This is a genomic window from Bradyrhizobium sp. Leo78, assembly GCF_059512425.1.
In genome coordinates, this window is the sequence record NZ_JCAMOT010000008.1 from 1 (window position 1) to 223,987 (window position 223,987).

The following is a 223,987-nucleotide window of genomic DNA, read 5'->3' on the forward strand; positions in this document are numbered from 1 at the left end:
TCCGAGATCGGCATGAAGATCACGCCGGCCTTCTTCAATTCCTTCTGGAAGGTGGTCGCAACCGACACCGAATCGAACACGGCGTCGACAGCGATCTTCCGCTGCTCCGACGGCTCTCCGCCCGGAGGCGGCTCGACGCCCTCGAGGATCGCGACCTCCCTTAAGGGAATGCCGAGCTTCTCGTAGGTCTTGAGAATCTCCGGATCGATCTCGTCGATCGACGATAGCGTCTTCTTCGGCTTCGGCGCCGCGTAATAGTAGAGGTCCTGGTAATCGATCTTGGGATAGTTGACGCGCGCCCAGGTCGGCTCGGTCATGGTCAGCCAGCGGCGGTACGCCTCCAGGCGCCATTCCAGCATCCAGGCCGGCTCGTTCTTTTTCTCTGAGATGAAGCGGACGATATCTTCCGAGAGCCCCTTGGGGGCCTTTTCGGATTCGATAAGCGTCTCGAACCCATATCGATACTGATCGACGTCGATCCGTCGGACACGGTCGACCGTCTCCTGTACAGCAGGCATTCAATCCTCCGCTCGCGGTTTCAAGGACCGCGGTGGATCAGTTCTAAAAAGTGGTACGGTTGCTTAGTGGACGAAAAACCCGCTTAGAACCGTTCAAGCTGTGTTTCGTCCCACTCTAAGTAAGGTATCGGCGAGCTTTAGCCAAGCCTTTACGGCCAAATCTATGTCTGTGGTGGATGTAGACCAGCCAAGACTAAGCCGCACTGCTCCCTGGGCGAGGTCCGGCCGGAACCCCATCGCGCCCAGCACATGTGACGGCTGGACCTTTCCCGAGGAACAGGCGGAACCCGAAGATACCGCGATTCCAGCTAGGTCGAAGCCGATCACGGCGGTTTCCGCCTTCAAACCTGGGACCGTGAATAGCGTGGTATTGGGCAGCCTCGGCACGCCGTCCGAGAATACAATAATACCACTTACTTCTCTCAGGCCAGCCTCAAGTCGGTCCCTCAGGGCCCGCAGCCGGACTGCGTCGGTCTCGAGGCTCGCCATCGCGGCCTTGGCAGCCGCGCCAAAGGCCGAGATGCCGGCGACGTTCTCCGTACCGGCGCGGCGCCCGAGTTCCTGGCCGCCACCGCGCAACAGGGGTTCGAGCCTCTCCACTCCCTCCGCCAGGACCACGGCCCCGACGCCCTTGGGGCCGCCGACCTTGTGCGCGGACAGCGTCACCAGATCCGCCTGCAATGATTCGAGAGCGAAGGGAATTTTCCCGAAGGCCTGGATCGCATCGACGTGGAGCAGTCCGCCGGCCGCATGAACGATCTCGGCCGCCTTCTCGACCGGCTGCAGCGCGCCGGTCTCGTTGTTGGCCAGCATCACCGACACCAATGCGGGCGGGCCATCGGCCAGCTTGCTACGGAGGTTATCGAGGTCCAGCACGCCTGACGATGTCACGGCCACGGTATCGATCGCTTCAGCCGCAAAGCGCCCGCCTGATAGCACCGAGGCATGCTCGATCGCAGACACCAGGAGCCGCTGGACGGGAGCACTACCGCTCCGTCGCACGCCAGGCGTCAATGCCAGCACGTTCGCTTCCGTGCCGCCTGAGGCAAACACCACGTCCTGCGCCTTAGCGCCCACCGCCGCGGCGATCGCGCTCCTGGCGTCCTCGACCAGCCGACGTGCCTGCCGCCCCTCGGCATGCACCGAGGACGGATTGCCGCACAGCTCCCATGCCGCCGCCATCGCCGCCTTCGCCTCGGGGCGAAGCGGCGTGGTCGCATTCCAGTCGAGATAGACGCGATTCGTCATGGAGTATTATAATACCTCAGAACTTCTTACGGGCCTTGCCTGCAATCTTCGCTCGAATCCCTAGGCCAGTTGGTGATTGCCGCGCCGCCCGCAATCACCGGCTAACGCATTGAACACGCTTGGCGTTGTTCAAGATGCTTGCTTTTTGCCCCTCGCCTCATGCTAGAACGCGGGCCTCAAAAACCAACCGAGGCGTCGTTCGTTCGCGGGAAGCCGCCTGACGGCGCCGTTCACGGTAAATCCAGCCACTTTATCTGCCGGGGGCCGATGAAGTCAGCACAACTCGGTTGATTGCCCAGCGCCAACCAAGGGTCAAGCGTAGGATCACTCAAGGGATCACTGATGCCTGAAGTTATTTTCAACGGCCCGGCGGGCCGTCTCGAAGGCCGCTACCATCCGGCCAAGCAGAAGAACGCGCCGATCGCCATGATCCTGCATCCGCACCCGCAGTTTCACGGCACGATGAATCACCAGATCGTCTACCAGTGCTACTATGCCTTTGCGCATCGCGGCTTCTCGGTGCTGCGCTTCAACTTCCGCGGGGTCGGCCGCAGCCAGGGCTCGTTCGACCACGGCACCGGCGAATTGTCGGATGCGGCTTCCGCGCTCGACTGGGCGCAGAGCATCAATCCCGAGGCACGTGCCTGCTGGGTCGCGGGCTTTTCGTTCGGCGCCTGGATCGGCATGCAGCTCCTGATGCGCCGGCCCGAGGTCGAGGGATTCATCTCGATCGCGCCGCCGGCCAATCTCTATGACTTCTCGTTCCTGGCGCCCTGCCCGTCCTCCGGGCTGATCGTGCATGGCGACAAGGACGCCGTGGTGCCGCCCAAGGACGTCAACACGCTGGTCGAGAAATTGAAGACACAGAAGGGCATCGTGATCGATCAGCAGATCATCCCCGGCGCCAACCATTTCTTCGACGGCAAGCTCGAGCCGTTGATGGAAACGGTGACCGGCTATCTCGACATGCGCCTCGCCAACGTGCGCTAAGGCAGTGCGGCTCGTAGGATGGGTAGAGCGAAGCGAAACCCATCACTCGGGCCGCGTGTCGTGAAGGCGATGGGTTTTGCTTTGCTCTACCCATCCTGCGGCGCTGCGGCGCGTTACGCCGCAAGCTTCAACACATGCGCGTCATGCTGCTTGAGGAAGGCGCGCAGCAATTGCGGATAGTCGGCGCCGACCGCGGCCTTCACGCTCGGACGCTTCGCCAGCTCCGCGCGCCACTTCCGCACCTTCGGCATGTCGTTGAACACCGCAAGGTCGATGAATTCGTCGAACACATCGAAATAGCGGAAGATCGGCGCGAAGACCGCATCCACCAGGCTGAATTTCTCGCCCGCAAAGTACGGACCCGCGCCGAGTGCCGCCTCGACGCGGGCGAATTTGGCAGTGACCGCCTCCCGCTTGGCCTCGAAGGTCGCGGCATCCTTGGCAATCTCGAGGCCCCAGAGATCGCTTAAGGTGGCAGAGCCGAATTCCATCCAGGCGCGATGTTCGGCGCGCGCCAGCGGGTCCAGCGGATGCAGCTTGGCGCCGGCTTGCGTCTCCTCGATTCGCAGATCACGTTGCTCTCGAACAGCGCCACCTCGCCCTTGTCGGTCGCAACCGTCAGCACCGGCACCTTGCCGAGCGGCGATATCTTCAGGAACCAGTCCGGCTTGTTGGCGAGATCGATATCGATCCGTTCGAAGGCGACGCCCTTCTCGTTAAGCGCGATCACCGCGCGCTGCACATAGGGACAGAGCTTGTGGCTGATCAGTTTCAACGCGGCCATGGCGAACTCCTCGCTGGTTTCAAGCACTCGCATGCACCTAAATGCATTTGCATGAAACAGTCAAGAAAGGATGCAATTGCATCTAACGGCCTAAGGTCGCACGATGATGCCCCCGGTCATAGGAATAGGCACGCCGGTCGTGGCGGGATAGCTGAGCGGCAGGCCCTTCATCCCGCGCACGGCAAGGAAGCCGAAGGCCTGCGCCTCGATCGCGTCCGGCGACCAGCCGAGCGCATCGGCTGCTTCGACGGTCGCGGGCGCAACCCGCTCGCGCAGCATCCGCAGCATGGTCAGATTGCGCGCGCCGCCGCCGGCAACGATCCAGCTCTTCGGCACCTTCGGCAATAGCGGCAGCACGCGGGCGATCGTGGCCGCAGTGAAGGCGGTCAGCGTCGCCGCGCCATCGGCGGGCGTGACGTCCCCGAGCTTCAATGCGGCGAAATCATTACGGTCCAGCGATTTCGGCGGCGGCAGCGCGAAAAAGGGCAATTCCAGCGCGCGCGCAATCCAGGCCTCATCGGCCCTGCCCTGCGCGGCAAACCGGCCGTCGCAATCGAACGGCTGGCTCATGACGCGGAACATGTAGTCGTCGAGCAGCGCGTTGCCGGGACCGGTGTCGCAGGCGATCAGCGTGTCAGTGCCGTCGATATAGGTGATGTTGGAGACCCCGCCGACATTGACCACCACGGTCGGCCCCTCGCGCTGCACGGATTGCACCAGTGCCCGGTGATAGACCGGCACGAGGGGCGCGCCCTGCCCGCCGGCCTCGACATCGGCGGCGCGAAAATCATGCATCACGGGAATGTGGACCATTTTCGCCAGCGCCGCGGCATCGCCGATCTGCACCGTCAATCGGCGCTCCGGCCGGTGCAGCACGGTCTGACCGTGGAAACCGACAATGTCGATATCTTCCGGCGTGATGCGATTCTGTGCGGTGAAGGCGGCAACCGCCTCGGCATGCGCCAGCGTCACGGCACGTTCGGCGTCGGCCAGGATCCCGGGCCGGGCGTCACGGTGCGATAGATGGACGGCCTCGGTAAGTGCTTGGCGCAGCAGGCTGCGCTCGGCATTGGTGTAGGACCGGTAGCCGGACGGCCCGAACGACTTGACCTGCTTTCCGTCGGTTTCGATCAGTGCGACGTCAACCCCGTCGAGCGAGGTCCCGCTCATCAGACCGAGTGCGGTCAACATCATGCCTGCAGCCTTCGACGCCTCTTGTCCTGCCCTGACGCCCGGCTTGTATCAAACAAGCACATCTTATAATGCCACAGCGCCCCCTGCGGCGGCAGTCCGTTCGGTCGGGGTTCCCCAACTGGATGCAAATACCGTAAAACAAGCATGATCAGAGTCGCCGACAAATGACTACATTTAAATCGGATTTTATGAATGAGCTGCAGTGGCGCGGCTTCATTCATCAGGTGTCGGACGCGGCGGGCATCGACGCGCTCGCCGCCAAGGGAGACGTCGTGGCCTATGTCGGCTACGACTGCACGGCCCCATCCCTGCATATCGGCCATTTGTTGTCGGCCATGATGCTGCACTGGCTGCAGGAAACCAAAGGCGGCAAACCGATCACGTTGATGGGCGGCGGCACCACGCGCGTCGGCGACCCCTCGGGCAAGGACGAAACGCGTCAAATTCTCTCCATCGAGCAAATCGACGCCAACAAGGAATCCATCAAGCACGTCTTCAAACGCTTCCTGACGTTCGGAGACGGCAAGACCGATGCCGTGATGGCCGACAATGCGGAGTGGCTGACCAAGCTCAATTACATCGAAATGCTGCGGGATATCGGTCGGCACTTTTCCGTGAACCGCATGCTTTCCATGGACTCGGTCAAGCTCCGTCTCGATCGGGACCAGGAAATGAGCTTCATCGAATTCAACTACATGATCCTGCAGTCCTACGACTTCGTGGAACTGGCACGTCGCTACGGTTGCAATCTACAGATGGGCGGCTCCGATCAATGGGGAAACATCGTCACCGGTGTCGACCTTGGCCGCCGCATGGGCACTCATCAGCTCTACGCATTGACGACACCGCTGTTGACCACGGCTTCCGGCGCCAAGATGGGCAAGACCGCCGCCGGCGCGGTCTGGCTGAACGCCGACCAGTTCAGCCCCTACGATTACTGGCAGTACTGGCGCAACACGGAAGACGCCGACGTCGGACGCTTCCTGAAACTCTTCACGACGCTTTCAATGAGTGAGATCGGGAAACTGGAGGCACTGCAAGGCTCCGAGATCAACGAAGCCAAGAAGGTGCTGGCGACGGAAGCGACCGCCCTGCTCCATGGCCCCGATGCCGCAAACGAGGCGGCTGAAACCGCGCGACGCACCTTCGAGGAAGGTGCACTGGCGGAGACGCTACCCACGATCGAAATTCCGCGCGGCGAGCTGGATGCCGGCATCGGCGTGCTGGCCGCCTATGTGAAGGCCGGCCTTGTCGCCTCCAACGGCGAGGCGCGGCGCCAGATCAAGGGCGGCGGATTACGCGTCAACGACGTCGCCGTCACCGACGAAAAGATGCTGCTGACGCCGTCGGATCTCACCGCGGAAGGCGTGATCAAGCTGTCGCTCGGCAAGAAGCGGCACGTCCTGTTGAAGGCTGCATAGGCGCATTCGCTTTTTGCGACTTGTGGGGAGCTGCGGAAACGCGCTCCCTCTTCGCATGGACAAGAATACGCCCGGGGAGGAAGTTGCAGCGAAGCCGCCGACGCGCGTCGCGCTCAATGTGCTCGCGCTGTGCTTTGTGCTCGCGCTGATCGGCCGCGGCCTCGGCGAAAGCTTCACTGTCTTCTTGAAACCAATCTCTGAAAGCTTCGGCTGGGACCGCGCACAGACCGTTTCGGTCTATTCGCTGACCTGGCTTGCCGGCGGCCTGACCGCGCCACTGATCGGGCGCCTGTTCGACCATTCGGGGCCGCGAGCCGTCTATGCGCTGGGACTGCTGCTGCTCGGCGGCTCATTCCTGGTCGCGGCGCATGCGCAATATCTCTGGCAGTTGCAGTTCAGCATCGGCCTTTGCGTCGGAATCGGTATCGCCTTCATCGGCAATGTGCCGAACTCGATCCTGCTCGGCCGGTGGTTCGGACCTCGCCTGCCGACCGCGATGGCGGTGGTCTATTCCGCGGCCGGCGCCGGCGTGCTTGTGCTGCTTCCGGCCTCGCAGCTTTTGATCGATGGCGTCGGCTGGCGCGGCGCCTACCAGATCTTCGGCATCACGGCGCTGTGCCTGCTGGTGCCGCTATTGCTGTTGCCGTGGCGGCGGTTCTCGCGCGGCTCGCCGCATGTGGTGAAGAAGGCCGATCCTGACGTCGTCGACCAAGGCTGGACGCTGCTCGGCGCAATGCGTCATCACGCCTTCTGGGCGCTGTTTGCGACCTTCTTCTTCACCGCGATCGGCATGTATGCGATCTCGGCGCAAATCGTTGCCTATCTGATCGACGCGGGCTTTCCACCGCTGCAGGCCGCGACCGCCTGGGGGTTCAGCGGCGTCGTGCTGCTGTTCGGCATGCTCGGCGTGTCCGAACTCGACAGCATCATCGGCCGCCGACCGTCGGTCCTGCTCAGCTATGGAATCTCGATCGTCGGCATCATCCTGCTCTGGCTGCTGCAGTGGTATCCGAACGTCTGGCTGCTCACCGGCTTCGTCGTCACCTTCGGCAGCATGATCGGCTCGCGCGGCCCGCTGATCACGGCCACCGCGATGAAGATTTTCCGCGGCAAGCGGGTCGGCACCATCTATGGCACCATCTCGATCGGCAGCGGGCTCGGCTCCGCGTTCGGGTCCTGGGCCGGCGGCCTGATTCACGACTTCGCCCACAGCTACAACCCGGTGATCGCATTCGCTCTGGTCAGCGTGATCCTCGGAATGATCCCATTCCTGGTCGTGCCGGCGCTGCGCCGCTGATCGAGCGCGTCCCAGAGGTATCCCCTTGATGGCGCCGTATTCACTATTGGTAAGCCAGTTCCTGTTATGCCTCGGGACACGATTTTCCGCAGAGGCCGCAATGAACATTCTCAGCCGACTGACGATCCGCACCAAACTCGCCAGCATCGTGGCTCTCGCGGCACTGACCGTGTTCGCGATCGTCGCGGGATCGGCCTGGCTCAGCCGAAGCCGCATGCTGGACGATCGCGTCGCACAGATGCGGACGGCGGTCGACCTGCTTTACGGCGTGGCGCAGTCGCTGCAGGACGACGTCGCCGCAGGGAAGATGACGGTCGCCGAGGCCAAGGTGCAGTTTCGCCAGCGCGGCCGGAAAATGACCTTCAACAACGGCCAAGGCTATTCCGTCACTTACAATGCCGACACTTCGATCTTATTGAACGCCGCCAATCCCCAGCTCGAAGGCAAAATCACCGGTGCAATCGATTCCAATGGCGTCCTGATTGCCGACGCCATTATAGGCGCCGCCCGGCAGAAACTGGAAGGCGGGACCACATCCTATCTTTATCCACGCCCCGGCGGGACCGTGCCGTTGCGGAAAATGATCTTTGCTCGCGGCTTCGAGCCGTGGAACATCGTCATGAGCTACGGGCTCTATGTCGATGATATCGACGCCGACGTGAATGCGCTGCTGCTGGAGCTCGGCGCGGTCGGCGGCGGCCTGATGCTGCTGATGGGGCTGTTGTCATGGCTGATTGCCCGCGACGTGGTCGGAGCGCTCGATCGCCAGAAGAACCGGATGCAGCGCATTGCCGAAGGCTCGCTCGACGAAGCGGTCGAGGAGACCGGCCGCGGCGACGAGATCGGGCGCATGGCGGAAACGCTCGAGGTGCTGCGGCAGACCGCGATCACCGCACGGGCGCTGGAAGCGGAACAGGATGCAACCAAGGAGCGGAGCGAGAAGGAAAAGCGCGACGCCTTGATCGCCCTCGCCGATCGCTTCGATGCATCGGTTGGCCAGCTCGTCGGACTGATGGCGTCGGGATCCAGCGAATTGGAGGCCACCGCAAAGTCGATGTCCGCAACCGCCGAGGGCACCAATCACCGGGCCTCGGTGGTCGGCTCGGCGGCAACGGAGGCAAGCTCCCGGGTGCAGACCGTGGCCTCGGCGGCCGAGGAATTGTCCTCCTCGATCTCCGAGATCAGCCGCCAGGTCGCCCAGTCGGCCAATGTCACCGGCCGCGCCGTCGCAAGCGCGCGCCGCACCGATACCATCGTGCGGGCGCTCGCCGATGGCGCCCAGCAGATCGAGCATGTCGCCGAGTTGATCTCCAGCATTGCCGAACAGACCAACCTGCTGGCGCTCAACGCCACCATCGAAGCCGCGCGCGCCGGTGAAGCCGGCCGCGGCTTTGCCGTGGTCGCCTCCGAGGTCAAGAGCCTCGCAAGCCAGACCGCGGAAGCCACCAAGGAGATCGGCACGCGCATCGCGCAGATCCAGGGCGCGACCAAGGAAGCCGTCGAGGCGATCGACGGCATCACCGCCACGATCGAGGAAGTCAGCACCATCGCCACCTCGATCGGCTCCGCGATCGAGCAACAGGGCGCGGCAACCGCCGAAATCGCGCGCAGCGTGTCGCAGACGGCGGAAGCGACCCAGGAGGTCACGACCAATATCGGCGGCGTGAGCGCTGCCGCCAACGAGACCGGCAACGCCGCGGGCCTCGTTCTGACCGCAGCCAGCAACCTGTCCAAGCAGGCCGAACAGCTCTCCGGCGAAGTCTCGACCTTCCTCGCCGGCGTTCGCGCCGCGTGAGCCACTCTCGTTGCGAGGAGATAGAGCGAAGTCCAGACATCTAGAAGGATGTGACTTCGCCTACTCGCTCGACAAGATGCGCACGCGAAGGCGACGGGTCAAATCGATCGGCGAAATATTGCGTTTCGTGGGACACCAGCCCTTCGCGGAATTCCATGATGCTCACCGTGTAGGACGGTGTGCCGTCATAGGTAAGTACGAATTCTGCGATCCAGAGATCGCCGCTGCCGACAATTCGACGGACCGTAAAACGCTTCTTGTTTGGCTGAAGGAATCGGCTCTCTTGAATGTTGTGCCGTCCGCGGATCCGCTCGCCAGATTGCGGATAATCAAGCACAGCGTCCTCGTGATAGATTTCATGCTCGACCTGGAAATCGCTCGCGTCTGAAGCATCCCAATGGCGCTCCAGCGCCACTCGCATGGTTCGATCATCCATCTCGATCTCCCACCTGCGCAAAGCACGTCTAATTGCTCCAGTGCAACTGGCCTAAACCTAATTCCACAATACGCTAAATTAGCGGTGCGTGCGATCAGACAGGTGAAAGCTCGAGCACGGTTTGGCTCAGGGCCCAACGCGGATGTCAGCGCCCCCGCAAGACTTGGTCTCATTTCTCCAGATAGCGACGTCACTCAGCCTTTGACTGGCTTCCTGCGCAGCACAGAGATTGGAACATGTTGCGTGGTGCTGATCACGATCTGGGGTTCACCATCGCATGCGTGGCTTCTCAGCGTCTCCAATACCAGAAAGAACTTCGGCAAGCATAGCGTAAACCTCGCTGACCTTTGTGACGATGCGTCGGTTCCATCGGGAGGACCGGACTGGATTTCGAGCCGAAAAAACCAGCTTGATCTGGCTCACCCAAACGGATGAGCTCCCCGGGGGAGATTGATGTCGTTCTCCTTTTGGATCGCGCCGCGATGTGTTATCGAATCGTCATCCAACCGTCACACAATCGTACATGTCAGAAACTGATACGCCAGAGCCCGCCCGGGAAAGTGCACGCGCCGCCCACGGGCTTGATGGCACCATTGCCACACAGGACAACAAAAGGCCGAACGACTCTGTTGCCGGCCGGCAACATGGCGTCGCGGAGCTTCGTTCGCAGGAACCGCCGAACGATCCACTTCATCAGGCGCAATATCAGAGGAATGACGCAACGTCAGAAATCCCTGCGCAAAACGGTGCTACGCTTGGCGGCAGCGAGATCGAGCTCAAGCTTCTGGTTGATGCTGATCGCATGGCGGATTTCAACGCCGCTCCGATCATCGCGACGAACGCGCGCAACAAGGGCACACGAAAACACCTCAAGTCCGTCTATTACGATACGCCCGAGCAGACGCTGAGACGAAATGGATTAAGCCTGCGGGTTCGTCAGAACGGCGCACGGTTCGTGCAGACCGTGAAAGCCGAACTCGGAGACGATCCGCTCCGGCGCGGCGAGTGGGAGGCAAATATCCCTTCCATTGCTCCCGATGTCGAACTGGCGATCCCCTTCATCCCACCCAAACTTCGCTCGGACCTTAGACGTCATCAGCTCGAGGCAATCTTCACCGCGGATATCCACCGGCACACGCGCATCGTTGAGCTGCCATCCGGAACGATCGAGGTCGCTTTCGACCAGGGAGTGCTGAAGTCGGGCGATCAATCGATGCCTGTGAGCGAAATCGAATTGGAGCTCAAGGCTGGAAGCGCCAGCGCGATTTACGACCTCGCACTTCGGCTCGCGGACCATGGGTCCGTGCGACCGTCAATCCGCAGCAAGTCGGCGCGCGGCTTTGAGCTCGCGGCCAACGCGTCCCCCGCCCTGCGGAAGCCACGAAAGCTTCGCCTCGATCCGTCAATATCGCTCGATGAGGCCTTCGCAAAGATACTGCGCTCCTGCCTCCACCATCTTCTTGGGTCTGTCGCGGCCGCCGAGGACGGTCGCGATCCTGAGGGAGTCCATCAGCTTCGCGTGTCGCTGCGCCGCCTGCGCGCGGCTCTGGACTTGATGCGATCCGTTGGGCCGTTGGGCAACCTCGACTCGTTCCGGTCGGAAGCAAGGTGGCTGGCACGAAACCTTTCCCGTGCACGCGATTGGGATATGTTTCAACGGGGCACGCTGCCGACCATCGCGCAGGCCTGTCCCTCGGTCGCGGGCTTTGATGCCCTGGAACAGCTCGCAGAGAAACGCCGATCTGCCGCCTACCAGAAGGTACGTCTCGCGCTGGCCGACCGCCGCTGCTCAAGTTTCCTGATCGGCCTCGGCGGCTGGATTGAGGCCAGGGGGTGGCGCAGCGACGTCTCACCCGAAGACCTTGGACGACTGGTCGAGCCCGCCATCAACTTTGCCGGACGCATCCTGTCGGAGCAGCATGCGAAAGTGCTCAAGCGCGGCCGCCGCTTCAAATCGCTTCCGGCGGAAAAACTGCACCGGTTGAGGCTCGCTGCGAAGCGACTGCGCTACGTCGCCGACTTCCTGTTACCGCTGTATGGAGAGCGAAAGTCCGTCAGGCGATTCTCTCGCGGGCTGGCCGACCTGCAGGAGGAACTTGGTTCCTTTAACGACATGGCGATCACAGACGGTCTTTTCGCTGAGCTCGGTGACGAGTTCTCCCAAAGCGGCACCGCTGCAGCCGCCATAACCGGCTGGCAGGCACACGCATCGATCGGCGTTGAGGCGCGCCTGCGAAACGCGTGGCAGGATTTCAGGAAAACAAAGGCACCGTGGTTGAGGGCAGCAGAGGCGTGATTGCTTCTCACCTCCGCCCGGGCGTTTAGGCCGCGTCCGTTTCCGGTTGCCGTGGCCTATCTCGTCATCCAGGCTCGCTCACCTTCTCGAAACCGGCCGAACGGCCACCGGATGCTCCCGTGTCAGCTCCACCTCTTGCTTCTCGTGGCGGATCACGAGGCGTTCACCTTCACGCAACGCGTACTCCACCGTCTCCAGGCCAATTTCGACCTCCAGCAACTGGTCACGGTAGGTTATGGGGAATCGAAGGATTGCGTTTTCCTCGGGCGCACGGCGTGGCCAGAACGATAACGTTCCATCATCGTCCCGCATCCCGCCAAAACCGTAGGTGAGCATCATCCACGTGCCGCCCATAGAGGCGATATGGCAACCATCCTTCACGTTGCCTCCCACATCGGCCAGGTCCATCAGCAGGGCCGCCATGCCGTACCGGATTGCTTTGTCCATGTCGCCGACTTGGGCGGCAATGATTGCCTCGACGCAGGAGGACAGTGACGAGTCGCCTGTCGTCAATGGATCGTAGAAATCGAAGTTGCGCTTCTTGACTTCTGACGAGAAGGCGTCGCCCAACAGGAACATCGCCAACACCACATCTGCCTGCTTGATCACCTGCTTTCGGTAGATGTTCAGCGGGTGATAAAACAGCAGCAGCGGATAGTGCTCGCGCGGTGTGTTGCGGAAATCCCACGGCTCCCTGTCGAGAAAGTTGTCATCCTGAAGAATAACCTTCAGCGTTTCGTCCGACGGCACATACATGTTCTCCGCCGCTCGCATCCATGCGCTCACCTCGGAGAGATCGAGCGCGGTTTTTCGCGCAAGCTCGTCGTATGCGTCTGGTTCTGCTGCACGTAGAACTTCGACAACCTCGGCGGCGTAACGAAGGTTTTCGCGAGCCATCAAGTTCGTATAGGCGTTGTTGTTTACGACCGCGTTGTATTCATCAGGCCCAGTGACACCGTTGATGCAAAACTGTCCTCCCTTTGCGTCCGAATAGAAGCCAAGGTCCAGCCACAGTCGGGCTGTTTCAACGAGCATTTCGGCTCCATACTTTCGCAGGAACGCGTCGTCACCCGTCGCCTGCACGTACTTGCGCAATGCGTACATAATGTCGGCGTTGATGTGGTATTGCGCGGTGCCCGCGGCGTAGTATGCGGATGCTTCCTCTCCGCTGATCGTGCGCCAGGGGTACATCGCCCCTCGATGGCCCAATTCTCTCGCGCGTGCCCGCGCCTGAGGGAGCATTTTGTAACGAAACGCCAGAAGGTTCCTTGCGATCCGCGGGGACGTATAGATCAGAAACGGCAACACGTAGATTTCCGCATCCCAGAAGTAGTGTCCTTCATAAGCCTGTCCGGTAAGTCCTTTCGCCGGCACGCCCGCTCCCTCCGCGCGAGCGGAGGCTTGCAGAATATGAAATAGATTGAAGCGGATCGCTTGCTGGATCTCTACGGTGCTGCGCTTTGCTCGGTGTTCACTGATGTCCTTGATATGAACATCGCTTCGGCGCCAAAAATCGTCCATGTACTGCCCTTGAGAGGCCAGCAGCGGCTGGAATCCCTGGGTCACGACCCGATCCAATGTCCATTCAGCGCGGCCGCAGAGCTCTTCGGCGGATGCCGTCTGGGAGGTGTGATAGACCATGTACTTGGTGAGCTGGATCGGACAGCCGGGCTTGGCATCAACCGTGTAAGCAACCTGGCCGAACTCAGGGGTGCAGGCGGCCTTATGCGAGTGCGAGCAGCAACTCTCCATCGTGTGGTCCGTCGCACATGCCAACATACAGCGGCTCTTTTCCGTCGCATGGCACAACACGATGCGCTGATCTTTGGAGTAGTTGGTTTGTGGATGAAGTACTCGCCCGGAAAACGCTCTTGCCAGGCGCGGATCATCGCGATTGCCGCCGTCGCTTGGTTTATTGGTAGCCATCTCCGAGGAAATTACGACAAATGCCTGAGCATCGACGAGTGTCACACGATACGAGATAGCGACCACATGCCTGTTCGCGAAGGAGACCAGACGCCGGGACGTGATCGACACCTGCTTGCCGGAGGGTGTCTCCCAGAGCACGGTCCGATCGAGTGTGCCGGCCTTCATGTTGAGACGCCGATCGTAAGCCAGGAGCTGTGCATTGGGTAACCAGAACGGTTCGTCGTCCACGAAGAGCTTGATGATCTTGCTGTCCGTCACGTTGCAGATCGTCTGGCCAGTTTTGGCGAAGCCAAAAGCGTCTTCTCCGTAGACGATAGGCCAGGTTTCATAAAACCCGTTGATGAATGTGCCGTTCTCGACGTTCGGGCCGCCTTCCTCCGGGCCGCCGCGCAGGCCAACATATCCATTGCCGAGAGCCAGCATCGTTTCGAGCTGGGCCAGAAAATCCGGTCGAAAGGACCTTTCGATAACGTTCCACTCATCGGCCGGATAATCGCGCGATGGGGGCCGGAGCCGTTCATGGTGTAGCATCGGGCTGTTTCTCCCAAGGCAGCATTTGGCATTGATCAATCGGTTAGTTCGGCCAAGTCGCCGACTACCAGATGAGCACCATGATGCTTCAGCTCATCCGCATTTCCCTTGCGAGCGACACCGATCACCAGCCCAAAGTTTCCATTGGATCCGGCTTGGACTCCCGAAATGGCATCCTCGATCACGATCGTCCGTATCGGTTCAACGCCGAGGAGCCTTGCCGCGAGCAGGAATGTGTCCGGAGCCGGCTTTCCGGAGAGACGTTGCTCCAGGATCACGTTGCCGTCGACCCGCACCTCGAAGAACTCGTCCAGCCCAGCCGCCCTCAGGACAGACACGCAGTTTTGACTCGAGGTGACTACAGCAATCTTGAAGCCATTGCGGCGGAGCTGATGGATGAATTGCAGACTTCCGGCGTAAGGCTCTACGCCAACCTCCACGATCGCGCGGTCCACCAGGTCGTCCTTGCGGTTTCCGAGCCCGTACACTGTCTCGACTTGTGCAGGGTCCCCTGGGTCTCCCTCGGGAAGTTCGATGCCGCGCGATCTCAGGAAATCACGCACGCCATCGTAACGGGGTTTGCCATCCACGTGCAGCCGGTAGTCGGCGTCGATGTCGAACGGACGAAATGCTGTCCCCGTCTGCCTCGCACGCTCCAGCAGATACTCATCGAACATCTGCTTCCAACAGGTCGCGTGGAGATTGGCCGTATCCGTCAATACACCATCGAGGTCAAAAAGGACGGCGTCGTACTGGTCGCGGTTGATGCGTTTGCTCTCGGGTTGCGGCATGGATCACCCTCCTCTTGACCCAAGGACCTACCCGCCGGAACCGCCCGGCGGGTCTTGTGAGACGACATCGCGAACACCTTCACGTTCGTCTCCCGCCGACCGGGTTAGACGTTATCCGCCTCTGTGGAACGAACCGCGGTGGACGCTGCCTCGTTCCCCCATCTCCAGCCCGTGATCTCGGGCATATCGTCCCCATACCGGGCGATGTATGCCTTGTGATCGATGAGCTTGTCGCGAATCGCCTGCTTGGCATAAGCCGCCCGCGATCCGAGCTTTGGCACACGGTCAATGACGTCAGCCACGAGGTGGAAGCGATCGAGATCGTTGAGCACGCACATGTCGAACGGAGTCGTGGTGGTACCCTCCTCCCTGTAGCCGCGCACATGGAGATTGTCATGGCCGGTGCGCCGGTAGGTCAATCGGTGAATCAGCCAGGGATAACCATGGAAGGCAAAGATGATCGGCTTGTCCGTGGTGAACAACGCATCGAAATCCTGATCCGAGAGACCGTGCGGGTGTTCGCTCGGTGGCTGCAGTTTCATCAGATTGACAATGTTGATGACGCGCACCTTGAGATCGGGCGCATGCCGTCTAAGCAGGTCGACGGCGGCAAGCGTCTCCAGAGTCGGCACGTCACCACAACAAGCCATCACGACATCGGGCTCGCCACCCTTGTCGTTGCTGGCCCACTGCCAGATGCCTAATCCAGCTTCGCAGTGCTTGACCGCCTCGTTCATTGTCAGCCACTGAGGAGCAGGCTGCTTGCCCGCGACGACGACGTTGACGTAGTTCCGGCTGCGCAGGCAATGGTCAGTGACAGAGAGCAGACAATTCGCGTCGGGTGGCAGATACACCCGGATGACTTCAGCTTTCTTGTTCACGACATGATCGATGAACCCGGGGTCTTGATGGCTGAAACCGTTGTGGTCCTGGCGCCAGACATGGCTGGACAAAAGATAGTTCAGGGAACCGATAGGGCGTCGCCAGGGGATGTGGCTGCAGACCTTCAACCACTTGGCGTGCTGGTTGAACATGGAATCGATGATGTGGATGAACGCCTCATAGCACGAGAAGAAGCCGTGCCGACCGGTCAGCAGATAGCCCTCGAGCCACCCCTGACACTGGTGCTCGCTGAGCATTTCCATTACACGCCCATCCGGCGCCAGATGGTCGTCCCACGGATAGGTTTCCGCGACCCAGGCACGGTTGGTGACCTCCAGCACGTCTTGCCATCGGTTTGAGTTGTTCTCATCCGGACTGAAAAGCCGGAAATTCCGATGCTCCATATTGAGCTTCATCACGTCGCGCAGAAACCGCCCCATGATCCGCGTGGACTCTGCGATAGCGGCGCCGGGCTCGCGCACCTCGACTGCATATTCGCGGAAATCCGGCAGTCGCAGTTCACGCAGAAGTAATCCGCCATTGGTGTGCGGATTGGCGCTCATGCGACGCGTTCCTCGAGGAGCAAGGTCAGCCAACTCGGGGCGAAGCCGCCCGCCGTCGTCGAAAAGCTCCGCGGGTCGGTAGCTCTTCATCCACTCTTCAAGCAGGCGGACATGGGCGTTGTTCTCGTGCATCGCGCCCATCGGCACTTGATGGGAGCGCCAGTAGCCCTCGGTCCGCTTGCCATCGATTTCCTTCGGACAAGTCCAGCCCTTGGGGGTGCGCAGCACGATCATCGGCCAGCGTGGCCGCTCCCTAAAGCCGCTGCGTCGCGCATCCGCCTTTATCCGCTGAATTTCGTCGGTGATCTTGTCGAGCGTGGAGGCCATCAGTTCGTGCATTTTTTCCGGCTCATCCCCCTCGACAAAATAGGGCGTGTAGCCGTAGCCGCGAAACAACTGATCCAGCTCTTCATGGCTGATGCGGGCGAGAATGCAGGGATTGGCAATCTTGTAACCGTTCAAATGGAGGATCGGCAAAACCACGCCGTCGGTCGCCGGATTCAAGAACTTGTTGGAATGCCAGCTCGTTGCCAGCGGTCCCGTCTCCGCTTCGCCGTCGCCGACAACGCAGGCAACAATCAGATCTGGATTGTCGAAGGCAGCCCCATAGGCATGCGACAGCGCGTACCCGAGCTCGCCGCCTTCGTGAATTGAACCCGGGGTCTCCGGCGCCACATGACTAGGAATACCGCCGGGGAACGAGAACTGGGTGAACAGCCGCTTCATGCCCTGCTCGTCGGGCGAGATGTTCGGGTAGACCTCGCTGTAGGTTCCCTCGAGATAGGCATGCGCGACCAGACTGGGGCCGCCGTGCCCGGGGCCCGTGATGTAGATCATGTCGAGGTCGTGTTTCTTGATGATACGATTCAAGTGAACGTAGATGAAGTTCAAACCGGGTGAGGTCCCCCAGTGACCGAGAAGCCGCGGCTTGATGTGTTCCTTCGTGAGCGGCTGCTTAAGCAGCGGGTTGTCGTAGAGATAGATCTGACCGACCGAAAGATAGTTGGACGCTCGCCAATACGCATCCATCATTGCCCGCTCTTTATCAGACAACGTGTTTGCCATCGTTTCCTCCTGACTCCGTCTTATCGAGTGAGCCGATTATCAATCGGCGCGGCAGTCTCGGTGCTGTAGCGCAGCATTGTCGCCCGGCGTTCGCCGCCGCGCTCAAATCCGCAGGGGCGATAGAGAGCCTTCTCGCTGGAAACTAGGTTCTCGTCCCGCCAAGGCGCAGGTCCGGCGCCGGATCCTGAGGGGCTGCCCAAGAGAGAGAGAACCGCCGCGGCATGGCCTTCATTGATCCAGATCAACGCATGTCCGCTCAGAGACATCTGGTCGATGCAGGCATATCCGCCGCACGCCCCGGTTGGGCGTGTGGATTCCGGACATTCTGGCTTAAGCGACGAAACGCGCGGCTTGAGCTTGGCGGGCCAGGAACGGGAGGCCGCAAGCCGCTCAGTTGTTCGGCGGGAATTCTATCTGGTTGTTCTGCTTGCCGGTATTGAATTCCATGATCTTCCGCGTCACGCCGGGAAAGATCGCCGAGATGGGATTGACCCGCAACACCGGTTGCGCCGGTGTGCCCACGACCTCGTAGGTCACGCCTATCAAGCCCTCATTGCTCCCGCCGCCGAGGACCAGGCCGATCACCGGCAACTGGCCGAACATGTTGTTCAGCCCGTACATCGGCACGAAGGTGCCGCTCATACGCACCTGGTTGGCGTTGTTGTCGATGCTGCCTTCGATGGTCGCGCCGATCGCCGGCCCCTTCACGACGCCATCGCGGATCGTGAGCAGTCCGCTCTGCCGCGTGAACTCGGCGCGCAAGGCGCTGAACGCGACACCGCTCGTCGTGCCGGGCGCACCGCCGGCTGCAATCCGGTCGAGCTCGGGTTGACCTTTGACGGAGAAGTCACGGATGTTGATCAGTCCTTCCTTGGGGCTCGGCTCCGCCGCCGGCGGCTCCATCGCGAGCGTGAGCTGGCCACCCACGATCTTCGAATAGAAATCGGTGAAGCGGAAGAATGCGCCGGCGTCATTGGTCTGCAGGTAGACCACCTCGCGCCCCTGCTGGCGGCCGCGCAGATCGGCGGTCACGGGCGTATCGCGCCCGATCTTGCCTGTCAGCGCAAAACTCTTGAAGGCGCCGTTGCGCTTGGACACCTTCGCATCGACGCTGCGCAACGCTTCGCCATTGAAGCCGGCAACCGCGCCGAGCTTGAGGTCGATGTCGTAATCGATATTCTTGGTCTTGTTCTTCGGGTCATCGCGGCCCGAAATCGCCGTGCGCAGGAAGCCGCGGCCATCGAACACGTCGCCGCGCATGGAGACCTTCAAGACGCCGTCGGGCCCGCGGTCGGCGCGCAGCGTGGTCTTGTCACCTTCCGAGGGCGAATAGGTCGGGAAGTTGACGTTCATGAGATCGCCGTTCTGGTCGACCTCCACCGATCCCTTGATCGACGCGCCCGCGCCATCGACGACGATGTCCTCAAAGCGCGTCGATTGCGGCTTCTGCACCACGTTGAAGGTGACCTTGCCCGACTTGCCGGGACTCTTCACCCAACCCGGTAGGATGTTGTCGAGCCGGAGCTGGGTCAGATCCGCCTCGACGCCGAGCTTGGTGTCGTGATCGCTGCTGCTCGCAATTTTGCCCACGACCTTCACCGGGATTGCGCCGCTCACCGCGGATCCGAGGTCGAGCCCGAGTCGCGCGCGGCCGGCATCGTCAAGCGTTGACTGCAGCTTGATATCGGCATCGCCCTCGCTCGGCTTGCGGTAATCCAGCGAAGCCGGCTGGCCGTTGATCTTGACGTCGCCCTTGACCTGATAGCCCGCATTGTTGGCAACGACCTTCAGCGCGTTGGCCTCGAGCTTCTGGTTCATCACCAGCCTGTCGATCGCGACGCTGCCGAGATCGGCGGTGACGGCGTAAGTGGTGTCCTCCTTGGTCAGCACGCCCTTGACCGGCAGGCCGAGATTGATCGTGGCCGAGACCGTTCCCTTGCTCGCATTGGGATCGACAAATGTCGTCCCCGAGACATCGCTGAGGCGATCGGAGGCGAGGATTTCAGCGCAAGCCGGCACTGAACAATCGACGCGGAACCGGATCTTCGCCGGCGAGGGTTTCGGTACCATGTCCGGGACTTCGAAAGAGAAGTCGGACAGCGTGATCTTGCGCCCACCCGGCGTGTCGACGATGCCCTGGGCGATATTGACGGTGGCGGTGCGGCCCGTCACCCGCGCCCGCAAATCCGCGTCATGAACCACGGGCATCTCGTCCACCGGACGCACCGCTACACCGCTCGCGACGATGTTGACGGCAAGCCCGTCATCCGGGATCGGAGGCCCCTTGCGCGACAGGTTGCGCACCGGCGAGTTGACGCCGATCTCGATGCGCTGGAGCGTGCCGCGCTCGATCCGCTCGATCACCCATTCGCGCAGTTCCGGCACGACTAGCGCGGGCCAGACTCGCTTCAGCGCGGAGGCCGACATCGGCGTGCCCGCAAAACCGAGCTGCAGCCGCGGTTCGCCGGAATAGTCGATGCTGCCGGTGCCGGCGATGCCGATCTCGCCATTGCTGATATCGGCCTGCGTCAGCAGCACACGCTTCTTGTCGGTGTCGAAACGGAAGCCAACGGCGATGCGGTTGAAGATCAGCGGCGGCTCGTTGTCGATGCCCGCGAGCAGGATGGTGCCGCCGCTCAGGCCGAGCTGCCAGTCGTTGATGTCGTCATTCGGCGGCTCGAGATGAGCGAGCAGCGTGACGCGGTTGGCGCCGGAGACGATCTTGAACGGCGCCAGCAGCACGCGGCGTCCAGCGTCCCATTCGACATTCACTTCGGCCGAATCGATCGCCATCGGATAGTCCGGTGTATCGGTGTCGATCAGGTTGCCGGGGCCGGCGGTGATCTTGCCGCGGAAATAGGTCGGCAGGCCGTCGCGCCCGAGTTCACCCTTTAGGTCGCCGGACAGCGGCAGCTCGGCATCGTAGGTGAGATCCTTCACCCTGAGCGCCAGCAGGATATTGGCGGACGGCAGCTTGTCGGCGCGCAGGTCGACCGCCCGCACGCCATCCCTCAGCGGTCCGACCGCTACGCGCAGCGACCATGGACGGGCGCCCTCTTCGCCGACGCTCAGCGCCACGCCGCCGCCGCTCGGCCGCCGCAGGCTCAGGCTGATATTTTCGAAGGTCCATTTGCCGCCGCGCTGCTGATCGTCGACGACAAGGTTGCCGTTCTTCAGGCCGATCTCGTTGAGGTTCTGACCGTCGAGACCGGTCAGGCTGAGGCTGTCGAGCCAGTCGAGGCCGGCGAGCAAACCGCTCTGCGCGCTCTCAGACGGCGCCGGGACGCTGACGGACGGCGATGAAGGTGGCGATAACGGCGGCGGTGGGGGCACCGGACGCGGGAATGTCGGAGGCAGGCCCGCCTCATGCTTGGAAGCGACACCGGTCGCGAGCGGCTTGGCGGTATCGCCGGCGGAAACGGTCACATAGCCGTCCGGCGTGATCCGGATCGCGAGTTCGGCATCAACGAGGTTGAGGCTTTCAGCGCGGAGCTGGCCCATCAGCAGCGCGGTGCCGGACAATTTGACCTCGGCTTTCGGCGCGCTCGCGACGATCGCATGGTCGCGGTCGCGTACGATGATGTCGCGGATGCGCACCGCGATTCGAATTGGACCGGCGCGCTCGATCTGGGTGCCGCCGACCTCAACCGTGTTGCCGTGGCCGATATTGTCCTCGATCGCAGTCGCGAGCCACGGTGTCGCCATATCGAGATTGATCGGCCCTGCCCCCAGCCGCCACCACAGCGCGCCGAAGCAGCTCATGAAAATCGCCGCCAGCACGCCCAGCACCAGGGCGATGCGCTTGACCCAGCGCCCGCCGTGAGTCGATCGCCGCCTGGGGCCGAAGAAGTCACCGATCCGGTGCAGGCCGGAATCTGAGCGCGACAACAGCCGCCGCGCGCGATGGCCGGCAGCCTCGTCATGCTCCTCCCAGCCGACATCGTCGCCCCAGCCGCGATACTGGGCGTCGGCACGCGGATTCGGGCTGTGACCTTGGAGCGATCCTTGGGAGCTCGATCCTTGGGACGACGTATTCTTTGCCATTGCCTCTCGGTGCAGGCGCTGAGGTTGATCGCCGCCCAAGGCACGCCCATCGATCTGTATCGAGCGCTCCTGTGCCCGCATCGCTGCCAATCCTCGCTTAATACTGTTAGTCGCCCTCAGCCCCAAGTGAACATTTGAGCGAACATTCAAAGCAGGTTAGGCGAGCGGACGGATGACGCATCGAAATCCTTGTGACCATACTTCCGCGCCATCACACTTGCCCAGCAGTCGGCAGAAATCCGATCGCCGCCGACAAGCGCCGCACTGATACAATGGTTGAGCTCCGGAAAGCGACGAAAGGAAGGCGTATGTCCAAGAAAACGCGCAAGAAATCCTCCAAGACCACAGCCAAATCGTCTCCGGCCAAATCGTCTCGGGCCACGGCAGTCCGCAGTAAGGCCGTCGCATCGGTCAAGCCGCCCGCGGCAAAGGCCCGCAAGGCGGTCGCAAAGAAATCGAGCAAAGCGGCCAAAGCCGCATCCACCAAACCGTCCCACAAGGCTGCATCGAAATCGTTAAAATCCGCTGCGTCGGCTGCGACCAAATCGACCACTCTGCTTGAGGGTGCCAAGGCGCCCGACTTCCGCCTGCCCCGCGACGGAGGAAGTGAGGTCTCACTCACCGACTTCGCCGGCAAGAAGCTGGTGCTGTTCTTCTACCCGCGCGCGGATACGCCCGGCTGCACCAAGGAGGCGATCGATTTCACCCGGCTGAAGGATGCGTTTGCCGAGAGCGGCACCGAGATCCTCGGCGTCTCCGGGGACACCGTGAAGGCGCAGGAATCGTTCAGGAACAAGCATCAGCTCGCCATTCCCCTGGGCTCGGATGAGCAGCACGAGATGCTGGAGGCGTATGGGGCCTGGGGCGAGAAATCCATGTATGGCAGGACCTTCCTTGGGATTCTTCGCACCACGGTTCTGCTCGGCGCCGACGGCCGGATCGCCAGGATCTGGCGCAATGTGCGGGTCGACGGCCATGCCGACGAGGTCCTGGCCGCCGCGAGGTCGGTCTGATCCAACAGGCTGCGTTTCCAGAAAATTAACCATGACCGGCTCAAATCGCTCCCGAACTGAGGCCGTACGGAACTTGATCCGACCGGCGCGGGAGTGCCGATGTCCTATCGTTCCGGTCACCATTTCGACCATCACCAGCAGCACCATCATCCACGAGAGCACGGGCGGACCTCCCCTCGCCGCCCTGCGCCCCATGCCGCAACGTCAGCAGCCGCGCAGCCCGCGAACGACTACACCCTCGTCCATGCCGGCAAGCAGGTCCGCATTGGCCCGGTCCTGTTCTGGGCTGCGGTCGGCTCGGTGGTCCTGCTCGGCATATGGTCGGCCGCAACCGCGACCTATTTTGCGTTTCGCGACGACGTCCTGACCCGGCTGCTCGCCCGCCAGGCCGAGATGCAATTTTCCTATGAGGACCGGATCGCGGAATTGCGCGCCAAGGTCGACCGCACCACCAGCCGGCAGCTCCTGGACCAGGAGCAGTTTGATCAGAAGCTCGAGCAGATCATGCGCCGGCAGACGGCACTCGAAGCCCGCGCCACCGCGCTGGGCTCGATGCCGGATGTCGCAACAACCGGCTCGATCCGGCCGCCTGCGCGCAATGCCGCGCCGGAATCGACGGCGACGCCAAAGCCCTCGCCGATCAGCGACACCGTGATCTTCGTGGCGCCACCGGATCGTGAGGCGCGGTTGGAATCCCGCGCCCCGATCAAAACGGCGCCGCCGGTAAACCAGTTCGCCAAGCTCCAGGGTTTTGACAATGTCCTGGTCCGCCTCCAGACCTCGCTCGACCAGGTCGAGCGACGCCAGATGGCAGCGCTAAGCTCGGCCGAGGAGACGATGGAATCGCGCGTGCGCCGGATGCGCGGCGTGATCACCGACCTCGGTCTCAACATGTCACAACTCGAAGCCGCCACCCCGCGCTCGGCGATCGGCGGTCCCTTCGTGCCCGTCAAGCTCCCTGCCGACGCCGGTCCGTTCGAGCGACAACTCAACCGCATCAACATCACCCGCGCGCAGATGCAGCGCTTGAACGCCACGCTGACGCTGGTGCCCTACCGCAAGCCCGTGATCGGTGAAGTCGAGTTCACCTCGGGCTTCGGCGTCCGCACCGATCCATTCCTCGGCCGTCCGGCGATGCATACCGGCCTCGATTTCCGCGCCGCGATGGGCGATCCCGTCCGCGCCACCGCCAATGGCAAGGTGGTGTCATCGGGCTGGGCCGGTGGTTACGGCCGCATGGTCGAGGTCGATCACGGCAACGGCCTTTCCACCCGCTACGGCCACCTGTCCGAGATCAACGTCAAGGTCGGCGAAACCGTCAAGATCGGCCAGGTGATCGGCGCCGTTGGCTCGACCGGCCGTTCGACCGGCCCGCATCTCCACTACGAGACACGCATCGACGGCGACGCAGTCGACCCGCAAAAATTCCTGCGCGCCGGCGTGCGCCTGAGTGCGGGCTAGGCAGCCGCTCGCTCCGACCCGCTCGCTCCGACCCGCTCGCCATTGCGAAAGCGGCAGAACGGGAAATCTAATCTCTGGCGATACTCCATCGTCATGCCCGGGCTGGCGGGGACTCCAGCGGCGGCATCTCGGTTCAAGCCACCTCAACGAAACAGCATTGTTGTGCGCTGGCAAGTGTGATTGATGCATCGGCAATCGCACTGACAGAGGCGCTGGACTTGGAACCGAACACGCGAATTGGTCCGCGACATCGCAGGCTCGCCGCCGCAGGCTTTCGCGCCGCGCGGTGGCTGGCGGCGAAGACGATGGGAGCGGCTGGCTTCCATCAGCTCGGCTCCAACTTTGCGAACGCGCGGATCACAGCCCTGCGCGACAAGCTCGCACGCGGTGAGACCGTTTATCTTGCGGGCTTAGGTGCTCCCGGCACGCACAATTCAGGCATCGCACTCGTCGAAGTGACGCAGCGGGACGGTCCGCGCCTGATCGTCAACAACGAAGAAGAACGGTTTTCCGGCAACAAGCACACTACGGAGTATCCGCAAGAATCGATCGACGCGGTTGTCGCGACGTTACGCAGCACGGGTCACGACGTCGGCGCAATCGACGCCTGGCTCACGAGCTGGGACTATCCGACGCTCGCCGGCACGCTGGCGCGTTCGGTGCTGGAAGAATTGCCGCAAAGCCTGAAACTGCTCCGCACCACGCAGGCCGCCGGTTTCGACAGCCGCCGCCTCGAGCAGATGACGCGGACGCCGAAGATCCTCGCGCGCCAGCTCAAGCTTGCCGAGCGCGTGCCTTTGATCTGCCTGCCACACCATGACAACCATGCCTGGTTCTCCTTTGCAGCTTCTCCCTTCAGGGACGACAGCGAGTCAGTCGCCATCGCCGTACTCGACGGCACCGGCGATCTGGGTTCGGTCTCGCTTTATGTCGTCGAGAAAGGCGCGATGCGCCGGCTCTACTGCAACGAGAGCATGTTCGATTCACTCGGCGCGTTCTACAGCGTGATCTCCTCGACCCAGGGCGGCTGGACCTGGCTGTCCAGCGAGGGGCGCTACATGGGCGCAGCCGCCTGGGGCGACATGAGCCGATCGGGCAATCCCTATTATCGGCGACTCCGCAAGGTGCTGCATCTCGGCGCCGACGGCGAAGTCTGGCTCAATCGCGCGATGGCGAACTGGTACTGCGACCCGTTCGATAATCCCTACAAGGCCACGTTGACCGAGATTCTTGGCGAACCGCTCAAGCCGGATCAACTCTGGAATCCCGACGCGATGCTGCGCGTCGAGGATATCAAGCACCGTCCCGACACGCAGGATCGCCTCGACAAGGCCGCCGCGACGCAGCTCGTGTTCGAGGACGCAATGATCCATGTCGTGGATCACTTGTTGCGGGTGACCGGTGCCCGTCGGCTGGTGCTGACCGGCGGCGTCGCGCTCAACGCCGTCGGCAACATGCGGCTGATCGAGCATTTCGATGAGAGCTGGTTTGCCAATGCGCAGGGCCGGCGCGCGCAATTGCACCTGTGGGTGCCGCCGGTGCCCGGCGATCCCGGCGTCACCATCGGCGCCGCCTGGCTGTTCGCCCATCTCGCCGGTGCTCCGCGCGGCGCGCCGATGACGCATGCGTTCTACTGCGGCACACCGCCAGCTTCTGACGAGATCATCGCGGCGCTGAAGGCGGACGACATCGCCTCAGAGCGGATCGGCGACATTTCGACTCCCGAGGGACGCGACGCCGTCGCCGACCTGATGGCATCAATGGTGGCGCAGAACGGCGTCATCGCGATCTATCAGGGCGCGGCCGAGACCGGGCCACGCGCGCTCGGCCATCGTTCGATCCTCGCCAATCCCTGCGATCCCGCCACGCGCGAACGCCTGAACGAACGCGTCAAATATCGCGAGGCGATCCGACCCTTGGCGCCGATGGCGACGCTGGAGGCGGCGCAGTACTATTTCGAACTGCTGCCCGGCGCTTCCGACGACGGCTACAACGCCTATAACTATATGGTGCTGACCGCCCGCTCGAAGCCGCACGCGCGCGACAAGATCCCGGCAGTCATCCACGCCGACGGCACCGGCCGCATCCAGATCGTGCGCGAGCAGGACGATCCCCTCACCTACGCCTATCTCAAGGCGCTCGGCCGCCGCATCGGTGTCGAGCTGTCGGTCAACACGTCGTTCAATGTCGCAGGCCCGATCGCGCAGACGCCAAGCCAGGCCATCGAGACGCTGCGGCGCTCCAAGGGGCTCGACGCCGTGATCATGGTCGCAGGCGACGGGACCGTGTACGCCGTGTGGCACGGCGGCGAGCGCGACGGCGGCCGGTTCACACGATGGTTCTCGGAATGGAAGAGCGCGCAGCCGGTTGCCTGACCAAGCCGCGCGCTCCTTTAATCGACGTCCTCGATCGCGCCAGCGGTCGTGCCGAATGCCTTTTGCGCCAACGTAGCCGCCATGAACTCATCGAGGTCGCCGTCGAGCACGCCTGCGGTATCTGAGGTCTGCACGCCTGTGCGCAGGTCCTTCACCATCTGGTAGGGCTGCAGCACATAGGAGCGGATCTGGTGGCCCCAGCCGATATCGGTCTTGGCGGCCTGATCCGCGGCCGCCTGCTCCTCGCGTTTCTTCAATTCGATCTCGTAGAGTCGGGCGCGCAGCATGTCCCACGCTTGCGCGCGGTTCTTGTGCTGGGAGCGGCCGGCCTGGCAGACCACGGCGATCCCGGTCGGGATATGGGTCAGACGCACCGCGGATTCGGTCTTGTTGACGTGCTGGCCGCCGGCGCCGCCGGAGCGCATGGTGTCGGTGCGCACATCCGACTCCTTGATGTCGATCTTGATGCTGTCGTCGACAACCGGAAAGATCGTCACGCTCGAGAACGAGGTATGCCGGCGCGCGTTGGAATCGAATGGCGAGATTCGGACCAGCCGGTGCACGCCGGCCTCCGTCTTCAGCCAGCCATACGCGTTATGGCCGCTGATCTGGATGGTGGCGGACTTGATGCCCGCTTCTTCGCCCTGGGATTCCTCAAGATACTCGACCTTGAAGCCATGGTTCTCCGCCCAGCGCGTGTACATCCGCAGCAGCATCTGCGCCCAGTCCTGGCTCTCGGTGCCGCCGGCGCCGGCATGGACTTCGAGATAGGAGTCGAACTTGTCGGCCTCGCCTGACAGCAGCGCCTCCAGCTCGCGCCGGGCGACTTCCTTCTTGAGGTCCTTGAGCGCCTTCTCGGCTTCCGCGACGACGCCCTCATCGTTCTCGGCCTCGCCGAGCTCGATCATGCCGACATTGTCCTCGAGCTCACGCTCGACCTTGCTGATGCCGGACAGCGCATCCTCCAGCGAGGTGCGCTCCTGCATCAGCTTCTGGGCTTTCTGGGGATCGTTCCAGAGATCGGGATCTTCGGCGAGCTTGTTCAGCTCGGCCAGCCGTGCCGTCGATTTCTCGACGTCAAAGATGCCTCCTCAGCAGCCCGACTGACTGCTTGATCTCTTCAACTAGGCGTTCGACTTCCGCGCGCATGGTCTTTCTGGTCTGAATTATGAATGTCTTGTGAGGGATGTAGCGGCCGAAGCGCGGAAGCGCAATCGGCCGCGGGCCTGTTTCCCGATGATTTGGATCCTCAAGGCGCTAATACAATCCGCCAGGACGCATGATCGCGCCCGCGTCGGGCGCAACGGCCGGCGGCAGCCGGCCCTCGGCATCGGCCACACCGATGGCGGAGTAGCTATCCGGCGGCGCCGTGCCCGGCTTGAAGGCTTCCAGGATGGTGCGTCCGCCCTCGCCCGGGCCAGCGCGCATGCCGCTCTTGGAATCGACGCGCACGAGCTTGATGCCGGCCGGGATCTTGAACGGCGTCGCCGGCTTCTCCGCCAGCGCTAGCTTCAGGAAATCGCGTGCGACCGGCGCGGCCAACGCGCCACCGGTGGCTTTACGACCGAGATTGCGCGGCTTGTCGTAGCCCAGATAGACGCCAACCACGAGATCCGGCGAGAAGCCGATGAACCAGACGTCCTTCTCGTCGTTGGTGGTGCCGGTCTTGCCGGCGATCGGCTTGCCGACCTCCTTCACCGCAGTGGCGGTTCCGTACTGGACCACGCCTTCCATCATCGAGGTGATCTGATAGGCCGTCATCGGATCGAGCACCTGCTCGCGGCGATCCACGAGCTGCGGTTCGGGCTGGTTCTTCCAGCCTCCAGGTACGTCACAGCCGCGGCATTCGCGCTGGTCGTGCCGGTAGATAGTGTGCCCGTAACGGTCCTGGATGCGATCGATCAGCGTCGGCTTTACGCGGCGGCCGCCATTGGCGAACATCGAATAGGCGGTGACCATCCGCATCACCGTGGTCTCGCCAGCGCCGAGCGCGTAGGAGAGATAGTTCGGCAATTCGTCATAGACACCGAAACGCTTGGCGTATTCGCCGATCAGAGGCATGCCGATGTCCTGCGCCAGCCGCACCGTGACGGTGTTCAGCGAGCGCGCCAGCGCATTGCGCAGCGTGGTCGGACCGTAATACTTGCCGGTCGAATAGTTCTCCGGACGCCAGACGCCGGCGCCCTGCCCCTGGTCGATTTCGATCGGCGCATCGACCACCACTGTGGACGGCGTGTAGCCATTATCCAGCGCCGTCGAATACACGATCGGCTTGAACGACGATCCCGGCTGCCGATAGGCCTGGGTGGCGCGGTTGAACTGGCTCTGGTCGAACGAGAAGCCGCCGACCATGGCCAGCACGCGGCCGGTCCATGGATCCATTGCGACCATGGCACCGGAGATTTCCGGCAATTGCCGCAGCCGGTACTGGCCTTCGATCGCCGTGCCCTCCTTGGTCACCAGGGGATCGGCATAGATGACGTCACCGGGCGCGAGCACCTGCGACACCGCCGTTGGCGACCGCCCGCGCGCCGCGCCGGACGTGGGCCTTGCCCAACGCACGCCATCGAGCGTGATAAGGCCGGTCTGCCGCTGCTTGCTGACGGCGCCGCCGAGTTCGCGGCCGGGCTGGAATCCGATGCGCGCCGACTGGTCACTGGTTTCGAGCACGACCGCCATTCGCCATGGCGAGATGTCCGAGAGCGATTTGACGTCGGCGAGTTTCACGCCCCAGTCGCCGGAAACATCGAGCTTGGTGATCGGGCCCCTCCAGCCCTGCCCTTCGTCGTAGTTGACGAGGCCGGCGGCCATGGTCTTGCGCGCCATCACCTGGATCTTCGGATCGAGCGTGGTGCGCACCGACAAGCCGCCCTCGTAAAGCTTCTTCTCGCCGTAGCGCTCGAAGATGTCGCGGCGGACTTCCTCGGCAAAATATTCGCCAGCGAAGGTATGTGAGCCGTTGCTGCGGTTGGTGACGACCAGTTGCTCCTTGCGCGCCTTGTCGGCGTCGGCTTGCTTGATCCAGCCATTTTCGAGCAGGCGGTCGATCACGTAGTTGCGGCGCTCGATCGCGCGGTCGCGGTTGCGCACCGGATGCAGCGCCGCCGGCGCCTTCGGCAGCGAGGCGAGATAGGCGGCTTCGGCGACGGTCAGTTCATTCACCGACTTGTCGAAATAAACCAGCGAAGCGGCGGCAATGCCATAGGCACCAAGGCCGAGATAGATTTCGTTCAGGTAGAGCTCGAGGATACGATCCTTGGAGTAAGCGCGCTCGATGCGCATCGCGAGCAGCGCTTCCTTGATCTTGCGCGCGAACGAGACCTCGTTGGTGAGCAGGAAGTTCTTGGCAACCTGCTGGGTGATCGTCGACGCACCCTGCGGCCGGCGGCCCGAGCCATAGTTCTGCGCGTACAGAATCGCCGCGCGCGCCATGCCGGAGAAGTCGATGCCGCCGTGCTCGTAGAAATTCTTGTCTTCGGCCGCGAGGAACGCGTTGATGACCAGCTTCGGCACCGCCTGGATCGGCAGATAGAGCCGCCGCTCCTTCGAATATTCGCCGAGCAGCGAGCCGTCGGACGCATGCACGCGAGTCATCACCGGCGGCTCATAGTCCTGAAGCTGCGAATAGTCCGGCAGGTCCTTGGAGAAATGCCAGATCGCGCCCGCGACGCCGGCCACGCCAACCAGGAACACGACGGTCCCCGCGGCGAACAAGAAACCCATGAACCGCACGAGCAAGCGCATTATCGAAGTTCCGTTCCAACCCTATTGCGCCGGACCAGCCGGCGACACTTCCTCGTTGCGAATGCTCCCGGCCCTAACAGCCTGCCGGTGCTTGAGGCGAACAATACAGCGCTCCGCGGACAAAATCGGCCGATTCCACGAGGCCCCCGACAACGTCCTATACCGTTGCCGCTGTGGCCAAACTAGGGCCTCCCGGTTCCGAGCGGCGCCTTTTCTAGTCCAGGCACTGTCACTTGTCCGGCGTGGCCGTCGCGAGTCGCTTGGCAAAAAAGGCGTCAATGGCCTGCAGCATCGATCCCACCGCCTTGTTGCGCCAGTTCTCCGATACCAGGTGTTCGAGGTCGCCCTTGTTGGAGACATAGCCGAGTTCGACCAGGACCGAGGGCACGTCGGGCGCCTTCAGGACCCGAAAGCCCGCCGATTTCAGCGGGTGCTTGTGCATCCGCGCGGTCGTCTTCATCTCGGACACCAACAGCCGTGCAAAACGGTTGGAGAATGTCTTGGTCTCGCGGCGGGCGAGATCAATCAGGATATCGGCGACCTCGGTCGGCTCATCGGACAGGTTCACGCCGGCGATGGCGTCCGCCTTGTTCTCGGCTTCCGCCAGCCGCTCCGCTTCGGCGTCCGAGGCCTTGTCCGACAGCGTATAGATGGTCGCGCCCTGTGCGTCGCCTTCCCGGCGCGGCAGCGCATCCGCATGGATCGAGACGAACAGCGCCGCCGACTGGCTGCGGGCGATTTTGACCCGGTCGTTCAGCGGGATGAACGTGTCATCGGTGCGGGTCATGACGACCCGGTATTTGCCCGACTTCTCGATCCGGTCGCGCAATGCGAGCCCGAAGCCGAGCACGAGGGTCTTTTCCAACTCGCCGTTCGACTGGGTGCCGTTGTCGATGCCGCCATGGCCGGGATCGATCACGATCAGGGGCCGCGAATCCGCCGGCTCGCCTGGCTTTGCATTGGGCGTTCCCTCGGCCGGCATCGCCGCCTTGGCTTCCGCAATGGTCGGCTTCAGCTCCGGCCGGTCGTCCGGCGCAAGCTGCTGGGTGAACGCGTTGCGGTCAACCTGCTCCAGTTCCAGAACCAGGCGCGGCGGCTGGCCGTTGGCCGCGTCCAGCACGTAGGAATTGGCGATCTTCGCTGGCCCCATGAGGTCGAAGACGATTCGCGACCCGCCCGGCATCACCAGCCCGTAGCGGAATGCCTTCACCAGCCCGCGCCCGGAATTTCCGGTTCCGGCGGGGAGCTGAAACGTCACCTGGGGAATATCCACGACCACCCGGTAGGGATCGGCGAGTGTGAAGGCGCGGAACTGAATCTTCTTGTCGAGGTCGACAATGAACCGGGTCTGCTTGGCGTCTCCGGCAAGCCGGGCTTCAGAAACGACAGGAAAATCGCTGCCGGCAGAGGGACTTGGCGGCGTTGCTTCAGCTGCTCTGGAAACAGTAATCGGGCCGCACGCCAACGCTGCGGCGCAAAATAGCCCGCACCCCAGCAAAACCCATCGATTTGCGCGGTCCGCCACGATTCGGCGCCCTCCGAGCCGTCGTCATACCGCATTAGACCCACAGGGTTAACGAGACCCTAATACCGCACGGGCGAAATGGTTCGACTGTTGCCTCGCCGCGACGCTCCCTTGCGTGCAGCGACCAATCCACGTATGTACGGAGTGCTGACGGCTAATACTCCCAGTTGTGTCGCGTTCAGCCTCCCGGTGCAGCGGTGGAACCTTCGAGCCTGAAGGCGCCAGCGTTTTTCCCGGTCCCTCCCCAGCCAGCGCTGCGCGCGGCTGACATGGAGTGGCGGTTTGAGCCCGAGCGGCGTCCAGCCCCAGACACATTCTGTGTGGCATGGGGCGAGACACGGCAGAACTGATTATTCGGCCCCAGAGCATGATCCGGAAAACTGGACACCAGTTTTCCGAAAGGTTCATGGTCAAAGAAGGGGCCCAATATGCGATTGGCCGGCGAGCGCTTTGGCGCCGCGCCGGGCCTTCAGCGAAAGATGCGGCGGTATTGTTTGCCGCCAGAATATGTTCAGACGGGCCAACCGCTTGATGCGCCAGACTGTGTTGCCGACCAACACCCCCGAGACGATCGCGACCACGCGAGGCGAAAGCTCCGCACGTCGGTTTGTTCCGGTCGGGCCGGGCTTCGCACGGCGCTCCGATTTGCGTTTTGGCCTTCCCCTCACCCCCGAATCAGGTGGACCGTCGCGTCACCGGGCGGCGCAATCTGCGCGCGCCATGCTACGCGCCCGCCGCCTTCAAGAGCTCCAGAATGCCCAACAAGATGTTGATCGATGCCACCCACCCGGAAGAGACCCGGGTCGTCGTGGTCCGCGGCAATCGCGTCGAAGAATTTGATTTCGAGACTGCCCAACGCAAGCAACTGCGCGGCAATATTTACCTCGCCAAGGTGACGCGCGTAGAGCCGTCGCTGCAGGCGGCGTTCATCGAGTATGGCGGCAACCGCCATGGCTTCCTTGCCTTCAGCGAAATCCATCCAGACTATTACCAGATCCCGGTCGCCGACCGTCAGGCGCTGATCGAGGCCGAAGAACGCGCCCATCGCGAGGCCGAGGAGGAGAGCGAAAGCCGGCCTCACCGCCGCCGCTCCCGGCACCGCAATGCCCGCCGCCGCGGTCATGGCGAGCGCGTTCAGAGCGAGGTCGTCGAGGGTGCCGAGCCGCTCGATCCGCAGGCCGATGAGGATCACGCGCTTCATGCGGAAGCCGAGCAGCACGAGCTCGGCGCCGATGCGCATGAGCACCATGAGCACGAAGCACACGAGCATGCTGACGAGCACGAGCACGACCGTCATGACGAGCACGATCATGATGGGCACGAGCACGGCGAACACGAACATGCCCGTGACGACCGTCATGCTCATGACGACCATGATCATGCGCCTGCTCTGAGCGAAACCGCTGCAGCGGAAGTGCAAGCTGACCCGGTTGTCGCCGCGGTCGAGGCATCGGCCGCCGCTGCCGCTCCGGATGTCGGGGCCGAGATCGAGGTTAACCACGAGCCCGAGCGCGCCCGTGAGGAGCAGGTCGAGGAAAACGCCGCCCACGCCGAGGATGCGCAACCGACCGCGGAGCCCGGCGCGGAGCATCCAGCGTCCGATGAGCATGCCCCCGCGGAACTCGTCGCGGAGGCTGCGCCGCATGACGAGCATGGCGCCGAGCCGCTCGGCGACGAAGCGCATGAGGATGAGGACGACGAGGAAGGCGAAGACGGCGAAGAAGAAGAAGAGGAAGTCGTCGAATCCGTTGGCGGCGACGACGTGCTCGAGGAGGTGCCGGAGCGCCCCTTCCGCCCGCGACGCCAGTACAAGATCCAGGAAGTCATCAAGCGCCGGCAGGTGATGCTGGTGCAGGTCGTCAAGGAAGAACGCGGCAACAAGGGCGCGGCGCTAACGACGTATCTTTCGCTCGCCGGCCGTTATGCGGTGCTGATGCCTAACACCGCGCGCGGCGGAGGCATCAGCCGCAAGATCACCTCGGCCCAGGATCGCTCGCGGCTCAAGGAAGTGGTGCAGGATCTCGACGTGCCCGAGGGTATGGGCATCATCCTGCGCACGGCCGGGGCCTCGCGTTCGAAGCAGGAGATCAAGCGCGACTTCGAATATCTGATCCGCATGTGGGAAACCGTGCGTGACCTGACGCTGAAATCGCAGGCCCCAACCCTCGTCTACGAGGAAGGCTCGCTGATCAAGCGCTCGCTGCGCGACCTCTACAACAAGGAGATCGACGAGATCATGGTGGCGGGCGAAGCCGGCTACCGCGAAGCGCGCGATTTCATGAAGATGCTGATGCCGGAGAATGTCCGCGCGGTGAAGCAGTACCGCGACGGCCAGCCTCTGTTCTCTCGGATGGGCGTCGAAAGCCAGCTCGACGCGATGTTCTCCCCGACTGTGCAGCTACGCTCTGGCGGCTACATTGTCATCAACCAGACCGAGGCGCTGGTCTCGATCGACGTCAACTCCGGCCGCGCCACGCGCGAGCATCACATCGAGGACACCGCGCTCAAGACCAATCTCGAGGCGGCGGAGGAAGTCGCGCGACAGCTCCGCCTGCGCGACCTCGCGGGCCTGATCGTCATCGACTTCATCGACATGGACGAGAAGCGCAACAACCGCGCGGTCGAGCGCAAGCTCTCCGATTGCTTGCGGCAGGACCGCGCACGCATCCAGGTCGGGCGCATCTCGCATTTCGGCCTGCTCGAGATGTCGCGCCAGCGCATCCGCGCCAGCGTGCTCGAGAGCTCGACCGAGCCCTGCCCGCATTGCGGCGGCTCCGGGCATGTCCGCTCGGTCTCGTCGGTGGCGCTGCAGCTCCTGCGCGGCATCGAGGAAATCCTGATGAAGGGCGCGACTCACAATCTCGTGGTGCGCACCCGCACGGACGTCGCGCTCTACGTCCTCAACCACAAGCGCGGCCATCTGCGCGATCTCGAAACCGCCTTCAAGGTCCAGATCTCGGTGGCGGCGGATGCGACCGTGAGCGGCCAGCAGTCCTACATCATCGACCGCGGCGAGCAGGTGCACACGCTGGAAGCCGCCAAGGCGCTGCTCGCGGCGCAGGCCGCGTCCGCGCCGCCTCAGCTCGAAGAGGCCTATGACGACGAGGAACCGTTCGACATCGAGGCGGAGATCGAGACCGAGGAAACGGAAGGCCTGAGCGACGAAACGAGCGCCGGCGAAGAGGCCGACGGTCCGCGCCGAAGGCGGCGCCGGCGGCGTCGCGGCCGCGGTGGCGGCGGCGAAGTCCGCGAGGGCGGTGTGCCGCGCGAGGATGGCGAGGCGTTGCCGCTTGCGCCCGAGACCGACGACGGCATTGCCGCCGAGGAAGTCGAGACCGACGAGGACGAGAGCGAAGAACAGTCGGCTCGTGGTGAAGGCCAGAACGGCGAACGCCGTCCGCGCCGGCGTGGACGGCGCGGCGGACGCCGCCGCCGTGGCGGCCATGGTGCGGATGAGGGTCTTGCCGCCTCGATTGCCGACGAGCTCGGCCCGCGCGCGGAGCCGGAAGCCGCGGACGCCGTCGCCGATTTCGACGGCGGCTCGCCCGAGCCTGCACAGACATTGGTTCAGCCCGAACCGGTCGCCGAGCCCGAGTTCGAGCTCGAGCCGGCCAAGAGCCCGCCCCCTCAGCCGGAGCCGGTGAGCGTCGCCGCGCCCGAGGCCGAGGAGCCTGCGCAGGAGAATGATCGCGCGATGCGTCGCCGCTCGACCGTGCGCGAGAAAGTGAGCTTCGCCTCGCAGCCCGAGCCCGTGCCCGTCGTGGTGCAAAGCGAATCCGAGCCGATTCCGCCGGCAGAGCCCGCTGCCGCGCCGGTCGCCGAACCCGCGCCTGCGGCCATCGCGGAACCTGCGCCTGCAGCGGCGACCGAGGCTCCGGCGCCCCGCAAGGCCGGCTGGTGGTCGCGCCGCTTTGGTGGCGGGGGCTAGGGCGTTTTCGAGCGAAGCGTGCCCTCGGACTTGATCCGAGGGTGGACACCGGTTCGCAATCAAGTTTACGTAGATTGCGTAGACTTATCTGCGCAGAAAACGCGTCAAAATTAGAATCTAGAGTTCGGTTCTGATTCCATCAGAACCGAAAAATGCTCTAGCGAACGCCAGCAACGATCAAGCGCGCTCCCGCATCGGCGAGGCGCTTGCACTGCTCGTCAGATGCGCCGAGATCAGTCACCAGCGTCCAGCGCGGCGGCAGCGGCGCCCAGGCCATTTGTTCGGCGCGGCCGAGCTTGCTGGCGTCGGCGAGAACGATGACTTCTTTCGACTGCTGCATCATCAGCGACTTCAGTGCCACCTGCTCGAGATCCGCTTCGCACAGGCCACGGCCATCCACCACGCCGTCGGCGCTCATGACGGCGCGGTCCGCGGTCATGCGGCGCAGCGCCTCGTTGGCGAGCGGGCCCATGGTGCTCATGCTGGTGGCGCGCAGCGCGCCGCCCAGCACCACAAGCTCTATGGTCGGAGCCTTGGCGAGGAAGGGCAGCAGCGCGAGATTGTTGGTGATGATGCGCAGCCGCCGCTGCTGCAGCAATCGGCCGAAGGCTGCGACCGTCGAGCCGGCATCGAGAATCAGCGTGTCGCCGTCCTCAATCAGATCGATCGCTGCGCGCGCGATCGCCTGCTTCTGTTTGCCCTGAACCGCAAGGCGCTGCTCGAGCGTCGTCTCGTTGGCGTGGGCGGTGAGAATGGCGCCGCCATAGGTGCGGCGCACGGCATTGTTCTTGGAGAGATGCTGCAGGTCGCGCCGCACGGTGGAGGCGGAGACGTCGAAGCGCCGCGCGAGATCGTCGACATCGATCTCTCCCGCGTTCAGTGCCTCCAACAGACGAGCGTGACGCTCCTTGCTGCGCATCGACATCGAACCTCAGCCCACAGATTCATTGCCGTCAGCCGACCTCGACCGTATCGGCTCCGCGGCACGGCCGATGGATACCACGATGCATCGGCCGCGCAATACAAGCGCTTAACCCACATCGAGCTCCTCATCCTGAGGAGCCCGCGTACCGGGCGTCTCGAACGATAAGGCCCAGCCCCTCAAGCCGCCTTCTTCGGCGCGAGATCGACCGCCTGCCGCAGCGCCTCGATCAGGCTCCGCTCGTCGGCGATGCCCTTGCCCGCGATGTCGAAGGCGGTCCCGTGATCGACCGAGGTGCGGATCACCGGCAGGCCAACAGTGATGTTCACACCGGCTTCCAGCCCCAGCACCTTGATGGGTCCATGGCCCTGATCGTGATACATCGCGACCACCATGTCGTAGTCGCCGCGGCCGGCCAGGAAGAACAGCGTGTCGGCAGGCAGGGGGCCGCGCACGTCCCAGCCCTTGCGCTGACAGGCTTCCACGGCCGGCGTGATCTTGGCGGCTTCCTCGCCGCGACCGAACAACCCGTTCTCGCCGGCGTGCGGATTGATGGCGCAGACGCCGATCTTCGGATTGGCGATGCCGGCGCGCACCAGCACGTCATGTCCGCGTGCGATGACACGCTCGACGAGGCCGGGCTCGATCTTCTCGATCGCATCGAGCAGGCCGATATGCGTGGTCACGTGAATGACGCGGAGTTTCGGCGACACCAGCATCATCGACACTTCCGGCGTGCCGGTCAGATGCGCCAGGAGCTCGGTATGGCCGGGATATTTGTGGCCGGCAGCATGCAGCGCTTCCTTGGAGAGCGGCGCGGTGCAGATGCCCTGAGCGAGCTCTGCCTGCACCACCTGCACGGCTTTCTCGATATAGCGATAAGCCGCCTCACCTGCCGTCGCCGAAACCTTGCCGAACGGCAGATCGTCCGGCACCAGCTTCAGGTCAACGCACTGCACCGCCTTCGATGCAAAATTCGCTTCCTTCGCGTCGCTCAGCGCATCGACCTCGAGCGAGAGGCCGACGATCTGAGCGGCCTTGCGCAGACGGTGGGCGTCGCCGATCACCAGCGCATTGCAGATCGCCTGCACCTCCGGCTGCGCCAGCGCCTTCATGATCACCTCGGGCCCGATACCGGCCGGATCTCCCATGGTGATCGCAATGGTCGGACTGGTCATATGAAACTTCCTCTCGTTCGGACGGCGCGAAGGCGCTCGCTGATGCGGATGAGGCTGTGCTCGTCACCGAACGCGCCCGCTTTGGTGGCGATCGGAACGGATAATCGGCCAAGAGTGAGGCCGAGCGACACGCCGGGCTCGATTTCGTCGGCAAGACGGATGCCGTTGACGCCGAAGCGCGACAGCAGCGCCGCGGCGGTTTCACCGCCGGTCGCAGCAAAGGCGCCGATCGCGGGTGCGACGGCCTCCAGAGCGTCGGCAAGACCCTTGGCGAGCTGTGGGCCGAGCGACATGTCGGGATGATCATCCATGATGATCTCAACCAGTGCATCGCCGCCGCAGGCAAGTCGTTTCATCACGTCCGCGGCGAGCGCCGCCCGGCCGGCACCATCGTTGAGCAGCGTCTCCGGCGCGACCGGGAAATGCGCCACGGTGCCGGTCGCCTCCAGCTCGCGCGCGGCAGTGCGAGACGCGCCGGCGAGCGAGCCCACCACGATCAGGGTGCCGGATGCGCTCGTCGGAATGCGCAGCGGCTCGACGGCATGGCTGACTTCGAGGCCGGCCAGCGCGTGCGCAAGGCCGGCGCTGCCGATGAAGAAGGTTGCGGGCGATGCATGCAGGCTCGCCTCCGCGATCAAATGCAGATCGTGTTCGGTCTCGGCGTCGCAGGCCGCAACCACATCGCCCTCCCCGGCCAGCCTCGCGAATGTGGCTTTGAGATCGCCACCGCGCACGGCAGCGAGCTTGACCTTCTCACCGCGAATGCCCGCGGTCGCGAGAACGTCGACAAGATCGGCATTCGAATAGGTGTGGTCGCGCCGCCAGACCTCGGCCTCCTCGAGGGCGCGGCCTTTGACCAGGATGCGCCCGTCGATTGTGGTGCGGCCGGTGGCCGGAAAGGCCGGCGCGAACACGCCGAAGGCCGGACCCGGCCGTGACTTGAGATGCGCAAGCGCGGCGGCAGTCTCCGCTGCAGGTTGCCCCCGCAGCGTCGAGTCGATCTTCTTGAAGAGAATACGTCCGGGTTGGCAGAGGCGCGTCAGCACATCGGCATGGCGGACTGCAGCGGCCGCGGCCGAAAGGCCTCTACTCGCTGCATCGTAGGCCAGGACGGGCAGCCGGTAACCCGACGCGTCGGTCACCTCACCCCACGTCACCGCAGCCGCACGCCCCCTTCTGCCGAAGGCGATCGCACAATCCGCGGCACCGGTGAGATCGTCAGCGACGATCAGCCAGCTCTGGCTTGGGGCATTTTCTTGACGCGAACCGGTATCCACTTCGCTCGAAAACGCTTTAGGAGCCATCTTCAGTGACCTGCCTCAGTGACAGCCGAGCGCACCGTGGGGGTCATGTTGCCGGCAGAAGCCTGGTCCTTTTCTGCAGGCTCCTCGACGTCGCGACCAACAACGCGGGCCGTCCAGGCGGTAACGATCGGCACGAGGATTGCGGTAACCACGACGCATGCCGCGACGAGAATGGTCGCAGGCCGCGCCGCGTCTGCATAGGCCGGATTAGCCGCGGCGACAATCGCCGGGACTGCCGCCGCATTACCGGCCGTCGAGGCCGCCGCAACACCCGCGACACCATTCCCGCCAGTGATGCGATCGGCCAAGAACAGCGGGATGCCGGTCAGAACCACCACGCCCACTCCCATGCCGAGGCCGAGTAGACCGGCGTGCCAGACCTTCGACAGATCGAGGCCGGCGCCGAGCGCGAAGGCGAAGAACGGGATCATCACAGGCACCGCGCGGCTCAGGAAGTCGCGCATCTCGCGATCGAGATTGCCGATGATCATGCCCACCATCAGAGGCAAGATAGCGCCCACGAGGGTCTGCCATGGAAATGCCGAGAGGCCGGCGACGCCCAAGGTGATCATGGTGAGGAAAGGACCGCTCTCCAGCGACATGATGGTATAGGCGCCGACGTCACGCGGACGTCCATATTGGCCCATCAACGCCATATAGAGGCCGCCATTGGTGTCGTTCATGGCGGCGACGATCGCGAGAGTCGACACACCCGCGAACATGCCAGCAGCGACCGGCGCTTCTCCCAAAATGCGGCCGAAGATCAGACCGAGGACAACGGCAACGCCAACCTTCACGATCAGCAGGGTGCCGCCCTTCTTCACAATGTAGGGGGTCGCGCGGAAGTCGATGCTCGCGCCCATGCAAACGTAAAACACGGCGAGAATCGTCAGTGCGCCAGAGAACAGCGCGCCGGTGAAGGAGCCGAAGAACTTCGGAGTATCGGGAAAGAAGGTCGCAATAAGCGCTCCAACCAGCAGCGGGACCACCATCATCCCGCCAGGCACCTTTTCGATCGCCCGCTTAATTGGAACCTGCATTTCTGTTTTCTCCCGCGCAAAGCGCTCATCCGATCATTTTGCGCATTTCCGCCAGAGAAACGAGCAAACGGCCGCCGTATATGCTCACATCACGCGACATTCAAGGCTTATTGCGCATTTCGCGCAAAACGGGCTGTTATGATCTTGGACGGAGTATCGGCGGGCCTGATCTTCGGGCGCGCCATCTACCGCCAGTCCTAGCTAGCGTCCTTCAGAACGATTTGCTCCATGCGGAACGGGGCGCACCATGGGAAATGGTGCGCCCCGTTATCGTTGCGTTTGCCGCGCCGAAAAGCTCGCTGGCAGGTCAGCCCGTGGTGATCGCCGTCTCGACGTCGGACGGATCGATCTGCTTGTTCAGGTTGGCGTGCAGCTTCTTGTGGTCGAGCTCGCCCTCCCACCATGAGACGAACACCGCGGCGATGCCGTTGCCGGTGATGTTGGTCAGTGCGCGCACCTCGCTCATGAACTTGTCGATCGAGAACACGATGGCCATGCCCGGCACCAGCGCCGGATTGACCACGCTCAGCGTCGCCGCGAGCGTGATGAAACCCGCCCCGGTGACGCCGCTCGCCCCCTTCGAGGTCAGCATCGCGACGACCAGGATGGTCAGTTGCTGGCCGAAGGAGAGATCGACGCCAAGTGCCTGCGCGATGAACAGCGTCGCCAGCGTCATGTAGATGTTGGTGCCGTCGAGATTGAAGGAGTAGCCGGTCGGCACCACCAGCCCGACCACCGGCTTGGAGCAGCCGAGCCGCTCCAGCTTTTCCATCAATTGCGGCAGCGCGCTCTCGGACGAGCTGGTGCCAAGCACGATCAACAGCTCATCCTTGATGTAGGCGATGAACTTGAAGATGCTGAAGCCCATCACCCGCGCGATCAGGCCGAGCACCAGCACCACGAACAGCGCGGCGGTGCCGTAGAACAGCGCGATCAGGCCGATCAGATTGCCGAGCGCCGCGGGACCGAACTTGCCGATGGTGAAGGCCATCGCGCCGAACGCGCCGACGGGCGCCGCTTTCATGACGATGCTGATCACGCCAAACACCGCATGTGCGCTATCGTCGATGATATCGCGCAGCCGCTCGCCGCGTTTGCCCATCGCCATCAGCGCGAAGCCGAAGAGGATCGCAAACAGCAGCACCTGCAGGATGTCGCCGCGCGCGAACGCGCCGAACACGCTGTCGGGAATGATGTTGAGGACAAAATCGACCGACTTCTGAGCGTGCGCTTGATCCGCGTACTTGGTGGCGCTCGCGACGTCCGCCGCCCCGGGTTTTGCTGCGAGCCCATGGCCGATCTGGAACAGGTTGCCCATGATCAGGCCGAGGATCAGCGCAAAGGTGGAGACGATCTCGAAATAGAGCAGCGCCTTGATGCCGACGCGCCCGACCTTGCTGGCGTCCTGGATATGGGAGATGCCCGAGACCACTGTGCAGAAGATGATCGGAGCGATCACCATCTTGATCAGCTTGATGAAGCCGTCGCCGAGCGCCTTGATCCACTCATTGGTCGCGAGCGCCGGCCACAACCAGCCGACCACGACGCCGAGCACGATCGCGATCAGCACCTGGACATAGAGGATTCGGTACCACGGTTTTGATGTGCTGGCCTCGGCAGGCTCGCTCGTCGCAATCGTTGCCATGAGTCTCACTCCTACTCGAAGATGCGCAAGGTCGATCGGCCGAGCGATGCGGCGATGACCATCTCGGAAAATCAGATTGGCAGCCGCCTCGCCCGAGGCTCGCTTACAGGCGGCGATCGGCGAGCCGCCGTGCGGCCGGCAGCAGCGCGGCCCCGAGCGCGGTCTTGACGAGCGTGCCCGCGATGAACGGCACGATCCCGACCAGCCATGCCTTCTCGGCCCCCAGGCCGACACCGAAGGCGAGCCAGCTAAAACCGGCCGCGAGGATGATGATGTGGCCGAGCGCCATCGCTGCAAACAGCCGGACGACGCTTCGGTCAAAGCCGCGCTCGGCGAGCCAGCCGGTGACGAACGCCGCCACCACGAAGCCGAACAGATAGCCGGCCGTCGGCCCCATCAGCGGTGCGAGGCCGCCGACCGGTCCGGCAAACACCGGAAAGCCGATCGCGCCTTCCGCCAGATAGGCGATCACCGTCGCAGTTCCGAGCCGTGAGCCGTAGGCAGCGCCGATCATCAGCACCACCAGCGTCTGCAGCGTCATCGGCACATAGGGCAGCGGCAGATTGACCTTGGCCGACAGCGTCAGCAGCGCCGTGCCGAGGAATACCAGGACGATCCCGCGCAACAGTCCGGAGAAATCACCCGACCGGTTCGGCCACAGCACCGAAGCAAGAGGAAAATGCCTGGCGGCGGCGGAAACAGATACCGATCTGACGGACAAGGCCAACTCCGGGGTGTGACAAACTGGCGCGCTATTTAAGCCAACCAGCGATCCGCGCAACCGCTTCCTGCATCTCCTCTGCGGACCGCGCATAGGAAAAACGGATGAAGGCGCGGCCATGGATCGGGTCGAAATCGACACCCGGCGTCGCCGCGACATGGGCCTTTTCCAACATCTGGCGGGCGAATTCGAAGCTGTCGGACGTAAAGTCCGACACATCGGCATAAAGGTAGAATGCGCCATCCGCGGGCAGGAACTTGGTCAGCCCCGCTTTCGGCAGCCCCTCGATCAGAATACGCCGGTTCTCCTGATAGCCGCGCTTGATCGCTTCCATCTCCTCGCGGCCCTCGAAGGCGGCTTCGGCTGCAATCTGCGACAGCGTCGGCACCGAAATCGAGAGGTTCTGCTGCAGCCGCTCGATCGGGCGCACCAGCGGCTCGGGCACGACCATCCAGCCGACCCGCCAACCGGTCATGCAGAAATATTTCGAGAACGAGTTGATCACGAGGGCGTGTGGGGACAATTCGGCTGCAGTCACCGCGGGAAAGGCGTAGTCGAGCCCGTGATAGATCTCGTCCGAGATAAAGCGGATGCCGGCGCTCTCGGCCGCCGCCATCAGGCTTGCAAGAGCCTCGCGCGACATCATCGTGCCGGTCGGATTGGCGGGGCTGCCCACCAGAACGCCTTTGAGCGGCGCCTTGCGATGCGCGTCGAGCAGGGCCTCGCCGGTCAGCGCATGCCGCGTTTCGTTCGTCGTCTCGATCAGCACCGGCTCGCAGCCGAGCGCGGTCAGGATATGCCGGTACGGCGGATAGCCGGGCACGGTCACCGCAACGCGATCGCCCGGCTCGAACATTGCGAGAAACGCCAGGATGAAGCCGCCCGACGAGCCCGTCGTGATTACGATGCGCTCGGCATCGACCTCGCATCCATACGTCTCGCGATAATGCCGCGCGATGCGCGCGCGCAGCGAGGGAATACCGAGCGCGGAGGTGTAGTCGATGCGTCCATCGTGGAGCGCCGCGTGAGCGGCCGCGATCGCCGCTTTCGGTGCCGGCGCCGCCGGTTGGCCGACCTCCATGTGGATCACATGCCCGCCGGCCGCCTCGATTCGCGCCGCCGCCGCCATCACGTCCATCACCATGAAGGGCGGAACCTCGCTCCTTCCCGAAGCGGTCAAAAGGTGATTCACGCGGTCTCTAAATGTCGCTTCGGGCATGGATATCTGCTATTTGGGCCGGCGTCGCCGGTTTCGGGTTCCGTAACGACCGGTTGCGCCCCAGACTGGCCGCATTCGGCGGTTTGTTAGGGCATATATTGTCCGTGGCCCGCCGCCAATCGCTAAGACCGCTCCATGCTGCTCCGTTTCGCGCTTCGCAAGAAGACCCTGAAATTGACCGCACTCGCCACCGCGATCGCGCTGGCGGTCGCGCCCACGATGGCGCTGGCGCAGGAGAACAAGGGCCCGCCGATCCTTCGCGACACCGAGTCCGAGCAGTTGCTGCGCGACTATACGAGGCCGATCCTGCGCGCTGCGGGACTGGAGAAGCAGAACATCCAGATGGTCATCATCAACGATGGCACATTCAACGCTTTCGTTGCCGACGGCCGGCGCATCTTCGTCAACTACGGCGCGCTCATGCAGTCGGAGACGCCGAACCAGATCATCGGCGTGCTCGCGCACGAGACAGGACATCTTGCCGGCGGCCATCTCGCAAAGCTCCGCGAGCAACTGGCGCAGGCGCAGACCCAGATGATCATCGCCATGCTGCTCGGCGCCGGCGCGATGGTCGCAGGCGCACGCGGTGGCAGCAGCAACGGCCTCGCCAATGCCGGTGCCGCGGCGGTCGCGGCGCCGCAGGAAGTGATCCGCCGAACGCTACTCTCCTATCAGCGCCAGCAGGAAGAGAACGCCGACCGCGCCGGCGTGAAATTCCTGAACGCGACTGGCCAGTCCGCCAAGGGCATGTACGAAACGTTCAAGCGCTTCACCGACGAAAGCCTGTTCGCAGCTCGCGGCGCCGATCCGTATCTGATGTCGCATCCAATGCCCGCTGATCGCGTGGCGGCGCTGGCGGAGATCGCGCGCTCCAGCCCCTATTGGGACAAGAAGGACGATCCCGCGCTGCAAATGCGCCACGACATGGTGCGCGCCAAGATCTCCGCTTTCATGGAGCGGCAGGACACCGTCTATCGCCGCTATCCTTCGTCCAACAACGGCCTGCCCGCCCGCTATGCGCGGGCGATCTCGACCTATCTGCATGGCGATCTCCGCAGTGCGCTGGCCCAAATCGACGGCCTGATTCAGGCGCAGCCCAACAACGCCTATTTCTACGAATTGCGCGGCCAGGCGCTGCTCGAGGGCGGCAGGCCGGCGGAGGCGATCGCGCCATTGCGAAGGGCGGTGCAGCTCTCGGGCAACGCGCCCCTGATCGAGATGCTGCTGGGCCAGGCGCTGGTCGCGACCAGCAACAACGCCTACACCGATGAAGCCATCAACATCCTGCGCGCCGCGGTGGCGCGCGAGAGCGAGGCGCCGATCGGCTATACCCAGCTTGCCATGGCCTATGGCCGCAAGGGCGATTATGCGCAAGCGGACCTCGCTTCCGCCCAGGCCGCCTATCTGCGCGGCGACAGCAAGACCGCGCGCGAGCTGGCCTCGCGTGCCAAGACGCGCTTTGCCATCGGAACCCCCGGCTGGGTCAAGGCTGACGATATTGTGAGCGCCAAGCCGCTGCCGGGTCAGAAAAACAACTAGCCATCAACGTAAATCGTCTACAACGATTGCCAACCGGCACTAAACCCAAGCCGTACAAGGATTTGCCCATGCGCCCGCTCCGTTTTCTCGCTCCCGCCCTGCTCGCCGCAGCGCTCGCTGGCGCCCCGCTGCCCGCATCCGCGCAGGGCTTCTCCGATACGCAACGCAGCGACATCGAGAGCATCGTGCGCAACTACCTGATCACGCATCCCGAGGTGCTCGAGGAGGCGATGACCGAGCTGACCAAGCGCCAGGCCGCGGCCGAGGCCGAGAAGCATCAGGCGAGCATCGCGAAGAATGCGGATGTGATCTTCAACTCGCCGCGCGGCGTGACGCTCGGCAACAAGGACGGCGACGTCACCTTCGTGGAATTCTTCGACTACAACTGCGGCTACTGCAAACGCGCGATGGTCGACATGATCGACCTCATGAAGGCCGATCCCAAGCTGAAAGTCGTGCTGAAGGAATTTCCGGTGCTGAGCCAGGGCTCGGTGGAAGCGGCGCAAGTCGCCGTCGCCGTGCGCATGCAGGATCCGACGGGCAAGAAATATCTCGACTTCCACCAGAAGCTGCTCGGCGGCCGTGGCGCCGCCGACAAGGCACGCGCGATGGCGGTCGCCAAGGAAGTCGGCCTCGACATGGCCAGGCTCGAGAAGGACATGGCGGGCCCGGAAGCGAAAGCGACCATCGAGGAGAACTTCAAGCTCGCGGAAGCCATGGGCATGAACGGCACGCCAAGCTACGTCATCGGCAAGCAGGTCGTGATCGGCGCAGTCGGGCTGGAGAACCTGAAAGAAAAGATCGGCATCGCCCGTTGCGGCAAGGCGACGTGCTGACATCACTGCGAGACAATCTCGGATGCGCAAAGGCCGGCTTCGTAGCCGGCCTTTTTGTTTGAGCGTTTCTGCACGCTTCCGTTCATCGCGCATTCACAAAACAAACCGCGTGGAACCGCTCTCAGTTCGGAACGCCGCTCTCCTCCTTTCGTTGTTGGCGTGGGCAATGCAGGACTTCTTGAGGAGGAATCGAAATGACGAACCGCTTGTTGATTTCAGTCGCGACTGCGGCCTTGATCGCCGGAACCGGCTTTGCGAACGCGCAGGGCACCGGCACGAGCCGCGAGTCGCCGTCGTCCGGTGGCGGCGCGACGACGCAGCACAGCGCGCCATCCAGTGGCGGCGCGTCTTCAGGCACGATGAACCGTGAACACGGCGGCACCACAGGCATGAGTGGCGCCGAGCAGTCCGGCAAGAGCTCGGGCTCTTCCGGCATGAAGTCGGAGTCCGATAGAAGTGGCGCGGCCGACAGGAACGCCCAGGACACCAACGCCCCGGGTCAGAAGTCGAAGAGCATGAGCTCGGAGAACGAGAGGACCAAGGGCGAGAAGGACATGAAGGCTGAAGGGCGCGAAGGCCGTGATCGTGACCGCATGAATGCCGAGACTCGCGACAAGAGCGGCGGCACCGCCGCCGAAAGCCGCGACAAGAGCGGCACCATGGAAAAGCAGAAGGGCGCGACCGACACCAGCCGCTCGCAGACCACGACCGGCAACGCCGGGACCTCGGCAACAGCCGCCCCGCCGGCCGAGAAGCGGACCCAGATCGTCTCCGCGATCAAGTCGGAGCGGGTTGAAGAGGTCAAGAACGTGAACTTCAACGTTGCGGTCGGCACCACCGTGCCAACGAGCGTGCGCTTCCATCCGCTTCCATCCCGGATCGTCGAAATCTATCCGGAATGGCGCGGCTATGATTTCATCCTCGTCAACGGCCGCTACGTGATCGTCCAACCCGAGACGCACCAGATCGTCTACATCATTGAGGGCTAACGGCAGCCCTCACGCGAGGGCGGGTCCAACCCGCCCTCGTTTTTATCCCCTTCGCCGTACGCAGGTCACCGCCGAACGGCGGGCGCACCCATGTCGCTTTTCCACAAAAGTTGGAGGCAACCTGACGGTCCGAATGAGCCGTTTGAACCGGTTTGCGACAAACCTAAAGCTTTCCCTCTGGTCCGTTGTTACCTATAAACCCGCGACTTGGAGCGAGATCCGGAACCCGTTTCCGAAACGATCCTGCCCAGAACGATTTAGCGCTGCTTCTTGGAACTCCGGATGGCCCAGGCCCCTGCCGCAACGATCTATGTGCTCAACGGCCCGAACCTCAATCTGCTCGGGACCCGTGAACCCGAGACCTATGGCCATGCCACGCTCGCCGACGTCGAGAAGCTCTGCAGGGATACCGCGGCCCAGTTTGGCCTGACCGCGGACTGCCGGCAGTCCAATCGCGAGGGCGAGTTGGTTGACTTCATCCATGAGGCGCGGGCCAAGCAGGCGGTCGGCATCATCATCAATGCGGGGGCCTATTCCCATACCTCGATCGCGCTGCATGACGCGCTGGTCGGGGTAAAAATTCCGACCGTCGAAGTGCATATCAGCAACATTTATACCCGCGAGAGCTTCCGGCATCATTCCTTCACTGCTAAAGCCGCCTTTGCGTCGCTTTGCGGCTTCGGTATCGATGGCTATCGCCTCGCGATATCAGGCCTCGCCGCCAGGATCGGCGCCAAGGCGACAGCCTGACGCATTCCCCGTCATCAGACAGAGAGTTTCGGACCAAGATCATGGCGCGCCAGCCAGACGACAAATCCGCCGCAAAGCCCGGCAAAGACAACGACAAGGATGACGCCGCGCTCATCCGCGAACTCGCGCTCCTGCTCGACGAGACCCACTTGACCGAGATCGAGATCGAGCGTGCGGGCGTCCGCCTGCGTGTCGCGCGCAATTTCAGCATTGCCGCGGCCGTGCCGGCGGCCGTCGCGCCGGCCCTGTCGGTGGCTGCACCCGTGGCTGCCGCTGCCGCGACCGACCTCGCCAAACATCCGGGCGTAGTGCCCTCGCCCATGGTCGGCACCGCCTATTGGGCGCCGGAGCCGGGCGCAAAGCCCTTCATCGAGGTCGGCAGCAAGGTATCAGCCGGACAGACGCTGCTGATCATCGAAGCGATGAAGACGATGAACCAGATTCCGTCCCCACGCGCGGGCACCGTGACGCAGATCCTCGTCGAGGACGGCCAGCCCGTCGAATTCGGCGAGCCGCTGGTAATTATCGAATAGCGAATGGCGCGTAGCGGATAGCGAATGGTGAAGAGACAACTCCACTCGCTAGTCGCCATTCGCCGCCCGCGAGCTGGAAGCACATGTTCGACAAGATCCTCATAGCCAACCGCGGTGAAATCGCGCTTCGCGTGCTGCGCGCCTGCAAGGAGCTCGGCATTTCGACGGTGGCCGTGCATTCGACCGCTGACGCGGATGCCATGCATGTGCGGCTTGCGGACGAGAGCGTCTGCATCGGGCCGCCGCCATCGAAGGACTCCTATCTCAACATTCCCGCCCTGCTCGCGGCCTGCGAGATCACGGGCGCCGAGGCGGTGCACCCCGGCTACGGCTTTCTCTCCGAAAACGCCCGCTTCGCCGAGATCCTGGCCGAGCACAATCTGCATTTCATCGGTCCGAAGGCCGAGCACATCCGCCTGATGGGCGACAAGATCGAGGCCAAGAAGACCGCCAAGCGACTGGGCATTCCCGTCGTTCCCGGCTCCGACGGCGCCGTAAGCTCTGATGACGATGCAATGGCGATCGCCAGGTCGATCGGCTTCCCGGTGCTGGTGAAGGCCGCCGCCGGCGGCGGCGGGCGCGGCATGAAAGTCGCGCACGGCGAAGCCGATCTGGCGCTGGCGCTCTCCACCGCCGCAACCGAAGCGAAATCCGCCTTCGGCGACGCGTCGGTGTATCTGGAGAAATACCTGCAGAAGCCGCGCCACATCGAGATCCAGGTGCTCGGCGACGGCCGCGGTGGCGCCATTCATCTCGGCGAGCGCGACTGCTCGCTGCAGCGGCGCCACCAGAAGGTCTGGGAAGAAGGTCCCTCGCCGGTCCTCTCGGCCGCCCAGCGCGCAAAGATCGGCGAAACCTGCGCGAAGGCGATGCGGGATCTAAAATATCTCGGCGCTGGCACGATCGAATTCCTCTACGAGGACGGCGAGTTCTATTTCATCGAGATGAACACCCGCATCCAGGTCGAGCATCCCGTCACCGAGAGCATCACCGATATCGACCTCGTGCTTGAGCAGATCCGGATTGCCGCCGGCGGCGACCTGCCCGCGAAGCAGGACGAGGTCGCGATCATCGGCCACGCCATCGAATGCCGAATCAATGCGGAGAACCCGCAGACCTTCCGCCCTTCGCCTGGACGCATCTCGCAGTACCACCCGCCCGGCGGCCTGGGCGTCCGGATCGATTCCGCCGTGTACCAGGGCTATGTCATCCCGCCCTATTACGACTCGCTGGTCGGCAAGCTGATTGTGCACGGCAAGACCCGTGGCGAATGCCTGATGCGGCTGCGCCGGGCGCTGGACGAGATGGTCGTCGACGGAATCGAGACCACGCTGCCGCTGTTCCGCGCGCTGGTGCGCGAGCCCTCCATCATCGATGGCGACTATCACATCCACTGGCTGGAGCAGTATCTCGCCGGGCAGCCGACCATCGGCTGACGGCCCAAATCAGACGACGCAAGTCAGACGGCCCAAGTCAGACATCCTAAGCCAGTTCCATTTCGCATGGAACAAAGCACGGAACCGTGCGTTTGCAGCGACCGGGATTTCCCATCCCCGAGGACCGCTTGCATTCCACTGGATCCATGACACGAGGCACCCGTGACGTCTGACGCCAAGCGCCGGCGCGCATTGGGGCAGATCCTGCTGCTCGCGGCGGGGCTCCTGGTGCTGGTCGCGATCAGCGCCGGGTCGGTCCTGCTGGTGAACAAGGCGCGCCAGGATAGCGCCTGGGTGGTCCACACCGTCGAGGTGGAAAACCAGATCAATGCCGTACTGCTCGAGCTCCGCCGTGCCGAAAGCGCGGCCCGCGCCTATCTCTTGACCCGCTGGCCGGAATTCCTGACCGACCATGAGCAGGCGGTGGCCAACGTCGTCCCCTATGCGGATAAGCTGGCGCAGCTCACGGTCGACAATCCGCTTCAGGTCGAGAACGTGAAGAAGATGCGCGCGGCAATCGACATCCGGCTCGATCAGTTCAGGCGCGAAATGGATTTCATCAAGCGGGACGAAGCCGCTAGCGCCGCGGCGCTGGTCCGCGAGGCGGCCGCCGGCAACACCAATGCCATCATCCGCGACGTGACGGACAAGATGCACGCCGAGGAAGAGCGGCTGTTCGATTTGCGGACGGCCAATGCCGACCGCTCGCAGATACTGGCGTCCTCCGTCACCATCGCCGGATCGTGCATCGTGATTGCGCTTGGCGCGATCGCGGCGTTCCAGGTGCGCCGCTCCACGCGCGTCCGCGACGAGGCCGAGACCAAGCTCCGGGACCTCAACGTCACCCTGGAGACCAGCGTGCAGGAGCGCACCGCCGATCTGCGCGAGGCCAATGACGAGATCCAGCGCTTTGCCTATATCGTCAGCCACGACCTGCGCTCGCCGCTCGTCAACATCATGGGCTTTACCGGCGAGCTCGAGGAGCTGCGCGGCGACATCTTCAAGCGGATCGCCGCCCTGAGCCACAGCGCCTCGGAAGCTGCCGCATTGCCGCAGAACGCCACCGACAGCGCCGAGCCTGTGCTCGAGAGCGCCGACAAGCAGCTCTCCGACGATTTTTCCGAGGCGCTCGGCTTCATCAAATCCTCGATCGCCAAGATGGATCGCCTGATCACCGCGATCCTCAATCTCACCCGCGAAGGTCGGCGCGAGTTCAGTCCCGACCGGATCAACACTCGCGAGCTGATCGAGGGCGTCGCCGCCACCGTCGCGCATCAGGCGGCCGAGGCGAATGCGCAAATCCGCATCGAGCCATTGCCTGATATCACCAGCGACCGTCTTGCGCTGGAGCAGATCTTCTCCAATCTCATTGACAATGCGCTCAAATATCTGAGGGACGGTGTTCCCGGCGACATCGCGATCCGCGGACGCACCAAGCTTGGCTTTGCGATCTTCGAAATCAGCGATAATGGCCGCGGTATCGATCCCAAGGATCACCAGCGCATTTTCGAGCTGTTCCGCCGGGCCGGAACCCAGGACAAGCCCGGCCAGGGCATCGGGCTCGCGCATGTGCGGGCGCTGGTGCGGCGTCTTGGGGGAACCATGTCGGTCGCCTCGGAACTTCACAAGGGCAGCACATTCACGATAACACTTCCAGTCAACTGGGCCGCCAAGCGGAAGGCAGATGTATGAGCAATCCAGTCACCATCATCATGATCGAAGACGATGAAGGCCACGCGCGGCTGATTGAGCGGAATATTCGCCGATCCGGTGTCAACAATGCGATCTTGCCGTTCACGAACGGTACAGATGCGGTTCGCTATCTCTTCGGCCCGGATGGAAGCGGCAGCGACCAAAATGGCCAAGCACTGCTCATCCTGCTTGATCTCAACCTACCCGACATGACCGGCATCGATATCCTGAAACGGGTCAAGGAGAACAAGCACCTGAAGTCGACCCCGGTGGTGGTGCTGACCACCACGGACGATTCGCAGGAGATCAAGCGATGCTACGAGTACGGCTGCAACGTCTACATCACGAAGCCGGTGAACTACGAGAGCTTCGCCAACGCGATCCGCCAGCTCGGACTGTTCTTCTCGGTCATTCAGGTTCCGCCCGCAGCAGCATGAGCACCACGAGCCCTACCCTGCTCTACATCGACGACGACGAGGCGCTGGCGCGGCTTGTCGACCGCGGCCTGACGCGGCTCGGGCTGAAGGTGGTGCACGCGGCAAGCGGCCAGCAGGGGCTGGATCGCATCGCACAAGGCGGCATCGACGTGGTCGCGCTCGACCAGTACATGCCGGGTCTCGACGGGCTCGAGACGCTCGAGCAGATCCTGAAAATTCCCGACGCGCCACCGGTCGTGTTCGTCACGGCCTCACAGGATTCCGCGATCGCCGTCACCGCGCTGAAGGCCGGCGCGGCGGACTATCTTGTCAAGGACATCCATGGCGAATTCATTCCGCTGCTCCAGGTCGCCGTCAACGGCGCGCTACGTCAGGCGGAATTGCAGCGGGCGCGCGACGAGGCGGAAGCCGAGATCCACGCCTCGCGCGACCGCTTCGCTGCGCTCGCCGCCGAGCGCGAGGTCTTGCTCCGTGAGGTCAATCACCGCGTCGGCAACTCGCTGCAGATCATCGCCTCGCTCCTGCACCTGCAGGCGAGTTCGGCGACACAGGACGACGTCAAGGCGGCGCTCACCAACGCGATGGGCCGCGTCGCTGCCGTCGCCCAGGTCCACCGTCGGCTCTACACCTCGCACGACCTGAAGAGCGTGCTGCTGAACCAATATCTGGAATCCCTGCTCGAAGATCTCCGCCGCTCGGCTGAAGGCAACCGGATGTCGCGGCTGACCTTGAAGGCCGAACCGATCGAGATCGATCCGGATCGCGCGGTCGCGATCGGCATCATCGTCAACGAGCTGGTGATGAATGCGGTGAAGTACGCCTATCCCGACGGCGCCGGCCCGATCCATGTGGAGCTCAAGGCCGAGGGCGATGATCTGCTGCTGGCGATTTCCGACGACGGCGTTGGCCTCAACGTCAAGGCCGACCCGCGCTCCACGGGCCTGGGCCAGCGCATCGTCAGCGCCATGGCCTCCAAGCTCGAGGCCAGCGTCGAGCGCGACCCCAACCATAGCGGCACGCGCATCCTGGTACGCTTTCCGCGTGCCAGCGGCGCAACGGCGAAATCCGCCAGCGCCGCCGCGAGCTAGCTCGGCCCCTATCGCGCCGCCCTCGCTCGCCTGCTATTCTCCAACCATGACATCGCGCGACTCCGCCGCATCCGAGATCACACCCGACGTGCTGCTGCGCGCCTATGCCTGCGGCATCTTTCCGATGGCCGAGAGCGCCGACGATCCCACGCTGTTCTGGGTCGAACCGGAAATGCGCGGCGTGATCCCGCTCGACGGTTTTCGCATCACCTCGCGGCTGGCGCGCACGGTGCGTTCCGATGCGTTCACCGTGACGGTCAACAGCGCGTTCAAGGCCGTTATCGCCGGCTGCGCCGCTCCGGCGGAAGGACGCGAGGACACCTGGATCAACAACCGCATCCGCGAGCTCTATGTCGGGCTGCATCGGCTCGGCCACTGCCACAGCGTCGAGGCCTGGCAGGACGGCGAACTGGTCGGCGGCCTCTACGGCGTCAGCCTGGGGCGCGCCTTCTTCGGCGAGAGCATGTTCCATACGGCGCGCGACGCCTCGAAGGTCGCCCTGGTCCATCTGGTGGCGCGGCTGATTGCCGGCGGCTTTCAGCTGCTCGACACGCAATATGTCACTGAGCACCTGCGCAGCTTCGGTGCGCTCGAAATCCCGCGCCGCCGCTATCGCGCGCTGCTCGACCAGGCGATCTCGGGTGCGCCCGCTGATTTCCTGAAGTTGCCGACCGATCAGCCAGTCAAGGGCGGTGATGCGCTCGCGATCATCGCAGCGCGCACATGAACCCTCGTAGCCCGGAGCGCAACGCAACTCGGGACATCTCTCAAATGGCGCGAACCCGGGATTGCGCTTCGCTCCATCCGGGCTAAGCCATCTCCACTCAGTTCCCGAATATGCTGAAGAGCCCGCCGGGCCGCTGCTGCGGTGGAGGGGGCGGCGGTTGGGGCTGCGCCGGCGGCTGCTGGTATTGCGGCTGCTGCTGCGGCGGCGGACGCGGGGTCGCCTGCTTTTGCGCGGGCGGCCGCTTCTGCGCCGCCGGCGGTGGGGCCGGCTGTTTCGGCAGATCGGGCGCCGCGTTGACGATGGTCTGCTCCGGCCCTTTGCAGTCGGTCAGCCAGATATCATAGATCGGATGCTCGACACCGTGCAGGCCCGGACTTGCAGCGAACATCCAGCCCGAAAAAATCCGCTTCACTTCGCCCTGCAGCGTGATCTCGTCGACCTCGACAAAGGCATCGGTGTTGGCGGCTTCCGTCGAGGGCCGCGTGTAGCAGGCGTCCGTCTTCACACGCAGCGCACCGAACTGCACGGTCTCGCCGATATCCTCCTCGAAATTGATGATGCGCCCGGTGATCTTGTCGAGCCCGGAGAAGGTCGCCTTCTTGTTCGCGATCTTGGTCGACGGCGGCTCGCTCACCACCTCGTCGCCGGGCTGCAGCGTTGCCGGCGTCTGCGGCACGCTCTTGGGCTGACGCTGTCCCGGCGGCAGTCCCGGCAACGGATTGGCACCGGGCGGCGCATTGGCGACATTAGGAGGCGCCCCGGGCGATGGCGGCTGCACGGCGACCGCGGGCGGCGCATTCGGAGGAGGCCCCTGGGTGCCCGGCGGCGGCGCCAGAGGCTGCGACTGGAAGCTGCCCGGTGGCGGCACCCCCTGCCCCGGCGGCGGCCGGTTCGGTGTCGGCAACAATCGGCCGCGCGGCAATTCCGGCACTTCCTCTTCATCGTCGGGAGCCGCCTGCTGGCCGCCACGCGGAATCGCGCCCGGCGGGCGCGGGGCGGGATCGGAGAAAATAGTACCGATCTGCGCGCGCGCGGGGGGCGCAAGCGGGAGGGTTGAGGCGGCGATCAGGGCCGCAAAGCCAGTCAGGGCGACGGTTCGGAGCATCTCGCGCGGCTTCAAGGAACGAATCGGGCTTTGAACATACTAATCAATTATTGGCTACATGCCGCTCGCAGGTTCACCGGTTAACACGCCGAATACGGCGGGGAAAGGGCGGGCCTCCGCCACTGGTCAGGCTCCCTGCCCCATGAGATAGTTCCGGCACTCGCCGAGGTCTGCGGACGCCACGCGGAAAACAGCAAAAAATCCGGAAAACCGGACCGGATGATCCAGAGGAAGCCCGTTCAATATGCCTATCGTTCTCGATCCCGATGCCGCCGCCGTCTTCAAGGCCTTTCAGGAGGCTGGCCGCCCCGCTTACGAAACGCTGACCGCCCCGGAAGCGCGTGCGTATTATTCGCAGGCGCGCTTTGTCAGCAATCCTGAGCCGCCGGAGCTGGCACAGGTCGAACCGCTGTCGATCCCCGCGCCCCACGGCACGATCCCGGCGCGGGTCTACAGGCCCAAGAAGCTGCGCCAGAAGGACGGCCTGTCACCGGCGCTGGTGTTCTTCCACGGCGGTGGCTGGGTGATCGGCGATCTCGACACCCATGATGTGGTCTGCCGGACGCTTGCCGATGAAAGCGAGCTGATCGCGATCTCCGTCGACTACCGTCTCGCGCCAGAGCACAAATTCCCTGCGGCCGTCGACGATGCCATCGCGGCGACGAAATGGGTGGCGGCAAACGCGAAGCAGCTCGGCATCGATGCCGCGCGCCTTTGCGTCGGCGGTGACAGCGCCGGCGGCAATCTCGCCGCGGTCGTGGCGATCGCTGCGCGCGACGGCAATGGTCCTGCCATCGCGGGACAAGCGCTGATCTATCCGGCGGTCGATTTCGCGATGACGCATCCCTCGCACGGCGAGCCGGAGACCAGCGTCCTGCTCACGCACTCGGTCATCCGCTGGTTTCGCGATCACTATCTCAGCAGCGCCGCGGACGCGCATGATTGGCGCGCGTCGCCGGCGCGTGCGACGACCCTGATCGGCCTGCCGCCGGCCTATGTGCTGACCGCCGGCGCGGATCCGTTGCGCGATGAAGGCGACGAATATGCCGAACGCCTGAAGGCAGCCGGCGTGCCCGTGACCTACAAGCACGTTCCCGGCCAGTTCCATGGATTCTTCACCATGGGCAAATTGCTCAACCAGGCCAATGTCGCGGCGACCGATATCGGCGCGTGGCTGAAACGACTGAACGCGTAACCGGGCGGGCGACGGTCAAGGCAACTAAGTTCACGCAGAGAAACTGGTCGATGATCATTCTACTTTAATGTTCACCATCAGTCGCAAGCCAACACCTTTGATGACCCGGAACGGCAACTCAATATCCTCGGCCTTGAGCTTGGCGCGGAGCCGAGTGAGGGCGGCGTCCAGGGCACGGCTCTCGGGGTCTGGCTCTACATCTCCAAAGAGTCCGGCGATTTCTTCGCGCGATACCGTGATATTCGGGCGGGTTGCCAAGTAGTCAAGCAGCACCAGCTCTCGGCCGGACAGCCTGACAAATCGTCCCGCTGGATCATGAAGCGTCTGGCGGGCTCGATCGAGACGCAACGTGCTGCTGGAATTCCCAACGGCACGATTGACCTGCTGCCTGCCGCGTCGTGCGAGATTCTCGATGGCCAGCGCCAATTCCTCGCTATCGACGGGCTTGGTGAAGTAGAGATGCGCGCCATCGCCGTATCCGCGCAAGCGATCCTCTCGGTCCTTGCGCGCGGTCAGCATAATGATGCCCATGTCCTCGCGCGCCGAAAGTTCGGCCGCGAGATCAAATCCACTTGTGTCCGGCAAGTTGACGTCAAGCACGGCGACGTCAAAGCGGGCCTGACGTAACGCTCTGTAAAATTCGATGCCGGACGCCGCCTCGGTCACCCGCATACCGCGAAGCCGCAGATAATCCGCGATACTCTGGCGAAAATCGCTGTGGTCTTCCACAAGCAGGATGCTGATGTTCTGCGAGACGATCGGCCCCTCTGATTCCCGTATGAATGAATTCTCAGTCATCATAAAGAATTACCAGGAGTGGTGAAGAAGATTCTACGATGTTTGCAGCAGTGCTCTTGCGATTTGTCCCAGCCAAAACAATAGCAATTTTAACGGATGCTGCACGAGAGCGGTGGATGGCTCACGTTCGGCGCGGCACGCGCTATTACCTCTCGCTGTCATTGCTGACGTTTTGCATTCTCTCCGTCAACGCGGAAGCTGCCTCCCACCTTCCATCTATCCGAGGGAACGTGGCCGTGCTCACTGATCCTTCATCGACTCTCACGCTGCAGGACGTCCTGACGCCGGCCCGCCAAACGGAGTTTCGGTCCGCTCCTGGCCAGAACATCAACTTTGGCTACATCACTCATGCCGTATGGCTCCGACTGACCCTACCCGCCCCGGCCAATGCCGAAGGCCTTCTATCCCTCACACCGAACTTTGTTGACACGATCGACATCTATGTCGCCAAGCCAGGTGATGGATCCTCCAAGGAGGACTTTACCCTCCATCAGGCGGGAGACCATCGGCCGCTCCCGCACGATAGCTTTTCCGGGCTGGACAATGCGGTACGTCTCGAGTTTGCCGCGGGCGAAAAGACTGTTGTCTATATCCGCCTGCTGAATCTCAATTCGTTCACCCAGATGAATCTGAGACTCGAAACGGTCCAGGGCCATACGCGGTCGGCCGCCGTCATCGGCGGCATCTATGGCGTCTGGTTCGGGGGCATGAGCGTGTTGTTCGTCATTCACCTCGTCTTCTTTTGCTTCGACCGCAAAAGGCAGTATCTGCTCGTGGCCCTCAGCACACTTGGTGTGATGTTGGTCTACGCGGGCAATCTCGGGCTTAGTCATGTGTTATTGTTCCGTGGCACCGGGTGGGCCAACGATCTCTTTCTGGGCTTCAACGCCTGGATGGGGTTGGCATTTAGCGTTCTCGCCTGTTCGAGCCTGCTTGATCTGCGAAAAAAATCGACCTGGCTTCACGGGCTTTACCTCGCTTTCGCCGCCACAGGGATAGTGGGCACGGGCTTCGCGCTCTCGGGAGGTAACGTCGTCTTCGGTCCTATCGGCTCGTCGGTGAGTATGCTGGCCGCAATCATCAACTTGCTCTTGGGCTTGCGGTACTTGAACGAAGACGGAGCGGTCAGTCGACTTCGAGCTGCCGCATTCGCGGCCGTCGCCATAGGCGTTCTCATCTCACTTGGGGACCGATTGGGCTTCGACCTGTTGCCGGAATGGAGTTATCACGCCTACGGCGTTTCGGGTCTGATCATGACGATTCTGCTCACCGGCTCGCTGGCGGCGTGGCTTCGAAAGGCCGAAGTCCTCTCACTTGCGCAGGCGACCGAGAGGCGCGTCGCGGAGGAAGCCCTGCAAGCTGAAATGCAATCGCAATTGCGGCAGGTCCGCTTTCTGGAAGTCGTATCACACCAATATCGCGCGTCGCTCGCGGCGATCCGCTCCAGCATCGACAGCATCGGCCTTTCACTGGCAAAGAGTGATCAGGCGAACCATGACCGCATCACGCGCATACGACGTTCCGTAGCGCAACTGGTGGAAGTTCTTGAGACCAATCTCGCGCGCAGCCGCTTGCAGGGGCCCGCCTTTCGAGCTCGCCTCGCGCCGGCAACTGCCGGGTCCATTGTCGTCGCTGCACATCAACGCAGCCGCGATCTGCTGACAGGTCCCGAGATCAACCTTCATATTGCGCCCGATGCCGCCGATATCAAACTCGCTGCCGATGCGGATATGCTCGAACTCGCGATCCTCAACGTGTTGGAGAATGCCGTCAAATATGCCGCCCTGAAGGGTGCCTCCCCGATCGCGTTATCGCTCGACAAGACAGCGGACGGCATCGCGATAACCGTAACCGATCATGGTATTGGTATTCCGGAGCGTGATCTCCCTCATGTGTTCGAGAATTCCGTGCGCGGCTCGAATGCGAAAGGGGCTGATGGTTCAGGGCTTGGCCTCTTCCTGGTTGCCAAGATTGCGACTGCGCATGGCGGTTCGACCACGGTGCAAAGTAGAGAAGGCGAAGGCACTACGATACGAATCAATTTGCCCGCTCGGGAGGCCTGAGCAAGATTCACGCATCTCAAACCCGATGCCACCTGACCATTGCGTTGGTCTGAATCTACGCCATCGCGAGTGTTGTGAATTCGCTACGGTTTTCGTTGCGTTCCGTTTCGTTGCGTTATGAACGTTACGATTGGTTTCTAAGGTTTTCCTGGGGCTTCCGCTATTTTCCCCCATGCGGCTCGGGCTTGCGCGTTGCGCACGAGAGCCAGCTCAGGCGTGGGACTTGGGGGCAATGAGTGGGCGCGAAGTATCCGGCAAAATTGCGCGACGATCGCGCGTTGCGGGCAAGGCCTGCTGGGGTTGGCGCGCTCGCATTATTTGTCGCGCTCATTGTTACGGTTTTCGCCATGTGCGGGCAGGCTCATGCACTGTCGGCGGGATGTAGCGCTGTTGCAGGTGGTGCGCTGAGCGGAAGCAGTCAGAGCATGACATACGGCCCAGCTACGTTCGAAGCGGGAGAAACGATATCGTTTGTCAACAACTCAACTCTCTACACCAACACAATTCTAGCGAACCTCACGACGGGCAATTCAATAAATACGCCATCGACTACGGGAAGTTTGGCTATCAACTCCTCAGGGAGTCAGAAATTCAATTTGTACACGGGCGTCAGTGTGGGGCCCGCTATAATTGACGTTCGTGCCACGTGCAGCGGACCGGCTTCGGCCCTGCTCACCCTCTCTCCTGCTGCCGGCAGGTTAACCGCAGGAACTGTGGGAGACGCTTACAGTCTAACCCTGAGTGCCTCGGGTGGTACCGGCTCGTACACGTTCGCGGTCACCTCGGGATCTCTCCCGGATGGCTTGACGCTCAACGCAGCTTCCGGCGCCATCACCGGGACGCTGACACGGGCAATAGCCGGCATCGAGCCTTTTACGGTAACCGTTACCGACAGCGCTGCTAGTACTGCATCTGCGACCTATCAAATCCTGGTCGGCGCCGATACCACGCTGCCGCCTGCGACCGTCGGCGTAGCCTACGATCCTGTCCGTGTGGTTGCCGAAACCACTCCGACCTCGGGGCGCATCCCTCCGGGGATGACGCTAACGCAAGTGACGGGGGTGAGGGTCGTTCTGGGCGGTACTCCGCAACACGCCGGGACCTACGTTTTCACCTTCTCGAACGGGGCTCGCTACACGATCGTTGTGAACCCACCTGCTATTCTGACGCTCTCTCCTGCCGCGGGAGCGCTGACAGGCGGCACGACCGGCATCGCCTATAGCCAGACGGTAACAGCCTCGGGCGGGACCGCCCCCTATACCTATGCGGTCACGTCCGGCTCGTTACCGAGCGGTTTGCTGCTCGATCCGTCTACCGGAAAGATCAGCGGTACTCCGACGACCCCGAGCAACTCTGGCTTCACCATCACCGCGACCGACGCCAATAGAGCTACCGGCTCGGCGGCCTACACGCTGACGATCTCTGCTCCCGGCGCCCTTTCGCTCTCGCCTGTGGCAGGCGCACTGGGCGGCGGTACGATTGGCGTTGCCTACAACCAGACCGTCACCGCATCCGGCGGAACAGCGCCCTATGGCTACGCCGTCACGTCCGGTTCGCTTCCGGGCGGCCTGTCGCTCGATCCGTCCACCGGAAAGATCAGCGGTACTCCGACGGCGGCAAGCAATTCCAGCTTCACCGTTACAGCTACGGATGCCAACAGGACTACGGGGTCGGCAGGTTACACGATCGCGATTTCCGCCTCCGCTGCGTCGTTCACTTTTACGCCTCCGGCCGGCAGCCTGCCGGAAGCCATGGCGGGCGAGGCCTACAGGCAGCCACTATCCGCCAAAGGTGGCACCGCGCCACTCATCTACAGCATCGCTTCAGGCGCTCTGCCAAAAGGTATGGTCCTGAACATCTCGACCGGTGAGCTTACCGGGCCGCTTGACCCCGCTGCCGCGCCGGGCAACTACACATTCACACTCCAAGTCCAGGATAGCCATGGTGCGATCGGCACGGCCGCATACAGCCTGAAGGTCAATGCACAGAAAGTCAGCGTCACCGATCAAATGATTGATGTGCCGGCCGGTTCGACGCCCGGGGACGTCAATCTGAACCGCGGCGCAACGGGAGGGCCGTTTACGTCAGCGGATATCGTTTCCGTTGAGCCCGCCAATGCGGGAAGCGCCAAGATTACCCGCGGTCAACTGGCGCAGGCAGGCCCTGCGACACCGACAGGCTGGTACCTCCAGTTCAAACCCGATCCTGCCTATTCCGGCCAGGTGCGCGTGGGATTTCGTCTGACGAGTGTGCTCGGCGTCTCCAATACAGGAACAGTCACCTACAAGCTGAATCACGATGCGCAGAAGGTGGCCCGCGATATTGATGCTCTGGTCCACGGCTTCGTACAGACCCGCCAGAACATGATCTCTTCCACGATCAGCGTTCCGGGCTTGATGGAGCGCCGGCAGATGGGACGAGACAAGGATCCCGTCACGGCACGCGCGCTGCCGTCAGAAAGTGGATTGACGCTCAACTTCGCCACCAGCCTCGCGCAGATGCAAGGTGCTCGCGACACCAAGCCTGGCGCTTCCGCGGCAGCATCCTTGCCTTTCAATCTCTGGATCAATGGCGCGATGCTGGCCCACAACCGCACTGAAAATGACGGCAAGTGGGGCAGTTTCGCCATGGTCAATCTTGGAGCGGATTACCTGTTGACGGAACAAGCTCTTGTTGGATTTTCGTTCCACTTTGACCGGATGACCGATCCCAGCAAGGAAGATACCAAACTCACCGGCAATGGCTGGCTTGCAGGCCCGTACGCTTCGTTCGAACTCGGCAAGGGCGTGTTCTGGGACACGAGCCTGCGTTATGGCGGCTCCGCAAACAATATCGACACGCGATTCTGGGACGGGACATTCGACACGAAGCGATGGATGGTTGATTCCTCAATCAAGGGGCAATGGAATCTCGACAAGGTGACCGTGCTGACACCGAGATTGCGAGCCGTCTACTTCTCGGAAAGAGTCGAAGACTATGTGGTGGGCAACAGCGCAAGGGATCAAATTGCGATCAGTGGCTTTGACGCGCGCCAACTCCGCGTCAGTGCCGGCGCAGAAATCGCGCGATCCTATTTGCTCGGCAACGGTTCGATCCTTACGCCGAAGGTTGGAGGGACGGGTGGCTATTCCGGCCTCGATGGTTCTGGCGTGTTCGGCACTTTCACCGCAGGTGTTTCCCTGAAGACTCAAGACCAATGGACGCTCGACGCGGGACTTCTCTACAATGTCGAAGGGCGAGGTCAGTCATCCGTCGGCGGGAAGCTGGGGCTTGGGGCGAAGTTCTGATCGTGCTGCCGGATCACGCGGCCCGGTATCCACTTCGCTCGAAAGCGCTCTAACCTGCCCTCGCCGCCCGACGCAGCGATTGCGGCGGCTGGCCGAAGGCGCGGATGAAGGCGCGGCGCATCCGCTCGGGATCGCGAAAGCCGGTCGCCTCCGCGACGCGCTCGATGGCTTCCCCCGAGGACTGCACGCGCTGCCGCGCCACCTCGATGCGCAAACGTTCCACCGCTTTCGATGGCGTCGTGCCGGTCTCCGCGACGAAGGCGCGGGTGAAGTGGCGCGAGCTCATGCCGGCTTTCTCCGCCATGTCCTCGACCGTCAGCGGCGCATCGAGATGCTCGCGCGCCCAGGCGAGCAGCGGGCCGAAGCGGCCGTTTGCAGCCTTCAACTCCAATAGCGAGGAGAATTGCGACTGGCCGCCGCTGCGGCGGTGATAGAGCACGAGGTGCCGTGCGGTCTTTTGCGCGATCTCCTCGCCATAGTCCTCCGTGATCATCGCCAGCGCCAGGTCGATCCCGGCGCTGATCCCGGCCGAGGTCCAGATGTTGTCGTCGCGGGTGAAGATGCGATCCGGCTCGAGCTTCACTTTCGGATACGCGGAAACGAAATGCTTGGTCCGCTGCCAATGCGTGGTGGCGCGGCGGCCGTCGAGCAGGCCGGCTTCGGCGAGGATATAGGCGCCCGAGCAGACGCTCGCGATGCGCACCCCGCGCTTGGCCAGCATGCGCACGAATGCCAGCGTCTTCGCGCACCTCGCCGCCATACGTACGCCCTCGCCGCCCGCAACGATCAGGGTCGAGATCGCCGCTGACGGTCGCAGCCCTCGCGCGAACATCTCGGCGCCCGAGGACGAACGCACCGGCCCCGGCGTCACCGCGATCACCTTCAGCGCGGGCGGATTGTCGGCAGAGCGCGCGGCGATCTCGAAGACCGAGATCGGGCCGGCGGCATCCAGCAATTGAAATTCCGGGAAGATGAGGACGCCGATCATCTGATCTTCTCCTGTCGGTCTCCAAGAACTCTTCAAGACGCCGATTGTCCGGAAATAAGGGAATTATGCCATTTTGGACATGAAGCCGCCATGCCATTCTGTCGCGGTCAACGGATATTGAGGTGTTCCCATGTCCAGCCCGCTACAGATCGGACTTCTGATTTAGGTGCTTTCCCGGAAGTTCACGGATAGTCATTTTCTATCCTAACTTCAACAGCTTAGCCTCGATACCTGCCTCTCTCAGCAACGTAAAAATCACGGCCTGTCCCGGAGTTCTGCGCCCGAATTGGGGCCGGGGCGATCCGACAGAAACCATGCTGAGAGAGCACTACTATGCCGAAAATTACTAAGTCCGTTGTCGACAACGCAGCGGTTCCCGAGAAGGGCGATACGTGGATTTGGGACACTGAGCTGGTCGGCTTCGGCCTGCGCATCCAGTCCAGCGGCCGCAAGACCTACGTGGTCCGATATCGGACCAAGGACTCCAACCGGACGCAGCGCAAGGTGACCGTCTGTCGAGCCGGCGACGCGACGCCGGACAAAGCGCGCGGATTGGCGCGAGACATCTTCCTGTCGGTTGCCGCAGGCCAGGACCCCGCCAAGGAACGCAAGAAGGCCGAGGACAGCGGCCCGACCATCGAGGCCCTGTTCAAGGCACGCGTCGCCCACATGCGGGCACTCGGCCTCACCTACTCCGATGATGTGGAGCGCGTACTGCTGCGGGCAAAAAACAACGCCGCCGACTCCATCGGCCGGAAGCGGGCTCCGAACGACGTGACGCCGGATGACATCGTGAAGTTCGTATCGACCTTCTACAAGGCCGGCCATCGCGGCGCTGCCGACAGGGCTCGCAGTTACCTTGTGACGACCTTTGCCTGGGCGATCAAGTCGGCCAACGACTACACCGTCAATGAGCGGCAGGATTGGGGGTTGACGAGCAACCCGGCTGCTCATGTCGCGAAGGATCACGGCGCGACGGGCGTGCGCGACCGCAACCTGGACGCCAACGAGGTCCGGATCGTGTGGGACGCGTGCCAAGCTGGAGAGCTCCCCGACATTGCCTCGGGGTGCTTCATCTCGATGATTGGGCACGGGCAGCGCGTCCAAGAGACGCTGCGCATGGAAGGGCGCGAGCTCGACCTCGACGATGCTCTTTGGGTGATGCCGAAGCACAAGACCAAGGGCCGCAGACGCGAGCACAGGGTCCCCCTTTCACGGCATGCCATCCCGCTCCTTCGCCGCCTGAAAGAGAAGTACGGCGATGGGCCGCTGTTTCCTCGGACCTCCGACGCAAATGGCGCGAATCGGGTCGCACATCACCTAGCTGACTGGCTGCGCGCCGATGGCAAAGATATGGAGCCGTTTCAGGCCCGCGACCTGCGCCGCACCTGGAAATCGCGCACGCACGACGCCGGCATCGACCGCTTCACGCGAGACCTGATCCAGCAGCACGCAAAGAGCGACGCCGGAACGAAAAACTACGACCGCGCCGACTATCTGCCGCAGATGCGCGAGGCGATGCGGAAGTGGGATGCGTGGCTCGACTACGTGCTGGCCGGAAAGCCGGCGCCCAGCCTCACCCCGCCGCCGGCGCAGGAGGCGCCCACTCTGAAACTGGTGGCGTGAACACGCAAGGCGCTCGGGAAACCCCGGGCGCCTTTTTCGCAGGTCGTAACTCTACAATTTCATCAGAGGCCACTGGCCTATTTTTCATGAGGTTTCAAAATGTCCGTTGAAGATCGCGCCCAGGATCTGGAGCTCCAGGATTGGCAGCGCAACAACCGCCCGCGCGCCGAGCGCCGCACATTTAGCCCTGGCGAGGAAGGCTACGGCCCGGCCCAATGCGTCGAGTGCGGCGACGACATGCCACCCGAGCGCCGCGCCAGGGGCTCGCACGTCTGCACCGCGTGCAAGACCCTGCAGGAGCGCCAGCAAAAGCAAAGGGCCGCATAAGCGGCCCCTGCCCTACGCCAAGCCCGCCTCGAGCGGGCTATTTCTTTGGCTGTCGCGCCAGCTCGTAGTCGATCAGCTTGTTGAGCTGCGCGCGGCACTCGGCGTATTGCGCCGCGTTCACTGTGTGGGTTTGGAGGATGAGGGGGCTGTCAACTGGGGCCCGAGCAAGATCGGATCCGCCGGGCGGACGAGCAAATTGGCCGGCGGTGCCGGGCAGATCAGGCCGGAGGGCACGGTCGTACATGCCGACAAAGCCCCAGGTATAAACAGCAGGAGGAATAGCTTTCGCAGGTTCACCGGGTTTCTCCACATAGACGGTCGTCACCTTGGGCACCTCTTTGATGACCTCGACGGTGACGGTTTTGATGTTGCGCTTCTCTTCCTCGAGATCGGAGGCCAGCTTATCGCCGCGCTCGCGCTGCTCATTGATCTGCTGCTGCATCGCGCGCTCGGCCTTGAGCTGATTGGCGGCCTCGCGGTCGCCGCGCATCGACCAACCCTGGTAGAACGCGCCGCCGGTCAGCGCGGCGACCAGCAGGACGCCGGCCAGGATCAGCCACGGCAGAAACGGACGCGCGACCGCCTTCGCGGCGGCGCCGGCAGCATCGGTTACGACAGTCATCGGTTCACCTCATGGCGGTCGACCTTCTGTGCGATCTGAGCTTTCAACTCGTCGACCTTCTCGAACAACCGGTTGAAACTGTCGCGCTGCTCGGTGCGAAATTCCCGGAACTCGTCCTTGAGCACGTAATCCTGGAAGCGCTCGACGAGCCGTGCGTTGTTCGCCTGCAAATCCTTGATGTCGTCGCGCTGGCCTTTGATGACCATGCCACCAAAGAAAGTCGCCAAGCCCAACACGACCTGGAGGAAAGTTTGAACGTCGAGGCTCACGGGCGCTCCTGGAAGTATGGCTCGTACTTGGGCCGGCGAACGTGGATGACGTTCTTGACGTACTCGCGGTTGATCTGAAATGCGCTGGCGCCGTAGCCCTGCCATTTGGTCCTGGACTTGAGGCTTGTGCGCTCCACGTGGCCGAACCACCGATTGCGGTCGCAGCCGGCGGTGTTCTTGCAAAGCAAGCGGTCTTGCATGACGCCGGACTCGCCGCCGTTGTAGCCGGACAGCGTGAACGCCAGCCGGTCATTGCTCGTCGCAGCGTCTTTCACGCGGCCGTAAATGCCTTTGTCCATCTCGACCATTGCGGTGAGTTGGTACTTGGCGTCGTAGCGGTTTTCCCAGGTCCAGCCGCGCAGGCTGGTGTACTGCTGGTGCAGCTCCTGGAATTTGTTGAAGCGGACCGAGCCGTCGGCGCGGTACGCGATGGTGACCTGCCCAAGCCCAAACCCGTACTCGCGACTCGTCTTCAGCTCGGCGCGCGGGTTCCAGCATTTCGAGTGCTTGAGGGAGATACAGGATTCCTGCTCCACCTGCGCCGCCAGGAAAGACGGCATCGGCGCCGCCGGCCAGATGCGCTCCTGCACGGCTCGCAGCTCCGGCAGCAGCTTCACCGCATTCGGCGGCACCGCCTGCGCATACGCCGGCGCGCCGGCGCACGAGGCGATCAAGGAGACCGCGAAGAACAACAGATGCCGGAGCGTGCGCATTACGATTTAGCCCACAGCACCAGCGCCAGCATGACGATGCCGACGAAGAATACGATGGACGCAATGACGGTCGCGGCGGCCCTGCTCCACCTGCCCGATCAGATCGTCGATCTTGATCTGGTGGAACGTCACGCGGCTGACGACGATGGCAATGCCGGAGAGCACCAGCGCGTAGGAGGTCCACTCCAGCAGCGTGCGAACCATCGCGAGATCAGTGAGAGAGAGGACCAAGACGGCCGGCAGGATTAGAACCCAGGCCGATGCGTCAATGAACGCGGCGAGACGTTTCAACATGATGCGCTCCAAAAAAAACTGCGGGTGTTGACTTCACCCGCAGTCTATCGTCACGACATCCATCACCGATCCGGCTATGTCTTGATGATGTAGTTCAAAACCATCGTTGGCTGCACAATCGGATGCGCAGTGCCGGAGCCGTTATTCTGCGTCGAAATGCCGGTGCCGGCGCCCGCGATGCTGATGCCAGTGCCCGCAGCATAGATCCCGATGCCGGTGCCGGCCGCGCCGGTCGAATTCCCCTGAACGCTGCCGGCAATCCCGGTGCCGCCGGCCGATGCTTCCCAGCCAGCGCGATAAGGCTGCGAGTAGCTGTGGGCGTGTCCAGGGTCGTAGACGCTATGGGCGTGCGTTGGGTCGTTCACCCCGTGACCGTGCCCCGGATCATTGACGCCGTGATTGTGAGTGGGCATCTGCGCGACGGTCAGCGCGTGGTTTTGACCGCCACCGACGGCTCCAATCGCGGCACCGTTCACGCCGCCACCTGCGGTCGTCAGTCGCGACGCAGCCGTGCCGCCCATGTTGTCGACGCCGGCAACCACGCGCCCGCGCAGGTCCGGCACGTTGAAGGTGTTGGTGCCATCGCCGGCGCCATACGTCGTGCCGATTACGTCAAAAAGCGCCGCGTAGTCCGTCCGGCTCACGGCTTGCCCTGCACACATCAGAAAACCGCGCGGCGCGGACGCGCCACCGAACGGAAAAATAACGCCGTGCATTCCATCAAGAAGATCATGCAGAGCTGCCAATCATCGTCCCAGCCTTTTCGCTTACAGGAAGTCGGGAGCTTCCGGCATCGCGACTGCCGGAAAGCCCTGTTGTTCGGGGAGATCGCGCAGCGCTTGGCAGTGCGCGAGCATCACCATTCAATAATTACTGCACCGTGCGCGCCTGGAGCTGCAGCGCTGCCCACTCGGCCACCGCCGCCCATTCCTGGCGAAGTCGGACGACTGCTATCGGAAACTCCGAAGGGAGACGCAAACCCGCCTCCCGCGCCGCCCAAGAAGTTAGTGCCGGCGGCGTTGCCGATACTTACGGAGCCGTAGCCGCCAGTCCATCCAAAGCCGCTTGTTCCGGTCGCCGTTCCACCCGGGGAAGCGTTGGAATCCCGGGTTCCGCCAGAGCCGCCCTGTGCAGAGCAGAACGCGCCAAACGAAGAGGCCGTACCCGCACCGCCGTTAGTTCCCGTAACAGTCGCGCCCGTGCCGCCGGTGCCAACAGTGACCGGCACGGTTGCAACACCGGACACATCAAAAATACCCTCCCAATAGCCGCCTTGACCACCGCCAGACGGACCAGGGGCCACAGTGTCCGACGCACCTCCGCCGCCAGCGCCGTACACCCGAACTTTGACCTTCGTCACGCCAGCGGGCTTCGTCCAAGTGAACGATCCAGGAGTGCCGTACACTTGCATTCCGGTCGTGGCCTTGAGCGCGTCTTGCAGCTTCTTCGGCGTAATCGCACGCTGATCGTCGATCATCGCCTGGGCTTCGGCAGTCGTCGCCAGTTCGATCAGACCAGCAGTGGTTTCCGACGTGCTCGAGGGTCCGACCAGCGGACCTGCCATTACATCGCCGGACTTCTTTACCGCATCGGCGACCTCGAACGTCGAGAAGGCATAGACAGTGAACTTGTCACCGGCCGTTGTCGCCGAGACGGTGATAGTGGCTCCGTCCGTCGCCGTGAAATCCGCCGGTTGCAGCAGGGCGCCGTTTTTCTCGACAACGACGTTCCCGACGGTGTAGCCCCCCACAATGGTAAGGACGGTCGTGCCTGCAGCCGGAGCGAAGCTGTGAGTAGTGAAAGACTTCGCCGCGCTCGAGCTGGCGAAGGCCACGTTCACGCCGTCGCAGTAGACGACGACAGCCAAGGCAGAAGGCAGCGTAACGCCGGTGCCAGCGGCCGTCTTGGCTGTGATGTTGAACCCGCCCGTCGACTGGTTGTCGATGACCCACTGCCCGGACTGAGACGGCAGGATCAAGTTGATATTCGCCGTCAGCACGCCGGTGAGTCGCAGGATCGCGCAGCCGTGCTGCACCTGTGTCAGCGTGACGTTCGAGCTGCCAGCGACATTGATGGTAGCCATCCCGTCGGTAGCGTTCATGACGAATCCGGTGCTCGCGAGCTTCTGCGAACTATCGCCACTCTGTGCCGTCGGCGCCGTCGGCGAGCCGGTCAGAGCCGTATCATTGAAATCCGTAGTCGACAGTTGCACGTCGCCGCCGGTACACCAGACATCGGCGTTCTTTCCTTGGGCAACGACAACACCAGTGCTGGCGGCAGTTTTGATCGTGAGCGAAAATGCCCCGCTCGTCCGGTTGACAATGATCCACCGCTTTGGCGTTGGAGGAACGATGACAGCGATATTACCCGTCAGCACGCCGGTAAAAACCAGAATACCAGCCCCCGCCTCAATCGCGGTCAGCGTAACATTCAAGTTCCCTGCCACATCCTTGTAGAGAACGGAGTTAACCGTTCCCTGAACGAATGCCGTCGTTGCGACCTTGGTGCTGTTGTCGCCGAGCGGAGGCGTCGGCGCCGTCGGCGTGCCGGTGAATGTGGGCGAATTCTTGGGCGCCGCCCAATCCATCTTGAAAACGCCAGACTCGAGGTCGTCGACGTGCTTCTTCAGCCAAGCCGTCCGGTTGGCAAGGTTCAGCAGCGGCGCGTTCGAGACCGCGCCGACGCCGCCGTCCACCGGATCAGTTACCTCGAGCTGATAGACGCCTACGTCGTACTGAATAATTTCTGGTTGGTTAGCCACAGGCGCCTCAGAAGTTGATGGTCCAGGTGCCAGCAAACGTCAGGTCCGATTCCTTGTTCAGCGGGGCCGTGCGCACCTTGCGCGCGTAGAGCATGCTGCCGGCCGTCAGCAGGCCGAACTCGGAAATCGCCATGCCATTCGCCTCGGACGTGCCGAGCGAGAAGCCGAAACGGGCTTGGTTCGTAGCGGGGTAGGAAACGGTATCGACCGGCTTCACGAAGGCGCCAGTAAGCGAGGTATTGCCACCGGCCGGCGGCGTGGGATTCGTGCCGAAACCGATCTGCGTCACCGACCGGTTCGTCACGTCGCCGCCCAGCAGGCGCGCGTGGATCAGCTTCGAGTTGTCGACGATGAGGTTCGCTTCCTCGAAAACCTCGATCAGCTCACCACGGCGGTAGACGTTCAGTACGAACAGCCCGCTCGGCGCCTGGGAAAAGTCGTGTAGGGAATGGCTCACGCGCAGACCTCCAGTAGATGTGGAGGATTATCGCGTCACGACCTGGGCGGGGCTTTCCTCTTGCGGTTGTGATTACGCCAGCGGCAGCGTCGCGCTTCGCACCACCCCATCACTGCCCTTTACCTTCACTTGCAGCGTGGTGTTGTTCGTCAGCGCAAAACTAAGCTCGCCATTGGTGACCGGCGTGTCGGCTGCTCCGGGATACAGAGACAGTTTCTTGATATGCCCCTCGGTCCACTGAAACGACGCAGTGCCAAGCCCTGCGGTGTTGTTGGTGGCCGGCCTGAATACCGTAGGGTTCATCACATACCTGTCCACGGCATTCGCGCGGAACGTGAACGCATCCAGCGTGCCAGAGTAGGAAATCCAATTTTGCAACTTCCCGGCAACCGGGAAGCGGACAAATCCAGTATTGGCCAATCCGGTGTTTGGCAGGTCGCGCAGCCAAGAAACCCGGTTTGTCGTCTGCCCGCTTTGATCGTCAATCAGGTCAATGATGTTGGTTGAGTTGGTGGCGCCGCTGATGGTTTCGACCAGCAAGTCCGTATTTTGCACGCCAGCGGTCAACGTCGCCAGCTTGGCGCCGTAACCCTTCACGTACTTGACCTTGATCATGCAGGCGCTGGAGCCGACACGAATTGCAGTGCGCCCGGCCTGCACGTTGTAGATCGTCATCGACGCATTCAGGCCCACATTGAATGCGGCAATATTGAGCGCGTATCCAGTTTGGCCGACGGGCTCTGGGCTGTCCGCCATGTCCGTGATGATATCGATGGTGCAGTCGGTGGTCTTCCCGGCGATTGCACCATCCATGCAGCCCTTCGTTATTGTTCCAAGCGCATGGCAGTTGATCGGACCACTTCCGGCCACATCACCGTCGCCACCAAAGCCGACGCCTGCCACGCAACCTTCCGCCGTGCCGCCGAGGATGTAACCGTTTCGGCAATTGTTCTTGCCTTGCAGACCAATGCCCGGCGTCATCGACATATCCAGGTCCTTGGCGTGGCAATTGATGATGCCCCAGGTGTCGATGCCTTCAATCAGGAAGCCGTTTCTACCAGTGCCGCGTCCGTCGCCCGTGCACTCGATGAAATAGCTTTCAGAGCCCAAACCGGGCGCGGTCACGAACATCAGACCGGCGGACATGCTGTAATCCGCTATATCCAGCCGATATGCGGTGAACTTGCGAGGGTTGCTGATGCTTACGCCGTGTGACGAAAACCCGGTAACGCTCTGTCCGCAATCGATCTGAAAATGGGAAATGTCGCCGTCATGCGGAGCAACAAGCCCGATTGCCGTCGTGTTTGATGACGCGCGCAGCGCAAGCACGCTGCCATTGCCAGCGCCGCGAACAGTGAACCCCTTGGGCGGATTGAACAGCGATACCTGTTTGTTCGTGACAAACACACCGGGGTTAATTTCCCCGTGTCCGCCGTTGTCACCAAGATACTTGAAAAACGACTGCCAGGCGGCCCAGTCGATGGAATCGGTGGTATCCGTGACGTGCGGGTAATCTACTTGCACGGCAGCAAGATTGGCGTAACGCCCCTGCGCTATCCATTCGCCAACCGTGTGCAGCGCGCCGTCACCGATTGCGCCGAAGTCGCGCACGCTAACGGTTTCCGCGTTCTTCTCGGCCTGGGTGCGGCCGACGGCGCCCAGCGCGGCCAGCAGATGCCCGATTCCAGACGCACCCTTGAGCGGATCGGTGTGGTCAGCCAAATCGTCCTGGCTCTGCTTGAGAAGCTTCGTGCGCGCAGCAAGCGCTTTCGGCTGCTCATTCAGCGCCCCGCCGACACCGCCAAGAAGCACCGCCTCAACCGTCATCTGAGGCACATCGGCCCACGCGGCGGCTGGGTCGAGGTTCCCGTCGAAATCTGCCATGTCTATTCCTAATTACTGGAGGCCATCCGCGACCTCGGTCCCATCCGCAACCACACTTCCGTCAGCGCGCAACAGCACGTCGAACGGGATGTCTCCGGGCGTGCCTACGTTCTCCGCTGTGACGCGGTTGCCCATGTAGGTGATTTTGCTGTCACGATAGCGGATGCCGTTATAGCGATAGTTGTACTGAACCATGAGGCCGACGCCATCGAGCGCCCCGGCGAACGTGTCGACCAGTTCGCCGAACGAGGAGGTGACGACGAACGCCGAATCGTCCGGCGAAGCCAGCGTATCCTCGAGTGCGGCCGCCGCCGACCAGGGGATCGCGCCGGCGTCGTTCGGCGGCGTGAACGTGTCCTGCATGTCTGAGCCGCGCAGCAGCAGCGAGCGCAGGTGTGTCCCCGCATCGCGCAGCCGACCGATCAAGTCGCGGACGATCTGCGCGAACTGCGCGATGTCGTTACCGCTCTCGAAATCATAACCGTACTCGACATCGAACAGGCCGTATTCCGGCTTCCTGGTCGCGTTGTAGAAGTAGACGCTGTTGCGGGTGATGACGCCGTTGTACAGCGGGAATACGTCGCCATAGACCGTTACGTCGGTGACCTTAGCGTCCTGGCCCGTGAAAACCTTGATCGCCGCTTCCATCGCCACATTGTTGCCGCGCGGGCGCAGCACCTCGGCGATGATGCGCGGACCGAAGCTGGCGTCGTTCTCGCCCTGAATTCGCGGCACGGCGTAGTAGCTGCCGATCTCGTCCAGCCACTCGTTCTGCGCCGTCTTGGTGCTCATCTGCTTGAGCATTTCGCGGATCTGCACCTCGGCCTGCTGGAGCTCGACCGCCTGGGCCTCCATGTAGGACCAAAGCACGCTCGTGTAGCCGTAGAGGTGATCGCCGTTCGAGCTTGCGATGTCGTTAGAGCCGTCCATCAGGACACGCGCGGACAGCAACGACAGCTCGGAATAGTCGCCATAGGACAGCGAGTAGCCCGGCTGCGCCGCGAGGTGATTATAGAGCTCGCCCAGCGTGAACTGCGTCAGGTCCACCGTCAGGCCCTGCCCCGGCCCGCCGGTCACGGCCGTGGTCAGCACCGCATCAGAGATGCGCCACGTCATCCCTCCGGCATACTGCAGGCGCAGCGCAAGGAACTTGCCCGGATCCTTGTCAAAGACCCGGTGCAGGAGCGAGAGCAGTTTCTGAGTGAGCCGCATGGTCAGGTGATCGTAATGGCGCCCGGCATGAGCTTGGTTTTCTTGTCGACCGTCGTGTCCGCTGTCGGCACGCTCGGCACGAAGTTGTAGACCCCTTCGAGGTCCATGATGATCGCGATGATCTCGGACAGCACCGCCGTCGCACCGATCTCGAGGTCCTGGATATAGGCGTAGACCGCTTCGTTCGCCTGCGTCACCAGGGTCGGCTTGTCATACCCTGGGAGCGTGGTCAGCACGCCAGCCACGGCCACATCCTGTTCGACCGCAGCGAACACGTCGACCTTGACGCCGGCGGCCTTCCAGCCCGGCACGGCCTTGCCGGTCGAGTCGTAGTAGCCGTAGATCACCTCGCGCGCGCGGTTGACCAGGACGCTCGAGGTGCTGCCTACGCCGTTGTGGATGTAGCACTCGACCAGCGAGATCGGCATGCTGGAGTCGATGTCTTTCCAGGGCTCAACGATGGATGCTGACACCACGCGCTCGGTAACGTTGCCCGAGGCATCGGTCAGCGACGTGGTTTTCAGGCCATAATCCAGGGCCGCCACCGTGCCTCGGTTCAGCGACTGGACGAAGGCCCGGAATCGGATTTTGCGGTCGTCCTCGGTCTCGGCGTCCGTCCCGTTCGACCAGGGCGACAGGTTCGTCGCGCTGACAAACCCGGCAGGCGCCGGCGACAGCGTAAATAGCGTCCCGGCAGACACATTGCCGGCGGCGCCGGCCGTCGTCGCCGTCACCAGCACGTCGGCAAAGGTGTTGCCCGCCAGGATCGTCACATCCTGGTTGACCGTGTAGTCGATGTCGCCGTTCTCATAGCTGACGGTCGAACCGGCCGAGATCAAGATGTCCGAAGCGTTCGATGCAATCGTGACCCGCACCATCCCCGTAGCGGGGAGCGCCGGCAGCGCGTCGAAGTCGAACGAGAAATAGGTCGCGGCCGGAATCGCCTCTTTCAGCCCGTTCCACATCTGCTGATAGAGCTCGTCGATTTCCGACGCCGGCGCCTCGACAATGGTCCGCACGATACTGCCGACGTTGAAGTCGGTGACCTTCTTCTGCGTCGACTTCATCCAGTTGATCATCGACGCGACAATCGAGACGAAATCCTTGGTCTGAAATGCCATATTGCTTCCTTACGGGTTCCCCTCGACCTGCACGGACTGCCCCGACACCGGCTCAACCTCCACGCTGACTCGCACCGCGTCCCCGACGACCTCGGCCGTCGCGCTCGTTACGCCGCGAACGCGCGGGTCCGCCTGCACGGCAGATCGCGTGTACTGCGCAGCGAGCAGCGAAGCGGTGGGCCCGTTGATGGCGCCGAGTAGGCGGCGCACTCGGTTGCCATAGGTCATGTGGTGGATCAGCTCGCCCTGCTCGGTATCCACGCGGTGACGGATCGCCTGTTTGAAATTGTCCCGCCCGGCCGCTACCAGGAAGTCACCACCATCGAAGGCCAAGGCACCATCCTCGAGCAGGATGTCGCGCTGGAAAACCTCGTTGGGGTCGGTCGTCGTAGTGACGACTGGCGTCGGCGCCGGGATCAGCAGCAGCTCCCCGGTGAGCAAGACGCCGGGCTTTACCTGCGTCGGGTCATCGGTGATGTATGGCGGGACGAGGTTGTTGAACGAGATCAGCTCGTGCCAGCGCCCAGCATCGCCGAGCGTGCGCGCGGCAATCGCCTTGAGCGAGTCACCGCGCCGAGTTTCCTCGAACCGGTAGCCGTAGAGCGGGCGGGAAAACGGCGTCGTCATGCTGCCACCGCCATGCCGTTGGCTACGTTCGTCACCGCGCTACGCAGCGCCAGCGGAGACATTGGCGCCAGCACCGGATCGTTCGCCGCCAGGATCCGGAGACTCGACTGCGCGCTTTCGGTCAGCGTCACCGGCAGCGGCGCACGAGTCGGCACCACCGAGTAGAACGGATTCTGGCCGGACAGGACGCTGATGGGACGGCCACCGCTCGTCGACGAGCAGTTGGACGCGCCGAACAACGGCGAGTAGTCCTCGTAGTAGATCTGCTGGCGCAGCGCGTTACGCAGCACGCAGAAGACGTTGGTGTACGCGCCGGCGACCTGCATCAGGCGCGACTTGACCTGATTCGGGATGTTCGCGATGGCAGCGGCTGACCGAAAAATGTTGATCCCGGCCTGCGCTGTCATCTGCGCCACGCTGATCAGCGAACCCGCTATTCCGTCGACGGCCGCCACCGCGCCGCGCACGGCGCCGTAGAGCCGCGCCGTCTGCTGCATGAAGGTGCGGACGGGCGCGACGATGGTTCGGTCGACCCACTGGTGAACGTTGTTGATGGCCCCGGTGATCTCGTTGATGGAGGCGATCAGACTGTCGAGCCCGGTCGCCTCGAGCACGTCGGCGTTGAGCAGCCCGCCCAGGCCACCGAACAAGCCGCCGCCGTCGACATCCTCGCCCAGTACCGTCATGTTGATCCGGTACTGGTACAGCAGCGGCCGCGACCGGGAGCGCTGCAGCGTGAACGACATCGGCGCCACCACGACGCTGAAATCGTCAAGGGCATCGGCGAACACCAGCTTGACGAGATCCGGATCGATGCCCATCTGCACGGCCGCCGCGCGCCGCTCATGCCACTGCAGGTAAACCTGATCGTAGAGCTGCTGGAAGCGCTCGCCGCCGTCACCGCTGGCGAACGTCGGGCGCCAGCCGGTATGGCCGCTGATCTGAATCGTGGGCACGCCGGGCCCGAAGTTGTCGGCCCAGGCGCCGCCAAGCGTCTGCTGGACGTTGAGGCGCGAGGGGTCGTTGCGTGTCAAATCCTCCGGCCGAATGACCAGATCCACGCTGGCAGGCGGGCCGCCCGTCGCTTGATCGTCCAGGACGAAGCTGATCGGGCGGACCTCTGCCTTCTGGCTCGAAGGAGGGCTCGTGAACATGGGCCCATTGTCGTGTCACGACAACAGGCCCACGACCGCCTAGCTCGGCGGCCCGGACGTGCCGCCGCCGGGCTGAACGTCGGTATGCGTGTGGTCGCTGCCGATACTCTTGCCGTTGTGCGTCAGGGTATCGCCGGTGATGTTGAAGTTGCCGTTGATCGACGACGTTCCGCCGGAGCCGCCGCCCTGCACCGTGAGGCCGCCCTGCACGGTCAGATTCCCGGTGCAGGTCGTTTCAGGCGTATCCAGCGTGACGGACGGCGCCGTGACGGTCGCGGCGCCGCCAGCGGTCACGTCGGCCGTTCCGGTCACATTGACCGTGGCTTTGCCCTGTAGCGTGACCGCGAGGTCGCCGCTGGGGTTGATGTCCAACGAGGCCATCTCGGCGCCGGCGTTCGCAACCGTCACATGAAAGTGGACGGCCTTGTCGGTGTTCTTGGTGATCTTCCAGTTGCCGTCGGCGTCCTTGCCCGTCAGATCCTCGTGCGCTGGCGACGTGGCGATGCGCAGATAGGTGCCGCTCGGGTGATAGAGCTCGGTGTTCCCTTCGGCGTCCGTCGTCGAATACACGTCCGAAGCATGCCGCGAGATGCGCCGATTGAGCTCCGCGAACAGCATCTGGCACACCTGCGGGTAACGGAAACCGATGACGACCGGGAACTGCGCGAAGAATGCAACGCCCGCCAGGACATCGCGGTCGCGTGATTTCGTCAGGCTCCAGTCGCCTCCGCCGGATGGCTGCGCCATGTCATTGACGCCAGAATCCGAGCTCGCGAACGGCGTCAGCACCTGTACGCCGGCAAGGCGCGAGCCATCGTCGGTCATGACCAAATCGACCGAATAATCCTCGGGATGGATGGCCTCGACGCGGCCCCAGCGCAAACTAGCCATTAAGCGTCCCCAGCATTTCGGCGAGGTACGGGCTGTCGGAGCCAGAGCCGCGCTTAGCGCGCTCGACGAAGCCCATGCCGCGCTCGACGGCCAGCGTCGAGAAGAACCCGTTGAACGGGATGTAGTCGTGGTCGACCTGCACCACGTAGTAGAGCGCGGTGAAGGCGCCGCGCTTGAGCCTTACGTAGCAGCCGGCCTTGATCGCCTCGTTGCCGCGCACGCGCATGGTCCCGCGCTCGAGCACCACGTTGTCCTTGTTCTGCTCGACCATGATGCGGCGGCGCTCGGCGACCCAGTTCGCCATACCGCTGTCGCGCTTCTGGCTATCGGCCGCCTTCTGGCCGCTGTTGAACGTCGTCACATCGTCGCCGCCCATCTCGGTCTGCCCGTACATGACGCGCGTGCCGTACAGGGCAGTCTTGGAGTTGGGATAGTCCTCGAGCAGCACCGTCTTGCGGTCCGCCCCTTGGATCGCGAACAGCTTCATGGTGATGTCGCCCACCATCTCGAAGCGCGGCGCGCGCACCCAGTAGAAGTTCGCCACGTTGGCGTCGGACCGCGAGACGGACATGCTCAGCACGTCAACATCCAGCAGGTCGACTATCGTCGGCTCCGGCGCGTCGTCTTGGATCGGCTTGCCGTTGATATCCTGCGCCGGGTTGGGCCGATAGACGCAGTACACCCCGTCCTCGCGGTCCTCCAGGTAGAGCTCGTTCCAGATACCCACGTCAGTGTACGTGCGGATCAGGTCATAGATCGTGCCCTCCTGGTTCTGCGGGCCCGTGATGCTGGTTGTGCCATGCTTGACGGAAATATCGGTCCGGATCGCCGTCGGATTCGGCGAGTGCTCCGGCATCAGCTTCTTGAGGTACGGGTTGACCACCTTCTCGATCATCTGCGTGACGAACTCGCCCGCCTTCATCGTGGTCTGGAAACCGACGCCGAAGCGCTCGAACAGTTTGAAGTTGGACAGGATGTCCTGGCCGATCACGTAGCCGGGCAGGTACAGGATCTGGAGCATCTGCCAGAGCTTGCCGTAGTCCTGGCCGTTGATGACGACGGAGCGTTGCGGCCGGCCCTCGGCGCCCATCGTTTCATTCCGGGTGACCTCCGACACGAAGCCGCGCATCACAATCGGCGGCCGCGTCGGGTCATTGGCCGCGCCGGCAATCACGTTGCCAATCAGGTCGGGCGGTGCATGGCGCATGCGGATCTCGATGAAATCCATCGGTTCGATCACGCCGTACAGCGTCTCGAATGCGTCGAGTGTCTTGTAGGGCTTGTCGGCCACAGTGAGCGAAAACCCGCCGGCGGCGTCGCGCACCGACTTAGACGTGCGCAGGCCGCTGGTTTCGCTCAGGAATGGCGTCAGGTCTATCTTCTGATCGATCCCCGAGAACCGCGCTGACACAGGCGTGTCCTCGTCGAGCGTCGTGCGCTTGATCGTCTTGTAGAGCGTGACCCGGATGTCGGGCTGGTAGACTTTGACGTTTGGCATTTACTTTGCGCCGAACGCGGCCGGCGCACCGACCTGCTTGTTGATCTGCACCGGCGCGGCCGCCGGCGTGCCGTCAGGCTTGTTTAGGGTGAAGGTGCCTTCGACTGCGATGCGTTGCGTTTGATCACCGGACGCCGGCGGCTTGGTGCCCTCCGGCAATGCGGTGCTGTACATGCCGCGTTTCGACATGATGCTAGGCGCGTAGGCCCGCGTCTCGTCGTTGCCCCACTTGCCCATGTCCCAGCCGCCATTGTACGCGCTCAGCGCGTCCTCGACGTTACCGAACCGGCCCAAGTTCTCGCGCATGAGCTCGCGCTGGATCAGCACGGCGTCACGAGGATCATCCGGGTTCAGCTTGCGGCCAAATCGCTTCTCAAGGGATTTCAGCGTCTCCGGCATGACCTGGGCGAGACCCATCGCCCCAGCCTTACTGCGCGCGGTCGGATTCCAACCGCTTTCCTGGTCGATCTGCGCGGCGGACGTGCCAGACGGCAGGCCGAGCATCTTGTCAGTCTTAGCGAGCTCGGCCATGAGCCAGGAGTCGCCCTTGAGGTTTGCAGTCGACCCCGGGCCGCCCTTGATGTCGTCCGGCGTGACGCCGGCTGGAATGGACACCGTAGGCGTTGTCCCTGCCGTACTGCCCGAGAAGGCTTTGCTCGTAAGGTCGCGCACGTCTCGCTTGAGGCGCGCATCCTCATCGTCGAGGGCCTTCGAGCGCTCTACAGCCAGGTCTCGCACCTTCTGCTCGGCCGCGACCCGCTCATCCATCAGCTTCTTGAGTTCAGCGCGTGCCGCCTCTTGCTGCTCCGGATTCATGCTGCTGCCGTTTTGCCGGAACGCTTCCCACGCCGCTTGATGGCGCGCGGTCGCGTCTTGCACGCCTTGCGCGGCCGCACTGATCCGGTCGTCATACTGGACGCCAAGGGCTCCCTTGCGCTCGCGCGACTCCGCCTCGAGCATCGCTTTCTGGATGCCCACGGGCCCGACCTTTCCCTTATCGCCGGCGAGATAAAGGATGCCGGCACGCATGTCGGTGAACAGCGGTACCAGCTTGCCGGCCAGCTCCTGCTGCAGGTTGAGCATGCCCACCGTCGCGCGGCGAGTTTCGCTGCCGTCGGTTTTCTCCTGCTCGCGTGAGGCCGTGAGCTGGGTCAGCACGTCACGCAAGTCGTCATCGTTGCTGCTCGCCAGGGCGATGCGCAGTCGCTTCTGCTCCTCGGCGTTCAACGCGTCCGCGCCGGTTCGGCCCTGCAGGCTTTGAGCCTGGGCCTCGAGCACATCGCGGCCCCCGCTATTGATGCGCCCCAGGGCCTCGATGCCAGTCGCCGACAGCTTGCTCATGTCGAAGCCGCCGCGCTGCAAGCGCTCGGCAATGCCGCCGAGGTTGTCGGGCGTCTGGAGCGCCAGCGCCATCGCTTGCGACGTGTTGATGCCGAAGAAATTCGACATCGCGCTAGACATCAGCTCCGGCCGGCCAGCGTAGACCTTATGGAACTGCTGCATGAGCATTTGCAGGTTCGTCGCCGACGAGCCTGCGGCCGAACCAGCGCCCGCCATGCCAAAGCGCTCGGCGAAGCGCGCGTACAGCGAACCAGAGCCGAACGTGGCGGCGCCGGTCCCGAATGCACCCTGCTCCTGCAGGATCTGCGTCTGGATCGGGTCCAGGCCCAGCCGGCGGCCAAGCGCCGAATACATGAAGTTCTGGCCGGCCTCGCCGGCGCCGCCGCCGCCCGCGATAGCCGAGTTGACGCGGGACAACAGGTTAGCCGAGCCGGCCACATCCAGGCCCGGCGTGCGCGATCCGACCAGCCCGGACAGCATGCCGGCATAGCCGCCGACGTTACCAGTGACCAGCCCCAGGCGGGTTTGCTGCGCCGTGTAGGACGCAATGGCCTGCAGCATCTCGTCGGCTTTGGAGAACGCGCCGGACTTGCCGATACTCTCGCCGATCAGCAGCGCCAGCCGACGGCTTTCATGTTCGTTGCCGGTGACCTGGAATTGGCGCATCTGCGCGAAGAAGGAATTGCCCGCGCCAGGGTCCAGGCCGAACGAGCGTCCAAAGCCGCCGCCGATCCGAACCTCGTCGGCCAGCGTCTTGTACTGGCCCGGCGCCATGCCGGAAATCTTCGCGAACTCGGTGCCGAGCTTCTGCCCTTCCTCGAACGTCACGTCGATAGACTTCGACGCGGCGCGCAGCGTGTCGCGCAAGACGTGGAAGCCGACGTTTACATCGCCCAGCGTCCGCTTGAGAGTGTCGTACTGGATGAATTCGCGCTGGGCATCGTTGACCTTGCCCATGACCGCGCCGATGGCCTTGCCGACACCAAGCGCCACGATTCCACCGAGCAGCCCGGCGAGACCGGCCATTGCTCCGCCGGACATCCCAGCGGACAGCGCGTTATCGGCGACGCCGCCGACGGGCCCTGCGGACCGCAAGCCGGACGAGACGATGCGTCGGCCAGCCGCGCCCCATCCGCCACCGCCGCCAGGGGCCGGTGGGCGCGGCGCCCCACCGCCGCCGCCGGGCACAGGTGACGGGACCGGGGCTGGCGTCGGCAAGCTGCTAAACCCACCCCCGATGCCAGACGACACGTATTGGAATGCTCGCTGCATGCGGCGCGAGCGCTCGGCCGGATTGTCGTACATCCTGGCCCAATCGATGTCGAAGAAACCGGCGCCGCTCTGCCCGGTCGCCTTGAGGCGCTGGTTGAAGCCGCCAGATATCTTTTTCAGACTCTCGAACTGCGCCTGGAGCTGGCGCATGTTATCGAGCGTCGCCTTGTCGATAGGCTGATACTTGAGCCGGTTCGCCTGCGCGATGGCCGTGCCCATCTTGTTCACCTGCTGGGTGAACTTCTGGACTGCCTGCTCCAGGTCGGCAGGATCGAACTGCGCCTCGACTGGGATTTTGATGCCGCTCATGCCTGTCCGCTTCTCTTGTCGTCGATCACTGGTTCAAAATCGTCCGGCAGTTGGCCTCGCGCCGCTTCCTCCGCCCACTGCTTCTCGATTGCTTCTTGGTCGAAATCATCGTCAACGACCTCCTCGGTCGGCGGGTTTTCGACGTATCGATGAGCCCAGTAATCCGTTTCGATTTCCTCGAGCGTCGCATCGAGAAATCGCGGGTCAGTCGGCGGCAGGCTGTACCGGCGGCGAAACGCGAACTCTACGGTCTGCGCCCACTCGCGCCCGTTATTCCTTGCTCGCTTGCTCCTTTCCGCTTCGAAAGGAGGACTCCTTTTGGCGGAATGCAGCATGGACCTTGAGCAGCTTGGCGTAAGTGTTGTCGTCGAGCGGATCCATCGCATCGATGTCCCAGTCTTCCGGCGCCTCGACTGTCATGACCCTGAGCGTGGAGATCCAGCCGGCAACCAGATCCAGCGAGGGAGATGGAGTTGCTACGCCTTCCGTCAGCCGCGAATACTCGGACCCGATGCGCATCTCGTCGCGCATGGTGCGGCGGGCGAACCGAAAGGTGCCAATGTCGTCGACAGAGACGGTGAAGTCGGAAGCGTGGGGCTGGCGTGCCATTGTAGAATCTCCTTTGTGATGCCCCATTCTCCCGTCACGACGAAAAAAAGGCCGCACGAGGCGGCCTTTTTGGAGCGGGTGACGATCAGGCAGCGATGCCGGTCACGTCCAGCGCGTTGAACATGCCAGACTGCACCACGATGGCATGCTTGCTGATCTGGATGTTGCCCGAGGCATACGAGCAGCCGATGTACTTGCGCAGCAGCGTGCCATCGTCTTTCGAGTAAGCCTCGAAATCGAACACCAGACCTTGCAGCACGGCGTCGCCGTTCTCCATGGCGATGCCGGCCTGGAGCATGGCGCCACGGTTCAGCATCATGGCGCTGACGTTCAGCGAGTGGCGCGCCATCGTGGGCACGTATTCGACGACGTGGATGTCGCCAATGCCCGACGCCGGCTCCGGCGAGTAGTCGTCGTTCATGTCGACAGACTGGATCAGACCAATCTGCTTGCCGTCGAATACAACGACAATCCGGTTGCCGCTGCGGGTTTGCAGGTTTTGCTTCATTTCTTTTCAGCCTCCGTTACGCGGCCGTCGCGGTCCCGCTGTACGGGACAGCGTAGATCGTGATGGGGATGTAGTTGATCGGCAGCACCGGCGAGCACTGGAATTCGACGCGCATCACGTCGCCCTCGAGCTGGGCCTTGATGTTCTTGTAGGCCGGGTTCGCATCGTCGCCGACGATCACGCCAGGGCCTTGCGGCTCAGCGCGCGCCAGCTCGCGCAGCGCCGATTCGGCGATGCTCACGGCGCGGCTCAGACTGATCGGCGAAGCCTTCTCGCCGCGCAGGATGTCGAGCGCGTCGCGCACGTTGCGCGCCACGAAATCCACCGCCACGCCCACCGAGACCTCGACGCGGTTGTAGTTGTCGTTCTGCAGCCACGTCGTGATCGACTTGACAACCTTGTAACCGTTCGGGGTGTTCTCGACGCACAGCACGCCGCCCTCGATCAGCACGTCGGTGTCGGTCGGGTTGCGCAGATCGCGCTCCAGGCCGCGCACCTTGATCGTCTTGTTGGTCAGCGGCGTGCCCGGGTTGACGCCCGAGAACGCGCCGGCCACCAGGGCGGCGGCGATGTACGGCGGGAACAGCACCAGCTTGCCGGCCGAGTTGTAGTCGTAGAAGCCCAGGTGGATGAGCGACGTGCGGTCGCTGTTCAGCGCCTTCGCGGCGGCCAGCGCAGCCTCGTCGGTCGACCCGCTCGCCATTCCGACGATGCCGCGACGCTCCATACGCGCCACGTTCGACATGAACGAGCAGTGCGTGTCGTTCATAGCGTGGATCGACGGGTCCGAGCTCACCGGCACGACCCACTGAGCATCGACCGTCTGCAACGTGGCATAGGCGTCGCTCCATTGCGAGTTGGTGACGATGCCGTCGGAACCGCCCGTCATGTAAGTGAACGGGATGTTCGCGGGCACCGTGCCGGCGTTGGCGGTGCGCGTCGCGGTCACGAAACCCTCGCTCGTGCCGTTCAGCCAGTCCACGACGGCCTGCAGGTGTGCCGTCGCCACGTAGGCGGCCGTCTTCACGTCCTGCGCCGTCACCGTGTCCAGGCCGTTCAGCGCCGGCTTCTGGCCGTTGCCGTCCTCGACCGAGGCGGTAAAACCCGTGACCGAGTTGATGCGGTCCACGACCTGCTCGACCGATGGGAACGAATTCAGATCGATGGTCGCGACGTTCGTGCCGGACGGCGCCTGCAGCGTGATCTGCGAGTTGGTCACGTCCATCACGGCAGTCGCGGCGGCGCCGGTGTACTGCACGCGGAAGGCGCTGCGTGCGATGTTGTCCGCCGTGTAGTAGGCGTTGCCGAACTGCGTGGTGACCTTCTTGCCAACCGTCGAGCCAGACTCGATCTTGACCTTGATCTGGTTGGTGTACAGGCCGTAGTCGGTCGATTTCAGGTTGATGACCGGGTTGTTGCTGGCGTCCAGCAGGCTCAGGCCCGACTGCACCGCCGGGTTGACGCGCACGGCGATGACGGTCGACGGACCGTTGGTCTGCGCGCTCGGATCGAACGCGCGCTTGACCGCTTCCAGCAGCTCGCCGTCGCGCAGGGTAGCGATAGCCTGCTGCGGACTGCCGAAGCGCAGCGCCTTGTTGGGCTCACCGCCGCTCGAGCGGCCGATCAGCACCAGGACATTGCCGACGGACAGGTTCTGGTTCGCCATCGCGGTATCGTCCACCACCGACATGGTGGCGGGCGAGATCCACAGGCGACCGTTGAAGAAAACTCCCATGATCGCTTACCTCAGACCGGTTTGTTGACGAAAGCCTCAAACCGAGCCTGATAATTCGACTCGGCGTCTTTGAAGCGCACTGCTTGCTTTTCGACGAACTCGAACGCGCCGATCAGCTCCACGCGCTTGTCCCGCAGGGACAGACGTTTGCAGAACTCATCGAGCGTCAGCGGTTCGACGGCGGGATTGGCGGCTTGGGCGCCTTCGGGTTTGTCGGCTTTTGCCATTTTGTCCTCTCAGGGAGTGTGAACTTCGAGTTGAACATCGGTGATCGGGTCGACCTGACTGCGCACGATCACGGGCGCGAAGCAGTTGAACGTCCCGGCCGCCTGGAACAGCGGCGCCGGAAATTCTCCGCTCACCGCATCCACGTCTTGCTGCGCGATTTCGACCTTCACGAATCCGTTGGCGTCGAACACCGGCAAGTTGGCGACGATGATCCGGCGCAATGCCTTGCGCAGCGCGATCCGCTCGTCCGGATTCAGGCTCCAGGCAATGAACGCGACCTGCACGCTCGCAAGCCAGCCCTCGTGCTCGTTCCAATCCTCGTCGTCGAAGATGTCGGGTTCGATCAGCTCGCCGACGCCGCGCTCTGCCGGCGTCTCGGACAGCAGATGAACTGAAACGACGGGAAATCGCGTCTGCTCATAAATCGGCGTCGCGACCATCACCTTGATTGCGCCGTCGGTTGCCCGCAGCGCTCCGCGCTTCACCTCCGCCTGCAGGCCGAGCGAAATGCGGTCCCGCAGGACTTCCAACACGTCGGTGCTGCAATCCTGGTAGGTCGCGTTCGGCGTGCCGGTCGCGGTCGCGCTGGATGCCCAGGATACGCCATCCCAGTAGTAGGCCCGGTAGTAGTACAGCGTGCCGTTCTGTAGGAGCTGGCTATCCAAGGCCGAGCGCCCGTCGCCCTCATAAACGAGCAACGCGTTCGGATCGTCGTGGTCGGTGAACGTGTCGGCCACCTTGCGCAAGATGCGCCAATGGCGCGCGCTGGCCGGCGGCTCCAGGAAAACCCGGAGCGCATTGCCAACAGCGAGAGGCACAATCATTGCGATCATGCCGAAATGATGATGTCACGACCGTCGCGGCGGTCGGGCGTGACAATAGAATTCTGGCATGGCCGAATACCGCATCTCCATCGACCTCGCCGGCATCACCGCCGCCGCACGCTCCGCCGTCAACGAGCAGGTGTTTCCCCTGCTCAATCAGGCGGTACGCGCCGTCGCACAGCAGACGCAGATCAACTGGATGGAGGCCGTACAGCGGGCGCGGCTATGGAGCGGCGAAAAGCAGCCTTACATCGAATCGATCACGATGCAGATGACGGGCCCGTTCTCGGCCGTCGTCTCGAGCGACTATAAATATGCCGAGGAGATCGAGACCGGCCGGCCGCCGCGCGACCTTAAGCAGATGCTCAACACGAGCACGAAGGTACGCCGCACGAAGGACGGTCGCCGCTTCCTGGTAATCCCCTTCCGCCACAACACGCCGGGCAACGACGCGCATGCGCCGTCCATGCCCCAGCACGTCTACGACCTCGCATCTCAGCTCGCGCCAAGTAAGGTCGTCGGCCAGGGCCAGCGCCCCGCCGGCGAGGTCACATCGGCGCATCCGCGCTGGGGCATGCGCCCGCTCAAGAAGCAGACGCCGTTCCTGTCGAACCCGGCGACAAAATCGACCTACATGGTGTCGCAGTTGCAGTATCAGTGGGGCGGCAAGCTCGGTGCCGGCTCGATGGGGCCGAACCCGAAGGGCAAGGTGGATCGCTACGCCAATATGTACCGCTTCGACACGACCACGCCCGGCGGCCAGCGGCACAGCACGTACATGACATTCCGGATCATGATGGAAGGCCAGACCGGCTGGATCGTGCCAGCCAAGCCCGGCCTCTACTTGGCGAAGAAGGTCACCGATGAGATGCAGCCGCTTGCCGAACGCGCCTTCGGCGAGGCCATGAAGCGCACGCTCGGCTAGGCCGGCATATCCCGGCCGAACAGGTCGAAGCTCCGCATAACCAGGCGCTTTGGCAGGCGCGCGCCCTGGTGCTCGTTGCGGTCGCTCGGGTACGGGCCCCAGCAGAAATACTCGGTGAACCGCGTGCCCGTGATGCTGTAGGTCATGCCTAGCGGCGGCTCGCCGGCGGCCCAGGTCAGCGTGCCGCCGGCGCCGACCTTGGGGATACCGCCCTCGACGATGGCGCCGGCCTGATCGAGCCAGAACACCCGCGCGATCTTGTCGACGTGGACGTGCAGGCGCTCGCCCTCGTCGCCGTGGACCAGCGGCAGCGAGAAGTAGTCCGTGCTGTTGAGCATCACCGCGCGGTCGAACTGGCCCATCTCGTACATGGGCGAATTCTCCGGGATCGACACGACCATATCGCCGTCCTGCCACAGGCCAAACTGCGCCCATTGAAGCTGGACCTTCTGGCTGGCGACACCAGCCACCGCCGGCTTCGCAGTGACCCACAGCCAGCTCTTGCCGCCACACTGCGGGCAACCGACATCGGCCGCGCCCGAGTGCGGGTTGACGCATGGGCACCGGTACGCTTTGCGCCAGAGGAATTTCTGGCCCATGTGGTTGAGGTGCGCGTTGAACGCTGCCGGGTTGAGACGCATCATTTTAGGAGGCCCCCATCACCATAGAGCGAATACCGTGGATCGCCGTCATCAGGCCGCCGTTGCCGCCCTTCGGCCCGTTGAGGATGGTGTCGACCATCTCGTGATACTTCGCGAGGTCGACGCTCATGGACTGCGACAGGCCGTCGGCGCTGATCGAGCCGGATTGCGCCGGGAAGCCGTCCTCGATGGCCTTGAGCACGGCCATCTTCTTGATGGCGTCGATCAGGTCCGGGAAGTCACGCGCGGCGTTCTCCAGGCCGGCCACGTAGGTGATCTTCACCATCATCGGCACGATGCTGTAGCCAGTCAGCGCACGCATGACGAACGAGCCGGCAGTGCTGAACAGCGCCGGCGTTGACGGCACGAACTGCACCTGACCGTACTTCTTGTACTCGCGGATCCACTCGACCGGCATGTCGAAAAACGTGTCGCCCATCGTCGGGAAATCGAACTTGACGCTCTCGACGCTGATGAGCGGCTTGTTGTTCAGCTTGAGCATGCCCCACTGGTCGGGGAAAAACATATCCTGCTTGTAGTCGTAGCCCGGATCCTCAGCCCACGGCATGCTGCCGAGCGTCGCGAGCTCGTCGGCCGTCGGCGTGCCAGGGAAGAACTTGGTCGGAACGAGCGGCACGCGCAGGTCATGCGCGATCTGCGCCTCGGCCGCCACGATCTTGCTCCAGATGTAGTCGTCCGACACCGGCGCGCCGCCAGCGAACCCCTGCGCGGCCTGCATCAGCCGGTCGGCGCGGATCTCCTCGACGATGAAATCCTTGGTGAACAGAAATGATTTTGTCGGCGCCGTGGCCGACTCCACCGTCACCTTGAAACGCTTGACACCGAACCCGCTCGAGCTCGTCAGCACCAGCATGACATCGCCGAGCGCCAGGGCGCCGGTCTCGGTGTCGGTGAATGCGACGGCCACGACGCCAGAAGGCCAGTCCGCGCCGGCATCGGTCGCCGTGCAAGGCTTGGGCACCGACAGCTCCTGCGTGCCGTCGACCGTGAACAGTTGCGCCGAAACCGTGCTCGCCTCGTCGATGGCGACGGGCGCGCCGTCGATCAGCACCGTCACCGCAAGTCGGGCCTGCTGGCCCTTGAAGATGGTCGTCATAGGATCCGCCTACGAAACGGGCCGCACAAAGGCGGCCCTTGAAAGTCGCCTCGAGTGGCGGGCGTTACGGCGTGGGAGTTTCCAACGCCTCGACGCGGGCTTCCAGATCGGCAACCTTGCCGACCAGCTCGAGGATGAATTTGCCGACTTCTTCCTTCTGCGTGCCCAGGTTCAAGTTGTCCAAGAGCTTCGCGATGCGCTCGGTGCGGTCCATGTTGCCTCCGGTTAGGCTTTGGTTTCGGATTCACCGTCGGCGCCGGTTTTCTCGGCATCGTCGGCGGGCTTCTTGGCAGCTTCGTCAGCGGCCTTTTGGGCGGCGGCTGCTTCTTCCGCCTTCTTCGCTTCGGCCTTCTCGATCTCGGCCTTCAGGCGGTCGTGCTTCCAGGTGCCTTTGACATCGACGCCCAGCTCAGCGGCGCGCTTGCGCAGTTCCTCGAGCTCGGCAGCAGCTTCGCCGGTCGGAGCTTTCGGCTCCTGCTTCTTCACGACGCCATCCGGCTCATAGCCGCGAATGGCGAGAAAGACTTCGGCCTGTTCATCCGAGATGTCCTCGGAAATCATACCGCGCTCGTGCGCCTCGAATTTGACGCCGTTGATCAGCTCGGATGCGTTGGGCAACGTGCAGATGACTTTCGACACTTCGTTCTCCTTGAGGGGGACTCGCCGGGCCCACGATGGGGCCCGGCTTGGCGGTCGATCACTCTCCCGCCTGGGTCACCGAACGATTACTCGTCGGTGTGCGGGCGCCACTTCGCGTTGCTGGGCAGGATGTTCTTGATGTAGCCGTGGTGCTTCGGCTTGGTCACGCGCAGGTAACCGAACAAGAACTGGAACCAGGAGATGACCGGCACGCCACCCACGCCGAACGGCAGCGGGATCTTGGTCATCGGCTGGAACTGGCGCCAGCCGATGGCGTCGGCGGACGGGCCCAGGTTCAGCAGCGGCACGCACACGGTGCCCGGGATGTCGCGGTTCACGTCCACGAAGGTCGTGGTAGCGCCGGCCTTCTTCACGATCTTCACCAGACGGAAGTCGTCGGTGTTGTTCGTGCCGTTCTGGCGGCTGCGGTAGTCCGACGACGAGGAGAGTGCTTTTTGCAGCACCACCTCATTCTGCTGATCGGTCGCCTCATTGCTGGCTTCGATGTACACGAACCGGCGCCCACCATCGACGATGGGGGTCGCCTTGAGCATCGAACCAATGCTCAGGTATTCGGGAACGGAGGCCAGCAGGTCAGGTTGATCCATGACGCAATTGTGCTGTCACGACTTTTTCGACCAGCTCACGCGCATAAAAAAAGGCGCCCGAAGGCGCCAAAGGGGATCCCAAGGTAGGGGATGATTATGCGCGGCCCAGCGCTGCGTGCGCCTGCGCGATGACTTGGTTCAGGCGGCCGCGTTCGTCGACCAGATCGGTGTAGCGCTGCTTCGCGGCATCGTCGCCGGTCAGCGCCGCGACGCGCGCGTCCGAAATCTGTTGTTCGATTCCGGACAGGCGCTCCTCGGCGATGGAGAGGATGCGCCGCTCCATGTCCTCGGTCTGCTTCGCCATCGCGCCGAGCTCACCGAGCTGGCGCCGCGTGTTTTCGACATGGGCCTGCATCAGCGCGTCTCCGCCAAACACTGCGCGCGCAGATCCGCGCGCTGGATGGAATAGCACATGCCCGGCTCTTTGCGCGCCTTGGCGATGCAGAAGGAACGGGCGTCCATGTTGGCGATGCTGTAGCAGGCGCTGGCATCGGCGGCGCGCGCCGGCGCGACGATGTACAGCATCGCGAGCACGGCCAGGAGTATGCGTTTGGTTTTCATGTCTCGAATATAATCAAAGCAGAGATGGTTGTGAATCCCTGTCGGCCTGACGTTGTTTCAAATAGTAAGCCACACCGGACTCGTCGAGCCCTTCCAGCGGCGTCGTCATCAGCTCGCGCAGCCCGTACTTCTTGCGCAGGCGGTCGCGCGCGCGGTGGACTTCCGGGTGATCCGGCACGCCGTCGATCAGCTCCACGTCGTTCTTCTGGCCGGTACGGAAGATGCGCCCGTTGCGCTGCGCGTGCGTCATGGCCGTTTGCGGAGTGTCGTACTGATACAACCACTGGCCGCGCTGGATATTCATGCCGGTGGCGCCGGCGTCGGACGCAACTAGGATGTCGGCCTGGGCCTCGCCCTGCTCCGGGTTGAACATCTGCCGCTTGCGGTCCTTTTCTTTGGCACTGTCGGCGCCGGTGATGGTGACGACGCGGTGCCCTTCACGCTCCAGGCGCTCGGTCAGCATCTTCACCGCATCGAGCGAGTGCGCGAACACCACGCCGGGCTTGCCCTTGCGCTCAGCCGCCACGCGCGAGAGCTGGTCGACGTTCGGGTTGTCCGGATGCGTGTTGATCACGCGCTGCACGGCCGACGGTTTCAGGATGCCCAGGTTCTGCTGCAGATCGCGCGCGACGGCCTCGTGCTGATCCTCCGGCACGCCCTCGAACGACGACGGGGAGATCGCGCGCATGGCGGTCACGTCCACCTTGCCCTGCATGCGCGCCAGCCGCGCCGTGCTGAAATGCTGGTCCAGCTCGCCCAGCGCCAGCTTCTGCCCTTCGGACAGGCCGACGCGCATTTCCTGGCGGTCGGCCGCCACGTCCGGGTCGATCTTCGACGGGTAGATGTAGCGCGCCATCTCCCGGCGCAGCGCGTCCTTGGACGCCAGCGTGTCGGCGCCGTAGCGGCGCATGAACGCCGCGCGGTCGTTGTAGCGGGCCGGGTCCATCTTGCGCATCAGGTCGTAGACCTCGGACGCGTCGTTTTTCACCGGGTCGCCGGACGCCATCAGGTAGTACGGCGTGTGGTGCGACAGCGCGTCGACCACGTTAGCGAGCCGCGAGTTTTCCTTGCCGGCGCGGTTCAGCGTGTACTGGCTTTCGTCGACCGTGAGGTAATCGAAGTTGATGCCCTCCTTGTCCAGGACGCCGCGCATCCAGTCCTTGCGCTCGTCGTCGGTCATCGCGTTCAGCCGGTCGGACATCTCCGACTCGCTGACGCCAGCGTGCTTAGCGCCCAGGTGCAGCATGTCGTCCCGGAACGACTGGTGCGTCATCACGGCGAAATGCGTGTCCGGGTTCTTGTACGCGGCGATGCGCTCCTCGCGGCCGGCGCCCGGCTGGATGTGCCAGTTGAATTTGCCGGGCTCGAGGTAGCGCAGCGCCTCGCCGGAGAACTGGCCCTGAACGATGGACGGCACCAGGAATAGGCCGCGCTTCACCTTGCCCTGCCCGTGCAAGTGCGTGAACGAGGCGAGCTGAAGCAGCGACTTGCCGGAGCCGGTGCCGAAGGCCGCCACCACGCGCTTGTTGGCGTCAACCATCTTGACGAGCCGCTGGCGCGCCGCGTTCTTGCCGCCGCTCATGGTCGGATTCCACAGGCGCAGCGGCTGGCCCGGCCGGAAATTCTTGCCGACGACGCCCATCATGCCGGCGATCTGCCGCTCGGCCTCATGGCCCAGGGTGTGCCGCTCGTCGCCGCCGAGCTGGATTTCCTTCGGCGCCTCGTCCGCGCCGCCGCCGAACATATCGTCCTGCGCCGAGAAAAAGCCCATCTGCGCCTGCTCGAACGCCTCCTGCCGGTCACGCGCGGCGTCCAGCTTCTCGGCGACGCTGCCGCTGGCGTAGCGGCCGCCGGCGCGCTCGCGCAGACTGTCGACCAAGGCGCGCTCGCGCTTCACGCGCTCCTCGCGCGCGGCCGGGTCGGTCGCGTCGAGATGGTTCAGGTTGTTGCGGATGACGGCCTTGCCCAGCTTGATCGGCGCACTGGGGTTCAGGCGGTTGTGCGCTTCCGCGAACGACTTCGCGACATTCGAGCGGATCAGATCCTGCACAGCCTCGTAGGCTTTCTCGTTGCCGCGCATCGTGTCGACGTACTTGCCCCACGTCAGGGACGCGGCGCCGACCTTGGCAGCGAGCTCGTCGCGCTGCTGGCGCCACTCGGACCAATCCGGGTTGGTCACCGTGTCGCCGAACATATCCTGCGTCTCTTTCTCCGGCTCGGCGCCCTGGATTCGTTCCAGGTCCGCGCGCAGGCCGGCGGCCTCCGGGCTTTCCTTCGCCACGTTGCGGTAGAAGAACTCGCGCAGCGCGCGCTGGTCCTGCGGCGTCAGCTCGCCGAGCTGCTTGTAGGCGGCCGTCCCCTCCGGCGTGTCCGACAATGCGCGGTGCAGCGCGTCGACCGCTTTCTGGTCGACCGTGAATTTCTGGCGGTTCAGCGTCGAGCGCTGGCCGCCGTAGCGCTGCTCGACGAACTGGTCGGCATACTGGTCGAACCGCTCCGCCAGAGCCTCGGCACGCTGCATCTTGCCGTCTTCGCCCTTGAGCGGCGCCACCGCGTCGAGCGCGGCGCGGTATTCGTCTGACCGGTCGCGGCCGGCCTTGACGAAGAAATCCGCCGACTGGATGTCGGCCACGATGTCGCCCGGCGCATCGCCGTCGGCCGTGCGGCCGCCGATGTAATCGCGCAGCGACTGCTCGAGGTCCGCGCCGGCCTGGAACGGCTCAGCGAGGCGCGGCGCGACGCCGGGCTTCACGTCCATAACCAGGTCTGGCCGGTTGGACACGCCCAGCGGCAACCAGCCATCCTCGTCGTGCTCGCCCTGGATGATGGCGAGGTTGCGCCGCACCTGCTCGAGGTCGGCGCGCTGGATCGGCTTCGCCAGCCGGTCAAGGCCGGCGCCGTTCACGGTCAGGAACGTGTCGCCGGCCACGTTGTCGATGGTGTAGTCGCCGCGCTGCAGGCCGATGGCGCGCACCTGCCGGATGGCATCCTCGATGCCCAGCTTGCCGAGGGAAACCTGGAACTGATCTTTCTTGCCTTGCTTGAGCGCCACGACCAGGGCCGCGTTCGCCTCCATCTCGCCCAGCGCCTGACCCAGCGCCTTCTGCGCCCCGGTCACGGCCTCGCGCCGGCGCGCGTTCAGCTCCTGCGCAGCTTGGAGATCGGCGCCGGTCGCCGCCTCGCCGAGCTCAATTTCCTTGGCCGCGTCCATCAGGTCGCGCGCGGTGCCCAGGGCCTCCTCGCTCGCCTGCATATAGTGGTGCAGGTGAAAATCCTGCATGCCGTCGGCGATCTGCTCTACCTGATCCGGCAGGTCGGTATGGATCCGGCGCGCCAGAACCTGCGCGGCGCCGGCCACGCCCAGCACGTCGACGACGCTGCGGTCAACCAGGGCGTCGCCGCCGACGGCCAGCGCCAGCGAGTTGACGCTGTTGTAGGCGCCGATACCGATATGCTTGCCCAGGGTCTCCTCGGGGTTGGGCCCGGCCAGCTTCTCGAACTCGGACAGGAACGCGCGCGTCTGCAGCGTGCGCAGATCGTTGTTCAAGTCCTCGGCGATCTTGGCGTCGGTGTCCGGGTCGGCGCTGTATTCGAGCACGTAGGCTTTCGGCTCGGCGGCCGCGCGGTCGATCTCCGCACTCGCCTCGCGCGCCTTCTTCTGGATGGCGCGCAGCTTTTTCTGCGCGCGCAGCAGCTCGACCGCCTGCTTGGCATCGGCCAGCGTCGCATTGGCGTCCGGCGCGGCCGGCTCTCGGATGTTCTTGAGCTCGTCGCGGAGAAGGCGCGCGGTCTCGCCGCGCTGCACGGCCGCGCGCCGCTGCGCGTCCGTCATCTGCGACTGCTTGGCGGCGCGCGCCTTGTCCGCCTCCGCCTTGAGCTCGGTATCGGTCAGACCGGCGTCCTCGGCCCGGGCCTTGTAGTCGGTCGAGAAGCCCAGGCCGCCGGGGTTGTCCTTGATCGGGTCGAGATCCTGGACCGACAGCACCTCCGAATCCTTCGCGTCGAGCGGCACTTCGCCAATGCCGGCCTCCATGCGCGCAGCAGAATCGGTGACGATCGTAGCGGCCGACCGATTCATTCGTGGCGTTCAGGCGGCCCAGCGCGTCCTTGCCGTCGTCGGCGCCGTGGCGCGCGCCCGATACCGAGATGGCAGTCGCGAGATCCTTGTGGCCGGAGCCGGCCGCGATGTCGCGCAGCACGCCGTGAACGGTTTGGTCCTCGCCGGAGTAGCCGCCACGGTAGTGGGCGTAGCGATCATGCTTCGGGTACCTTCCGTTGATTGCTCATTTTGGATTGTCTTGCGCCCTATGTGCGCCCGAAAGATTGCCGGTTGCCCGGAGACCCGCGTATTTCCTAGCTCTGCGGGGTTCACACAACAGATTGCGAGTCAGTTTCTGATTCAGATAACCGCTTTTGATACTTGCTCGGCCACGATCTCGGACGGCCACTCCGGCGACTTGTCCTCGTTGACCGTGCAGCGCACGCCGGCATCAATGCCCGTGCGCAGCTTGAGACCGCAGGTGCAGATCACGCGGCTATCGTTGCCCTCGCGCTCGGCGCCGCAATTGCTGCATCGGAAAATCTTGCGCCGGTCGAACGTCTCGCGCATCAGCACGCGGCCGAAGCACGCGCGGCAAACGTGCGGCGTTAAGCGCCACTGGAAATCATCTTGATCGGATTTGCTCATCACCAAAGCCTCAACTGGGAAGGCGCGCCCCGGATCTCGCCACGGAAGGCGAAGCGCGTGCGCCGGTCGTTGTCGCGCAGCGCCGCGACTATCAGCTCGTCGGTCGCGGCCGACAGCTCCATCCGGAGTATCTTGGGCTGGTCGCCCTCCAGGTAGTAGACGCGGCGCTTGGACAGCGGCCGCAGCTTCACAGGCTTTGCGCCCTTCGCGTTCTTGCCGATGACGATCTCGCGCTCGCGGTTGTAGCAGCTTACGCAAATATGAGCACGGATCAGCCGCACGGCCATGCGATGGCAGCGCCCGCATATCGTCGTGCCCTTGAGCGGCGACATGGACGCGGCGGTCTCGCCCGCATGCACGGCGCCGAGCGGGCACACACGGCACTTGAATTGCTGCTCGCTGCCTTCGTGGTTGGCCTTGCGCCACATGCCCGCGCACGCTTCGGTGCTGAGCGTTGCGCGAAGGCGGTCGCAAGCGAAGTAGACCTTGCCCGGCACGTCGTCGCGTTTGAAGTAATCGACCATCCCGGCCCCTTGATCAAAGCATGACCAATTTTATCACGAGGGTCGTCGCAAATTTCAAACAGCGCAGCAGGAATAGCGCAGAAACAACACGCGGTGCCGTGAGTGCGCACGCTTGCGCGTGAAGCGCAGTGAATGCTCGGGCAGGCTCAGATTTGTGTGGATACCGCTATAGCCGTCTGGATACCGCGCGGTATCGGTTTTGGTATCCAACTTTTCTCTTTCAAATCATGGCCCTAGAAGAAGAAGATACCAAGATACCAAGAAATAATAATAGAGAGATCATGTGAGGGGTTTTTGTGTCCTCATGTGTCCCTCACCCGATGGGTGTGTGTCTCTATGGGGTTGTTTTTCCGGACGGTATCTTGGTTGTCTCGGTATCTTTCCTTTCAAATCATCAACTTAACCGATACCGCGCCGATACCGCGAAATACCGGACGGTGCAGGTAACCGCGCTACCCGCTCAATATTGATGACGCGCGCTATCGCGCAACAAATCCGATTAACACAATCAATTGGTCTTATGGTTCGCGCGCGCGCATCATTGAGCTGTGGCCGATGACCGGCCGGTAACTGGGAGACGTGATGAGCCAATCGAACATTCAACTGCGCGGCCACTGCCAATGCTGCTGCCGCATCCAGGCCGTGACCGGCGGCCGCGTCGCGAAGCACGGCTACGAGGTGAAGGATCGCGGCCAGGGTGGCTGGTTCAGCGGCGTTTGCAGCGGCCACCAGTTCGCCCCGGTCGAGGAGGAGCGCCGCGTGTTGGATAGCGTGGTCGCCTCGATCCGCCGTGAGGTCGCCGACATGCGCGCGCTGGCCGACCAGTACGAAGCCGGCGCCGCTCATCCCGAAACATGCAGGACCAGCCGGTACGACCACGAGAAGCGCGAATACGTGCGCGTGCCCTGGGTCGATGCCGAGGAATGGCAGCGCCGCGACGAGATCAATAGCCGGGTTCATACCCTGCGCCAGCGCGCCAACGCAGGCGACAGCCAAGCCAACACGATGACGCAGATCGCCGACGCCTACCACGGCAAGCCGCTGATCGAGGTCGCCAAGGATGCCGGGCCCGCGCCGATCCACGTCGGAGACAAGCGCGTGACCGAGCGCTTCGGCACCGTCGAGGCCAACGAAGTTTGGCGCGGTCAGGTCCACTACAAGGATCCGAAGGGCTTCAATCGGAAGATGAGCACCCGCGCGTGGCGCCTGTTGCCGGCCGCCGCCTGATCCAGCCGCCCCGGCAACCCGGGGCGATTGAGCGCGGCTATCGCCACGATTGAAAAATTCAATCGCCGGTGTTGCGCGCTGACAACCCGCAAAGGTTCGTTCGCGCGCATCATAGAACCGTGCTGATTGATACCGGAGACCGAGATGAAGATCGTAAGCGAAGTGATCCAGCCCGACGCCAGCGCCTGGAGCGCGCTGGTCGAGGTGCGCGGCGTGCTGTTCCGCGCTTCCTACGTCGCCAACCGGCTGAGCTGCGGTCTCGCTCCCTACAAGCACGCGCCGCGCCGCCCGCGCTGGTATCTCGAATCGGTGCAGCGCTGGGCCGAGAAGCAAGTCGCCGCGCTGCCGGCCGAATGGATGCAGATGCACCGCGAGCTGTACCCCGCCTGATCAACCACCCGGGCCCTGCGGGGCCCATAGGAGAAAGGACATGAACCAACGCCAACGCCAGACCATCGAGCAAGTCGCCGCCCGCCTGAAGAAGCCCGCGCTCGGCTCCTCTGTGCGCGGAATCGGCCCGGGTAGCAGCGAGATCAACAAGGCGATCGATCTGCTGGAGAGCAAGGGCTTCGAGGTCACCAGCCGCCTTTACCTCAACACCTGGGTTATCCCGCCGCTGGAGCTCATGCTGTCCGATTCCGCGCAGGACCAGAAACTCGCTTTGAGCCTGTCGCGCTAACACCACCCGCCCACCGCGCGCGGGCCCACCAGGAACCATCGTGAGCCAACCCCGACACCCTGCGATGCCCGGCATCGCGGTAGCGCTGAATGCCGCGATCATAGCCGCCGAGAAAGTGCAATGGATCGCGTGCGGTTGCGAGCCCGGAATTTCCAGAAAGTCCGCCCGCGCCGCCCAGCGCGACGCCCGCGCGAAGAAAGCCGCGCTGCTGGACCTGATCCACGCCGCGCTCAACAACCCCAACCAGGAACCATCGTGAAAGAACCCAAACTCGTCACCCGCGAGGGCCTGCAGTTCAAAGTCATGAGCTCGCGCGAGCGCTGCGTCGAGCTCGGCGGCCGCCATTTCTTCTGCATCGGCCGCGACGCCGACGGCTGGACGCTGTTCGAGCACGACCGGGACATCACGGTCCACGGCCTCGCGCACAACATCGGCCGCAAGTTCGAGCGCCTGCTGGATACCAAGGCGCTGGTCGCCGAGATCCGCCGGCTGGTCGAGACGGGCGACCGCCTGCCGACCGACACGCGGCCGCCGTGGGAGATCGACGCCGCGCGCCACGACGCGAACCAAGCCGCCCTCGCCGAGCAGCGTAGCGCCGCCGGCAAGGCCCAGACCACGCGCCAGCCGTGCGGCGCCCCCCTGTAATCCGACCTGGAGCCATCATGAAAATCGAGGAAAAGTTCAACAAGCGCGCCGCCACGCCGGTGAAGGTGCAGCCGCCGACCATCCACTGCGGCCCGCACCACTCGTCCGAAGGCTTAAAGCTGAGGTTCGACCGCCTGCCGAGCGATCCCGACCGGAGCGCCATCGCCATGCACATGACGCCCCGCGAGGCCATCATGCTGGCCCAACAACTGATCGAGGCAGCGCGATATGCCATCGATAGAGATCCCACCATGTACAACGGGCGCGCATCATGAACGCCCACCAACGCCGCAAGGCCCGCCGCCAGGACGCGCGGGACTATCCCGGCCTGCGCCCGTACCAGATCGCCTCCATAAAGAACATGCGTCGACGCATCGCTCGTTCGCCACTGCTGCAATTTCAGCAGATCGGCCGCGCGCTGCGCCCCGCGCCCACCGGCCCGACCATCCACCAACTCGTGATAGACGGCCATCTTCCCAGCACCACCAACCAAGGAAAGGTATGAAACCCACTGCACACACCTGCACCAATGAACACGACGCCGGATACGCGGACTTCATCGCCCGCATCCAGGCCCGTTTCCTCGCCAACGTCGCCAACGGCGGCGCGCTCTACACGACCGGCGGCAGCTCCGCGCTGTTCGAGGTTTTCCTGAATTCGTTCCCCGAGGCCGACCGGCAGTATCACAACTGCCACGCCTGCCGCCGCTTCATCAACACGTTCGGCGGCCTCGTGACCATCGACGAGAAAGGCATCGCGGCGCCCGCACTGTGGTCCGTCGACGATGCGCCCGCCAAGTACCGGCCGGCGATCAAGAACATGATCGCCAGCATCAACGAGGCCGGCGTCGACGGCGTGTTCTATTCGTCCGAAGCGACCTGGGGCCAGCCTGTCGCTGGCGGATGGCAGCACTTCGCCGTGACGCCGCCGGCCGCCATCGTCCACAAGAGCCGGATCCAGACCCCGTATCAGAAGATGGCTGAGAAGCGCGAAGAACGCCGCATGCTGATCAACGCGCTGCAGGACTTCGACGCGCATACCGTCTCGCAGGCCGTCACGCTGCTCAAAACGGATTCGCTGTACCGGTCTGAAAAGGTGCTTGGCGTCGCCGAGTGGCTGGCCGCGCTGCAATCGTCGCTCGAGGACAAGCGCGGCGCGAACCGGCGCCACAACCTGATCTGGCGCGCCGCCGCGACTGCGCCTGCGGGCTTCTGCCATGTGCGCAGCTCCATGATCGGCACGCTGCTCGAGGATATCGCCGGCGGCCTGTCGCTGGATGCTGTCGCGCGCCGATTCGCTGACAAAATGCACCCGCTGCAATACCAGCGCCCCCAGGCCGCGCCCGCCGCCGGCAACATCGCCCAGGCCGAAAAGCTGGTCGAGCAACTGGGCATTGCCCGCTCACTGCCGCGCCGCTTCGCACGCCTCGACGAGGTGCAGGCCCTGTGGACGCCGGCCGCGAAGGAGGATGACCCGGCGCCCGCTGGCGTGTTCGGCCACCTGAAACCGAAAGACGCCCGCCCGGCACCGGCCAACCTCGTCGGCAAGGTCACGATGACCTGGGATAAGTTCGCCCGCACCGTCCTGCCCACGGCCGAGGCCATCGAGTATGTCGTGCCCGCCGGCCGCGCCAGCTTTTGCGCGCTGGTGACTGCCGTCAACGTCGACGCGCCCCCGATCTTGCAGTGGGACCGCGAGGAGGCACGCAACCCGGTCTCCTGGTACTTGTACACTGGTGGCTCGACGCCGGCACACTGGGGCTTGACCGCCGGCACGCGTCATCCGGTGTCCGCCATCACGCTGAAACCCAGCATGTGGAATGGAGGTTTCGAGCACCAGGGCGCGGGTGTGATCTTCCTGCTCGAGGGCGCCAAGGACTCGCACAGCGCGGTGTCCGGTTGCTTGTTCCCCGAGATCCTGCGCTCTGAGCTGCATTCGGTCCGGGCCACCATCGAAGCCTACTCGCAGCGCGCCCGCATGGAAGGCGCCGAGGAGGCATCGGCGGCCGGCATCATGCTCTCCGCCGGCCAGCCGTGGGACGCGGTATTCACGGTTCACGCGGGCGGCACGACCGTGGACTACCACATCGACCGTTGGGATTGATGCAGGCGTGCGGCTGATAGCGCGCAACTATCGGCCGCACATGCAACATCGCAACAATCAATTGGAGCTATCGTTCGCGCAAGCGCACCATATCACTGTGATGATTATTTTTGATGAGGTGCAGTGATGAGCGCGATCCAGTTTGAAATGGCGATGCAGGTGGCCGAGGCGATTGCCCAGGGCCGCGCGGCATCGTGGATCATGTTCTCGGATGGTCGGCGGTCGGCGCGCTGGGAGCGCGAGCTGCTGGCCTGCGCCTGATCTGACAATCCTGCCCCAGTTCACGGGGCATCAACGCAACGCGCTACGGCGCAAAAGGAAAGGAATTGGGAACTGACATTCACGGCGTTTTCCAGCGCCACGACGGCGCCGCTTGGGTAGACATCCCCAGCAAGTACGAAGAAAGCCGCCACTACCAGCTTTTCGCGGTGCTGGCCGGCGTGCGCAACGGGCGCGGCTTTGCCGGAATCATCACGGGCGAGCCTGTAACGCCCATCTCTGAGCCGCGCGGCCTGCCGGACGATTTCGTGCTGGTGGATGGTGACGATGGTGACGTGCACCCCGTCGCAAGCCTGGAGTTCTTCCCGGAGTGGCGACGCAAGTACCACGAGCCCAACGATGCCTTGGAAGTGTGGATGGGCGACCACAGCCATAGCTGGCTGACCGCCGACGAAATGCTGGCATGGTTCGAGATGGCGCCGGTCGTCGTTAAGACCGGCATCATCGGCCGCAAACAGTACGACGCCTGGGACAAGCAATCGACGCCGGACTCGTACTTCGGCGGCATCTCCGGCCATGATGTTGTGGTGATCGAGGAGCCGGAAGTCGGACGCACCGAGCAGCCGTGGACGCACGTGCGCGTCACCTGGGAATCGGGCCTGAAAGAGGAGCTGAAATACTTCTTCGATGAAGTCCGCCGGCTGCACGAAGAACACGGCCAAGTCCGCTACGTGTTCGGCTTCGATAGCTGATAGCCCCGGTCCATGCCCTGTACGCAGGGCATGAGCAGCGGCTTTCGCTGGTTTGATCAATCATGCCTCACGGGGCGCAAAGGAAAGGAATGGGAACTCGACACCTCACGCTGGTCGCGCTGGACGGGAAATACAAGGTCGCTCAATACGGCCAGTGGGACGGCTACCCGTCCGGTCAGGGCGTCACCGCATTGACGTTCTGCCGCGACATGGACCGCGCGGCCTTCACGGAAAAAGTGCGCGCGGCACAGTTTCTCACTGACAAGGATGTCGAGGAGCTGAACGCTCGCATCGAAGCCGAGCACATCCAGGACTGGTCGAAGCAATGGCCGTGGCTGAGCCGTGACGCCGGCGCCGACATCCTCAAGATGGTGATGGACCACGAGCCCGGCATCAAGCTCAAGGACAGCACCGCCTTTGCCGCTGACAGCCTGTTTTGCGAATGGGCCTACGTCATCGACCTGGATGCCGGCACGCTGGAGGTGTTCAAGGGCTTCAACCAGACGCCGCTGACCGAGGGCGAACGCTTCTTCGGCGTCACGGCCAGCGAGCCGGTCGGCCAGGGCTACGAGCCGGTCAAGCACCTGCACACCTTCAAGCTGGATGCGCTCCCCAGCGAAGAAGAATTCTTGTCGATCCTCGAGCCCGACGACGACGAGGAAGATGAGGCCGACGAGGACTGACAGCTCCGGCTCTGGCCGCGTGACAGGCGGCCACGGCAGGCACTGTCGCCTGACTTCACAAGGAAGAAACTATGTTCGGTCGTTCCAGTCTCCTCGCTGCCGCCTTGATGGCAGGTCTGTCCAGCGGCGCCGCAGTCGCTGCCCCCGTATTCCGCACGCCGCGCAACCGCCGGCCCGAGCTGGCGACCGGCCCGAGCTCCATGCTCTACGGCTCCGGCGCGAACAAGCGCAGCGACCGCACGACCGCGCAGGTCAAGCGCGCGTCGCTCAAGGCCCGCAACCGCGCGCGCAACAAGGCCGCGCATCGCGGGTAACCAGGTCTCGCAGCACCGCCGCCGGTCGGATACCGGCGCCTATCAAGGAAAGGATATGAAACGTCTGATCGTGATCGCAGCCGCCGCGCTGGCGCTGGCCGGATGCAGCGACGAATACAGAGCGCAGGTAAATCAGCCGACTGCACAAATGAAGGTCGACGGGAACGAGCAAGACCGGTTCAGGGTCGAGCGTGTCGGCAAGTTCTATGACCAGTTGGCCTACAACGACAAGCGCGGCATCTACATCATCCGCGACCGCCAGACGGGCAAGGAATATTTCGGCGTGAGCGGGATCGGCATCACCGAGCTCGGCTCGCACAACTGCGGCAAGGCTTGCACCACGCGCGACGAGCGCTAACCCTCACGCGCGCGAGCGCACAAAGGAAAGGAATGAAGATCGAGAAAGTGACGGCCGGGAGTGTGATCGCCTGGACCGGTGAAACTCACCACATCAAGACCCCGGCTGGGTGCGTGATCGGCGGCAGGGCCGCGCTGGAATGGCTCGCTGGCTACAGCCGTCCGGCGAAGCGTGCCGAGCCCATCCCCTTCGACCTGGAAGCCGCGAAGGCTGGCGCGCCGCTGGTGACGCGGTGCGGGCGTAAGGTGCGATTCCTAGCGCATGTGCCGGAAGCCGAAGAACAGGCGCGCGTTGTTGTCATGATCGAAGGCCAATCCGTTCCAAGCTGCATGTATGAAAACGGTTCGGCGGCCTATCGCGGCGCTGGTGGCGTAATGCCTGACCGCTTCCCTTATGACCTGTTCATGGCCCCGAAGCCGAAGCGCTACGCCAACCTGTACGATTGCGGCAACAGTATCTGGGTCAGCTACGCCAGCGAGCAGGCCGCGCACGAAGCCGCCAATAGCCGCCCGGCAGGCGTCAAGGTCGTCGCCCTCGCCGTTCCCATCGACGACTACGCTTACACCGACCCCCTCTTCTAAGCTCAGGCCCGCGCCGGCGGGCCGCGCATGCGCCGCCAGCGCCAAGGAACCATCATGATCAACCGCAAAACCCACCAGCAGACCACGGCGCAGCGCCAGCGCGCGCAGCGTGGCGCCTGGGCGATTGACGCCGCGCGGGTCCAGCCCGTGCCGCGTTCCCTACACATCCGCAAAGCCGTCACCAAGGAGCTGCGCCGCATGGCCGGCCATGCCCTCGTCACCGAGCGCACCGACATGCTCGAGGTGCACGTGCCGATCCTGTCGGTCGACGCCGTGCGCGAACTGCTCGAGGACGAGGTGCCGCCGATCATCGATGTCTCGGTCTCGAGCATGTCGTTGTGGGAGCACGTTCAGATCCTGTTCGGCTGGATGAGCGGCATCCACTGGTCCTACGACCTGGAGAGCTGATCATGCCGCGCCGCGCCGGCAGTGTGCCGATTTTCGCCGTGGGCAACGCCGGCACGAAGCAGGCCGCCCAGCGCGCGGACGGGAAATGGTTCTACCGCGTGCGCAAGACCTACACGCGAAAGTTCATTCCGGGCGTGCTGGTCAGCCGCCAGTGGGGCCGCTGGTTGGAATGCGACGGCCGGCCCGATGGCGCGTGGTACGACCCGCGCCTGGGCGGCGCGCGCCTGCCTGATAGCGCTCCGCTATCGAGCAGCGCAGCAACATGAGCACAATCAATTAGATCCAATCGTTCGCCAAGGCGCACAATAAAGACGTACCGAATTTGATTAGGAGATCGCCATGAAAAGCAATGCCAGCCTCAACGACATGAAGGACATCCAGTGCGACGAGCCGATGACGCCCATCGAGTGGGCATGCCTGACGCTCTGCATCATGATCCTCGTTGGCGGCTTCGGCTGGCTCGCCTATTTGAAGTGGTTTGCGTAGCACCGCCGCCGCGCCGGCCGCGCGGCACCACCGAGCGCTACGGCGCGCAGGAGAAAGGACGTGAAAAAACTGATACTGACCGCCATCGCCGCGCTGGTGTTCGCCGGCGCCGCCCATGCCGCCCCCGCGCGCCCGGGATCCACGCCGCCCGTCTGCAAAACCATCGGCGAGCTGGCGGAGGCCATCGCCGAAGACCGCGACGCGGGCGAAGCGCAGACTGACATGATCCGCGACGCTCTTGACGCGCCGGTGTCCCTCGATTGGCAGCGCATCTCGATTAGCATGATCGAGGCCATCTACAACGATGCCGCTTTCGCGCGCCAGCCGCCCGAGAAGATCGGCGGGGCCTTCCTGCTGGCCTGCCTCCGGAAGCTCGGCCCGCAGCGCCCGCTTTAACCCGCCGCCCGGACGGTTGCCGGGCCAACGACAAGCGCCGGCCAACGGCGCGCCCAAGGAACCTATGAAACCGACCACCCGGGGCTACGCCGCCATCGGCCTCTACAGCCCGAAAAATTCGCTCAACGCCGGGTCCGCGCTGCGCGCCGCCGGCTGCTACGGCGCGGCGATGCTCGCCATGCAGGGCCCGCGTTTCCGCAAGGCGCCGACCGACACCCAGGATGCGTGGCGCCACATTCCGATGATCGAGACCAACGACCTGCTGTCCGTCATTCCCTACGGCTGCGTGCCCGTGGCAATCGAGCTCGTCAAGAATGCGCGGCCGCTGACGAGCTACACGCATCCGGAGCGCGCGTTCTACCTGTTCGGGCCCGAGGACGGCTCGCTGCCGGCCGCCATCGTCGCGAAGTGCCGCGACGTTGTGTACGTGCCGACGAACTACTGCATGAACCTCGCCGCCACGGTCAACGTCGTGCTGTACGACCGAATGGCGAAGGAATCGGCGCGCGCCGCGAGGCCGCTGCCATGAGCGCCGGCCGCCTGTCCCCAGCCATGCGCTCGATGCTCGAGGAAGCGGCCGCCGGCCGTGGCCTGTATCACCGCATCAACGGCATGAGCGCCAGCGGCGGCGCCGCGCTGACTCGGGTCGCCCTGGTCAAGCGCGGCTACATCGACTGGCGCACCGACCAGATCACCGACGCCGGCCGCGCCGCGCTGGCCCCCAACCAAGGAAAGGAATGACGCGCATATACATCGCCGGCCCTATGACCGGAATCCAAGACCTTAATTTTCCGGCCTTCCACGCCGAGGCGGCGCGCCTGCGCGCTGACGGGCACGACGTGGTGAACCCGGCCGAGATCAACTCCGACCCGACCAAAGGCTGGGCCGCGTGCATGCGCGACGACATCGCCGAGCTGGTGACGTGCGAGGCCATCGCGCTTCTGCCCGGCTGGGAGAAGTCGCGCGGCGCCACCCTGGAGCATCACATCGCAACGCAGCTTGGCATGCACGTCATCGTGCTCGACCCCGCTACCAACCAAGGAAAGGAATGAACGACTTCAACATCTTCCGCACGCTGCTCGAGCAGATGGACCCTGCCGAGATGGCGCAGCACTCGACGATCAATCACCACGTCGACGGCATGAACTACCTGTGTCTGCACCGCTCGCCGCGCCTGACCGCGAAAATCTACCTGCTCGAGCGGCCGGCCAACCCGAACAGCGGCTACCTCGTCCACCCGCACTCGCACCGCTACCCGTTCTCGAGCGTCGTGCTGGCCGGCGAGCTGCGCCACATCCGTTTCCTGGAGACGGCCGGCACCGAGTGGACCCGCTACACCTACCGCGCCGAGAGCCGCAGGCGCCTCTATGACCGCACCTGCGACCTGACGAGGAAAGTCGAAATCCACAATCGTGGCTCCTCCTACTTCGTCCACCCCTACGAGATCCACACGCTGCAGGTGAACGCGGAGCGCCAGGAACCCCTCATGATCGGCCTGCTGCAGTTCGCCGACACGCAGCCCACGTCCGAGCTCTACCTTCCGGCCGGCGCCACCGAGGTTGCCTATCCCGAGTCGAGACAGCCCACTGCCACCGAGGCGTTCGCGCTGCGCAACCGTTGCCTGGAGCTGATGTAATGACCATGACCAAGGGGCGCATCGACCGCGCCGGAACGATCCATTTCCATGACGCCGCGCTTGCCGTGTGGGAGGAAGGCTTGAACCCCACCATGACCTGGGATCAGCGCACGGCCTGGGAGCGCCAGTTCAAGCGCGACGTGTTCGCGTGCATCGTGCAGACGCTGCACCGCCTGGGATGGACCACCCAAGTCGGCACCCACATTTTCACCACCAACGACGCGCGCTACTGCACCAAGGGCGATCTGCAAGCCGATCTGAAAATCTCTGGCCGGCACATCGAACTCGACTTCTTCCAGAACGTGAACGCACCGGAACGGCCTGACCACGGCGGCCGCTACCAGTACGACCAGGAAAAGCACATGCCGTACCTGCTGCGCATCGAGATGGAGCGCACGCGCCGCCGGATCCGCGATTACCTGCTGAACGTGTTCACCGGCTACCAATTCGTGCCGCCGGATGCTGATCGACGCTCCGACGCCACGGCGATGGAAGTCATCGAGGAGAAGTACCGAAAAAACACGCACTTCGGTCCCGAGCACATCAGCGAATACCACCGCCGCGCGGCGGATGGCGGCCGGATCGAGCACGGCGCGCGCGTCTGGTTCACCGACTACAAGGGCCGCATCCTGTCCGGAACCGCCTATACCAATGGCGGCATGTGGTTTGTCGTCACCGGGACGCATGGCCTCAACAACAAGAGCCAAAGCGAAATCTTCACACGCCGGCCCGAGAACCTGCGCATCAAGCGCAACGCGCGCGAGCGCCGCAAGCGCCTGGAGCGCGAGCTGTCGAAGGCCACCGAGGCGATGAATTTCGAGCGCGCGGCCGTGCTGCGCGACATCCTGTTCCCGGGCAATCCCGAGCTGTTCGTGGTCTGGCACAAGGAGCACAAGGCGTATCACTGCGCCGGCTTCTGCGGCTACACCGCCGACAAGATCAAGGCCGGCCGGTTCACCGCCGCCGAGGTGCGCAACTGGCGCCACGAGCCCAACGAGATCATCGCCCTGGCCGGCGAGAAGGCGGCCTCATGACCTTCGGCGCCATCCCTCCCAAGCAGCTCACTGTCCGCGAGGCGGCCGCCGCCCACGGCGTGACGCCGCGCCGGATCCAGGCGCTGGCCGAGGCCGACCGGATCCCGGGCGCCGAGAAGAAGGGCCCGATCTGGCTTGTGCCGACGGGCTTTTCTGTCCTGCCGGCGCCGAAGCGCAAGCGCGCGATGACGAAAATCAAGGTGGGAAGCGACCTGTAGGCGGGGTCGTGACCTGAAAATTCAAGCTGGTCAACCAACCGCTCAAGCCTATGACTGCGAAAGTTACCCAGGATGAATTCCTGAAGGCGGCGCAGAAGCACAAATACAACGCCTACCAAATGTCAAAGGCCCTGGGCCTGGACCACTCCAACGTCTCGAAGCGGCTCAATCGGCTGATCAGCTCCGGCGTGATCGACCCGGCCGCCGTGGAGAAATCCAAGGCGGCGACTGGCCGCAAAGTCCCGCTGTCCGAGGACGAGCGAAAATTCCACGAGGACTGGGGCCCGCAGGAGTGTATCAACGAGCTCCTGCGCGTCGTCCAGATCGACCCGGACAAGGTTGTCACCCGCAACTACTTCCGCGTTCACTCGGACATCTCCGAGGCCACGTGGAACCGGCACTTTGGCACGTTCGAGGAATTCAAGCGTCAGGCCGGCGTCAAGCTTTCCCGCCATGCGCACCGCCTCGAGCGCGACATCGCCAAGCACGCCAGCAAGGACGTGCAGCGGGCCATGAACGAGCAGAAAGCCGGATGGGAAGGCAAGTACCTGCGCCCGTCCGGCAAGCGCTTTCAAACCGTCCTGGTCGCGTCCGACATCCACGACATCGAGTGCGATCCCTTCTGGCGCATCTGCTTTATCGACACCGCGAAGCGCGTGCAGCCCGAGAAGATTGTCATCAACGGCGATGCCCTGGACCTGCCCGAGTTCGGCAAATACGGCGTCGACCCGCGCGAGTGGAATGTCGTCGGCCGGATCCGCTGGCTGCACCAGTTCCTGGAGGAATTGCGCAAGGCGTGCCCGGACGCCGAGATCATCTACATCGAAGGAAACCACGAGTACAGGCTGATGCGCCACCTAGGCGAGGCCACGCCGGCGCTCAAGGTCGTGCTGTCCGACCTGCACGGCTTCACCGTGCCGAAGCTGCTGGGCCTGGATGCCTACGAGGTGAACTACATCGCCCGCATGGACCTCGCCGCCTTCACCGAGCGCGACGTGAAGGACGAGCTCAAGAAGAACTACCATGTGATGTACGACTGCCTACTGGCGCACCACTTCCCCGAAGGGCGCCAGATGGGTTACCCGGGCTTCAACGGCCATCACCACAAGCATATTGTGTGGCCGTTCTATTCGCCGACGTTCGGCTCGACCGAATGGCACCAGCTCGGTTGCGGCCACGCGCGCGCGGCCAGCTACTGCGCCGGCGAGAAATGGGCGCTGGGCTTCATGCTGGCGCACGTCGACACGCACCAGAAGCATGTGCAGTTCGAGTATGTCGAGATCCGCGACTTCGCGATGATCGGCGGTAAGTTCTACAAGCGCGCGGCCTAATCGAGCGCGCCGGCCGCGCGCGCACACATCTTCACCTGCAGCAGGATCCCGAGGCGCTTGAACAGCGTCTCGTCTTCATAGAACAGGCCCTTCGACGCGAGATAGCCCAGGCATAGATCGGGCGTGGGCAAGCCGCCCCAGGTCGCGTCCGCGAAGCGGTAGACCTTCGCGCATTCCTGCACCCAGCGCCCCGTCCCCTCGAAATCTGCGCGCACCTCGTTGCGCAGCAGCGCCTGCTCGCGGCCGACGATGCCGGCGCGCTCGCAGTAGTAGGTGAAGTCCGCCTTGAAGCCGGCCGGGACTTGAATAGGCGCGGCCATCAGAACGGCTCCGTTTCGAGATCGTCAAGCGTCGTCGGGCGCGCCGGCGGCGTCGTGGGCAGGTCGTGCAGGATCGGATCGAGCGGCACGCGGATGCACTTGGACTGCACGCCGTTGAACTTGAGCGGCTTGTTGATGTTGCGGTCGGCTCCGGGCACGCGCAGCAGCATGCCGCGCAGGTCAGCCTCGTAGGGCGTGCCCGTCACCAGCCGGCGCAGTTCGTTCGATGTGTTTGACAGCACCAGGAAGCCGTCTTTCACGCGCATGCCGTGGCGCTGGAGGAACGCATCGGCCTTTGTGCTGCCGATCTCCAGGCCGGGCACCGAAACGTTGCTGGCCTCGCACACGAGCTCGTAGACCGTGATGTCGATGCCGTTGATCCTGATCTTGCCCTCCATCAGCGCGGACAGCGCGCGGGCGCTTTCATCCTCGTCGGCGCCTTCCAGGTGCTCGGACCAGTCGTACTCTTTGATCAGTGCCTCGGCCTGGGCCGGCGTCGCCACATCGTTCGAGATCAGCGACCACGCGCCGGCCAACAGCGTGCCGTATTGGTCGCCGTCGCGCTGGCTACCAAACACGCGCGCGCCCACCTCGGTAAACACGTCGATGTTCTTGAGCGTGGTCGGCAGCAGGTCGATGGTCCGGCGCAGCAGGCGCCGCGCTACCGTTGCGTCGCGGACGACCAGGGCGTGAATGGCTTCTTTGAGCGATTGCCATTCGTTCGGGTCGTTCTTGCCGTCTCGGCCGGAGCGCAGCGTCAGCACGGACAGGCGGTCGATGTCGGCCTTGTTCTTGAGCGCGACCTGGATCGACGCGAGACAGAACATGCTGCGGATATGGAACGTCATGCCAGAGCCGTCGGCAGTGCCTTTCAGCGTCTCGGCGTCGGATTCGGTCGATGCCTGCCGGATCAGCGCCAGGATCGACTGGACGCGCTTCGCATCGCTTTCTTCGGTCGACTCGGACTCATCCATCAGCACCGGCAGCGCGTCGGCCTTGAGCCGCTGGCGGATGCCGGCCTCGGAGCTCGAGCCCTGCGCGAACACGTCGGTCCCGCGCAAGAGGTCGTGCGCCATCTTGGCGATGGTCGACTTTCCGGATCCGGCGCCCCCTGTAATCCAGAGGTGCGGTCGCCAAGGCAGCGCGCCGCAGATCGGTGCCAGGGCCACCCAGCCGACAAAGAGCAGTGCAGAGCCGGGCTTAGACCAGCGGAAGCGTTTGACCACTTCCATGAGCTGCTTGCCCTCTTCCTGCGTGAATTGCTTCTCGTGAGGAGCCGGCAGAGACTGGGCGAGCTCATAGACGAATTCGGACTCCAGGCGCGTGATATCCACGCGCTGGCCGTCGACGCTAAGGTAGCCGCCGTGGTGATAGACCGCCCTGCCCTCGTCGCTCCAGGCGCCACGCCCGCGCACGCGGCTGATGTCGTAGATGCCGCGTTTGCGCGCCGTGCGCACGATGAAGTTGGCGGCCATCTTGCGGTCGATGCCGCCCGCCTTCTCGCTGCCCGGGAAGTTCGCCTCCCACCAGTTAAGCGGCGCCATCTCAATCAGGCCGATGTCCGAGAAGTCGCCCTTGGTGCGCACCATGATCTGGCGCGACTCGTGGCAGAAGATGAAATACTGGTCGCGGTCATAGCCCAGGATGGCGAAATAGCCGTTGTTCTCCGGACGGTCGTCGTCACCTTCGTCATCGGTGTCGTCGGGCGGCTCATCGCCGTCGGCGGCCGGCGCTCCTTCGTCAGCCGCGCCTTCCCACGGCGGCGTGTCGTCAGCGGGGCCAGGATCCGGCGCCGGCGGCGGGTTCAGCACGGCGTCGATCACGCCGCAGATGGACTCGATGCCCTCGAGCTGCTGCAGGTCGTTGAAGTCGGTCGGACCGTGCGCGCGGCCGCCGCGCTCGTTCGTGGCGCCGAGCGCCGCGTCGAACGGCGGGAACGCGACCAGGGCGCCGACCTCCTTCTCGCACTCGCGCGCGCGCGTCAGGCCGGGGTTCACGATGGGCTTGAGCGTCCACTGGTCGTTGTCGGCCGCGATGATGATGATGGCGTCCGGGAACCGCGCTCGCCAGACCTTCGCCACCGGCAGCAGGTTGGGCGCGTCGAACGCGATGATGACCGCGTGCCCGGTTGCCTCGTGAATGCTGGCGCCCGTGGCGTAGCCTTCGCAGATGATGATGACGATCTTGCCATCGTGCTCGAGCGGCCGGCCAATGGTCCAGAAGTGCCCCTCTTTGTCGCCGTCCGTCAGATACCACTTGTCCGACGCGCCCTCGCGCTTCTGCGGCATGATCGCCTGCAGGCTGTGAATGCGCTTCCCCAGGTCGCGCATCGGGACCAGCAGGGCCTGATTGGTGACCGTGCGGACTTCGCCCGTGTCCTGGTCGATGACCTCCCAGCGGCCAACGCGCAGCCCGTGCGCACGCACGCCCTTGCGCTCGAGGTAGGGATGCTCATCAGCGTCGACCGCCTCGGACCACAAGCGATTGGCGCGTTCGGCGGCAGCGGCGCTGGCCGCCGCGTCCTCGGCCGCGCGCTGGGACTCGATGCGCTCCATGCGCTCGCGATAGGCGCGCTTCTCGGCGGCCGTCAGCGGCGCGCGCTTGATGTCAGCCTTCCAGGTGAATTTCTGATCGTGGCCGTAGCGGCGATTGCAGCCGAACATGCCGGCGGGCTGGTCGTCCGCATGCAGCACGTACCAGACGGTCTTTTCTTTGTCGCCGTCAGCCTTGATCCGGTGGAGCTTGCCGTCGGCCTTTACGTCAGCAGCCGATACGTGAATGTCGTATTCACGCATGGCCCTGCAAAACTGATCGATGATGTCGGATTCATGCAACATACATGCTCCGACTGAGATCCCTGCTCATACTTCCCCTGCTCGAAGTCTGCTGATGAGAAAAAGATGGTGCGGGAACGCGTCAGCAGGAACGCTTCGGGAGCTACCCTATCCCGCACCGAAAACTCAAAATGCCACGGCGGCAAAAATGCTTGCGGCTGTATCGCGTGAAAAACGATGAAGCCGTGGGCCGTCTGGTGATTCTACGGGCTTTTCAGCGCAGCGAGATTGGATTCAACTGATGCCGCGCTCCCTGCAATAGTCAGTGACTATCGACTGAGCGGCGGCCGGCGTGTTCGCCACGCCAGCGATGCCGCCCGCCTTGCGCACGAAGTCGATGAAGTCACCTTGATCTTCCGATGTGCGTCCGCCCTTCGTCCGCTTCGTCTCGATGGCGGTGAAGACAGCAACAGGCTTGCCGACCATCTCCGGCGTGACGATGATGCTCGTCATCCCGCACAGATCCGATGCGCCGACCACCGGCTTGCCCGTAACCAGGCCGAAGCCCAGGGTGATCGGGCGAGCTGCCGCCAGCGTCACGGAGCCGTCCTTGTTGCGCACTGGCTTGCCGGCACCGACCCAGGCCGTGCCCGTGTTGACGCGGAAAAGCGTGACGCGCACTGCCGTCTTGAAGATCGACGACAGTGCGGACAGTGCCGCCCACACCAGACGCTGTACGCCGCCCTCAAGCATGACCGTTCGACGCCGCAATGAGCCGCGCGTCATCCTCGCGCGCCGCGTGCTCGGCCAGCCCGGCGGCCTGGATGTCGGTTATGGTCCAGTGCTTCGGATCGTGGTCCTTGAACAGCTCTTTCAGGTAAGCGATGTGCTCCTCGACATCGAGCAACGCGTCCAGGTCCACGGGCGGCGGCCGGTCATCGGTCAGCTTGCCGCACAGCTCCGCGTCGAGCAGGATACCCGCGCAGGCGATGACGCTCGCCAGATGCTTCACGCGGGTTTTCTTGTCGCGGTCCTCACCGTTCCACCAACGCATCAGGTGTCGGCGCAGCGCGGCCCGGTAGATCGACGCGCGCACGCCAGCGACACGCCAGTTGAACCGGCCGTATTTCAGAGCCCCCTCGAGATAGGCGAGCGCGACTTCGGCCTCGATGGTGTCCGGGACCAGCTCGAGCGGCAGCTTGCCGCTGCCGATGGCGTCTTTGGGATTGGTAGGCTTGTCCATAAATTGGGGTCAGAAGGGAATATCGTCGTCCATATCCGCCTGATTACCGGCGGGCCGTTGCTGCTGGGGGCGCTGTTGCGGCGCCGGCCGTTGCTGCTGCGCCGGGCGCCCGCCACCATTATTGCCTTCACGACCCTCGCCGCCGCCGTCGCGGTTGCCGAGCATCTGCATGCTGTCGATGACGATCTCGGTGCTGTAGCGGTCGGCGCCCGTGTCCTTGTCCTGCCACTTGCGAGTTTTCAGGCGCCCCTCGATGTAGATCGAGCTGCCCTTTTTCAGATACTCGCCGATGACTTCGGCCGTGCGGTTGTAGGCCACGCAGCGATGCCATTCGGTCTCCTCACGCTTTTCGCCGCTGGCCTTGTCCTTCCACTTCGAGGTCGTCGCGACCGAAATGTTGCAGATGGCGGCGCCCTCGGGGCTGTAGCGCACCTCGGGGTCGCGCCCCAGGTTGCCCATGATGATGACCTTGTTGACGGATGCCATAGTAAAACCCTCAGATAAGCGCGGCTTGCTGGCCGCTGGTGTTGGAGCCGGTCAGGCCCTGCCCGGTCGCGTAGGCGGACCGGTGTTCGTCAAACCGCTGGCGCAGCTCTTTGAGCGCCTTCGGCTTCTGTTGCTTGATGCCCATCATCGGCACGCCCAGGATCTCGAGCGCGGTCTGCCCGGTCTCGGCGCGCCACGCCTGAAGATCGGAGATCAGCGCGTTCATGAGCCCTTCCTTTTCGGCCCGCGCGCGCAGCAGGTTGTCGGCGCGCCCCTCTGAGAAGCCGAGCGCCATCAGCTCCTCTTTCGTCTTGGCCTTGCCCTGCTTGATCCTGGCGTCGCGAGTGATCTGCGCCTGCATCTCCGGCGTGATCTGCTGCAGCTCGCCCTCCACCTGCTCCAGGTTGCGGCCGCCGCTGGCCGGATAGACATGGCCGCAGGCCGGGCACGACGGCGCCGGCGGATGCACGATGTAGCACTTCGGGCACTGCTTGAGCTCGATGGTCTCCTCGTCGACATCCTTCTTGCTGCGCTTCTTCTTCTGGCGGCCGTCAAGCGTCCACGCGCGCTCCTGGTCCGGGAGACCGTGCTTGACCTTGAACACGCCGTCGACCATGACGCCGACGTTGCCGACGTGATCCAGCAGCCAGCACCCGCGCTTTGCGTCCGAAGGGCGCATGATGCGGCCGACCTGCTGCAGGAACAGCGCTTCCGATGCCGTGGGCCGGAGCATGATGCAGCATTCCAGGTCCGGCAGGTCGTAGCCTTCGCTCACGAGGTCGACCGTGCAGGCGCCGTGGATCTCGCCGCGCCGCAGCCGCCTGTTGACGGCCGTGCGCTCGGCGTCCGACATCTCCGGCTCGCCTACCAGCAGCTCAAACTTGTAGCCGGCTGCGTTGAATTCGTCGCGGACGTGCTTCGCGTGCTCGATGCTCGAGCAGAACACGATGGTTTTCGCGCCCGGGCAAATCTTGGTGTAGTGCTCGACGGCCGAGCCGGTGATGCGCGGCTTGTCCACGCGTTCGGCGAGCGCGGCGCGGCTGTAGTCGCCGTCCTTGTCCTTCTTAAGCCCGGACAGGTCCGGCATATCCAGGCTGGTGTAGACAATGGGGTTGACCAGCTTGCCCCAGGCGATCAGCTCGGGCACGAGCGGGCCCAGCACCATCGACTTGAACACGCCGCCGGCGTGCTCGCCCAGGCCCTTGCCGTCGGTGCGCACCGGCGTCGCGGTGACGCCGAGCATGAGGGGCCGGCCCAGTTGCTCCCAGGCTCGTCCCCACTTATTGCCGGCGACGACGTGGTGCGCCTCGTCGAAGATCGCGATGTCGAACTGGTACGGATTCGGCGGCGCAGGCTTGCCCGCCTTTTCAGCGGCCGCGCGCTGCTGCTCCCACTTCTTGAGGCGGATCAGCAGCGTGTCGACACTGGCGACCTGGATCCGCGCATGCCGGTTCGGCGTGAAGTGCGGGCTGATCATCCCGTGCTCGATACCGAGCTCGCGCAGCGAGGCAGATGCCTGCAGCAGCAGCTCCTTGCGATGCACGATGATGACGATGCGGCGGCCCTTCTCGGCGCCGCTGGCTGCGATGAAGCTGAACGTATAGGTCTTGCCGCCGCCGGTCGGCAGCACGAACAGCACCGGGGCGTTCTTCTCCCGGAACTGCTGGCGAATCTCTTGGACCGCCCTCTCCTGGTAATCCCGAAGCTTGATGGCAGGCATGAATGATCTCAGGCGCGGCGGTTGCGAAAAGTCCGCGCCCAGCTAGGAAGGTCTGAGGGTTAGGCTGTCTCGCCAGGGATGCCGGTTTCTTTCTCGCGGATTTTCTGCGCGACCACCTCTTGCATGCGCGTAACGAGTTCGACGGTTTTCGGCAGGTGCTTCTTCCAGCGATCCGGCGTCGCGCGCGAGATGCCAGTCTCCCTGCAGATTTGCGTGAAGTTCAGGCCGGCCGCTTTCGCGTCAGCCTCCAGCTTGTCCATCGCGTCGTAGAACTGCTGCTTGAAATCCTTCGATCCCATTACGATCCCTTAGTCGGTAAGTTTGCGGATTGTACTGGAATTGAATCATCACGACTCAAAAGTGAGTGGTGAATGCGCGTGAAGCTCAGAGACGAGTGACGTATTCGCGCGACAAACGAGGGCGCGTTAGTTGTCGGCGATTCAAATTTGATCGACACTACGCACTCACGAACATTTTTGATTAGGAGAGCATATGGAACTGGTCGTCGATCACCCGACCGGCCTGCTCGACTTGACCAACGCGCAGTATCACGATGGCCCGGGCATCTCGAAAAGCATGCTCGACGCCGTGGCGGTCAGCGAGCTCAACTATTGGGACAAGTACGTCAATCCGGAGCGCGAGCCGGAAGATCGGAAGCACTGCTTCATCGTCGGTGACGGCACGCACAAGCTCGTGCTCGAGCCGGGCACGTTCGAGCAAACCTACGCCGTCGGCTTCGACAAGACGGCGCATCCTGGCGCGCTCGACACGGCAGTAGACCTCAAGAAGGCGCTCAGCGACCTCGGCGAGATGGTCAGCGGCGCGAAGCCCGAGCTCATCGAGCGGCTGCTCGCTGCTGATCCGAAGGCCCGCATCATGGCGGTGCTGGAGGCCGAGCATAACCGGCGCATCGCCGGCAAGACGCCCATCCCCGCGAAAGACTACAAGGACATGCTGAGCATGCTCCGCGCCGTGCAGTGCGATCCCGTGGCGGGCCCGCTGCTAAAGGGCGCCAGGGTCGAGCAGTCGTTTTTCGTCTACGAGGACGTGGAGGTTGTCGACCCGGACACCGGCGAGGTGATCATCGTCCAGGTGCTCAAGAAGTGCCGCACCGACGCGATCACTGCCAACGGCATGCTCGTTGCCGATCTGAAAACGACCGACGACGTGAGCGAGGAAGGTTTCGGCGCAACCATCGCGCGGCGCCGCTATCACGTTCAGGCGGCGTGGTATCTCGACATCCTGCGCAAGCTGTACGGCACCAAGGCGCCGCAATACTTCGCCTTAGTCGCCGCGCAGAAAACCCGCCCCTACGACGTAGCGGTCCACTACCTGACCGATGATGAGATCGAGGCCGGCCGGCGTCTCTATCAGCAGGATCTCGCGCGCCTCATCCTGGCGCAGCAGCGCAACTACTGGCCCGGCGTCGCGCGCGGCAAACCCATCAAAGCGTGTCTCCCGTCCTGGGAGAGGCGCAAATTCCCCGACCTTTACCCCCTCACCTACTGACCATCATGTACGCTACCAATCTCACCAGCGGCGGCCCGGTCCGCTACACCGTCGAGCACCGCGACGGCTGCATTCTCATCTTCGGTTCGGTGCCCATGACGGCGCTCCAACCGCTCGCCGGTCTCGCGCCGAAACAGGCCGTCATGGATCCCGACGTAGCGCGCATGGCTGGCGCCAACTTAGCGCTCGGCCTGCGCAAAGACCTCGATACGCTGCGCGCGGCGCTGGCGGGCGCAGCCGAGGCCCGCGAGGCACATAACCCCGCCAACAAGAACCTATCGACCGCCGCCGTCAAATGGCTGGCGTCCGGCGAGCGCGGCATCAGCAGCGAAACCCTGTTTCAATTCACAACAGGTGTCGTCGCGTTGGGCAACAGCGCGCCGTGCCACCCGAGGGATCCGGCCGATTTCCGCCGCTGCTTGTTGCTGCTCGACCAATGCCCGGAGCTGCGCGCCGAACTCGACCGCATGCGCGTGGTGTCGCCGACCTGGAACGCGCTGGTCGAGCGCTGGGCCGAGCTCGAGGCGCTGCTGACCGAAGAAATCGGCGACTGGCGTAACCCGCCGAAGCGCGCGAGCGCCCCCAAAACTTGGGAGCTCATGCAGTCCATCATCAACTCGACCGAAGCCTGACCAGACATCATGCAAATCTCCAAAATCAAGATCAGCAACATCCTCGGCGTGGCCGAGCTGGAATTCTCGCCGAAAGGCTTCACCGAAATCAGCGGCCCGAACGGCACCGGCAAGACTTCGATCCTCGAGGCCGTCAAGTCCGTCCTCGAAACCGGCCATGACGCGACCCTGCTGCGCAAAGGTGCCGAGCGCGGCGAAACCGTTCTCGTGCTCGACGACGGTACCGAGCTCAGCAAGACGGTCACGCCCACCGGCAGCACATCGGCGGTGCGCCGCGACAGCAAGAAGGTGCCGCGCCCAGCCGAGGTGATCAAGCAGCTCACCGACATGATCAGCGTCAACCCGATCGACTTCCTGACCGCGCCGAAGAAAGACCGCGTGCGCGTGCTGCTCGAGGCCATGCCGCTGGAGGCCGACACCGCGAAGCTGGCCGAGATCGCCGGCGTCGAGGTGACGGCCGCGCCCGGCACGCACGCGCTGCAGGTGATCCAGCAGGTTCATACCCAAGTCTACGACGCGCGCACGGGCACCAACCGCGCGGTCAAGGAAAAGAAGGCGACCATCACCCAGCTCGAACAGGCCGTGCCGCCCGTACCAGAGGGCGCCGAAGGCGACGAGCCCGAGCTGGAGGCGGCGCTGCAGGAGATCGACGCTACCCGCGACGCGGAGCTGACGCGCATCTCGACCAAGCTCGACGGCATCCGCAACGACACGCGCACCGCAATCGACACGATCCGCACCGAGCTCCAGGCAGCGATGGACAAGCTCAAGGCCGAGGCCCAGGAGAAGGTCGACGCGCTGAACGCCGAGCTCGCCAAGCGTGAGACCCAGGCGGCCGCCGCGCGCGAGCGCAAGGTCAGCGAATTCGCGGCGCAGCGCGAACCCATCGCGGGCCAGCTCCAGGCCCTGCGCGTGAACCGCGAGCTGCACGCGCGCCGCGCGCAAACGCTCGAAACCATCGGCGTGATGGAAACCGAGCTATCCGAGCTCGAGGAAGAAGCCGCGCGCCAGACTGCCGCCCTCGCCGGCATCGAGCAATACAAGTCGAATCTGCTCAACAGCCTACCGATCACGGGCCTCGAGGTGCGCGACGGCGAAATCTACCGCGACGACGTTCCGTTCGACCGGCTCAACACTGCGCAGCAGGTCGACGTGGCGGTCGAGATCGCAAAGCTGCGCTCCGGCGACCTCGGCATCATCTGCGTCGACCGCATCGAGTGCCTGGACACTGCATCGCTCGAGGCTTTCCGCGAGCGCGCACTGGAAAGTGGGCTGCAGTTGTTCGTGACGCGAGTATCGGACGACGAGTTTTCTATCAGCACCGACGACTGAATAGCATCAATCAATCATCGGCGCTGAGCGCATCAGTAAAATCAATCACCCTTTTCAGGAGAACAAGGTGAAACCCTTCTTTCAAGTGAAATTCCAGGACGGCAGCGTGTTCGAGGTGCCGACGATCATCGTCGCGCAGGACCGCGCCACCTACTACCACGAGCGCGACAAGGACGAATTCCCGACGCTCGACGACGCTCTCAAGGACACGACCGAGATGTTCGCGGCCGACACCTATGAGATCGAGGACTGGGCCAAGAACAACATGAACTGGAGCGAGCTGGAGCCGCACGCTCGCCTTGTCGGCTACGAGCCGGACGAACGAGACTGGATGAACTGCGAGCTGTCGTTCCACGATGCGCGCGTCGATATCGCGCCGTTCAAAGAAGGCGAATCCCTCCTGGGCACGCCGCTCGAGCTCGCCATGACCCGCGTGTTCGCGCAGCGTCACCTGTGCAGCGTGACGGCCTTCAACGGTCCGGACGGCAATCCCGTCGCCGCGATGGCCTTCATCCAGGGCACGCCTGACGTGATGCAATACTTTCTTGGCGGTCTCACCGCCTTGAACGGCAAGCTGTTCGAGAAACCGGACGAGGATCAGCCCGCCGGCGACAGCAGCGAAGAAACCAGCACCCAACCGGAGTAAAAATGAGCAACGAAATGATCCCGCACCAGGGCGGAGCCCTGACGGCTGACAATCCCGTCAGTCGCACCCTTGCCGCCGGCAACGCGCACGGCATGAACGCTGGCACCGTCGCCATCGAGTCCGAGCGCGCGATTGCCGAGGCCCAGGGCAAGATGACCCTGGCTAAGCGCTTCCCGCGCAGCATGACGGCCGCGACCACTGAATTCATGGACGCCTGCAAGAGTCCGGAATTCGCCGCCACCGCGTTCTACAGCGTGCCCAATCGTGGCAGCGGACCCAGCATCCGCTTCGCCGAGGAAGCCGCGCGCTGCTACGGCAACTTCATCTACGGGCATCGTGAGCTGGGGCGCACCCCGCCGGGCCCGGGCCCGAAAGACTATGGCTCGAGCGAGATCGAGGTCTACGCGTGGGACATGGAGCGGAACAACTACTCGACGCGCCAGATCACCGTGTTGCATGTGCGCGACAAGCAGGGCGGCGCCACGAAGCTCGTCGATCAGGCCGACATCGACAACCGCATCGCCAACGTCGCATCCAAGCAGATGCGCGGACGCATCTTGGCGCTGATGCCCAAGGGAATGATTGCCGCAGGCATCGAGGAGTGCAAACGCACGCTGGCCGGCGACAACGAAAAGCCGCTGAGTGATCGCCTGATCAAGATGGCAGCGGCGTTCAGCCGTTTCGGCGTGACCGACGCGCACCTGACCGCATACCTCGGCCACCAGGTTGACAGCACCACGCTCGACGAGCTCGGCGACCTGATGGGCGTCTACAACGCCATCCGCGATGGCGCCAAGGCGAGCGAGTATTTCCAGCTCGGTTCCAACGAGGAACAAGGCGACAAGCAACAGGCGCCGGCGGCCGCCGCGATCTCGCAGCAGGTCGAGCAGTCGAAAGCGCAGGAACAGAAGCCTGCCGCGCAGCCGACACGCTCTCGCCGCAGTGCGCCCCAGGAAAGCAAGACGGCTGAATCGGATAGCAAGACGGCGAAAGAGCCGGCGGCCGAATCCGGTCAAAAACAAGGCGACCCGCAGCCCGCCGAGCAGCAGACCCAAGAGCAGCCCGCACAACAGCAGCAGGACAAACCCGCCGTCAAGACGGGCGGCAGCAATGCCGCGCCCGATGACGACGACCCGTTTTAACTCGTGACCGCCAGCATCACGGCGGAGAAAGGCACGGTATGTCGTGTCGAAGAAGTATTTCACGCCGAATGAAGTGTCCGAACGGTTTGAAGGCAGAATCTCCGTTCGGACACTCGCCAACTGGCGATACCTCGGCACAGGTCCGAAGTTCAGCCGCCTCGGCGGGCGCATTCTCTACCCCGTAGAGGCCCTGGACGAGTGGGAGCGGAAGCGGACAGTCGAAAGCACCAGCGAGTACGGGAAGTGAGCAGCGGCGGGGCCTCAAAACCCCGCCGCTTCGATTCCAGGAGAAATTGTGAAAGAGATCCCTTTGCTTTTCAGCGCGCCGATGGTGCGCGCCACCCTCGACGGCAGCAAGGACGTGACACGGCGCCTCGCCATGATGCGCGTCTGCGCCGGCCGCAAGATATTGGTTCCGTGGACCGAAGACCTCGAATGGGCGGAGAGCGTCGCGGACAACCCCTACGGCGGGCCCGGCGACCTGATGTGGGGCCGCGAAGCGTGGCGCGTCGGCAAGCCGCACGACGGCACGCGACCGGTTGACATCCTGCCCCCGCTGCTGGAGCGCGGCAAAGGCGTGACCGTGCTGTACGAGGCCGGCGGCTGGCGCAGCGTCGGCCCGGCCCAGCGTGAGGAGCCGGACTATTCGGACGACATGCCCATGCCGGACTGGGCTGGCAAGCTCCGCCCGTCAATCCACATGCCGCGCGCGTTCGCCCGCATCGTGCGCCCGATCATCAGCGTGCGCCTGGAGCACCTGCACGCCGTCACGCCGGCCGAAGCACGCCGCGAAGGCGTGACGACGCCGCTGCGCAGCGAGCAGGCTTTCGTCGACGCGTTCCGCACGCTTTGGGACGGACTGAACGCCGCGCGCGGCGCCGGCTGGAAAACGAACCCGCTGGTTTGGCGCATCGAGTTCGAGCGCGCCGCCGAGATGAAGGCCGCAGCATGAGGACGGCCGACATCAAAACTGCCCTGCGCGCCCGCTTCTGCGCGCCGGAATGGGCGATCATGTTCGAGGTGGGCGACGGCACGGGCATGAACCAGCGCCGCTGGGCCGACGCCGTGGCGATGAACCTATGGCCGTCGCGCGGGCTCGAGATCCACGGTTTCGAGGTGAAGGCCAGCCGCAGCGACTGGCTGCGCGAGCTCAAGAACCCGGCCAAGGCTGAATCGATCCAGCGCTACTGCGACCGCTGGTGGATCGTGGCGCCGCCCGGCGTGGTGAAAGATGGCGAGCTCCCGCCGACCTGGGGCCTGTACGAGGCCAAGGATGGGAAGCTCAAGCAGATTGTCGCGGCGCCGGCGCTCAGCCCGCAGCCGGTGGACCGGAGTTTCGTTGCCGCGATGCTTCGCCGGGCAAGCAGCGCCGACGAGGCTGAGGTGCGCGCCACCGTCGCCGCCCAGGTCGAGGCCGCGCGCGCCGACGACAAGAAGTGGATTGAGCGGGAAATCGAAAGTCGGACGCGGCGCCATGCCGATCTGGCGAAGGCCGTCCAGGAGATCGAGAGCATCAGCGGCGTGAAGATCAGCGCCTGGGGCGGCAGCAAAGAAATCGGCCGCGCCGTGAAACTGGTGCTCGATTCCGGCGCGCTGCAGACCTACGGCGGCATCCACGGCATGCGCAACCAGATCGCGGCCACGCTCCAGGACTTCGACAAGGCCCTGGCCGGCTTCGGGGCGCCGCCGGCCGAGGATGCGGCATGACGGTCTACGTCGACGACATGCGCGCCCGGTACGGCCGCTACGTGATGTGTCACATGCTGGCCGACACTGATGCGGAACTGCACGCGATGGCGGCCCGCATCGGCGTCGCGCGGCGCTGGTGGCAGGCGCCGCCGCGCCACGACAGCCACTACGACATCGCGCTCAGCAAGCGCGCGCTGGCCGTGGCCGCCGGCGCCGTCGAGATCACCTGGAGGCAGGCCGGCTGCATGAACATGCGCCGACGCGTGACAGGCAGTCTCGGCAGGCCGGCCGACGCCGAACAGTGGGCGCGCGAGTATAGGGACGCGCGCCGGGCCAGCATCGGCGCGTGACACCGATCAATCGTGACAATCAATCAAGTGCGGAGCCAACCGCACGCAAAGGAAAGGTATGGGATGGTCAGCGCAGCAGGACCACGCACTGAAAGCGGTATCTCGCTGGAGGGATGACCCGCACGGCGATCAGGTGTTCCGCCTGTTCGGTTACGCCGGCACCGGCAAGACGACAATCGCCAAGGAAATCGCCAGCGCCGTGCGCGGCGAAGTCCTGTTCGGCGCCTTCACCGGCAAGGCCAGCCTCGTGCTGCGCAAGAAGGGCTGCGTCGGCGCCGGCACGATCCACAGCTTGATCTACAAACCGGTCCAGGACGAAGAAACCGGCATCGTGACGTTCGTGCTCAACGATGACTCCGCCGTGGCCGGCGCATCCCTGGTGATCATCGACGAGGTTTCTATGGTCGGCGAGGATCTGGCGCGCGACCTGTTGCACTTCGGAACGCGCATCCTGGTGCTCGGAGATCCGGCGCAGTTGCCGCCCGTGCGCGGCGAAGGGTACTTCATCAACGCCCAGCCTGACGCGATGCTGACCGAGGTCCACCGGCAGGCGGCCGAGTCGCCCATCATCCGCATGAGCATGGACGTGCGCGAGGGCCGTGGGCTGGCGCTCGGAACCTACGGCGATTGCCGGGTGATCGCCCGCCGTGGCGCCGACCGCGACGAGCTGCGCGCGACGGTAGCGGCGGCCGATCAAGTCCTCTGCGGCATGAACAAGACGCGGCAAGCGTACAACGCCAGGATTCGGGCGATACGCGGCATGGCCGGCGAGATCGCGCCGTGGGGCCCGGCAGTCGGGGACCGCCTTGTGTGCCTCAAGAACGACCGCACCAAGGGCCTGCTCAATGGCGGCCTATGGGATGTCACCAAGGTCGGTTGGAAGCACCACCGCACGCATGGCAAGTTCAAGCTGGAGGTCGCCTCCGTTGACGAGCCCAGCGCCGCGCATGTCGAGGTGACGGTTCCCGGCGAATTCTTCCTGGGCATCGAGAAGGACATGGACTGGCGCGAGTTGCGGGAGGCCGACCACTTTACCTACGGCGGATGCCTGACCGTGCATAAAAGCCAGGGCTCGCAATGGGACGACGTGCTGCTGTTCGACGAGAGTTTCGTGTTCCGCCAGGACGCCGACAAGCACCTCTACACCGGCATCACCCGCGCGGCAGAGAGCATCACGGTCGTGGTGTGAGTGATCCCGCATGATGGCGCGGGATGCCACTGTTGTTTTCGTGCATGTGCCCGACCTGCGCCCTAACCTCTTTTTTGAGACATATGGTACGCTCCTTGACGAGCCAGTCGAAAATGTGAAAAGACCTATTCTGTCGCTGATTTCTGCGTTGCTGGCGATGCGGCGAGGCTAAGATGACGCATCAGATCGGACTTCTGGTGTTTCCGAAGGTGACGCAGCTCGACCTCACCGGTCCGCTGCAGGTGTTCTCCTCCGTGCCCGGGGCCAAGGTGCATCTGGTGTGGAAACGGATCGAGCCGGTGCCGAGCGACACGGCGCTGGCGCTGATGCCGACGGCTAGCTTTGCTGACTGCCCGCAACTCGACGTGATCTGCGTCCCCGGCGGCATGGGAGCCGACGACATGGTCAATGACGAGGAGATGCTCGCCTTCCTGCGCAAGCAGGCGGAGGGCGCGAGGTACATCACCTCGGTCTGCACCGGATCGCTCGTGCTCGGCGCTGCCGGCCTGCTCAAAGGTTATCGCGCCGCGACGCACTGGTCGGCGATCGATTTCCTCGCCGCGTTCGGCGCGATCCCGGCGCGGATGCGGGTCTGCATCGACCGCAACCGCATCACCGGGGGCGGCGTCACCGCCGGCATCGATTTCGCGCTGACGCTGGTGTCGGAGCTCGTCGACCGCAGGACGGCGGAAGCGATCCAGCTTCGGCTCGAATACAATCCGAAGCCGCCGTTCAACGCCGGCTCGCCGGACACCGCGCCGGCCGAAATCCTTGCCTTCATGAAAGAGAAGATGGCATCGTCACAGGCGCGCCGCGGCGAGATGATCGCCCGCGCCGCGGCACGGCTCGCATAAATTTCAACGCAAAGAAAAAGGCCGCCAGGTTTCCCGGGCGGCCTTTCCTGTCTTGCGGTGGCCTCACATTAACGGGCGATTTCAGGACGTCTGCACCGGGGGCCTATGTCCCGGCCCGCATCCCACTCGGAGGCCGCTGCTCATCGGGGCAGTCGCGATTCTGGAGCCCGATCCGACGCGATGGTCATCCATCTCCGTAAGATGCCCCTATTGAGCTCCGGTCCCGCGTGACGTGCAAGGAGGTCGTGTTGCTCGTCCCCGCTGTTACCGCTGTTCACAGGCACGCGTGCGCTGCACGCGCAATTGCGCGCTCGCACAACGTACGAATGAGGTTGATCAGCCTGCGGGCGTCCAGGGCTGGTAGTCGCCGGTCGCCTTCGGGCGACGGCCGCTCGCCAGCGTCGAGCCGGACGGACGGTACGCCGCCGGCGTGCCCGTCATGTTCGGCACATGCGGCTTTTCCCATTCCCGCGGCGTGTATTTCTCTTCGGTCGGTGGCAGGTCGACCACGTGATGCAGCCAGCCGTGCCATGACGGCGGCACGCGCGAAGCTTCGGCGTAGCCGTTATAGATCACCCAGCGGCGCTCGAAATGCAGCACCGGATCGATCTTGCCGCCACGGGTGCGATAGTAGCGATTGCCCTGCTCGTCCGTACCGACGAGTTCGCCGAACCGCCAGGTCCAGAGCTGCGTGCCAAAGGTCTGGCCGTTCCACCACGTGAAGAATTTGAGCAGGAATTGTTTCATGAAGCGCCGGCCGGTTCGGGATCGTTGGGCTGTGATGCCACCGGCGGATCGAATTGTCCAGATTGCCGCACGTGTTGTGCCCCGGAGCGGAACATCACAGCGCAGTGTTGGCGGCCAATTGTCGCGGAATTCGGTCTAACCCGTTCATTCGCCATACAGTTCTTATCTGACAGGCTGAGACCCCGCGCAATGAAGTGGCGCGAGGCTCGGGAACGCCGGCCCCCGGAAAGGGTTGGGCCATGTCCCGCAGATGGAGTCCCAATGATGATCAATCTCAAGATTTTAGGCACCGCCGCGGCGCTCGCGCTGGTGCTGCCGCTCGTGGTGCCGAGCGAAGGCTTTGCGCAGGGTACCAAGTTCTCGGCCGGGCGGGTCGGCGGCGGCGGAGCGGCTATTGGAGGCGGTGGAGGTGGATTCCGCGGCGGCGGCTTTGCCGGTGGAGGCGGCGGCTTCCGGGGCGGCGCCTTTGCCGGCGGCGGTGGCGGTGGCTTCCGCGGCGGCAGCTTTGCCGGCGGCGGAGCCGGCCTTGGCACCAAGTTCGCGGGCGCTCCCGCCTTCCGCGGCGGCGCGGTTGCTAATCCTCGCTGGAGTGGTGGCCGGCCCGGGTGGAGCGGTGCGTATCGGCCCGGCTGGCGCGGCGGCTATGGTCACCGCGGCTACGGAGTCTGGCCTGGTATTGCTGCAGGTGCCGTGATCGGCGGCGCCCTCGCGTCGAGCGCCTATTACGACGACTATTATGGCGGCTATGGATACGCACCGAGCTACTACGACGACGGCTATTACGATGACAGCGCTGCGGTCGCGGTCGCGCCTGGCGGCGGTGACGTCGCTTACTGCCAGCAGCGCTACAAGTCCTATGACCCGGCGTCGGGAACCTATCTCGGTTATGATGGTCAGCGTCATCCCTGCCCCTGACCGGCTGATTCCTTTCGCGTGAAAAAGGGCGGCGAAAGCCGCCCTTTTTGTTGAGAAGATAAATTCGGCTGTAAGCGAATCTCATATGCACGGCATCTTGCAGACGTGCTATCGCGCGCCCGCCTTAATCAAACAGTCGGCCGTGCGGGTCGGCATATGCAGATATCATCGCAACAAGAGGATCCATCGTGCCGCGCGTTCTCGTGGTCGATGATGACCCCATGGTGTGCGCCGCCATCGAGGTCTGTCTGAAGCGCAAGGGGTTTGACGTCACCGTCGCCGATGGCGGCGAAGCCGGGATGGTCGCGCTCGAGGATCGAAGCTTCGACGTGATGCTGATCGATGTCTTCATGCCGCATATGAGCGGCTTCGAATCGATCCGGATCTTTCACGAGCGCGCGCCCGAGATCCCGATCATCGCGATGTCCGGCTACGCCTTCGCCAACGCCGAGCGTGCGCCGGATTTCCTGCGCATGACCCTGGAGCTCGGCGCCGTGCGCTGCCTGCGCAAGCCTTTCACGCCGGAGGCGCTGATCACCACCGTCAACGAATGCCTCGGTCAATCAGCGGCATCGACGCGCGCTTTGAAGTAACGACACAAGGGGTCGATCAGCTACGATCGCGTGGCCAGCACGACGGCGGCGAGCGTGAAGATGAGCGCTGCGACCTGCGTAGGCCCGAGCGGCTCGCCCAGCGCGATGGCGGACGCCACCACGCCGATCACGGGCACCGCCATGGTGCCGATCGCCGCGATCGAGGCCGGCAACCGCCTGAGCGCGGCGAACCAGCTCACATAGGCGATGCAGAACTGGATCAGGATCGAATAGACGAGCAGCCACCAGCCGAGCGTCGTCACGCGATCGAAATGCGAGGTCTCGACGAGAAGACCGGCCACGGCCACCGGCAGGCAGCCGAGCCCGATCTGCCAGGCCGCCGCCGGGATCGGTGTCATCTTCAACGGCAGCTTTTTCGCGAGCACCGTGCCGAGCGCAAAGCCGAAGGCGCCGGTGATCGCCATGATGATCCCCGGCAGCTTTTCGCGGCTCGCGGCAATTCCGTTGCCGCCCATGATGGCGGCGAGCCCGGCGAACGCCATCACCAGCGCGATCGTGCGCAGCAGCGTCGGCCGTTCGCCGAGCACCGGCCAGGCCAATAGCGAGGCCCAGACCGGCATGGTGTAGGCGATCAGCGCGGCTTCGCTGGCCGGCAACCAAAGCAGCGCCAGCCCCATCAGCACCATCCAGCCGGTGACGTTCAGTAGCGACGCCAGCATCAAGCGCAGCCACATCTCGCGCCCGACCGACAGGCTCTGCCCGCGAACGACCGCGAGCAGAGCCAGCAGCACAGCCCCAATCACACCGGTCGAGCCGCGCAGCGTCAGCGGCGGCAGCTCGCTTAGCAGGTACTTCGTCACCGGCCAGTTGAAGCCCCAGCCCACCGACGTGACGGCGAGGAACAGGAAGCCAGCAGGCGCTAGTCGGCCGCGCGCGCTCGGTTTTGATTCTGTCATGAAGCCCGGCAGGGAATGGAATCGGCGGCGACCATGCCTTCGATTTGGGCGGCCGACCACGCGCCCGCCAGCATACCTGTCCGTAACTTCCCCGTAAGCTCACGTGAGTCTTCGGAATTCAATCCGTCAGACGCCAAAAATACCTGCCCTGTGAAAAGCGGGCGAAGCCGTTGTTCCACAGCCGACATGAGATTTTTTTCTCTTGGGAATCCCTGAGGACTCACTGATACTTGGCCGGGTCACAGGCGCGGCACGGCCCCTGTTATCCTCCCTTTTCCACCATATTTAGTATTTGATTCAGGAACTCGTACTAATCCTTGACGGGCGTCACGGACTTGGCCTAGCTTTCATTTTGTTCGGCGCGAGTGTGTTTCGGGTCCCCGCCGGTCGCTCCCAAAAGGGTCCAGAACGACCACTCCGTCAGTCGAACAGGCTGCGGGTGAAGGGCTTTGCTGCCCGCGATTTCGGAAGTTCCTCCCGGAATTTCCCGGGCATTTTGGGACGCCAATAACGGGTCGGAAAAGGCCCATTGGTGACCTGTCGCGTTACGAGTTTTGAGGCGTTGAACGCATGACCCGAACGGTCCGCCTGGGCCGGTCAGGGATGTGCCGTCGCCGGATCGGTGCCAGCCGATACCGGCGATCGAGAGAAACAGGCCGGTCCACCGGCTGAGCTTGCGGGGCTCTGGCCCCCCACCCTTTGGACGGAAGGATGGGACCAGGGGCTCGCTCTAGGAATAACATTTCCGGATCACCCCTGCGGCAATGGGGGCCGGGCAGAAGACGGGGCACGACGCATGCATATCGAACGGCGCAACACCACTGCGGGACAATCTCCTTACGCCGGGATCAATTTCAGGCTGACCACGTCTGAGATCCGCAATCCCGATGGCTCCATCGTGTTCCGTGCGGAAAATGTCGAGGTGCCCGAGTTCTGGTCGCAGGTCGCCTCCGACGTGCTCGCCCAGAAATATTTTCGTAAAGCCGGCGTCGCTGCGCGCCTGAAGAAGGTCGAGGAGGAGACTGTTCCCTCCTGGCTGTGGCGCTCGGTGCCCGACACCGAGGCGCTGGCGCTGTTGCCTGACAGCGAGCGCTATGTCGGCGAGACCTCGGCCAAGCAGGTGTTCGATCGCCTCGCCGGCTGCTGGACCTATTGGGGCTGGAAAGGCGGCTACTTCTCCTCGGATGAAGACGCGCAGGCCTTCTTCGACGAGATCCGCTACCAGCTCGCCAAGCAGATGGTGGCGCCGAACTCGCCGCAATGGTTCAACACCGGCCTGCACTGGGCCTATGGCATCGATGGCCCCGGCCAGGGCCACTATTACGTCGACTACAAGACCGGCAAGCTGACCAAGTCCAAATCGGCTTACGAGCATCCGCAGCCCCACGCCTGCTTCATCCAGGGCATCGAGGACGATCTCGTCAACGACGGCGGCATCATGGACCTCTGGGTGCGCGAGGCGCGCCTGTTCAAATACGGCTCCGGTACCGGCTCGAACTTCTCGCGCCTGCGCGGCGAAGGCGAGAAGCTGTCCGGCGGCGGCCGCTCGTCGGGTCTGATGAGCTTCCTCAAGATCGGCGACCGCGCCGCCGGCGCGATCAAGTCCGGCGGCACCACGCGCCGCGCGGCCAAGATGGTCGTGGTCGACATCGATCACCCCGATATCGAGACCTATATCGACTGGAAGGTGAAGGAGGAGCAGAAGGTCGCCGCCCTCGTCACAGGCTCCAAGATCAACCAGAAGCACCTGAAGGCGGTGCTGAAGGCCTGCGTCAACTGCGAAGGTTCGGGCGACGACTGCTTCGATCCCGAGAAGAACCCTGCCCTGCGCCGCGAGATCAAGCTCGCGCGCCGCGCGATGGTGCCCGACAACTACATCAAGCGGGTGATCCAGTTCGCCAAGCAAGGCTACAAGGACATCCAGTTCGACGTTTACGACACCGACTGGGATTCGGAGGCCTATCTCACCGTCTCCGGCCAGAACTCCAACAACTCGGTCTCGCTGAAGGATGACTTCCTGCGCGCGGTCGAGACCGACGGCGACTGGAACCTGATCGCCCGCACCAACAGGAAGGTGACGAAGACGCTGAAGGCGCGCGATCTCTGGGAGAAGATCGGCTACGCCGCCTGGGCCTCGGCCGATCCGGGCCTGCACTTCAACACCACGATGAACGACTGGCACACCTGCAAGGCGTCCGGCGACATCCGTGCGTCCAATCCGTGCTCGGAATACATGTTCCTGGACGATACCGCCTGTAACCTCGCGTCCGCGAACCTCCTCACCTTCTACAGCACCACCACCAAGCGCTTCGACATCGAGTCGTACGAGCATCTGTGCCGGCTCTGGACCATCGTGCTCGAGATTTCGGTCTTGATGGCGCAATTCCCCTCGAAGGCGATCGCGGAGCTCTCCTACGAATTCCGCACGCTCGGCCTCGGCTTCGCCAATATCGGCGGCCTCCTGATGACCATGGGCCTGCCCTATGACAGCAAGGAAGGCCGTGCGCTCTGCGGCGCACTGACCGCCGTGATGACCGGCATCGCCTACAAGACCTCGGCCGAGATCGCGGCCGAGCTCGGCACCTTCCCCGGCTACAAGAAGAACGCGGCCCATATGCTGCGGGTGATCCGCAACCACCGCCGCGCCGCGCATGGCAACGCGGCCGGCTATGAGGCGCTCGCGGTCAACCCGGTGCCGCTCGACCACGCCTCCTGCCCGCAAGCCGACATCGTCACGCATGCGACCAGGGCCTGGGACGATGCGCTCGCACTCGGCGAACAGCATGGCTATCGCAACGCCCAGACCACCGTGGTGGCGCCGACCGGCACCATCGGCCTGGTGATGGATTGCGACACCACCGGCATCGAGCCCGACTTCGCGCTGGTGAAGTTCAAGAAGCTCGCCGGCGGCGGCTACTTCAAGATCATCAACCAGGCGGTGCCGGAAGCCTTGCGCGCGCTCGGCTATCGTGAGAGCGAGATCGCGGAGATCGAGGCTTATGCCGTCGGCCATGGCTCGCTTTCCAACGCGCCGGGCATCAACGCCTCTACACTGAAGGCAAAGGGCTTCACCGACGAAGCCATTGCCAAGGTCGAGAAGGCGCTGCCGACCGCCTTCGACATCAAGTTCGCCTTCAACAAGTGGACCTTCGGCGAGGACTTCATCCGCGACACGCTCGGCATCGGCGCGGAAGCGATCGCCGCCCCCGGCTTCGACCTGCTCTCGGCGGTCGGCTTCTCCAAGCGCGAGATCGAGGCGGCGAACGTGCACATCTGCGGTGCGATGACGGTGGAAGGCGCCCCGCATCTGAAGGCCGAGCACTATCCGGTGTTCGACTGCGCCAATCCCTGCGGCAAGATCGGCAAGCGCTATCTCTCGGTCGAGAGCCACATCCGCATGATGGCGGCGGCCCAGCCGTTCATCTCGGGCGCGATCTCCAAGACCATCAACATGCCAAACGACGCCACGGTCGAGGACTGCAAGTCCGCCTACCTGCTCTCCTGGAAACTGGCGCTGAAGGCCAACGCGCTCTACCGCGACGGCTCGAAGCTGTCGCAGCCGCTCAACTCGCAGCTCATCTCGGATGATGAGGACGAGGACGATGCGGTGGAGGCGCTCTACGAGAAGCCGATGGCCGCGCGCGCCGCGCAGGTCTCCGAGAAGATCGTCGAGAAGCTGGTCGAGCGCATCGTCGTGATGCGCGAGCGCGAGAAGATGCCCGACCGCCGCAAGGGCTACACCCAGAAGGCGGTGGTCGGCGGCCACAAGGTCTACTTGCGCACCGGCGAATATGATGACGGCCGGCTCGGCGAGATCTTCATCGACATGCACAAGGAAGGCGCCGCGCTCCGCTCCTTCATCAACAACTTCGCGATCGCGGTTTCGCTCGGCCTGCAATACGGCGTGCCGCTCGATGAATATGTCGACGCCTTCACCTTCACCCGCTTCGAGCCCGCGGGCCCGGTGCAGGGCAACGACTCCATCAAGTACGCGACCTCGATCCTCGACTATGTCTTCCGCGAGCTCGCGGTGAGCTATCTCGCTCGCTTCGACCTCGCCCATGTCGACCCCAACGAGACCGGCTTCGACGCGCTCGGCAAGGGCGTCGAGGAAGGCAAGGAGCCTGAGGGACCGCAGCACCAGGCGACGAAATACCTGTCACGCGGCCTCACCCGCTCGCGCACCGACAACCTCGTCGTCATGCGCGGCGGCTCGACCGCGGTCAGCCAGAACGCGGACAACGCCCCGACCGGCGGCTCCCGCGTCACCGCCCTGTCCTCGCAAGGCGCCTCCCGCGTCTCCGACACCATCGAAGGCGCAGTCGCCCTGAAGCAGGAGACCGAGCACGACCTCTCGCCTGCGGAGAAGGTGGGGCACTGGAGCAAAGCCGGCACCGCCGCTGCCGTCGCTCCGACGAAAGCCGAACGTCGCGCAGAGGCGAAGGCCAAAGGCTACGAAGGCGAGATGTGCTCGGAGTGCGGCAACTTCACGCTGGTGCGGAATGGCACCTGCATGAAGTGCGATACGTGCGGCAGCACGACGGGGTGTTCGTGAGCTAAGCGACGACAGCCGAAGGGCAGATTAGCGTCACTTAATCCGCCATTCGCTTGCGAGAAGTGGGCGGGTTAGCCTTCGCTAATCCGCCCTATGCGCTAATCCTTTCCCATGCATCGCTGCGATCTCTACGGAAAAACATATGGGGGATTCGTGGCCGAGCCGCTGAATATCCGCAAAATCATTCAGGAGCTGTCGGCGGGACGCATGCGCGTCCCGAACTTCCAGCGCGGCTTTGTCTGGGACCCGGAACGCGTCGCCTACCTGATGGATAGCATCTACAAGAGCTATCCGTTCGGCTCGATTTTGCTTTGGCGCACGAAGCAGGAGTTGACGCACGAGCGCGACCTTGGCCCGTTCCACCTGCCCCAGAATGACCCCGAGTATCCGACAGACTACATTCTTGACGGCCAGCAGCGCATCACGTCCATTTTTGGTGTTTTCCAGACGGAAATCACGCTGGAACACAAACCGCTCTGGGCGAAAATCTACTACGATATGAAGGCCAGCGAGAACGCGCAGGAGTCGTCTTTCACCGCCCTGGAAGACGAAGAGGTCATCAAGGGCCAACACTTTCCCATCGGGTGCCTGTTCGACCCAGTTCTCTATCGCAAGGAAACCACCGACTACGACGACGCAACGATTGCGCGCCTCGACAAGATCCAAGCTCGCTTCAAGGAAGCCCTCATCCCGGTTCAGACCATCACAACCGAGGACAAGACAGCCGTCGCCATCGTGTTTGAACGCGTCAACCAAAGGGGCGTTGAACTTGATACCGTCCAGCTCCTGAGCGCCTGGACGTGGAGCGGTGACTTCGACCTCAACCAGCGCTTCGAAGAGCTGGCAGCCGATCTCACGCCGTTTGGGTTCAAGGACGTAGGCAGCGACAAGAACCTTCTGCTGAGATGCTGCAGTGCGGTCATGCTGCGCGATCCGTCGCCGGACTCACTGATTTCTCTCAATGGCACCAAAGTCCGTGAGACTTTCGACCATGTCGTCACCGGCATCAAGGGTGCCATCGACTTCCTTCGCAAGAACCTGCACGTCGAGGGCCTCGATAACCTTCCCTATAACAATCTCCTTGTTCCGCTCACCGTGTTCTTTGCTGGCGAGCCAGACAAACAAAAGAGAGTCACGAACAACCAGCGCAAGGAGATTCTCCGCTGGTTCTGGCATACCTGCATCCACAGGAAGTATAACAGCCAGCCCATCAAGAGCCTGCGTGAGGATGTTATCGAGTTCGCTAAGCTCGCTGACGGATCGATCACGAAGCTCACTCATCCGGAAATTGGACTCAGCAACATATTCTTCCTCAACAACACCTTCCGATTGAACTCCGTTATCTCCCGTACTTTCATCCTGCTTTTGGCACAGAAGGGACCGCGGTCATTTCTGAGCGGAAACAAGATCGACCTCCGCAAGGCGCTGAAGGAGTACAACCGCAACGAATTTCACCACATCCACCCCCGGAGCTTCTTGAAGAGCGCCAACAATTCGGAGATCGACGACTCCTGCTTGGCGAACATGTGCTTCCTCTCACGGACGGACAACAACAACATCTCCGGCAACGCGCCCAGCGACTACCGTAAGAGGATGGGCGACGACATCGAGGACATCGAAGAGGCAAACTTCCTCCCACCCTCGACATGGGAGGATAACTTCGAGAAATTCGTCGAAGATCGCTCGGTTCTTCTGACCACCCACGCCGCACAACTGCTCAATGGTGGAACAGCGCCAAAGAAGAAGAAAGGCGCGTAAGCATCCACCCCCTCGGTCGAAAAAGCGCGCGACAAGATCGCGGAGTTTCGAATCCACTCTTCGAGGTCACGGTCTGAATGGATACGTAAAGGTCCAGCTAGTTTCCTCGCCAGAGCAAAAGAGCCGGGAGACAGCCATCCAGTTGACCGCCGCGCTCTTTCGTCCGAATCTGCAACTCTGATGGTTGCCTTCGACGACCAATTTCGCCGGAAGTTGCGCGAACTCCTGATCTGGCGGCGCGACGTGCGGCGATTCCGAACCGATCCGCTGCCTGACGGCGCCCTGGAGCGGCTCATCGACATCGCCTGCCTGTCCCCATCGGTTGGCCTGAGCCAGCCGTGGCGGTTCGTCATCGTGGAAGACCCGGCGCGGCGCAGCGCCGTGATCGACGACTTCAGGGCCTGCAATGCCGATGCGCTGGCATCCTATTCGGGCGATCGCGCGGCGCGATATGCCGCACTGAAGCTGTCAGGTCTTAAGGAGGCGCCAGGTCACCTCGCTGTCTTCGCGGACAAGGCCAGCGATATCGGCCGCGGCCTCGGACGCGCAACCATGCCGGAAACGATCGAATATTCGGTCGTCGCTGCCATCTGCTCGATGTGGCTCGCCACGCGGGCCGAAGGCATCGGGCTTGGATGGGTGTCGATCCTGAACCCTGTGCGGATCAATGAAATCCTGGACGTACCAAGCTCGCAGAAGCTCGTCGCCTATCCCTGCGTGGGCTATCCCCAGATGGAGCTTGACCATCCCGAGCTTGAACAAATGGGTTGGGAATATCGACACTCCTCGGATGAGTTCACCGACACAACGATAACTCGTCAGGACCCAAGCATGGTTCGCCACGATGGCAAGCTATTGGCGCTCTGCCGAGGTCGAAAAAAGTTCTCTATTTTGGCTGAGCCGCGGCGCTCAATTTGCGTTAAGATAAGACGCAAACCGTACGTCGTAAGTAAAGTCGGACGGAGGCGGCGATGGCGTGTCAGGATCCGGTACGACGCTCGCTGCTGCTGACGGCTCTGGCCGCCGGGGCATATCTGGCTGCGAAGCCAGCCGTGGCGGAGGAGGATCAGCCGGGCAGTGATGAGCGACCGCAAAAGGGCGATTTTCTTGTTCATTCCGAAGGGGAACATGCTGGCGAAATCATCAAACCGGGTGATCTCGAGCTTGGCGGGCCACCCGTGCACGCTTGGCCGAAGGACCCGAAGTCCTCGGTGATCCGCAAGGGGTCGCGGCTCAATGAGATCGTCCTCCTAAGACTTGATCCGGGCGAACTCGACGATGAGTCCCGATCGCGATCGGCCAACGGCATCGTCGCTTATTCGCTGATTTGCACTCACGCGGGATGCCCTGTCTCCGAGTGGGTCAAGGCATCGGAAGGCGACAAAAACGTCCTAAAGTGTCCCTGTCACAACTCCGAATTCGATCCCCGACAAAGTGCGGAAGTCGTATTCGGACCGGCACCTCGCCATCTGGCCGCACTTCCACTCGCGATCGCCGATGGCTCGCTCACGGTGGCCGCAGGATTCGTCGGAAAGCTGGGCGGCCAGCCCGGAGGGTGAGAGTCGCACTATGGACGCGATGTTGACCTGGCAGTCGGCCGGCTTAGTGCCACTCTTTGACTTGACCGCTGCTGTCGACGACGCGCGACACGTCCCTGCCGTCCTTCATCGCCTTGACCGAAATCCCTTCAGCGGTGGACTTGATGTCGCGGATTTGGGTGCAGCGTTCCGATTGAGCTTGGCCAAGAGTTCCTGCCGGGTCAGAGCGCCCCGCATTTTCAATACTTCTATCTGGCGTGGACGCTTTCGAAGAACCGGAGTGGAACACCAAACGTTAGTCCGGCACGAACTTCGTTGACCGGATGGTGATTGGTCACCGCGTAGCGATAGGCGATGTCGAAAGAGAGCTTGTCGCTCACCTGCCAGATCAAGCCTACGAGTCCGGAAAAGGTTTCCTCCTGGCCGAACTCCTTCTCGTAGAAAAATTCCGAGACCGGCCGCACCGTCCATTTCGACGGCCCCTCGATGATACTGCCGAGGAAGACATCGGCATGATGGTCCCGCGTCAGCAGCGTTTCCGCGTTGAGGTGGATCGTTCCCCAGTCCCAGCGCTGCGAGACGATGGTTGCCCAGCTTGCGCCAACGCCGCTGCCCCCCGTGCTGTCCGGCAGCAGCACTCCGAATTCGGTCGCGATGCTCGGTCCGCTCTTGTCCTGCAGGCTGCCCGGGACCACGACATGCTTGAGGAACGCACCTGCTGCGATCAGGTTTGTCGGCCCAGACGGCGAAAGCGGCGTCTCGCCCTGTCCCTCGAACACCGCCTCCCATCCTTCGCTCAAGCCGAAATTCAGGACCGTCCATGGCGCGACCAGTGTCGGGGTAGCCCCGTCGCGGCGAACGCCGGCCGGCTGCAGTTCGACTTCGAGTTCTCCAGGGGCTGCCACAGCGGCGTCGGTGCCGTCGAACGGCCGGTAGGCGAAGGCGATCTCCGGCCACGCGACACTCAGGATCAGCAACGATACGATAGATCGAACCAGCGAGGCACGTGGAAGCATGGCTGCACCTCCATCGGCTTGGCTCAGAGTGTCGGGCGATAAACCCAGATCGCAGCGCTGTTACCGTCCCTTGCAGGTACCGCAAGCAGGAGGCGATCGAGTTCAGGCACAAACAGCGATGTGCGGGCGCCGGGCGCGGTGGCGACGCGAGCGATTGAGCGGTAGGACGTACCGTCCGCCGCGAGCACATCCAGATATCCCTGGCCGCAGCTGGCGTAGATAAGATCACGCTTCTCCTCGACGAATAAGTCGTCAATGTCGCCGCAGGTAGGGATGATCGCTTTCAGTTGCCCATCGCTCTCGGCGAACACGCCAATGGCGGCCGGGCGTCGAAATGCGACCAGAACCTGCTGGCGACCGTAGTCGATCGCCATCGCGAAGTTGGCGCTGCGGCCTGATGTCGGCCAGGAGGCCAGCAGCTTTCCAGATGCGCGGTCGATGACGTCGATCTCGCCCTTGTTTGGAACATTGACGAAGATCCGGTCCGAATTCCGGTCGAGTTGGAAGCTTTCGGGGTGCGCGCCCAGACTTGCGCTTGCTACCTTGTCGTGGGTTGTGGCATCGAGCGCGATCACGGCCCCATCACCATAGCCGATGAAGATGCGTCCCGCCCTTGAATCGACACGGACGTTGTCGGCATCGTCACCGAGTTCAATGCGTCCGGTCGGCGAAAGATCGGCTCCTTTGAAAAGCTTGACCGACCCATCGCCTCCGTTTGCTACGTAGACAGTGTCAGTTGCCGGATCGTAGCCAACGCCCTGCGGCTCCTTGAGGTCACGGACGATGCGATCCAGACGTTGGCCTTCCAGATCAACGACTGCGAGACTATTGCTGGCGAGCGCAGCGACGAACAGGCGGTGCCTGGAAAGATCGACCGCCATGTGATCGATCCGGCCGTGAATGCCAGCGAGCGGGATTTTTATGTCAAGGCGCAGCGGTGGTGCACCTGCAGCCAAGGCAGCGGTTTCTCCGGCGAGCAAAACAGCTGCCGTCATAGCCTGCAGGAGCGCAAATCCGCGAATGATGATCATCGGCCTCCCCTCCCTTCCAGGAGCGCCTCGCACGATTTCCGTCGTTTGATGATCACCCATACTGGTTGCAGCCACGGATATCGCAGTTGCCGCAAGGAGCACGGGATTGCTGATTTTCCAGCGGAACAGAATCGCGAGCGAGACGAGCGCGATCGCAATCGTGAGCCAATCTCCGATGGCGCGGTCGGAATGCCGGCCGCCAAAGATGAGGTCAGGTCGAAAAGTTGATGGGACGGAAGCGGGATAACGGCAGACATGATGCGCCCCTAAGGAAACTGGACGCGATTCTTCAGCATGTCGCCTCGTGGGGAGATCGCTTCCCCAAGAAGCTCAGCTTCGACCCGCCGGCTGGTTCTGTCAACGGGAAACGGAGCTTGCGAGTTGGACGGATATCTCGATCCACTCTGAGATCGCCCGGTCATTCGCGCCTCCTAGAGCCGGACGCAGTAGTGAGCCAGCAGCGAGATGTCGCCCCTACTAGTCCCGCTGTCCGACTGAGGCTCGGTCCCACGGAACCCCTCTGCGGCGGAGGCGTTTGAAGCAACGGGCGGGCGGAAGCCGTGTCACGACCTCATCGTCGCTTCGGCAGGACAGGAGAGCGCGATGAAACAGATGCCCATCCTTGCGGTCACCCTGTGGTTTGGCGTGGCTGCCACCGCTCACGCGCAGGTGAGTTCGTCGGTAGGCACGCAGCCGAACCCTCAGGTCAGTGCGCAAACCGGCGCGCAGGTCAACTCCCCGACCAACGCGGTAAGCACGGTGACCGGCGCGATCGTGCCATCCGGCCAGGGAGCGACCGGGGCAACGGGAGGAAGCTTCAATACCATTGCGCCTGTGGCAGTGCCCTGTGCGGCCAGCGTATCGCTGAGCGCCAATCTGACGGCGTTCGGCTGTGCATCCGATCCGCTCGGCGCCCCAACCTACCAAGTTCCGGCGGAGGCAGGGGCTGCCGCGGTGACAACGGGAGCAGTGGGCAGCATCGGCCCCAAGGCGCAAACCGTCACGCCCAACACCACGTCAGGCGCGGGTGGGGCTGTCGGCGGTGTTGCCTCATCGAGCGTGCGTTGCCTGGGCGCGATACCGTCGATGGCCGGCAATGCCGGCGCAGGCGATCTCTTCGGCGGCATCGGCGGATGTTAGGCGCGCGGGGCGGATTAGCGCCAGCCATAATCCGCCGCTCACCCTCGGCGCTGCCCTGCGCGCTCTACCGCTGCCGTTGCGCCAGATAGAATCCGGACAGCACCAGGACCAGCCCGGTCGCCTGCAGCGCGGTCGGAGGTTCGCCGAGCAGGAGCCAGCCGACGAGCAGGGTCAGTGCAGGCACCATCGCCGGGAAGACGGCGGCGCGGGCGACGCCGAGAAGCTGGACCGAGAATGCGAACAGATACAGCGCCGCGGGGCCGGCCAGGATCCCCTGCCCCAGGGCCTGCAGCGCGTTTTCGCCGAGGCCCAGCGCCGCCACGCGGCCGAGCCCGCCGGATGCCGCATAGACCGGCAGCAGCAACAGCGACAGCACGCTGATGACAGTGGCCGCGGAGAAGGCGGAGACGCGCCAATGGCGCAGCAGCGCGCCGAAGACCGCGAACATCGATCCGGTCAGGACGAAGATCAGATCGCCCAGCACGCCTTCGGGCCCGATATGGCCGATCGATTCAGCCCCGATCACGGCCAGGCCGCCGACGATGACGACTGCCCCGAACACCCGCGAAAACGAAACCCGCTCCTTCAGCAAAGCGGCGGCAAGAAACAGGCCGCCGAGCGTCGCGCAGGAAGGCTGGATGAGGCTGCCATGCCCCAACGGCACGAACAGGAAACCGGTATAGCTGATGATCGACATCACGGGTCCGCCGAGCACCATCAGCACCAGTCCGCGGCCCCAACCGATACCGCAGAGATTGCCTATCCCGGCGCGAAGCACGATCGGCAGGAACGCGATGCCCGACCACACGTAGCGATGCATCAGGAGGTCCGCGGGCGTGAATCCGACTTTCAGCCCGTGCCGTGTCGAGACAAAGCCGAGCGCCCAGCACAACGCCGCGCCAAGGCCGCAGGCGACCCCGAGCAGGGCCGGTTTCGCATCCGATTTCTGGGGTGGAGCATCGGCGCCGATGGTCGGCTTGGTCATCGCCGACGCTTACGGCAGCCGCCACGGTGGATCAACCCACGGCCATGCAAGGCTGACGGGCGCATGGGCCGATTGCCCCTCCACCACCGTCATTGCGAGGAGCGCAGCGACGAAGCAATCCATGCCTCCGCTTGCCGCGCTATGGATTGCTTCGCTCCGCTCGCAATGACGATGTGGAGGCAATGGGTGCGACATAACAACCCGACGGGCAAATCAGCGAAAGTCTGTCCAGCCCGTCAGGCGAAAATAAACCGCTTAACCCGTTGGGCAAATCAGAACTATAACTCCGCGCGTCTCACCCGATGAGAGGGGCGTTGCGCAACGTCACGAACGCGCGGTGAGATGCGGTGGACGCGACGGCTCGCGAAAGACGAGCGCGGTTGTTCGCGGACGGCGAAGTCGTGTGGTCCCGGCGCCCCGACGCTGGCGCTAAGTCCTTAAGGGATGGAAACATCCCTAAGGGCGACGGTGGCAAGAAAGCCCGGTCACCGAGGAGAGCACGAAGCAAGCCGTAAAACCACTGCGCAGGGAAAGCCGGAGTTGCTTCGGTTGACCTGTGGTCCTACCCCCGTGCTTTTTGTTGCACGGGACCCGCGGGTGCAACCGGCACCCGGCTTTCCCTGCGCCCTCTACATCGAAAGAGGGTCAACGAAAACGCGGACCTCGGGCACATCGTGCCGCGGGAACGCGGACTCGCATCGCATCCGCTGTTTGACAATCGAATCGAAACACGTAGCCCCCGCGCACTGCGGCTCGGTCACAGGGAACCCCTCCGCGTTGGAGGCGTTTGAAGCAACGGGCGGGCGGACGCCGTGTCACAACCTCATCGTGCTTCGGCAATACAGGAGAGCGCGATGAAACGAATGCTCATCCTTGCGGTCACCCTGTGGCTTAGTGTGTCTGCCACCGCTCACGCGCAGGTGAGTACATCGGTAGGCACGCAGCCGAACCCCCAGGTCAGCGCTCAAACCGGCGCGCAGGTCAACTCCCCGACCAACGCAGTGAGCACGGTGACCGGCGCGATCGCGCCATCCGGCCGGGGAGTAACCGGGGCAACGGGAGGAAGCTTCAGCACCATTGCGCCCGTGGCGGTGCCCTGTGCGGCCGGCGTATCGCTGAGCGCCGATCTGACGGCGTTCGGCTGCGCATCCGATCCGCTCGGCGCCCCAACCTACCAAGTTCCGGCGGAGGCAGGAGCCACCGCGGTGACAACGGCACCAGTGGGCAGCATTGCCCCCAACACGCAAAGCGGCACGCCCAACGCCACGTCGGGCGCGGGTGGCGCTGTCGGTGGTGTTGCCTCATCGAGCGTGCGTTGCCCGGGCGCGATACCGTCAATGGCCGGCAATGCCAGCGCAGGCGATCTCTTCGGCGGCATCGGTGGATGCTAGGCGCGTGCTCATAAACCAGTTCGTGGGGCAGATCAGCGCCAGCGTAATCCGCCGCTCACTCTCGCCGCTGACGGCCGCAAAGGCAACTTGCGTCATCCCGGTCCTGAACCACTGCAAGTGAATCGGGTGCAGTCCTGGTAAACACCTCGACACTCGAACGATGGTAGCTGTTTCAGATGACGGCAGTCGCGATATCGCGCACGACAGGTATTCACGCATTGCTGCCTAGCGGTCCGAGCGGCTGCCAATGTGTCGGTGGCGAGATCGGAATCGCGCGCATTGAGTCTTCCAATGCTCAAGGACAGAGGCACTGCCACGAGCGCGCAGATGACGGCAAACGACTGCTTGGTGCATTTCATGTCTCAGCCCCGTTCAGGTCTGGCTCGGTCGTTGCGCGGCCGGTCCGCTTGCCGGACGCGATGCAGATGAAGCGGCCGTCAACGTCGGACGGCCTGACCTCGTCCGACAAGCCGTTCGCGCTGAGCCCGCCGCGCGGGCCTTCCTTATGTCACCACGATCTCAGTGCGGCGGCGGCCAGCGGCCTGGCTGCGTGTAGAAAAACGCGAAGCGCGGGTTGATCCCGCAATAGGAGAACGTGCCGGATGCGCTCGCTTGGCATTGTTCGTAGGTCCAGAACTGGCAAAGGCCCGGAAGGCCCCAGTCCTTTCCCTGCAGGCAGTAAGGGTAGTCCTGCGCGCTAGCTGGCGGGATTGCTCCCACTGCTACCGGAACGGCGACGGACAGGGCGAATATGAGACGTCGCATGCGATACCTCCTGAGGTTGGTGCCTGGTTCGACGCAGGAAGTCGTTCTTGCAATGTTGCCGAAAAGCGGCGCGATCGATTTCGAACTCATCGGGCACAGGCCCGAAGGTGCGCACCAGGGAAGGAAAGCAGTTGCGATCCGTCCGAGAAACAGGGCGCCCGGCCAGCATGGCCCCGGCGGAGCGGCGCGCTATGCAGATTCGGAATCTGCGGAGCTCAATTGTCGGCTTGCGACGCCGTCAGATCGAAGGGCGGATTAGCCGACGGCGTAATCTGCCGGGCCCGGCCGAGGTCGCCTTAAATTCTCCCTCACGCCGGCCTTATCTTGATCCAAACGGCGACGGCAACTATCCTCCCGATGATCTCGGACTGCCGCACTCATTCCGTTGATGCAAGACTGAATGGAGAGCGCATCGGTGGCTGATACGGACAACCCGAAGCCGGACGAACCGCAGGGCACGCCGCGCGCCGATGGCGAACTGGCGCGGGCCTATGAACGGATCAAAAGTGCCGGCGAAGACCTTACGCGGCTGGACAGATTGGTCTCCGGATTGGAGCGCGGCGACGGCCCAAAGGTCCGGCAGGAAGATGCCGGCGCCGCGCCACCCGACGCTACCACCGTGAACGAGACTCCAACACCAGAGAACCAGGCTCGCGACCCAGGCCCGAGACGGGGTCGGCCCCTGCTGCGTGCCGTCGGCGGCCTTCTGTTGGCGCTGGGCATCGCGGGTGCTGCGCTGGCTTCGCGATACGGCAATGAGACCAAGGCGATCATGGCGCGATGGACCCCGCAAGCCTCGATGGCGTCCCCGGAGGCGTCCGAGCCTCGCGGTCCGACCAGATCGCTGACCGTCCAGGTGGCAGAAGCAGGCGAACAACCCTCCCCGCCGTCTTCGAGCCCCAAGGAAGCGCCGGCGCCTTCGAACCCCAAGGAAACGAAAGACGCTCCGCCAGCCGGCTCCGCCAAGTCCGCCGACTCGACATCCATAGATGTCGCGCAATCGCTCAAGACCATCGCGCAGGGCCTTGTAAGCATCAACGACAAGCTGGAGCAACTGAAGACCAGTCACGAGCAAACGCTTCGCGAGCACGCCGAGTCCATTCAACAGCTCAAGGCGGCTCAGGAGCAGAATGCGAAAGACAGTGCGCGCATCGCCGAGCAGCTACAGGCGCTGCAAGCGCAGCTTGCCGCTTCGTCCGCGAAACCCTCCGCGCCGACCGTGAAGAAAGAGAACAATTTGGCTGCGCGCCCGCACGTGCCCGCCGCAATCGAACCTCGGCGGCCCAGACGGCCGCCAGGGCCTTGGAGGCCGCCGCCGTATACGGTCGACCCCTGGGACGATCCATATTGGTGAGGTGTGCGCCCCTCGACGGACAAATCAGTTCCACGTCGCTCGCGCTGAAGCGGTTTTCCGACGCTGCGAACTACATCTTGCTCGCGGCTCCGATTAACAGTGCCTTCATCGCTTTGCCCGTCAGCGCCATTGGAATTGCATCCCTTGATGCCGCGCGCTCCAGCGCAAACCCATGCGATAGCGCGAGCAGAGTTATGGCGAGATCGGCGGGCGCCAGGCTCCCCTTGTTGCCGAATTTCGCGAAGGTCTGCTCAATCAGACCGGATAGCGTTTGACGGTATTCAGCATAGGTCTGGACAAAGGCGTCGTCGGTCTTGTTCGCGCGCGATACCCGCAACTGGAACTCGGCCATCAGCAGGCACCAATCGGGATGGTCGCCGAGCTCGATGTATCGTGCGGCCGCTTTTTCGACGAGCTGCTCGAAGCTGTCACTCGTCGTCAGTGCCGCTTCAAAATCGCGCAGATCCCGCTCTAGATGCCGCTTGAGCAGCGCGAGAAAGATCTCGTCCTTGTCGGCGAAATTCGAATAGAACGCGCCGCGCGAGAATCCGGCAGTTTCGGCGATCTCATCCACCGATGCGCCTTCGAAGCCCAGCCTGGCGAAGCAGGCCGAGGCCGAGCGCATCAGCAACTCGCGCGTCCGTGTCTGGCTCTCCTCGCGATTCAATCGCTTCACTTTTCGCATTGGTCCTCCTGTCGCGAGCCGAATCCTGACGCTTGACAGCCTAACATCTTTGCATTCAGATACATCTATGTATTTGGATGGCGATTTGTATGAAATGCTGGGAAGTTCGGTCGTTCGACATCGAAGGATTGGCGCTCGGGGAGCGGCCTGACCCGATCGCGGGCGAAGGCGAGGTGCTCGTGGAAATCGATGCCGTCTCGCTGAATTATCGTGACCTCGCGATCGCGCGCGGCGTTTACGCGCCCTCGCAGCCACTCCCGATGATCCCGGCCTCCGATGCCGTCGGCCGCATCGTCGCCGTCGGCCCCGGTGTCGAGCGACGGCAGGTCGGCGAGCGGGTGATCGGCTGCTACATGCAGAGCTGGGACCGGGGACCGAGCGAGCCTTCCGACCGCACCCGGACGCTGGGCTCGCCACTGGACGGCGTGCTCTGCGAGCGGCGCGTCTTTCCGGCCGATTTCGTGGTACGCGCCCCCGACCGATTGACTGATGTCGAATGCGCGACGCTTCCTATCGCAGCACTCACCGCCTGGTGCGCCCTCTTCGATCTTGCCGGCGCGAAGCCCGGCGAAACGGTGGTCGTGCAGGGCTCGGGCGGGGTGTCGACCTTTGCCGCTCAATTCGCGCTTGCCGCAGGTTTGCGCGTGGTGGCGGTGTCGCGCTCCGCAGCCAAGGCCGCTGCAATCCGTAATCTCGGTGTCGAGAGCGTGATCCTTGCTTCGGATACACCGGAATGGGGCAAGGAAGTCGTCCGCGCGACGCACAAACGGGGCGCGAACGTGATCGTGGATGTGGGCGGCGACTCCACGTTCGCCCAGTCGGTGGCTGCAAGCGGGCAGAACGGTCGGATCATTGCCGTGGGCTTTCTCGGTGGCCTGTCGACCAAGGTCGAGCTTGGTCAGGTAATTTCGAAAAACCTCACGATCCGCGGCATCACCGTCGGATCGCGCGCCAGCTTCGAGGCGATGCTGTCCTTCATCGAAACGGCCGCGTTCAAGCCGGTGATCGACAGCCTTTATCCATTTGAGGCAGTGCCGGAAGCCTATCGCCGACTCGCCAGCGCCGACCAGCACGGCAAGATCTGTATCGACGTCAGGAGCGTGCAATGACAGGGCTTACCGAGTGGTGGGATAGCGGCTCGACGATCGAGGTTGGTGGCCACGCCATCTTCACGCGCGTGGAAGGGAGCGGGCCAACCGTCGTCTTCTCCACGGCTTTCCGACCTCCTCGCACGATTGGGCTGGCGTCATCATCCGCCTTCGCGACCATTACCGTTGCGTGACGTTCGACTATTTGGGCTACGGTGCCTCCGAAAAGCCGACCGATGCCGATTATTCGGCGCTGATCCAAACCGACCGCGTGCTCGCGATCCTTGCTGCTCTCGGCGTTACCGAGGCCGATGTCGTCGCGCACGATCTGGGCGGCATCCTGCTTCAGGACATGCTGCACCGCCAGCTCGCGGGCCGATTGGAACTCGGTCTGAGGCGGGCGATCTTCATGAACTCCTCGGTCTACGCGGAGCTTTACCGGCCGAGCCCTACGCAACTCGCCCTCGCCGACCCGGTCCAGGGGCCGATCATCGCCCGATCGCTCTCGCGCGCAACCCTCGACGCAGCGATGGCGACACTGTTCCCGTCTCGCCGGCTCGCGGCCTCAGAGCTCGATGACATGTGGGACGCCATTCGGCGCGCAGATGGACAACTGCTCTGGCCGCGGCACCTGGTCTACATGGCCGAGCGGTCCAGGCTTTCCCCGCAGTGGGAAGCCGCACTGTCGCAGACCGGCGTCAAGCTTGGCTTCGTCTATGGCGCTGCCGATCCAATTTCCGGCAGCGCTATTCTCGAACGCGCAAGCGCGAAGCTACCGCATGCCCGTGTGACCGCGCTTGCCGGTCTCGGCCATTATCCGCAACTCGAGCGGCCGGATGAAGTGGCCGACGCGCTCACCAATCTCCTTGGTTGATCTCATGAATGTTGCGGAAGCTATCGAGCGGCGCATTTCGGTTCGATCGTTCAAATCCGATCCCGTGACCAAGCAGCAGGTCCTGCGCCTGCTCGATAAAGCCAGGCGCGCGCCATCGGGCGGCAATCTCCAGCCATGGCGCGTCTATGCGCTTCAGGGCGCCCCGCTTGACGAACTCAAGGCCCGCGCAACTGCCAATCCGCTTGGAGAGCCTCCGGAATACCAAGTCTATCCGAATTCGCTGTGGGACCCGTACCGGCGCCGACGCTGGGAATGTGGAGAGGATCTCTACACCACGATCGGCATTCCCCGGGGAGATCGTGCCGGCCGACTGCAGCAATTGGCGAAGAACGGACAACTATTCGGCGCGCCGGTCGGCCTGTTCTTCTGCCTCGACCGCAGGCTCGGCCCTCCGCAATGGGCCGATCTCGGCATGTTCATCCAGACGGTGATGCTGCTCGCCGTCGAGGATGGACTGTCGACCTGCGCGCAGGAATACTGGTCGCGCTATCCCCGGACGCTGGCAGACCTGCTTGGACTGCCAGCCGAGGAAATGGTGTTTTGCGGGATGGGCCTGGGATACGCGGACGAAAATCCCATCAACACGCTCAGGACCAGGCGAGATCCGGTCTCCGATTGGGTTGCGTTCCGCGGCTTCGACTGACATCGCCATGTCAGCATTGGCCGCGATACGCTGCCCGGACGTCGGCAGGTTACGCGGAGCCTGTCATCGGGCCGCGCGAAGCGCAGCCCCGATGGTTCACCCGCCCGACGCGCGTCACTTTGATCGTGTCATGCCGCTTTGGCGGTCTTTTCCGGCGGCGAGGTTTCCATCGCGCGCATGTAGAGATCGAGCAGGCTCTCGCGCTCGTCGCGCTCGTCCTTGTCCTCTTTCCGCAGCTTGATGATCTCCTTGAGGATCTTCACGTCGAAGCCTTCGCCCTTGGCTTCCGAGAAGACTTCCTTCTTCTGCTCGTTCAACTCCTGCAATTCGGTGTCCAGATTCTCGATCCGCTCGACGAAGGAACGAATACGCCCGCCGGGAATGGTGATGTCAGACATGGTGCCTCTTTGCTGAATGAGGTCGTGAAAATGCGCGGAAAGAAATGACCAAATTCTTAACCCGCCGTCCTGCCTCACCGCCGTCCACAAGCGGCGGCCATCAAGAAAAAAGGCCCGCGAGGTCGCGGGCCTTTTGGCATTTCGTGCGGCTTTGGATGCGGCGCTCAGTGGGCCGAGAGACCGGAGGTTTGGGTCGGGCTTTGTGTCGCCGACGCCGCCTTGAGTTTCGGTCGCTGTGTCAGCACGCTGAGCTGGTGCGGAGAAGCCGCTGTGGTGGCGACCGGCGACTGCTCCCGGACATTGGCCGCTCCCAGCAGCCCGACCTGCACCTGCGAGATCGGCAGGCCGTTGAGTTCATAGGTCGGCAACTCCGCAGCGAAGCTGGCAGCGCCACCCGCCATTGAGATCGCGACGAGGGCCGCAAGAGTTAGGGAAGTCTTCTTCACTGCAATTCTCCTGAGTGGATTCGCTGCCCAGCATATAGGTCCCTTGTTGCACTGCGGCATTCGCTATTGTTGCATTGCAACAATGCAGGGAATGCGCACCTCCCGATGCGATAGTGAGCGGGATCAATGCGCAACAGTCATCGTCGCGTCATGGAGCGATTCGTTTCGCCATCTGCGCGCGTCGTAGATTCGAACTGCAGAAGCGAGCAGCAAGACAGAACGATTTTCCGTTCGCAAAACGCGGTCACGCGAACGCCGTGGCTCGTCGCGAGAAGAACGACTCCGTTCACATTTTTCTGAGCTCATGCAGCGGTTTAGCGAACCGATCACATCGGCTTGATTCGAATCCTCTGCATTCCCCGTAACTTCCCGATGGGGGATCACCCGGATTCTCAGCCGTCATCCCTGCTGCTATCGATAAGCCGTGAGGTCGCTTGCCGCAGGAGGCGGAACATGACTGAACTATATTTCCACTGCTCCGACGCTGAGCACGTCATCATCGACGAATGCGGCCACGCCATGGACCTGGCCGAGGCACGCGAGCACGCGGAAGGCCTGGTCCGCGCCCTCATCATGACGCCAAGCGAGGAAGATTGGCGGAGCTGGGTCCTGCACGTCACCGATGAGCTCGGCGACGAGGTCCTCGCCGTGCCGTTCGCATCAGTGCTTGGCAAGTCGCATTGAGGGCGGAGCCGGTGCCGCCCGCACAGCCGTCATGGACACCGCTGCGCCGAGCGCTGAAGGCGATCATCGCCGGCTGCTGCAAGCTGATCGGAGCCGTCTGCGATCCCTACCGGCCCGAGCTTCACTACATGCGGGGGCCCGGCCCAAAGTGGCGCGCGAAGCAGCAGACCCCGTAGGGAGCCCCTCACCGCGCCATCGGCCGATTCTGATCGTACAGCACGCGGACGCGGATGGTGCCGTCGACAGCCCGTAAGTCCGCCAGCAATCCCTCGCCCTCTCCGCCGACGACGTCGGTCTCGAGCACGACATAGCCGACTTCCGGATCGGTCTGCAGATATTGCGCGAGGATGTTGATGCCGTGACGGGAGACGGCGTCGTTCACCTGCCGCAGCACGCCGGGGACGTTCCGGTGCACGTGGATGAAGCGGGTGCCAGTTGGGCGGGCCGGCAGTTGCACCTGCGGGAAGTTGACCGCGCCGAGCGTTGAGCCGACATCGGAATAGTCGATGAGCTTGCGCGCGACCTCGCCGCCGATGCGATCCTGGGCTTCCTCGGTGGAGCCGCCGACATGCGGGGTCAGGATCACGTTGGAAAGGCCCTGCAGCGGCGAGACGAAGCGGTCCGCATTCGAGGCCGGCTCCACCGGGAAGACGTCGACGGCCGCGCCGGCGAGCCAGCCCTCGCCGAGCACCCGGGCCAGGGCATCAAGGTCAACGACGGTGCCGCGCGAGTTGTTGATGAGGTAGGCGCCCTGCCTCATCTGCCGCAATTCACGCTCGCCGATCATGTTGGCGGTGGCCGGCGTCTCCGGCACGTGCAGGGAGACCACGTCGCTCGCGGCGAGCAGCTCATCCAGCGTCTCGACCGGCTCGGTGTTGCCGTGGCGGAGCTTGTCAGTCTGGTCGAAGAAGATCACGCGCATGCCCATGGCTTCCGCCAGATTCGACAATTGCGAGCCGATATTGCCGTAGCCGACGATGCCGAGCGTCTTGCCGCGCACCTCGCGGCTGCCCTCCGCGGACTTGTCCCAGCCGCCGGCATGCGCCGCGACCGAGCGCGGGAACACCTTTCGAAGCAGCATCACCACCTCGGCAATGGTGAGTTCCGCGACGCTGCGCGTGTTGGAATAAGGCGCGTTGAACACTGGGATGCCAAGCCGCCGCGCCGCGTCGAGATCGACCTGGTTGGTGCCGACGGAAAAACAGCCGACCGCAATCAGCCGATCGGCCGCCTCGATCACGTCGGCGGTGAGCTGGGTCCTGGAACGAATGCCCAGCATATGCACACCCGACAGCGCCTGCTTGAGCTCCTTGGCGCCGAGCGCCTTCGGCAGACGCTCAACCTCGGTGTAACCATTGGCGTCGAACAGGCGAACGGCAGAATCGTTCACGCCTTCCAGCAGCAGGACGCGGATCTTTTGCTTGGGCAGAGACAGGGGCATCGGTCGTCCGTTCGTGGTCTGCCCGGGCCGATCGTCGGAATTTGGTCTGGCCCGGAGGAGCGGACGGATATCCGCCCTTGCCGCCCGAGGCAACCGCTATCCGCGATTGGCGCTGCACGCCCGCCACCAACTCCGCCGACCCTCACCCGCCCAGCACATTCCCCCATCCGTCGAACACGAACTCCCGCCACGCAACCGCCCCGTCGGCGCGCGCGTTGCTGGTGCGGCGGAAGTCGTCGGCTTCGTCGCCGATCCAGGTAACAATCTCGTCCGTGGCGCGGTCGTGCAGGATCGCGGGTTCGGACGGGTCAAAGTTCATCATGGGATGCAGAGTTTGCTGAGCTGTCATGCTTGCACAACGCGCTGGAGACCACGAAAGTTGCGCTCGATCGATCACATGCGTTCGAATTACATCGGTAACGTCATCGACCAGGCTCCGAGCCTTGCAGTCATCCCAATGCCTCAATCAGCTCCAAATCCTGTTCGTCGCGCGTCAAACTTATGCTGAGCTATCGCAGTGTCCTTGCAATTCGAACTTGATCGGCAGCAAAGCAGCTCGATCGGCGCCAATGCCGTCGGCGCGGCGGCGTTGCGATGGACGATGACCGCCCTTGTGGCTGCCGTCTGGATCAGCGCGGCCATCTTCGGCCTCTATATCGTTGCGATCTATCTTGGCGCGCTGGTGGATGGAAATCTTGATCAGTGGAACCGGGATCTGCCGCGCCTTCACGATCCGCATTCGCTGCTGGCAACAATGGGTATCGGGCTGCATTTTGCGGCCGGCACGGTGCTGCTGCTGCTCGGGCCGTTGCAACTGATCAGCGCCGTGCGGGCAAGAGCACCGGCGTTTCACCGGTGGGTCGGCCGGCTCTATGCATTGTCAGCACTCATGGCCGGCTTGGGCGGGCTCGCTTTTATCGCCGTGCAGGGCACCATCGGCGGGACACCGATGAATATCGGTTTCAGCCTCTATGGCGCGCTCACGGCCATCGCCGCCGTCACAACGTTCTGGCATGCGCGAGGCAAACGCTTCGAGCAGCATCGCGCCTGGGCGATCCGGCTGTTTGCACTGGTGATCGGATCCTGGCTCTACCGGATGGACTACGGATTCTGGGCATTGCTCGGCCACAACATGGGCCACACGCCGACTTTCGATGGGGGCTTTGACGTCGTGATGGCTTTCTTTTTCTACATTCCCAATCTGATTGTTGCCGAGGCGTTCATTCGCGCGCGCGAGCTGCGCTCTGCTGCTCACGTCAAAATCGGAGCGGCGATTTGCATGGGCATCGCCGCAGCGTTCATCGCAGTAAGCACGTACTACTTCACGGCCTTGCACTGGGGACCGAGGATTGTGCAAAGGCTTCTCTGATCCTGTGATGGAGCACGGCGGCCGCTCATCGCCAGAAGAAGCAGGATTGCTGTCTTACTTCGTAGCTCGGCTCCTTCGCCGCCAGTGCAGAGAAAAGACCGGCGGGCGTTACGCCGCCGGCCTTCTCTTGTAGCTGCCGGCTCCCGGATCCGGTTCCGCCACAAATTCCCTTGCCTTTAAGGGGACGCCGATAAGTTTAATAAAGTCCTAACAAGGCAAAAGTGGCCTGGATCACAGTTTGCGGCCAGCGGGCCACCGGAAAACTACGGAACATTTCATCGCGGGACGAGCCGTGTGATGCATTCGGGCATCGCTGCACACCGTTCTCGCGCGACGCTTAACCATTGTGCGTTGGTCGTATTAGGGAACCAACGACTCAGTGCTACCATGCAGTGCATACCGAAACAGGAGTGGTTCGGATGCCTTGCTACAGCTTCGATCTCATCGTTGGGGAAGAGTTCAGGAATCAGGGCTCGATCATTCTCGAGGACCTGCACGTCGCCTCCGACAGAGCCGACCAGCTCGCCAACGAGCTCTCACAGGTCAAGCCCGAGTTGAAAGCGAAAGGCTGCGCGGTTCGCGTCACCGACGCCGACAATATCGAACTGTACCGCACACCACTCGATCCCGTTCCGGCGTGGCGCTCCGCAGGGCGGATTTGAGCAACGGCGCGCTTCAAACGGTTTGAAGGCGGACGGCGCGCGAACGCAATCCGCCTTCGACTGAAGAAGCCGGCGGCTTACCCATGCTCGCCGACCTCGTCACTACGTCAGTGCCTGACGTGATGCCGCGCGGACGCGCGCGCATGACGCGCCGGAGGCGCAGCCGACAGATCGACGCGGCCGAAGGACGCCAGCGCATTCTGCGGGTAGGAATGGGAGCCGACGCCGAGGCTCTGATAGAACGCCGCCGCGCCAGGCTCCTGGACCGCCTGCTGCGCGACCACCGGACTCGCGACCATTGCTGCTACCAATGCAACCGCGCTGAAAAGCTTGAACCTAGTCATTGCCTATTCCCCTTTCGACTTGACCAAACAAATCATGTTTGAACTCTCGCCAACGTTTCGAAGTCATCGTGGCGTTCGCGGCTCCAGATGGCGATCAGACGTTCACGTTCAATAGAATGATGCTCATCATCCAAAAAACATCATCGTGATCGGCCACGGCGGACGTGTGCGTAAAAGGGGCCGGGGCATCCCTGCTTGATGCGTCTTAGGAAGAAGCTTCGCCGTGGCGGTAAACCGACGATACGGACGCTCTCAATCGAGCGCCGAAATGAAATGATCTTCCCGGGCACCAACCGCTGATGCAGCCGCGCAATCAGCGCATCGCCGTCCGGCGCCCCGCGATCGGTCGTTCACGTTTTGCTGAATTGATGAAGCAGAACTGGTAGGGCGAATTGGCGTCAGCATAATCCGCCACTCACAGCCAGCCGATCGACGGATTACGCTGACGCTTATCGCCCCACGCAATCCGAAAAATCACGCCGCTAACAATTGATCGAACTCCGCCGGAGCGTACAACTTCCCCTCTTTGTCCGTGATCACGACCTGCCAGCCGGCGCTGGCGAAGACGCGTGCCTTGGCAACGATGATCAATGAGCTCTGGCGTTCGACCTTGACTTTCTCGTTGTCGCGTTCTGCGATCATTTTGTAGGACAATTTCTTTTCCCATGTTTGTGCTTGCCCGGTTTTCGCCACTAGCCAACAGGTTTTGGCCGCAATTCGCCGGGAACGTGACGATTTGATGGAACGGCGCCCACGCCGTTCTGCCGTTGCGACGGGCGCATAGCGGAAGCCGCAACAAAAAAGCGGCCCGTGGGCCGCTCTCCTGTCGCTACTGCGTTCCTCAATAAGGATCGTAGTAATAGGCGTAGGAATCATACGGCTCGAACGGCGCAGCGGCGATCGCGGCTGCGGTACCGATCGCGCCACCGACGACGCCGGCAGCGACCGCGCCTGGACCCGGCCCGTAATAGGGTCGGTGATAGACGGGTCCGTATCCGTAGTAGACCGGTCGATAATAATAGCCCATGCGGGGATAACGGCCGGTGTTATAGGGCGTACCCACGCCATAGCTACCGGTCATGTAGCGCGAATTCGGATAGTTGAACCCGATCGAACCGGGTTCCTGCGTGACTCCCTGCGCCATCAACGGGGTGGCGAACGTCGTCGCCAACACCGCGGCGGCACTCAACAATGCGAGCTTCTTCATCGGTCCTCCTCCAATGGTGCCCCTTCGGAGGCCCAACTGTGGAACACGGGCGCCGTTCCGACCTTTCAGTCAACGCGCCGTGAAGTTCCGCGGCGCTATGGATGGGTGCAACCGGCACCCGGCTTTCCCTGCGCCCTCTGCGTTTCGAGGAGGGTGAAACGAACGCAAAGGTCGGGCAATTCGCGCCGTGAGAACGCGAACGCGTCATGCCCCGCGAAGGCGGGGCATCCAGTATCCGGCGGCCTTTCGGCTCAAACTCAACCGCCTCTGGAATACTGGATCGTCCTCCGGAGCCTGTCATCGGGCGGCCATTCGGCCGACCCGGTGGCGGACGATGACAGCGGAAAGCTGCTTGAAATTTGAATCGGAAGGATCCTCTCGTCGTGCCGGGCTTGCGCGCCGCGGCGAAGCCCCTTTGGCGTAGCCGGGACCCTGTTGCGGGCTGCCGAAGCGCGCCGAAGAAAAACCCCGCCTCCACGAATGGAAGGCGGGGTTGAAGTTCATTGGGTAAGAATCCGCACGCAATGGATAAGTTCAAGGCGCGGGACGTAGCGTTTCGAATCTTATCGCGCCGATGGGCGTCGGCAACCTGATTAAAGCGCCGCATGCGAGGGAAATTTTCCCGACGACGACAGAGAAAATTCCCGAACGCGTCAAGGCAAGAGTCTAGCGCGTGATGACTTTTCTTCGAATCGTCATCCCGCTCTCGCTCTTTGTTTGAGCATGATCTTTTTCGGAAAACCGGTACCCACCTTTCCGGATCATGCTCTAGTGGACCACATCAAGCTTGACGTTGGTGACGCCCTTGCCGACCATTCCGAGTTCTTGCGCGGCGGAATAGGAGACGTCGACGACTCGTCCCCGCACATAAGGTCCGCGGTCGTTGACCCGCACCGTCACCGAACGGCCGCTCTTCACGTCGGTGACGCGAAGCTTGGTGCCGAACGGCAAGGTCGGATGGGCTGCGGTCAATTCGTTCTTGTCGAACTTCTCTCCGCTCGCGGTCTGCGAGTCCTCACTGTAGAAGCTCGCGACACCCTGGGATGCGACCTTGACATCGCCACCCTTGCGCGACGCCAGCCGCGTGTGCTTGCGCATTGCCGCTACCCGCTTCTTCATCGCGACCGCCGCCGTGCGGGTGTACACGTATGATGCCTGCCTGCTCGCGCCGATCTCCGATCGTTGGCTGACGACGGTTGACTGCGCGCAGGCCGCCAATGAAGCGGCCCCGACGACCACCGCAATGAGCCGCGTGGCCCTCCACATAGAACCGGATGAGACCAAGTGCGCATCAACCTGCGCGCGCGCCCTGATGTCGACGTACGAATTTGCGGCAGCGTCGAAGCACATGTTGCATCCCCAACTCGCGCCCCTAGCCCAAGCCGAAATCCAACATGGTTAAGGGCGGCCTCCAATCGGGCGTAACCGGGGCAGGAAGCGTCAGGGCGCGCTTGTCGCTGCGCAATTCCTTCGATGTGTGGTGATTGCGCCACAGCCGGCGCTGTCATTCTGGCGGCCCCACACCTCTGTCATTCTGGGATGCGTGCGCGAGCACGCAGGCCCGGAATCCATCGGGCCGCAGACGTGGGGTGAAATGGATTCCGGGTTCGACGCTAACGCGTCGCCCCGGAATGACGAGTGGAGAGTTGGATTAGATCAAATCAGCCGCGGCGCGCGCTGAACGGCCCAACCGACGCCGTGCCGGCGGCAGGCGGCAGCACGACGACTGTGGCGCCCTGCTTCACCCGGCCAAACAGATCGATCACGTCGGAATTGGCCATGCGGATGCAGCCGGAGGAGATCGCCTGCCCGATGTATTCCGGCTGATTGGTGCCGTGGATGCGGTACAGCGTGTCCTTGTTGCCCTGGTAGAGATAGAGCGCACGCGCACCGAGCGGATTGGCCGGTCCACCGGCGACTCGCGACGGATAAGGTCCGAGCCGCTCCTGGATGTCTTTGGTCGGAACCCAGTCGGGCCACTCGGCCATGCGGCCAACGGTGGCGACCCCGGAGAACGCCATCGCCTCCTCGCCGACCGCCACACCGTAGCGGATCGCCTTGCCACCTGGCAGCACGTAATAGAGATAGCGCGCGTCGGTATCGACCAGGATCGAGCCCGGCTGTTCCTTGCGCGAATAGTCGACGATGTGGCGCTGGAACTGCTCCGGGATAGCCGCCTGCGCGTAAGGCGGATGGGCCAACAATTGCCGATCGCGCGGCGTCATGCTTGCATCTGTGGATGGCGACAGCGTCGTCTGCATGCAGCCGGCGAGCCCCACTGCCCCCGTCAGCAAAACTGCGAGCCCCAATCTCGACACCGCACGTCTCCCCTGCGTTAACCTATTACCCAGTTGCTGCCAGAATAATGCTGAAATCATGGCAACAGCCATTGGAACACGTCTGTTTGATTGAACCAGCATGTTCTGCCTTGCCTCGGTTGCACGGCGCGAGCGTCGACGCTAGCCTCCTCAAAAAACAGGAGGTTCCCAAGGATGCGCTCTCGTTTATTGATCGCGGGACTGTTGCTTGCTGCTCAGCCCGCGCAGGCCGATCCGCGCTCGGCCTATGTCACGCTGGTGCTGCAGGCGTTTGCCGCCAAGGTCGAGTGTCCCAACACCGACCTCGTCTATCAGGACCTGGTGCAGAAGGCCCAGGAGATGCACCTGCCCGATGGCACCACGGAGAAAGTGCGCAAGGCGATCGCGTTCATGCACACCGGGGGCAAGATGGGCGAGCGGCAGGACGACGAGCTCATGGCCGAAGTCGCGGTCGCCACGCAGGCGACTGATCTCGACCAGCGGCGGCTGGGCATGACGACATGGTGCGAAACGCAGAAGACTCACCTTGCCGGCTTCATCCGTCCGAAGAACTAGCTGCCTGCGTGCCCATTGCGCGGCTGATTCCCGAGTTCCGGGGAAAACAGTCGCCGTGGGCGGCCCCAGACTCTCCCTCCTCTCGCCTTGCTTTGGTCACACCTGGCTGGAGTCGTGGGGCTGGGCAGAGGATGGTTGACGTAGTGTTAATCCGCCGGCCGCTTCCAGAGCGGGTGGCATTGGACTGAAGATGGAGCGCCAATGCTTTCCACGCTGAACACTAATCCTGCTAAAGAATCCGATCCGCACGATGTTTTCGTGATCGACCCCGAAGTCGTTCTCGCCGCGCGCGGAGATCGTGTACCGCCAACGCCGCCTGCCGAAGTGAACCAGACGCCGGCACCGCAGAGCTACGTGACAACCGGCGCCTCGGCGCCATCGCTCGATACTGCCTTTCGCGTGACGGCCAGCGATCACATCCAGCTCCCGAGCGAGCCTTCGCCGTTCGCCAAATGGGCCAAGCGCGCCGCGATGGCCTTCCTGTTCGCTCTGCTCAGCGCTTTCGCGGCGGCAGCCTGGAAGCATCATGGCGACACTGCCAAGCAGATGATTGCGGACTGGATACCGCAGGTCTCGTTGCTGTCATCGTTGTCCTCGTCACCGTCGGGTAACGCGACGGCGCCCGCCGAGCAACCGGCCCCGCCCGCCGATCAGGCCGCGACAGAGCAATCAGCCTCACCCGCCGTTCAAACCGCCTCGACCGATCAGGCGGTCGCTCAACCGGACACCCCTGCTCAGGCACAGCCAGCGCAAGCCGCCGCGCCGACCACAGCCGCCGCCCTCTCTGCTGATTCCTCACAGTTGCTGCAGTCGATGGCGCACGATCTCGCGACGATGGGCCAACAGATCGAGCAACTCAAAGCCAGCATCGCGCAGCTCAAGGCTGGCCAGGATCAGATCGCCCGCGACATCGCCAGGAATTCTGAGGCCAGGGTGTCGGCACAAGCCGTGCAGCCGCGTGCCGCGCCGCCGCCGCGGCCGGTCGCAGCGCCCGTGCGCAGGCCGAAGCCGCCGACATATCCGCCCGCGCAAACCGCCGCTGCAGCTCCGCCCCTGCCGCCACCATCAGCGCCGGCGCCGTTGCAAACGGTGCCCGAGCCGCCGGCGCAGGATGGCGGACCGGTGGTGCGGCCGCCGATGCCGGTGCGATAGCTCTCGTCAGCTAGTGCGATAGCTCATCAGCTCTGGTGGGGGCCGCGCATGATCTTCATGGCGGCTTCGATGTGGCGCCATTCACGGGCCTCGTCGGCCTCGCCCTGGCTCTCGCAGGCTTGCGCCTTCTGCGCCGCCCGGGCGATCGCCTCAAACCCGTGCTGCTCCAACATCTGCCGCGCGATCACGTGAATCTGCGTCTCTGGCATCATGTCGCTCTCCCGATGTTGCCTGCGCCGGTCGTCACACTGTCCTGGTTGGCCGCAGTTGGTTCTAAACCGGCGAACGACAACGACGTTCCCCGGACCTGGGCTCATCGGTCATTTTCCGATTGTTAAGCAAAGTCCGGCGCATGGGGCCGCTTGGCAAAAATTTTCCACAATTGCTTCTAGAAAAGTCTGCATCGAAAAGGAGAACCTCCGATGCGGATCGCAGCAGTGATGTTCGCAGGTTCGGTGGCCGCGCTCGCGCATTTTGCGACGCCGGTCCTCGCGAAGAATTCGGAAACCCAGCCGGACGCCCAGAAGGCCGACGAGAATCGGGCTACATCGCCCTGCCGCGCCTATCAAAAGGCAGCCGACGGTTCATGGCAGGAGATGCCCTGCCAGGAGATGGGCGCGCCTGCCGAGACCAAGCGCAAATCGGCCACCGGAAATTCGGATCAGCGAACGCGCTAGTTAAGGGCCCTCGCCTCAACTCAGTAAGGCGGCTTCTTGCGCGCCCGCTGCTCCTTGGCGGCTTCGACCCACCACATGAGATCATCGGCAAAGCGCGGAAAGGCCCGCTCCAGCGCCTTGCCGCCCTCGCCGATCGGCTTTCCATCCGCCGACAGCGTCTGCCCGATCGGTCCGACGCCGATCGTGCTTGAAATCACCACCATGCCCATCTCGGAGAGCGTGCCATGCCAGGCGGTCGCGGCACGCGCGCCGGAGAGACGTCCGGCGGAATAGCTTGCGATCGCGGCAGGCCGCCAGAACCACTCCTCCAGGAAATGATCGGTGAGGTTCTTCAGCCCCGGCTGGATGCCCCAATTGTATTCGCCGGTGATGAACACGAAGCCGTCGGCCTCGCGGATTTGGCCCGCAAGCTTCTCCAGCGCAGCGGGCGCCGTGCCCTTCGGATACTCCTTGTACATGCGGTCGAGCATGGGCAATCCGACCCCCTTCGCGTCGATGAATTCGACGTCCTCGCCGCGGGCGCGCAGGCCCTCGACCACGAAGCTTGCAAGCCGAATGCCCATGCGGTCGGAGCGATAGGAGCCGTAGAAGACGAGGATACGATGGGCCATGCCGGTCACTCCGATCGGAAAGCGTAAACGCGGATTTAATCCGCGCTGGTTACCATGGAGCTGAACGCTCCTCTATCGTCCAAAATGGCACCAGTCACATGAAAATCGGAACCCTCTTGACCACCGCCATCGTCTCGCTCTCCGCCGTGGGCGGTGGACTGGCCCTCTACGTCGCGGTTTCGAAATACCAGACCATGGAGAACGTGTCGGCAGCGCAGGAGCGGCTCGCAATCGTTCGCGCGATCAGTGACATCCCGCGCTATCTCAATTCGGAGCGTGGCTTTGCCACCAACATCCTGTTTGGGCCACCGGTGATCGATCCGAAGCAGCGGGCCGATCTGAACGAGAAGGTGCGCACGGCGACCGATCGCGCCCGCGACAAGATGATGGCGCTGCGTAAAGCGCTGCCCGGTTCGCTCGAGGACGGCGGAGCGATCGGCGCCGGCATCGATGGGGTGAACGCAAAATTCAACGCGTTGCGCGAGGCGATGGACAAGGCGATCGACGGCCCGGCAGAAGCGCGCAAGGACGCCGCCAAGAAAATCGTCGCCGACAATGCAGTGCTCAACAATGCCGCAGCCTCCCTGCTCGACGGCCAGGTGCGCAAGTTGGCCCTGATCGACGGCGACGCCTATCGGCAGTCGGTCTACGCGAATATCGCCTGGTCGCTGCGCGACGTCGGCGGCTTCAATGCAAGCCAGCACAAGAACCTTGTCGGCGCCAGGCGCGCGGCGACCGAGACCGAGAAGGTCGATCTCGCTCGCGCCCAGGGGCGCGCGGACCAGGTGCTGATGTCACTGCAGGAACTGCGTGGCAATCCCAACCTGCCCGCCAACGTCGCAGTCGCACTCGACCGCATGAACGAGGCCTATGTCGAGCGGTTCGGCAAGGAGCTCAAGCTCGTGAAGGAAGGTGCGGCCAGCGGCAAGTACGAGCACGATGTCGATGCCTTCTACGTGGAATCGCAGCACGGGCTCAATTCGATCATCGGGGTGCGCGACGCCTTCTACGACAATGCCGAGCAGGTGCTCTCTTCCGCCTACTCCTCTGCGCGTGTCAGCTTCCTGGTCGCGCTCGCCGGCCTGATCACCGTGGTCGCGGCGAGCATTGCGCTGGTCATGATGGTGCGACGCCGGATCTGCAGGCCAATCGTGCAATTGACCGCCAGGATGTCGCGGCTTGCTGCGGGCGACGTTGCGGACGAGATCGCGGGCGCCGAGCGCAGCGATGAGATCGGCGCAATGGCGCAGGCCGTACGCGTCTTCAAGGACAACATGATCAAGGCCGATCGCCTCGCGGCCGAGAAGGAAGCCGAGAACCAGGTCAAGATGCGCCGCGCGCAAGTGCTCGACAACCTGACACACACGTTCGAGGCGAAGGTCAGCGAGCTCGTCGGCGGGCTCTCGGCCGCCTCTGCCACTATGGAGGAGACCGCACAGTCGATGTCCTCCACGGCGTCCGCCACCAACCGGCAGGCCGCTGTCGTAGCGACGGCCTCCGACCAAACCTCGACCAATGTGCAGACGGTTGCCAGCGCGACCGAAGAGCTGACGTCCTCGATCTCGGAAATCGGGCGCCAGGTCACGCAGTCGACCGAGATCGCGGCACGCGCCGTGGAGAACGCCCGCCGCACCGGCGACACCGCCCGCTCGCTTGCCGAGGGCGCGCAGAAGATCGGCGATGTCGTCACGCTGATCCAGAACATCGCGGCGCAGACCAACCTGCTGGCCCTGAACGCGACGATCGAGGCCGCGCGCGCCGGGGATGCCGGACGCGGCTTTGCCGTGGTCGCCTCGGAGGTGAAGTCGCTGGCCGGCCAGACTGCGAAGGCGACCACCGAAATTTCCGAGCAGATCGCCACCATTCAAGCCGCAAGCGATGAGACGGTGAAAGCGATCCAGAACGTCGTCGACGTCATCACCGAGATCGACCAGATCGGCACCGCGATCGCCGCCGCGATCGAGGAACAAGGCTCGGCCACCAAGGAGATCTCGCGCAGCGTGCAGGAAGCGGCGCGTGGCACGCAGGACGTCAATTCGAACATTTCCGGTGTCCAGCGCGCCGCCGACGACACCGGAGCCGCCGCCAGCCAGGTCCTTGGCGCCGCCGAACAGCTTTCCGCGCAGTCTCGCGACCTCGCCGGCCAGGTCAACCGCTTCCTCGCGGAAGTCCGGGCGGCGTAGTCGCGCGTATGGCTTGTCGATTTGGCGGAGGAATCCGTGCGCTATCAACTTGATTGGCGCAAGATTCCGATATCCAATCCGCTCGGCTATTTTGGCAAATCAAATAGGGAGAGAAGCCCATGCTCAAACGGATATTGTTGGTAGCGGTCGTCACCACCTTTGCGGTCGGCTCGGCATTCGCGCAGGAGTCCTGCGAGACCAAGGCCGTCGGCAAGGACGGCAAACCGCTGTCGGGCGCGGCAAAGACCTCGTTCATGAAGAAATGCACCACCGAGTCCTGCGAGGCCAAAGCGGTCGGGTCCGATGGCAAGAAGCTCGCCGGCGCCGCCAAGACCAGCTTCATGAAGAAGTGCCAGAGCGGCGCATAACCGCGCAGTCTAGATTCTTGTTTTGACGCGTTTTCTTCACGCGAACCGGTGTCCACTTCGCTCGAAAACGCTCTAGCTATTCAGGATCGCCGTGACCTCGAAAGGGTCTCCGATGGCGATTCGCCGAAATGCGCCCGATATATCCTGGAGAAGTCGCTGAGGTGCCAAAAGCCACAGGCGAGTGCACAGGCCTTGACGCTATGGGTGCCGGCCAAGAGGTTTTGGCGAACGAGCCACAGCCGTCGCAGGCGGAGATATCGGTGCAGGCTCATCCCCCGATAGCGCTGCACCGCATCGTGCATGGTACGCACTGACACGCCGATCTCCCTGGCAAGATCGCTGCTGTAGATCGGCTGCGCGAGCTCGCTGGACAGGACCGCCTGCACATCCTTGAAAACCTTGAACTGCCGCGCAGCGTTCGCCCGCGCCGTCCACTTTGCCGGCACGACCTCCGCGAACGCATGATCGATCGCGGCCATCAGGGATTCGCGGATCGCGACCGCTACTCCGGGAACCTCAGGCGCCTCGGCCAAATGCGGCGCGATCGCCAGGATCTCCCGCACCAGCTGGCGCAGCCGCCGTTTCGCCGTCTCGCTGGTTTCATAGAGATTGAAGCTCAGTCCGGTCTTCGGCCACCCGCGATCCTCGACCTTGGGCTTGAAAACGATCGAGGCATACTGCCGGGGGGTTCTCTCAAGTGCGCTATAGGCGGCCCCGCCGCTGCCAATCACCAGCAACGACCGATCGTGCTCGATACCATTGAAGCGAATGGCGGTGCCCTCATCCATCGGGAACCCGACGGCGGTCGTGTTCGGCGCCAACTGCACGTCGATGACCCGCGGAAACGCCTTCGTGTAGTTCAGGTCGCAACCCGGCAAGTTCAGGATGGTTTGCTCGGCCGAAATATCCCGGGCGAGCGGAATGCACTCCACCTGCACGTTTCGAATAAAGCTCCGAAACGTGTCGATATCATCGAACCGAAATATCTTCGGCACCAGCGTTGGCGCCGGTGAATGATCGTTCATTTAAAATAGTTCTTGTAAGAGCAACACCAGTCGAGGGCACGGCAATCATGCCGCGCTGCAAAAAAGCGGCGATCTTCGCTCGACGACTCGTCTCGTACTCTTCTCCAATCTCCACCCAGTTGGAGCGCAGTGACTGCGAAAGACAACGTGGCAAAATACCATTGCCGAATTTCGATACTGTTTTCTGGTAGAATCTTAAAGGGGGCACAACCCTAAAAGACCAATTTACAGTGGTAATTAACAATCTAGGCGCGAAATCGGCTGAGGAACAGCGACGTCCTGCAGCGGATTATTGGTGCCGCCATGACTGCCATTGCCTCGACTGAGCTTATTGCAGAACTAGAAGATGTTGTCAGAGCCGGTTCGCCCGAACGCCGCATCCGGATATTGCGGCAGGTGGCGAGCCTGTTCCTCGCGGACGCCGACCGGCTCAGCGAGCACCAGATCGAAATATTCGACGACGTCCTGGTCCGTCTGATCGGGGCGGTCGAAGCACGCACGCTGACCAAACTCAGCGCCCCCCTTGCCGATTTGAGGTCGGCCCCGAGGGAGGCGGTGCGCCGCCTCGCACAGCACGAGGACGCGGCCGTCGCCGTCCCGATCCTTCGCAAGTGCGAATGCCTGTCTGAGGACGACCTCATCGAGGTCATCAGGACCCGCGGCGAAAAGCACCTCGGCGCCATCGCCGGACGCAGCGCGGTGAGCCGCAGGCTCACGGATGCCCTGCTGATGCGCGGCGATGCCGCCATCTGCGGCATCCTCGCAAGGAATCCCGGTGCGCAGTTCTCTGTTGTGGGCTTTGCGACCCTGGTCGATATGGCCCTGCGCGACGATGATATCGCCGACGCGCTGGTGCAGCGGCCGGATCTGCCGCGCGATGTGCTTTGCGAGTTGGTGGCGAAGTGCAGCCCCTCCGCGCAGGCCCGCCTGCTCAAGACCGCGCCGCCCGAGCGACATGTCGCGATCAGAACGCTGATCGAAGAGACCACCGCGCGCGGGCGCGCCCGCAAGCCTGTTGCCGTGGACTATTCCGAGGCAAAGGCGACGGTGCTCGCGCTCAACAATGCCGGCCAGTTGAACGATTCCATCGTCAACCGTTTTGCGATCCGGCGCGACCACCCCAGTGTCATCGCCGCGCTGTCGCTGCTGGCAACCGTTCCGATCGAAACCATCGAGCCGCTGCTGGAGACGGAGGATTGCTACGGCCTGGTCCTCGCCTGCCGGGCGTCGCGGCTCGATTGGCAGACCGCGGTCGCCATCATCAGGAGCCGCAAGGGCGTCAAGCCGGTTTCGCCGCAACAACTCGAACAGGCCAGGGAGGCCTTTGACACGCTTTCGCTTTCCACCGCGCAGCGCGCCATCCGCTTCGGATCCGTAAGCGACATCGGCGCCAGGCCCTTGTCTGCCGATACAGCTTCAGTTGGGGGAGTGCATTGATGGCTTATGGAAACCGAAAAGCCGAGCGCGTTCATTTCGAGCACCGCTATCCGGTCAACCTGATGGGCGTTGACGGCACCTGGCAACGAAGCTGCGTTCTTCTCGACGTGTCGCAGACCGGCGCCAAGCTCGAGGTCGACGGCCCGCTCGACGTGCTGCGGGCGCAGGAATTCTTCCTGATCCTGTCATCGAGAGGACTTGCGTTCCGGCGCTGCGAACTGATCCGGGTCGACGGGATGCAGATCGGTGTGAAGTTTGTCGCCGAACGAAAGAAGAAAGGGCGCGCCATCATTCCAAAGTGAGCATGCCCGCCGCACAATTTTCCCAGGGAGGAACGACCGATGGCCGTCCACAAGATCGCAGCCTTCTCCGTCACCACGAATTGCGCGGAGCCGCTGCGCGGAATCGTCGAGATCGACATGGCCGGAAAGACGCTGCGATTCGAACTCAACGAGGATGTCGCGCACAGTCTCTGCAGCGACCTCGATCATTTTCTCACCCAGGCCGAGCAGCGCGCCTTCGACAACATCTGAAGCAATGCCGGCAATACCATCTCGATGTCTGTTTACGTTGTAGCCGATACGCAGGCCGGGCTTTCGTCCTTGTGCGCCATGCTGGAGCCGAAGCATCCCGTTACAGGGGATCTGCTTGGAGCCGCCAGCATTCGCGGCAATGACATCGCGGCCGTTGTCGTCAACGCCGACCTGCGTGTCGTCGACAACATCACGGCGCTCAAAGCCCTGTCAGGCACGTTCTCGCGAATCCCAAAGCGCATCTTCGTCGTCAACGAGAGGACCCGGCTGGCGGTGGTCCAGGCCTACGCGCTCGGCGCGACGCATGCGTTGCTCAGTCCGGTCAAGCCGGCCCAGTTGCTGGCAAAGCTCGCGCCGGGCGAGACCACATCGATCGTTCCGAGCGAACCCGCCTCGAGCGCGCGGGAGGCTGCATCGGTCGGCGCGGCCAGCTTCGCCTCGATGTTCTCGGCGGTCACCTGCGGCTGGGCGGTCAATGTCGCGGAGGCCAAGGACGCCGGCAACGTGATCGCAGAGACGATCGCCGAGCGTGGGCTGTCCGACTGGCTCGCGACAGTTCGCCGTCACCATGAGGGCACCTACCAGCACTGCTTATTGGTCACCGGCATCGCCGTCGATTTCGGCCTCAGCCTTGGCATGGCGAAGGCCGATATCGAGCGTCTTTATGCGGCGGCAATGTTTCACGACCTCGGCAAGGCAAGGATTCCGCTCGCCGTCCTGGACAAGCCCGGCAAGCTCGATGCCGAGGAACGTACGCTGATCGAAACCCATCCTGCCGCGGGCCATGCCGTGCTGAAGGGAACGCCCGGCATCTCGGCCGAAATCCTCGATGCCGTACGGCACCATCACGAGTTTCTTGATGGCAGCGGCTATCCGGACGGGCTTTGCGCCGAGAGCATCTCCGACATCGTGCGTATCCTGACCATCTCCGACATCTTCTCCGCATTGATCGAACAGCGGACCTACAAAAAGGCGATGCCGCGGGCGGCGGCATACGAAGTCCTGCAGGGCATGAAGGGCAAGCTCGAGCGGCCGCTGGTCGAGGCATTCAGGGACGTCGCCCTGAACCGTTGACCCGCCCTGCTTGCTCACCGAGGGCCGAAAGCTAGCTCCGCAGCCCCGGCGCTTCCTGGCCGGTGCGAGCGACGTACTCTGTGTAGCCGCCGCCAAATTGGTGGATACCGTCCGGCGTCAACTCCAGAACGCGGTTGGAGAGCGCGGCGAGAAAATGCCGGTCGTGCGAGACGAACAGCATCGTGCCTTCAAACTCCGCCAGCGCGTTGATCAGCATCTCCTTGGTCGCGAGATCGAGATGGTTGGTCGGCTCGTCCAGCACCAGGAAGTTCGGGGGATCGTAGAGCATCTTCGCCATCACCAGCCGCGCCTTCTCGCCGCCCGACAGCACCCGGCACCTCTTCTCGACATCGTCGCCGGAAAATCCGAAGCAGCCGGCAAGCGCGCGGAGCGAGCCCTGTCCTGCCTGCGGGAACGCGTCTTCGAGTGATTGAAACACCGTGCGTTCGCCGTCGAGCAGATCCATCGCGTGCTGCGCGAAATAACCCATCTTGACGCTGCCGCCGAGCACGACCGTGCCGTTGTCCGGCTCGGTCGAGCCGGCCACCAGTTTCAACAACGTCGACTTCCCGGCGCCGTTGACTCCCATCACGCACCAGCGCTCGCGCCGGCGGATCATGAAGTCCAGTCCTTCATAGATTCGCTTGCTGCCGTAGCCCTTGTCGACGTTCTTCAGCGCGACCACGTCTTCGCCGGAGCGCGGCGCCGGCAGGAATTCGAACGCCACGGTCTGGCGGCGTCTCGGAGGCTCGACCCGCTCGATCTTGTCGAGCTTCTTGACGCGGCTTTGCACCTGGGCCGCATGGGAAGCGCGCGCCTTGAAGCGCTCGATGAACTTGATCTCCTTCGCCAGCATCGCCTGCTGACGCTCGAACTGAGCCTGCTGCTGCTTGTCGGCCATCGCGCGCTGCTGCTCATAGAACTCGTAGTCGCCGGAGTAAGTGGTGAGCGCGCCGCCATCGATCTCGATCACCTTGCCGATCACGCGATTGATGAACGCGCGGTCGTGCGACGTCATCAACAGCGCGCCCTCGTAGCCCTTCAAGAATTGCTCGAGCCAGATCAGGCTTTCGAGATCGAGATGGTTGCTCGGCTCGTCCAGCAGCATGACATCCGGACGCATCAAGAGAATGCGCGCCAGCGCCACGCGCATCTTCCAGCCGCCCGAGAGCGAGCCGACGTCGCCGTCCATCATCTCCTGGCTGAAGCCAAGGCCGGCCAGCGCCTCGCGCGCCCGCCCCTCGAGCGCGTAGCCGTCAAGCTCCTCGAACCGTCCCTGCACCTCGCCATAGCGCGCGATGATGTCGTCCATCTCATCGGCGCGTTCAGGATCGGCCATCGCAGCCTCGAGCTCCTTCAGCTCGGCCGCAACGATGCTGACGGGGCCTGCGCCGTCCATCACCTCGGCGACCGCGCTGCGGCCGGACATCTCGCCGACATCCTGGCTGAAATAGCCGATCGTGATGCCGCGATCGACCGCCACCTGCCCTTCGTCGGGCACGTCCTGGCCTGCGATCATCCGGAACAGCGTCGACTTGCCGGCGCCGTTCGGCCCGACGAGGCCGATCTTTTCACCCCGGTTGAGCGCTGCGGAAGCTTCGATGAAGAGGATTTGGTGGCCGGCCTGCTTGCTGACGTTGTCGAGACGGATCATTGCGCTATCTGGTGGGACATCTGTGCGGGGCGCTCTTAGTCGATTTCGCCCGCCAGCGCAAAGACGTTCCGCCACCCGCTCCGCTTCAGCGCGATTTTCCTTCCGAAACGAGCCCTGCTAGTGCCGCTTGAAATACTGCACGTCGCGCTCGTGCTTTTCGGCCGCGGCGCGAGACTTGAAGGTGCCGAGATTGCGACGTTTGCCGGTCTTCGGATTGACCTTCCGCGAATAGAGGCGGTATTCGCCGGATCGTAATTTGCGGATCATGGTCGGGTCTCCTTTTGCCCGATCAACCACGCCGCACCCTCTCGGTTCCATTACGGCTTGCGCTGCGGCGGAAAGAGCTGATTGCCAAATGGCTGCGGCCCGGTGGGAACACGGATGGCGATGAAGCTTCGGCCCATCGATGTGTGACAGGAATTGCAGCCTTCGGTCAGACTGGCATAAGCCTTCGCAAATTTGCGGCCATCCTTCGCCGCGATCGCGTCGGAAACCGACTGTAACGGATCCTTCAGCGTGGTGACATTGCTGACGGGGATGCCGGAATACATCATGGCCGCCTCCGCAAGACTGGACTCGAGCTGGCGCAGTTCATAAGCCGCAAGCTCCCAATTCTGAGCCGTGGCGGCCAACCACAATTTCTGGTGTTGCTGTTGCGCAGCGCTCATGATGTCGCCAAGCCGTGGGACATATCGGTCGCTCGAAGAAGGCTGCTTCAGATCCGACTGCGCGATCGCCAATGTTGTCGACGCCGCAGATAGAAGCAGAGCCATCACCAGAGCACGCCGTTTCATCGCAAACTCCATTTCTTCCCGCGGCAGCGACCGCAGAACATTGTTTTGCTTGCAGCCTAGCGAGGAGAGGCGTGGGAGTCTTGCGCTTGATCAAAGCCGCCTGCGGAATTCGACCAAGCAACACAACAGCCCTCATTGCGAGCGAAGCGAAGCAATCCATTGTCACCGCAAGTTTCGAGAGATGGATTGCTTCGCTTCGCTCGCAATGACGGCTGGGTTAACCATTGATCGCTCTAGAAGCAGAGATTCGTCACGACGTTGCCGCGCTTGTCCTTGATCGTCATCGGACATCGCGCCCGCTCCAGCGCCTTCTTGGCGTCCTCGTCGCCGAGCGCGGCGGCGCGCTCGTAATAGGTTTTCGCGGCATCCGAATCCTTCGGACCGCCGCGGCCGGATTGCGCGAAGGCGCCCATCCGCTCCAGCGCGGCGGGATGATTTTGCGCGGCCGCCTTCTCGAACAGCGCGCGTGCCGCGACATCGTCCTTCTCGCCGCCGGAGCCCTCGGAGAGCATCAGGCCGAGCTGATATTGCGCCTCGGGGTTGGTCTCGGCGGCCTTCGCGAGCAATTCGCGGGCGCGCGCCGGGTCGGCCGCCGAGGCTCCGCCGAGCGCGGCCAGATTGGTGACGCCGCGCGGATTGCCGGCCTGCGCCGCGCGCTCAAACAATTTGCGCGCCTGCGCCTCGTCCTTCGCGACGCCCGCGCCGGTCCCGTAGAGCACGCCGAGCTCGACCATCGCCGAGGTCGAGCCCTTGTCTGCCGCCTTCCGCCAGGCCGCGACCGCTTCCGCCGCTTGCCGATTGGCTGCATAGGCACGCCCGAGCTGATACATCGCCCGGCGCGAGGATTTGGCAGCAACTGCGCAGTATTTGATCGCGGTCGCAATGTCGGCCGAGGCGATCTCCGGCACGCCCTTGACGTCGGCGGGCTTGTCGGGATCGGAGGGATCGGCCGCGAGGCGGTCGCACAGCACGAGGTCGGCCGATTGCGCATGGGCATGGCCCGGCGCCGCGAGCACTGTGACGGCGAGAAGTGCGGCTGCATGAATTCGCTTGATCATGGCTGGCAAGTTGCGTCCAACGGCCGGCAAATTCAAGGCTCAAGCCCCGACTCGCGCAGCACCGGCGCGACCTCGTCGGAAGCGAGATAGCGCAGCAGCCGGTCGGCCTGCTCCGCCTTCCCCGAAGCTGTCATGCGGCCGGCGGAGAACACCGCCGGCGTCTGCAACTCGCGCGGAATTGGTCCGACGACCTCGATGCCGGCAACCTGCTTCAATTCGCTGATCTGCTGCACGGCGACATCGGCCTCGTCAGTGACGAGCCGTTCCGCGGTGAAGCCCGACGGGATAATGGTCGCGCGCGCGTTGATCTCGGTCGCGATGCCCAGGCCCTCGATCAGTCGCGCGAAGAAAATCCCGCTGGCGCCGATCCGCGAATACGCCACCGAGCGCGCAGCCAGCAGCGTCGCGCGCAACCCCGCCTCGCTGGCGATGTCGGGATGCAAGGCTCCCTCCTTCACCGCGATGCCGACATAAGAGCGCGCGAGATCGACGCAGCTCGCCGCGGCGACGCTTCCTTCCCGCGCGAGCTCGGCGAGCCCCTCTTGCGTCAGGATGAGGATGTCGGCGCCCTCGCCGAGCCTGATCCGGTCGAGCAGCGCGAGCGTCGGCGCGAAATCGGCGTCGATCCGCACGCCGCCGGCGGCCGCATACTGTCCGGCAAGATCGGCAACTGCGCCTTTCAGCGCCAACGTGGAGAGCAGGCGAATGGTGTCGGGCATCGCGTCTTACAGTCGGCGCATCAGCTTCAGCACCGCCGTCAATCGCAGGCTGCGCTTGCCGGCGAGCGCGGTTGCTTCCAGCACCGCTCCCTCTTCATTACAGGTGCCGGAAAAGCCGATGCCGACTTCGTGGCCGCCGAAGATCGGATTCTCGCCCCTGGCCGGTGTGTGCTCCTGGTTGAGGATCTGGCCTTTCCAGCGGCCATTCTCCGAAACGTAAGTACCGAGATAATAGAAGAACGCGTCACCGCCGACGATGCGGCCATCCTTGAGCAGCATCACGCCAGTCAGGCCGCCTGAGACCCCATCGAGCAGGCGGAGATGAATGGAATAAAGGCCGTTGGCAATCCCGCCCTCGCCGACACTGCCGGCGATCGGGACCTCCTGCTCCTCGATCGGCGTCAACAATGCCTGAAACGGGACGCCCGGCACCTCCCGCAACCCTCCCTCGAAGCGATAGGTGTCGCCATTGGGGCGGCCCTGCGCCACCAGTGTCGCATCATCGGTGCCGGCCATTGCGGGATAGTTGGGATCCGGATTGTGGCGCACGGTCCTGACCACGACCGAGACATCGTCGCCGCTTTCCTCATAGGTGCCGATATGGGCGAAGGCCGAATTGCCGCCGAGCATCTTGCCGTCATGCGCGTGCATGACGCTGCGGCCGACCGCATCATTGAGCTGAAATCTGACCTTGTAGAAGCCTCCGAAACCCACTTCGGCCCCCGGCCCGCGCGCATCCAAGCCGAGTGTAGCGCGCTTTCGGCAAGGTCGATACCGGCTTTGCGCTAAACAAAGCGTGTCGACGGTCTGGAAGCGCAACCAGTCCAATGCCGTTTAAAATGCAAAAGTCCGCCAAAGCCGAACGGCATTGGCGGACTTGATTGCGGTCCCGGGCGCCCCCAGCCCGGGCCGGGAGCGTCTTAGGCCGCGGCCTTCTTGCCGGTCGGGACTTGAGAGACGGTCTTCAGGATCTGCGAAGCGATCTGGTAGGGGTCGCCTTGGGAGTTCGGACGGCGATCTTCCAGATAACCCTTGTAGCCGTTGTTGACGAAGGAGTGCGGAACGCGGATCGAAGCGCCGCGGTCGGCCACGCCGTAAGAGAAGGTATCGATCGAGGCCGTCTCGTGCTTGCCTGTCAGGCGCATATGGTTATCAGGGCCGTAGACCGCGATGTGGTCAGCGCGGTTGGCCTTGAAAGCTTCCATCAGCGCCTCGAAGTACTCCTTGCCGCCGACTTCGCGCATGTACTGGGTCGAGAAGTTGGCGTGCATGCCGGAACCGTTCCAGTCGGTGTCGCCGAGCGGCTTGCAGTGGAATTCGATGTCGATGCCATAGCTCTCGGTCAGGCGCAGCATCAGGTAGCGCGCCATCCACATCTGGTCAGCGGCGGTCTTGGAGCCCTTGCCGAAGATCTGGAATTCCCACTGGCCCTTCGCCACTTCGGCGTTGATGCCTTCGTGGTTGATGCCGGCAGCAAGGCAGAGGTCGAGATGCTCTTCCACGATCTTGCGGGCAACATCGCCGACATTCTTGTAGCCGACGCCGGTGTAGTACGGGCCCTGCGGAGCGGGATAGCCGCTCGAGGGGAAGCCCAGCGGACGGCCGTCCTTGTAGAAGAAATATTCCTGCTCGAAGCCGAACCAGGCGCCGGCGTCATCGAGAATGGTGGCGCGCTTGTTGGACGGATGCGGGGTGACGCCATCGGGCATCATGACTTCGCACATCACGAGCGCGCCGTTGGTGCGCGCAGCGTCCGGATAGACGGCGACCGGCTTCAGCACGCAATCGGAGCTGTGGCCTTCAGCCTGCATGGTGGAGGAGCCATCGAAGCCCCAGAGCGGAAGCTGCTCGAGCGTCGGGAACGACGCGAATTCCTTGATCTGAGTCTTGCCGCGCAAGTTCGGTGTCGGCGTATACCCGTCGAGCCAAATATACTCGAGCTTGTACTTAGTCATTGAGCCTCTCTGTTGATGATGCAAAACGCGAGGGGCCGAAAAGCCACTCGGTTGCCCCGCGCGTACCCGGCCACCATCGGCCAAGAATGTACCAAGCAATTTGAATGCCAATCGCTGCAATGCGGGAGCGGGTCTCTGGGGAAAAGTCCAGACGGCGCTAGCTCTTTTTTACTGCGACATAGAAGCGCGGCTGGCATGCGTACCAAGCGGCCAATTGACGCTCCCAGGGTACCGCCAGCGCCCGATTCTCCGGCAATTTCCTCTAGGCGCCCACCGTCCGATTAAAGCCTTGGCAGGCTTTCGCGGCATTGCTCGGAGACGCCGCCGCCCGACCGCAACCCTCGGCCCGGCTCAAGCGTTGGTCACCTGCTTGTTGCCTCACGCGAAGCAAAACCAAAAATGCCTAGAGAATAATCATCGAGTGACATTTTTTGATCAACTTGCATCCGGGCGGGGCACGGCCGATATCGCAAGTCCAAGTAACTATCCAAGTAACCACACGAGAACGAGTCGGGCGCACCATGGAGGATCGCGGCTCCGATCAGAGGAGAGGATGACATGAATACGGGTCTGAATCAGGGATCTGCCAAGATCTACCAATTCCCGGTTGGCGGCCGGGCGTCCATCGCAGGACGCCGCTATGGTGAGACCAAGTCGGCGCTCGAGATTGCTGCTTCACAGGTGAACAAGGCCGATTGCAGCGGTAGCTGGTACCACCAAGCGGCGATCGAAGAATCCAAGCCAACGCGTGACCACTAATGCCGGGTCAATATCGGATAGCTTCCCGACGGGAATGTCGGGGATCGGTAGCGTCGAAAAGGGTCGGAACGAGCGCGTTTCGGCCCTTTTTCATGCCAGCTCGCAGGCCGTGGCCCGGCGCTTGGCGTGCTTGAGCGTGGCAAGGCCGGCTTTCGTGATCCTTAGCGTAACGCCACTGCCGGAGTAGCGCGCGCCTGATAGCGTCAGCCGCTTCAACAGCGTTACCGCCTTGCCGTCGAGCTGCAGATGGGCGCGGGAGTCGTATTGGAAAAATCCGACGATGAACTGCGTGCCGTCGGCGCAGCGATAGTTCTGGAACGAGCTTTGGGCCGAGGCTTGCGACCTGCCGGCGAGGGTTCCCGCCACCAAGACCACCGCGAGAATGGCCGCCTGCCGATGATTCATGCTTCGCCCCCCGGAGCTGCCTTGAGTATAGACGAGCGCGGGATGCGCACCATCTCCTATCCGGTCATCTGCTTGCCGTACAAGATTGCTCAAGTCACCCGATGCAAGACTCCCCTGCCCGACATTTCAATCTCGCCGGCGCGAGCAATTTCCGTGACCTCGGCGGCTACCTTACGCGCGACGGCCGCCGCGTCCGTTGGCGCCAGATCTTTCGCTCCAACCATCTCGGCCGCCTCACCGACGACGATGTCGCGGTGGTCCGCGGCCTCGGCGTCCGCAGCGCCTTCGATTTCCGTGGCCGCGAGGAGCGCGCCGAGGGGCTTTGCGGCGTGGCCGAGATCACCGTGCATTCCCTGCCGGTCGAACCGACGGTGATCGCCGCGCTGCGCGCCATCGCCGCCAGCGGCAATCCGCCGACCGAGAACGACGCCATCGAGGTGATGCGCGATTCCTACCGCAGCTATGTGCAGGAGAACACGCCGCGCTTCCGCGCGCTGTTTGCGCATCTGTTGGAGGACCGCGCGCCGCTCGTCATCCATTGCAGCGCCGGCAAGGACCGCACCGGCTTCGCCTGCGCGCTGATCCTGCATACGCTCGGCGTTCCCGACGAGGTGATCTCGGAAGATTATCTGCTGACCAACCGCTTCTATCGGCGCGATACTTCCGTGCCGAGCGATCTACCGGACACTGTCCTGCAGGTGATCGGCACGGTGCGGGCGGCGTTCCTGGCCACGTCGTTCGAGGCCATCAGCGCCGGCTATGGTGGCCTCGACAATTATATCCGCGACGGCCTTGGTGTCGGAGAGAGCGAGCGCAGGCAGCTTGCCGCGCTCTATCTCGAGAGAACTTAAGCAGCCGCTTCCAGCTCGGCGTCGAGGTCGGCAATGACTTCCTCGAAAGCCGAGATCGCCTGCTGCACGGCCGCGATCTGCATCAACTCCCAGCCGCTGACCGGACCGGTGCGATTCTGCAGCGCGACGACCAAGTCCCGCCGCTGCTCCTTAAGCTGAACGAGCGGTAAACCGTGATCGGGTAAGTTTCCCATGGTCTGATCCCCTGCCATGATGAGACCTCGCTTCTAGCGAACGGATTCTGCAATCGACTTACGGAAGTCCGGCAAATTTTACCAATCAAGGGCAAGGCCGTAGTCTTACGTGCATGGCTACGCTACGGCGGCAGCTTTCCGGATAGCATCGTTAAGGCCCCTAGACATCCGGAGCGTGCTGCCGTCGCTCTGATGCAATCGATCGGGATCGGTCGGGTCCACCATACGATCGAAACCGATATTGTTCTGCGCGTGCCAATGCTGCATCAGCGCCCAGCGGCGAAACACATTGACTCCTGCCCGCTCTGCCACTGCGGCGATCAGCGAGACCATGCGCTCGGAAAGCTCGGCCTTATCGTCGATCAGCATCGCCGGGACATGTTGCGGATCGATCAGTAGCACGTCCATCTGGCCTGCATGGGCACGAAGCCGGTCTACGCCGACGGCAATTTTCTCCGCGACGTCGTCGACGTTGTACTTCTCCTTGTGGAAGACGGCGTTGGTGCCGACCTGCCAGATCACCAGTGACAGTGCCGGCGCTTCGGCGAAAATGTCCGAATCGAAGCGATCCAGTTCTTCGATCGCCTCTTGACCGCCTACCCCCCTGTTGAGCACATCGATCCTTGGATTATCGCTGGCGCGCCTCAAATACATTTCCAGCCAGTATGGATAAGGCAAGACATCTTCCCGGCCAGCGGTCGACGATGATCCCATCGCCACGATCTTAAGCGGCCGGCCGTGCCGAAGCGCCTCGGCCAGGCGTGTCAGCGGATATTTGAAGGCGATCAACTGATCAGGCAATTCGGCATCTGCAAAATTGTCAATCATTTCGGGCCTCACAAATTAAATACTATTTAACGTTGAGGGCCTATTTCGCGACGATTTTGCCGGCATTGCAAATGAATTTCTGCTGAGTTTAGTCTGTCTGCCCGGGTAGTGCGGAGCTGTCTCATGAACGGAAAAGTTATCGTCATCACCGGCGCGTCCGGTGCGCTCGGCAAGGTGGTCGCTGAGGAAGCCCTGGCGCGTGGCGCACGCGTGTCCGGCATTGATCACGCGCCGTCATCGCTTTCGCCGACGTCGGATCGGATCGAGTTCGGCGGCGTTGATCTGACCGACGCAGCCCAGGCAAAAAAGGCGATCGACACGGCGGCGGCGCATTTCCGCCGGCTCGATGCACTCATCAACATCGCCGGCGGCTTTGCCTTCGAGACGGTCGCAGACGGCGATCCCGCAACCTGGCAGCGGATGTATGCGCTCAATGTCACGACCGCGCTCAACGCCTCGCGCGCGGCGATCCCGCATCTTCTTGCGTCCAGCGCCGCGCGTATCATCAATATCGGCGCGCTCGGTGCACTGCAGGCAGGCGCCGGCATGGGCGCCTATGCAGCTTCCAAATCCGGCGTGCACCGCCTGACCGAAGCGCTCGCCGCCGAGCACAAGGGCAAGATCACGGTCAACGCCGTGTTGCCTTCGATCATCGACACCGCAGCAAACCGCGCCAGCATGCCGAGGGCGGATTTCTCAAAATGGGTGGCGCCAAAGGAACTCGCCGACGTCATCCTGTTCCTCGCAAGCGACGCAGCGAGCGCAGTCACCGGCGCGCTGTTGCCGGTGAATGGCCGCGTTTGACTCTCTCGCTCACGCCTCCACCAGCTTCTTCAGCACCGCCTTGAAGCGGACGCTGCGCTTGCCAGCGAGCGCAGTGGCTTCAGCTTCGGCACCTTCGGAATCGTAGGTCCCGGAGAAGCCGATGCCGACTTCGTGGCGGCCGAACAGCGGTCGCTCTCCCAGGCTCGGCGTATGCTCGCGGTTGACGATCTCGCCCTTCCACCGGCCGTTCGCGGCGGTGTAGGCACCGATATAGTCGAAATAGGCGTCGCCGCCCCAGATGCGGCCGTCATGCAGCATCATCACGCCGGTATTGCCGCCGTCGAGCCCATCGAGCATGCGAATGTGGATGGAATAGAGCCCGTTGCCGATGCCGTCGGGTCCGACTTTGCCCGGCGCAGGCGCATCCTTGTCGTTGATCGGGGTCAGGATCGCCGTGAACACGACGCCGGGTAAGGCGGTGGTCCCGCCTTCAAAATGAACCTCGTCGCCCTTGTGCGTGCCCCTGAAGGTCATGACGATGTTGTCGACCGGGAACATCGGCACATAGCTCGGATCGTGGTTGTGGCGCGTCATCTTCACCTCGGATGAGATGATGCCGCCTTCCTCCGTGTAGCTGCCGATGAAGGACGAACCGGAATTGCCGCCATAGAACTTGCCGGAGGTGGTTGCGAACATCACGCCGCAGCCAGTGCCCCGCACTGTCCTGAACGAGAATTTGTATAGTCCCTGCAGCACCCTGGCGCCTGCTTCTCACGCGACAAATGCACCATACCCCGCGCGGACCGTTTGCTCGCGCAGGCTCACCGATTGCCATTTGGTCTAGTCGTCCCGCACGAAGACTAACCGTTTTGCCACCGTCCCGGCAAACGCTTTGCGGTAAACTTCTGCAACTGAGTCGCGGCATTTCGCGACTGGAGAGTTTTGCGCGTGGAAACCTCGCTCTATCTGCCCGTCAAACGATTTCTCGAAAAGCTCGGCTTCACGGTGAAGGGCGAGATCGGCGGCTGCGACCTCGTGGCGCTCAGCGGCGACGATCCGCCGGTCGTCGTGGTCGGTGAGCTGAAGCTCACCTTCAACCTGGAACTGATCCTGCAGGCGGTCGGTCGCGCCGGCGCCTGCGACGAGATCTGGATCGCCGCCAAATTGTCGTCGCGCGGCAAAGGCCGCGAGAGCGACGCGCGCTACCGCAATCTCTGCCGCCGCCTCGGCTTCGGCATGCTGGGAGTGACCAGCGCCGGCGAGGTCGAGGTGCTGGTGAAGCCGCCGACCACGGCGCCGCGCCGTGATCCGAAGAAGCGCTCGCGCCTGGTTGCCGAGCACAATCGCCGCAAGGGCGATCCCGTGATGGGCGGCAGCACGCGCTCGCCGATCATGACGGCCTACCGCCAGCAGGCGCTCGCCTGCGCGTCAGCGCTCGCCAATGGACCGCGGCGCGTGCGCGAGCTCCGGGTGGATATTCCGGATGCCGGCAAGATCCTGCTGCACAATGTCTACGGCTGGTTCGACCGCGCCGAGCGTGGAATCTATGTGCTGACCGAAGCGGGCCGCGCCGCGTTGAAACGTTGGCCACAGCCGCCGGTTGATGCTGCGGCCATCGAAACAGCGCCCTCGATCCGGATGACGACCGCGTAGCGACGCACGATTGCGGTGCATAACCGGTCACGATCGCGCGATGAGGCGGGGTAAACAGAGCATGATCCGGAAAAGCGGAAACCGGTTTTCCGAAAAGGTCATGCTCAAACAAAGAGATCAGATCATGATCCGATTCTGTCCAATCGGATCATGATCTGGAGAAGGTCTACCGTGCATGGCTGGATTGCCATGTCAGTTTCATATTGCAATGCAACAATATGCAGCCTAGGTATCCGCCCAAAGCATGATCCGGAAAATAGCTACCGGAATTTCCTCGCGACAGACGAAGCGTTTGCGCGGAGATCATGCTCAAAACGAAGCGGCGGGCGGATGACGACTGATGGAACCGTCATCCCGCTCCCAGTGAGGCCCCGATGAGCGAAGACTGGCAAACGAAATATGGTCCCCGACGCGTGAGGCGCGATCCGCCGACGCTGGAGGAAGCGATCTTCGCCGCCGTCGGCATCACCGACGACCTTGAGCAACAGGCCGAGATCGCGTCCGCCTTGATGGGCCTCCCTTACGAGGAGGTGCTGGCTGAGGTGAAGAAGACGGCGCGCACCACCGCGAGGTCGGCGACCCGCGTGATCACGGGCGAGCAAGGCGCGCAGCGCGCGGTCGTGGTCGAGCGGCGCGTGGTCCGGCGGTTCGGCAACGACAAGCGCACTGGCACCTGAACTGCGATTGGCGATTCGTTCACCTGAGCGAATTGCCCGCAGAATTGGGGCGCACGAGTGCGCGCGCCGATCAGGCGGCGCGGCCCCAGCCGTACATCTTGAACACCATCTGCCAATAGGCGCGGTTGAGATCGGCGATCGCGCGCGCGGCCTCCAGCGGCGCGACGGTCGTCGCGGGGACCAGTTCCGGCTGGCCATGCCGCGCAAGATCGATGCTGCCGGTGGATTCGCCGTGGCGGAAGGTCAGCTTCGCGCCAAACTTGCTGGCGAGCGCACGCATCGCCTGGTTCTGCGCGCCGGTGGTGATCCGGAGTGAACGATAGCCTTTGGCCCGCGCCTCCGCGATCACATTGCGGAACAGGATGCTGCCGACGCCCTTGCGGCGCGCCGAGCGCTCCACGCTGAAGGCGATCTCAGGCTCTCCGTCCGGCGATTGCTCCGGCGGATGCAATTCGGCCGCACCACGCACCACGCCGTCCTCGAAATAGGCGATGATGACAGTGCCGTCGTTGGCGCATTTCTCGGCGTAGCGCTTGATGAAGCCGTCATCCATGAAGCCATGGAAGCGATCATAGCGGCTGGTTCGGTCCAGCCTCAGCAGATGGTCCTGCAGAAGCGGTAATTCCGATTGGCTCAGCGTCCGAACAGTGCCCTTGGCCGGCGCCGAACGGGTAGAATCGTAGTTCATTCCATAACTCCTCGTGGTAGCCCTCGAGGAGGCGTCGAATCCCTAGATGCCCAATATTGTGCGTCGCAGCATGAAATTCAAGTACCTAGATTCACCAAATGTTGCATTTGGATTCACTTGATCTTTCATCCTGAATTTATTGATGAATTCAGGATGGCGCGCGTACTAAAGTACCATTTGAGTCTGGGTCACGACGGCGACCAGTCTGCCGTCCTCGGTTTCCAGCCGAGTTTGCCAGACCTGCGTGCGCCGGCCGCGATGCACAGGCGTGGCGATGGCGATCACCGTGCTCCCCTCCTTGGCGCCGCCGATGAAGTTGGTCTTGCTCTCGATCGTGGTGGTTCCCTTGGCATCCTCGGGCAGATTGATCACGGTCGCAGCCGCCCCGACCGAGTCCGCAAGTGCCATCACCGCGCCGCCGTGAATGGTGTGATGCAGCGTGCAGAGGTCCGGTCGCACCAGCATCTTCGCCACCACGCGGTCCTTGTCGGCCTCTGTGAACGTGACGCCCTTCAGTTCCGCAAACGGCATTTTCATCGATTGGATCTTTTCCAGCGGCGTCATGCGTCCTCCCGTTTTGTTGTGCGCGCGGCAGCGGCGGAGAATGGACGGAGCCGGTAAATCAGGCAATGACGTCCGAGGTAATGGCCGATGTGACGATGCGCCAATGAGAGAGATTTTCCGATGCGCCACTTCCCTCCCCGCCGGATCGTCTGCCTCACCGAGGAGACCGTGGAGACGCTGTATCTGCTCGGCGAGCAGGACCGCATCGTCGGCGTCTCCGGCTATGCAGTGCGGCCGCCACAGGTCCGCCGCGAGAAGCCGCGCGTCGCGGCGTTCATCTCGGCGGACATCCCGAAAATCCTGGCGCTCGAGCCGGACCTCGTGCTCGCCTTCTCCGACATCCAGGCTGACATCGTCGCCGATCTCGTGCGCGCCGGCGTCGACGTCCACGTCTTCAACCAGCGCGACGTTGCCGGCATCATGGCGATGATCCGCACCCTCGGCGCCATGGTCGGCGCCGCCGAGCGCGGCGACCAGCTTGCGACGAGCTTTGAGCAGCGCCTCGCCGGCATCGCCGCGACGCCGCGTTCGCAGCCAAAGCCAAAAGTCTATTTCGAGGAATGGGACGATCCCCTGATCAGCGGCATCGGCTGGGTCTCAGAGTTGATCGAGATCGCCGGCGGCGAAGACGCACTGCCAGGCTTGCGGCTACAGAAGGCAGCGAAAGACCGCATCATTGCGGCCGAGATTGTGCGTGACGCCGCGCCCGATGTGATCCTCGCCTCCTGGTGCGGCAAGAAGGTCGTGCCCGATCGCATCCGCAACCGTCCCGGCTGGAGCGAGATTCCCGCCGTGCGTAACGACCGCATCGTCGAGATCAAGTCGACGATCATTTTGCAGCCCGGTCCAGCCGCGCTCACCGATGGATTGGATGCGATAGTAGCGGCGCTGTGGCCGTCGTGAGCCTCGCTCTCGCCTTCGTCATTGCGAGCAACGCGAAGCAATCCATTTCTCCACGCGCGGCGGCATGGATTGCTTCGCTGCGCTCGCAATGACGGAGGGAGCCTATACCTTCTCCACCCCGCACCATTCCGCGATGAACAGTGCGGTGGCCTTGGTGGATTTGCGCAGCGACTCCAGGTCGACATATTCGTTGAAGCCGTGCATCGCCGCGCCGCTGGCTCCGAAGCACAGGCTCGGGATGTTGTAGTTCAATCCATAGAAGCGGGTGTCAGTGAGCGCGGTGAAGGCGCGGTCTTCCACCGTGCCGCCATAGACGGCGCCGAACGCCTTCGCGAACGCCGCTTCCGGCTCGGCTGCATCAGTCAGCTCATAGCCCTCGGACAGGAAGCCCGACCACTGCACCTCAGGCGGATTGTTGGAGAGGAAGCGATGGCCGCGCGCGGCCGCCGCGACGCAAGCCAGGATCTCCTTCTGGCACTCCGCAATCGACCAGCCCGGCAACACCGCGATGCGGCAGTCGACATCGCACCAGGCCGGCACGCTGGAAGCCCAGTCGCCGCCCTTGATGATCCCGGGATTGAAGTTGATGGGATGGGCGACGTCCTTGAAGTGCCGGTCGGCCTTGGCGCGCTCGTTCCATTCAGCCTCCAACTTTTCCAGCGCGTGGATCAAGTGATACGCCGCCATGATCGCATTCGACCCGGCGCCGGCCTCGAACACATGCACGGGGAAGCCGCGCACCTTCAGCCGAAACCAGATCACGCCGACCTGCGAGCGGATCATCTTGCCGTCGGTCGGCTCCGGGATGAGGCAGGCATCGGCGCGATAACCGCGCTGCAGGGTCGAGAGCGCACCGACGCCGGTGCTCTCCTCCTCGATCACGGACTGGAAGTGGATCCGCCCCGTTGGGCGCAAGCCTGCCGCCTTGATCGCATCCAGCGCATAGAGGGCGCCGATCGTGCCCGACTTCATGTCGCAGGCGCCGCGGCCATACATGCGCCCATCCTTGATGGTGGGCGAGAATGGCGGCGTCTCCCACATGTCGAGCGGGCCGGTCGGCACCACGTCGCAGTGCCCCTGCAGGATCAGCGATTTGCCGCCATTGCTGGGCGGCCGATAGGTGCCGACCACCGTACGGGCCCTGGAGAAATCATGCTCGATCGGGCCGAAGCCGCGCAGGTTCTTCAGATCGTCAACATTGATATGCCAGTCGTCGACCTCGTAGCCGCGTGCGCGCAGGAGATCGCCGATCATGTCCTGGCACGGACCTTCTGCGCCACGCGTCGACGGGATCGCGACGAACTCCTTCGTGGTCGCGAGCTGCGCATCGAAGCCGGCATCAACGGCGTCCAGGATCCTTTGTTGCGTATCGGCACTCATGCGGCGGCTCCAACTCCAGGTTCGATCAACGCTATAGCGTGATCTCAGCCACCGGGGTACTGCGCAAAATAGGCATCTCGCAATGCTTCTTCGAGCAGCCTGCCTTCCGAATAGCCGTCGAGCGACGCCGGCCGCGTCACCCCGTCGAGCAGCCGCGAGCACGGCTCCGGCGCGCCAAGCACGGTGCGCACCGGAATGCGCTCGGCATAGATCGGGAGCTCGTAATCCTCATCATCGTCGGCGACGCCTTTGGCGCGGATCTTGGCGGAGGCCTCCTCGATCTCCATCGCGATGAAGGAGGTCGCCTTGATCTCCTGCGTATTGCTCGGCCGCAGGCTCGCGGTGCGATCGGGAAAGAAGCGGTCGACCATCGCCACCAGCGCGCGCTGCTTCTCATCCGGATCGGTGACGATATAGGCCGTCCCGAACGCCATCACCGCGCGGTAGTCCGCCGAATGATTGAAGCCGCAGCGCGCCAGCACCAGGCTGTCGAGATGCGCAACCGTGAGACAGACCCTCTGGCCCGCGGACTGGTTCCTCAGCATGCGGCTCGCGCTGCTGCCGTGCCAGTAAAGCTTGGTCCCCTCGCGCCAGAAGAAGGTCGGCGTGCAATAGGGCTGGCCGTCGATCGCATAGGAAACGTGGCACAGCATCGAGGAATCGAGGATGCGGTGCACGGTTTCATGATCATAGAAGCCGCGATCATGGCGGCGCTTCACCTGGTTTCGTGGTGACAGCGGATAAGAGGCGGCAGCACCTTCGCTCACGGCAGCTCCTGTTTCTGGATTTTGAACGTTTCGAAGCAGTTGTAGCGCCGGATTTGGTCTGCGATAGTGCCAATTCCATGCGAAAAATTTCGACCAATTCTGCGTCGCCGCGCAAGGCCGAGCTGCCGCTCGACCTTTCCGGACCGCATGTCACACCAGGCGCTTCCGCCCAGCAGCGCCTCTACCAGGCGCTTTGCCACGCCATCCTCGGCGGCATCGTCAAACCCGGCGAGCCGCTACCGCCCTCCCGCACTCTCGCAAAGCAGACCGGCTTTCGCCGCAACGCGATCGTCACCGCGTATGAGCGTTTGATCGCGGACGGGTTCGCAGTGGCGACCACGGGCTCGGGGACGTTCGTCGCGGCGCGCATCCCTGCGCGAGCCCGCGAGGCACCGAAGCCGAAGATCACCATCGATGCGCCCCAGCAAGGCGCGCTGGCGCTTGGCTGCACGCATATCGATAGCCGCGCCCTGCAGCGCTTCCGCGCCTTCGTCGGCCGAAGGATGCGCGCCTTCAGCGCCGAGCATTTCCACTACGGCGATCCCAGGGGCAGCCGCGAGCTCCGCGCCGCAATCGCCGACCATTTGTTGTCGGCGCGCGGCCTGCGCTGCGATCCCGAGCAGATCATGCTGACGTCCGGCACGCTGCACGGCCTGCGGATCGTGCTCAGCGCGATCCTTAGGCCGCGCGACCAGATCTGGTGCGAGGATCCGGGATATCCGATCGCGCGCCGAACCATCGAGCATTGCGGCTATCGCGCGGTTTCCGTTCCGGTCGACGCATCGGGCATGGTGGTTGCGAACGGCCGGGCCCGCGCGCCGGCGGCCCGTGCGGCCTATGTGACGCCGTCGCATCAGTTTCCGCTCGGCGTGCAGATGTCGATGCCGCGCCGGCTGGAACTGCTGGACTGGGCCAAGGCCGCCGATGCCTTCGTGTTCGAGGACGATTACGACAGCGAATTCCGGTATGACGGCGCTCCCCTGCTGTCGCTCGCCGGCATCGACCATCTGCGGCGCGTCATCTACATGGGCACATTTGCCAAGACACTGTTTCCGGGATTGCGCGTCGGCTATTGCGCGCTGCCTGAAAAATTGATCGGCTCGGTGACGGCGGCCCGCGCCGCGCTCGATCGCTTTCCCGGCACGCTGATGGAAGGCGCCGTCGCTGACATGCTCAACTCCGGGGCCTTCGCCGCCAACCTGAAGAAGGTGCGCAGGCTCTACCGCGAGGCCCGCGACGTGCTGGCCTCGACGCTGTCGGCGGCTTCCGAAGGCGAGCTGTCGGTGCCGGTGCCCTCGCAGGGTCTGCATCTGGTGGCACGGTTCGATCCATCGACCGAACCGCTCGTCGCGTCAGAGGCCAGGAGCGCGGCCGAGGTCGACGGCTGGCTGCTCGCGGAGACCTATCATCGTGCGCGTCCCCTGCCCGGCTTCGTGCTGGGGTTTGCCGGCCACGACCTTCCGCAACTGAAAGCATCGGCCGAACGACTGGCGAAGGCCTCGCTCACCGCGCTGCGCGAGAGCCGTAAGCCGAGAGCCCGCGTCGCCAAAACGTCAACGTCGCGCGCGGCTCTATGAGAATCGCCGGCGCCTCATTAAGCTGAAAATGAAAGCTGTACGGCGGAGATACCGGATGCCCGGCAATCGCAACGTCCTGTATCTGATCATCGGTGTGCTGCTCGCCGTCATCGGCGTGCTCAGCTACCAGCTCTACCAGGCCAAGAAGCAGCCCGAAGGTTTCCAGATCAACGTCGGCCCCGACGGGTTGAAGATCCAAGGCAAGTGATGCTGATGATTTCGGAAAGAGTTCTGCGCGTCGGTTGCATCGTGCTGCTTGGCTGGCTTGCATCACCGCTGTCAGCGTCGGCCCAGGTGCTGGGACGCGAGCAGGACATCATCGATTTGCGGCTGGGCCAGCGCGTGATGGTCGACGATGGATCATGCCCTGCGGGCCAGATCAAGGAAGTCTCGGGCTCGCAGATGACGAGCCAGGGCGTGACGCGCGTGCGCAAATGCATCCCGCGCCTCGGCACCAAGAAGCGCTGAGGTGTCCGTCATGCCCCGCGCAGGCGGGGGATCCAGTAACCAACATTGCCAGTTGTGCGCGCAAGAAGCGCCGCGGAATACTGGATCGCCGGTCAAGGCCGGGCGATGACCTCGTGGGATGATCGAGAAACGCCGCTCACTCCGTCGCCGGATCGAACATGCACTGCAGCGTCGGCTTCGCGATCTTGGTGAAGGTCGGGCCGATCTCGGACTGCTTTGACGGCGGCACCCAGTCGGTCTCGATCGTCGGCACGCCGGTCTCGCTGATCCCGCGCAGCAAGGCTTCGCGCAGATCGGGATCCTCGACGGTGGCGGCAGCATAATCATGCAGACAGCCGCATACAGCTTCCGGATGCGCCCAGCGGCCAAGCATGTGGGGGGCGCACTGGCGCACGAATTCACCGCGCGGGTCGGGCAGCACCTTGAACAGGGTGCGGAATTGCACCGGCTGGGTCTGATGCGCTGTCGGCGCCTGCGCTTGCGCCGAACTGGCAGAAATGATCGATGCCGCGATGACGGCGAGACAGGTGCGCAAGAGCATGCAGTTCATTTACCGTCGGCTTTCCTGCAGACTTCTCACAGCATGATCCGGAAAAGTGGAAACCGGTTTTCCGAAAAGATCATGCTCAAACAAGGAGCTCAGTTGGCGGCAACGACGATAGCCTGAGTCGTGGCGCCTGCAATCGGCGAACCCATATAAGAGAAGCTGCCGATCCCCGGAAGGTCGCTGTTGGAGGACCCGGCCATTGAGGGTCCAGCCAGGACGAAGGCGAAGGCAAGGATGAAGCTGATCGTCCGCATTTGGCTGTCTCCGGTCTTCCAACGTTCCCGCCGTCGTACGGCGGTTTGATAACCACGCCCTGTTTCCGGACATCTGCGCGAAAACCTCAAAATGGTTTCATTCCACTGCCGAATTGTTTCGTGGGCTCGGCGCGACGAAACATTGGGGCAGAAAACGCAATGATTTCAGCACCCGCATTTCTGGTACACCAGCACCCTCGTGCCGTGCCTCGCCACCAGCGAAGAAATGATCACCGCGCGAATGACATAGATCAACGCCGGCAACCGCGGTTTGGCGCTAGATTATCAGGGTGCCGATCAACAACGTCGCGAGTTCTTAATCTTTGGCCGCTAGGAGCACTGCAGCGAACTGAACCCAACAGCTTGCTCCACCGACTCAGTCGCACAACTCGCAACCTTTGTTGATGGTCGCGCGTTAGCTACTTCTCTCAATCCAACGAAGGATCGCAGTCGTGGGCAATGGCAACATCGATGTTGGCAAGGAAACCGCGACCCGCAAACCCGGCCAGCAGCAGATGGCGGGTGCGATGTCGCAGCAGGACATCCACGTCATGGGTGACAATGAATGCGCGCAGCAGAAGCTTGTGCGCCTCGTGGGCTGCCGCGATCCCCAAGCCCGCCTCCAGGCCAGCATGCGAGGGTCCGACTGGAAGAAACGGCAGTTCTAGAACGTTTTCGAGCGAAGCATGCCCTCGGACTTGATCCGAGGGTGGACAGCGGTTCGCGTGAAGAAAACGCGTCAAAACAAGAATCTAGAGCTTCGGTTCTGATTCAATCAGAACCGAAAATGCTCTAGCCCTTCTTCCACTACTGGATGAAGTCGCCGCACTTCTGCACGACAGCGTCGGCCGCGCCCCACGGCATGATCGGCACGGAAGAGGTCGAGTTCTTCGGCGAGCCTTCGATCAGCTTGTCCGAATAGACCATGTAGACAAGCACGTTGCGCTTGGCATCGCACCCGCGGACGATCTGCATCTTCTTGAAGAACAGGGACCGGCGCTGGCGGAACATGTCGTCGCCCTGGCTCATCTTGTCCTTGAAGCGGATCGGGCCGATCTGCCGGCAAGCCAGTGAAATGTCGGAGACTTCCTCCGCTACTCCCAGCCAGCCCTTGAAGCCGCCCTTCTCCGGCACCGTGAAATGACAGGCCACACCCTCGACCTCGGGATCGTCGACACCATAGGTCGCGAGCTTGTCGTTGGGCGAAATCCACTTGAACACGGTGGAGCGACGGAAGATCAGGTCAGGCTCGTCGGCAGCGACTGCCGCCTGCACCAGTCCCAGCGCCAGGACGACTGTGGCCAAAGCCAGCCTCTTCCAAGGCAGTTGCGGAGAAGTGATGGCTTTGGCGTGCATGATGGCTCCGCTACGTTGTTGGCGCGGCCTATGTATGGCGAAAAGGCTGCAAGAAAAGGCTGAAAGGAAAGGCTGCGCGCATTGAGAGGCGCGTTGGCCGGTTTAACCTAATGTGAGGCTTTTTTGCTACGCTTTCTACGAAAAGCGCTACGATCACAGAAGGGTTAAAGTGCCTGCGCTGGTGAACGTATTTCGCCTCTGCGACAACCAACCAATAGCGGACTGGGAATCTTAAGGACTATGCGCGTGAGCGGACGTCGGGTTTCAACATTGCATACTGCAAGTGAACGGGCTTGGAAGATCGCGCTTCTGGCGACGGTAGGCACGCTCGGCGCCGCCTCGCAGGCGGATGCCGCGCTCTACTACTACCGTGACTATGATCCCACCTACTATCAGCCCGAGCCGCAGATTCAGCCGCGGCGGCAGAAGCCGCGCAAGCCCGCTGCAAAAGCTGCAGCCCCGCAGAAAGAAACCGGTATCAAGCCTCAGACTCCGCTGATCATCACGGTCTCGATCCATGACCAGAAGATGCGGGTCTTTGACGCCAACGGTCTGTTTGCCGAGAGCCCGGTCTCGACCGGCATGAAGGGCCACTCCACCCCGATGGGTATCTTCAGCGTCATCCAGAAACACAAATTCCATCACTCCAACATCTATAGCAACGCGCCGATGCCCTACATGCAGCGGATCACCTGGTCGGGTGTCGCGATGCATGCCGGCGTGCTGCCCGGCTATCCGGCTTCGCACGGCTGCATCCGGATGCCGATGTCATTCGCGATCAAGATGTGGAATTGGACCAAGATGGGCGCCCGCGTCATCGTCACGCCCGGCGAAATCACGCCCGCTGCTTTCTCGCATCCGCTGCTCGCCACGCAAAAGGTGGCGCCGCAACCCGTTGCCGAAGAACCGAAGGTGGATGCTCCGCTTGGCGTCAAGGGCGACAAGGGCGCGGAGCTCAAGCCTGCCAACGAACCCGGTATCGAGCTGCGCGCCACCGTGGGTCATGCCGAGTTGCAAACATCGCTACGCGAGCAGACCCATACTGCGGACGCTAGCGGTGCGATGCCGGCCACCCGGCTGGACAACAGCGCGGTCGGCGAAGCGAACTCAGCCGGCGAGCAGAATCCGATCGACATCACTGCCAGCACGGAAGCTTCGAAATCCGAAGCCCTTGCCGGTGAACGTGTGAAAGCCGCGAGAACGGCCGAAGCGGTCAAGCAGGATGCACCGAAAGTCGACGCCGCCAAATCGACCGAGCCCAAGGAATCCGAGCAAGCGGCTGAGCCCGCCAAGCCGGGCGACGCGCCCGCTGCCGACGTCAAGAAGGATGGTTCACGTTTGCCGGCCGCCGCAAAGCTCGATCAGCCGAAGCGGACCGGCCAGATCGCCGTCCTGATCAGCCGCAAGGATTCCAGGCTTTACGTTCGGCAGAATTTTGCGCCGCTGTTCGAGGTGCCCGTGGTGATCGCGCCTGGCGACCGGCCGCTGGGCACGCATGTGTTCACCGCCCGGGTCGACAAGGGCGATCCCAACCTCCTGCGCTGGTCGGTGGTCTCGTTGCCGACTGCACGCACAGCGGTGCGGCTCGAGGAAGATGCCTACCCGGGACGGCGCCGCCGCGGCGCGACGGCCCCCGCCGAGGTCAAGCCGCAGCCGCTCGCGAGCAGCCCGGCAGAAGCGCTCGACCGCATCACCATCCCGCAGGACGCGATGGCGCGCGTCAACGAGGCGCTGACCACGGGCGGCTCGATCATCGTTTCCGACCAGGGCATCAACCAGGGCGAGACCGGCGAAGGCACGGACTTCATCATCCCGCTGCGCTGAACGTCTTGGCTGGGAGCGCAGACCAGCTCCGGCCTTCTCCAGCACAATAAATTGAGAAATTGAGGCTCTCTCCTCCGTCATTCCGGGATGCGCCGAAGGCGCAGACCCGGAATCCATCGGGCCACAACACGTGCGGATGAATGGATTCTCCGATGTGCAATTGCACATCGCAGCTCGCGCTTCGCGCGCCCCGGAATGACACGCAAATCGACGCCGCAAGCACGGCTTCGCCTCTCCGCCGTAACGTCTTGTTGAAAGCCCCGCTCCACCCGGCCGGGTTATTGTTCGGCGAATCTTCACGCTGAAGGGGAGTGGCCATGATCAGCCGCAGGATTTTTGTCGCGGGTGCGGTGGCGGTATTGGTCGGACCTTTGTACTCCCGGACCTTGCAGGCAGAGCCGGCGATGAGTCGGGTCACCGCCTACGCCTTCTCGTTTCCGGCGCTGCAGGGCGGTGACATCCGGCTTGCCGAGCAAGCTGGCCGTCCGCTCCTGATCGTCAACACCGCCTCGCTCTGTGGCTTCACCCCGCAATATGCGGGGCTGCAGGCGCTGTGGACGGAGTTCCGCGACCGTGGCCTCGTCATCATCGGCGTCCCCTCCAACGATTTCGGGAGCCAGGAGCCCGGCGGCGCCACCGAAATCGCCGAGACCGCGCATCACCAATATGGCGTCAGCTTCCCAATGGCGGCCAAGGCCGTCGTGAAAGGCCCCAACGCGCATCCCTTCTACAGATGGGCTGCCGAGGCGCGTCCGAAGGATGTCCCGCGCTGGAACTTTCACAAATATCTGATCGGCCGCGACGGCTACATCGCCGACGTCTTCCCTGAGTCGGTTGCGCCGGAGGACACGAGGGTCAAGACCACCATCGCCCGGGCGCTGGCGGCGGCCTGATCCCCTGCAATTTACCTGTGCAGGAAGTCGGCCTCCGTTGCATTGGCGGGGTGTGACCATCTAGGCTACTATTAGTTGGGGTGGGCGGCAGTTCGAGCGGGCTTTGGATACCTCCACCCGCACGATAGCTCTAGGGAACACAGCCATGCGCATTGCGGCAGGTCTGATTTTGGCGGGCGCAGTTTCGCTGCTCTCGTCCACCGCGGTTTGGTCGCAGACTCCCCCAACGGTCAAAGGTGCTCCCGCCGCCAAAGGCGCGAACGCCGCTCCGGCGCCCGCGCAGCAGGCGGCCACTCCGCAGGCGGCGCCTGCGCCGGTTCCTGCGGCCGCCCCCGCACAGCCACCGCAGCCCGCACGCGCCGCTTGCAACAATCCGAACGCGCTCGGCGTCGGCCGCACGGTCGAGATCGACACGACAGGCGGACCCGGCTTCGGCTTCGAGCATTTCAAGCAGCTCGACTTCCTGCGCGACCACGAGGTGGTCCTCACCTTCGACGACGGCCCGTGGCCGAACAACACGCCCGCCGTGCTGAAGGCGCTGGCGGACGAATGCACCACCGGCATCTTCTTCCCGATCGGCAAGCACGCGACCTACCATCCCGAGATCCTCAAGCAGGTTTACAATGCCGGCCACACCGTCGGCGCGCACACCTGGTCGCATGCCAACCTGAACAACAAGAAGCTGACTGAAGACCAGCGCAAGGACGAGATCGAGAAGGGCTTCGCCGCGGTCAAATGGGCGCTCGGCGTCTCGCCTTCACCATTCTTCCGCTTCCCGGCGCTGCAGCATCCGCCCGAAATGGTGACCTATCTCGGCACCCGCAACGTCGCCATCTTCTCCTGCGACCTCGACTCGTTCGACTTCAAGGCGAGCAAGCCGCAGACGGTGATCGACACCGTGATGAAGAAGGTCGACAAGCTCGGCAAGGGCATCATCCTGATGCACGACTTCCAGAAGCACACCGCCGAAGCCCTGCCCGAATTGTTGAGCCGGCTGAAGGCCGGCGGCTACAAGGTCGTCGCAATGCGCGCCAAATCCCCGGTGCAGGTGCTGCCGAAATATGAGGAAGAGCTGGCCAAGGACGCCAAGCTGCCGACGGTGAGCGCACGGCCGGTCAACAGCGTCGTGACGACGGTCAACGAATAGCCTCCCGAGTCGTCGTGCCGGCGTTGCGTTTCGAAGGCTATGTGATTGTCTCCGCCGATGGCCGGCTGGCGAACGCAAATAATGTGATGCCGAACGAATTGAAATTCGAGGGCGACAAGAGATTCTTCTCCGCCGCCCTCGACCGTGCCGACTTGATCGTGCATGGCCGCAATTCCTACGAAGACCAGCCGAACTCGCCACAGCGAAAACGCATCATCGTGACGCGCAAGGTCCCCGCCATCGCGGCCGATCCCGCGAATCCGAAAGCTACGCTCTGGAATCCCGCCGGCGCCTCGTTCGAGACGGCGAGCGCGCAAGCGGGTGTCACCTCCGGCACTGTCGCGATCATCGGCGGTCCTTCAGTGTTCGATATGTTCATGGACCGCTACGACACGTTCTGGCTGTCGCAGGCGCCGGGGGTGAACCTGCCGGACGGAGAACCCTGTTTTCCCGGCGTCCCTGCCCGCTCGCCGCAGCAGATCCTTGCATCCCACGGATTGAAGCCGGGCGAGCCGCAAATCCTCGATGCGAACCAAGGCGTCACCGTCACGCCGTGGCGGCGCGACACAGCGTGAGGCTGCCGTAGCCCGGGTGGAAGCGCCAGCGCCAGCATAACCCGGCGCCGCTCGCAAATACGGATACCGCCATCCCGGGTTACGCGTTCCGCTCCACCCGGGCTACAAGTCTCTCACGCATCACCGTAAGCTGCCTCAGTGCTCCGCGGCGTGCGGCCGTAGCCGGCGAGGATGAACAGCGCGCCGATGATCGACAGGTTCTTCAGCGCCTCCATCAGCGTGTGGGCGTTGTCAGGCGCCGGCTGATTCCAGAAATCGTGGAAGTAGAAGGTCGCGCCGACCACGAGGATGATGAGCAGGATCGAGAAGAATCGCACCAGCCAGTTCAATGCGATCATCAGGCCGGCGATGACTTCGAACACGCCGACCGAAATCGCGATCAACTGCATGATCGGCATTGCCGCCAAGGTTTCAAGCTGGTGCGCATAGGGCGCTGCAATCTCGGGAATGGTGATCTTGGCTGCGAAGGAATCCGCGGTCGCCTGGATCGCCAACAGCTTGGTTGCTCCCGAATAGATGAACAGGACGGCGAACAAAACTCGTCCGAAAGCAATGAACCCCGGCATAGTCGTCCCCATTGATCGCAGTCGTGAACCGAGCCCGGAACGATTATGGTCGTTCCGCCTGCCGCGAGCAATTCGAATTCGTCTCCGCCAAGATCATGATCCGATGAATCGGATCATGATCTCATCTTCTTGTTTGAGCAGGAGCTTTTCGGATCATGCTCTAGCCGAACAAGGTCGGCTGCGCGCGGCCCGCACGCTCCTGCGCCTCGACCGCGGCGACCGCCGTCATGTTGAGGACACCGCGCGCCGTCACCGACGGCGTGAGGATATGCGCCGGCCGCGCCGGGCCTATCAGGATCGGGCCGACGGGAAGCGCGTCTCCGAGCGACTTGATCATCTGGTAGGCGATGTTGGCCGCATCGAGATTCGGCATGATCAGGATGTTGGCCTCGCCTTCCAGCTTCGATGCCGGCAGCACCAGGTCGCGCACGGCCTTGGACAGCGCGGTGTCGCCCTGCATCTCGCCGTCGGCCTCGATCTCCGGATGCTTTTCTTTAAGGAGCTGCGTGGCGCGCCGCATCTTGCGCGAGGATTCAGTGTCGTAGCTGCCGAAATCCGAATGCGACACGAACGCGACCCTGGGCTTGAAGTTGAAGCGCTGGACGTGGATCGCCGCGAGCGAGGCCATCTCCGACAGCTCTTCCGGGCTGGGATTCGGCCGTACCTGCGTATCGGCGATGAAATAGGCGCCCTTGGTCGAGATCATCAGCGCCAGCGCCGCGTAGTCGCTGACCCCAGGCAGGAAGCCGATGATCTCGCGCACGTGGCGCAGATGGCTCATGTAGCGGCCCTCGACGCCGCACAGCATGGCATCCGCCTCGCCGCGCACCACCGCGAGCGCCGCGATGACAGTGTTGTTTGTGCGCACCACCGTGCGTGCCGCATCCGGCGTCACGCCGCGCCGGCCGGCGACCTCGATATAGGACTGCACATAGGAGCGATAGCGCGGATCGTCCTCGGGGTTGACGAGGTCGAAATCCTTGCCGGCCTGGATCGCAAGGCCGAACCGCTTGATGCGGGCTTCCACCACCGAGGGCCGCCCGACCAGGATCGGCCGCGCCAGCTTCTCTTCCAGCACCACTTGCGTGGCGCGCAGCACGCGCTCGTCCTCGCCTTCGGCGTAGATCACGCGCACCGGCTGCGTCTTGGCCTTGGCGAACATCGGCTTCATGACGAGGCCGGAGCGGAAGGCGAAGCGCTCGAGCAGCGCGGTGTATTCGTCGAAATTCTTGATCGGCCGTGTCGCTACGCCCGATTCCATCGCCGCCCTTGCCACCGCCGGCGCAATGCGCAGGATCAGGCGCGGGTCGAAGGGGCTTGGGATCAGCGAGCCGGGCCCGAAACCCTGCGTCTCACCGGTGTCGTAGCGCGACGCGACCGCATCCGAGGGCGGATCGCGCGCGAGCTGCGCGATCGCGTCGACCGCCGCATGCTTCATCGCCTCGTTGATCGCGGTCGCACCGACGTCGAGCGCGCCGCGGAAGATGAAGGGAAAGCACAGGACGTTGTTGACCTGGTTCGGGAAGTCCGAACGTCCCGTGCAGATCATGGCGTCGGGGCGCGCTTTCCGCGCCTCGTCCGGCATGATCTCCGGCACCGGGTTGGCGAGCGCCATGATCAGCGGGTTCTCCGCCATCTGCTTTGCCATTTCCGGCTTCAGCACATTCGGCGCCGAGAGGCCGAGGAAGATGTCGGCGCCGCCGATCACGTCGGCCAGCACCCGCGCATCCGTGTTCTGCGCGTAGACCGCCTTCCAGCGGTCCATCGAGGTGTTGCGGCCCTCATGGACGACGCCGTCAATGTCGCAGACCCAGATGTTCTTGCGCTGCGCCCCCATCGACACCAGCAGATTGAGGCAAGCGATCGCGGCTGCACCCGCGCCGGAGCAGACGATCTTCACCTCGGACAGCTTCTTGCCGTTCAGCAGCAGCGCATTGACGATCGCAGCCCCGACGATGATCGCGGTGCCGTGCTGGTCGTCATGGAAGACCGGGATCTTCATCCGCTCCTTGAGCTGCGCCTCGATCTCGAAACACTCCGGACCGCGGATGTCCTCCAGATTGATGCCGCCGAAGGTCGGCTCCAGCGCCGCCACCGTCTCGACCACGCGCTCGATCGTGTCGGCCTTGATCTCGATGTCGAACACGTCGATGCCGGCGAATTTCTTGAACAGCACCGCCTTGCCTTCCATCACCGGCTTCGAGGCCAGCGGGCCGATATTGCCGAGCCCAAGCACCGCGGTACCGTTGCTGACCACCGCGACCAGGTTCGCGCGCGCCGTCAGCGAGGCCGCCTCGGCGGGGTTCTTCGCGATCTCGGTGCAGGCGGCGGCGACGCCGGGCGAATAGGCGAGCGCCAGGTCGCGCTGGTTGGCGAGCGGCTTGATCGCCTGTATTTCGAGTTTGCCCGGTCGCGGCAGCCGGTGATAGGCCAGCGCCGCCGAATGGAGATCTTCAGAAGAGGATGACATCGTACTCTCGCGTTTCCGGCCTCAAGCTCTTATTCTATGCAAGTCTTGTTCTATGCAGTCTAACAAGGCCAGTTGTCCGGCAGATGGAGCCGGATGTGAAGCACGCCGGGCCCCCTCGATGCAACATCGGATCGCACTCCCGTCAACAGCCGCCCGCCTGCGCAATATTTGAAGCCATACCGCCCTTTCCTTCTCCGGTCATCCCCTTGAGAACATGGCAATTTGTCCCCGGGATGATCGGTAATTCGGAGCTGACCGGATGATACGGATTTTGATCGGCCTGATCGCCGCGGTCGTGGTCGCCGCCGCCGGCCTGCTCGGCTTCAATCTCTACGTGCAGCATCGCATGACCAGCGGCATCGAGGCCGCCTTCGCGCAGGTGCGCGCCGCCGGCGGCAAGGCCAGCCATGGCAAGGTGACGGTGGATATGCTGGCGCGCACCGTCACGGTCGTGGACATCGTGGGCGAATCGGCGGCGCAGCCACCGGCGCGCTTAAGGATCGCGAGCCTGACCGCCACCGGTGTCCGCCAGCCCGACCGGACCCGGGTCTCCGCGGAGAGCATCGAGCTGGCTGATATCGAGTTGGCAACCGAGGTGACCGACAAGGTCCCCGCCAGGGTGACCTACAAGGTGCCGCGCTTCACGGTGAAGGATTATTCCGGCCCCTCCACCCCGGCGCAACTGCCGGCCTCCGAATCCCTGCTCGACATCTATCGCTTTGCGCTCCAGCAGTTCACTGCGGTTGCGGCCTCATCGGTCATAATCCCGTCGGTGACCGGCACGATCAATGGTGGCGCGGCGACGCCTGATGGTGGCGAGTTCGCCTATTCGGGCGTTGCGCTACAAGACATCAGGGATGGCAAGGTCGCCAGCACCGAGGCGGACAGCTTCGCCTTCACGGTGAACACGCCGCAGGCGGGCAAGCGCGCGAAACTGACCGGCACTCTCTCCAATCTCGTCGCCCATGATTTCGACGCCGCTGCGGCCGGCACCGTGCTCGATCCCGGGAGGTCGAACGACGACAGCTATCACCGCATCTACCGGCAAGTCTCGGCCGGCCCCTATGTGCTGGCCACCGACCAGGGCATGCGGGCGCAGATCGACAGCATCACGGTCGACGATATCGCCGTGCGGCCGTCAAAGCTGCAACTGGCGGCGATCCTCGCGCTGATGCCGCAGCCCGGAGCCGGCCCTCCGACCCAGACTCAGGCGCGCCAGATCATGGCGAAGATGGCTGACGTCTATGAGGGCATCCGCATCGGCAATGCGGAATTGCGCGGACACACGATGCTGACGCCGCAGGGGCCTTTCAAGCTGGCGGCGATCCGCGCCAATCTGGAAAACGGCCGCGGCCAATTGGCGCTTGAGGGCCTGGACGTCGAGACGCCAAAGGGGCCGTTCAGGTTCGACCGTCTTGCGCTGAATTCCTTCGACATCCCGCAATTGATGCGCTTCGCGGCGCGCGCCAACGCCGAGCCAAGGACCACGCCGGATGAAATTTTCGGTCTGTTCAGGGTGCTCGAAGGCATCGAGGTCAAGGGCGCGGCCACGCCCTTCCGCGACACCGACAAGCTCGTCAATATCGACACCATCAGCCTGAGCTGGGGCCAGTTCGTCGGCCCCGTCCCAAGCAAGGCGCATCTGGTGGCGAAGCTGAACGTGCCCGTAGACGGGACCGATCCGGCGATGCAGCCGCTTGTGGCGGCCGGCATCGACCGGGCGGCCATCGCCCTGGATCTCGGCGCGGGCTGGACCGAACAGTCCGGCGCCTTCGTGCTCGCGCCCGCAAGCCTCGAGATCGGCAACCTGCTGAAGGCGTCCGCCCGCGTTGCGCTCGCCAATGTGCCGCGAGCCGTGTTCTCCACCGATCCGATGCAAGCAGCGAGCCTCGCCGGCCAGATTGAGGCCGGAGCCATCGAGCTCAGCTTGCGCGACGGTGGCTGCGTCGATCTGATCGTCGCGCAATATGCCCGAGCTCAGAATGTCAGTCGCGAGGCGGCGAGAGGTGCCATCATCGACCAGATCAAGGCGTTTGGCCAAGCCGTCGCCGCCAATCCCGATGCCGCCGCCGCGGTGGACGCCGTGGTCCGCTTTGTCGAGAGTCCCGGACAAACGCTGATCATCAAGCTGACGCCCCGCGGCAAGGTGCCGGGGCTTCAGCTCGTTCAGCTCCTCAAGACCGACCCGCTGATCGCGCTCGCGCAATTCCAGGTCGAGGCCTCGACGGGACTCTGAGCATCACTTATTGGGCAAATTCACCCTGATATGAAGTTCGCGGAGCTGCTTCGTCGTGGCTTCCGACGGCGCCCCCATCAGGAGATCGCCCGCCTGCTGGTTCATCGGGAACAGCGAGATCTCGCGCAAATTCGTGGTGCCGCAGAGCAGCATCACGATGCGATCGAGCCCCGCCGCCATGCCGCCATGCGGCGGCGCGCCGTACTGGAAGGCGCGGTACATGCCGCCGAAACGCTCGACCACGTCCTCTTCGCCATAGCCCGCGATCTGGAACGCCTTCACCATCGCTTCCGGCTTGTGGTTGCGGATGCCGCCGGAGGCGATCTCATAGCCGTTGCAGGCGATGTCGTACTGGAAGGCCTTGATGGTCAGCGGATCCTGCGTCTGCAGCGCTTCCAATCCGCCCTGCGGCATCGAGAACGGGTTGTGCGAGAAGTCGACCTTCTTGTCTTCCTCGTTGTACTCATACATCGGGAAGTCGACGATCCAGGCGAGCTCGAACCGGTCCTTGTCGATCAGGTTCAATTCCTCGCCGAGCTTGGTGCGCGCGAGGCCGGCGAACTTCCAGAACTTGTCGGGCTCCCCGGCGACGAAGAATGCCGCGTCGCCTTCCTGCAGGCCGAGCTGTTCACGGACCGCAGCGGTCCGTTCGGGACCGATGTTGTTCGCAAGCGGGCCCGCGCCCTCGCCGCCTTCGCGCCAGAAGATGTAGCCGAGGCCCGGCTGGCCCTCGCCCTGCGCCCAGGAGTTCATGCGGTCGGCGAACGCGCGGCTGCCGCCGCCCTTGGCCGGAATCGCCCACACCTGGTTCTTCGGGTCTTCCAGCATCCGCGCGAACACCTTGAAGCCGGAGCCGCGGAAGTGCTCGGAGACTTCCTGCATCACGATCGGGTTGCGCAAATCGGGCTTGTCGGTGCCGTATTTGCGGATCGCCTCAGCAAATGGAATCCGCGGCCAGTTCTTGGTGACCGGCTTGCCCTTGGCGAAGTCCTCGAACACGCCCGTGATGACCGGCTCCATCGCCGCAAATACGTCGTCCTGAGTCACAAAACTCATTTCGACGTCGAGCTGGTAGAACTCGCCCGGCAGGCGGTCGGCGCGCGGATCCTCGTCGCGGAAGCAGGGCGCGATCTGGAAGTAGCGATCGAAGCCCGACATCATGATCAATTGCTTGTACTGCTGCGGTGCCTGCGGCAGCGCGTAGAACTTGCCGGGATGGATGCGCGAGGGCACCAGGAAGTCGCGCGCGCCCTCCGGCGAGGATGCGGTGAGGATCGGCGTCTGGAATTCGAAGAACCCCTGCTCCTTCATCCGCTTGCGCATGGAATCGACGATCGCGCCGCGGGTCATGATGTTCTGGTGCAGCTTCTCGCGACGCAGGTCGAGGAAACGGTACTTAAGCCTTATGTCTTCAGGATATTCCTGTTCGCCGAACACCGGCAGCGGCAGCTCGGCGGCGGGGCCGAGCACCTCGATCTCGCTGACATAGATCTCGACCTGCCCGGTCGGAAGTTCCGGGTTGTCGGTGCCTTCGGGGCGGCGGCGGACCTTGCCGTCCATCCGCACCACCCATTCCGAGCGCAGCTTTTCGGCATCGTGGAACGCCGCCGAATCCGGGTCCGCCACGCATTGCGTAATGCCGTAATGATCGCGCAGGTCGATGAACAGCACGCCGCCATGGTCGCGAACGCGATGGACCCAACCGGAAAGGCGGACCGTCTCGCCGATGTGGCTCTCGCGGAGCGCGCCGCATGTATGTGACCGGTAGCGATGCATGGACTTCCCAAACAGATGTCGGAGGGTTCGAATCGGGCGGCCAGCGGCCTGCCCGAATTTGGGGGTCGGTTTACCCGAGGCCGCGAGGTGCGGCAACCAAGGGAACGCCCTGATTTGCGCCCGAACCGGACATTTTCGGCCCCGATGGCGCGAAGTGTTTGCCTAATCGGGGCCCGAGCCTATCTTTACACTATGACGGTGCATTTCCCCTTCCAGAACTCCTATGCGGCACTGCCGGCGAACTTTTTCGCCCGTGTCGCGCCGACCCCGGTTGCCGCCCCGCGCCTGATCAAGCTCAACCGGCCGCTCGCGGTTCAACTCGGGCTCGATCCGGACCTTCTGGACACCCCGGAAGGGGCGGAAATCCTCGCCGGCAAGCGCCTGCCCGAGGGCGCCGACCCCATCGCGATGGCCTATGCCGGCCACCAGTTCGGCCAGTTCGTTCCGCAACTTGGCGACGGCCGTGCCATCCTGCTCGGCGAGGTCATTGACCGGGACGGCGTCCGCCGCGACATCCAGCTCAAGGGTTCCGGCCCGACCCCGTTCTCACGCCGCGGCGATGGCCGCGCCGCGCTCGGCCCGGTCCTGCGCGAATACATCGTCAGCGAAGCGATGTTCGCATTGGGCATTCCCACGACGCGTTCGCTCGCGGCCGTCATCACCGGCGAGCATGTGATCCGCGAGACCGCGCTTCCCGGCGCGGTGCTGACACGTGTGGCGGCGAGCCATGTGCGCGTCGGCACCTTCCAGTTCTTCGCCGCCCGCGGCGACACCGATGGCGTGCGTGCCCTCGCCGATCACGTGATCAACAGGCATTATCCTGAAGTGGCAAAGTCGGATCGTCCGTATCACGCTTTGCTCGAAGGCGTCGTCGCCCGCCAGGCCGAGCTCGTCGCGCGCTGGCTCCTGGTCGGCTTCATCCACGGCGTGATGAACACCGACAACACCTCGATCTCGGGCGAGACCATCGACTACGGCCCCTGCGCCTTCATGGACGACTACAACCCCGCGCAAGTCTACTCTTCAATCGACGAGATGGGCCGGTACGCCTATGGCAACCAGCCGCGGATCGCGCTGTGGAATCTGACGCGATTGGCTGAATGCCTGCTGCCGCTGTTCTCCGACGACCAGGAGAAGGCGATCGAACAGGCGCAATTCATCCTCGGCGATTTCTCCGAGAAGTTCAGCGCCGCCTATGCAGCGGGTCTGCGTCGGAAGATCGGCCTGTTTAGCGAACGCGACGGCGATGAGGCGCTGATCGAGGGTCTCCTGGATGCCATGGCGAAAAACCAGGCCGACTTCACCCTCACCTTCCGCCGCCTCGGCGATGCAGCCCTGGATGCATCGGCCGACGAGAACGTCCGCGCCCAGTTCATGGATCCGCAGGCCTTCGACGAATGGGCCACGCGCTGGCGGGAACGCCTTGCCCTCGAGCCACAAACGCCGTCCGAGCGCCACTCGGCCATGTGCGTCGTCAACCCCGCCTTCATCCCGCGCAACCACCGCGTCGAAGCAGTGATTGCGGCGGCGACGAACGATGACAACTACGCGCCGTTCGAGGAACTGTTGACGGTGCTGTCAAAACCCTACGACGACCAGCCGCAATACGCAGCTTACGCCGAGCCGCCGCTGCCGGATCAGCGCGTGCTGCAGACATTTTGCGGGACGTGAGCCGACCTCCCCGTCGTTCCGGGGCGATGCGCAAGCATCGAGCCCGGAATCCATTTCGCCGGCAGCGCAGGCGGTCCAATGGATTCCGGCCTGCGCCTTACGGCGCATCCCGGAATGACGCGCTGAGCTTGCCTGCCTTCCTTAGCAACAATTCGCCGCTCCCGTCGTTGGCCCGACACCCATCAGCGATGGAGCATGGCATGAACGAGCGCAATCGCGATCCGGGAACTCCGATAAAGCGCGTCGAGCCGAACGGCGTCGAGCCTGAGTTCTCCGAGGATGATCTTCAACGACAGCAATTCGGTCCGCGCGGAGTGCCCGGGCAACCGGACCCGGCAAGGATGACGCCGCAACGGGCCAAGAAGACACCAAAGAATGCCGATCCGGGCGGACATACCGCCTGAGTGTTGGGAGACCGCGTATGTTGGACACCCTGTCACTGGCAGAAAATGTAGAGCATAACCTCGGCGATCGCGGCTACTTCGTCGCGCCGCTCGATGACCTCGTGACATGGGCGCGATCGGGTTCGCTGATGTGGATGACCTTCGGCCTTGCCTGCTGTGCCATCGAACAGATGCAGGTCTCTATGCCGCGCTATGACATCGAGCGTTTCGGCGCCGCGCCACGCGCCTCACCGCGACAGTCCGATGTGATGATCGTCTCGGGAACCCTCTGCAACAAGATGGCTCCCGCCTTGCGCAAGGTCTACGACCAGATGCCGGAGCCGCGCTATGTGATCTCGATGGGCTCCTGCGCCAATGGCGGTGGCTACTATCACTATTCCTATTCAGTCGTGCGCGGCTGCGACCGCATCGTCCCGGTAGACATCTACGTCCCCGGTTGTCCGCCAACCGCAGAGGCCCTGCTCTACGGCATCATGCTGTTGCAGAAGAAAATCCGTCGCACCGGCACCATCGAACGATGATAATCGCGGTAGGATCGGTAGAGCGAAAGCGAAACCCATCGCGATGAGCAAGCCGCGAATGATGGGTTTCGCTTCGCTCTACCCATCCTACGGATTTCGCTCCACTCAATCTTACGAAGATTTAAGGTGGGGCCCGGTGTGCCTAGGAGGCCGAGCCCCATAACCTCAACAACCTGCCCGTCAAGCTGTTCGGCTACATTGATATCCTAGTGCCGCTGGCCCACCTCGTATTGATCTGCCGCAACTGCGGCGCGCGTTTCATCGCGGGGTGAATTGGGAGAGATCGTTGATCCCGGTTTGTCGTTCCAGATCAGCCACCCGCTTTGTCATCATCTCGAACCCGTCGTCGCCAAAGAGCTGATGTTCCTTTCGCTCGAAATCCTCGGCCATTGCATCGAACCCATGCGCGGAAACCAGGCTCCTCAGCATCGGGAACAGCTCGGTGTCTTCGCGCGCTGCGTGGGGACGATACATCGCGATGAAGGCGCGAACCGAGTCGGTAAGCTGTCGCCGGTCCTCGCCATCCTGCCGACTGCCCGGTGCCGTTCGGAGGATCGTCTCGGTCACACCCCGCCCGGCCTTGTGCTGGATCAGCAGCGTGTCGACGAGGTCGACCATCTTTCCGGCTTTCTTGAAGCGTGGAAAGACCGCGTGCTCCTCCGACTCCTCGTGATAGTTGTGGATGAAGTCGCGCACGATCTCGGCAGCGCGCGTCATGACCGAGGGGTCGAAATCCTCCTTAGCGGCAAACTTGCGGAGCCCCGCTTCGTAGACCAGAAGCACCCGATCGAGCACGCCGTGCTCGCGCATCAAATCTTCCGGCGGCGTGACCTCTGTCTTCTCCTTTTCCTCCTTGGACCGCGCTACAGCGAGTGACGGCGGGATCAGTCCCGCGGTCGCGATGATTCCCGTCACGGCAGTCCCCGTGATCAGAGCGCGTTTCCTGATATCGACATCCCGGTTCATCTCACAGGCTCCTCACAGGGATGATGCCCGCCGTCATCCTGCTCTAGCGCCAAGCCGCTTCGTTCTTCTGCTCGTAATCCGTGAACGCTTTTTCCAGCCCGCCGATCACCTCGGCTGAAGTCTCGAACATGGCCTTGAGCTGTGGTTCATCGACCTTCGCGATGTCCTCGCGAAGGTGGGTTTTTATGTCGTGTAACGCCTTTCGCATTTTCTGCGTATGATGGCGGAGATCCCGTTCGGCGGCACTTGCCATGACCAGTCTCCTGCGTGCTGAGTTGTGATAGCCCGACGCAGTCGATGGACGGGCGTCACGGTTGGCGCGTTAACAGTTCAAGAGAACTGCGGTTCCTGCATCGATCCCGGCGCGGGAACTTGTCTGATGGGAATTCTGGACGATGAACATTGAGCGGACTTCAGACAGCGAGGCCAAACCTCCACGCGCGGGCTCGCCGCTCGAAGTGCTTCTGGTCTTCCTCAAGCTCGGGCTGACGTCGTTCGGCGGCCCGATCGCCCATATCGGCTATTTCCGTAGCGAATTCGTCGAGCGCCGCAAATGGCTCGACGAACAATCCTATGCGGACCTCGTGGCGCTCTGCCAATTCCTGCCCGGTCCGGCGAGCAGCCAGGTTGGTTTCTCGCTCGGATTGATGCGCGCAGGTTATCGCGGCGCGCTGGCGGCATGGACGGGTTTCACGCTGCCATCAGCCATCGCGCTCCTGCTGTTTGCCTATGGCGCCAGCGCCTTGAGCGGACCGGTCGGAACGGGGCTGGTGCACGGCCTCAAACTCGTGGCGGTCGCGATCGTAGCTCAAGCGGTATGGGGCATGGCGCGGACCCTATGCCCCGACCGCGAGCGCGCCTCGATCGCGACGGTCGCCGCACTCATCATCCTGTTCAGCACATCATCGGTAGCGCAGATCGGCGCGATCCTGCTCGGCGGCATCGCCGGACTATGGCTCTGCCGCGCCGCGCAGCCGAGCGGAGAAAGCCATTTCGCCGTGCCGGTGTCCCGCGCCGCCGCCCTCGTCGCACTGGCGGCGTTCCTGATCCTGCTCGTCGGCCTGCCGGTCCTGGCACGGCTGTGGCCGTACGCGGGCATTGCCTTGTTCGACGCCTTCTATCGCTCCGGCGCGCTCGTGTTTGGCGGCGGCCATGTCGTGCTGCCGCTGCTGCGCGAGGCCGTGGTGACGCGGGGCTGGGTCGGCGACGACGTATTCCTGACCGGCTATGGCGCCGCCCAGGCCGTCCCAGGACCGCTCTTCACCTTCGCCGCCTATCTCGGCGCCGTCGTCAAAACGTCGCCGCACGGCATCGCCGGAGCCCTCATCGGCTTGTTCGGCATATTCCTTCCGGGCGTCCTGATCCTGCTGGCAGCGCTGCCGTACTGGGACAGCTTTCGCAAACGTGCGGGCGCCCAGGCGATGATGCGCGGCGTGAACGCAGCGGTCGTCGGCATCCTGGGCGCGGCGCTCTACAATCCGGTATGGACCAACACGGTGCAGACGCCCACGGACTTTGCGATTGCCCTCGTCGGATTCGTGCTGCTCATCGCCTGGCGCGCACCGCCGCTCGTGGTCGTCGCCTTCAGCGCCATCGCGGGAATTGGCGCGGCGATCCTGTGACGCTTGACCAGTGTTTTCCCGGATAGGATTTCGGTCGCCTTCGTGTTCTAGGGTGAGGCGTTCATGTAGGCATATTTACGTGCGCCCGGCAGCCAACACTGTCGGGCTATTCGTTAACCGCAGGATGGGTACTCGAGCCATTCCCTCACCCTGAGGAGGTTGCGAAGCGACCGTCTCGAAGGGCGAGGCCACCGGCGGGGCCTCATGGTTCTCAAGGCGATGCGAAGCAGCCTCCGGAGACGCACGGAGCCTGTCATTCGGGCCGCGCTTTGCGCGGACCCGGTGCGCTCCTCACCATGAGGGGGTGACATCAGTGCCCGCCTCACCAGCGACCGTCACGCGGCCCCGCCATTAACCCGGCATCCACCATCGCGGCGGCGGACGGCCGGTAACCAAATCCCTTAACAGACCGTCAACCCGATCCCGACAAGTCTTACGACTTTGTTAGGGAGATTGCCGATGGAAGCCTTTGCTCTTGAATTCGTGGGAATGGCGATGGTGGCTCTCTGCCTGGTCGTGCTCGCAATGCCCGCCGCTCGGCGGCCCTCCAGGCACGGTCGTCACGAGTAAGGCGGCGGCCCAACCACCGTTTTCGCGCCCTGCGACGCCCACGCGGCGTCCGCCGCCTGTTCCGCGCGGCCTGACCTGAGCCTATGCAGGGCCAGAATTGCAGCCAAGCCCCTTGACATACCTGCGCTTTCGGCAGAACGCGTGTCGGAAGCGTCATGGACTGTTCATGGATCTGATTAACACCACCTGGGAACTGCAGGCGGCCTGCGACCGCTTGGCCGCCCACCCCGTTATCACCGTCGACACCGAGTTCCTGCGGGAAACGACCTACTACCCCCTGCTCTGCGTGCTGCAAATGGCGAGCCCGGACGAGGCCGTCGTGATCGACGCGCTCGCTCCCGACATCGACCTCACACCGTTCTTCAAGTTGATGGCCAACGAGCAGGTGCTGAAGGTATTCCACGCCGCCCGGCAGGACATCGAGATCGTCTGGCACCGCGCCAACACCATCCCGCACCCGATCTTCGACACGCAGGTTGCGGCCATGGTGCTCGGCTATGGCGACAGCATCGCCTATGACCAGCTCGTCGAGCGCATCACCGGCCATCGGCCGGACAAGACCCACCGCTTCACCGACTGGTCGCGCCGCCCGCTCAGCGCCGAGCAGACCCAATACGCGGTCTCCGACGTCACGCATTTGCGCGACGTCTTCACCGCGCTCGATGCCGACCTGAAGAAGCGCGGCCGCAACGACTGGGTCAGCGAGGAGATGGAGATCCTGACCTCGCCCCGCACCTACGACTTCCATCCGGAGCGCGCCTGGGAGCGGCTGAAAACCAGGGTGCGGAAGCCGCGCGAGCTCGCGGTGCTGATCGAGGTCGCCGCATGGCGCGAGCAGGAGGCGCAGAGTCGCGACGTGCCGCGTTCGCGCGTGCTGAAGGACGAGGCGGTGGGCGATATCGCAACGCATGCGCCGACGTCGCTGGAGAAGCTTGCCAACCTACGCTCGCTGCCGAAAGGATTTGAGCGCTCGAAATGGGGCACGGACATCATTGCCGCCGTGCAGCGCGGGCTCGCCCGGGATTTCGCCAAGCTGCCGAAGATCGAGAAGCCGCGCAACAATTCCAACGGTGCAGCGATCGTCGAACTGTTGAAGGTGCTGCTCAGGATGACGTCCGAGCGGCACGCAGTCGCAAGCAAGGTGATCGCGACCGTCGACGATCTCGAGCAGATCGCCGCCGACGATCATGCCGACGTCGCCGCCCTGCACGGCTGGCGCCGCGAATTATTCGGCGAAGCGGCGCTCAAGCTCAAGCACGGCCGGCTGGCGCTTGCGATCGACAAGGGACGCGTGGTCAAGGTGGAACGCGCCAAGGAGTAGCCGGGTAGTTATCGCCGTGCGCAAACCCAGCGGACTTGTGTTGAAATTCCAGGTCGCAAGCAACACTTTGTGCACTTTCATCCCATAGGTTGCGGCATCATCCCTTTACACGGGACAAGAAACGTATGCCGCATGATCTGGTCGGCAGCGCTGCGCCCATGCAGCGCAAGAAACTTGAAGACGCGCTTCGCCCTGAGTGGGGAGATTTGCGGGTGTTCCTGCTCTGCGCACGGAGCCGCAGCTTCAGCCGCGCCGCCGACGTCCTCGGCGTGCCGGCAACCGCAATGATGCGCAAGATCGACAAGCTCGAGGACGATCTCGGCTGCCAACTGTTTTCGCGCGACGAGGCACAACTGGCGCTGACCGGCGAAGGACGGGCGCTGCTGTTCGATGTGGAACAGATGGAGCGTCTCAGCCTCAACATCGTCAGGCGCGCGCGGGCGCCGGCGGAGGTGAGCGGCACCGTGCGGATCGCGGTGACCGAGGCACCCGGGAACTTCTGGGTGCTGCCGCGCCTGATCACGTTCGAGCGGACCTATCGCAACATCATCGTCGAGCTGCGTTGCGTATCTGACTGCGCTGAAGTTCCGCGGCAGGAGGCGGACATCTCGCTGCAGGTCGAGCGCCCCAGCGATCCCGAACTGATCGCGACGAAGATCGGCCGGTTGCACATCCACGCTTTCGCCTCGAAAGCCTATTGCGATGCCTACGGCCTGCCGACGTCGCTCGACGAGCTAAGGCACCATCGCATCGTCAAGCAGGATGGCGTGCCGCATGGCGACGGCACCTACAAGCGGATCCTCGGCGTGGACTCGCTGGAGGGCATCGTCGGCATCTCCACCAATTCCAGCGTGGCCGCGTTCTACGCCGTCGAACAGGGCGCGGGAATCGGCTTCCTGCCGAGCTCGGTGATTGCGCTCGGCGCGCCGCTGGTCGCGGTCGACCTCGGCGTCAACCACCAACTGGATCTATGGCTCTGCTATCATCGTCAGTTCCGCCACTCGGACCGTCACACGCTGATGATCGAATGGCTGAAGAGCATCTTCGATCCCAAGGTCTATGCCTGCTTCCGAGACGAATTCATCCATCCCGACGAATTGACGCCGCTCATGGTGGGATCGCGCGAACATTTCGGATTGCAGAACTACGTGGCTCCAAAGCCTTTCCCGACCGAGACGACTACCACTTGAACTCGACGCCGAGTGTGCCCTGGTGCGACTGCATCGCGGCGCGGAATTTGCCGTCGTAGTTGAGATAGAGCCGCGCGGTATTGGTCAGGCTGAGCGACGCCGCCGCGCCGGCATCTGCGCCATATTGGCTTTCGGCAATGCCCTGCAGCGTGATGCTCTGGCTGCCGAGGCTGACGGTGACATCGCCAAAGTTCTGCGCGACATTGTCGACGAACTTGCCATAGGCCGAGAGGTCGAACACCTTCTGGTCGAAGATCCAGTAGTGTCCGACTTCCGCCCCGATCATCACCCGCATCCGCTCCACGGTGGCGGCGCTGGCGAAGACCGGATCGAGGCCGCCGAATTCCTGGAACGATCCGGTCCTGGCGCGGACATATTCGAGGCTCGCCTTCGGCACGATTCGGCTCTGGTCCTTGTCCCAGTAATAGCTGAGCTCGCTCAGCGCGCCATCGAGCTTGGCGTTGTAACCCGTCGTGGCAAAACCAAGACCGGTATCGCGACTGGAGCGGATGTTGCCGAAGCCGTGCACCACGGCGATCGCCCAGGTCCACGGCCCCTTGTCGACGGTGGCGTGGGCACCGAGTTGGCTCAGATCGATGGCCGCCGATTGCAGCGCGAGCGGCACATCGATGTCGGTGCGGCTCTGGTCGACGGAGAAACCGAGATTGATGCCTGGGGCGATCCGCGCACCGATGCCGGCCACCCCGCCCCAGGTCTTGCGGCGGTCGCCGACGAAATCCCCGACTGCGTCGTTGCGCGCGGAGATGCCGTAGCCCTCGAACCAGGTGCGAAAGCGCGGCGCCTCGACGCTCTCGGAGGCACCTCCTCCACCGGGGTTGGTCCGCCATAAGCGGTTGAAGCCACTGGTCGCCTGGTTGCCGATCCGCTCCAGGAAGTTGCTGCCAAGATTGGCTATCGCCGGGCCCGCCGCGAGATCGGCGTTAACGATGCTGGCTGTCGGCGACGGGATCGGCGCCGGACTTACGCTCGGCGTCGGGCTCGGCGCTGGGGGTGGAGTCGGGGTTAGTGTGGGCATCGTCGGCGGCCGCGATTGCGCCTGCGCCGAACCGATCGTGCCGATGGCCAGGCAAAGCGCGGCCGCAAACGCCCATGCAAGGCCGCGGCCCCCTCCGGCGGTGCTTGCTCGCGACGGACGCCACGAGCAGCGCATGTATTTAATTCCCAAACGACGCGAGCCTGAAAAATGCGAAAAAAGCGATCGATATCGGCCGATTTGCCCTTAACTCGCCGGGACCGTCAATCGCGCGGCCCGGCACACTTCGCCCGAAGCCGCAACGTTGTTGTCGATCGGCCACAGGCGTTGCCGCGGAGCACCGATTTTCCGTGGCACACCAAAGGCTTGCTAACCCGCAATTTTCGTGTTGCAATCACCGGTACAATCGGATTGGGCCGTTCGACTGTGCGTTTCGTGACCTTGAAGTCTAAGAATCGGAATTTGATCAGACTGCCGGAAGCCGGTTTGTGGCGTGGCACGCGCGAAGCGTGGCCGCGTCTTTTTTACGTCTAGACGAGGAGACAGGCGATGCCGAAGGGTACCGTCAAGTGGTTCAACCCGACCAAGGGTTATGGGTTCATCAAGCCGGCCGTCGGCGACAAGGACGTCTTCGTCCATATCTCGGCGGTTGAGCGTGCGGGACTCTCTACGCTCAACGAAAACCAAACGATCGAGTACGACCTGGTGGAGAACCGCGGCAAGGCATCCGCGGAAAACCTCAAGGTCTCCTAGACTCCATCACGATCCACTTAGGCAATCATGATTGCTACCCCCGGCATCACCCCGGGGGGATTTCTTTATGGCGTCAGATGTAGCGTTGCACTATTTCGCCGCGGGCGAAATCAGCGTGCCGGATAGCTTTGCGCTCTCCGCGGTCTTGCAGACATCGCCCTCCAGCCTGAGCCGGCCTGCCGCAAGCAGCCGCAGCGCTTCCGGATAGATCTGGTGCTCGATCTGGATGACGCGGGCCGCCAGCGTCTCCGGCGTATCGTCATCGGCGACCGCCACCGCGCCCTGCACCACGATCGGCCCGGCATCGGTCTCCGGGATCACGAAATGCACGGTTGCGCCCGAGATCTTCACGCCGGCCTTAAGCGCCTGGCCATGCGGATCGAGGCCGGGGAAGCACGGCAATAGCGACGGATGGATGTTGAGCATCCTGCCGTACCAGCGCTGCACGAATTCGGCCGTGAACAGCCGCATGAAGCCGCCGAGACAGATCAGCTCGACGTTCTTCTCGTCGAGCGCACGCTGCAGCATCGCCTCGAAGCCGGCGCGGTCCTTGCCGAACGGCTTGCTCTCGATGACGACGGTCGGAATGCCGCTCGCGCTGGCCTTGGCGAGGCCCGCGGCGTCGGCTCGGTTGGAGATCACCACAACGATCTCGGCCGGAAAGTCTTCCGCCTTCGCGGCCTCGATCAGCGCGACCATGTTCGATCCGCGCCCGGAAATCAGGATGGCGACTTTGCGCTTCATTGCGAAAGATCGAGATGGCCGTTGTAGACGACGCGATGATCGCCGGTCGCGTGGATCACCTCACCGAGCAGCGTCACGGTCTCGCCGCTCTCGGTGAACACCTCCATGACGCGCTCGACCGCATCCGCTTTCACGATCGCGATCATGCCGATGCCGCAGTTGAAGGTGCGCAGCAGTTCGAGCTCGGCGATGCCGCCCGCTTCCGCCAGCCATTTGAACACCGGCAGCACCGGCAGCCGGGCCAGATCGATACCGACGCCCAGATGCTTCGGCAGCACCCGCGGAATGTTGTCGGTGAAGCCGCCGCCGGTGATGTGGGCGAGCCCCTTGATCGCCCCGGTCTCACGGATCGCGCGCAGGCACGATTTGACATAGAGCTTGGTCGGCGCCAGCAGCGCGCCGCCGAGCGTCATGACCGGCGAGAACGGCGCCGGCGCGTCGAAGCTGACGCGCGACTGCTCGACGATCTTGCGCACCAGCGAAAATCCGTTGGAGTGAACGCCGGAGGAAGCAAGGCCGATCACGGCATCGCCGATGGCGATATCCGGCCGCGGCAAGAGCGTCCCGCGTTCGGCGGCGCCGACTGCAAACCCGGCAAGGTCGTAATCGCCGTCCTTGTAGAGCCCCGGCATCTCCGCGGTCTCGCCGCCGATCAGCGCGCAGCCGGATTCGCGGCAGCCCTCGGCGACACCCGCGACGATCGCGGCGGTCGCCTCCGGGTCGAGCTTGCCGCAGGCAAAATAGTCGAGGAAGAACAGCGGTTCCGCGCCCTGCACCACGAGGTCGTTGACCGACATCGCCACCAGGTCGATGCCGATCCCGTCATGCAGCCCGGTCTCGATCGCGATCTTGACCTTGGTGCCGACGCCATCGGTCGCGGCCACCAGCACCGGGTCCTTGAAGCCGGCCGCCTTCAGGTCGAACAGACCCCCGAAGCCGCCGATCTCGGCGTCCGCGCCGGCGCGCGCGGTGGCGCGGACCATCGGCTTGATCAGATCGACCAGCCGGTTGCCGGCATCGATGTCGACGCCGGAATCCGCGTAAGTGAGGCCGTTCTTGCGCTCGGTCATGCAAAATTCCAGTTGAAGACGGCTGGTTACGAGGAATTCCGCCCCCGCGCAATGGCTCGCAAGGCGGCAGGCGGTATACTATGTAGATAACAGCCGGCTCAGCCCCCAAAAGGGCCGAATCTTCCGTGAATTCAGGCCGGTAGCCGGGAAGCGACCGAGTTGAGCATACCCAATATCATCACGCTGGGCCGCATCATTCTGGTGCCGGTCATCGTCTGGGCGATCGTCTCCAGCCAGATGGAAATCGCGTTTGCGATCTTCGTGATTGCCGGCGTCAGCGACGCCGTCGACGGTTTCCTCGCCAAGCGCTTCAACATGACGAGCGAGCTCGGCGCGCTGCTCGATCCGCTGGCCGACAAGGCGCTGCTGGTGTCGATCTATGTGGCGCTCGGGATCTGGGGCGCGGTGCCGCGCTGGCTCGTCATCCTCGTGGTCTCGCGCGACATCATGATCGTAGCGGCTGTGATTGTGTCCTGGCTGTTCGACAAGCCGGTCGAGATAAAACCGCTGATGGTCTCGAAACTTAACACGGGGGCTCAGGTTGCCTTCGCAGCCCTGGTGCTGGCCTCACTCGGTTTCGGTTTCCAGCCAAGGCCTTACGATCTGATCCTGATGGGATTTGTCACCATCTTTACTTTGGTTTCCGTCTCCCTCTATCTCGTGGAGTGGGTGCGGCACATGAGCACGATCGAAGCGCGTTAGAGCGTAAAGAGCGTTTTCGCGCGAAGTGGGCACCGGTTCGCGTAAAGAAAACGCGTCAAGAGAACGGAAGTCCCGGAGAGTTTTGCGTGGCAGGTAGCGTTCACCCTCGTCAGCTTGCGTTGGCGTTGCCACATGCGGAGAGCCTGACCCGCGACGACTTCCTGGAGGGAACGGCGAATGAGGCCGGCCTTGCTCTGATCGAGAGCTGGCCCGACTGGCCGAACCGCATCATGCTGCTGGTCGGCCCCGAAGGATCAGGGAAAAGCCACCTCGCCGCGATCTGGGCCGAGCGGGCCGGCGCGCGCTCGACCGCGGCGCACGCACTGTCGGCCGAGGCCGTGCCGGCGGACCTTGCGACGGGTGCACTCGTGGTCGAAGACCTGAACCCGCACGGCTTCGACGAGCGCGCGATGTTTCACTTGCTCAATCTTGCCCGCCAGGACGAAGCCTTCGTGCTGCTGACCGCTCGCATTCCGCCCTCCGCGTTCGAGATCGAATTGCGCGACCTCCGGTCACGGCTGCGCGCGGTACCGACCGTGTCATTGTTGCCGCCAGACGATCTCTTGTTTCGCGGCCTGATCGTCAAATACTGCACGGACCGACAGATGACCGTAGACGAATCACTGGTGAGCTATCTCGCCAGCCGGATCGAGCGTTCCTACGCCGCCGCCCGCCAGGCGGTGGAGCTGCTCGACAGCGAGGCGCTGCGGCTCGGCCGGCCGGTGACGCGGGCGCTGGCAGCGGAACTGTGGCGCAACGCCTGCTCCCTGTGACTTGACGGCGCGGGCTTCCGGAACGTCAATGTCATCGAAACGTCATCCACTTATCACAGGGTTTGCGTTGGATTTGCTTAAGTGGCTCTGGGCCTGAACTCGAATGGATCGAGAACTTCATGGAATCGGCACAACCTATTGAAGTACAAGAGAAAGAACAGGTTGCTGAAGGGCTGCCGGCGATCGCAACGAGCCCCGAACGCTTCATCAACCGCGAGCTTTCCTGGCTGCATTTCAATCGCCGCGTGCTGGAAGAGGCCGTCAATCCCGGCCACCCCGCGCTCGAGCGGGTGAGATTCCTGTCGATTTCAGCCAATAACCTCGACGAGTTCTTCATGGTCCGCGTCGCCGGTATCAAGGCGCAGGTCCGTGAAGGCATTCCCGAGCGCAGCCCCGACGGGCTGACGCCATCCGAACAGCTCGTCCTGATCAACCAGACCGTCTCCAAGCTCGCCTCCGACCAGCAGGCGATCTGGAGCGACCTGCGCACGATGCTCTCGGAAGTCGGCATCCAGCTCGTCGACGGGCGAGACGCCACCAAGACGGAGCGGGCCTGGATCGAGGATCATTTCCTCCACAGCATCTTCCCGCTGCTGACACCGCTCGCGATCGATCCGGCACATCCCTTCCCGTTCATTCCCAACCTCGGCTTCACGGTGGCGCTGCAATTGTCCCGGATCTCCGACGGCAAGGCGATGAACGCGCTGATCCGCATGCCCGGCAAGATTGACCGCTTCATCCGCATCCCCAGTGAGGGCCGGCTGCGCCTGATCACATTGGAGCAGGCCACCGGCCTCTTCATCGGACGTCTGTTCCCGGGCTACACGGTCATGGGCCAGGGCGCCTTCCGCGTCATCCGCGACTCCGAAATCGAAATCGAGGAAGAAGCCGAAGACCTCGTCCGCACGTTCGAGACCGCGTTGAAGCGACGCCGGCGCGGATCGGTGATCCGGCTGGAGATCGAGGCCAAGATGCCGGAGGAGCTGCGCCTGTTCGTGCAGCACGCACTCAACGCCGCCGACGACGAGGTTTTCCTGGTCGACGGCGTGCTGGCCATGAACGAGCTGTCGCAACTCACCCGGCTCGACCGGCCCGATCTCGAATTCACCCCCTATGTGCCGCGCCATCCGGAACGGGTGCGCGACCATGGCGGCGATATCTTTGCCGCGATCCGCCAGAAGGACCTGATCGTCCACCACCCCTACGAATCCTTCGACGTCGTGGTGCAGTTCCTGCAGCAGGCCGCACGCGATCCCGAGGTCGTCGCCATCAAGCAGACGCTCTATCGCACCTCGCAGAATTCACCGATCGTGCGCGCGCTCGCGGAAGCGGCTGAGGCCGGCAAGTCGGTAACGGCGCTGATCGAGCTGAAGGCCCGCTTCGACGAGGAAGCCAACATCCGCTGGGCGCGCGACCTCGAACGCGCCGGCGTGCAGGTGGTCTACGGCTTCATCGAGCTCAAGACCCACGCCAAATTGTCGATGGTGGTGCGCCGCGAGGGCAGCAATCTTACCACTTACGTCCACACCGGCACCGGCAACTACCATCCGGTGACCGCGCGCATCTACACCGATCTCTCCTACTTCACCTGCGATCCGGTCATCGGCCGCGACGCCGCGCGCGTGTTCAACTATGTCACCGGCTATGCCGAGCCGAGCGACATCGAAAAGATGGCGGTGTCGCCGCTCACGCTGCGCAAGCGCATCATCGAGCACATCCAGGGCGAGATCGGTCACGCGCGTCATGGCCGGCCGGCCGCGATTTGGATGAAGATGAACTCGCTCGTCGACCCCGACATCATCGACGCGCTCTATGAAGCATCGCAGGCGGGAGTGCCGATCGAGCTCGTGGTGCGCGGCATCTGCTGCCTCAGGCCGGGGTTATCAGGACTTTCCGAGAACATCCGCGTCAAATCGGTGATCGGCCGCTTCCTGGAACACGGCCGAATCTATTGCTTCGGCATGGGATATGGGCTGCCCAGCGCGAAAGCGGCTGTGTATATCTCCTCTGCCGACATGATGCCGCGGAACCTCGACCGCCGTGTCGAGGTGCTCTGCCCGCTGCAAAATCCCACGGTGCATCAGCAGGTTCTCGAACAGATCATGGTCGCGAATCTGAAGGATACGGAGCAGAGCTGGCGATTGTTGCCCGATGGATCGTCAACGCGTATGAAGGCCGCGAAAGGCGAGGAGCCTTTCAACCTTCATAATTACTTCATGACGAATCCGAGTCTGTCGGGCCGTGGAAAGTCTCTCAAGGAATCTTCGCCGCGCCGTCTCACTCGCCGCAACGAGCGCTAGAGCGTTTTCGAGCGAAGTGGACACCGGTTCGCGTGAAGAAAACACGTCAAAACAACAATCTAGAGCTTCGGTTCTGATTCAATCAGAACCGAAAATGCTCTAGCCACCACAAGGGGACTTTCCGGTGAAGCGACCGCGCAAGCGCGCTACCAGCGTCGCTGTCATCGATATTGGCTCCAACTCGGTGCGTCTCGTGATCTACGAGTCGCTGTCACGTAACCTCACCACGCTGTTCAACGAGAAGGCGCTGTGCGGTCTCGGCCGCGAGGTGCAGAGCACCGGGCTTCTTGCCGAGGATGCGGTCGCAAAGGCGCTGACGGCGCTGCGGCGGTTTCGCGCACTGTGCCGGATCCAGAGGGTCGGCCGCGTCTATGCGATCGCGACGGCCGCCTGTCGCGACGCCAGGAACGGTCCTGATTTCATCGCCGAAGCCGAACGCATCTGCGGAACGCGGATCGAAATTCTATCGGGTCCACGGGAAGCCAAGCTCTCCGCCCTGGGCGTCGTCTCCGGCGTGCACAAGCCCGACGGCATCGTCGGCGATCTCGGCGGCGGCTCGGTCGAACTGATCGACGTCAAGGGCAATCGCGTCCACAGCGGCGTGACGCTGCCGCTCGGCAGCCTCGCGCTGCAGGACCTCTCGCACAAATCGCTGAAACGCGCCGAGCGCATCGTCCGCAACGAACTGTCCGAGGTTCCGCAACTTAAGGCGGGCCGCGGCCGCAATTTCTACGCGGTCGGCGGCACCTGGCGCGCGCTGGCGCGCATCCACATCATCCAGAGCGGCTATCCGCTCAAGGTGATGCACGGCTACTCGATTCCCGCCGCCGACGCGCTCGATTTCGCGCAGCGCTTGCGCCGGCTGGCGGCCGCCAATTTGCTCGCCAATATCGAGGCTGTAGCCGACGCGCGGCGGCCGCTGCTCACCTACGCCGCGCTCGTTCTTGAATACATCATCCGGGTGGCAAAGCCGAAGACGATCGTGTTCTCCACCTTCGGCGTGCGCGAAGGCCTGTTCTACGAAATGCTGCCGCCAGCCGAGCGCGCCAAGGATGGCCTGATCTGCGCAGCGCAGACCATGAACGGCCTGCTCTCGCGATCGGCACGCCACGCGGAGGAACTGATCGCCTGGACCGATCGGCTGGTGCGCGTCGTGAGGCTGCGCGAGACCGACGAGGACCGCAGGCTGCGCCATGCCGCCTGCCTGTTGTCTGATATCGGCTGGCGGGTGCATCCCGATCACCGCGGCGAGGAAACGCTCAGCCTCATCACCAACGGCAATTTCGGCTCGATCACCCATCAGGGCCGCACCTTCGTCGCGCTCTCGGTATTCTACCGCTACGCCGGCCTGAGCTTGGAGAACGAACCGCCGGAAATCGTCCAGGAGATGGTGCCGCACACGATGCTCGAACGCGCGCGCCTGCTTGGCGCCGCGTTTCGCGTCGCGCACCTGATCTCGGCGGCACGGCCCGGCGTGCTGCCGGCAACCCATTTCCGCACCGACGGACGCAAACTCATGCTGGTGTTCGAGCACCGGATGGTCGATCTCGTCGCCGACCGCGTCGGCAGCCGCTTCAAGCAACTGGCGCGTCTGGTCGGACGCACCGGTTCGATCGTACGGCGCTGAGAGCATGATGTCATTTGGTTGAATCAGCCTGGGGCCGCAAGTTCACCTCTCCCGAAGGGAGAGGTCGCGCCGAAGGCGCGGGTGAGGGGTTACGGTCCCTCGATCGAGCAAATCCCCTCACCCGGCGCTACGCGCCGACCTCTCCCTTTGGGAGAGGTGAAGAGGCAGCACCCATAGCGGATACAATTCGACTTCATCTCATCGAGCCTTAGCATCGAGCCTTTCAGGCCGCCTTGGCGGCCCGCTCGGCGTGATGCAGCGCGCGCCGGCGCCAGATCGATCCGACGACCAGCACCACGATGACGCCAAGCAGCGCCAGCGCGATCTCGCCGCCATGGCCGCCGCCGGCAAAATGCGGACCGATGCCGAGCGTGCCCAGCCAGGAATCGAGCGTGTTGCCGACCGGACCGGCAAACAGCGCATCGAGCTTCGGATCGACCGCCGGATCGGTCGCGATCACATCGCCGGCGATCCACCCGAGCAGGGCCGCGCCGGCCCAGACCAGCACCGGCAGCTTGCTGAGCAGCGCCATGATCAACGCCGCGCCCGCGACGATCAGGGGCACGCTGATCGCAAGGCCGAGCACCAGAAGCGGCACGCTGCCATTGGCAGCGGCGGCAACCGCGATCACGTTGTCGAGGCTCATGACGATGTCGGCGACGACGACGATCTGCACCGCCGCCCACAGATGCGCGGCCGCATCCACGCTGTCCTCGTCATCATGTTCGGGAACGAGCAGCTTTGCCGCGATCACGATCAGCGCCAACCCGCCGACGAGCTTGAGGTAAGGGAATTCCATCAAGGTCGCGACGATGCCGGTGAAGATGATGCGCAAAATCACCGCGGCCGCCGCGCCGAAGATCATGCCCCACAGCCGCTGGCGCGGCGCGAGCCCGCGGCAGGCCAGCGCGATTACCAATGCGTTGTCGCCCGACAACAGCACATTGATCCAGATGATCTTGCCGACGGCGACCCAGAACGTCGAGGTCGCCATCTCGCTCTTGAACTGCGTGAAGAAAGCCGCGAGATTCGCGGGATCAACGATCTGCCACAGCCAGTCCACAGCGCTTCCTTTCGGCCTTGCGGCCACCCCTCGCGACGCTCAGCCCGCCGCAACTTCGTTGTATTAGAGCGTTTTCGAGCGAAGTGGGCACCGGTTCGCGTGAAGAAAACGCGTCAAAACAAGATCTAGAGTTTCGGTTCTGATTCCATCAGAACCGAAACTCCTCCAGCGTATTAGCCGACGATCTCGTTGCCCGAGAAGAACTGCGCGATCTCGATCGCAGCCGTCTCCGGAGCATCGGATCCATGCACGGAATTCTCGCCGATCGATTTCGCATGGAGCTTGCGGATCGTGCCTTCGGCGGCCTTGGACGGGTCGGTGGCGCCCATCACGTCGCGATATTTGGCGATCGCCCCCTCGCCTTCCAGCACCTGGACCACGACCGGGCCGGAGGTCATGAACTCGACCAGCTCGCCGAAGAACGGGCGCGCCTTGTGGACGGCATAGAAGGTCTCGGCCTGCTCACGGGTCATGCGAATCCGCTTCTGGGCCACGATCCGGAGCCCGGCCTTCTCGATCAGTGCGTTGACCGCGCCGGTCAGGTTACGCTCCGTCGCGTCGGGCTTGATGATCGAGAAAGTGCGTTCAGTCGCCATAATATCGTCCTTGCAAACGCTGGTTAACGAGTTGCGGGGGCTTATATCGGCGTGATCCTGCGACGGCAAGCGACCCGGTGTCGCCCTCGCCCTTTAGTTTGGGCACGATTTGGCGATCAGGATCAGCGTCAGCCCCCGGGGCCGGCACAGCCTTAGCCGGCCCCGGATTACGACAATTTCACGAACGTGAACCCATTCTGTAGCAGCCGTCGCGCTCCCGTTCAGGCGGCGCGGCCTAAGCTCTGCATCGATCGGACGCCTTCGAAGCTTGTCCACACAGCTAAAGCGAGGGCGTCACGGGCGATATTGTCACCGCCGGCGCTTCCGACGGCGCCGAAACTCGAGGAGACGACCATGCTACGTAAATTCTCGCTTGTCGCTCTTGCCGCGGCCTCGCTCGGCGCGGCTGCGCTGGCGCCGACCTCCGCCTCGGCCTGGGACGGTTGGCACGGTGGCTGGCATCGTGGCTGGGGCTGGGGTCCGCGCGTCGTTGTCGGCGGCCCCGCCTACTACGGCGGCCCCGGTTATGGCGGCTGCTACACGCGGCGCCTGGTGCCGACCCCTTGGGGCCCTCGCTGGCGCCTCGTCAACCGCTGCTACTGACCTGACCAGAACTCCCCCAACCTGAACTCCCCCAACCTAAACTCCCCCAAGACTTGAGCGCCCCGGCGGCAACGCCGGGGCTTTTTTGCGCATGGAACCCGCTGGTCTGCTACCCACGAGCGTGGATGTGGACGCGCGACAATCGGAAACAAATTCAGCCTGTCGGACTTGACCTTGCGAGCTTTCGCTCAAGCAAGGCGAGATGGAACTCGCCGAGAGACCGATCATGAATAGCCGAAGCCACGCTGATTTTGAGCTGCTCGATCACAAGACCTGCCGGTCCATTTGCGACGCGGTCGGCGAACGGCTGCAGCAAAGCTTGCGCCCGGAATCGTCGCTGACCTCTCAGTTGCAGCATCTCTTGAACGAGCTGCGCCGGCGCGAGGAAGACGGCCTGCATTAGAGCATGATCCGAGAAGTGGAAACCGGTTTTCCGAAAAGATCATGCTCAAACGAAGGAAGGCCCCGCGGGGCCGAGTTCGAGCAACTCTGCAAAGTTGAAAAGCTGGAGCATAATTTACCGGATTGATGGGTTGCGTTTGGCGGCGGCTCCGGTGACAACGCCGCATGCTTTCCATCTCCGACATATCCGTCCGCATCGCCGGGCGGCTTCTGATCGAGAACAGCTCGGTCCAGATCATTCCCGGCGCCCGGGTCGGCTTTGTCGGCCGCAATGGGGTCGGCAAGTCGACGCTGTTTCATGCCATCCGCGGTGATCTTCCGCTCGAAGCCGGCAGCATCACGATTCCGCCGCGCTGGCGGATCGGCAGCCTCGCGCAGGAAGCGCCCAATGGTCCCGAAAGCCTGATCGAGATCGTGCTGAAGGCAGATATCGAACGCGACGCGCTGCTGCGCGAAGCCGAGACTGCGCACGATCCGCACCGGATCGCGGAAATCCAGACCCGGCTCGTCGACATCGACGCCCATTCCGCCCCTGCCCGCGCCGCCGCGATCCTCAGCGGCCTCGGCTTTTCGGCGGCTGACCAGGCGCGGTCATGCGCCGAATTTTCCGGCGGCTGGCGCATGCGGGTTGCGCTTGCCGCGACGCTGTTTGCGGCGCCCGATTTGTTGCTGCTGGACGAGCCGACCAACTATCTCGACCTCGAAGGCACGCTGTGGCTGGAGGATCATCTTGCCCACTATCCGCGTACCGTGATCGTGATCAGCCATGACCGCGACCTGCTCGACACCTCCGTGGACCAGATCCTGCATCTCGATCACCGCAGGCTGACGCTCTACAAGGGGACCTATTCCTCGTTCGAGGAGCAGCGCGCCACGCGCGAAATGCTCGATGCAAAGCACGCCAAGCGCCAGGCTGAGGAGCGCAAGCGGCTGCAGGCCTTCGTCGACCGATTCAAGGCCAAGGCTTCGAAGGCGCGGCAGGCGCAATCGCGGATGAAGATGCTGGAGCGGATGAAGCCGGTCACCGCGCTGGTGACGCAGGACGTACACGAGATCTCGTTTCCGGTGCCCGAGAAGACGCTGTCGCCGCCGATCATCGCCGTCGATGACGTCGCCGTCGGCTATGATGCGAACAAGCCGGTGCTGAACCGCGTCACGCTGCGCATCGATACCGACGACCGCATTGCGCTGTTAGGTGCCAACGGCAACGGCAAGTCGACCCTGGTGAAGCTGCTCGCGGGCCGGCTCGCGCCGTTCTCCGGCAAGATCACGCGCGCGGAAAAGCTCTCGGTCGGCTATTTCGCGCAGCATCAGGTCGACGAGCTCAATCTCGACGGTTCGCCTTACGACCACATCCGCAAGCTGATGCCGGATGCGCCGGAGAGCAAGGTACGCGCCCGCGTCGGTGCCATCGGCTTTTCCGGCAAGGCGGGGGATACGCTGGTGAAGAGCCTGTCGGGCGGCGAGAAGGCACGGCTGCTGCTCGGCCTTGCGACCTTCGCCGCGCCCAACATGATCATCCTGGACGAGCCGACCAACCATCTCGACATCGACAGCCGTGCCGCGCTCGCCGAGGCGATCAATGATTTTCCCGGCGCCGTGCTGATGGTCTCGCACGACCGCTACCTGATCGAGGCCTGCGCCGACCGGCTCTGGGTCGTCGCCAACCACACCGTGACGAGCTATGACGGCGATCTCGACGACTACCGCAGGACGATATTGTCCGCGAATGAGATACGCCCGGCTTCGCGCGAACGCAGCAAGGAGAGCACCAAGCCCGAGCGTCCGAAAAGCGAGAAGCGCATCCCTCCGAAGCAGCGGATCGCGCAAGCCGAAGCCGAGATCGAACGCATCACCGGCATCATTGCCAAGATCGACGCGGCGCTCGCGCTGCCGGACCTGTTCACACGTGATCCGAAGCAGGCAGCACAACTCGCCCAGGCACGCGCCGGCGCAGAAACCGCACTGCAGCGCGCCGAAGAAGAATGGCTGGAAGCAAGCTCGCTCTCGGATGAAGCGGCGGGTTAGCCCATGCGTCCTCATCTCGAGGAGCCGCGAAGCGGTGTCTCGAGGGATGCCACGGACCCCTCACTCTCCGTCATTCCGGGGCGCGACACTCCCTCCTCACCGTCATGGCCGGGCTTGACCCGGCCATCCACGTTCTCGAGCGCGTGGAATGACGTGGATGCCCGGGACATCTGCGCGAAGACGCGCTTCGCGCTTTTGCCTGGGATGACGACGTCGTATCGTTCGCGCGATTTTCTTTAATTCAATCAACGTGATTTGGCCCGTCCAGTCGGCTTGCGAAAAACATTCCGCTTTCGCCGCCGGGCAAATCAGTGATTTAACTCCGCGCGTCTCACCCAGATGAGGGGCGGGTCGCGATCGTCACGAACGTTGCGGTGAGATGCGGTGGACGCGGGTGTTGCGAAAGACGAACGCAACATCAGCGGACGGCGAAGTCGTGTGGTCCTGGCGCCCCGACGCTGGCGCTAAGTTTTGTTCGTTGAACACAGCGATGGTGGCAAGAAAGCCCGGTCACCAGGGAGAGCGCGAAATAAGCCGTAAACCACTGCGCAGGGAAAGCCGGAATGCTTCGGTTGAACCTGTGGTCCTACCCCCGTGCTTTTTGTTGCACGGGACCCATGGGTGCGACCGGCACCCGGCTTTCCCTGCGCCCTCTGTCTTCGAGGAGGGCGGAAAGTGATGCAAAGCTCGGGCGTGATACGCCGCGAGAGTGCGGACGCACATCCCTACTGCTGTTTGAAGCTGACGTAGGGTCCGCTGTTTGAAAATTGAATCAGAAGTCTGCAGCGACCCTGTCGGGTGGGCGTGCCCACTATCACGAGCAGAGCGTCAGATGGTCGGCACAGCGCTAGCGCGCTTTTGCCCACTATTGAAATTCGCCGACCTTACGTCGCAGCGTGCTTCTTCGCCTTCGGCTTGCCGGCCTTCGGCGGCGGCGCGGGCACGTCAATGCGCTCGATCGACGACAGGCGGCCGGAGGTGAACGTGTAGATGCCGGCGCGCGGCCCATGCGTATACGTGACGACGGCGACACGATCGCCGCGTTCATTCTTGGAGAGACCGACATTGTCGGGCGCACCGATGCCGCGGACCACATCGCACTCAGTGTGTCCCAGCGCGACTGTCCCGGTACTCTGCGGCGGTGGTGCGCCGCCGGCGCCGTCGGCGAGCGCATTGGCACTCGCAGGCCCCGCCGGCGCCATCCCGGGGCATCCGCCCTCGGCGCTGACCATGTCCTCGGCGGTGACCGGCTTGGTCGGCGACAGCGGTGGCGTCTCGATCGAAATGTTGCGGATGAACAGCCGGCCAGGCCGCGAGAACCATTCGGCATCCCTTGAGAAAATATCCGAGCCGCCGGAACAGCCGGAGATGACCGGCGCAAGCAGCAGCAGGGCCAACAGAGGTTTCCGAATAAGTGTTCCGTCTCGCACGATCGATTGGGCTCCCGTCTCTACCCTCTTGTCCCGCCGCGCTTTTTTGCGCGGAGCGATACCCCAAGCCTTACGCGCGGCGCGCGCCTTTGCCCTAAAATCTTTGTCCGACCATCCCTTTGCGGCATGACCGTGGCTTCCCGCCGACTCCGGGACACAAAGTGCAAATTATCATTAATTCCGCAACCTTCTATTGCCGGCGCTGCCAGCGGCCGCGCTCGTCGGCCTGCCAATAGGTCACCTCGAATCCGTTCGCCTTGCAGGCGGTCCAGTTCGCGCGCGCCGCCGCAACGGCCTCAGCGTCGTCGCCGTTGAACACCAGCACCAGCCGCTCATAGCTGCCGCTGTCTTCGGGCATCGCCGCATTGTCGACCAGGAAGCGCACATTGGCGCGATTCGGATTACCGTCGTCGATCGAAAGGATGATCGGCTGATCCGATGCGTCGGCGACACGCCAGGTGGCGTGCGGCAGGAAGGAATCGTCGCTGTAGGTCCATAAGTGCGCGTCGAGCGCCTCGGCGCGCTCCAGCGACGTCGATTGCACCACCACCCGCCAGCCACGCTCCAGCGATTTCTCGAGCAGCGGCGGCAGCACGCTCTCCAGCGACATGCCTTGCAGATGATAGAACAGGACCTCGGTCATCCCTGCTTATTTCTTCGCCTCGTAGTAGTCCGCGACCAGGCGGTCCAGCAGGCGAACGCCGTAGCCCGAGCCCCAGCTCTGGTTGATGTCGGTCTTCGGCGCGCCCATCGCGGTTCCCGCGATGTCGAGATGCGCCCAGGGCGTGCCGTCGACGAAGCGTTGCAGGAACTGCGCCGCGGTGATCGAGCCGCCGTGGCGGCCGCCGGTATTCTTCATGTCGGCGAACTGCGAATCGATCAGCTTGTCGTATTCGGAGCCGAGCGGCATCCGCCACACCCGCTCGCCGGTCTCCTGCCCGACCTTGATGAGCCGATCGGCCAATTCGTCATTATTGGAGAACAGGCCGGCATGCTCGGTGCCGAGCGCGACCATGATCGCTCCGGTCAGTGTCGCCAGATCGACCATGAACTTCGGCTTGAATTTCTTGGCCACATACCAGAGCACGTCGGCGAGCACGAGCCGGCCTTCGGCGTCGGTGTTGATGATCTCGATGGTCTGGCCCGACATCGACTTGACGATATCGCCGGGACGCTGGGCGTTGCCGTCGGGCATGTTCTCGACCAGGCCGATGGCGCCGACCGCGTTGACCTTGGCTTTGCGCGCGGCCAGCGCATGCATCAGCCCGACCACGCAGGCCGCGCCGCCCATGTCGCCCTTCATGTCCTCCATGCTTCCGGCCGGCTTGATCGAGATACCGCCGGTATCGAAGCAGACGCCCTTGCCGACGAATGCCACCGGCTGCTCGCTCTTCTTGCCGCCGTTCCAGCGCATGATCACCACGCGGCCGGGCCGCGCCGAGCCCTGCGCAACGCCGAGCAGCGCGCCCATGCCGAGCTTGGTCATTGCCTTGACGTCGAGCACCTCGACGTCGACGCCGATCTTGCGGAGCTGGCTGGCGCGGCGTGCGAACTCCTCGGGATAGAGCACGTTCGGCGGCTCGTTCACGAGGTCACGCGCGATGACGACGCCTTCGACAATAGAGGCGTCAGGCGCAAATGCCTTCCTGGCGGCGGCGACATCGTCGACCGCGATCGAGACATCGGCGCGCACCTGTTCGTTCTCGCCGTCCTTCTTCTTGGTCTTGTAACGATCGAATTTATAGGCCCGGAGCCGGATACCGGAGGCGATGGCGGCAGCCTGCTCCGCCTTCATCGCGCCTTCGGCCAACTCGGCGATCACGGTGACGGTATCTGTCGCCGCGTTCAGCTTACCGGCAGCGACGCCACCGAATTTGAGAAAATCCTTCTCCTTGAGCGCCGACGCCTTGCCGGTTCCGACAACGATCAGGCGTTCGACCTTGATTCCCTCCGGCGCCAGGATATCGAGAATCGCGCCGCTCTTGCCCTTGAACTGGTTGGCCGCGGCTGCCCGCTTGACCGTCTCCGCCGCCTTCCCAAGCGCCTTGTCGGTCGCCGCGCCGAACTTCAGGGCCTCATCGCAAAACACCACCGTCAGGCCCCGGACGGGCGCGGAAAACGGGACAAAGCCGACCTTTACGGCGTCGGACATCGGTAAACTCCTCCAGAATCAGGGCTGTCGCAGGCGGGAACCGGCTTGCGTGGGTAGTAAGTGGAATGTTGGTTCGCGGCCGTCCAGATCGGTCAGCCCCGGGGTTTATCAACACTATGGCCTGCCGGCCGCCGCACTGCCAAGCGCGGCGTGGCTGGAACGTCACAAAGAGGAATAATTAACCATATGGAAGAAGCGCCTTGGCTCAGCCATTTTGTTGACGGATCAAAGGGATGGTAATGAGAGGATGACGGCTGGACGGATAAGCGGCACGGCCAAAGGGGAGCCCTTCGAAGGGATTGGTCGGGAAGCCGTGCGTTTTGGCGTGCCAAGTGAGATCTTGCGGTAACGGGATGGGGTCGATTGACAGGTATATTTTCCGCACGACGCTCGCGTCGTTTGCGGTAGTCCTGATCAGCCTCACCGGCGTGATCTGGATTACCCAGGCGTTGCGCGGCATCGACCTGATGACCAGCCAGGGTCAGACCATCATCACCTTCCTCGGCATCACTGGCCTGGTGATTCCGGCACTCGTCCTGATCATCGCGCCGATCGCGCTGATGATCGCGGTCTCGCACACGCTGAACAAGCTCGCGACCGATTCCGAGATCATCGTGATGAACGCCGCGGGCTTTTCTCCATTCCGCCTGTTCCGTCCCTTCTTCTATGCCACCTGCGTGGTCGCCGCGCTGGTCGCCTTCATCGGCGCCTATCTCGCGCCCGACGGCATGCGGCGCATCAAGCAATGGGACGCCGAGATCACCGCCGACGTGCTCACCAATATCCTGCAGCCCGGCCGCTTCGCCCAGCTCGACCAGAACCTGACGATTCGGATTCGTGAACGCCTGCCGGGCGGCGTGCTCGGCGGCATCTTTGTCGACGATCGCCGCGATCCCAAGGAGCGCGTCACCATCATCGCCGACCATGGCACGGTGCTGAAGAACGAGAATGGTTCGTATCTGGTGCTGGAGGACGGCAACCTGCAGCGATTCGAAGCCGGCAAGCGCGACCCTGCCCTCGTCGCCTTCGGCCGCTACGCGTTCGACATGTCGAAATTCTCCAGCCAGCGCGACGTCACGCTGGGGATTCGCGAGCGATATCTGTGGGAATTGATCTGGCCCGCGGCTGATGATCCGACCTTTGATCAACTGTCCGGCCAGTTCCGCGCCGAATTGCACGACCGCTTCATGGCGCCGATCTATCCGTTCGCATTTGCCGCACTCACATTCGCCTTCCTGGGCGCGCCGCGCACGACGCGCCAGAGTCGCAATTTCTCGATCGGCGGTTCGGTTCTCGCGGTGCTTGGCCTGCGCATGGCTGGATTCGCCTGCTCGGTGATGGCGGTGAAATCGTCGCTTGCCGTCGGCGCACAGTACCTGATGCTGCTCGGCGGCATCGGCGTCGGGCTCTGGATGATCAT

The 223,987-nt window shown here is 63.5% G+C and carries 224 protein-coding genes and 4 pseudogenes (1 of these 228 cut by a window edge); 115 read left to right on the top strand and 113 right to left on the bottom strand.

Annotation, left to right across the window (positions count from 1 at the left end; all coding sequences use genetic code 11):
• Both AC5ZG1_RS12295 and AC5ZG1_RS12300 read right to left on the bottom strand, forming a co-directional pair.
• Positions 1–518 (bottom strand): annotated as a pseudogene (locus AC5ZG1_RS12295) (Fe-S cluster assembly protein SufB); the annotation flags it as partial.
• A gap of 93 nt (positions 519–611) precedes the next feature.
• On the bottom strand, positions 612–1,766 hold the full coding sequence (locus AC5ZG1_RS12300) for a cysteine desulfurase family protein (RefSeq protein ID WP_496132994.1): 1,155 nt from the start codon (positions 1,764–1,766) through the stop codon (positions 612–614).
• A gap of 342 nt (positions 1,767–2,108) precedes the next feature.
• Between AC5ZG1_RS12300 and AC5ZG1_RS12305 the strand changes: the two genes are divergently transcribed.
• The gene (locus tag AC5ZG1_RS12305) at positions 2,109–2,756 is read left to right on the top strand and encodes an alpha/beta hydrolase (protein ID WP_028169230.1); all 648 of its coding nucleotides are present in this window, start codon (positions 2,109–2,111) and stop codon (positions 2,754–2,756) included.
• Between the two features lie 113 nt (positions 2,757–2,869).
• Here AC5ZG1_RS12305 and AC5ZG1_RS12310 read toward each other — a convergent pair.
• Both AC5ZG1_RS12310 and AC5ZG1_RS12315 read right to left on the bottom strand, forming a co-directional pair.
• Positions 2,870–3,540: pseudogene (locus AC5ZG1_RS12310) on the bottom strand (glutathione S-transferase family protein).
• Positions 3,541–3,630: 90 nt separating this feature from the next.
• A complete protein-coding gene (locus AC5ZG1_RS12315; RefSeq protein ID WP_456641529.1) occupies positions 3,631–4,734 on the bottom strand; it encodes an anhydro-N-acetylmuramic acid kinase in 1,104 nt (367 codons plus the stop codon).
• A gap of 164 nt (positions 4,735–4,898) precedes the next feature.
• On the opposite strand from AC5ZG1_RS12315, the gene tyrS reads away from it, so the two are divergent.
• The 3 genes from tyrS to AC5ZG1_RS12330 all read left to right on the top strand — a co-directional run bounded on the left by tyrS (position 4,899) and on the right by AC5ZG1_RS12330 (position 9,247).
• Entirely contained in the window at positions 4,899–6,155 is a 1,257-nt protein-coding gene (tyrS, locus tag AC5ZG1_RS12320; protein WP_496132995.1) for a tyrosine--tRNA ligase, read from the top strand.
• A gap of 55 nt (positions 6,156–6,210) precedes the next feature.
• Positions 6,211–7,452 carry an MFS transporter gene (locus AC5ZG1_RS12325; RefSeq protein ID WP_496132996.1) on the top strand — a complete coding sequence of 414 codons (1,242 nt, stop codon included), beginning with the start codon at positions 6,211–6,213 and terminating at the stop codon, positions 7,450–7,452.
• A 100-nt stretch (positions 7,453–7,552) separates the two neighbouring features.
• Complete coding sequence (locus AC5ZG1_RS12330) at positions 7,553–9,247, top strand: methyl-accepting chemotaxis protein (protein WP_496132997.1); 1,695 nt, start codon at positions 7,553–7,555, stop codon at positions 9,245–9,247.
• Between the two features lie 40 nt (positions 9,248–9,287).
• Here AC5ZG1_RS12330 and AC5ZG1_RS12335 read toward each other — a convergent pair whose 3' ends face one another.
• On the bottom strand, positions 9,288–9,683 hold the full coding sequence (locus AC5ZG1_RS12335) for a nuclear transport factor 2 family protein (protein WP_496132998.1): 396 nt from the start codon (positions 9,681–9,683) through the stop codon (positions 9,288–9,290).
• Between the two features lie 523 nt (positions 9,684–10,206).
• On the opposite strand from AC5ZG1_RS12335, the gene AC5ZG1_RS12340 reads away from it, so the two are divergent.
• On the top strand, positions 10,207–11,979 hold the full coding sequence (locus AC5ZG1_RS12340) for a CYTH and CHAD domain-containing protein (RefSeq protein ID WP_496133164.1): 1,773 nt from the start codon (positions 10,207–10,209) through the stop codon (positions 11,977–11,979).
• A gap of 78 nt (positions 11,980–12,057) precedes the next feature.
• On the opposite strand, the gene AC5ZG1_RS12345 is transcribed toward AC5ZG1_RS12340, so the two are convergent.
• The 4 genes from AC5ZG1_RS12345 to AC5ZG1_RS12360 form a co-directional block, all read right to left on the bottom strand.
• Positions 12,058–14,439 (bottom strand): glycoside hydrolase family 65 protein, encoded by a 2,382-nt coding sequence (locus AC5ZG1_RS12345; RefSeq protein ID WP_496132999.1) that lies wholly within the window; start codon positions 14,437–14,439, stop codon positions 12,058–12,060.
• A 35-nt stretch (positions 14,440–14,474) separates the two neighbouring features.
• The gene (locus AC5ZG1_RS12350; protein WP_496133000.1) at positions 14,475–15,230 is read right to left on the bottom strand and encodes an HAD family hydrolase; all 756 of its coding nucleotides are present in this window, start codon (positions 15,228–15,230) and stop codon (positions 14,475–14,477) included.
• Between the two features lie 104 nt (positions 15,231–15,334).
• Positions 15,335–17,764 (bottom strand): phosphoketolase family protein, encoded by a 2,430-nt coding sequence (locus tag AC5ZG1_RS12355; RefSeq protein WP_496133165.1) that lies wholly within the window; start codon positions 17,762–17,764, stop codon positions 15,335–15,337.
• 366 nt (positions 17,765–18,130) lie between these two features.
• Entirely contained in the window at positions 18,131–21,865 is a 3,735-nt protein-coding gene (locus AC5ZG1_RS12360; protein ID WP_496133001.1) for a YhdP family protein, read from the bottom strand.
• Between the two features lie 227 nt (positions 21,866–22,092).
• Here AC5ZG1_RS12360 and AC5ZG1_RS12365 point away from each other — a divergent pair, with 227 nt between their 5' ends.
• From AC5ZG1_RS12365 to AC5ZG1_RS12375, 3 genes are all read left to right on the top strand, one after another.
• Complete coding sequence (locus AC5ZG1_RS12365; protein ID WP_456641520.1) at positions 22,093–22,797, top strand: peroxiredoxin; 705 nt, start codon at positions 22,093–22,095, stop codon at positions 22,795–22,797.
• A gap of 99 nt (positions 22,798–22,896) precedes the next feature.
• Entirely contained in the window at positions 22,897–24,258 is a 1,362-nt protein-coding gene (locus tag AC5ZG1_RS12370) for a M23 family metallopeptidase (protein WP_456641519.1), read from the top strand.
• A 305-nt stretch (positions 24,259–24,563) separates the two neighbouring features.
• On the top strand, positions 24,564–26,633 hold the full coding sequence (locus tag AC5ZG1_RS12375) for a carbamoyltransferase C-terminal domain-containing protein (protein ID WP_496133002.1): 2,070 nt from the start codon (positions 24,564–24,566) through the stop codon (positions 26,631–26,633).
• Between the two features lie 17 nt (positions 26,634–26,650).
• Here AC5ZG1_RS12375 and prfB read toward each other — a convergent pair.
• From prfB to AC5ZG1_RS12395, 4 genes are all read right to left on the bottom strand, one after another.
• A protein-coding gene (gene prfB / locus AC5ZG1_RS12380; RefSeq protein WP_130227885.1) for a peptide chain release factor 2 occupies positions 26,651–27,782 on the bottom strand; the annotation gives its coding sequence in 2 pieces (ribosomal slippage) (positions 26,651–27,712 and positions 27,714–27,782; 1,131 coding nt in all).
• 108 nt (positions 27,783–27,890) lie between these two features.
• On the bottom strand, positions 27,891–30,377 hold the full coding sequence (locus AC5ZG1_RS12385; protein WP_130227886.1) for a penicillin-binding protein 1A: 2,487 nt from the start codon (positions 30,375–30,377) through the stop codon (positions 27,891–27,893).
• A gap of 229 nt (positions 30,378–30,606) precedes the next feature.
• Positions 30,607–31,902, bottom strand: coding sequence for an N-acetylmuramoyl-L-alanine amidase (locus AC5ZG1_RS12390; RefSeq protein ID WP_456641517.1), 1,296 nt, complete (start codon positions 31,900–31,902; stop codon positions 30,607–30,609).
• A 664-nt stretch (positions 31,903–32,566) separates the two neighbouring features.
• Positions 32,567–33,283, bottom strand: coding sequence for a hypothetical protein (locus tag AC5ZG1_RS12395; RefSeq protein ID WP_496133003.1), 717 nt, complete (start codon positions 33,281–33,283; stop codon positions 32,567–32,569).
• A 33-nt stretch (positions 33,284–33,316) separates the two neighbouring features.
• Between AC5ZG1_RS12395 and AC5ZG1_RS12400 the strand changes: the two genes are divergently transcribed.
• The gene (locus AC5ZG1_RS12400) at positions 33,317–35,830 is read left to right on the top strand and encodes an Rne/Rng family ribonuclease (protein WP_496133004.1); all 2,514 of its coding nucleotides are present in this window, start codon (positions 33,317–33,319) and stop codon (positions 35,828–35,830) included.
• Between the two features lie 157 nt (positions 35,831–35,987).
• Here the strand turns inward: AC5ZG1_RS12400 and AC5ZG1_RS12405 are convergent, their stop codons facing one another.
• From AC5ZG1_RS12405 to AC5ZG1_RS12435, 7 genes are all read right to left on the bottom strand, one after another.
• Positions 35,988–36,755 carry a DeoR/GlpR family DNA-binding transcription regulator gene (locus AC5ZG1_RS12405; RefSeq protein ID WP_496133005.1) on the bottom strand — a complete coding sequence of 256 codons (768 nt, stop codon included), beginning with the start codon at positions 36,753–36,755 and terminating at the stop codon, positions 35,988–35,990.
• Between the two features lie 176 nt (positions 36,756–36,931).
• Entirely contained in the window at positions 36,932–37,930 is a 999-nt protein-coding gene (pdxA, locus tag AC5ZG1_RS12410; RefSeq protein WP_496133006.1) for a 4-hydroxythreonine-4-phosphate dehydrogenase PdxA, read from the bottom strand.
• On the bottom strand, positions 37,927–39,234 hold the full coding sequence (locus AC5ZG1_RS12415; protein ID WP_496133007.1) for a four-carbon acid sugar kinase family protein: 1,308 nt from the start codon (positions 39,232–39,234) through the stop codon (positions 37,927–37,929). Before AC5ZG1_RS12415 ends, pdxA begins: the two co-directional genes overlap by 4 nt.
• 2 nt (positions 39,235–39,236) lie before the next feature.
• A complete protein-coding gene (locus AC5ZG1_RS12420) occupies positions 39,237–40,274 on the bottom strand; it encodes a 2-keto-3-deoxygluconate permease (RefSeq protein ID WP_496133008.1) in 1,038 nt (345 codons plus the stop codon).
• A 307-nt stretch (positions 40,275–40,581) separates the two neighbouring features.
• Complete coding sequence (locus tag AC5ZG1_RS12425) at positions 40,582–41,919, bottom strand: dicarboxylate/amino acid:cation symporter (protein ID WP_496133009.1); 1,338 nt, start codon at positions 41,917–41,919, stop codon at positions 40,582–40,584.
• A 103-nt stretch (positions 41,920–42,022) separates the two neighbouring features.
• Entirely contained in the window at positions 42,023–42,580 is a 558-nt protein-coding gene (locus AC5ZG1_RS12430) for a biotin transporter BioY (RefSeq protein ID WP_496133166.1), read from the bottom strand.
• Between the two features lie 91 nt (positions 42,581–42,671).
• Positions 42,672–43,859, bottom strand: a complete 1,188-nt coding sequence (locus tag AC5ZG1_RS12435; protein ID WP_496133010.1) for a pyridoxal phosphate-dependent aminotransferase — start codon at positions 43,857–43,859, stop codon at positions 42,672–42,674.
• A gap of 135 nt (positions 43,860–43,994) precedes the next feature.
• Here AC5ZG1_RS12435 and AC5ZG1_RS12440 point away from each other — a divergent pair, with 135 nt between their 5' ends.
• The 10 genes from AC5ZG1_RS12440 to aat all read left to right on the top strand — a co-directional run bounded on the left by AC5ZG1_RS12440 (position 43,995) and on the right by aat (position 53,886).
• Positions 43,995–45,398: a M48 family metalloprotease gene (locus AC5ZG1_RS12440; RefSeq protein WP_456646155.1), complete on the top strand. Its 1,404-nt coding sequence runs from the start codon at positions 43,995–43,997 to the stop codon at positions 45,396–45,398.
• A 68-nt stretch (positions 45,399–45,466) separates the two neighbouring features.
• The gene (locus tag AC5ZG1_RS12445; RefSeq protein ID WP_130229456.1) at positions 45,467–46,234 is read left to right on the top strand and encodes a DsbA family protein; all 768 of its coding nucleotides are present in this window, start codon (positions 45,467–45,469) and stop codon (positions 46,232–46,234) included.
• Positions 46,235–46,428: 194 nt separating this feature from the next.
• Complete coding sequence (locus tag AC5ZG1_RS12450) at positions 46,429–47,223, top strand: DUF1236 domain-containing protein (protein ID WP_496133011.1); 795 nt, start codon at positions 46,429–46,431, stop codon at positions 47,221–47,223.
• A gap of 282 nt (positions 47,224–47,505) precedes the next feature.
• Complete coding sequence (gene aroQ / locus AC5ZG1_RS12455) at positions 47,506–47,973, top strand: type II 3-dehydroquinate dehydratase (RefSeq protein ID WP_496133012.1); 468 nt, start codon at positions 47,506–47,508, stop codon at positions 47,971–47,973.
• A gap of 41 nt (positions 47,974–48,014) precedes the next feature.
• Positions 48,015–48,506 carry an acetyl-CoA carboxylase biotin carboxyl carrier protein gene (gene accB, locus AC5ZG1_RS12460; protein ID WP_496133013.1) on the top strand — a complete coding sequence of 164 codons (492 nt, stop codon included), beginning with the start codon at positions 48,015–48,017 and terminating at the stop codon, positions 48,504–48,506.
• Between the two features lie 83 nt (positions 48,507–48,589).
• A complete protein-coding gene (gene accC, locus AC5ZG1_RS12465) occupies positions 48,590–49,942 on the top strand; it encodes an acetyl-CoA carboxylase biotin carboxylase subunit (protein WP_456646153.1) in 1,353 nt (450 codons plus the stop codon).
• Positions 49,943–50,104: 162 nt separating this feature from the next.
• A complete protein-coding gene (locus AC5ZG1_RS12470; protein ID WP_456646152.1) occupies positions 50,105–51,634 on the top strand; it encodes a sensor histidine kinase in 1,530 nt (509 codons plus the stop codon).
• The gene (locus AC5ZG1_RS12475; protein WP_456646151.1) at positions 51,631–52,071 is read left to right on the top strand and encodes a response regulator; all 441 of its coding nucleotides are present in this window, start codon (positions 51,631–51,633) and stop codon (positions 52,069–52,071) included. The genes AC5ZG1_RS12470 and AC5ZG1_RS12475 overlap by 4 nt, the downstream gene beginning before the upstream one ends.
• Complete coding sequence (locus AC5ZG1_RS12480; RefSeq protein WP_456646150.1) at positions 52,068–53,159, top strand: sensor histidine kinase; 1,092 nt, start codon at positions 52,068–52,070, stop codon at positions 53,157–53,159. The genes AC5ZG1_RS12475 and AC5ZG1_RS12480 overlap by 4 nt, the downstream gene beginning before the upstream one ends.
• A 46-nt stretch (positions 53,160–53,205) precedes the next feature.
• Positions 53,206–53,886: a leucyl/phenylalanyl-tRNA--protein transferase gene (gene aat, locus AC5ZG1_RS12485; RefSeq protein WP_456646149.1), complete on the top strand. Its 681-nt coding sequence runs from the start codon at positions 53,206–53,208 to the stop codon at positions 53,884–53,886.
• 97 nt (positions 53,887–53,983) lie between these two features.
• On the opposite strand, the gene AC5ZG1_RS12490 is transcribed toward aat, so the two are convergent.
• Positions 53,984–54,991 carry a DUF2155 domain-containing protein gene (locus AC5ZG1_RS12490; protein WP_496133014.1) on the bottom strand — a complete coding sequence of 336 codons (1,008 nt, stop codon included), beginning with the start codon at positions 54,989–54,991 and terminating at the stop codon, positions 53,984–53,986.
• Positions 54,992–55,235: 244 nt separating this feature from the next.
• Between AC5ZG1_RS12490 and lipP1 the strand changes: the two genes are divergently transcribed.
• Positions 55,236–56,186 carry a LipP1 family hormone-sensitive lipase gene (lipP1, locus tag AC5ZG1_RS12495; protein ID WP_496133015.1) on the top strand — a complete coding sequence of 317 codons (951 nt, stop codon included), beginning with the start codon at positions 55,236–55,238 and terminating at the stop codon, positions 56,184–56,186.
• Between the two features lie 54 nt (positions 56,187–56,240).
• Here lipP1 and AC5ZG1_RS12500 read toward each other — a convergent pair whose 3' ends face one another.
• The gene (locus AC5ZG1_RS12500; RefSeq protein ID WP_496133016.1) at positions 56,241–56,987 is read right to left on the bottom strand and encodes a response regulator transcription factor; all 747 of its coding nucleotides are present in this window, start codon (positions 56,985–56,987) and stop codon (positions 56,241–56,243) included.
• Between the two features lie 113 nt (positions 56,988–57,100).
• On the opposite strand from AC5ZG1_RS12500, the gene AC5ZG1_RS12505 reads away from it, so the two are divergent.
• Positions 57,101–59,047: a sensor histidine kinase gene (locus AC5ZG1_RS12505; RefSeq protein ID WP_496133017.1), complete on the top strand. Its 1,947-nt coding sequence runs from the start codon at positions 57,101–57,103 to the stop codon at positions 59,045–59,047.
• A gap of 425 nt (positions 59,048–59,472) precedes the next feature.
• Entirely contained in the window at positions 59,473–62,334 is a 2,862-nt protein-coding gene (locus AC5ZG1_RS12510; protein ID WP_496133167.1) for a putative Ig domain-containing protein, read from the top strand.
• A 49-nt stretch (positions 62,335–62,383) separates the two neighbouring features.
• Here the strand turns inward: AC5ZG1_RS12510 and AC5ZG1_RS12515 are convergent, their stop codons facing one another.
• A complete protein-coding gene (locus AC5ZG1_RS12515) occupies positions 62,384–63,322 on the bottom strand; it encodes a GlxA family transcriptional regulator (RefSeq protein WP_463328053.1) in 939 nt (312 codons plus the stop codon).
• Positions 63,323–63,655: 333 nt separating this feature from the next.
• Between AC5ZG1_RS12515 and AC5ZG1_RS12520 the strand changes: the two genes are divergently transcribed.
• Together AC5ZG1_RS12520 and AC5ZG1_RS12525 are read left to right on the top strand one after the other, a co-directional pair.
• Entirely contained in the window at positions 63,656–64,948 is a 1,293-nt protein-coding gene (locus AC5ZG1_RS12520; RefSeq protein ID WP_496133018.1) for an integrase arm-type DNA-binding domain-containing protein, read from the top strand.
• 99 nt (positions 64,949–65,047) lie between these two features.
• Positions 65,048–65,275, top strand: coding sequence for a TraR/DksA C4-type zinc finger protein (locus tag AC5ZG1_RS12525; protein WP_496133019.1), 228 nt, complete (start codon positions 65,048–65,050; stop codon positions 65,273–65,275).
• 37 nt (positions 65,276–65,312) lie between these two features.
• Here AC5ZG1_RS12525 and AC5ZG1_RS12530 read toward each other — a convergent pair whose 3' ends face one another.
• The 22 genes from AC5ZG1_RS12530 to AC5ZG1_RS12635 form a co-directional block, all read right to left on the bottom strand.
• Complete coding sequence (locus AC5ZG1_RS12530; protein ID WP_496133020.1) at positions 65,313–65,897, bottom strand: hypothetical protein; 585 nt, start codon at positions 65,895–65,897, stop codon at positions 65,313–65,315.
• Positions 65,894–66,166 (bottom strand): hypothetical protein, encoded by a 273-nt coding sequence (locus AC5ZG1_RS12535; RefSeq protein ID WP_496133021.1) that lies wholly within the window; start codon positions 66,164–66,166, stop codon positions 65,894–65,896. Before AC5ZG1_RS12535 ends, AC5ZG1_RS12530 begins: the two co-directional genes overlap by 4 nt.
• A complete protein-coding gene (locus tag AC5ZG1_RS12540) occupies positions 66,163–66,858 on the bottom strand; it encodes a hypothetical protein (RefSeq protein WP_496133022.1) in 696 nt (231 codons plus the stop codon). Before AC5ZG1_RS12540 ends, AC5ZG1_RS12535 begins: the two co-directional genes overlap by 4 nt.
• Positions 66,859–66,885: 27 nt before the next feature.
• Positions 66,886–67,173 (bottom strand): hypothetical protein, encoded by a 288-nt coding sequence (locus AC5ZG1_RS12545; protein ID WP_496133023.1) that lies wholly within the window; start codon positions 67,171–67,173, stop codon positions 66,886–66,888.
• Positions 67,174–67,247: 74 nt separating this feature from the next.
• Positions 67,248–67,889 carry a phage tail protein gene (locus AC5ZG1_RS12550; RefSeq protein ID WP_496133024.1) on the bottom strand — a complete coding sequence of 214 codons (642 nt, stop codon included), beginning with the start codon at positions 67,887–67,889 and terminating at the stop codon, positions 67,248–67,250.
• A 51-nt stretch (positions 67,890–67,940) separates the two neighbouring features.
• Positions 67,941–68,036 (bottom strand): phage tail assembly chaperone, encoded by a 96-nt coding sequence (locus AC5ZG1_RS12555; protein WP_496133025.1) that lies wholly within the window; start codon positions 68,034–68,036, stop codon positions 67,941–67,943.
• Positions 68,030–69,934, bottom strand: coding sequence for a glycine-rich domain-containing protein (locus tag AC5ZG1_RS12560; RefSeq protein WP_496133026.1), 1,905 nt, complete (start codon positions 69,932–69,934; stop codon positions 68,030–68,032). The genes AC5ZG1_RS12555 and AC5ZG1_RS12560 overlap by 7 nt, the downstream gene beginning before the upstream one ends.
• Before the next feature lie 7 nt (positions 69,935–69,941).
• On the bottom strand, positions 69,942–70,391 hold the full coding sequence (locus AC5ZG1_RS12565; RefSeq protein WP_496133027.1) for a hypothetical protein: 450 nt from the start codon (positions 70,389–70,391) through the stop codon (positions 69,942–69,944).
• A gap of 72 nt (positions 70,392–70,463) precedes the next feature.
• The gene (locus tag AC5ZG1_RS12570) at positions 70,464–72,275 is read right to left on the bottom strand and encodes a hypothetical protein (protein WP_496133028.1); all 1,812 of its coding nucleotides are present in this window, start codon (positions 72,273–72,275) and stop codon (positions 70,464–70,466) included.
• Between the two features lie 12 nt (positions 72,276–72,287).
• Positions 72,288–73,487 (bottom strand): UCP028438 family phage-derived protein, encoded by a 1,200-nt coding sequence (locus AC5ZG1_RS12575; protein ID WP_496133029.1) that lies wholly within the window; start codon positions 73,485–73,487, stop codon positions 72,288–72,290.
• 2 nt (positions 73,488–73,489) lie between these two features.
• Complete coding sequence (locus AC5ZG1_RS12580; RefSeq protein WP_496133030.1) at positions 73,490–74,608, bottom strand: baseplate J/gp47 family protein; 1,119 nt, start codon at positions 74,606–74,608, stop codon at positions 73,490–73,492.
• 9 nt (positions 74,609–74,617) lie between these two features.
• Positions 74,618–75,235, bottom strand: a complete 618-nt coding sequence (locus AC5ZG1_RS12585) for a contractile injection system sheath initiator (RefSeq protein ID WP_496133031.1) — start codon at positions 75,233–75,235, stop codon at positions 74,618–74,620.
• A complete protein-coding gene (locus tag AC5ZG1_RS12590; protein ID WP_496133032.1) occupies positions 75,232–76,389 on the bottom strand; it encodes a hypothetical protein in 1,158 nt (385 codons plus the stop codon). Before AC5ZG1_RS12590 ends, AC5ZG1_RS12585 begins: the two co-directional genes overlap by 4 nt.
• Positions 76,390–76,428: 39 nt before the next feature.
• Positions 76,429–77,280, bottom strand: a complete 852-nt coding sequence (locus tag AC5ZG1_RS12595) for a hypothetical protein (RefSeq protein WP_496133033.1) — start codon at positions 77,278–77,280, stop codon at positions 76,429–76,431.
• On the bottom strand, positions 77,273–78,691 hold the full coding sequence (locus AC5ZG1_RS12600; protein ID WP_496133034.1) for a hypothetical protein: 1,419 nt from the start codon (positions 78,689–78,691) through the stop codon (positions 77,273–77,275). Before AC5ZG1_RS12600 ends, AC5ZG1_RS12595 begins: the two co-directional genes overlap by 8 nt.
• 87 nt (positions 78,692–78,778) lie before the next feature.
• Positions 78,779–81,700: a lytic transglycosylase domain-containing protein gene (locus AC5ZG1_RS12605; protein WP_496133035.1), complete on the bottom strand. Its 2,922-nt coding sequence runs from the start codon at positions 81,698–81,700 to the stop codon at positions 78,779–78,781.
• Positions 81,697–82,035 carry a hypothetical protein gene (locus tag AC5ZG1_RS12610; RefSeq protein WP_496133036.1) on the bottom strand — a complete coding sequence of 113 codons (339 nt, stop codon included), beginning with the start codon at positions 82,033–82,035 and terminating at the stop codon, positions 81,697–81,699. Before AC5ZG1_RS12610 ends, AC5ZG1_RS12605 begins: the two co-directional genes overlap by 4 nt.
• Positions 81,971–82,309, bottom strand: coding sequence for a hypothetical protein (locus tag AC5ZG1_RS12615; protein ID WP_496133037.1), 339 nt, complete (start codon positions 82,307–82,309; stop codon positions 81,971–81,973). The genes AC5ZG1_RS12610 and AC5ZG1_RS12615 overlap by 65 nt, the downstream gene beginning before the upstream one ends.
• 85 nt (positions 82,310–82,394) lie before the next feature.
• Positions 82,395–82,817, bottom strand: a complete 423-nt coding sequence (locus AC5ZG1_RS12620; RefSeq protein WP_496133038.1) for a hypothetical protein — start codon at positions 82,815–82,817, stop codon at positions 82,395–82,397.
• Positions 82,818–82,833: 16 nt separating this feature from the next.
• Positions 82,834–84,552 carry a phage tail sheath subtilisin-like domain-containing protein gene (locus AC5ZG1_RS12625; protein WP_496133039.1) on the bottom strand — a complete coding sequence of 573 codons (1,719 nt, stop codon included), beginning with the start codon at positions 84,550–84,552 and terminating at the stop codon, positions 82,834–82,836.
• Between the two features lie 11 nt (positions 84,553–84,563).
• On the bottom strand, positions 84,564–84,779 hold the full coding sequence (locus AC5ZG1_RS12630) for a hypothetical protein (RefSeq protein ID WP_496133040.1): 216 nt from the start codon (positions 84,777–84,779) through the stop codon (positions 84,564–84,566).
• A gap of 9 nt (positions 84,780–84,788) precedes the next feature.
• The gene (locus tag AC5ZG1_RS12635) at positions 84,789–85,526 is read right to left on the bottom strand and encodes a hypothetical protein (protein ID WP_496133041.1); all 738 of its coding nucleotides are present in this window, start codon (positions 85,524–85,526) and stop codon (positions 84,789–84,791) included.
• 145 nt (positions 85,527–85,671) lie between these two features.
• Between AC5ZG1_RS12635 and AC5ZG1_RS12640 the strand changes: the two genes are divergently transcribed.
• Positions 85,672–86,529 (top strand): hypothetical protein, encoded by an 858-nt coding sequence (locus AC5ZG1_RS12640; RefSeq protein WP_496133042.1) that lies wholly within the window; start codon positions 85,672–85,674, stop codon positions 86,527–86,529.
• Here AC5ZG1_RS12640 and AC5ZG1_RS12645 read toward each other — a convergent pair.
• The 10 genes from AC5ZG1_RS12645 to AC5ZG1_RS12690 all read right to left on the bottom strand — a co-directional run bounded on the left by AC5ZG1_RS12645 (position 86,526) and on the right by AC5ZG1_RS12690 (position 95,306).
• The gene (locus AC5ZG1_RS12645; protein ID WP_496133043.1) at positions 86,526–87,173 is read right to left on the bottom strand and encodes a hypothetical protein; all 648 of its coding nucleotides are present in this window, start codon (positions 87,171–87,173) and stop codon (positions 86,526–86,528) included. The genes AC5ZG1_RS12640 and AC5ZG1_RS12645 overlap by 4 nt on opposite strands.
• A 1-nt stretch (position 87,174) precedes the next feature.
• A complete protein-coding gene (locus AC5ZG1_RS12650) occupies positions 87,175–88,287 on the bottom strand; it encodes a hypothetical protein (RefSeq protein ID WP_496133044.1) in 1,113 nt (370 codons plus the stop codon).
• Positions 88,288–88,351: 64 nt separating this feature from the next.
• Positions 88,352–88,501, bottom strand: coding sequence for a hypothetical protein (locus AC5ZG1_RS12655; protein ID WP_496133045.1), 150 nt, complete (start codon positions 88,499–88,501; stop codon positions 88,352–88,354).
• Between the two features lie 11 nt (positions 88,502–88,512).
• Complete coding sequence (locus AC5ZG1_RS12660; protein ID WP_496133046.1) at positions 88,513–88,926, bottom strand: hypothetical protein; 414 nt, start codon at positions 88,924–88,926, stop codon at positions 88,513–88,515.
• An 86-nt stretch (positions 88,927–89,012) separates the two neighbouring features.
• On the bottom strand, positions 89,013–89,534 hold the full coding sequence (locus AC5ZG1_RS12665; protein ID WP_496133047.1) for a hypothetical protein: 522 nt from the start codon (positions 89,532–89,534) through the stop codon (positions 89,013–89,015).
• A gap of 94 nt (positions 89,535–89,628) precedes the next feature.
• On the bottom strand, positions 89,629–89,889 hold the full coding sequence (locus AC5ZG1_RS12670) for a hypothetical protein (protein ID WP_496133048.1): 261 nt from the start codon (positions 89,887–89,889) through the stop codon (positions 89,629–89,631).
• A complete protein-coding gene (locus AC5ZG1_RS12675; RefSeq protein ID WP_496133049.1) occupies positions 89,889–90,095 on the bottom strand; it encodes a hypothetical protein in 207 nt (68 codons plus the stop codon). Before AC5ZG1_RS12675 ends, AC5ZG1_RS12670 begins: the two co-directional genes overlap by 1 nt.
• A gap of 13 nt (positions 90,096–90,108) precedes the next feature.
• A complete protein-coding gene (locus tag AC5ZG1_RS12680; RefSeq protein ID WP_496133050.1) occupies positions 90,109–94,173 on the bottom strand; it encodes a helicase-related protein in 4,065 nt (1,354 codons plus the stop codon).
• A gap of 321 nt (positions 94,174–94,494) precedes the next feature.
• Positions 94,495–94,782, bottom strand: coding sequence for a hypothetical protein (locus AC5ZG1_RS12685; protein WP_496133051.1), 288 nt, complete (start codon positions 94,780–94,782; stop codon positions 94,495–94,497).
• Positions 94,782–95,306, bottom strand: a complete 525-nt coding sequence (locus AC5ZG1_RS12690) for a hypothetical protein (RefSeq protein WP_496133052.1) — start codon at positions 95,304–95,306, stop codon at positions 94,782–94,784. The genes AC5ZG1_RS12685 and AC5ZG1_RS12690 overlap by 1 nt, the downstream gene beginning before the upstream one ends.
• Positions 95,307–95,888: 582 nt before the next feature.
• Here AC5ZG1_RS12690 and AC5ZG1_RS12695 point away from each other — a divergent pair.
• The 25 genes from AC5ZG1_RS12695 to AC5ZG1_RS12815 all read left to right on the top strand — a co-directional run bounded on the left by AC5ZG1_RS12695 (position 95,889) and on the right by AC5ZG1_RS12815 (position 108,376).
• Positions 95,889–96,533: a hypothetical protein gene (locus AC5ZG1_RS12695; protein WP_496133053.1), complete on the top strand. Its 645-nt coding sequence runs from the start codon at positions 95,889–95,891 to the stop codon at positions 96,531–96,533.
• Positions 96,534–96,677: 144 nt separating this feature from the next.
• Positions 96,678–96,923 carry a hypothetical protein gene (locus AC5ZG1_RS12700; RefSeq protein WP_496133054.1) on the top strand — a complete coding sequence of 82 codons (246 nt, stop codon included), beginning with the start codon at positions 96,678–96,680 and terminating at the stop codon, positions 96,921–96,923.
• A gap of 40 nt (positions 96,924–96,963) precedes the next feature.
• A complete protein-coding gene (locus AC5ZG1_RS12705) occupies positions 96,964–97,212 on the top strand; it encodes a hypothetical protein (RefSeq protein ID WP_496133055.1) in 249 nt (82 codons plus the stop codon).
• Positions 97,213–97,276: 64 nt separating this feature from the next.
• Positions 97,277–97,471 (top strand): hypothetical protein, encoded by a 195-nt coding sequence (locus tag AC5ZG1_RS12710; RefSeq protein ID WP_496133056.1) that lies wholly within the window; start codon positions 97,277–97,279, stop codon positions 97,469–97,471.
• Positions 97,468–97,857 carry a hypothetical protein gene (locus AC5ZG1_RS12715; protein ID WP_496133057.1) on the top strand — a complete coding sequence of 130 codons (390 nt, stop codon included), beginning with the start codon at positions 97,468–97,470 and terminating at the stop codon, positions 97,855–97,857. Before AC5ZG1_RS12710 ends, AC5ZG1_RS12715 begins: the two co-directional genes overlap by 4 nt.
• Positions 97,858–97,874: 17 nt before the next feature.
• Positions 97,875–98,132 carry a hypothetical protein gene (locus AC5ZG1_RS12720; RefSeq protein ID WP_496133058.1) on the top strand — a complete coding sequence of 86 codons (258 nt, stop codon included), beginning with the start codon at positions 97,875–97,877 and terminating at the stop codon, positions 98,130–98,132.
• Entirely contained in the window at positions 98,129–98,362 is a 234-nt protein-coding gene (locus AC5ZG1_RS12725; RefSeq protein WP_496133059.1) for a hypothetical protein, read from the top strand. Before AC5ZG1_RS12720 ends, AC5ZG1_RS12725 begins: the two co-directional genes overlap by 4 nt.
• The gene (locus AC5ZG1_RS12730; protein WP_496133060.1) at positions 98,359–99,960 is read left to right on the top strand and encodes a hypothetical protein; all 1,602 of its coding nucleotides are present in this window, start codon (positions 98,359–98,361) and stop codon (positions 99,958–99,960) included. The genes AC5ZG1_RS12725 and AC5ZG1_RS12730 overlap by 4 nt, the downstream gene beginning before the upstream one ends.
• Before the next feature lie 126 nt (positions 99,961–100,086).
• Positions 100,087–100,221 carry a hypothetical protein gene (locus AC5ZG1_RS12735; protein ID WP_496133061.1) on the top strand — a complete coding sequence of 45 codons (135 nt, stop codon included), beginning with the start codon at positions 100,087–100,089 and terminating at the stop codon, positions 100,219–100,221.
• Positions 100,222–100,286: 65 nt separating this feature from the next.
• Positions 100,287–100,931, top strand: a complete 645-nt coding sequence (locus AC5ZG1_RS12740; RefSeq protein WP_496133062.1) for a hypothetical protein — start codon at positions 100,287–100,289, stop codon at positions 100,929–100,931.
• 89 nt (positions 100,932–101,020) lie between these two features.
• Positions 101,021–101,614, top strand: a complete 594-nt coding sequence (locus AC5ZG1_RS12745; protein ID WP_496133063.1) for a hypothetical protein — start codon at positions 101,021–101,023, stop codon at positions 101,612–101,614.
• A 71-nt stretch (positions 101,615–101,685) separates the two neighbouring features.
• Positions 101,686–101,928, top strand: a complete 243-nt coding sequence (locus tag AC5ZG1_RS12750; RefSeq protein WP_496133064.1) for a hypothetical protein — start codon at positions 101,686–101,688, stop codon at positions 101,926–101,928.
• 55 nt (positions 101,929–101,983) lie between these two features.
• Positions 101,984–102,286 (top strand): hypothetical protein, encoded by a 303-nt coding sequence (locus AC5ZG1_RS12755; RefSeq protein WP_496133065.1) that lies wholly within the window; start codon positions 101,984–101,986, stop codon positions 102,284–102,286.
• 32 nt (positions 102,287–102,318) lie between these two features.
• Entirely contained in the window at positions 102,319–102,867 is a 549-nt protein-coding gene (locus AC5ZG1_RS12760) for a hypothetical protein (RefSeq protein WP_496133066.1), read from the top strand.
• Between the two features lie 54 nt (positions 102,868–102,921).
• Positions 102,922–103,275 (top strand): hypothetical protein, encoded by a 354-nt coding sequence (locus AC5ZG1_RS12765; RefSeq protein WP_496133067.1) that lies wholly within the window; start codon positions 102,922–102,924, stop codon positions 103,273–103,275.
• Positions 103,276–103,277: 2 nt separating this feature from the next.
• Entirely contained in the window at positions 103,278–103,541 is a 264-nt protein-coding gene (locus AC5ZG1_RS12770; protein WP_496133068.1) for a hypothetical protein, read from the top strand.
• 73 nt (positions 103,542–103,614) lie between these two features.
• Positions 103,615–103,761: a hypothetical protein gene (locus AC5ZG1_RS12775; RefSeq protein ID WP_496133069.1), complete on the top strand. Its 147-nt coding sequence runs from the start codon at positions 103,615–103,617 to the stop codon at positions 103,759–103,761.
• Positions 103,762–103,821: 60 nt separating this feature from the next.
• Complete coding sequence (locus AC5ZG1_RS12780; protein WP_496133070.1) at positions 103,822–104,157, top strand: hypothetical protein; 336 nt, start codon at positions 103,822–103,824, stop codon at positions 104,155–104,157.
• A gap of 64 nt (positions 104,158–104,221) precedes the next feature.
• Positions 104,222–104,686, top strand: coding sequence for an RNA methyltransferase (locus AC5ZG1_RS12785; protein ID WP_496133071.1), 465 nt, complete (start codon positions 104,222–104,224; stop codon positions 104,684–104,686).
• Positions 104,683–104,898 carry a hypothetical protein gene (locus AC5ZG1_RS12790; RefSeq protein WP_496133072.1) on the top strand — a complete coding sequence of 72 codons (216 nt, stop codon included), beginning with the start codon at positions 104,683–104,685 and terminating at the stop codon, positions 104,896–104,898. The genes AC5ZG1_RS12785 and AC5ZG1_RS12790 overlap by 4 nt, the downstream gene beginning before the upstream one ends.
• Complete coding sequence (locus AC5ZG1_RS12795; protein ID WP_496133073.1) at positions 104,895–105,209, top strand: DUF4406 domain-containing protein; 315 nt, start codon at positions 104,895–104,897, stop codon at positions 105,207–105,209. Before AC5ZG1_RS12790 ends, AC5ZG1_RS12795 begins: the two co-directional genes overlap by 4 nt.
• A complete protein-coding gene (locus tag AC5ZG1_RS12800; protein WP_496133074.1) occupies positions 105,206–105,793 on the top strand; it encodes a hypothetical protein in 588 nt (195 codons plus the stop codon). The genes AC5ZG1_RS12795 and AC5ZG1_RS12800 overlap by 4 nt, the downstream gene beginning before the upstream one ends.
• Positions 105,793–106,827, top strand: coding sequence for a UvrB/UvrC motif-containing protein (locus tag AC5ZG1_RS12805; protein ID WP_496133075.1), 1,035 nt, complete (start codon positions 105,793–105,795; stop codon positions 106,825–106,827). The genes AC5ZG1_RS12800 and AC5ZG1_RS12805 overlap by 1 nt, the downstream gene beginning before the upstream one ends.
• Positions 106,824–107,045, top strand: a complete 222-nt coding sequence (locus AC5ZG1_RS12810) for a helix-turn-helix domain-containing protein (protein ID WP_496133076.1) — start codon at positions 106,824–106,826, stop codon at positions 107,043–107,045. Before AC5ZG1_RS12805 ends, AC5ZG1_RS12810 begins: the two co-directional genes overlap by 4 nt.
• Before the next feature lie 119 nt (positions 107,046–107,164).
• Positions 107,165–108,376, top strand: coding sequence for a metallophosphoesterase family protein (locus AC5ZG1_RS12815; protein ID WP_496133077.1), 1,212 nt, complete (start codon positions 107,165–107,167; stop codon positions 108,374–108,376).
• Here AC5ZG1_RS12815 and AC5ZG1_RS12820 read toward each other — a convergent pair.
• The 7 genes from AC5ZG1_RS12820 to AC5ZG1_RS12850 form a co-directional block, all read right to left on the bottom strand.
• Positions 108,373–108,696: a hypothetical protein gene (locus tag AC5ZG1_RS12820; protein WP_496133078.1), complete on the bottom strand. Its 324-nt coding sequence runs from the start codon at positions 108,694–108,696 to the stop codon at positions 108,373–108,375. The two genes, AC5ZG1_RS12815 and AC5ZG1_RS12820, sit on opposite strands and share 4 nt — an antisense overlap.
• Positions 108,696–111,533, bottom strand: coding sequence for a toprim domain-containing protein (locus AC5ZG1_RS12825; protein ID WP_496133079.1), 2,838 nt, complete (start codon positions 111,531–111,533; stop codon positions 108,696–108,698). Before AC5ZG1_RS12825 ends, AC5ZG1_RS12820 begins: the two co-directional genes overlap by 1 nt.
• Before the next feature lie 231 nt (positions 111,534–111,764).
• Positions 111,765–112,223 (bottom strand): VRR-NUC domain-containing protein, encoded by a 459-nt coding sequence (locus AC5ZG1_RS12830; protein WP_496133080.1) that lies wholly within the window; start codon positions 112,221–112,223, stop codon positions 111,765–111,767.
• A complete protein-coding gene (locus AC5ZG1_RS12835) occupies positions 112,216–112,713 on the bottom strand; it encodes a dATP/dGTP diphosphohydrolase domain-containing protein (RefSeq protein WP_496133081.1) in 498 nt (165 codons plus the stop codon). The genes AC5ZG1_RS12830 and AC5ZG1_RS12835 overlap by 8 nt, the downstream gene beginning before the upstream one ends.
• A gap of 9 nt (positions 112,714–112,722) precedes the next feature.
• Entirely contained in the window at positions 112,723–113,199 is a 477-nt protein-coding gene (gene ssb, locus AC5ZG1_RS12840; RefSeq protein ID WP_496133082.1) for a single-stranded DNA-binding protein, read from the bottom strand.
• Positions 113,200–113,209: 10 nt separating this feature from the next.
• On the bottom strand, positions 113,210–114,919 hold the full coding sequence (locus tag AC5ZG1_RS12845) for a DEAD/DEAH box helicase (protein ID WP_496133083.1): 1,710 nt from the start codon (positions 114,917–114,919) through the stop codon (positions 113,210–113,212).
• Positions 114,920–114,978: 59 nt separating this feature from the next.
• Complete coding sequence (locus AC5ZG1_RS12850) at positions 114,979–115,218, bottom strand: hypothetical protein (protein WP_496133084.1); 240 nt, start codon at positions 115,216–115,218, stop codon at positions 114,979–114,981.
• 193 nt (positions 115,219–115,411) lie between these two features.
• Between AC5ZG1_RS12850 and AC5ZG1_RS12855 the strand changes: the two genes are divergently transcribed.
• The 11 genes from AC5ZG1_RS12855 (at position 115,412) to AC5ZG1_RS12905 (ending at position 124,262) form a co-directional block, all read left to right on the top strand.
• Positions 115,412–116,428 carry a PD-(D/E)XK nuclease-like domain-containing protein gene (locus AC5ZG1_RS12855; RefSeq protein ID WP_496133085.1) on the top strand — a complete coding sequence of 339 codons (1,017 nt, stop codon included), beginning with the start codon at positions 115,412–115,414 and terminating at the stop codon, positions 116,426–116,428.
• Positions 116,429–116,433: 5 nt separating this feature from the next.
• A complete protein-coding gene (locus AC5ZG1_RS12860; RefSeq protein WP_496133086.1) occupies positions 116,434–117,060 on the top strand; it encodes a hypothetical protein in 627 nt (208 codons plus the stop codon).
• 9 nt (positions 117,061–117,069) lie between these two features.
• Complete coding sequence (locus AC5ZG1_RS12865) at positions 117,070–118,392, top strand: AAA family ATPase (RefSeq protein ID WP_496133087.1); 1,323 nt, start codon at positions 117,070–117,072, stop codon at positions 118,390–118,392.
• Between the two features lie 67 nt (positions 118,393–118,459).
• The gene (locus AC5ZG1_RS12870) at positions 118,460–119,038 is read left to right on the top strand and encodes a hypothetical protein (RefSeq protein WP_496133088.1); all 579 of its coding nucleotides are present in this window, start codon (positions 118,460–118,462) and stop codon (positions 119,036–119,038) included.
• Between the two features lie 2 nt (positions 119,039–119,040).
• Positions 119,041–120,180 carry a hypothetical protein gene (locus AC5ZG1_RS12875; protein WP_496133089.1) on the top strand — a complete coding sequence of 380 codons (1,140 nt, stop codon included), beginning with the start codon at positions 119,041–119,043 and terminating at the stop codon, positions 120,178–120,180.
• A 43-nt stretch (positions 120,181–120,223) separates the two neighbouring features.
• On the top strand, positions 120,224–120,427 hold the full coding sequence (locus AC5ZG1_RS12880; protein ID WP_496133090.1) for a helix-turn-helix transcriptional regulator: 204 nt from the start codon (positions 120,224–120,226) through the stop codon (positions 120,425–120,427).
• A 48-nt stretch (positions 120,428–120,475) separates the two neighbouring features.
• Positions 120,476–121,132 carry a hypothetical protein gene (locus AC5ZG1_RS12885; protein ID WP_496133091.1) on the top strand — a complete coding sequence of 219 codons (657 nt, stop codon included), beginning with the start codon at positions 120,476–120,478 and terminating at the stop codon, positions 121,130–121,132.
• A complete protein-coding gene (locus tag AC5ZG1_RS12890) occupies positions 121,129–121,887 on the top strand; it encodes a hypothetical protein (RefSeq protein ID WP_496133092.1) in 759 nt (252 codons plus the stop codon). The genes AC5ZG1_RS12885 and AC5ZG1_RS12890 overlap by 4 nt, the downstream gene beginning before the upstream one ends.
• Entirely contained in the window at positions 121,884–122,219 is a 336-nt protein-coding gene (locus AC5ZG1_RS12895) for a DUF4031 domain-containing protein (protein WP_496133093.1), read from the top strand. Before AC5ZG1_RS12890 ends, AC5ZG1_RS12895 begins: the two co-directional genes overlap by 4 nt.
• Before the next feature lie 58 nt (positions 122,220–122,277).
• Entirely contained in the window at positions 122,278–123,408 is a 1,131-nt protein-coding gene (locus AC5ZG1_RS12900) for an ATP-dependent DNA helicase (protein ID WP_496133094.1), read from the top strand.
• Between the two features lie 173 nt (positions 123,409–123,581).
• Positions 123,582–124,262: a DJ-1/PfpI family protein gene (locus tag AC5ZG1_RS12905; RefSeq protein ID WP_496133095.1), complete on the top strand. Its 681-nt coding sequence runs from the start codon at positions 123,582–123,584 to the stop codon at positions 124,260–124,262.
• Positions 124,263–124,598: 336 nt separating this feature from the next.
• On the opposite strand, the gene AC5ZG1_RS12910 is transcribed toward AC5ZG1_RS12905, so the two are convergent.
• The gene (locus AC5ZG1_RS12910; RefSeq protein WP_028164074.1) at positions 124,599–125,009 is read right to left on the bottom strand and encodes an NADH:ubiquinone oxidoreductase subunit NDUFA12; all 411 of its coding nucleotides are present in this window, start codon (positions 125,007–125,009) and stop codon (positions 124,599–124,601) included.
• Between the two features lie 261 nt (positions 125,010–125,270).
• Between AC5ZG1_RS12910 and AC5ZG1_RS12915 the strand changes: the two genes are divergently transcribed.
• The gene (locus AC5ZG1_RS12915; protein ID WP_463328054.1) at positions 125,271–125,924 is read left to right on the top strand and encodes a BA14K family protein; all 654 of its coding nucleotides are present in this window, start codon (positions 125,271–125,273) and stop codon (positions 125,922–125,924) included.
• Positions 125,925–126,112: 188 nt separating this feature from the next.
• Positions 126,113–126,517 carry a response regulator gene (locus AC5ZG1_RS12920; RefSeq protein ID WP_496133096.1) on the top strand — a complete coding sequence of 135 codons (405 nt, stop codon included), beginning with the start codon at positions 126,113–126,115 and terminating at the stop codon, positions 126,515–126,517.
• Between the two features lie 20 nt (positions 126,518–126,537).
• Here AC5ZG1_RS12920 and AC5ZG1_RS12925 read toward each other — a convergent pair whose 3' ends face one another.
• On the bottom strand, positions 126,538–127,434 hold the full coding sequence (locus AC5ZG1_RS12925; RefSeq protein WP_496133097.1) for a DMT family transporter: 897 nt from the start codon (positions 127,432–127,434) through the stop codon (positions 126,538–126,540).
• Positions 127,435–128,230: 796 nt separating this feature from the next.
• On the opposite strand from AC5ZG1_RS12925, the gene AC5ZG1_RS12930 reads away from it, so the two are divergent.
• From AC5ZG1_RS12930 to AC5ZG1_RS12945, 4 genes and pseudogenes are all read left to right on the top strand, one after another.
• A complete protein-coding gene (locus tag AC5ZG1_RS12930) occupies positions 128,231–131,989 on the top strand; it encodes a vitamin B12-dependent ribonucleotide reductase (RefSeq protein ID WP_496133098.1) in 3,759 nt (1,252 codons plus the stop codon).
• Positions 131,990–132,142: 153 nt separating this feature from the next.
• Complete coding sequence (locus AC5ZG1_RS12935) at positions 132,143–133,747, top strand: GmrSD restriction endonuclease domain-containing protein (RefSeq protein ID WP_496133099.1); 1,605 nt, start codon at positions 132,143–132,145, stop codon at positions 133,745–133,747.
• A gap of 180 nt (positions 133,748–133,927) precedes the next feature.
• Positions 133,928–134,548 (top strand): annotated as a pseudogene (gene bluB / locus AC5ZG1_RS12940) (5,6-dimethylbenzimidazole synthase); the annotation flags it as partial.
• Positions 134,549–134,718: 170 nt separating this feature from the next.
• Entirely contained in the window at positions 134,719–135,306 is a 588-nt protein-coding gene (locus tag AC5ZG1_RS12945) for a QcrA and Rieske domain-containing protein (protein WP_496133100.1), read from the top strand.
• Positions 135,307–135,533: 227 nt separating this feature from the next.
• On the opposite strand, the gene AC5ZG1_RS12950 is transcribed toward AC5ZG1_RS12945, so the two are convergent.
• Positions 135,534–136,301 (bottom strand): hypothetical protein, encoded by a 768-nt coding sequence (locus AC5ZG1_RS12950; protein WP_496133101.1) that lies wholly within the window; start codon positions 136,299–136,301, stop codon positions 135,534–135,536.
• Positions 136,302–136,324: 23 nt separating this feature from the next.
• Positions 136,325–137,332, bottom strand: coding sequence for a YncE family protein (locus tag AC5ZG1_RS12955; RefSeq protein WP_496133102.1), 1,008 nt, complete (start codon positions 137,330–137,332; stop codon positions 136,325–136,327).
• Positions 137,333–137,935: 603 nt separating this feature from the next.
• On the opposite strand from AC5ZG1_RS12955, the gene AC5ZG1_RS12960 reads away from it, so the two are divergent.
• Positions 137,936–138,472 carry a hypothetical protein gene (locus tag AC5ZG1_RS12960; RefSeq protein WP_496133103.1) on the top strand — a complete coding sequence of 179 codons (537 nt, stop codon included), beginning with the start codon at positions 137,936–137,938 and terminating at the stop codon, positions 138,470–138,472.
• 64 nt (positions 138,473–138,536) lie between these two features.
• Here AC5ZG1_RS12960 and AC5ZG1_RS12965 read toward each other — a convergent pair whose 3' ends face one another.
• Positions 138,537–139,457: a DMT family transporter gene (locus AC5ZG1_RS12965; protein WP_496133104.1), complete on the bottom strand. Its 921-nt coding sequence runs from the start codon at positions 139,455–139,457 to the stop codon at positions 138,537–138,539.
• An 854-nt stretch (positions 139,458–140,311) separates the two neighbouring features.
• Between AC5ZG1_RS12965 and AC5ZG1_RS12970 the strand changes: the two genes are divergently transcribed.
• Positions 140,312–140,848, top strand: a complete 537-nt coding sequence (locus AC5ZG1_RS12970) for a hypothetical protein (RefSeq protein WP_496133105.1) — start codon at positions 140,312–140,314, stop codon at positions 140,846–140,848.
• A 519-nt stretch (positions 140,849–141,367) separates the two neighbouring features.
• On the opposite strand, the gene AC5ZG1_RS12975 is transcribed toward AC5ZG1_RS12970, so the two are convergent.
• Positions 141,368–141,613, bottom strand: coding sequence for a DUF3551 domain-containing protein (locus AC5ZG1_RS12975; RefSeq protein ID WP_496133106.1), 246 nt, complete (start codon positions 141,611–141,613; stop codon positions 141,368–141,370).
• A 415-nt stretch (positions 141,614–142,028) separates the two neighbouring features.
• Between AC5ZG1_RS12975 and AC5ZG1_RS12980 the strand changes: the two genes are divergently transcribed.
• Complete coding sequence (locus tag AC5ZG1_RS12980; protein WP_496133107.1) at positions 142,029–142,967, top strand: hypothetical protein; 939 nt, start codon at positions 142,029–142,031, stop codon at positions 142,965–142,967.
• 70 nt (positions 142,968–143,037) lie between these two features.
• On the opposite strand, the gene AC5ZG1_RS12985 is transcribed toward AC5ZG1_RS12980, so the two are convergent.
• A complete protein-coding gene (locus AC5ZG1_RS12985) occupies positions 143,038–143,652 on the bottom strand; it encodes a TetR/AcrR family transcriptional regulator (RefSeq protein ID WP_496133108.1) in 615 nt (204 codons plus the stop codon).
• 89 nt (positions 143,653–143,741) lie between these two features.
• On the opposite strand from AC5ZG1_RS12985, the gene AC5ZG1_RS12990 reads away from it, so the two are divergent.
• The 3 genes and pseudogenes from AC5ZG1_RS12990 (at position 143,742) to AC5ZG1_RS13000 (ending at position 146,278) form a co-directional block, all read left to right on the top strand.
• Entirely contained in the window at positions 143,742–144,761 is a 1,020-nt protein-coding gene (locus AC5ZG1_RS12990) for a zinc-dependent alcohol dehydrogenase family protein (protein ID WP_496133109.1), read from the top strand.
• Positions 144,762–144,867: 106 nt separating this feature from the next.
• A pseudogene (locus AC5ZG1_RS12995) lies at positions 144,868–145,614 on the top strand (alpha/beta fold hydrolase); the annotation flags it as partial.
• Positions 145,615–145,618: 4 nt separating this feature from the next.
• Positions 145,619–146,278, top strand: coding sequence for a nitroreductase (locus AC5ZG1_RS13000; protein ID WP_496133110.1), 660 nt, complete (start codon positions 145,619–145,621; stop codon positions 146,276–146,278).
• 128 nt (positions 146,279–146,406) lie between these two features.
• On the opposite strand, the gene AC5ZG1_RS13005 is transcribed toward AC5ZG1_RS13000, so the two are convergent.
• Both AC5ZG1_RS13005 and AC5ZG1_RS13010 read right to left on the bottom strand, forming a co-directional pair.
• Entirely contained in the window at positions 146,407–146,676 is a 270-nt protein-coding gene (locus AC5ZG1_RS13005; RefSeq protein ID WP_028165828.1) for a DUF2312 domain-containing protein, read from the bottom strand.
• Between the two features lie 164 nt (positions 146,677–146,840).
• Complete coding sequence (locus tag AC5ZG1_RS13010; RefSeq protein ID WP_496133111.1) at positions 146,841–147,122, bottom strand: hypothetical protein; 282 nt, start codon at positions 147,120–147,122, stop codon at positions 146,841–146,843.
• A gap of 453 nt (positions 147,123–147,575) precedes the next feature.
• Between AC5ZG1_RS13010 and AC5ZG1_RS13015 the strand changes: the two genes are divergently transcribed.
• On the top strand, positions 147,576–147,806 hold the full coding sequence (locus AC5ZG1_RS13015) for a DUF6894 family protein (protein WP_028165830.1): 231 nt from the start codon (positions 147,576–147,578) through the stop codon (positions 147,804–147,806).
• Positions 147,807–147,817: 11 nt separating this feature from the next.
• Positions 147,818–147,982, top strand: a complete 165-nt coding sequence (locus tag AC5ZG1_RS13020) for a hypothetical protein (RefSeq protein ID WP_496133112.1) — start codon at positions 147,818–147,820, stop codon at positions 147,980–147,982.
• A gap of 8 nt (positions 147,983–147,990) precedes the next feature.
• Here AC5ZG1_RS13020 and serA read toward each other — a convergent pair whose 3' ends face one another.
• Both serA and AC5ZG1_RS13030 read right to left on the bottom strand, forming a co-directional pair.
• Positions 147,991–149,247 carry a phosphoglycerate dehydrogenase gene (serA, locus tag AC5ZG1_RS13025; protein WP_028165831.1) on the bottom strand — a complete coding sequence of 419 codons (1,257 nt, stop codon included), beginning with the start codon at positions 149,245–149,247 and terminating at the stop codon, positions 147,991–147,993.
• Positions 149,248–149,389: 142 nt separating this feature from the next.
• Complete coding sequence (locus AC5ZG1_RS13030) at positions 149,390–149,569, bottom strand: hypothetical protein (RefSeq protein ID WP_245475139.1); 180 nt, start codon at positions 149,567–149,569, stop codon at positions 149,390–149,392.
• Between the two features lie 201 nt (positions 149,570–149,770).
• Between AC5ZG1_RS13030 and AC5ZG1_RS13035 the strand changes: the two genes are divergently transcribed.
• The gene (locus AC5ZG1_RS13035; RefSeq protein WP_496133113.1) at positions 149,771–150,616 is read left to right on the top strand and encodes a DUF2306 domain-containing protein; all 846 of its coding nucleotides are present in this window, start codon (positions 149,771–149,773) and stop codon (positions 150,614–150,616) included.
• A gap of 419 nt (positions 150,617–151,035) precedes the next feature.
• The gene (locus AC5ZG1_RS13040) at positions 151,036–151,278 is read left to right on the top strand and encodes a hypothetical protein (RefSeq protein ID WP_496133114.1); all 243 of its coding nucleotides are present in this window, start codon (positions 151,036–151,038) and stop codon (positions 151,276–151,278) included.
• Positions 151,279–151,385: 107 nt separating this feature from the next.
• On the opposite strand, the gene AC5ZG1_RS13045 is transcribed toward AC5ZG1_RS13040, so the two are convergent.
• From AC5ZG1_RS13045 to AC5ZG1_RS13065, 5 genes are all read right to left on the bottom strand, one after another.
• Entirely contained in the window at positions 151,386–151,622 is a 237-nt protein-coding gene (locus AC5ZG1_RS13045; protein ID WP_130230964.1) for a hypothetical protein, read from the bottom strand.
• 474 nt (positions 151,623–152,096) lie between these two features.
• Positions 152,097–152,276: a hypothetical protein gene (locus AC5ZG1_RS13050; RefSeq protein WP_130230966.1), complete on the bottom strand. Its 180-nt coding sequence runs from the start codon at positions 152,274–152,276 to the stop codon at positions 152,097–152,099.
• A gap of 187 nt (positions 152,277–152,463) precedes the next feature.
• Entirely contained in the window at positions 152,464–152,829 is a 366-nt protein-coding gene (locus tag AC5ZG1_RS13055; protein WP_051396927.1) for a hypothetical protein, read from the bottom strand.
• Between the two features lie 768 nt (positions 152,830–153,597).
• Positions 153,598–154,095, bottom strand: a complete 498-nt coding sequence (locus tag AC5ZG1_RS13060; RefSeq protein WP_245475217.1) for a septal ring lytic transglycosylase RlpA family protein — start codon at positions 154,093–154,095, stop codon at positions 153,598–153,600.
• Positions 154,096–154,490: 395 nt separating this feature from the next.
• Entirely contained in the window at positions 154,491–155,090 is a 600-nt protein-coding gene (locus AC5ZG1_RS13065; RefSeq protein ID WP_207231196.1) for a L,D-transpeptidase, read from the bottom strand.
• A 231-nt stretch (positions 155,091–155,321) separates the two neighbouring features.
• Here AC5ZG1_RS13065 and AC5ZG1_RS13070 point away from each other — a divergent pair, with 231 nt between their 5' ends.
• Positions 155,322–155,702: a hypothetical protein gene (locus tag AC5ZG1_RS13070; RefSeq protein WP_028165837.1), complete on the top strand. Its 381-nt coding sequence runs from the start codon at positions 155,322–155,324 to the stop codon at positions 155,700–155,702.
• A gap of 201 nt (positions 155,703–155,903) precedes the next feature.
• Complete coding sequence (locus tag AC5ZG1_RS13075; RefSeq protein WP_496133115.1) at positions 155,904–156,854, top strand: hypothetical protein; 951 nt, start codon at positions 155,904–155,906, stop codon at positions 156,852–156,854.
• A gap of 26 nt (positions 156,855–156,880) precedes the next feature.
• Here AC5ZG1_RS13075 and AC5ZG1_RS13080 read toward each other — a convergent pair whose 3' ends face one another.
• A complete protein-coding gene (locus tag AC5ZG1_RS13080) occupies positions 156,881–157,066 on the bottom strand; it encodes a hypothetical protein (RefSeq protein ID WP_028165839.1) in 186 nt (61 codons plus the stop codon).
• A 210-nt stretch (positions 157,067–157,276) separates the two neighbouring features.
• Here AC5ZG1_RS13080 and AC5ZG1_RS13085 point away from each other — a divergent pair, with 210 nt between their 5' ends.
• Entirely contained in the window at positions 157,277–157,531 is a 255-nt protein-coding gene (locus AC5ZG1_RS13085; RefSeq protein WP_496133116.1) for a hypothetical protein, read from the top strand.
• 20 nt (positions 157,532–157,551) lie between these two features.
• Here the strand turns inward: AC5ZG1_RS13085 and AC5ZG1_RS13090 are convergent, their stop codons facing one another.
• Entirely contained in the window at positions 157,552–158,142 is a 591-nt protein-coding gene (locus AC5ZG1_RS13090) for an NADPH-dependent FMN reductase (RefSeq protein ID WP_130227961.1), read from the bottom strand.
• 98 nt (positions 158,143–158,240) lie between these two features.
• On the opposite strand from AC5ZG1_RS13090, the gene AC5ZG1_RS13095 reads away from it, so the two are divergent.
• Both AC5ZG1_RS13095 and AC5ZG1_RS13100 read left to right on the top strand, forming a co-directional pair.
• On the top strand, positions 158,241–160,325 hold the full coding sequence (locus tag AC5ZG1_RS13095; protein ID WP_496133117.1) for a methyl-accepting chemotaxis protein: 2,085 nt from the start codon (positions 158,241–158,243) through the stop codon (positions 160,323–160,325).
• 119 nt (positions 160,326–160,444) lie between these two features.
• Entirely contained in the window at positions 160,445–160,693 is a 249-nt protein-coding gene (locus tag AC5ZG1_RS13100; RefSeq protein WP_496133118.1) for a hypothetical protein, read from the top strand.
• A gap of 80 nt (positions 160,694–160,773) precedes the next feature.
• On the opposite strand, the gene AC5ZG1_RS13105 is transcribed toward AC5ZG1_RS13100, so the two are convergent.
• The gene (locus AC5ZG1_RS13105; RefSeq protein ID WP_028165844.1) at positions 160,774–161,718 is read right to left on the bottom strand and encodes an AraC family transcriptional regulator; all 945 of its coding nucleotides are present in this window, start codon (positions 161,716–161,718) and stop codon (positions 160,774–160,776) included.
• Between the two features lie 396 nt (positions 161,719–162,114).
• Between AC5ZG1_RS13105 and AC5ZG1_RS13110 the strand changes: the two genes are divergently transcribed.
• From AC5ZG1_RS13110 to AC5ZG1_RS13125, 4 genes are read left to right on the top strand one after another with little or no spacing between them, the layout of a single operon-like run.
• Complete coding sequence (locus AC5ZG1_RS13110; RefSeq protein ID WP_496133119.1) at positions 162,115–163,155, top strand: DUF2336 domain-containing protein; 1,041 nt, start codon at positions 162,115–162,117, stop codon at positions 163,153–163,155.
• Positions 163,155–163,457 (top strand): PilZ domain-containing protein, encoded by a 303-nt coding sequence (locus tag AC5ZG1_RS13115; RefSeq protein ID WP_028165846.1) that lies wholly within the window; start codon positions 163,155–163,157, stop codon positions 163,455–163,457. Before AC5ZG1_RS13110 ends, AC5ZG1_RS13115 begins: the two co-directional genes overlap by 1 nt.
• A gap of 39 nt (positions 163,458–163,496) precedes the next feature.
• Positions 163,497–163,688 carry a hypothetical protein gene (locus AC5ZG1_RS13120; protein ID WP_456645219.1) on the top strand — a complete coding sequence of 64 codons (192 nt, stop codon included), beginning with the start codon at positions 163,497–163,499 and terminating at the stop codon, positions 163,686–163,688.
• 24 nt (positions 163,689–163,712) lie between these two features.
• Positions 163,713–164,762, top strand: coding sequence for an HD-GYP domain-containing protein (locus AC5ZG1_RS13125; RefSeq protein ID WP_496133120.1), 1,050 nt, complete (start codon positions 163,713–163,715; stop codon positions 164,760–164,762).
• A gap of 31 nt (positions 164,763–164,793) precedes the next feature.
• Here the strand turns inward: AC5ZG1_RS13125 and AC5ZG1_RS13130 are convergent, their stop codons facing one another.
• From AC5ZG1_RS13130 to AC5ZG1_RS13160, 7 genes are all read right to left on the bottom strand, one after another.
• On the bottom strand, positions 164,794–166,416 hold the full coding sequence (locus tag AC5ZG1_RS13130) for an ABC-F family ATP-binding cassette domain-containing protein (protein ID WP_028165849.1): 1,623 nt from the start codon (positions 166,414–166,416) through the stop codon (positions 164,794–164,796).
• A 117-nt stretch (positions 166,417–166,533) separates the two neighbouring features.
• Positions 166,534–166,683, bottom strand: coding sequence for a hypothetical protein (locus tag AC5ZG1_RS13135; protein ID WP_016843021.1), 150 nt, complete (start codon positions 166,681–166,683; stop codon positions 166,534–166,536).
• A 50-nt stretch (positions 166,684–166,733) separates the two neighbouring features.
• Entirely contained in the window at positions 166,734–167,210 is a 477-nt protein-coding gene (locus AC5ZG1_RS13140) for a hypothetical protein (RefSeq protein ID WP_496133121.1), read from the bottom strand.
• A 233-nt stretch (positions 167,211–167,443) separates the two neighbouring features.
• A complete protein-coding gene (locus tag AC5ZG1_RS13145) occupies positions 167,444–168,268 on the bottom strand; it encodes a tetratricopeptide repeat protein (protein ID WP_456645223.1) in 825 nt (274 codons plus the stop codon).
• A 32-nt stretch (positions 168,269–168,300) separates the two neighbouring features.
• Entirely contained in the window at positions 168,301–168,987 is a 687-nt protein-coding gene (locus tag AC5ZG1_RS13150; protein WP_496133122.1) for a substrate-binding domain-containing protein, read from the bottom strand.
• A gap of 6 nt (positions 168,988–168,993) precedes the next feature.
• Positions 168,994–169,638 carry a GrlR family regulatory protein gene (locus tag AC5ZG1_RS13155; protein WP_208827202.1) on the bottom strand — a complete coding sequence of 215 codons (645 nt, stop codon included), beginning with the start codon at positions 169,636–169,638 and terminating at the stop codon, positions 168,994–168,996.
• A gap of 269 nt (positions 169,639–169,907) precedes the next feature.
• Positions 169,908–170,942, bottom strand: a complete 1,035-nt coding sequence (locus AC5ZG1_RS13160; protein WP_028165854.1) for a glutamine synthetase beta-grasp domain-containing protein — start codon at positions 170,940–170,942, stop codon at positions 169,908–169,910.
• Positions 170,943–171,500: 558 nt separating this feature from the next.
• On the opposite strand from AC5ZG1_RS13160, the gene AC5ZG1_RS13165 reads away from it, so the two are divergent.
• On the top strand, positions 171,501–171,701 hold the full coding sequence (locus AC5ZG1_RS13165) for a DUF2735 domain-containing protein (RefSeq protein ID WP_028165855.1): 201 nt from the start codon (positions 171,501–171,503) through the stop codon (positions 171,699–171,701).
• 90 nt (positions 171,702–171,791) lie between these two features.
• On the opposite strand, the gene AC5ZG1_RS13170 is transcribed toward AC5ZG1_RS13165, so the two are convergent.
• Positions 171,792–172,106 (bottom strand): MliC family protein, encoded by a 315-nt coding sequence (locus tag AC5ZG1_RS13170; RefSeq protein ID WP_456645224.1) that lies wholly within the window; start codon positions 172,104–172,106, stop codon positions 171,792–171,794.
• A gap of 101 nt (positions 172,107–172,207) precedes the next feature.
• On the opposite strand from AC5ZG1_RS13170, the gene AC5ZG1_RS13175 reads away from it, so the two are divergent.
• Positions 172,208–172,957 (top strand): tyrosine-protein phosphatase, encoded by a 750-nt coding sequence (locus AC5ZG1_RS13175; protein ID WP_456645225.1) that lies wholly within the window; start codon positions 172,208–172,210, stop codon positions 172,955–172,957.
• Here AC5ZG1_RS13175 and AC5ZG1_RS13180 read toward each other — a convergent pair.
• Positions 172,954–173,169, bottom strand: coding sequence for a hypothetical protein (locus AC5ZG1_RS13180; protein ID WP_028165858.1), 216 nt, complete (start codon positions 173,167–173,169; stop codon positions 172,954–172,956). The genes AC5ZG1_RS13175 and AC5ZG1_RS13180 overlap by 4 nt on opposite strands.
• 99 nt (positions 173,170–173,268) lie before the next feature.
• Entirely contained in the window at positions 173,269–173,979 is a 711-nt protein-coding gene (locus AC5ZG1_RS13185; RefSeq protein WP_456645226.1) for an SGNH/GDSL hydrolase family protein, read from the bottom strand.
• A 123-nt stretch (positions 173,980–174,102) separates the two neighbouring features.
• On the opposite strand from AC5ZG1_RS13185, the gene fabG reads away from it, so the two are divergent.
• Positions 174,103–174,783 (top strand): 3-oxoacyl-ACP reductase FabG, encoded by a 681-nt coding sequence (gene fabG / locus AC5ZG1_RS13190; protein WP_456645227.1) that lies wholly within the window; start codon positions 174,103–174,105, stop codon positions 174,781–174,783.
• A 9-nt stretch (positions 174,784–174,792) separates the two neighbouring features.
• Here fabG and AC5ZG1_RS13195 read toward each other — a convergent pair whose 3' ends face one another.
• The gene (locus AC5ZG1_RS13195) at positions 174,793–175,500 is read right to left on the bottom strand and encodes a GrlR family regulatory protein (protein WP_456645228.1); all 708 of its coding nucleotides are present in this window, start codon (positions 175,498–175,500) and stop codon (positions 174,793–174,795) included.
• Between the two features lie 192 nt (positions 175,501–175,692).
• Here AC5ZG1_RS13195 and AC5ZG1_RS13200 point away from each other — a divergent pair, with 192 nt between their 5' ends.
• Both AC5ZG1_RS13200 and AC5ZG1_RS13205 read left to right on the top strand, forming a co-directional pair.
• Positions 175,693–176,397 carry a DUF2161 domain-containing phosphodiesterase gene (locus AC5ZG1_RS13200; protein ID WP_130227946.1) on the top strand — a complete coding sequence of 235 codons (705 nt, stop codon included), beginning with the start codon at positions 175,693–175,695 and terminating at the stop codon, positions 176,395–176,397.
• Between the two features lie 374 nt (positions 176,398–176,771).
• Positions 176,772–177,074 carry a hypothetical protein gene (locus AC5ZG1_RS13205; protein ID WP_028165863.1) on the top strand — a complete coding sequence of 101 codons (303 nt, stop codon included), beginning with the start codon at positions 176,772–176,774 and terminating at the stop codon, positions 177,072–177,074.
• Between the two features lie 70 nt (positions 177,075–177,144).
• On the opposite strand, the gene AC5ZG1_RS13210 is transcribed toward AC5ZG1_RS13205, so the two are convergent.
• Both AC5ZG1_RS13210 and AC5ZG1_RS13215 read right to left on the bottom strand, forming a co-directional pair.
• Positions 177,145–177,762, bottom strand: coding sequence for a GNAT family N-acetyltransferase (locus AC5ZG1_RS13210; protein WP_456645229.1), 618 nt, complete (start codon positions 177,760–177,762; stop codon positions 177,145–177,147).
• A 165-nt stretch (positions 177,763–177,927) separates the two neighbouring features.
• On the bottom strand, positions 177,928–178,326 hold the full coding sequence (locus AC5ZG1_RS13215; RefSeq protein ID WP_496133123.1) for a PaaI family thioesterase: 399 nt from the start codon (positions 178,324–178,326) through the stop codon (positions 177,928–177,930).
• A 120-nt stretch (positions 178,327–178,446) separates the two neighbouring features.
• On the opposite strand from AC5ZG1_RS13215, the gene AC5ZG1_RS13220 reads away from it, so the two are divergent.
• Entirely contained in the window at positions 178,447–179,229 is a 783-nt protein-coding gene (locus AC5ZG1_RS13220) for a cobalamin-binding protein (protein WP_456645231.1), read from the top strand.
• 102 nt (positions 179,230–179,331) lie between these two features.
• Here AC5ZG1_RS13220 and AC5ZG1_RS13225 read toward each other — a convergent pair whose 3' ends face one another.
• Together AC5ZG1_RS13225 and AC5ZG1_RS13230 are read right to left on the bottom strand one after the other, a co-directional pair.
• Positions 179,332–180,609: an ArgE/DapE family deacylase gene (locus AC5ZG1_RS13225; RefSeq protein ID WP_496133124.1), complete on the bottom strand. Its 1,278-nt coding sequence runs from the start codon at positions 180,607–180,609 to the stop codon at positions 179,332–179,334.
• 44 nt (positions 180,610–180,653) lie between these two features.
• Positions 180,654–181,376 carry a pyridoxamine 5'-phosphate oxidase family protein gene (locus AC5ZG1_RS13230; protein ID WP_130227941.1) on the bottom strand — a complete coding sequence of 241 codons (723 nt, stop codon included), beginning with the start codon at positions 181,374–181,376 and terminating at the stop codon, positions 180,654–180,656.
• Between the two features lie 77 nt (positions 181,377–181,453).
• On the opposite strand from AC5ZG1_RS13230, the gene pdxR reads away from it, so the two are divergent.
• Genes pdxR through AC5ZG1_RS13245 form a run of 3 tightly spaced genes read left to right on the top strand, consistent with a single transcriptional unit; the run spans position 181,454 to position 183,421 of the window.
• Entirely contained in the window at positions 181,454–182,953 is a 1,500-nt protein-coding gene (pdxR, locus tag AC5ZG1_RS13235) for a MocR-like pyridoxine biosynthesis transcription factor PdxR (protein ID WP_456645233.1), read from the top strand.
• Positions 182,954–183,008: 55 nt separating this feature from the next.
• On the top strand, positions 183,009–183,161 hold the full coding sequence (locus AC5ZG1_RS13240) for a hypothetical protein (RefSeq protein ID WP_196237334.1): 153 nt from the start codon (positions 183,009–183,011) through the stop codon (positions 183,159–183,161).
• A gap of 5 nt (positions 183,162–183,166) precedes the next feature.
• Positions 183,167–183,421, top strand: coding sequence for a DUF6719 family protein (locus AC5ZG1_RS13245; RefSeq protein ID WP_496133125.1), 255 nt, complete (start codon positions 183,167–183,169; stop codon positions 183,419–183,421).
• A gap of 136 nt (positions 183,422–183,557) precedes the next feature.
• Here AC5ZG1_RS13245 and AC5ZG1_RS13250 read toward each other — a convergent pair whose 3' ends face one another.
• The 4 genes from AC5ZG1_RS13250 to AC5ZG1_RS13265 form a co-directional block, all read right to left on the bottom strand.
• On the bottom strand, positions 183,558–183,962 hold the full coding sequence (locus tag AC5ZG1_RS13250; RefSeq protein ID WP_028165871.1) for a hypothetical protein: 405 nt from the start codon (positions 183,960–183,962) through the stop codon (positions 183,558–183,560).
• Positions 183,963–184,060: 98 nt separating this feature from the next.
• Positions 184,061–184,222 (bottom strand): hypothetical protein, encoded by a 162-nt coding sequence (locus tag AC5ZG1_RS13255; protein WP_456645235.1) that lies wholly within the window; start codon positions 184,220–184,222, stop codon positions 184,061–184,063.
• Between the two features lie 428 nt (positions 184,223–184,650).
• A complete protein-coding gene (locus tag AC5ZG1_RS13260; protein ID WP_456645236.1) occupies positions 184,651–184,836 on the bottom strand; it encodes a hypothetical protein in 186 nt (61 codons plus the stop codon).
• 193 nt (positions 184,837–185,029) lie between these two features.
• Positions 185,030–185,578: a CreA family protein gene (locus AC5ZG1_RS13265; protein WP_051396930.1), complete on the bottom strand. Its 549-nt coding sequence runs from the start codon at positions 185,576–185,578 to the stop codon at positions 185,030–185,032.
• Between the two features lie 240 nt (positions 185,579–185,818).
• On the opposite strand from AC5ZG1_RS13265, the gene AC5ZG1_RS13270 reads away from it, so the two are divergent.
• The 4 genes from AC5ZG1_RS13270 to AC5ZG1_RS13285 all read left to right on the top strand — a co-directional run bounded on the left by AC5ZG1_RS13270 (position 185,819) and on the right by AC5ZG1_RS13285 (position 190,017).
• A complete protein-coding gene (locus tag AC5ZG1_RS13270) occupies positions 185,819–187,402 on the top strand; it encodes a L,D-transpeptidase (RefSeq protein WP_496133126.1) in 1,584 nt (527 codons plus the stop codon).
• A gap of 317 nt (positions 187,403–187,719) precedes the next feature.
• Entirely contained in the window at positions 187,720–188,295 is a 576-nt protein-coding gene (locus AC5ZG1_RS13275; protein WP_496133127.1) for a glutathione peroxidase, read from the top strand.
• A 145-nt stretch (positions 188,296–188,440) separates the two neighbouring features.
• Entirely contained in the window at positions 188,441–189,442 is a 1,002-nt protein-coding gene (locus tag AC5ZG1_RS13280; protein ID WP_496133128.1) for a polysaccharide deacetylase family protein, read from the top strand.
• Positions 189,443–189,456: 14 nt separating this feature from the next.
• Positions 189,457–190,017, top strand: a complete 561-nt coding sequence (locus tag AC5ZG1_RS13285; RefSeq protein WP_456645241.1) for a dihydrofolate reductase family protein — start codon at positions 189,457–189,459, stop codon at positions 190,015–190,017.
• A gap of 113 nt (positions 190,018–190,130) precedes the next feature.
• Here AC5ZG1_RS13285 and AC5ZG1_RS13290 read toward each other — a convergent pair whose 3' ends face one another.
• Both AC5ZG1_RS13290 and AC5ZG1_RS13295 read right to left on the bottom strand, forming a co-directional pair.
• Complete coding sequence (locus AC5ZG1_RS13290; RefSeq protein ID WP_130228060.1) at positions 190,131–190,583, bottom strand: DoxX family protein; 453 nt, start codon at positions 190,581–190,583, stop codon at positions 190,131–190,133.
• Between the two features lie 160 nt (positions 190,584–190,743).
• Positions 190,744–193,053 (bottom strand): NADP-dependent malic enzyme, encoded by a 2,310-nt coding sequence (locus AC5ZG1_RS13295; protein WP_496133129.1) that lies wholly within the window; start codon positions 193,051–193,053, stop codon positions 190,744–190,746.
• Between the two features lie 259 nt (positions 193,054–193,312).
• Here AC5ZG1_RS13295 and AC5ZG1_RS13300 point away from each other — a divergent pair, with 259 nt between their 5' ends.
• A complete protein-coding gene (locus AC5ZG1_RS13300; protein WP_496133130.1) occupies positions 193,313–195,289 on the top strand; it encodes an aq_1923 C-terminal domain in 1,977 nt (658 codons plus the stop codon).
• A gap of 3 nt (positions 195,290–195,292) precedes the next feature.
• Here AC5ZG1_RS13300 and aspS read toward each other — a convergent pair whose 3' ends face one another.
• Positions 195,293–197,065 (bottom strand): aspartate--tRNA ligase, encoded by a 1,773-nt coding sequence (gene aspS, locus AC5ZG1_RS13305; protein WP_496133131.1) that lies wholly within the window; start codon positions 197,063–197,065, stop codon positions 195,293–195,295.
• A gap of 192 nt (positions 197,066–197,257) precedes the next feature.
• Here aspS and AC5ZG1_RS13310 point away from each other — a divergent pair, with 192 nt between their 5' ends.
• The 3 genes from AC5ZG1_RS13310 (at position 197,258) to AC5ZG1_RS13320 (ending at position 199,661) form a co-directional block, all read left to right on the top strand.
• Positions 197,258–198,736, top strand: coding sequence for a protein adenylyltransferase SelO (locus AC5ZG1_RS13310; protein WP_130228056.1), 1,479 nt, complete (start codon positions 197,258–197,260; stop codon positions 198,734–198,736).
• 200 nt (positions 198,737–198,936) lie between these two features.
• Positions 198,937–199,140, top strand: a complete 204-nt coding sequence (locus tag AC5ZG1_RS13315) for a hypothetical protein (RefSeq protein WP_051396938.1) — start codon at positions 198,937–198,939, stop codon at positions 199,138–199,140.
• 17 nt (positions 199,141–199,157) lie between these two features.
• Positions 199,158–199,661, top strand: a complete 504-nt coding sequence (locus tag AC5ZG1_RS13320; protein ID WP_080663859.1) for a NuoB/complex I 20 kDa subunit family protein — start codon at positions 199,158–199,160, stop codon at positions 199,659–199,661.
• A gap of 258 nt (positions 199,662–199,919) precedes the next feature.
• On the opposite strand, the gene AC5ZG1_RS13325 is transcribed toward AC5ZG1_RS13320, so the two are convergent.
• Positions 199,920–200,471: a hemerythrin domain-containing protein gene (locus AC5ZG1_RS13325; RefSeq protein ID WP_496133132.1), complete on the bottom strand. Its 552-nt coding sequence runs from the start codon at positions 200,469–200,471 to the stop codon at positions 199,920–199,922.
• A gap of 199 nt (positions 200,472–200,670) precedes the next feature.
• Complete coding sequence (locus AC5ZG1_RS13330; RefSeq protein ID WP_496133133.1) at positions 200,671–200,880, bottom strand: hypothetical protein; 210 nt, start codon at positions 200,878–200,880, stop codon at positions 200,671–200,673.
• 142 nt (positions 200,881–201,022) lie between these two features.
• On the opposite strand from AC5ZG1_RS13330, the gene chrA reads away from it, so the two are divergent.
• From chrA to AC5ZG1_RS13345, 3 genes are all read left to right on the top strand, one after another.
• Entirely contained in the window at positions 201,023–202,249 is a 1,227-nt protein-coding gene (gene chrA / locus AC5ZG1_RS13335) for a chromate efflux transporter (RefSeq protein ID WP_496133134.1), read from the top strand.
• A gap of 736 nt (positions 202,250–202,985) precedes the next feature.
• Positions 202,986–204,140 carry a ribonuclease D gene (gene rnd, locus AC5ZG1_RS13340; protein WP_028165885.1) on the top strand — a complete coding sequence of 385 codons (1,155 nt, stop codon included), beginning with the start codon at positions 202,986–202,988 and terminating at the stop codon, positions 204,138–204,140.
• Between the two features lie 125 nt (positions 204,141–204,265).
• Positions 204,266–205,330 carry a LysR family transcriptional regulator gene (locus tag AC5ZG1_RS13345; protein ID WP_496133135.1) on the top strand — a complete coding sequence of 355 codons (1,065 nt, stop codon included), beginning with the start codon at positions 204,266–204,268 and terminating at the stop codon, positions 205,328–205,330.
• On the opposite strand, the gene AC5ZG1_RS13350 is transcribed toward AC5ZG1_RS13345, so the two are convergent.
• On the bottom strand, positions 205,320–206,501 hold the full coding sequence (locus tag AC5ZG1_RS13350) for an autotransporter outer membrane beta-barrel domain-containing protein (RefSeq protein WP_496133136.1): 1,182 nt from the start codon (positions 206,499–206,501) through the stop codon (positions 205,320–205,322). The two genes, AC5ZG1_RS13345 and AC5ZG1_RS13350, sit on opposite strands and share 11 nt — an antisense overlap.
• A gap of 372 nt (positions 206,502–206,873) precedes the next feature.
• Between AC5ZG1_RS13350 and AC5ZG1_RS13355 the strand changes: the two genes are divergently transcribed.
• The gene (locus AC5ZG1_RS13355; RefSeq protein ID WP_028165888.1) at positions 206,874–207,077 is read left to right on the top strand and encodes a cold-shock protein; all 204 of its coding nucleotides are present in this window, start codon (positions 206,874–206,876) and stop codon (positions 207,075–207,077) included.
• Positions 207,078–207,167: 90 nt separating this feature from the next.
• Here the strand turns inward: AC5ZG1_RS13355 and purN are convergent, their stop codons facing one another.
• Together purN and purM are read right to left on the bottom strand one after the other, a co-directional pair.
• Complete coding sequence (purN, locus tag AC5ZG1_RS13360) at positions 207,168–207,821, bottom strand: phosphoribosylglycinamide formyltransferase (RefSeq protein ID WP_028165889.1); 654 nt, start codon at positions 207,819–207,821, stop codon at positions 207,168–207,170.
• Entirely contained in the window at positions 207,818–208,891 is a 1,074-nt protein-coding gene (purM, locus tag AC5ZG1_RS13365) for a phosphoribosylformylglycinamidine cyclo-ligase (protein WP_028165890.1), read from the bottom strand. The genes purN and purM overlap by 4 nt, the downstream gene beginning before the upstream one ends.
• A 159-nt stretch (positions 208,892–209,050) precedes the next feature.
• On the opposite strand from purM, the gene AC5ZG1_RS13370 reads away from it, so the two are divergent.
• From AC5ZG1_RS13370 to ppx, 4 genes are all read left to right on the top strand, one after another.
• Positions 209,051–209,593, top strand: coding sequence for a CDP-alcohol phosphatidyltransferase family protein (locus tag AC5ZG1_RS13370; RefSeq protein WP_028165891.1), 543 nt, complete (start codon positions 209,051–209,053; stop codon positions 209,591–209,593).
• 86 nt (positions 209,594–209,679) lie between these two features.
• On the top strand, positions 209,680–210,366 hold the full coding sequence (locus AC5ZG1_RS13375; protein WP_496133137.1) for a P-loop NTPase family protein: 687 nt from the start codon (positions 209,680–209,682) through the stop codon (positions 210,364–210,366).
• A gap of 119 nt (positions 210,367–210,485) precedes the next feature.
• The gene (locus tag AC5ZG1_RS13380; RefSeq protein ID WP_130228047.1) at positions 210,486–212,666 is read left to right on the top strand and encodes an RNA degradosome polyphosphate kinase; all 2,181 of its coding nucleotides are present in this window, start codon (positions 210,486–210,488) and stop codon (positions 212,664–212,666) included.
• 124 nt (positions 212,667–212,790) lie between these two features.
• Complete coding sequence (ppx, locus tag AC5ZG1_RS13385; protein ID WP_208826966.1) at positions 212,791–214,293, top strand: exopolyphosphatase; 1,503 nt, start codon at positions 212,791–212,793, stop codon at positions 214,291–214,293.
• 223 nt (positions 214,294–214,516) lie between these two features.
• On the opposite strand, the gene AC5ZG1_RS13390 is transcribed toward ppx, so the two are convergent.
• A complete protein-coding gene (locus AC5ZG1_RS13390) occupies positions 214,517–215,356 on the bottom strand; it encodes a TerC family protein (protein WP_130228045.1) in 840 nt (279 codons plus the stop codon).
• 173 nt (positions 215,357–215,529) lie between these two features.
• The gene (gene ndk, locus AC5ZG1_RS13395) at positions 215,530–215,952 is read right to left on the bottom strand and encodes a nucleoside-diphosphate kinase (RefSeq protein ID WP_028165896.1); all 423 of its coding nucleotides are present in this window, start codon (positions 215,950–215,952) and stop codon (positions 215,530–215,532) included.
• 354 nt (positions 215,953–216,306) lie between these two features.
• Here ndk and AC5ZG1_RS13400 point away from each other — a divergent pair, with 354 nt between their 5' ends.
• From AC5ZG1_RS13400 to AC5ZG1_RS13410, 3 genes are all read left to right on the top strand, one after another.
• Positions 216,307–216,555, top strand: a complete 249-nt coding sequence (locus AC5ZG1_RS13400; RefSeq protein WP_028165897.1) for a hypothetical protein — start codon at positions 216,307–216,309, stop codon at positions 216,553–216,555.
• A gap of 202 nt (positions 216,556–216,757) precedes the next feature.
• Positions 216,758–216,958: a hypothetical protein gene (locus tag AC5ZG1_RS13405; protein WP_130228044.1), complete on the top strand. Its 201-nt coding sequence runs from the start codon at positions 216,758–216,760 to the stop codon at positions 216,956–216,958.
• 164 nt (positions 216,959–217,122) lie between these two features.
• Entirely contained in the window at positions 217,123–218,985 is a 1,863-nt protein-coding gene (locus tag AC5ZG1_RS13410; protein ID WP_130228043.1) for an ABC-F family ATP-binding cassette domain-containing protein, read from the top strand.
• Positions 218,986–219,869: 884 nt separating this feature from the next.
• Here the strand turns inward: AC5ZG1_RS13410 and AC5ZG1_RS13415 are convergent.
• The 3 genes from AC5ZG1_RS13415 to AC5ZG1_RS13425 all read right to left on the bottom strand — a co-directional run bounded on the left by AC5ZG1_RS13415 (position 219,870) and on the right by AC5ZG1_RS13425 (position 222,567).
• Positions 219,870–220,382, bottom strand: coding sequence for a hypothetical protein (locus tag AC5ZG1_RS13415; RefSeq protein ID WP_496133138.1), 513 nt, complete (start codon positions 220,380–220,382; stop codon positions 219,870–219,872).
• A gap of 223 nt (positions 220,383–220,605) precedes the next feature.
• Positions 220,606–221,058 carry a DNA polymerase III subunit chi gene (locus tag AC5ZG1_RS13420; RefSeq protein WP_496133139.1) on the bottom strand — a complete coding sequence of 151 codons (453 nt, stop codon included), beginning with the start codon at positions 221,056–221,058 and terminating at the stop codon, positions 220,606–220,608.
• Between the two features lie 6 nt (positions 221,059–221,064).
• Positions 221,065–222,567 carry a leucyl aminopeptidase gene (locus AC5ZG1_RS13425; RefSeq protein ID WP_496133140.1) on the bottom strand — a complete coding sequence of 501 codons (1,503 nt, stop codon included), beginning with the start codon at positions 222,565–222,567 and terminating at the stop codon, positions 221,065–221,067.
• A 353-nt stretch (positions 222,568–222,920) separates the two neighbouring features.
• On the opposite strand from AC5ZG1_RS13425, the gene lptF reads away from it, so the two are divergent.
• Positions 222,921–223,987, top strand: the 5' portion of a protein-coding gene (gene lptF, locus AC5ZG1_RS13430) for an LPS export ABC transporter permease LptF (RefSeq protein ID WP_028165902.1). The gene runs 100 nt beyond the window's last position; the window shows 1,067 of its 1,167 coding nt (coding positions 1–1,067); it begins with the start codon at positions 222,921–222,923; its stop codon lies off the right edge, out of view.

Bases quoted from the DNA above. Each gene is read 5' to 3' on its own strand.
- AC5ZG1_RS12300 (WP_496132994.1), bottom strand. From the start codon at position 1,766: ATGACGAATCGCGTCTATCTCGACTGGAATGCGACCACGCCGCTTCGC.
- AC5ZG1_RS12305 (WP_028169230.1), top strand. From the start codon at position 2,109: ATGCCTGAAGTTATTTTCAACGGCCCGGCGGGCCGTCTCGAAGGCCGC.
- AC5ZG1_RS12315 (WP_456641529.1), bottom strand. From the start codon at position 4,734: ATGATGTTGACCGCACTCGGTCTGATGAGCGGGACCTCGCTCGACGGG.
- tyrS (WP_496132995.1), top strand. From the start codon at position 4,899: ATGACTACATTTAAATCGGATTTTATGAATGAGCTGCAGTGGCGCGGC.
- AC5ZG1_RS12325 (WP_496132996.1), top strand. From the start codon at position 6,211: ATGGACAAGAATACGCCCGGGGAGGAAGTTGCAGCGAAGCCGCCGACG.
- AC5ZG1_RS12330 (WP_496132997.1), top strand. From the start codon at position 7,553: ATGAACATTCTCAGCCGACTGACGATCCGCACCAAACTCGCCAGCATC.
- AC5ZG1_RS12335 (WP_496132998.1), bottom strand. From the start codon at position 9,683: ATGGATGATCGAACCATGCGAGTGGCGCTGGAGCGCCATTGGGATGCT.
- AC5ZG1_RS12340 (WP_496133164.1), top strand. From the start codon at position 10,207: ATGTCAGAAACTGATACGCCAGAGCCCGCCCGGGAAAGTGCACGCGCC.
- AC5ZG1_RS12345 (WP_496132999.1), bottom strand. From the start codon at position 14,439: ATGCTACACCATGAACGGCTCCGGCCCCCATCGCGCGATTATCCGGCC.
- AC5ZG1_RS12350 (WP_496133000.1), bottom strand. From the start codon at position 15,230: ATGCCGCAACCCGAGAGCAAACGCATCAACCGCGACCAGTACGACGCC.
- AC5ZG1_RS12360 (WP_496133001.1), bottom strand. From the start codon at position 21,865: ATGCGGGCACAGGAGCGCTCGATACAGATCGATGGGCGTGCCTTGGGC.
- AC5ZG1_RS12365 (WP_456641520.1), top strand. From the start codon at position 22,093: ATGTCCAAGAAAACGCGCAAGAAATCCTCCAAGACCACAGCCAAATCG.
- AC5ZG1_RS12370 (WP_456641519.1), top strand. From the start codon at position 22,897: ATGTCCTATCGTTCCGGTCACCATTTCGACCATCACCAGCAGCACCAT.
- AC5ZG1_RS12375 (WP_496133002.1), top strand. From the start codon at position 24,564: ATGGGAGCGGCTGGCTTCCATCAGCTCGGCTCCAACTTTGCGAACGCG.
- AC5ZG1_RS12385 (WP_130227886.1), bottom strand. From the start codon at position 30,377: ATGCGCTTGCTCGTGCGGTTCATGGGTTTCTTGTTCGCCGCGGGGACC.
- AC5ZG1_RS12395 (WP_496133003.1), bottom strand. From the start codon at position 33,283: ATGATCATGGTCGTCATGAGCATGACGGTCGTCACGGGCATGTTCGTG.
- AC5ZG1_RS12405 (WP_496133005.1), bottom strand. From the start codon at position 36,755: ATGTCGATGCGCAGCAAGGAGCGTCACGCTCGTCTGTTGGAGGCACTG.
- pdxA (WP_496133006.1), bottom strand. From the start codon at position 37,930: ATGACCAGTCCGACCATTGCGATCACCATGGGAGATCCGGCCGGTATC.
- AC5ZG1_RS12415 (WP_496133007.1), bottom strand. From the start codon at position 39,234: ATGGCTCCTAAAGCGTTTTCGAGCGAAGTGGATACCGGTTCGCGTCAA.
- AC5ZG1_RS12420 (WP_496133008.1), bottom strand. From the start codon at position 40,274: ATGCAGGTTCCAATTAAGCGGGCGATCGAAAAGGTGCCTGGCGGGATG.
- AC5ZG1_RS12425 (WP_496133009.1), bottom strand. From the start codon at position 41,919: ATGGCAACGATTGCGACGAGCGAGCCTGCCGAGGCCAGCACATCAAAA.
- AC5ZG1_RS12435 (WP_496133010.1), bottom strand. From the start codon at position 43,859: ATGCCCGAAGCGACATTTAGAGACCGCGTGAATCACCTTTTGACCGCT.
- AC5ZG1_RS12440 (WP_456646155.1), top strand. From the start codon at position 43,995: ATGCTGCTCCGTTTCGCGCTTCGCAAGAAGACCCTGAAATTGACCGCA.
- AC5ZG1_RS12445 (WP_130229456.1), top strand. From the start codon at position 45,467: ATGCGCCCGCTCCGTTTTCTCGCTCCCGCCCTGCTCGCCGCAGCGCTC.
- AC5ZG1_RS12450 (WP_496133011.1), top strand. From the start codon at position 46,429: ATGACGAACCGCTTGTTGATTTCAGTCGCGACTGCGGCCTTGATCGCC.
- aroQ (WP_496133012.1), top strand. From the start codon at position 47,506: ATGGCCCAGGCCCCTGCCGCAACGATCTATGTGCTCAACGGCCCGAAC.
- accB (WP_496133013.1), top strand. From the start codon at position 48,015: ATGGCGCGCCAGCCAGACGACAAATCCGCCGCAAAGCCCGGCAAAGAC.
- accC (WP_456646153.1), top strand. From the start codon at position 48,590: ATGTTCGACAAGATCCTCATAGCCAACCGCGGTGAAATCGCGCTTCGC.
- AC5ZG1_RS12475 (WP_456646151.1), top strand. From the start codon at position 51,631: ATGAGCAATCCAGTCACCATCATCATGATCGAAGACGATGAAGGCCAC.
- AC5ZG1_RS12480 (WP_456646150.1), top strand. From the start codon at position 52,068: ATGAGCACCACGAGCCCTACCCTGCTCTACATCGACGACGACGAGGCG.
- aat (WP_456646149.1), top strand. From the start codon at position 53,206: ATGACATCGCGCGACTCCGCCGCATCCGAGATCACACCCGACGTGCTG.
- AC5ZG1_RS12490 (WP_496133014.1), bottom strand. From the start codon at position 54,991: ATGCTCCGAACCGTCGCCCTGACTGGCTTTGCGGCCCTGATCGCCGCC.
- lipP1 (WP_496133015.1), top strand. From the start codon at position 55,236: ATGCCTATCGTTCTCGATCCCGATGCCGCCGCCGTCTTCAAGGCCTTT.
- AC5ZG1_RS12500 (WP_496133016.1), bottom strand. From the start codon at position 56,987: ATGATGACTGAGAATTCATTCATACGGGAATCAGAGGGGCCGATCGTC.
- AC5ZG1_RS12505 (WP_496133017.1), top strand. From the start codon at position 57,101: ATGGCTCACGTTCGGCGCGGCACGCGCTATTACCTCTCGCTGTCATTG.
- AC5ZG1_RS12510 (WP_496133167.1), top strand. From the start codon at position 59,473: ATGACATACGGCCCAGCTACGTTCGAAGCGGGAGAAACGATATCGTTT.
- AC5ZG1_RS12515 (WP_463328053.1), bottom strand. From the start codon at position 63,322: ATGATCGGCGTCCTCATCTTCCCGGAATTTCAATTGCTGGATGCCGCC.
- AC5ZG1_RS12520 (WP_496133018.1), top strand. From the start codon at position 63,656: ATGCCGAAAATTACTAAGTCCGTTGTCGACAACGCAGCGGTTCCCGAG.
- AC5ZG1_RS12525 (WP_496133019.1), top strand. From the start codon at position 65,048: ATGTCCGTTGAAGATCGCGCCCAGGATCTGGAGCTCCAGGATTGGCAG.
- AC5ZG1_RS12530 (WP_496133020.1), bottom strand. From the start codon at position 65,897: ATGACTGTCGTAACCGATGCTGCCGGCGCCGCCGCGAAGGCGGTCGCG.
- AC5ZG1_RS12545 (WP_496133023.1), bottom strand. From the start codon at position 67,173: ATGTTGAAACGTCTCGCCGCGTTCATTGACGCATCGGCCTGGGTTCTA.
- AC5ZG1_RS12550 (WP_496133024.1), bottom strand. From the start codon at position 67,889: ATGCACGGCGTTATTTTTCCGTTCGGTGGCGCGTCCGCGCCGCGCGGT.
- AC5ZG1_RS12555 (WP_496133025.1), bottom strand. From the start codon at position 68,036: ATGGTGATGCTCGCGCACTGCCAAGCGCTGCGCGATCTCCCCGAACAA.
- AC5ZG1_RS12570 (WP_496133028.1), bottom strand. From the start codon at position 72,275: ATGGCAGATTTCGACGGGAACCTCGACCCAGCCGCCGCGTGGGCCGAT.
- AC5ZG1_RS12575 (WP_496133029.1), bottom strand. From the start codon at position 73,487: ATGCGGCTCACTCAGAAACTGCTCTCGCTCCTGCACCGGGTCTTTGAC.
- AC5ZG1_RS12580 (WP_496133030.1), bottom strand. From the start codon at position 74,608: ATGGCATTTCAGACCAAGGATTTCGTCTCGATTGTCGCGTCGATGATC.
- AC5ZG1_RS12585 (WP_496133031.1), bottom strand. From the start codon at position 75,235: ATGACGACGCCGTTTTCCCGCCCGCTCTACGGCTACCGGTTCGAGGAA.
- AC5ZG1_RS12590 (WP_496133032.1), bottom strand. From the start codon at position 76,389: ATGTTCACGAGCCCTCCTTCGAGCCAGAAGGCAGAGGTCCGCCCGATC.
- AC5ZG1_RS12595 (WP_496133033.1), bottom strand. From the start codon at position 77,280: ATGGCTAGTTTGCGCTGGGGCCGCGTCGAGGCCATCCATCCCGAGGAT.
- AC5ZG1_RS12605 (WP_496133035.1), bottom strand. From the start codon at position 81,700: ATGAGCGGCATCAAAATCCCAGTCGAGGCGCAGTTCGATCCTGCCGAC.
- AC5ZG1_RS12610 (WP_496133036.1), bottom strand. From the start codon at position 82,035: ATGCTGCATTCCGCCAAAAGGAGTCCTCCTTTCGAAGCGGAAAGGAGC.
- AC5ZG1_RS12615 (WP_496133037.1), bottom strand. From the start codon at position 82,309: ATGGCACGCCAGCCCCACGCTTCCGACTTCACCGTCTCTGTCGACGAC.
- AC5ZG1_RS12620 (WP_496133038.1), bottom strand. From the start codon at position 82,817: ATGAAGCAAAACCTGCAAACCCGCAGCGGCAACCGGATTGTCGTTGTA.
- AC5ZG1_RS12625 (WP_496133039.1), bottom strand. From the start codon at position 84,552: ATGGGAGTTTTCTTCAACGGTCGCCTGTGGATCTCGCCCGCCACCATG.
- AC5ZG1_RS12630 (WP_496133040.1), bottom strand. From the start codon at position 84,779: ATGGCAAAAGCCGACAAACCCGAAGGCGCCCAAGCCGCCAATCCCGCC.
- AC5ZG1_RS12640 (WP_496133042.1), top strand. From the start codon at position 85,672: ATGGCCGAATACCGCATCTCCATCGACCTCGCCGGCATCACCGCCGCC.
- AC5ZG1_RS12645 (WP_496133043.1), bottom strand. From the start codon at position 87,173: ATGATGCGTCTCAACCCGGCAGCGTTCAACGCGCACCTCAACCACATG.
- AC5ZG1_RS12650 (WP_496133044.1), bottom strand. From the start codon at position 88,287: ATGACGACCATCTTCAAGGGCCAGCAGGCCCGACTTGCGGTGACGGTG.
- AC5ZG1_RS12655 (WP_496133045.1), bottom strand. From the start codon at position 88,501: ATGGACCGCACCGAGCGCATCGCGAAGCTCTTGGACAACTTGAACCTG.
- AC5ZG1_RS12665 (WP_496133047.1), bottom strand. From the start codon at position 89,534: ATGGATCAACCTGACCTGCTGGCCTCCGTTCCCGAATACCTGAGCATT.
- AC5ZG1_RS12670 (WP_496133048.1), bottom strand. From the start codon at position 89,889: ATGCAGGCCCATGTCGAAAACACGCGGCGCCAGCTCGGTGAGCTCGGC.
- AC5ZG1_RS12675 (WP_496133049.1), bottom strand. From the start codon at position 90,095: ATGAAAACCAAACGCATACTCCTGGCCGTGCTCGCGATGCTGTACATC.
- AC5ZG1_RS12680 (WP_496133050.1), bottom strand. From the start codon at position 94,173: ATGAATCGGTCGGCCGCTACGATCGTCACCGATTCTGCTGCGCGCATG.
- AC5ZG1_RS12685 (WP_496133051.1), bottom strand. From the start codon at position 94,782: ATGAGCAAATCCGATCAAGATGATTTCCAGTGGCGCTTAACGCCGCAC.
- AC5ZG1_RS12690 (WP_496133052.1), bottom strand. From the start codon at position 95,306: ATGGTCGATTACTTCAAACGCGACGACGTGCCGGGCAAGGTCTACTTC.
- AC5ZG1_RS12695 (WP_496133053.1), top strand. From the start codon at position 95,889: ATGAGCCAATCGAACATTCAACTGCGCGGCCACTGCCAATGCTGCTGC.
- AC5ZG1_RS12700 (WP_496133054.1), top strand. From the start codon at position 96,678: ATGAAGATCGTAAGCGAAGTGATCCAGCCCGACGCCAGCGCCTGGAGC.
- AC5ZG1_RS12705 (WP_496133055.1), top strand. From the start codon at position 96,964: ATGAACCAACGCCAACGCCAGACCATCGAGCAAGTCGCCGCCCGCCTG.
- AC5ZG1_RS12710 (WP_496133056.1), top strand. From the start codon at position 97,277: ATGCCCGGCATCGCGGTAGCGCTGAATGCCGCGATCATAGCCGCCGAG.
- AC5ZG1_RS12720 (WP_496133058.1), top strand. From the start codon at position 97,875: ATGAAAATCGAGGAAAAGTTCAACAAGCGCGCCGCCACGCCGGTGAAG.
- AC5ZG1_RS12725 (WP_496133059.1), top strand. From the start codon at position 98,129: ATGAACGCCCACCAACGCCGCAAGGCCCGCCGCCAGGACGCGCGGGAC.
- AC5ZG1_RS12730 (WP_496133060.1), top strand. From the start codon at position 98,359: ATGAAACCCACTGCACACACCTGCACCAATGAACACGACGCCGGATAC.
- AC5ZG1_RS12735 (WP_496133061.1), top strand. From the start codon at position 100,087: ATGAGCGCGATCCAGTTTGAAATGGCGATGCAGGTGGCCGAGGCGATT.
- AC5ZG1_RS12745 (WP_496133063.1), top strand. From the start codon at position 101,021: ATGGGAACTCGACACCTCACGCTGGTCGCGCTGGACGGGAAATACAAG.
- AC5ZG1_RS12750 (WP_496133064.1), top strand. From the start codon at position 101,686: ATGTTCGGTCGTTCCAGTCTCCTCGCTGCCGCCTTGATGGCAGGTCTG.
- AC5ZG1_RS12755 (WP_496133065.1), top strand. From the start codon at position 101,984: ATGAAACGTCTGATCGTGATCGCAGCCGCCGCGCTGGCGCTGGCCGGA.
- AC5ZG1_RS12760 (WP_496133066.1), top strand. From the start codon at position 102,319: ATGAAGATCGAGAAAGTGACGGCCGGGAGTGTGATCGCCTGGACCGGT.
- AC5ZG1_RS12765 (WP_496133067.1), top strand. From the start codon at position 102,922: ATGATCAACCGCAAAACCCACCAGCAGACCACGGCGCAGCGCCAGCGC.
- AC5ZG1_RS12770 (WP_496133068.1), top strand. From the start codon at position 103,278: ATGCCGCGCCGCGCCGGCAGTGTGCCGATTTTCGCCGTGGGCAACGCC.
- AC5ZG1_RS12775 (WP_496133069.1), top strand. From the start codon at position 103,615: ATGAAAAGCAATGCCAGCCTCAACGACATGAAGGACATCCAGTGCGAC.
- AC5ZG1_RS12785 (WP_496133071.1), top strand. From the start codon at position 104,222: ATGAAACCGACCACCCGGGGCTACGCCGCCATCGGCCTCTACAGCCCG.
- AC5ZG1_RS12790 (WP_496133072.1), top strand. From the start codon at position 104,683: ATGAGCGCCGGCCGCCTGTCCCCAGCCATGCGCTCGATGCTCGAGGAA.
- AC5ZG1_RS12795 (WP_496133073.1), top strand. From the start codon at position 104,895: ATGACGCGCATATACATCGCCGGCCCTATGACCGGAATCCAAGACCTT.
- AC5ZG1_RS12800 (WP_496133074.1), top strand. From the start codon at position 105,206: ATGAACGACTTCAACATCTTCCGCACGCTGCTCGAGCAGATGGACCCT.
- AC5ZG1_RS12805 (WP_496133075.1), top strand. From the start codon at position 105,793: ATGACCATGACCAAGGGGCGCATCGACCGCGCCGGAACGATCCATTTC.
- AC5ZG1_RS12810 (WP_496133076.1), top strand. From the start codon at position 106,824: ATGACCTTCGGCGCCATCCCTCCCAAGCAGCTCACTGTCCGCGAGGCG.
- AC5ZG1_RS12815 (WP_496133077.1), top strand. From the start codon at position 107,165: ATGTCAAAGGCCCTGGGCCTGGACCACTCCAACGTCTCGAAGCGGCTC.
- AC5ZG1_RS12820 (WP_496133078.1), bottom strand. From the start codon at position 108,696: ATGGCCGCGCCTATTCAAGTCCCGGCCGGCTTCAAGGCGGACTTCACC.
- AC5ZG1_RS12825 (WP_496133079.1), bottom strand. From the start codon at position 111,533: ATGTTGCATGAATCCGACATCATCGATCAGTTTTGCAGGGCCATGCGT.
- AC5ZG1_RS12830 (WP_496133080.1), bottom strand. From the start codon at position 112,223: ATGCTTGAGGGCGGCGTACAGCGTCTGGTGTGGGCGGCACTGTCCGCA.
- AC5ZG1_RS12835 (WP_496133081.1), bottom strand. From the start codon at position 112,713: ATGGACAAGCCTACCAATCCCAAAGACGCCATCGGCAGCGGCAAGCTG.
- ssb (WP_496133082.1), bottom strand. From the start codon at position 113,199: ATGGCATCCGTCAACAAGGTCATCATCATGGGCAACCTGGGGCGCGAC.
- AC5ZG1_RS12845 (WP_496133083.1), bottom strand. From the start codon at position 114,919: ATGCCTGCCATCAAGCTTCGGGATTACCAGGAGAGGGCGGTCCAAGAG.
- AC5ZG1_RS12850 (WP_496133084.1), bottom strand. From the start codon at position 115,218: ATGGGATCGAAGGATTTCAAGCAGCAGTTCTACGACGCGATGGACAAG.
- AC5ZG1_RS12855 (WP_496133085.1), top strand. From the start codon at position 115,412: ATGGAACTGGTCGTCGATCACCCGACCGGCCTGCTCGACTTGACCAAC.
- AC5ZG1_RS12860 (WP_496133086.1), top strand. From the start codon at position 116,434: ATGTACGCTACCAATCTCACCAGCGGCGGCCCGGTCCGCTACACCGTC.
- AC5ZG1_RS12865 (WP_496133087.1), top strand. From the start codon at position 117,070: ATGCAAATCTCCAAAATCAAGATCAGCAACATCCTCGGCGTGGCCGAG.
- AC5ZG1_RS12875 (WP_496133089.1), top strand. From the start codon at position 119,041: ATGAGCAACGAAATGATCCCGCACCAGGGCGGAGCCCTGACGGCTGAC.
- AC5ZG1_RS12890 (WP_496133092.1), top strand. From the start codon at position 121,129: ATGAGGACGGCCGACATCAAAACTGCCCTGCGCGCCCGCTTCTGCGCG.
- AC5ZG1_RS12895 (WP_496133093.1), top strand. From the start codon at position 121,884: ATGACGGTCTACGTCGACGACATGCGCGCCCGGTACGGCCGCTACGTG.
- AC5ZG1_RS12900 (WP_496133094.1), top strand. From the start codon at position 122,278: ATGGGATGGTCAGCGCAGCAGGACCACGCACTGAAAGCGGTATCTCGC.
- AC5ZG1_RS12905 (WP_496133095.1), top strand. From the start codon at position 123,582: ATGACGCATCAGATCGGACTTCTGGTGTTTCCGAAGGTGACGCAGCTC.
- AC5ZG1_RS12910 (WP_028164074.1), bottom strand. From the start codon at position 125,009: ATGAAACAATTCCTGCTCAAATTCTTCACGTGGTGGAACGGCCAGACC.
- AC5ZG1_RS12915 (WP_463328054.1), top strand. From the start codon at position 125,271: ATGATGATCAATCTCAAGATTTTAGGCACCGCCGCGGCGCTCGCGCTG.
- AC5ZG1_RS12925 (WP_496133097.1), bottom strand. From the start codon at position 127,434: ATGACAGAATCAAAACCGAGCGCGCGCGGCCGACTAGCGCCTGCTGGC.
- AC5ZG1_RS12930 (WP_496133098.1), top strand. From the start codon at position 128,231: ATGCATATCGAACGGCGCAACACCACTGCGGGACAATCTCCTTACGCC.
- AC5ZG1_RS12945 (WP_496133100.1), top strand. From the start codon at position 134,719: ATGGCGTGTCAGGATCCGGTACGACGCTCGCTGCTGCTGACGGCTCTG.
- AC5ZG1_RS12950 (WP_496133101.1), bottom strand. From the start codon at position 136,301: ATGCTTCCACGTGCCTCGCTGGTTCGATCTATCGTATCGTTGCTGATC.
- AC5ZG1_RS12955 (WP_496133102.1), bottom strand. From the start codon at position 137,332: ATGATCATCATTCGCGGATTTGCGCTCCTGCAGGCTATGACGGCAGCT.
- AC5ZG1_RS12960 (WP_496133103.1), top strand. From the start codon at position 137,936: ATGAAACAGATGCCCATCCTTGCGGTCACCCTGTGGTTTGGCGTGGCT.
- AC5ZG1_RS12965 (WP_496133104.1), bottom strand. From the start codon at position 139,457: ATGACCAAGCCGACCATCGGCGCCGATGCTCCACCCCAGAAATCGGAT.
- AC5ZG1_RS12970 (WP_496133105.1), top strand. From the start codon at position 140,312: ATGAAACGAATGCTCATCCTTGCGGTCACCCTGTGGCTTAGTGTGTCT.
- AC5ZG1_RS12975 (WP_496133106.1), bottom strand. From the start codon at position 141,613: ATGCGACGTCTCATATTCGCCCTGTCCGTCGCCGTTCCGGTAGCAGTG.
- AC5ZG1_RS12985 (WP_496133108.1), bottom strand. From the start codon at position 143,652: ATGCGAAAAGTGAAGCGATTGAATCGCGAGGAGAGCCAGACACGGACG.
- AC5ZG1_RS12990 (WP_496133109.1), top strand. From the start codon at position 143,742: ATGAAATGCTGGGAAGTTCGGTCGTTCGACATCGAAGGATTGGCGCTC.
- AC5ZG1_RS13000 (WP_496133110.1), top strand. From the start codon at position 145,619: ATGAATGTTGCGGAAGCTATCGAGCGGCGCATTTCGGTTCGATCGTTC.
- AC5ZG1_RS13005 (WP_028165828.1), bottom strand. From the start codon at position 146,676: ATGTCTGACATCACCATTCCCGGCGGGCGTATTCGTTCCTTCGTCGAG.
- AC5ZG1_RS13015 (WP_028165830.1), top strand. From the start codon at position 147,576: ATGACTGAACTATATTTCCACTGCTCCGACGCTGAGCACGTCATCATC.
- serA (WP_028165831.1), bottom strand. From the start codon at position 149,247: ATGCCCCTGTCTCTGCCCAAGCAAAAGATCCGCGTCCTGCTGCTGGAA.
- AC5ZG1_RS13030 (WP_245475139.1), bottom strand. From the start codon at position 149,569: ATGATGAACTTTGACCCGTCCGAACCCGCGATCCTGCACGACCGCGCC.
- AC5ZG1_RS13040 (WP_496133114.1), top strand. From the start codon at position 151,036: ATGCCTTGCTACAGCTTCGATCTCATCGTTGGGGAAGAGTTCAGGAAT.
- AC5ZG1_RS13045 (WP_130230964.1), bottom strand. From the start codon at position 151,622: ATGACTAGGTTCAAGCTTTTCAGCGCGGTTGCATTGGTAGCAGCAATG.
- AC5ZG1_RS13055 (WP_051396927.1), bottom strand. From the start codon at position 152,829: ATGAAGAAGCTCGCATTGTTGAGTGCCGCCGCGGTGTTGGCGACGACG.
- AC5ZG1_RS13060 (WP_245475217.1), bottom strand. From the start codon at position 154,095: ATGTGGAGGGCCACGCGGCTCATTGCGGTGGTCGTCGGGGCCGCTTCA.
- AC5ZG1_RS13065 (WP_207231196.1), bottom strand. From the start codon at position 155,090: ATGCAGACGACGCTGTCGCCATCCACAGATGCAAGCATGACGCCGCGC.
- AC5ZG1_RS13070 (WP_028165837.1), top strand. From the start codon at position 155,322: ATGCGCTCTCGTTTATTGATCGCGGGACTGTTGCTTGCTGCTCAGCCC.
- AC5ZG1_RS13075 (WP_496133115.1), top strand. From the start codon at position 155,904: ATGCTTTCCACGCTGAACACTAATCCTGCTAAAGAATCCGATCCGCAC.
- AC5ZG1_RS13080 (WP_028165839.1), bottom strand. From the start codon at position 157,066: ATGATGCCAGAGACGCAGATTCACGTGATCGCGCGGCAGATGTTGGAG.
- AC5ZG1_RS13085 (WP_496133116.1), top strand. From the start codon at position 157,277: ATGCGGATCGCAGCAGTGATGTTCGCAGGTTCGGTGGCCGCGCTCGCG.
- AC5ZG1_RS13090 (WP_130227961.1), bottom strand. From the start codon at position 158,142: ATGGCCCATCGTATCCTCGTCTTCTACGGCTCCTATCGCTCCGACCGC.
- AC5ZG1_RS13095 (WP_496133117.1), top strand. From the start codon at position 158,241: ATGAAAATCGGAACCCTCTTGACCACCGCCATCGTCTCGCTCTCCGCC.
- AC5ZG1_RS13100 (WP_496133118.1), top strand. From the start codon at position 160,445: ATGCTCAAACGGATATTGTTGGTAGCGGTCGTCACCACCTTTGCGGTC.
- AC5ZG1_RS13105 (WP_028165844.1), bottom strand. From the start codon at position 161,718: ATGAACGATCATTCACCGGCGCCAACGCTGGTGCCGAAGATATTTCGG.
- AC5ZG1_RS13115 (WP_028165846.1), top strand. From the start codon at position 163,155: ATGGCTTATGGAAACCGAAAAGCCGAGCGCGTTCATTTCGAGCACCGC.
- AC5ZG1_RS13120 (WP_456645219.1), top strand. From the start codon at position 163,497: ATGGCCGTCCACAAGATCGCAGCCTTCTCCGTCACCACGAATTGCGCG.
- AC5ZG1_RS13125 (WP_496133120.1), top strand. From the start codon at position 163,713: ATGTCTGTTTACGTTGTAGCCGATACGCAGGCCGGGCTTTCGTCCTTG.
- AC5ZG1_RS13130 (WP_028165849.1), bottom strand. From the start codon at position 166,416: ATGATCCGTCTCGACAACGTCAGCAAGCAGGCCGGCCACCAAATCCTC.
- AC5ZG1_RS13135 (WP_016843021.1), bottom strand. From the start codon at position 166,683: ATGATCCGCAAATTACGATCCGGCGAATACCGCCTCTATTCGCGGAAG.
- AC5ZG1_RS13140 (WP_496133121.1), bottom strand. From the start codon at position 167,210: ATGAAACGGCGTGCTCTGGTGATGGCTCTGCTTCTATCTGCGGCGTCG.
- AC5ZG1_RS13145 (WP_456645223.1), bottom strand. From the start codon at position 168,268: ATGATCAAGCGAATTCATGCAGCCGCACTTCTCGCCGTCACAGTGCTC.
- AC5ZG1_RS13150 (WP_496133122.1), bottom strand. From the start codon at position 168,987: ATGCCCGACACCATTCGCCTGCTCTCCACGTTGGCGCTGAAAGGCGCA.
- AC5ZG1_RS13155 (WP_208827202.1), bottom strand. From the start codon at position 169,638: ATGCACGCGCATGACGGCAAGATGCTCGGCGGCAATTCGGCCTTCGCC.
- AC5ZG1_RS13160 (WP_028165854.1), bottom strand. From the start codon at position 170,942: ATGACTAAGTACAAGCTCGAGTATATTTGGCTCGACGGGTATACGCCG.
- AC5ZG1_RS13165 (WP_028165855.1), top strand. From the start codon at position 171,501: ATGAATACGGGTCTGAATCAGGGATCTGCCAAGATCTACCAATTCCCG.
- AC5ZG1_RS13170 (WP_456645224.1), bottom strand. From the start codon at position 172,106: ATGAATCATCGGCAGGCGGCCATTCTCGCGGTGGTCTTGGTGGCGGGA.
- AC5ZG1_RS13175 (WP_456645225.1), top strand. From the start codon at position 172,208: ATGCAAGACTCCCCTGCCCGACATTTCAATCTCGCCGGCGCGAGCAAT.
- AC5ZG1_RS13180 (WP_028165858.1), bottom strand. From the start codon at position 173,169: ATGGCAGGGGATCAGACCATGGGAAACTTACCCGATCACGGTTTACCG.
- AC5ZG1_RS13185 (WP_456645226.1), bottom strand. From the start codon at position 173,979: ATGATTGACAATTTTGCAGATGCCGAATTGCCTGATCAGTTGATCGCC.
- fabG (WP_456645227.1), top strand. From the start codon at position 174,103: ATGAACGGAAAAGTTATCGTCATCACCGGCGCGTCCGGTGCGCTCGGC.
- AC5ZG1_RS13205 (WP_028165863.1), top strand. From the start codon at position 176,772: ATGAGCGAAGACTGGCAAACGAAATATGGTCCCCGACGCGTGAGGCGC.
- AC5ZG1_RS13210 (WP_456645229.1), bottom strand. From the start codon at position 177,762: ATGAACTACGATTCTACCCGTTCGGCGCCGGCCAAGGGCACTGTTCGG.
- AC5ZG1_RS13215 (WP_496133123.1), bottom strand. From the start codon at position 178,326: ATGACGCCGCTGGAAAAGATCCAATCGATGAAAATGCCGTTTGCGGAA.
- AC5ZG1_RS13220 (WP_456645231.1), top strand. From the start codon at position 178,447: ATGCGCCACTTCCCTCCCCGCCGGATCGTCTGCCTCACCGAGGAGACC.
- AC5ZG1_RS13225 (WP_496133124.1), bottom strand. From the start codon at position 180,609: ATGAGTGCCGATACGCAACAAAGGATCCTGGACGCCGTTGATGCCGGC.
- pdxR (WP_456645233.1), top strand. From the start codon at position 181,454: ATGCGAAAAATTTCGACCAATTCTGCGTCGCCGCGCAAGGCCGAGCTG.
- AC5ZG1_RS13240 (WP_196237334.1), top strand. From the start codon at position 183,009: ATGCCCGGCAATCGCAACGTCCTGTATCTGATCATCGGTGTGCTGCTC.
- AC5ZG1_RS13245 (WP_496133125.1), top strand. From the start codon at position 183,167: ATGATTTCGGAAAGAGTTCTGCGCGTCGGTTGCATCGTGCTGCTTGGC.
- AC5ZG1_RS13250 (WP_028165871.1), bottom strand. From the start codon at position 183,962: ATGCTCTTGCGCACCTGTCTCGCCGTCATCGCGGCATCGATCATTTCT.
- AC5ZG1_RS13255 (WP_456645235.1), bottom strand. From the start codon at position 184,222: ATGCGGACGATCAGCTTCATCCTTGCCTTCGCCTTCGTCCTGGCTGGA.
- AC5ZG1_RS13265 (WP_051396930.1), bottom strand. From the start codon at position 185,578: ATGCACGCCAAAGCCATCACTTCTCCGCAACTGCCTTGGAAGAGGCTG.
- AC5ZG1_RS13270 (WP_496133126.1), top strand. From the start codon at position 185,819: ATGCGCGTGAGCGGACGTCGGGTTTCAACATTGCATACTGCAAGTGAA.
- AC5ZG1_RS13275 (WP_496133127.1), top strand. From the start codon at position 187,720: ATGATCAGCCGCAGGATTTTTGTCGCGGGTGCGGTGGCGGTATTGGTC.
- AC5ZG1_RS13280 (WP_496133128.1), top strand. From the start codon at position 188,441: ATGCGCATTGCGGCAGGTCTGATTTTGGCGGGCGCAGTTTCGCTGCTC.
- AC5ZG1_RS13290 (WP_130228060.1), bottom strand. From the start codon at position 190,583: ATGCCGGGGTTCATTGCTTTCGGACGAGTTTTGTTCGCCGTCCTGTTC.
- AC5ZG1_RS13295 (WP_496133129.1), bottom strand. From the start codon at position 193,053: ATGTCATCCTCTTCTGAAGATCTCCATTCGGCGGCGCTGGCCTATCAC.
- AC5ZG1_RS13300 (WP_496133130.1), top strand. From the start codon at position 193,313: ATGATACGGATTTTGATCGGCCTGATCGCCGCGGTCGTGGTCGCCGCC.
- aspS (WP_496133131.1), bottom strand. From the start codon at position 197,065: ATGCATCGCTACCGGTCACATACATGCGGCGCGCTCCGCGAGAGCCAC.
- AC5ZG1_RS13310 (WP_130228056.1), top strand. From the start codon at position 197,258: ATGACGGTGCATTTCCCCTTCCAGAACTCCTATGCGGCACTGCCGGCG.
- AC5ZG1_RS13315 (WP_051396938.1), top strand. From the start codon at position 198,937: ATGAACGAGCGCAATCGCGATCCGGGAACTCCGATAAAGCGCGTCGAG.
- AC5ZG1_RS13320 (WP_080663859.1), top strand. From the start codon at position 199,158: ATGTTGGACACCCTGTCACTGGCAGAAAATGTAGAGCATAACCTCGGC.
- AC5ZG1_RS13325 (WP_496133132.1), bottom strand. From the start codon at position 200,471: ATGCGCGAGCACGGCGTGCTCGATCGGGTGCTTCTGGTCTACGAAGCG.
- AC5ZG1_RS13330 (WP_496133133.1), bottom strand. From the start codon at position 200,880: ATGGCAAGTGCCGCCGAACGGGATCTCCGCCATCATACGCAGAAAATG.
- chrA (WP_496133134.1), top strand. From the start codon at position 201,023: ATGAACATTGAGCGGACTTCAGACAGCGAGGCCAAACCTCCACGCGCG.
- rnd (WP_028165885.1), top strand. From the start codon at position 202,986: ATGGATCTGATTAACACCACCTGGGAACTGCAGGCGGCCTGCGACCGC.
- AC5ZG1_RS13345 (WP_496133135.1), top strand. From the start codon at position 204,266: ATGCCGCATGATCTGGTCGGCAGCGCTGCGCCCATGCAGCGCAAGAAA.
- AC5ZG1_RS13350 (WP_496133136.1), bottom strand. From the start codon at position 206,501: ATGCGCTGCTCGTGGCGTCCGTCGCGAGCAAGCACCGCCGGAGGGGGC.
- AC5ZG1_RS13355 (WP_028165888.1), top strand. From the start codon at position 206,874: ATGCCGAAGGGTACCGTCAAGTGGTTCAACCCGACCAAGGGTTATGGG.
- purN (WP_028165889.1), bottom strand. From the start codon at position 207,821: ATGAAGCGCAAAGTCGCCATCCTGATTTCCGGGCGCGGATCGAACATG.
- purM (WP_028165890.1), bottom strand. From the start codon at position 208,891: ATGACCGAGCGCAAGAACGGCCTCACTTACGCGGATTCCGGCGTCGAC.
- AC5ZG1_RS13380 (WP_130228047.1), top strand. From the start codon at position 210,486: ATGGAATCGGCACAACCTATTGAAGTACAAGAGAAAGAACAGGTTGCT.
- ndk (WP_028165896.1), bottom strand. From the start codon at position 215,952: ATGGCGACTGAACGCACTTTCTCGATCATCAAGCCCGACGCGACGGAG.
- AC5ZG1_RS13400 (WP_028165897.1), top strand. From the start codon at position 216,307: ATGCTACGTAAATTCTCGCTTGTCGCTCTTGCCGCGGCCTCGCTCGGC.
- AC5ZG1_RS13405 (WP_130228044.1), top strand. From the start codon at position 216,758: ATGGAACTCGCCGAGAGACCGATCATGAATAGCCGAAGCCACGCTGAT.
- AC5ZG1_RS13410 (WP_130228043.1), top strand. From the start codon at position 217,123: ATGCTTTCCATCTCCGACATATCCGTCCGCATCGCCGGGCGGCTTCTG.
- AC5ZG1_RS13420 (WP_496133139.1), bottom strand. From the start codon at position 221,058: ATGACCGAGGTCCTGTTCTATCATCTGCAAGGCATGTCGCTGGAGAGC.
- AC5ZG1_RS13425 (WP_496133140.1), bottom strand. From the start codon at position 222,567: ATGTCCGACGCCGTAAAGGTCGGCTTTGTCCCGTTTTCCGCGCCCGTC.